This is a genomic window from Tellurirhabdus rosea, assembly GCF_026278345.1.
Lineage (GTDB): Bacteria > Bacteroidota > Bacteroidia > Cytophagales > Spirosomataceae > Tellurirhabdus > Tellurirhabdus rosea.
The window spans coordinates 3,841,665-4,072,350 of the sequence record NZ_CP111085.1 but is presented as its reverse complement, the minus strand read 5'-3'; the positions used below and the strand labels follow the sequence as shown (position 1 = coordinate 4,072,350).

Here is a 230,686-nt window from a genome sequence, read left to right as displayed (position 1 = left end):
CAGACGCTGGTGAAAAATCTGCAGAAAGCGTACCGCAACCGGATTGAAAAGCTGGACTGGATGTCGCCCGAAACGAAGCAGACGGCGCTGGTGAAGTTCGACAAGATCATCAATAAAATCGGCTACCCGGACAAGTGGGAAGACTACTCGGACGTGACCATCAAACGGGAGGACTTTTTCGGCAACGTGCAGCAGGCGCGCCGCCACAGCTGGAACAAAAACCTGAAAAAAGTAGAAAAAGAGGTCGATAAAACGGAATGGCAGATGACCCCGCCGACCGTGAACGCCTACGCCAACCCGACGTTCAACGAGATCGTTTTCCCGGCGGGCATTCTCCAGTTTCCGTTCTTTGACAAGGACGCCGATGACGCCATCAACTACGGCGGTATCGGTATGGTTATCGGCCACGAGCTGACGCACCTGTTCGACGACCAGGGTCGGCAGTACGACGCCAACGGCAACCTCCGCGACTGGTGGAAAAAGGAAGACGCCGCCAAGTTCGACAAGAAAGCAAACGAGATTGTCGAGCAGTACAACAAGTACACCGTTCTGAACAGCATGAACCTGAACGGCCGCCTCACGCTGGGCGAAAACCTGGCCGATCTGGGCGGACTGGCCATCTCCTACGACGCCTTTAAGCTGACGGAGCAGGGGAAAAGTGACGAAAAAATCGACGGGTTCACGCCAGACCAGCGGTTCTTCCTCGGCTTTGCGCAGGTCTGGCGCGTAAAAATCCGGGACGAGGCCCAGCGCGTACGCGTCCAGGTCGATCCGCACTCCCCGGCCAAATTCCGGGTCAACGGCCCGCTGACCAACTTCGCCCCGTTCTACAAAGCCTTCAACGTCAAATCCGGCCAGCGCCTGTACAAGCCGGAAGTAAGCCAGACGGTGGTGTGGTAGATTTGAATGACTGATTGACTGAATGATTGAATGACTGAATGGCTCCGCAAATTCTGACCTTGCGGAGCTAATCAGTCATTCAGTCATTCAAAATTCAATCATTCAATAATTGTATCCGTACCGCGAACTCCGGCTGCTTAGGTGAAAATTCAGGCCGAGTTTGATTTGCGGGCCCCGGTTGCGACCGGCAAATTCGGGCGTTTTGTCGTAGTAATTGTGGTCGTACATCAGTTCGAGGCCGAGCGCGGGCAGGAGCTGATAGCTGAAGCCCAGGCCCAGATTGATGCTGCTGAAACCCCGTTTGTCGTCCGGCCCGACGAGGCTGGACCGGTAGCGTCCGAAATTCAGGCCGCCTTCGGCAAAAAGAGAGAAGCGGTTCCGGATCGGATAGTACCGGACAAAAGGTCCGAAAAGGCTGGCCCGGTAACTGGTATTGATCCGGTTTTCAAAGCCAAATTTCAGGCCAAGGGCCAGTCCCCGCTGGACAAAATAACCCAGCCGCGGGTTGAAAAACAGGTAGGAACCGCCGCTGTCGCCGGGACCAAATCCGAGGCTGATGCCCCCAAAACCGGCCCCGCGCTGGAACCAGCCGAGTTCGTTCCGGTTGATGCGGTCGATGGTTTGCCGGACTTCCGTGCCACTTTCCCGGGCTTCCCGACCAAGTTCATCTCCGGCTTCGCGGGCTCCCCGCTGCACATCGCGGCCCACCTCCCGGGCGGCCTCCTTCACCTCCTGCCCGGCTTCGCGGATTTCGCGCCGGGTGGTATCGCTCAGCACGCGCGAATCGCGGCGGGTTGAATCCGTGGTGGTTTCCTGCGCCTGCGTCGTGGCCGAAACCAACACGAAGGCCGCTATTATACTTCCAGCTTGCACAAATCGTTTCATAACAGTTGAATCATTAGTCACTGTTGTCTACAACTCCGTTGTCTGGAAAATGTTGACATCCAAGCCGGGCGGGGGCTACATCGTTTCGGACTGAAACAGGGCCGGAAGGGTTTTGAACATCAGTTTCAGGTCCAGCCAGAACGAGTGGCGAGTGGCGTAGAGGTTGTCGAGTTCGATGCGCTCCCGGGCGGAGAGGTCGCCGCGCCCGCGCCGGGTCACCTGCCAGAGGCCCGTCAGGCCCGCCGGAGCCATAAAACGGGCGGCGCTGCCGTCGGTGGTCAGCTTTTCGGCTTCGTAGGTGGGCAGGGGCCGGTTGCCAACCAGCGACATATCGCCTTTGAAAATATTGACCAGCTGCGGCAGTTCGTCGATACTGGTGTTGCGCAGGAACCGCCCCAGCCGGGTGATGCGCGGGTCGTCTTTTAATTTGAGAAAAATCGCCTCGTCGGCGGAGGTCTGGGCCGTTTCGCCGTAGAGGTTCAGGTGCTGCAACTGGGCCAGCTGAGCATCCGCCCCGTGCCGCATCGTCCGGAATTTATACAGGCTGAAAACCCGATAGCCCGCTCCTACCCGCCGCGAACGGTAGATAACCGGCCCTTTGGAGTCAAGGCGAATCAGCAGGGCAACCAGCAGCAGCAGGGGCAGCAAAAGCAAAAGCAGAAGCGACGACACCGCAATATCCACCACTCGTTTCACGCCCCGGGCGTTCCGGCGCACCTTGAACGGCAGGCCAACGGCGTGGGCGGCGGGCCGGTCGAGTTGCCGGGCAATGCGCTCTTTCAGGTCTTCGGGCAGAAAAGGCTTCGGCAGAAAATCGCAGGCCCCCGCCCTCAGACAATCCTCCCGCACGTCGGCATTTTCCTGACCGGAAAGAATCATGACCGGAATATCAGACAGACAGTAGTCGTTTTTGAGTCGCTCCAGCAGGGCAAATCCGTCCAGACCCGGCATGGACAGGTCGCTTATAATCAGATCCGGATACCAGCCGGACTCCAGGGCAATGAGGGCTTCGGCGGGCGTAGCAAACGTCCGCGTCCGGTACGAATCGGCCAGGCAACGCTGCACAAACCGGAGAATCATTTCGTTATCGTCAATCAGGGCAATGATCGGTAGCATACAGAGAAAATTATTACTCTCTGTCGGTTGGCAAAAACAGTACCGGCCCAAAGGCCCCACTCTAACAAACTAGAAACTAGCCCTTTGCAAAAAGGCACTTCAAGCGATTTTTCCAAAATCCGGAAAGCGGTCCAAAAACTGGAAAGGTTTTTGCCTTTATCAGACAGATTTCAGAAAATTATGAAAAACAGATTTCTGGTCTTTGTGGTGGAAGACGATGCTTTTTACGGGGCTTTCCTGCGCCATCATCTTGCCCTTGATCCGGAAATAGACGTCGAAGTTTTTCGCAGCGGCAGTGCCCTGTTGAGCGAGCACCGCCGAACGCCTTCGGTCATCACCCTGGATTATTCGCTGCCGGGCGAAGACGGCGAAACGCTGCAAAAACGCATTTCCCGCTTGTGGCCGCAGGTTCCGGTCGTTATCGTTTCCGGACAGGAAGATGTCTCCACGGCGGTCCGGCTGCTCCATAGCGGGGCGTACGACTACATCACCAAAGACGAAAACACGCCCGGACGGCTCCGCAACACGCTGGGAAAAATTCGCGAAACGCAGGCGCTGCGCAGCGAGGTGGAGCAACTGAGGCGGCAGATTCGGCAGAAACAGGAACCGGTCAGTCCGCTGATCGGGCAAAGCCCGGCCCTGCAGAAAGTTTTCCATTTATTGGAAAAAGCGGCCCGCTCCACAATTACGGTGTCCATTTACGGCGAAACCGGCACCGGCAAGGAAGTGGTGGCCCGGACGATTCACGCGGCGTCGGACCGGCGGGCGCATCCGTTTGTGGCCCTGAACGTGGCCGCCCTCCCGCCGGACCTGATCGAAGCCGAGCTGTTCGGGTACGAAAAAGGGGCTTTTACGGGAGCCGTCGCCCGGCGCATCGGGAAGCTGGAAGAGGCCAGCGGCGGTACGCTGTTCATGGACGAAATTGCCGAAATGAGTCCGGCGGTGCAGGCCAAACTGCTGCGCGTGCTGCAGGAACAGGAACTGTCGCGGCTGGGCAGCAACCAGCTTATCAAAACCGACTTCCGGCTGCTGGTCGCGACGCACAAGAATCTGGCGGAGGAAATGCAGCAGGGCCGTTTTCGGGAAGATTTGTACTACCGGCTGCTCGGTCTGACCCTCGAATTGCCGCCCCTGCGCGAACGCGGCGACGACATTGCCCTGCTGGCGCGGCACTTCGCCGATGAATACAGCCGCCGCAACGGACTGGGGCCTTTCCGGCTGTCCGAAGAGGCGCTGACCAAACTCGGCGGCTACGCCTTCCCCGGCAATGTGCGCGAACTGAAGGCTATCACCGAACTCGCCTGCGTGATGGCTTCGGGCGGGCAAATCACGGCGGCAGACATCACCTTTCCTCACCTCCGGCCCGCCGCGTTACCCACGGCCGAAATGACCCTCCGCGACTACACCCGGCACATCATCCGGCAGTATCTGGAACGGTACGACAACAATGTGCTGCTGGTGGCGCGGAAGCTGGACATCGGCAAATCCACCATTTACAACCTGCTCAAATCCGGCGAACTGATGGGGCCTTCCTAAACGGCCCGGCTCAGCCGGTCGCGCTCCTGCCGCAGGGCGGACACGCTGGCCTGCAGCAGCCCGTCGAGTTCTTCTACCTGGCGGACAAGCACCTCCCGGTCGCCTTCCGAACGACAGAGGCGCTCGGCCTCGCGGACTTTCTCCACCAGCCGGGAAAGGCCCACCATGCTCAGCGACGGCCGGATTTTGTGCAGCAACTGGCCCAGCGCCTCGCGTTCCGCCGCGTTTGCCAACTGCTTCAGTTGGGGCAGGTCCGGCACGATGGTTTCCAGAAACAGATCAAACATCATCCGGGCGTATTCCGTATCGTTTCCGTACAGGCTGTTCAGTTCGTCGCGGTTAAGAACCGGAATCACTTCGGCAGAATCGGTCGTTTCGGGCACTCCTGGGCCGACAACCGGACCGTTATCGGGCAGATGCCGTTCCAGCAGACTCCGGAGCTGGGCGGGCGTGAACGGCTTGGGCAGGTAGTCGTTCATGCCGGCTTTCAGCGCCCGCGTGCGTTCTTCGGCGAAGGCGTTGGCGGTCAGGGCCACGACCGGAATAATCCGGTTGCCATTGGAAATTCGACGAATCCGGGCGACCGCTTCGTAGCCGTCCATGACCGGCATCATCAAATCCATCAGGACCAGATCGAACGCCTGTTCTTCGGCCATCCGGACCGCCTCCTGCCCGTTCCGGGCGACTTCAAAATGGATTCCCCAGCGGTTCAGAAGGCCCGTCAGGTACTTCTGGTTCATCAGATTGTCTTCCGCCACCAGCACCCGACTGCTGCGAATACGGCCGGTTGTCGGCTTCGGGAGCGTAACCGGCGCGTCTGTGCCCGGCTGGGCCGGAAGTCCGAAACGGAGCGTAAACCGGAAGGTGGTGCCGCGGTCGGGTTCGCTCGTTACCGACACCTCTCCCCCGTGCAACTGCACCAGTTGCCGAACAATCGCCAGCCCCAACCCCGTCCCGCCCAACTGCATTCGGGCCGGGCCGGCCTGCCGGAAGCTTTGGAAGAGGGTAGGCAGCGTTTCGGCGTTAATTCCAATCCCCGTATCGGCCACGCTGAATTCGACCGTAATGTGGTCGGCGGCTTCTTCCAGCAGGGCCGCTTCGACCCGGATACTGCCTTTTTCGGTGAATTTGACGGCATTTCCGACGAGGTTCATCAGAATACGCTGCACAAAAGTGGGGTCGCCGACGACCCGCCGGGGCAGGCTGCTGTCCAGAAAACTCTGTATCCGCACCGGCTTGTCGGTGGTTTTGTACCGGAACGTCTGCATCAGTTCGCCGACCAGTTCGGGCAGCAGAAATTCCGACTCGGTCAATTGCATTTCGCCGGCTTCAATTTTCGAAAAATCCAGCACATCCGACACCAGCGACAGCAGCAGATCCGACGAGGAGGCAATGCCGCGGAGGTAGTCCTGCTGAACCGGGGTCAGCCGGGTGTCGAAAAGCAGGTGGGTCATGCCGATGATGGCGTTGATGGGCGTCCGGATTTCGTGGCTCATGTTGGCCAGAAACCGTTTCTCGGCCTGCCGGGCGTCTTCGGCTACCCGCCGGGCCTTTTCCAGCGCCTCCTGCGTTCGTTTCCGTTCGGTGATGTCCAAGTGGATGCCTACCGACCCGACGACGTTGCCCATGCCATCCAGAATGGGCGCGCCGCTGATGATGACCCAGATAATCTGGCCGTCTTTCCGCCGGATGGGCACCTCGTAAACGCCCGACTTGCCGCTGAGGCGTTCAGTGTTCTGGGCATTCAGCACCGGGCGGTATTCCGGCCCCGGCAGCAGCATTTCCATGGCATGCCTGCCTACGAGTTCTTGCGACCCGTAGCCTGTCAGTTGCGCAAACCGGGGATAAACCCGCTGAATAACGTCGTTATTGTCCACCTCCATGAGGCCAAGGTCCATGTTCTCGATGATACCCCGGTATTTTTCCTCGCTGCGGCGGATGAGGTCCTGCACCCGTTTCTGCTCCGTAATATCCTCGTAGCGCCAGAGGTGTCCGAGGTATTGTTCGTGATCAAAAATGGGCACGTAATCCCGTTCCAGCACGCGGCCATCGGCGGTTTCCAGTTCCTCGCCCACGCAGAGCGTCCGTCCCTGCAACAGTTCTTCGATGCGTTTGACGAAGCTTTCGGGGCAGCGGAACAGGTGTTTGGACTGCCCGGCGGAGTCCGAACAATCCAGGCCCACGAGCGCTTCGGGCGCCGCCGGGATGCCAAACAGGTCGCAGAAGTACTGGTTGGTGAGCACGATGCGACGGTGTTCGTCTTCGAGCAGAACCCCGGCGTGCAGGTTCTGGATCAGCGTGCGGTACTGCCGGTCTTTGCGGTGCAGTTCGGCGGCGCGCGCCTGAATGCGTTCTTCGAGGGAGACATTCAGCTGTCGCAATTCCTCGTTGGCCTGGTGCAGCGCCAGCGACTTTTGTTCCAGCAGTGCTTCGGCCTGCTGCCGGGCCAGCCGTTCCCGCTCCACACGGCGCCGAAGCAGGTCAAGGTCAGACTCCACGGTGTTGGCGAATAATAAAACGGACTTCGGACTCGTCGGCGTTCAGCGGCGTTCGGGTGATGGAAGCCTGTTCGCCGTAATGCGCAAAAGCCGCCTCCATGAGGCCGCAGGCCAGGTCGCTGAGCCGCCGTTCGGAGCGGTAAAGCATCTCCAGCGTATCCGCTTCGGGTCGGGACGTCACGAACTGGGGCAATTCTGCATCCGGGTAAAGCTTGCGCACTTCCACGTGAATGTAGCCTTCAATCTGCTGAAGCAGGTCGAAGGTGCCGCTAACTCCGGTCAGAAAATGGGCGTAGTAGCGCGTGAACACCCCAAACAGATGATGTCCGAAAACGTTGAGCCAGATTGGCAGCGAAGTACCGGTTTCGGCCGCCAGCGTTTGCAGCAGCGCCTCCATTTCGGCCGCCGGGTAGGTTCCCACGGCCGTATAAATTCCTCCTGATGTCAGGTTTGTTGTAGTCAGAATCCGGTCCACCAGCTCGTACCCATGTCGCTGTTCGACCATATTGAGCAATTCTGTAAATAGCACTCCTTTCATAGCGGTCACTGTACGGGCCAACACGCGCCCGGCCCAGACAACAGCAACAATCGGGCCTGTTATCAGACAAAAACATGACTGACTACAGGTCCGATTTCCTGTTCCATTCCCGTCCCCGACGGGTTAATCCATCCGTTCCAGCACGGTTATGAGGTTGCGGATCTGCTCTTCCGAAGTTGCGGGGAAGTTGGCAATCCGGATTTGGGAATCTTTGAATTTTCCGTAGCCGCTTCCGATCACCATTCCGGCTTTCTTTACCTCGGCGATGATTTCGGCGGAAGGCTTCACCGTGTTGGCGACCACCACGGTCCGCGAACGATGCCGTTCTTCCTTCACAAAAGGCTCAAAGCCCGGATGCGTTTCCAGAAACCTGTACAGCAGCTTCGCCTTTTCCTCCGTGTCGCGCCGGATGACCTCGATGCCGATTTCGTTGAGGTCGTTGGCGATTTTGCCCAGCAGGTAGATGAACAGCACGTTTGGTGTAGCGGGCGTTTCGTAGGTTTTGAAGGCTTTCCAGAGCGTCGGCAGGTCGTGGTGCGCGCCGATGATCTGCTCGGCGGCCTTCAGGCTTTCGGCTTTTTCCAGACAGCGTTCATTGGCAATCCACACGCCCAGTCCGGCGGGCAGCCCGAAGGCTTTCTGGACCGAAAAGTAGGCGGAGTCGATCAGTTCAAAATCCAGATCGGGAAACGGGGCCGACGAGACCATATCCACGGCAAACAGCTTTTTGGCATGGCTGCGCTTGAGCTTGTGCATGTCCACGGTCCGCATTTGCACCCCGGCGCTGGTTTCGTTATGGGTCAGGGCCACAAGTTCGGCATATTCGGGCACCTGGATTTCCGCGTAATCGAACCCTTCCCCGAACGGCTTTTCCTGCTTGTGGGCGAATTTGTTGAGGCTGCCTGCGTAGTCGTAACACTTCTTCGAAAACGAGCCGTTGACGAGGTGAAAGCTTTCGTGCTCCACGCAGTTCAGCGCCAGCCGCTCCCAGACCTCCGAGGCCGAGCCCGTAAAGAAAATGCCGTGCGTCTGCGGAATCTGCATCAGTTCCCGCAACTGCTCAACGGTGTATTGATAAATATCCCGAAATTTCTGGCTCCGGTGCGAAATTGACCCAATCTGCTCGTCCATAGCGGTTTGCAGATGCTGGTAAACGGTAGGGTACAATTCGGCAGGCCCGGCGGTGAAGTAGGTTTGCTTCATATCTGGAATGACTGAATGACTGAATGATTGAATGACTGATTAGCTCCGCCGGGTTTGAATCTGCAAAGCCAATCAGTCATTCAATCATTCAGTCATTCAAAATTCAATATAAAAGTCTAAACTTGATTGTGTTGTCAATATCCCGCAGTTCCTGGATGACGTTCTCGTCGTAGTTCTTGGCGATGTCGGTGATGACGTAGCCGATGGATTCCGTCGTTTTCAGGTACTGGCCCTGAATATTGATGTTATGCTTGGCAAAGATGGCGTTGATCTTGGCCAAGATGCCCGGCACGTTTTCGTGGATGTGCAACAGGCGGTGCGAGGCCTTCAGCAGCGGCAGTTGCAGTTCGGGGAAGTTGACGCTGCCGTAGGTCGAGCCGTTGTTGATGTATTCGAGCAGTTTGCCCGGCACAAAATTGCCGATGTTTGCCTGCGCCTCTTCGGTGCTGCCGCCGATGTGCGGGGTCAGAATGACGTTCGGCAGGCCGCGCAGTTCGTTGATAAACTCCTCGTTGTTGGTCTTGGGCTCGTAGGGGAACACGTCGATACCGGCTCCCGCCACCTTGCCGCTTTTAAGGGCATCGACCAGCGCCGGAATATCGACGATGTGGCCGCGCGACAGGTTGAGGAAGATCACGCCGTTCTTCATCAGGCTGAATTCCCGGGCACCGATGAGGTTTTTGTTGTCCTTGCGGCCGTCGGTATGCAGGCTGACGATGTCCGAGACGGTCAGCAGTTCGTCCAGCGTCCGGCACTTGCGGGCGTTGCCCAGCGACAGTTTATCGACGATGTCGTAGAAATACACTTCCATGCCCAGCGCCTCGGCCACGACCGAAAGCTGCGTGCCGATGTTGCCGTAGCCCACCAGACCGAGTTTTTTGCCGCGTACCTCGAAGCTGTTGTTGGCCGATTTATCCCATTTGCCCAAGTGCATCTGGTTGCTCTTCGGCACCACGTTCCGGATGAGCATGATGATTTCGCCGATGGCCAGTTCCACCACCGACCGGGTGTTGCTGTACGGCGCGTTGAAGACGGCAATGCCGCGCTCGGTGCAGGCCGAAAGGTCGATCTGGTTGGTGCCGATGCAGAATGCGCCGACGCACATCAGTTTGTTGGCGTTTTCGAGCACGCGGCGGGTAACGTTCGTTTTGGAACGGATCCCCAGGATATGGACATTGCGGACTTTTTCGATCAGTTCGTCCTCGTCCAGCGCCCCTTTCAGGATTTCGACCGAGAAGCCTTCCTTTTCAAACAGATGCACCGCGACCGGGTGAACGTTTTCCAGCAGCAGCACCTTGATGCGACTTTTCGGATACGACTGGCTGCGGCTCAGCTTGTTATGATACAGAAACTCGTCCAGTGAGGGGGTGATGTGGTCGGCTTTTTCGATGACTTTGGGGCGCATAACGTTCTCGGTGAAGGCGTAGAAACGGTTGGCCAGACCCGATTCCCTGATTTCGTAGTCGGTGTACCCGTCGCCTATCACGTATACGTCCCCGTCGAGGTTAAGGTTCCGGATGAGCGTCACTTTACCTTTGTCGGTCGCCAGCGGGTTGTCGCAGTCGCAGCCGACGATGTTGCCTTCGTCGTCGTAGAGGAAGGTATTGGCAAACACGTGGTCCTCCTTGATGCCCAGCATTGTCACGATGGGCACGATGAATTCCTTGAAACCGCTCGACACGATGTAAATCTGCTCGGCGTTTTCGATCAGGAAGTCGCGGTTGCGCTGGAACGAATCCGAAATTTTATCTTTCAGCACTTCCAGCAGGGCCGGAATGTGGTCGCGGTGGGCCTGCAGCAGCCTGAGCCGCATTTCGAGCGACTGTGCCAGCGAGATTTCGCCCGACATGCCGCGGTCGGTAATCGCTTTAATCTCTTCCACAATGCGGTCGCGCTCGCGGTTTCCGGCCAGCGAGATTTCGGCCAGCACATCCAGCCCTTCTACTTTCGTAAACGTGCTGTCAAAATCAATGACGAGATACGTCTGTTCAATCGGTTTGGTCAGCATAAAAAAGCTCACTCGTTTTCTTTAGGATACTCCTCAATCACTAATTCAAGTTTCTGACGAAGTGCTGGTATTTTATTTTGAATAGCGTTTCAAATGACGTTATAATCTATTCCAAAGTATTCATGGACAAGAATGTGCCGAACGATCGTCAATGTCTGCCATTCTATATCAGAGAAACGCTGTCGTAATTCTTTTCAAACATGACCAGATGCTTCCCCAATGATTTCCAACAACTTGACTAAGGCCAAACGGCGCATATAATCATTCATATACTCCTCGTAAGTCACCCCCTCAACAAATTTTTGAACATCATCAATAGCATTAAGCATATGATAAAGCCGGGTCAACTCACTCGGCTTTTTTTTCATGAATCAAAATCTTGTCTCTATCGATATAGGGCTTGATGTATGGAGAAAGGCCTTCCGCAGATACCAAATCTACTTTCTTGTTGAGCAGATTTTGAAGACCAATCATCATATCTGCAAACTGAAACAGGTCTGCCTCCTTATCCAGCTCCACCAAAATATCAATATCGCTCTCCGGGGTGGCTTCGCTCCGTGCCTGCGAACCAAACAGATACGCCCGCCGAACCGGCTGCGTCTGAAAAAACTGACTGACCAGGTGTTGTTGGGGTATCATAATCGTTTCCTTTCACGCATGTTCCTTTAAAAACCGCAGCGCCCGCTCCTCCGACCAGTACACTTCATTTTTTGAATCGGCCGGCGGAAAGCCGCAATGCCCGCCTTCTTCCGGGAACTCCATCCAGACGCACGAAAGTTTCCGGGCCAGCGCTTCCGGGAAACATTCCGGGGCCAGCATCGGGTCGTTCTGCGCATTGACGACGAGCGTCGGTACGTTTATTCTGTCGAGGAAGTGTATCGATGAATTTCGCCGGTAATAATCCCAGGCGTCTTCGAAGCCGTGCAGCGGAGCGGTGTACTGGTTGTCGAAATCAATCAGCGTCCGCAGGCGGCGGTAGTTTTTTGATGAAATGTGCTGCGGAAAGAGCTTTTCTTTTCCTTCCACTTTCAGGCGCAGGTGTTTCAGGAACCGCCGGACATACACCCGCGAAAAGCCCCGGCTCAGCATGCCGCTACTCGCCGCCAGATCCAGCGGAACCGAGAACACGACCGCCCGCCGAACCGCCGACGGCAGCCGGTCGGCGTACTCGCCCAGGTACTTGAGCGTCAGGTTGCCGCCGAGGCTGTAACCGACCAGCGAGATGTCCTCGTATCCTTTGGCAACGGCCTGGTTCACCACCGTGTCCAGGTCGTCCGTGGCGCCGCTGTGGTACATCCGCAGTTGCCGGTTCATTTCGCCGCTGCACGAGCGAAAATTCCAGGCCAGACAGTCGTAACCGTGGTTGTTCAGGTGGCGCACCATACCCGCGATGTACTGCCGCGTCGAATCGCCTTCGAGGCCGTGGGACAGGATGACAAGCTTCGTCTGCCCCGTTTTTACCGACCAGTCTAGGTCCAGGAAGTCGTCGTCGGGGGTTGTCAGCCGCTCGCGTTCGTAACTTACCGGCACCTTCCGGAAGAGGGACGGGACAATCGTTTGCAGATGTCCGTTCCACAAAAACTGCGGGGGTTGGTAATCAGAATGCTCAATCAGCGGCATAGGCAGGCCCGTTTGCAGGGCAAAGGTAGGAGAAAAAGTCGTAAGTCTGGAAGTCATAAGTCGTAAGTGCTTCGCCTCAATACAGAACTGGCGAAGCACTTACGACTTATGACTTCCAGACTTACGACTTTTTTAAAGCGCTACCTGTTTTTCTGTGACAATCGTCAGCACCTCCGGATCGGTCAGGCGCTTGGCGAGGCCGAGGGTTTTCGGCAGTTCGTAGTGGAAGAAATATTTCATGGTCAGAAGCTTGCTCTCGTAGAAAGCCAGCTCGTCGCCCTGCGGGTTCTGGGTCAGCAGGGCGCGGCGGGCCACGACCGCCTGTTTGAGCCACTGCCAGGCAATGGCGTTCAGGCTGAAGAGTTCCATGTACAGCGTCGCGTCGGCCAGAAAACGTTCGATTTCACCTTTCTGAGCAAAGCCCAGCAGGTGCATCGTTACCTGCTGAAGACGCTTACCTTCTTCGGCCAGCAGCCCGGCATACGGTTTCAGGTCGTCGTAAGTGGCCGCTTCGGCGATGGTTTTGCCGATTTCCTGCGCCAGCAGACCCAGCGCCTTGCCGTTGTGCATCGTCACCTTCCGGCCCAGCAAATCCTGCGACTGGATGCCCGTGGTGCCTTCGTAAATCGGCGTGATGCGGATGTCGCGGTAAAGCTGTTCCACCGGAAAATCCTCCGTGTAGCCGTAGCCGCCGAGCGTCTGCATGCTCTGGCTGACGGCCTGCACCCCGGCCTCCGACGGGTACGTTTTGGCAATCGGCGTCAGCAGTTCCAGCAGCAGATGGGCAGCCTCGCGTTCTTCGCCTTCCAGCACTTTGGCCAGATCGGCATAGCGGGAGCATTCCATCAGGATCGACAGCGACCCTTCCACGACGGCCTTCTGGAACAGCAGCATCCGCCGCACGTCCGGGTGGTTGATAATCGTCGTCTGGGGCGAATCGAGCTGGTTTTTCTCGTTCAGCCGGCGGCTCTGCGGACGTTCTTTCGCGTAGGTCAGAGCCGCGTGGTAGGCCGCCGAGGCAATTGCCGCCGCCGCCATCCCGACGCCGATCCGGGCTTCGTTCATCATCTGGAACATGTACGTCAGGCCGCGGTTCGGCTCGCCGACCAGATAGCCGACGCAGTCGTCGCGTTCGCCCATCGTCAGGTGCAGGGCGGGCGTACCTTTCTGGCCCATTTTGTGGTAAAGGCCGGTGGGCTGCACGTCGTTGTCTGAGCCGTCGAGGCGCGTTTTGGGCACGACGAACAGCGAGATACCCTTAGTGCCTTTGGGAGCGCCCTTGATCCGGGCCAGCATCAGGTGAATGATGTTGTCGGCGGCATCGTGTTCGCCCGCCGAAATAAACACTTTCTGTCCTTTGATTTTGTAGGTTCGCGGCCGGTCCGCCGGTGCGGTGGATTCGCCGTCGGGCTGAGGCTCGGCGGTGGTCATCACGTCGGAGAGCGAACTGCCCGCCTGGGGTTCGGTCAGAGCCATAGTGCCCTGCCATTTGCCGGACAGCATATTCGCCACGTAAGCGTCCTGGAGTTCCTGACTACCAAACGAGGCGATCAGGCGGGCGGCTCCGGCGGTCAGGCCGGTATACATCATGCCGTTGTTGGCCGCCATCAGAATAAAGCCGATGGACGAGTTGATAAGCTCGGGCAACTGCTGGCCGCCCTGTTCGAACGGAAAATCGGCGCCGATCAGACCGGCTTCCCCCATCGCCCGCAGGTACTCGCGGATTTTGGGATGAACCGCCACCTTGCCGTTCTTCAGTTCGGGCTGGTTCTGGTCTACCTCGCGCAGGCTCGGGTGCATGAGGGTATCGGCAATGTGCGTTACCGAATCCAGCGCCATCGTGAACGTTTCGCGGTCGTGGGCGCTGAAGTAAGGATATTTGGTTAACTCCTCGGCCTGAAAAACTTCATAAAGCAGGAAGTTCAGGTTTCGTTTGCTGAAGTAGGAAGCCATAAAAGAATCAGGTTGAGGTTAGTATGCACGCATAACAGTTTCGTAAAAATACACAATGCGTTCATTATGCAATACAATTTCGGGAAATAATTACGGGCCGAAAGGCCGTCTTTTTTTGCTGCGGGCGGGGAGCGGCGACCGAAAAGCCCAAGTTTTTTATCAAGCTTTCTATACGTTCCATGAGCGGTATGCACGTTAACGGGAAAATGGTTTTATTTACGGCCGTTTTTCAACCCAAATCCAGTACCAGCTATGAAAAGATCACTTGCCCTGATTGCCCTGTTTCTAATAACAACCGTATCGTTCGTGTTTGCACAGGGAACGCCGCCGAGCCCGCGGGTAAAATTATCCAGCCCGAACAAGAACGTTTCGGTCGATTATGGTCAGCCGTCAAAGCGCGGCCGTCAGATTTTCGGCGCGCTCGTTCCTTACGGCCAGGTTTGGCGGACGGGTGCCAACGAGGCAACGACCATCACCTTTGCCAAAGACGTGACCTTCGGGGGCAAAGCGGTTAAAGCCGGCACGTACACCCTGTTCACCGTTCCGACGGAAAAAGAATGGACGGTTATCCTGAACAGCAAAACCGGTCTGTGGGGCGCTTACGATTACGAAAAAGTGAAGGGGCAGAACGTAGCCGAAGTGAAAGTTCCGGCTAAATCGGCCAAATCCGTTGTGGAGAAAATGACCATTACTCCGGAGAATAACGAAGTGACCATTGCCTGGGACCAGATGACGGTGTCGATTCCGGTTAAGGAAGGGTCAACGGTCAACTAAGGCCACCCAATGAAGGCCAGCCGTTAAGTGCCTTTACTCTGCCGTAACACAAAAGCCTGGCTGTCGAGTCAGGCTTTTGTGCTTTCCGGGCCATTCAAAAAAAATTGCAAACATTCCGGCGGCAAATCGTTTTAAGGATTCACACGTGTACAACTCAACGAATATTCACTTAAACTTCGCACAATCATGGCTAACACGAAAGGCAAGGGAAATTTCGCCGATGATCCGGAACGCGCCCGCGAGGCAGGCAAAAAAGGTGGTCAGAGCCGCGGTAAAGACAACGGCTCGGAAAGCAAAACAAGCCGCAAGAGCTCGTCTAAGTAAGATTATGCTTACATAGAAAAGGAGTGCCTTCTTCACGAAAGCACTCCTTTTTTGTGGTAATTATTTCCCGCAGATTCCCGCTGATTTTAATCGCTGATTATCGCAGAAAAATCTGCGCACCTCTGCGGTCAAAATCTGCGGTAATCTGCGAAAAGCCCACTTACTGTCCGTCCGGGCTTTTCAACTCCTTTGCAGCGGACGCGGTTTTGGCCCCCGGAGCCAGCGAATTGATCCAGGCGGCGATTTTCAGGGCATCGGCCTTCGGAACCTGCGGCATCGGCGGCATTTCGGTCGCGTAGTCCGGCCAGTTCTGCGGCTTGGGATTGTAGATCAGCTCGACAATCTGCTCGTTGGTATAGCGGCGCTTCGACACATCCTTGAACGCCGGGCCAACCTGCCGTTTTTCGGCGTTGTGGCAGGCCGTACACGTATGGCGATTCAGCAGCGGCTTGATTTCGTCCAGCGTCGGAGCTTTCACGGAAGCGACCGCGTCGCCCGTTTTGGCAGTCGGCGCGGCGGGTTTGGTCGCCGTCGTTTTGGCCCCTGCTTTGGCCGGAGCGCCTTTTTTCGCCGGAGTGGCCGGAGCCGCTTTAGCCGGAGTTTCGGCCACAGCCGCAGCCGAATTACGGGTGCTTACCTCCGACATCGCCAGTTTCTGGCCCTGCGGAATGTTGTTCAGCGTGTAATAGGCCGTCGGGTGAACCAGTGAGTACGAGCCTTCCTGCGAACGCACGCCGTCGAGGGTGATGTTGTGCACGAAATACCGGCGCATCCCATCCACGATGATGCGGGCTTTCAGGCCGTCTTCCGACACTTTCACCCCTTTCACCGAAGCCTTTTCCTTGTTGACGGCCGGACTGCCGTAAACCGCGTGGTATTTGTACACAAACGACTCGATGGAATAAGACGCCAGATCCTCGGCGGATTTTTTGTCGACCGGCGTCGTGAATTCAATCTCGAAGCCGTCCGGCATCGCCCGGACCGTTTTCATTTCAAACGGCATCTGGTTGTTCCAGACCAGCCGTTGCAGGCCCTGGTTGGCCTCCCCGGCCGAACCCCAGCCGCGGTTGGTTTCGCCTACGAACAGCGATCCGTCCGGTGCCCACGCCATCCGCAGGACGCCCGACTGGAAGCCGTTGCGGAAGTCGAAGGCTACGCCCTGGTACTCCCCGTTCACTTTTTCAAGCACTACCCGCGAGATTTTGCTCTGCCCCTGGTCGCCGACCAGCAGTTGTCCGGAAAACGGCCCGAACGCCCCCTGTGGAATCTGCACAATCTCCGAGTTTGAAATGCCGAGAATGCCGTGCGGTAGCCAGACGGCGGGCGTCTGCACCTCCGGGAACTGTTCTTTCAGTTCAAAAAGGCTTACAAAATTCTCGTTTACCACGTTTTCGGGCTTGATGTACCGGCCCTGGGCGTTTTTGTTCTGACGCGGGTCCACCTTGGCGTACAGCTGCTCGGTCGTCAGTTTGACCGGCGAATTGGGCATGTTTGTCCACTTCAGCCCGGCCGGGTGTCCGGTAAAGCTGCCTTTTTTCACGTGCCAGACGCCGCCCGAGCCAATCCAGTCGCCCTGGTTGTCGGAGTAGAAAAACTCGCCGTCCACTACGCCCAGGCCGCACGGAGAGCGCATGCCCGTTGCCCAGGGTTCGATGCGGCCATCCGGGTGGATCTTGATGGTCCAGCCACGCCAGGGGACCCGGCTTTCGCCCCGCCACCATTCCTCGTCACCAAAGGCCACGTTACCCGTCACGAAAAACGATCCGTCCGGCGCAAGTTTCGGCCCGAACGAATACTCGTGGTAGTGCCCCGACACCGGCAGCGCCGCCACCGTTTCGAAAAGGTCCGCCTTGCCGTCCTTGTTGGTATCCACCAGTTTGGTCAGCTCGCCGCGCTGGGCGCAGTAGAAAGCTCCGTCCTTGTAAACAAGGCCCAGCACCTCGTGCAGCCCGGACGCGAACTTGCGGAAGTACGGCTTTTTGCTCGTCGGGTTTTCGACGATGAAAATGTCGCCCCGGCGCGTGGCAATGCCCAGATCGCCGTCGGGCAGCACCGTCAGACCGCCCACTTCGAGCAGGGTTCCTTCGGGCGCCGTTACTTTCATGATTTTGAAGAAATCTTCTTCCTTCGGTGACTCCTGCGCCCAGACCGCCGAGGAGACTACCGCCGCCGTAAACATCGCTCCCAGCGCGCGGCGAATATATGAGTGTTGCATAGTGGTATGTCTGAACTGTGATTTACGGTGATTTCAATGATTATCATGATTCTAATTGAATCAAAGGCAATCCTAGTGAATCATTGAAATCACAGTTCAAGATTTTTTAGAACAGGATTGAGTAAACCAATTTTCCTTTCACCGGCACAAGCAGTTCCTTGCGGCCGTTTGCATCGCGAACAACGGGCTGCGCGCCGGCCGCGTCTTCCACGCGGACGTAGTACGTTTTTCCATCAATCGCGTACAGGCCGTTCGGCATGGCGTCGATGGCGGCCCCTTCGGCCAGACGGGCATACAGATCACCGGACGGACCCTGCACGGTCATTTCGCGGCGGAAACCCTGTCCGTTCTCAATCGAACGCAGCGCGTCGGTCACGGTGCTGCCGTACACCAGATACCGGAACGTCGGGCGGTCCTGATCGTCGAGCATGTAGCCCTTCGGCCGGAAGCCGCTGCCAGTGGTGTCGGTCGCCCAGGCCGCCTGCGGGCTGGCCAGACGGGCCAGTGTCAGGACCGGCTGTCCGAAGCGGTTGACCATGCCCCGCGGGCGCGAAGAACCGTCGCCCCGGCTGTGCCACATCGGCGTCGTGTCGAGAAAATCGCCGCGCCAAACCTGCACCACCGTGCCCCGGTCCATGTCGTAGGTGTAGTGAATCTGGTCCGGGCTGCCTACCGACACGGCATGCGTGACGCGGGTGCGGCGGCCGAGCGTCGGCAGGTCCATGAAGCTGCGCAGAATCGTGTTGGTCGGAGCATCGACCAGAATCGGCTCGGTGTCGTCGGTGTCGAATTCAGAACCCGTCGCGCTGAAGAGATACTCGCGGATGCCCGGTCCGGAAAGCATGATACCCAGGTTGGGTTTTACATACCCGACCGTTTTGGCGTACAGCATTTCAAAAGGCAGGTCACCGGCCGGAAGCGTCGCTTTCACCACGCCGCCGTACTGCCCCCACTTGGTCACCGGCTGGTTGTTGATGACCAGTCGGTAGCCGCCGCCCGCGCTGTTGATGCGGAAGGTATACTCTCCGGGTTCTTTCACTTTCATAACGCCCTGGTACCGAATCAGGAAATCGTTCTCGTTGCGGCTGACACTCGCCGTCAAGTTATTGGCCGTGCCTTTTGCCTCGGGAGGCGTGCCGTCCAGGGTCGGCTCCTTGTCGAACTTACCGCCGTACACTTCGTACGACAGCTGGGTCAGTTCGGGGCGGGGTTTGTCGTAATTCCGAACGACGATGTTGCGGAAGGCAACGGGGCCGTGATCGCCCTGAATCCGGAGCGGACCCGTCGCTTTTTCCGGGCCCATCGCGCCGCGGGTCGCGCCAGCCAGTTCTACATTTTCATGAATCAGTACGCCGTTCAGTTCCACGCGCAGGAACTTGGCGTTCTGGATTTTCCGGCCGCCCGCATCGAAGCGCGGGGCCTGGAAGGAAATTTTCAGCCGCTGCCACAGGCCAGGAGCCCGGCTGGCGTTCTGCCGGGGTGCCACGCCCTCGTAGCCTTTCTGGCCTTCGGGACGGCTTTCGTCCCAGCGTTCGTAGATGCCGCCGTTGTCGCCCGCTTTCGGGTTCCGGACGCCCCAGCTGTCGAGCAGTTGCAATTCGTAATTTCCCTGAAGATAGATGCCGGAGTTGGAACCGCGCGCCATCATGTACTCCAGCTCCAGATCCAGATCGCCGTGCTCGAAACCAGTAAAAAGATCGGCTCCTTTGTCTTTTTTATTGGGCAGATTGACCAGGATTCCGGCGCCTTTGCCGGTCGTCAGCGCTTCTTTCTGGCTGATGTCCCCGGCTACATCGCCGACGATCTGCCAGGTTTTGCCGGGCGCTTTGAAGGCACTTAAATCGTTGAGGGGCAATGGTCCTGACTGGCCAGCCGCCGCCTGCACCAGGGCAAGACTGACGCTGCACACCATGCCAGCCCTTGCCAATAGCTGGGAGAGGGAAGCAGTGTAGGAGTAACTCATCGTACGGTTTTAATTTGAGCCGGAAATATACCATTTTTTAGCCAGAAAGGGCAATCGATTAAGGTTTACCCTATCTTTGAACGTTAATCTTGCCATATTTTTTAAATTTTTTTATTTACTCGATGAAAAGACGTTCGCTTACGCTCGGCTTTATCGCCACAACCGTAGGGCTGGCCTTCGCCCAACCGCAGCCCAACAAGCAAACTCCGGAGTCCACCGAAATCTGGGACCCCGTCCCCCGGGTGGTCACTCCCGGCAATCTGGCTCCCGCTACCGGCTCGGGCGTAACCGCCCCCTCAGACGCGGTGGTGCTGTTTGACGGCAAGAATCTGGATAACTGGGTTTCGGACAAGGATGGGCAGTCGGCGGCCAAATGGACAGTGGCCGACGGAGCCTTCACGGTAGCCCGGGGCACCGGCGACATCCGGACGAAGCAGGAATTTGGAGACTACCAGCTGCATATCGAGTTCCGCTCGCCTTCGCAGGTGGCTGGCAACGGCCAGGGTCGCGGCAACAGCGGCATTTTCATGCAGGGTCTCTACGAATTGCAGGTGCTGGACAGCTACGACAACCGGACCTATTCCAACGGCCAGGCGGGTTCGATCTACAAGCAGTCGATGCCGCTGGTGAACGCCAGCCGCAAACCCGGCGAGTGGCAGACCTACGACGTGGTGTACACGGCCCCGCGTTTCAACAAGGACGGCCTGATGATTCACCCGCCGTACATCACCGTTATTCATAATGGCGTTCTGGTCCAGAACCACACCGCCATCCGCGGCACAACGCCTTTTGTCGGACTGCCCGAAGTGAAAGCCCACGGCAAAGGCCCCATCAAACTCCAGGACCACGGCAACCCGGTGAGCTTCCGGAACGTGTGGATTCGGGAGCTATAAAAATTTTGAATGACTGAATGATTGAATGATTGAATGACTGATTAGGCTCCGCATGTTGACCGGGTGCGGAGCCTAATCAGTCATTCAATCATTCAGTCATTCAAAACTCAATTATTCCACCACCTTCACCTCCACCCTCCTCGCCTCTTCCCCGCCTTCTCCGGACTGGCCTTTGGCCTGTTTCTCCATCCGGTTGAAGGGAACGCCCTGATTGAAAAGGTAATTGGCGACTACTTTGGCGCGGTTTTCGGACAGGGCCTGATTTAGGCGCGGGTCGCCGCCGGTGGCCGCGTAGCCGGTGATTTCGACCCGGCGCTCGGGACTTTCTTTCAGCAATCCGGCGATTCGGTTCAATTGTGCGGCATCGGCGGGGCGCAGCAGATAACTGCTCTGGTCAAAAAAGACTTTTGCGGAGGTCAGCACGGCCCGGTTGGTCGGCTCGGCGATGGTCGGTTTGGCAGACAGTTCGGGCGTTGCCTTTACCGGAGGCGGCACTACGGCTACCGGCGCGGGTCTGACAACCGGACTTTTCGCCACGGGCCTGGGCTTCGCCGCCGCGACTTCGGAAATGGCGGTTTTGACCAGCGCCTCTTCTTTCCTGCCTGCCGTCTGGGCGACGGGCGTGGAGGGCGTCACCATGAGTTCCGGTTCACCGCTGGGTGAGGTGGTGGTCGTGAGGTTGAAGTCTTCGTCTTCCGCGGGCGCACCGGCTGCCCGGCGAATCATCCCCAGCGTGATTTCCTGCCCGTCCTCGACCCGCATCCGGGCGTTGCCGCCGATGACAAACCCCGCAATCGAGGGCGAAACCTGATACTGCTGGCCGGTTTTGATGGTAAGCCGGACCCGTCCGGGACCAATGCGCAGCACCGGCACCTCTTCCCCCGTCGATTTATTGACCACCTTCAGCTTTTCGGTAGGCATCAGTTCGCCCGACTCCCGGTTTTCGAGACGAATAACCAGACTGGACGTGTTGCGGGCCAGCAAAGCGCGAAAAATGAAACGGCGGGTCTGGGAAGAAAGCTCAACGGGCTGGAGGCGCGTAAGCGGATTGAACCCTTCGGCCTGAATCTCGACCTGCATTTCGCCCGCCTGCGTGAGCATGGCCTGAAAACTTGTTTCGAGGGAGCTGGTTCCGGTCAGCACCTGCCCCCCGGGTGTCCGGATGCGGAATGTGGCCCGGACCGGCTGCAATGTCTTTTTGTCAATCGCTTCAAAAACGTACTGCACGGCTCCGGCGGAGGCTTTCGGCAGGTCGATTTTTATTTCGTCGGTGCGTTGCTGAACCGAGGCCACGGGCAGGGTGTCGGCTTTCGCCGGAGCGAGGTTCAGGGCCCGGCATTCGTCTGTCAGGCCGGTTGTCAACAGCAGCAAGGCCGCGCGGGTCGCCAGTTTCCCAATCGCTTTCATATTTCTAAATCAACCGGTATTTTCGCCGGACAGTGGCGGTGCGGATTTTCTCCCTAAAATTGTGATAAATTTCAAAACGCCGGGAAGCGAGTGGCGCATTTTCTGGTTATTATGCCAAAGACTTATCCAATGCGAAACGTTCTGCTGCTCTGCTGTTTTCTCTTTTTGAGCATGATCGACAAACCCGCCTACGTCCTTTACAATCAGAAGCTTAAACCCGCTTCGTACGACAAATTGCTGAAACAGGCCGCCGAAGCCGATGTGGTCCTGTTCGGTGAACTCCACAACAACCCCATCTGCCACTGGCTTGAACTGCAACTGGCCAAAGACCTGTACGCGGCCAAAAAAGCGCAGCTGATCTACGGCGCCGAGATGTTCGAAACCGACAACCAGCCGGGCCTGACGCAATACCTGTCCGGCCAGCTGAGCGACGAACAGTTTCGTAAGGACGTGCGGCTGTGGCAAAATTACGATACCGACTACCGGCCGCTGGTGGAATTTGCCAAAAAGAACACCATTCCGTTCGTGGCGACCAACGTGCCGCGCCGGTATGCCAGCACCGTCGCCCGGCAGGGACTGGCGGCTCTGGACCCATTGCCGGCGAACGAAAAAGCGTTCATTGCTCCCCTCCCGCTCACGGTTGACCTGAACCTGCCCGGCTACAAGGCTATGCTCGGCATGATGGGCGGTCACGGCAACGAGAATCCGCACGGGGCCGCCAGCGAAGCCGCCGCGAATTTCGCCCGGGCCCAGGCCATCAAGGACGCTACGATGGCCGACCGGATTCTGAAAGCCTGGTCGCCGGGCAAAACGATGCTACATTTCAACGGCGATTACCATTCCAAAAATTTCGAAGGCATCGTCTGGTACCTCCGCCAGCAGAACCCGAATCTGAAGATCGTTACCCTTTCTTCCTTCGAATCCGAAGACATCACCCGCCCCGAAAAATCCGCCGAAAACCTCGCGGATTTCGTCCTCGCCATCCCCGCAGACATGACGAAAACGTATTGAAAGAGGTGGGAGGTATGAGGTGATAGGTATGAGGTTATAACCTGAAAGCCCTCTCCTACCTCCCACCTTATACCTCCTACCTTATACCTCCTACCTCATACCTAACCACCTCCTACCTCCCTTGACTACCTCCCGCCTTCTGATTCTTGTTTTTGCCCAGTTTGCCGGGACTTCGCTTTGGTTTGCGGGGAATGCGGTTCTTCGGGATTTGCCGATGATGCCGGGCAGCGGGTGGATCACTTCGGCGGTTCAGCTCGGTTTTATCGCCGGGACGCTGGTTTACGCCCTGCTGACGCTGTCGGACCGGTACCCCGCTTCGGCGGTTTTCCTCGTTTCTGTCCTTCTGGCAGCGGGCGCCAATGCCGCAATTTTGATTGGGCCGCTCCAAACGGAGACGTTGCTGCTGAGCCGGTTTGGGACAGGATTCTTTCTGGCGGGCGTTTATCCGGTCGGGATGAAGATTGCCGCGGACTGGTTCCGGCCGGTGCTGGGGCGGGCAATGGGGTTTCTGGTCGGGGCGCTGGTGCTGGGAACGGCTTTTCCGCATCTGCTGCGGGGTCTCGGAGCTACGCTGCCGTACCGGACGGTGCTGCTGGGCGTCAGTCTGCTGGCGGTGACGGGCGGAGTTCTGCTGTTCGCGGCCATTCCTTCCAGGCCGCCCGCCGGGCTGTCCGTGCAACTCGACCGAAACGTGCTCCGGACGCTCTTTTGGCCCTCGCGGCTGCGTTCGGCGGCACTGGGGTATTTCGGGCACATGTGGGAACTGTACACCGTCTGGGCGTTTCTGCCAACTTTGCTGGCGCTGTATCTGGCGCTTCATCCCGCCGCCGGGCTGAACGTGTCGCTCTGGTCTTTTGCGGGCATTGCGGCGGGCTTTGTCGGCTGTGCGGGCGGCGGGTTGCTGGCCCTCCGATGGGGCAGTCACCGGGTGGCGGCGGGCCAACTGCTCCTTTCCGGGCTGTGCATCCTGACGCTGCCTTTGTTTATCGACCAGCCGCCGGTGGTTTTTCTGACCTTCCTGCTCGTCTGGGGGGCGGCGGCGGCGGGCGATTCACCGCAGTTTTCCACCCTGGTTTCGGCCCACGCCCCGTCGGAAGTGCGCGGCAGCATCCTGACGCTGGTGACCTGCCTCGGCTTTTCGATCACCATTGCGTCCATTCAACTGATGGCGTGGCTGCTGGAAGGTCCGGCGCGCTCGGCGTATTCGTTCTGGGCGCTGCTGCCGGGGCCGGTGCTGGGTCTATGGGCGATGCGCCGCTATTTTCCGGCGAAAAAAGCCAACCTGACGCAGACCGAGCAGGCCCACAATCAATAAGCACATGACGGCAAAAACCAGCATGGGATTAATCCGGAACCCTTTGAGCTGGTGCCCGAAGGTGATCGACAGAATCGCCAGCAGTGACAGCAGCACAATCGTTTTATCGAGAACAGTAAACGACCGGAACGTCAGCACGTTGGCGTAGGTCAGCAGAAAACAGGCCACGGCCGGAAAAAGCGTCAGCGTCGCATCGAAGCGGGCAACGGCACTCGCCACCGCCGCGGCTCCGACGACGCCCAAAGCCAGCGGAAAATTCGGGAAAAACTGGTTTGTGCGCGGCGGCAGGGGTTGCCGCTCGGCGTCCGGCAGCACAAAAACCTTCAGCGTGTTCCACTCGTAAAGCAGCACCAGCCCGTTCATCAGTGTAAATACAGCATCGACGTAGGGCGTACCCTGCCAGTTCTGCGAAATCGTCACGGCCAGCATGCTCAGGTTCATCGGCACGAGCGCCACCAGTCCGAGGAGGCTGTACCGCTGCGAAAGAACGAGCGCGCCGGTGATGACCTGCGTTACGGCCACAAACACCCCGAACCCGCCCAGACCGTGCGGCTCCAGCATTTTGATGAATCCGGGCGGGCCCATCAGTTGTCCGAAATGGCCGTCGGTCAGTTTGCAGAGTCCGGCGGACAGAAAAAGGTAGCCGAGAAACAGGCGGGTCAGCAGGGCAAGAAAATCTTTCTGGGGCATACAGGGCGGAGATTCGGCTTGGCTTGATGGTTGCAAACTTCGGGTTTTTGTTAGATTTATAGCGACCGTTTATCAAAAACTCTTAAACCGCAACCCTCCGCATGCCTCGTACTTTTCTGCGCGCGCTGCTTGCCTCCTCGATTGTGGCGGGTGCCGTTTCTCTGACGGGCTGTTCCGGCAAACAAGAAGCCCAAAGCGACGATTTCAATCCCCGGTTCAAACTCATTCCGGCCGAAAAATTTCTGTTCAATTCGTTCGTGGACTGCAACATGGCCGAAGCCTGGGTGGGCGATACGTTCCGGATTTTTCCGGGCAAATACGGCGAAGACCCGCTCTGGGGCAACGCCCGCGACCTGAAGTTTGCCGACGGCCGCAATGCCGACGAGGCGTTTCTGAGCAAACCCGACGATTTTACAGAACCCCGGATGCCCGCCAACGCGCCCATCGGTCAACCGGGCCTGCACGGGGCGGTCTGGTTCGAAACGGTCTACCAGTCGCCCGCCGACAGCTCCGGCCGCACGCTTTACGCCGTTTACCACAATGAAAACTACCCTTCTACCCTGCCTTACGACCCCAAAACAGGCCACGGGTACAGGGACGAAAAATGGCCTCAGGGCCTCAAAGGGCCGACTTCGCCCGCCGCCGTACCGCGCATCGGAATCATGAAGTCCACCGACGGCGGCCGGAGCTGGTCGAACCGGGGCCTGTTTCTGGAAGATCATCAGCCCCGCCTTATTCTGAAACCGCACAATACCTCCGAAACCTTCGCGGGCGGTGTCGGTGACCCTTCAGCCGTTGCCAGCGGCGACTATCTGTATCTGTTTTACGGAGAATACGGGTATCCGGGCGACTACAACGAAGCGCAGTACAACCGGGAAAAGGAGGCCAGCGGCCAGTGCATCAGCATCGCCCGCATCCGCCTGAGCGACCTGGACAATCCGTCCGGCAAAGCCCGCCGCTGGGACGGCCAAGGCTTCAACGCCGCCCACGACCGCATCGGCGCTCCGGTGGCGGCGCTCCAAATCCCGGCGGCGGAAGGCGGCGGACCGGCGTCCTCGCCCACCGGCGGCTTTCACTGGGGTCCGTCCGTTAGCTGGAACACCTACCTCAACTGCTGGGTGATGCTGATGGGTAAGGTGACGGGCACGTCCTGGAAAGGCAGCAGTATCTATATTTCCTTCAACCCGCACAAGGATTTAGGAGCGGGCAACAACTCGCAGGACTGGACCCGGCCGCGGCTCCTGCTCGACCGGCCGGGGTACACCCTCTGGTATCCGTCCCTCCAGCCGATGAATACGCCGGAAGACATCAAAAACAGGCACACCTGCCTGCGTCTGGGCAAACGGGCGCGGCTGTTTGTGAAGAACATCCGGCCCGAACGGAGCGAGTACAAGTCGGAGCATATCATTGAGTTTGAAAAATGACCGCCCCGGAATCTGTACCCCCGGAATTTATTCCGGGTAGTCTTTGAATTGCTTGTACCCAAGAACTTACCCTGGTTGGTTCTCAAGCTGTTGAGCTTTAAAAATCACCCGGAATAAATTTCGGGGATACAGGTTCCGGGGTTACAGGTTGCCTGTTGCCCGGCGCACCGCCAGTTGTCCGGACAGCACGTTGTAGACGGCCTGGAGGTAATTGTTCTCCGCCTGTTGCAGGGTGTACTCGCTGTTGCGGAAGTCGGCCAGCAGCAGCGTTCCGGCATCGAAACGGACGCGGTCGATAGCCAGGATGGCGCGGGCCTGGGCGATGTTGCGCTCCGTTTCGGCCAGATTGTCGCGGGCCTGGGCCAGAGTGTTCTGCGCCGTTTTTAGTTCATAGTCGAAATCGTTTTGCAGTCGCTGGCGATTCTGCTGGCTGATCTGCGCCTGAAGCCCGTTCTGACGCTCGTTCAGCCGGGCCTGCCGACCGTCGAAAAGCGGCACATTCAACCGCACGCCCAGATAATTGTACGGAAACCACGTCCCGGAAGCAAACGGGTTGAACGTGTCGTGCAGTTGTTGCAAAAAATACGCTCCGTAGGCCGACACCACCGGCGAAAGCTGCGCCCGTTGCCGCCGACCGTTGAGCAGGGCCGTTTGCCGGGTAAGGTCTTCCTGCTTCAGTTCCAGCCGGGCGGCGGTATTCGCGTCTACCGGCGTGGGCTGGCCGAACAACTGCCGCAGCGAGTCGGCGGGCACCACCGTCTGACCGTCGGGCAGGTTCAGGCGGTAGCGGAGCGTTTCCAGACTAAGCGTGTAGTCCCGCTGGTCGTTGCGTCGGCTCAGGTCGGCGTTTCGCAAATCCAACTCAAACCGGCTCAGGTCCGTTTGCAGCAGCGTTCCGGCGCCGTAGCGGGTGCGTGCCTGTTCGAGGTAGCCTTCCGCCCGCTGCCGGGCCGCTTCCGAAAGCCGCAGTTTCTCCCGGTTGAAAACCGCTCCGTAGTACGCCTCCGTCACCTGCGACCGGATGTCCTGCCGCTGCCGTTCGAGAATGACTTCCTGCGTTTGTACGGCCGTCTGGTTCAGTTGCCGGTCGATACGCGACTGCGCGTCGTAGATTTTCTGTTCGGCCTGGGCGTTCAGCAGGTTGTTGATGGGCGTGCCGAAACGCAGCACCACGTCCTGCCCGTTGGCGAACGGCGCATTCGGAATGATGTTCCGCTGAATCTGCGTGTTCCAGCGGATGTCCGCCCCGGCATTAACCTGTGGTAGCCAGGCCGCCCGGCGAATCGCTTCCTGATTGCCCGCCAGCTGAACCTGCGTCTGCTGGACTTTCACCTCAATCCGGTTTTGTTCGGCGAGGCGGAGGGCGTCGGCGAGGGAAAGCCGGTTGAGCGATTGAGCGATTGAGAGGTTGAGAGAGGCCGCCAGCAGACTTGTTAAGCCCATCAACACCAAAATTTTATCGATTCTGTACATCATACCACCTTTGGATTCGTGTTAAACTCATTTCGCGCGTTTTCCAATCGCCGCCACGCAGACCGCTCAATCCCAATTCACTCAATTGACATCAGCCCCGGAATACCGTTGCGGGTTCCAGCGAATTGATGCGGCGGATGGCAAACAGACTGCCGCCCAGCGCGATAAAGAGGGTCACGAAAAAGAGGGCGAATTCGAACCAGAGCGGAAAAAAGAACAGCGTGCCGGATTGGGCGATGCCCTGCCGGAACCCTTCCACCATGCCCCGCCCGACGGCGTAACCCACCAGCGCAAACAGCAGCGCCTGCGACAGAATGAGCTTGCTCACGTACCCGTTTGTGGCTCCGATGGCCTTCAGGGTGCCGTAATCCTTGATGCGGTCGATGGCGGCGGAATAAAGCGTCAGGCCGATAATCACCAGTCCGGAAATAATGGCAAACCCGATCAGGCTTCCGAAAGAGGCCGCAATGCCGTTGGTCGCCAGCACCGTGTTGACCGTCGTTTCGGCCAGCACGGCGGCTTCCCACGCCCGCACGCCGTTGATGCTGCGGTTGATGGCCCGGATGACGCTGTCCGGCACGATGCCCGCTTTTTGTTTGACGAGGTAAAACGACACCCGGTCGCTGCGGAAATTGGTCAGGTAGCGCGCCCGTTCGATCGTTGTGAACGCCAGCAGGCCGCCTCCGAAACTGCGGGTTCCGCGGGTCAGTCCGGCGTTGTACACCTTTTTGCCGTTGATTTCAAAATAGTCGCCGGGCTGCAGACCGCCGAGGGCTTTGGAATCGTAGAAGTCGGTGATGACCGCGCCCTCCGGCAGCATGTCGCCGGGTTTGGCCGTATAAAGCCGCCACGGACCGCCGACAAAATCCGGGGCCTGCGAGCCCACGACCGAAAAACCGCCGGTCGTGCCGTTGGCAAACTTGGCCCCGCCGGCTCCGATCACCACGGGGTACACCCGCTCCACGCCGGGCAGCGAGGCGATTTCCTGCCCGATGCGTACGTCCAGCGGCGACACCTGGTTGGCGTTGGTCGTGGTTTCGTCGGTCACCCAGATGTAGCCGCTGTTGTTGGCGACAATGCTTTTCATGGCATCGGTCAGGAAGATGAAAATCCCCGCCTGCTGCCCGACCAGAAACACCGAAATCACGATGCCCGCCAGCGCGCCGATGGATTTCGGCCGGTCGTATCTGATGAAGTTGAAAGCGGTTCGTAGCATGACGTTTTTTTAATGAATAATGAAAGGCTGGTCTTTAAGCTGTCGGCAATGCTTTCGTTGCAGTCTGCCGCTCTCATTCATTATTCATTATTCATTTCTGTCTGAATTCATTTTTGTATCTATCAAACATTCCACTCTCGCTCCCAGCAGGACTTTTTCCGGGTTGTCGAGGCGGACGCGTACTTCGCGGACGCGGCGGTCTTCAAGGTTGGCGGCGTTGTCGGCGAAAAGGGATTTTTTGCGGAGATAGGGCGAGGCCAGAACGACCGTCCCGGTGCTCAGCGTCTCGTCGCTGCCCTGCGGCCGGATAACGGCCTTCTGCCCCACTTTTACCCGCAGCGCAAACAGCTCGTCGATTTCGGTTACGGCCACAATCGGTCCGGCGGGGGCAAAATCGCCGATGGACTGGTTTCCGGACAGGTACTGCCCCACCTTCGCATCCAGCGACAGCAGCGTTCCGTCGGCCGGGGCGCGCACCACTTTCTTGCTTTCCGAGGTGTTGAAATAATTGATGTCGGCCCGCAGCTCGCCGATGCGCGCCTGGGCCTGCTTTACCTGCGCGTCGGCCGCCCGGACCTGCTGTTCCAGGTTGGTGATCTGGTAACGGGAATCGTCCAGTTCCTTCTGCGTCAGAGCATTGCCGCGAAACAGCGTTTCGTTGCGCTGGTGGTCAGCGCGGGCCTTATCGAGCTGAACGCGCAGGGTCTGGACGTTTTGCCGGGCCGTTTCAACGGCATCCTCCTGGGTCCTGATTTTGCTGGTGGCCTGTTTGAGCTGGGCGGCTTCGAGGGCCTTGTCCATCGTCAGAATCACCTGACCTTTGGTGAGCTTTTCGCCGATGTTCACCCGTACCTCCCGAACCAGTCCGCCGGTTTCGGCCGACAGGGCGGCAATGCGGTTCTGCGGCTCGATAACGGCGATGCCGAGCACCTGATCGACGCGGGCGGGCGTCCGGACGGTGCGCGTCGAGTCCGGCTGGTCCTGTTTTTCAGCCTCCCCGCCGCAGCCCGTCAGCAACAGAGTGGCGAGCGCCCCGATACATAGCTTTTTCATGCGTGAATTGATTGAGTCATCGTGCTGGTAATCATTGTCAGGTTTGGGCTTTGGCTAATCGTGAAAGCCGCTCACTTCCCGCACCGCCCCGTTGTCCACCTCCACAATGCGGTGGGCGTACTCTTTCAGGCGCGGGTCGTGGGTGACCACGGCTACCGATTTCCCGCCGTCGGCCAGTTGCCGGAGTTCGTGCATGACCACCCCGAGCGAATCTTTGTCGAGCGAAGCCGTCGGTTCGTCGCAGAGCACTAGTTTCGGATTGGTGACCAGCGCCCGGGCGATGGCAATGCGCTGCTGCTGTCCGCCCGACAGTTCGCGGGGCAGGTTGCGACGCCGGTCGGTCATGCCCACCGTCGCCAGGGCCCGTTCGGTGCGCTGGCGGGCATCGGCGGCCGGAACGCCCTGAAGCTGAAGCGGCATCAGCACATTCTGTTCGGCCGTCAGCGGGGCCAGCAGGTTGAAATTCTGGAATACAAAGCCGATGGTATTCAGCCGGAGCCGCGCCAGTTCGCTTTCTTTCAGCCGGTTGACATGCTGCCCATCGACCCACAAGTCCCCGTAACTCGGATAGATGACGCAGCCCAGCAGCGACAGAAGCGTCGTTTTGCCCGAACCGGACGGCCCGATGATGAGCAGCAGTTCCCCTTCGTGCAGCTGGAGCGTGGTGGGTTGCAGGGCGACAATGGTCTGATCGCCCATTTTGTATTCCTTCCCGGCCCCTTTCAGTTCAGCCACCATAATTTTGTATGATTTCGTTACAAATAAACTATGTATCCATAACTTGTGTCAAGTTTTTCACAATATTTATTTTATTTTCGTAACTTTTGTGGTTAAATTTAAGGCATAAAGTATAGTTTCGTAGTAATATGGACAGTGGAAAAGATAAACTTCTGCACCTTATACAGGAATGGGCCGCCTTCGACCGGGAACAACCGGAGGGCGACCTGACCGCTTTTTGCACCTATTATTTAACCAACCGGACGGGTAATTCGCCGGAGCCGGGCGGTAATCCGGTCAATGCCAAGTGGGTGGAGCTGGTGACCGAACCGAAGGAGCTGACTGCTACCGTCACGGATGCCATTGTGATGAAGCCCGAATCGCGCATCAGTGCGCTGCTCGGCCGGTTGATCCGGTACATGTCTTTCTATTCCAAAAAGGCCATGCAGCCGCTGGAACTGTCCAATATCGATGATGCGGTGTACCTGATCGTGCTGGCTCAGATGGGGACGCCCAAGAAAAGCGAGCTGATTCATGAAATGCTGTCGGAATTCCCGTCGGGCATCGACATCATCAAACGACTTATGGCCAAAGGGCTGGCCGAGGAGTTTCCCGACGAGCACGACCGGCGCTCCAAACGGGTCCGGATTACCGAAAAAGGGATCGAAACCTTACAAACCTGCCTACCCGAGATGGACAAAGTGGCGCAAATCGGGTTTCATATTCTGACCGAAGCCGAAAAGCAGATGCTCATCAGCGTCTTTACCCGCCTGGACCGCTACCATGCCGACTATTACAAAAGCGGACGGAACCAGGATTTTCGGGAACTTTACGGTCAAATTATTTCCTGATGCTGAACGACCGCCGCCTTTACCTGATTTACGCCATCATCCTGTTCGACGTTATTGTCGGGTCGGCGATTGCTCCCATTATGCCGGAATTCGTGAAAGGTCTTCCCCGGCCGCAGCTCTGGCTGTCGCTGGGTACGGCCGTATTTCTGGGCGTTCAGTTGTTTTCGGCTCCCCTGCTGGGCAAATTGTCGGATAGTTACGGGCGGCGACCCATCTTCCGGCTGTCGGCCCTCGGAACGTTTCTGGCCGACATGCTGCTCCTGCCGGTCCGGGCCTGGGGCTTTTTCGGCAACCGCCTGACCGACGGCCTGACCAACGGCATGTACGCCACCGTCCGCTCGGCCATCACGGATATTTCGCCCAAAGAGCATCTGTTTCGGAACATGGGCATCGAGGGCACCATCGTCTCGTTCGGCTTCGTGCTGGGGCCGATGGTCGCGGGCATTGTCCTGACGGTTTTCGATGTGGCGGGCCCCAACCAGGCGACGGTCATCGTGCGGATGGCCGTTCTGCTGTCGGCCGTAAACATCCTGCTGACTTTCCTGCTGGGAGAAACGCATCACAACCGGACCCCGGCCGACCCGGCCCAGCTACGGGCGGAAGTCCGGCAATCGCTGAACGTGGCCGCCCTCTGGCAGCGGCTCGTGGCCAAAGACCGCACCCGGCCGGGCATCCTGATTCTGATCCTGATGCAGAACGTCCTGATGATGAGTCAGGGCTATTACAACTACTTTGTGACCTTTGCCAGCCTCGGCGAACTACGGATGGATGCCCGGGCCATCGCCTACTTTTTCATGTATTTCGGGCTGCTGAGCGTTTTTATCAACTTCATCTTCTACGCTTACCTCGCCGACCGCATCAACCAGCGGCGTTGGGTGATCGTCTTCGCCATCGTCGGTGTGTTCGTTCATCTGGCGTATGCCAACGTAGGCGGTTCGCTGGTCTGGCTTTATATCGTCATCACAATTGACTGTCTGACAATTTCGCTCATCTGGGGCCTGCTCGAAGGGCTGCTGGCTCACCAGACCACCGACGAAGACCGGGGCGAAATCTTCGGCATTAACCAGGCGCTCAACGGCTTTGCCAGCCTCGTCACGACGCTCGTTTTTGGCGGGCTGTCGCTGATCGATCTGCGGCTGCCGTTCTACTGGTTCGCGGCCTGCATCGGGGTTGTCGGCTGGCTGGCGTGGCGGCGGTACCAGAAACAGCCCGTGGCCGAACCCGACTCAGCCGTTCTTTAGCATCCGGTCGGCCAGCCCCGGCAGCCACCGGTGCAGATGCCGAAAAATGGCGGCCTTACCCGGATAAATTTCGTTCCTGTTTTTTCGCAGTCCATCCATCAAAGCCTCGGCAACGGCCTCGGGACTGAGCTTGCCCCGTCCGCGGCCCGCCGTCATGGGCGTGTCCACCAGCGGAAGCATCAGTTCCACCACCCGCACCGACGAGCCTTCCAGCTGGTAGCGCAGGGCTTTGGTGAAAAGGCGCAGGCCCGCCTTGGTGGCGCAGTACACCGGCGCCGAACGTTTCGGCGACAGCGCCAGTCCAGAGGTGACGTTGACAATCAGCGCCTCGTTTTTGGTTTTCAGCGACGGGATCAACGCTTCGCAGAGCTGGATGGCGGCGGTCAGGTTCGTGCCGATTTCGCCCGGAATGCGCTGCGGGTCAGCCGGTGTCTCGCCCAGAACGTAGTTGTATTGCACGCCCGCGTTGTTGATGAGCCAGTTGGCATCGGCATGATGGCGCCGGAGTTCGTCCGCCAAAGCCGCGACTTCACTCGCCAGCGCCAGATTACCGCGCAAAAACGTAACGTCCGGATACTGCCGCCGCAGCGCTTCGATTCGTTCCGGGTTGCGCCCGATGGCGACAAGCCGGTTTCCCTCGGCCCGAAGCCGTTCGAGGAGCGCCAGCCCGACGCCCGAGGTAGCTCCGGTCAAAATGATTTTATTGCCTGTCAGTTTCACCGTCTAAATAAATTATTGTCGTTCAGGCAGCAAAAGAAGGCGTTGCTCTTTCGACGGGCATTTACATAGGTAAAGAAATTCGGTTACTGCGCAGTGTTTTCCGGCCGGAGCCGCCCCGCCCGGATGCGGCTCAACTGCGTAGGCGTAATGCCGAGGTGCGAGGCAATGTGATATTGCGGAATGCGCTGCTCCAGGTCCGGGTTTTCGGCGCGAAATTTTTCGTAGCGCGCGGCGGCATCCAGCAGGACCAGATCAATTTCCCGCTGTTCTTTCAGCACAAACAGCCATTCGGCCTGCCGCCGGGCAAACCGTTCCAGAGCCGGGTGGCGGTCGTAGAGCGCTTCCAGGTGCCGGTAGTCGGCAACCAGCAGTGTACAGGCGGTCAGGGCCTGAACGGAAAGATGGCTGGGCCGGGACTGGAGGAAAGAATAATAAACGGCCAGCAGGTCGTCCTCGGCAAAAAAGGTCTTGTTGTATTCGGTTCCGTCGCCGGTCGTGATGAACGCCCGCAGCACGCCCTCCTGCACAAACGCAACGGCATAGGTCAGTTCGCCGGCCCGCACGAAGTATTCGCCTTTCGGCAAACGGACCGGGTGAAAACAGGCCTGCAGGTCGTGCCGGGCCGCTTCCGGCAGGGGCGAAACCTGTTCGATCAACTTTAGCAGTCTTTCCATACACTAAGTCAGGGCGGAAGAACCGTAATTAGCGCATTCTTTCACAGAATCCTAAACCACTTTTCGAAACAGGATGCGCCGGGGCTCGTTATCTACTACGAAAGCGAAATGGCAGTGGCCCCGCCTTTCGGGTAAAATAAATCAAGGATTAGCTGTCATGCAGGACATCGAGCCGTTTTACAACTGGGAAAAATATTACGTCGCGGCCGACGACCCCCAATCGCCGTTTTTCGGCCGTACGTACAACATGAATCAGTACGAAAATGACATTTACGGCTATTACATTCATCCCCTCTGGGACGAGATTGGTTCGGAAACGCTGTACATCAAGATTCTGTTTGCCGACTACGAGCGCCGTTTTGTCGTCATCGAACTCTTCGGCGAATGGAACGATACGCTGCACAACGACATCATGTACCTCAAACGGCACGTGATCGACCATCTGGTAGACAAGAATATCAATAAATTTATCCTGGTAGGTGAGAACATTCTGAATTTCCACGGCTCGGACGACAGCTACTACGAAGAATGGTTTGAAGACGTGGAAGACGGCTGGATTGCGGCCATCATGACCCGCGATTTTGTCGAACGGGAATGGAAAAAATACCGTCTGGACTACTACATGAATTTCGGCGGCACCCTGGACGACCTCGACAACTGGCGGACGCTCAAGCCCGTCGCTCTCTTCGAACTGGTCAACGGGTTGATCGTCCGGCGGCTGGGCTGAAGGGGTCCGACAAACCTTTGGAACAGTTATGAGTTATGAGTTAAGAGTTATGAATTATGAGTAATGAGCCAGCCGTTGCGGTGAACCGCTCTTAACTCCTAACTCTTAACTCCTAACTCATAACTGTTTTTACAAAACGTATGGAAGGCAACGTATTTCATGATAGCCGACAGGCGGGTTTGATGAATCCCGAACACGCCGACGATAAATTCAGCAGCGATCAGGCCGAAACCCACATGGTAAAACTCGTGGACGGTAAACTGGTCCCGACAGCCAACACCGAAAGCATTGGTCCGGATTCCCTGATGGACCAGTTCGCCAACGATGAAGAAATGGCCGTCAATGGTCCGATGGGCCGCACCTACGACACCTTCGAACGCGACCCGGCGATGGGCCCGCCGACGATGGACATGACGGATTACGGCAATCCAAATCCGGATGTACCGACGGGCGAGATGATTCCGACGCCGCCGGACCCGAGCCAGCCGATTCCCGGTGCCCCGGACGCGCCGACGCCCCCGGCTCCCGTGCCGCCGCAGCCCGAAATCACGCCGCTGCCCGGCACCAACCAACCGGGCCAGCCGGAAATTACGGACCCGACGCAACCCGGCCGCTCGCATGAAGTAAACAATGGATAATCGGTGGAAGGTTGAACGTTTAAGGTTGAACGCTGCCGCTGCTCCGCCTCATTCGATAAGTCAGCAATGAGGCCGTGTCACGCAGCGACGAACCGCGTTAAACGTTAAACTTTGAACGTTCAACCCCCAACCTTACACGCTAAAAACACATTCTCATGGCACCCGAAAACACTTCCCCCGAGGAAAGCAAGCAACCCCAGGCGTCGATCTATTCGGGTCTGCAGCCGGGGCCGCCCTCCGATCCGGGTGCGGACGAAAACATGGTGGAAGACGGCATCGTAGGCCCCTCGGCCCGCCCGTACGACACCGACGCGGTTGACTCGGATTACCAGCCCGGCGAACGGCCTCAGGAAGCCGCCCAGATGGAAAACCAGCCGCGCGAAACGATGGACGAAAGTTCGATCAAGAAAGGCCCGATGCAGGAACACAGCACCGCCGAAGCCCCGTCGGACATGAAATCGACGGACCAGCTGGATCTGAAATACAACGATCCGGAAGCCGCGCGGGGAGATGTGATCTGAATGATTGAATGATTGAATGATTAATCAGGCTTAGCCCTACACGGACTTTGCGGAGCTTATTCAATCATTCAACCGTTCAACCTATCAACCATTCAACCCATCGGTCTACCTATCATTCAATTTTTTCATAGCTTAGCGGCAGATCTAAACCGTTGCGCAATATGAGAAAATTGACCTTTTCCCTTCTTTTAGCCGTCACGTTTGCCTTTACCGGTCCGGGTAAAAAGCCCGGCAAGTGGGTAAGCCTCTTCGACGGCAAAGCGATTTCGGGCTGGCACAGCTACCAGAAAGACAAAGTGATCGGCTGGATGATTGAAGACGGCACCCTGACCTCCGACGGCTCCGGCGGCGATCTGGTGACGGACAAGGATTACGAAAATTTTGAGCTGGAATTCGACTTCAAAATTCCGCCCAAGAGCAACAGCGGTGTCCTGTACAAAATCATCGAGTCGCCGAACTACGAACGAACCTACCATTCCGGACCTGAATATCAGATCATTGACGACAAAGGATTTGAGTGGCGCGATGCAAGCGGCAAGCTCATGAAGCTGAACAACAACCAGCTTTCCGGGGCCAACTACGACATGCATGACCCTCTGGATATGAACGCCTCCAAAGCGCCCGGCGAGTGGAACCGGGGCCGGATTGTGGTCAACAACAACCACGTGGAGCACTACCTCAACGGCATCAAAGTGGTGGAGTACCACTACGGCAGCGACGACTGGAAGGCCCGGGTCGCCAAAAGCAAATTTGCCAGCCTCGCGTACGCTACGCCACACGCCAGGGGAAAGATTGCATTGCAGAGTCACAACCCTAAAGAAAAGGTCTGGTACCGCAACATTCGGCTCCGCGAACTCTAGCCAACCCAATCCCGATCGCCCCTGATCGGGATTTTTTATACCCTTCCTTTAGTTGTTGCTATTTTTTTTTGGAGAATTAGGCAAACTACCTATATTGCGTGTACAAGTAACACAGTTTAAGACACTTTCTCCATGAAAAAATTGTACACCCTGGCGCTCCTTCTGGGACAATCGCTGCTGATTGCCGCCTTTTCGGGAGTTGGAACGAGTGCCCAAGCCCAATGTGTGGGCGTCAACGTAGCGGATCAACCCGTTGAATTTCAGCTCACTTTCGACAAAGCGACGAATCGGATGACGGCCTGGTACATTCCCTCGACCAGTTCTACCCACCGGCTGGTTACCGCCCAGTTCAGCATTGTCGCTCCCAAGGGCTACACCGCCCCCGAACCCGGCGCGGGCCGCGATTCAAAACTGCAGATTACCAACATCAACGGGGTCTGGACGGATTTCGTCTTTGACAACGACCTCTTCCTTTCCCACGGCAAATCCCCGCTCGCTTCTCTGGAAGGTCTGGCCGTACACCAGGTCGGCATGGCCCCGCAGGCGGTAGAAGTAGGTTCCGTCAGCGCGGGCGTTCCGGTTCCGCTGTTTTCGTTTCCGGCAACCGACAAGCCTGGCGAAGTCCGGATTGTGGCCACCAACGAGCAGATTCAGAAGGAAATTCTGACGCGTTACGGGAGCAACATTAACAACGAGATGTCCATCCAGTCTCCGGTCAAAGCGTACGTTCAGGCCCGGCAGCGCTACTGCAAGAACAGCCTTCAGAGCGTGGTCAAGTTTGTCGCGCCGCAACTGGTCGACGCGCTGAACCAGCAAAAACAGGCCGTAGCCGCCAGCAACGGCCAGCTCATCGGCCTCGACAATGCCCTGTCGGCCAACGAGAGTCTGGCCGTCCGGCCGAATCCGGCCAGTGGCCCCATTGAGGTTACCTACCGCATTCTGACGCCCGGACGCGCCGGCGTGGCGCTCGTCGATCTGCAGGGCCAGCACAAACAAACGCTGGTCGAGAACAAGCATCACGAAATCGGCATCTACAAAACCAAAGTAACGCTGGACCAGGGGCATGTGGCCGGTATGTACATGATCGTCCTGCAGGGCGAGAACGTTCGGAAGAGCACCAAGCTGGCCATCCAGAAGTAAGTCTATTGACGATTTTCCAAACGGAAAAGCGCCGGAGAAGCACTGCATTCTTCCGGCGCTTTTCCGTTTTAGTTGCCCCTTTATTTAGTACATTTACCAAAATGTATCCTTTTCGCAATGCTTAAACGACTACTTCATCCCCTTCTTTTAATGGGGCTGTCCCTCTCCCCGGTTATGGCCCAGACGCTGCCTCCCGGCGTGTTCAAGCAGGTAAAAGCCCGAAGTATCGGTCCTGCCGTCATGTCGGGGCGGATCACGGCCATCGACGCGGTGGTCAGCAACCCGGACATTATTTACGTCGGAGCCGCCTCGGGTGGTGTCTGGAAATCCGAGAACGGCGGCGTCTCCTTCCGGCCCGTCTTCGATGACCAGCCGAACATCAACATCGGCTCCATCGCCGTCCAGCAGAGCAACCCGAGCGTGGTCTGGGCCGGAACCGGCGAAGGCAATCCGCGGAACTCGATCAACATCGGCCACGGCATCTATAAATCCATCGACGGCGGCCGGACCTGGAAGAAAATGGGCCTGGACAAGACCATGAACATCCACCGCATCCTGATCGACCCCACCAACCCGAACGTGGTGTATGCCGGGGTGATCGGGTATCCGTTTGCCGGCCATCCGGAACGCGGCGTTTTCAAGACAACCGACGGCGGTCTCACCTGGGAAAAGGTCCTGTTCACTAACGAACGGTCTGGGGTTGCCGACATGTTTATGGACCCTTCCAACCCGCAGAAACTCGTCGTAGCCATGTGGGAACACCGGCGTACTTCGCACGACTTCACCTCGGGCGGACCGGGTTCGGGCCTCTACATCACCTACGACGGCGGCAAAACGTGGTCGAAGAAAGGCAAGGCGGAAGGCCTGCCAGAAGGCGATTTTGGTCGGCTCGGCCTCGCCGTGTCCCGCAGCATGCCCAACCGGATCTACGCGCTGGTCGAAGCTAAGAAAAACGGACTTTACCGCTCGGATGACGGGGGCGAAAAATGGGAAAAAGTGACGGAAGAGCCGTCCATCGTGACCAACCGTCCGTTTTATTTCAACGAAATATTTGTCGATCCGAAAAACGAAAACCGGCTGTACATGATCTACCAGCCCATTGCCGTCTCGGAAGACGCCGGGAAGTCGTTCAAAGTCATCGCGACGCTGGAACAGGTCCACGCCGACCACCACGCGTTCTGGATTCACCCGGAAAACCCGAACTTCATCATCGACGGCAACGACGGCGGGGTGACCATCAGCCGCGACCGGGGCAGAACCTGGGCGTTCCCGGACGGCATTTCCATCGGGCAGTTCTACCACATCAACGTCGATAACGACGTTCCGTACAACATCTACGGCGGCTTGCAGGACAATGGTTCGTGGACCGGCCCGGCCTACACTTTCTCCGACGGCGGCATCCGCAATTACTACTGGAACGTGGTGCTGTACGGCGACGGCTTCGACGTGATTCCCGACCCGGAGGACAGCCGGTACGGGTACGCCATGTCGCAAGGCGGAAGTCTGGCCCGCTACGACAAGCAGACCGGCCGTTCTACGTTTATCAAACCCACGGCACCGGACGCCAAAACCCGTCTGCGCTTCAACTGGAACTCCGGCATTGCCCTCGACCCCTTCAACAAGAAAAGCATTTACTACGGCAGTCAGCACCTGCACCGGTCGGGCGACAAGGGAATGACCTGGGAAACGCTTTCGCCGGACCTCACCCGGAACGACCCGAACCAGCAGAAGCAGGACCAGAGCGGCGGCCTGACGCTCGACATCACGTCCGCTGAAAACCACAACACCATTCTGACGATTGCCCCGAGCCCGCTCGAACGGGGCGTGATCTGGGTCGGCACCGACGACGGCAACGTGCAACTGACCCGCGACGGTGGCAAAACCTGGAACAACCTCCGCGACCGCCTGCCGGGCCTGCCCAAAGAAGCCTGGATTCCGCAGATTACCGCCTCCCGCCACCGGGCCGGGGAAGCATTTGTGGTGGCCAATAACTACCGCAATACCCTCGACATGGCTCCGTACATCTACCGCACGACGGACTTCGGCCAGACCTGGACGCGGCTGGTGGACGACAAGGACGTGAACGGCTATGCGCTCTGCTTTCTGCAGGACCCAACCGAACCGCGCCTGATGTTTGCCGGAACCGAGCACGGCCTATGGGTGAGCGTTGACGAAGGCAAAACGTGGTCGCAGTGGAAAGAAGGCGTGCCGTCGGTATCGGTCATGGACCTCGCCATTCAGGAACGCGAAGCGGATCTGGTGATCGGGACGTTCGGCCGCGCGCTGTTTGTCCTCGACAACATCCGGCCGCTCCGTAAGCTGGCCAAAGAGGGAGTGACGACGCTCGACAAACCGCTGCTGGCCTTCGAACCGGCCCCAGCCTATCTGGTCAACTACCGCATGGCGCCGGGTTACGTCAACGACACGGACAATATGTACCAGGCCACCAATCGCCCGCAGGGAGCAAACCTGACGTATTACATCCGGCCCAAAACGCCGATCAAGCCGACGCCGACCGTGACGACCACCACCGAACGGAAGCCCCGCCGCGCCACCACCCAGAACAAGGAAACCGGGGCCACGCTCCCGACGACTCTTCCGGCCAGCGCCACGGCAACGGCAACCGCCAAAGCGGATTCGGCCAAAAAACCGGCCGCCAAAACGGATACCCTATACGTTCGGATTTTTGACGAGAGCAACCGGCTCGTGCGCACGCTGCAACAGGTGCCCGATTCGGCCCTCGGCATGCAGCGCCTGACCTGGAACCTCAGCGAACGGGGCGTCCGTCAGCCGGGCAGTGCCAAACCCAAACCGAACGCCGCTGAGCCTGGAGGCGGAAGTGTGCTGCCGGGGCGTTACAAACTCGTGTTTGCCTACGCCGGGGCCAGAGATTCCACTTTCCTGACGGTCAATCCGGACCCGCGCGTGCCGTTCAACCGCGAAAATGTGCTGGCCCGCCGCACCCTGGCCGAACGGCTGAACACCGTCGCCCGGCAGCTGACCGAGGCCACCGACCGCCTGCAGGAAGCCCAGGAGGCCACCGACCTGATGACGGCTCAGTTGAAAGACCGTCCGGGTAAGGAGTTTGAAGCCCTGCAAAAAGCCACGAAGTCGGTTCAGGATTCCATCAAAGTGGTCCGCGAGTCGATTCTGGGCAAAAGGGCCGAAAAACAGGGCTACGGCACGCCGTACATGCTGACGCCCACCGGCAAACTGCAGGAAGCCCGTACGTACGTGCTGGGTCGCCTTGCCGAGACGCCGACGCGCACGGAAAACGAACTCATCGAGCAGGCTGAAACCCTGACCCGCGACACGCTGACGAAGGTGAACAAATTCTTCAAATCAGACTGGGCGGAGTACCGGCGTAAGGTCGAGTCAACGCCGATGGCGGTCGTGAAGGAACTTGCGGAGGTGCGGTAATGCCCGTTACTGCCGTTCGTCCGCGAGCCCTCGCGGACGAACGTTCCTCCGTCTAACTTTCCGCTTTTCTCCCGGTAGTTTTCGGCCAACGCCTTCTTTCTCAGGCATGAAAACCCGGTGTCTTCTCTTTTCCTTCCTGCTGCTGAGTATGAGCACGCTGGCCCAGTCCGTTGTCCCGCGCATGGCCGGGGCTGCCCGGCAGTTTCTGCAAACGCTTTCGCCCGAACAGCGGCAGAAAGTCACCTACGCCTTCACGGACGAAGAACGGTTCAACTGGTTTTTTGTGCCCCGCGCCCGCAACGGCCTCACCATGAAAAACATGACCGACGCCCAGCGAAAAGCGGCGCTGAACCTCGTGCAGACGACTCTCAGCGAGCAGGGTTACGGGAAAATCACGTCCATTATGGATTTGGAAAACGTGCTGCGGGTCGTCGAAAAGCGGGGAACCGACGATACATACCGCGATCCGGACAACTATTTCGTCACGATTTTCGGCGATCCGGCAGGCACGGAACCCTGGGGCTGGCGGCTCGAAGGGCACCATATTTCGCTTAACTTTTCGTCGGTGAACAACCAGGTGGCGGGACTTACCCCCACCTTTCTGGGCAGCAATCCGGGGATTGTCCGGGCGGAGGTGCCGCAGAAGGGAAAAGAGACCTTAAGTGAGGAAACGGCCCGGGCGTACAGCCTGCTTCAGGCGCTGACCGAGGAACAATTGAAGAAAGCGGTGCTCTCGGCCAGCTGCCCGGCGGACATTCTGACCGGCAACAGCCGCAAAGTTTCCCTCGAAAAACGGGAAGGTATTTCGTACGGCGAACTGACCCGAAAACAGCAGGAATTGTTTCTGAACCTCCTGACCACCTATCTGAACAACTACCACGTCACCCTCAAAAACCAGCAGCTGGAAAAGCTCCGGCAGGCCGGACTCGACGCCCTGACCTTCGCCTGGCTGGGCGACCGCGAACCGGGTTACGGACCCGGCAAGGGGCAGTATTACCGCATTCACGGCCCTACGATTCTGATTGAATACGACAACAGCCAGAACGCGGCCAATCACGTCCATACCGTCGTGCGGGATCTGACCAACGACTTCGGCATGGACCTGCTGGAAGCCCATTACCGGACACAGCACCGCAAGTAGCTACTCGCCCAGCAGGATTCGGCGGATGCGCCCGTACTTCAGCAGACGGGCCTTCACGGCCGCCAGCAGGTCTGGTGTATTGAACGGTTTCATGATGTAGTCATCGGCTCCGAGTTCCATCGACCGGCGAATGTCCTGGGTATCGACGCGGGCGGAGACGAAAATAAACGGAATAACCAGACTCGAAGCATTCAGCTGCTCAAGGACATAATAGCCCTCCCGGTCGGGCAGCGACACATCGCAGAGAATCAGATCCGGCGGATTCTGAAACAGCATTTCCACTCCCTGCTCAGCCCGGTCGGTCACCTGGACGTCGTATCCGGTCAGTTCGAGCAGTTCGGCTATATTTTCTGACAACTGGGCTTCATCTTCAATCAACAGGATACGATTCATGGGATAGCACGGGTAAGGTCACAGTAAATGTTGTCGATTCATTTAACCGGCTCCGAACACTTACTTCGCCCCCATGCATCTTCACAAACTGCCTGATCAGCGAAAGTCCGATTCCTGTTCCGGAAATAGTTCCCGTGTTGGAGGCCCGAAAAAACGGTTCGAAAAGACGGTCGATCTCTTCGGGTGGAATACCGATGCCAAAATCCGTGATGGAAAGGATCAGCGATTTGTCTTTAACGGCCAGCTCAAAGAGGATGTTTTTATCTGCACCTCCCCCATATTTGACCGCATTGGAAAGCAGGTTCCGGATGACGTGGGTCATCAGCGTCCGGTCCAGCCGCCAGGGCAATTCGGTGACAGGCGAGTTGAAATCCAGCCGGACCTGAAGCTTCTTGTGGCGGAACGTCTTGGCAATGACCTCTTTGCACAAACTCACCACCTCTACCTGCTCGGGCCGGAAAACGATGGTGTTGGCCTGCTGGCGTCCGAGCAGCAGCACTTCGTTCATGAGCTCGTTGATCCGCAGGATTTCCTCCCGGATAATGCCCGAATGCCGCAGCACCTTGTCTTTGGTCCGCGGGGTTTCGATGTAGTCTGACACCAACTCCAGCAAATCGACGCTGGTCAGCATGGTGGCCAGCGGCGTCCGGAACTCGTGGGAAATGGTGTTGACAAAGCGGGATTTCATCTCGTTCAGCTCGCGTTCTTTCATCAACGCCATTTTCATTTCTTCCTCAATCCGCTTGTGGTGCATGATGTCGCGGGAGACGGTAAGTATACTTTCCGGCTCGCCCTTCGCGTTGGTCACCAGCGTAAACTGAATTTCCACCCAGAGGCTCGTCCCGTCCACCCGGACCAGCTGAATCTGGATCTGGCCGGTCCCTCCGGTCGTTTCTCCGCGCACGATCTTCTGGTGACTCCGCTTAACCTGCTCCTGGAAGTCGGGATGAACCATCTGGTAAGGGTCAATGCCGATCAGGTGTTCCGGCGATACACCGATGAAAAAAGTGGACGAAGGCGAAACGTAGGCAATCCGGCCGTCCAGATTGTGCAGACAGATCAAATCGCTGGTGTTGCTGGAAATCTGCTGGAAGAGCGATTCGGTAACCCGGAGCTTGTCCAGCAGTTGCTCCAGTTCGCTGGCGTAGTTGCGGACATCGGTGATGTCGTAGCGGACAAAAGTGGCGCCGATCACCTCCCCTTCGAAGAAAATCGGGCGCAGTTCGCATTTGAAATAATAGCTTCGTCCGGCGTAGTTCCGGACCACATTCCGGTCTACCGGTTCGCCGCGCAGGACCTGCTCGACGCGGGCTTTCCATTCTTCATCGGCAAAAATCGGCTCTTTTTCATCGTAGATGTGTTTTCCGATTTCGGCCGGTTTGTTGTAGAGCAGCTGGTGAATCTGGTTGAAATTCGAATTGGCGGCCATCAGCCGCAGATCCGAGCCGAAAGCGCAGACCTCCACGTCCAGATTGTCGAGCATGATCCGGAAATCGCTTTCGGTACGGGCGAGCTTCCGGTCTCTCGCTTTGAGCCGCGATTCGTCGTTGACCAGTCCGTAGAGCATCAGCGAGCCGTCGGGCTGCGGAACGGCCTTGTAATAGTTGCGCAGCCAGATGTAGCCAAAATCCTTCAGATACCAGCGGAAATCAATCGCTCCCTGCATTTTTTCGCCCGATTTGATGAGCGAAATGGCCATGCGGACGATGGCGCGGTCTTCGGGATGGATGCCCCGAAACCAGCGCATGGGCTGAATCATTTTGTTTTTGCTGGCCCCGGAGATGAAGCTCAGCATTTCGTCGCGCACGAACAGCAGGCGCGGAGCCGAGCCGTCCCGGAACTCGATGGAATAAGGCCAGATCGGCAGTGACTGCAGGGTATTGGCCTGGACGGCGTTGAGCAGTTCCAGCTTTTCCCGGGTTTCGGTCAGGTCCGTCACATCGAGTCCAAACCCGACGTAGTACTGCGGCAGGGGGCTGTCGTGGTCAAAATAGGCGATCACGCGCCGGAAAATATTGCGTACCGTCCCGCCGACCTCCGTCTGTTCGAGGTAGCTGATGCTTTGGCGCTGGACGGCCGCCTGCCGGAAATACTGGGTCCGGCGCTCCCCGAACGCACGGCCCTGTCCGCGGGCCTCGGCGTACTCCCCTTCGGTCATGCCCAGGGCCATTTCCCGCAGCGCATTGTCTTTGATGGCGTGCTTGTTGACGTACCGGAACCGGAAATCCTGGTCCAGCACGGTAATATCGACGGGGGCGTTGTCCAGCACCGTCTCGTAGAAGTCGCTCTGGGAACGCAGCTCCGAGCGAAGCATGCTTTTTTCGGTTATATCGCGGAACTGCCAGACATGGGCCTTTGGCTTTCCGTCCTCGAACAGCGGGGTGTAGCTGAAAAGCACGACCAGTCGGCCCACTTTCAGTTCGATGTTCTTGCAGGTAGTCGGCTCCGGACGGGTGCTGAGTTCGAGGGCCTGCTCGTAAAAGCCCCGCATGGCCGGCGTCCGAAGGGAGTTTCTTTCCAGATAGTCCAGGTGGTTTTTGCCCAGAATCCAGTCCGCGGGGTACGGCTGGTTGAAGATTTGGCAAAAGGTTTCGTTGACCAGAATCACTTTCCGGTCGGCATCCTCAACCAGCAGCCCGGTGTCCATGACATCCAGGAGCTGCCGACATACATCCGAAATAACCATACAATCAAAAGACCAGCGGGTCCAGGCACATTAATTTTCCGAAACGGAGCCGGTCAGGTGCCGCGTCCGGTAGCGCAGCGGTGCTGTCTGATAGGCTTCCTTAAATGTCCTTGAGAAATAGGCCGGTGTGCTGAAGCCGCATTTCTCGGCAATGTACTGCAGCGAGTAATCCGTTTTGAGCAGGTACTCGGCAGCCTTCCGCAGGCGAAAATCCGTCAGTACATCGTGGAATCGCTTCTGGTAGTACTGCTTCAGATGCCGTTGCAGGGCCGAGCGGCTCATGCTCAGTTCCTCGGCCATGTCGTCGAGCCGGAACTCTTCGTTCTGGTAATGCTTTTCCATCGCCGCCGTCAGCCGTTTGACAAACTGCACCGACAGTTCGGGGTCGTCGGCGGTTTGTTCCTGCAGGGCCGTGGCGGTCACTTCCGCTTTAAGCCGGATGATGTTTTCCACCTTCAGCAACAGTTCTTCCCGCAGAAAAGGCTTGGTGATGTAATCGATCGCCCCGGACTTGAGGCCGGTAATGCGGTCTTCCTGCGCCACTTTCGCCGTCAGAAAAATAACGGGAATATGCCGAAAAAGCTGATTGTGTTTCATCTGACGCACAAACTCAATGCCGTCCATCACGGGCATCATTACATCGCAGATGATCAGGTCCGGCGTAAACACTTCGAGCATATCCAGTCCTTCCTTCCCATTCCCCACGGGCGTGACATCGTGGTACGAATGGACCAGTAACTCTTCGATGTTTTCCCGAAGCTGATATTCGTCTTCTATCAGGAGAATTTTTGCCATGAACTCCAGTAATCGTTTTCCATATTCGACTTGTGCGTTTTTCAGCCCTTTTGGGGCCGAAAAATATACAACCTATTGATAATCAGCATATTTATCGCAAGAGTCGTTCAGTTGTTCTAAGAAATATATACCAGTTTCGGCAATTTTCAAGCCAGCTTTTGACTAAGCGGCTGTAATAAAGCAGAAATCCCTTTCCGCGGAACAATTCCGGCAGAAAGGGATAAAGTTGCTTGGGTGCCCGCCGGGTGGCGGCAGCCTTCACAAAGTTTTTATAACGTTGAGTAGTCAGGAGTATTCGGAATCAGGCGTGCGCCAGAACAACGGCCACACGACCGTTGAGAGAATTGATAATATCGGTATGGCGAACGAGCATCCGGGCCGAGGACATCGGGCAGTCCAGATCGTCGTGCAGTTCGGTCAGGGCAATCATCATCAGTTCCTGAATCCGTCTGAACTCGTTTACCTGGTTGGGTTTATATTGATCCGCTTTTTCGAGCAAAAGCTGAATGTGGTAGAAGTTACCGTAAAAAACAGACATCGCCTGCTCCCATTCGGGCTGGTTGGGACGCATGGCAAGATTGGTAGCAGTAGGCAGGTTTTGAACAGAAGCCGCGTTCATTGGATACGGTGAAAAATGTTATTTACTATTGCAGGAATAGACCAGGCCCTTCAATGGCCGGCTATTTTCAGGAAAGACAGAGAGAAGTTATAGGTACGGTTCAATACCGTTTTATCCTATGTTACTGTATCGCAAAACTAACCGGACGGACTTTTCCGGAGAGGTCAGTTTTTTGCTTGTCCGTCAACGTATAGGTAACACAGTCAGACGTATAGCCGATTCGATTAATAGTCGATACGCCGTCGGGCTTCTTTCACATCCGAACGGCGCTTTTTCTCACTGCGGCGTTCTTCCTGGGCGGCGCGGCCGGGTTTGGTCGCTTTTCGGGGACGCGGCCGGACGAACGCCTTCCGCACGAGGTCCAGAAATTTCTCCGTCACTTTCTCGCGGTTGGCAAGCTGGCTCCGTTCGGTCTGGTGGTAGAGCACCAGCACGCCTTCCGTGGTCAGTTTGCCCGCCAGTTTCTGGAGCAGGGTCGCCTTTTCGTCCTCACTGAGCAGGGCCGAGCGGGCCACATCGAAGTAAAGTTCGGCTTTGGTAGCGACCTTGTTGACGTTCTGACCGCCTTTGCCTCCGCTGCGGGCGAACTGGTACTGTACTTCCGGAAGCAGACGGGTTGGGTCCATACAATCAGGCGTTGTGCAGGGGCGGACTTTTGATAGTTTTTTGTCAGTAACCTACTAAATCCATAAACAAACCAAGCCTGGACCTGTTCTCTGACATACGACCACAAACATACGCAAAATGGCACATCGTGAGAAAATAGATACGATGCTGGAAGACACCAACGACTCGCTTGGCGGCGGTGCTCCCAGCACAACGCCCGACGAAGGGGTCAACCTCGTGGAAGACTGGATCGTCATTCTGCGGACCCAGCCCGAATGGGCCACGCTCGTGGCTCCGCTCGAACAGCTCCGGGATGCCCTCGACGGCGGTGATATGGTAGCCGTTCAGCTGCTGCTCCGGGATCTGGCCAACCAGACGGAAGTAGTGGCCCAGAACGCTACGGGTTCTTACCGGCAACATCTGGCCGATCTAGCCACCAATCTGAAAGACTTTAGCAGGGCAATGGCCAAGTAATGCACTGACCGACGGGAGGCCGACCACTTGGCCCGTTTTCCTGTTATTCCGCATGCCCCGCATTTACAACCAACGTTATGGCAACTACACAGACACAAACGGGCCTCATCGACTCTACGGTGGAGGCTTTTAACGGTGAAATTACGTCCGTCTCGGCGATGGACGGCATTTCGATGATCGACAACTGGGTTACGGTCCTGCGCAGCGGCGACGAGTCCACCAATCCGGTCGCCAGCACGCTCAGCGCCCTTAAGTTACAGCTTCAGGCGGGCAACCCCGATACGGCCCAGATCGACGCCCTGCTCGCGGAGCTGGCGGACCAGGCGGAAGGCTTCGTCGGCAAAGCCGAGGACGACAAGGTGAACGCCCGGCTCCGCGAGCTGGCCGGGGCCCTGCGCGGCTTCGGCGATACCCTGGCGGGCCGCAACGGCCGGGTTGAAGGAGGCCGGGCCCAGATATTTACCCAAACCCATACGGGCAGCGCCACCGGAAACGCGGGCGCCCCGGAGATGGGCCGCCAGGACGGCAGTCCGGGCGATGAGGATACGGAAGGGCATCAGGGTGGCGGCTCCTACGGTTCGGGCTACGGCACCGGCTCCGACACGGAAGAAGGCTCCGAAAACTCCGGCACCGATCCCCGCACACCCGGAACGTCCGTTCACGAAGGAGGCAGCAAGCAATAAGTTGTCTGTTTTCGGTTGTCCGTTTTCTGTTTCGCGTTCCCTGACGCGGCCCGGCAGGGTTACAGTCCGGGAGAAGAACCAAAACGGGAGGCACCAACTGAAAACCGAAAACCACAAAACAGAAAACCGACTATGTCCAACCATTCGCATTCACAGGTGCCGCATTCAACGGCGACGACCCTGATTGACTCAACCGTACAGGCTTTCGACGGCGGTCCGTTCGATACGTCTATTCCTGAAGGGCTTTCCCTAATAAACGACTGGCTTCGGTCCCTCAAAACGTCGGAAGCCGAAAACATTGCCAACAAACTGCAGGAACTCCGGGATGAACTCCAGAACCCGCTTCTGGACAACCGCAAGCTCCGGGAAATTCTGCTGGCCCTGTCGCAGCAGACCGAGCACTGGCTGCCCGAAGCCGGCGGTGAGTTTCCGGCCCGGCTCAAAACGCTGGCCGAATCCCTGCGCAATTTTGCCAATCAAATCGCCTAAAATCAGTTATGAATTATGAGTTAAGAGTTATGAGTTGTTGAAAAGAGCCATCGATAACTTCTAATTTTTAACTCATAACTCTTAACTCATAACTCAATTTTGACTTATGCCATCGAATTCGTTAACCCGTAATGCGCTCAACGGAACGCTCAATACGCTGCAAACTGCTGATGTAGACAATATGGCTCCCCGCGAGGGCGTCAACCTGATCGACGACTGGCTGAAGGTCCTCCAGGACTCGCACCAGGCCAGTTCCGTCACCAATAACCTGATGCAACTGCGGTCGCTGCTGCAAATGCCGAATCCGCCGTCGGATCAGCTCAAATACCTGCTGGCCAACCTTGCCGACCAGACCGGTTCGCTTTCGCAGTCGCTCGGCGGCGGTTATACCAACGAACTCGACGAGCTGGCCCTGGCCCTCCGGACGTTCAGCGATCAGCTATAATGCGTTGAAGGTTGAACGTTGAACGTTGAAGGCGGCAAAAGGCGCTTCCCACTCGTTCACGTTCAACCTTCAATCTTCAACCTTCAACGTCATTTATGGACTCCAATCCCACACAAGACCTGATCAACAACACGGTTTCGGCGCTGAACGACGGCGGGGTGACCAGCATCGTTCCGACGGACGGGCCGCTGTTGATCGACTACTGGATCGACGTTCTGGCGGAGGCCCCGCAGTCGCAGCAGCTGCGGATTTCGCTTCAGGAACTGCGCAGCCAGCTCGAAAGCGGCAACCCCGACGCCGTTACGGTCCGGACCATCATGCTCGACATGTCGGACCAGCTCAGCGTTGTTGCCCAGAATTCCCAGCCCGACATCCGGGACCAGCTCCGCCCGCTGGCCGAAGCGGTGCATGTTTTTGCGATTTCATTGTAAAAATGACTGATTGACTGAATGACCGAATGACTGTAGTGATCTTTTGCCTGCCAGTCATTCAGTCATTCAGTCATTCAGTCATTCAATCATTCAATCATTCAACTCATGGAAAGCCATTCAGAAACAACCAGTTTATTAGACAAAACCATCGCCAACCTGAGCAACGGGAGCGTTTCGGTGTCGGCGATGGAAGGCACCAGCCTCATCGATCAGTGGATTCAGTCGCTGCGGCAGGGTGAAAACACGCGCGTAACGGCGATGGCCGACCAGCTGGAGCAGCTCCGGCAGGCCCTCGACAATCCCACGCCGCAGTCGGAAAATATTCACGACATTCTCGAAAAGCTGGCGACCAGCGTGGCCGAATTCAGCGCCGACACCGGCTCGGAAGGCGAAATCACCACCCAGCTCCAGAGCCTCGCTACGGCCCTGCGCAACGTGAGCGGACAGATTTCTACGGCGGAATAAATTGAGTTAAGAGTTAAGAATTATGAGTTATAAATTAGCTTCGCGGCTCCGGTAGTAAACTCATAACTCTTAACTGCTACTTCATAACTGAATGAATTTCGACGTTCTGACCATCACCCTCAATCCGGCTATCGATAAAAGTACGACCGTCGACCGGTTTGTTCCTGAACAAAAATTACGCTGCGCACCGCCCCGCTACGACGCAGGCGGCGGCGGACTCAATGTTTCGAAAGCCTTGAGACGACTCGGCGGCGATTCGCTGGCCCTGTTTTCGGCGGGAGGGCCGCCGGGACAGCTTTTGCAGGATCTGGTGCGGAAGGCGGGTATTTCGTACCGGATCATCGAAACGCAGGAATGGACCCGGGAGAATTTTACCGTCACCGAAACCGAGTCGAACGCGCAGTACCGCTTCAACCTCCCCGGCCCGACGCTCTCGGCTTCGGAAGCCCAAAGCTGGCTGGACTCCCTGTCGTCCCTTGACTTCAAACCGGCTTATGTGGTCGCGAGCGGAAGCCTGCCCAACGGGGTGTCCACAGATTTTTACGCCCGGATTGCCCGGGCGGTGCAGAACGCCGGTGCCCGTTTCATCCTCGATACTTCGGGCCAGCCGCTGTTTGAAGCCGCCAACGTCGGCGTTTTCCTGCTGAAACCCAATCTGAATGAACTATGCGCCCTGGTCGGGGTGGAAACGCTGGAAACGGTGGACATCGACGATGCAGCCCGGGAAATCATCGGACGCGGCGACTGCGAAGTGGTCGTGGTCTCGATGGGCCCGCAGGGCGCCATGCTCGTCACGCGGGATTTCTGCGAACACGTCCCGGCCCCATCGGTCAAAAAGCTAAGCACCGTCGGCGCGGGCGACAGCATGGTTGCGGGCATGACCTGGGCCCTGTCGCAGGGCAGGGATTACCGCCAGATGATTCGGCAGGGTGTCGCCTGCGGCAGCGCAGCCACCATGAATCCCGGCACCGAACTCTTCCAGCCCCAGGACGTCGAGCGCCTCCTGGCCTGGATTAACCAGTACGGAACCCGGTACCGGCTGCCGACGGATTGCACAGTAGATTGATTGAATTTTGAATGTTGAATGATTGATTTGCTCCGCTGAGTTAGAATTTGTGAAGCAAATCAATCATTCAACACTCAAAATTCAATCATTCCAATAAACAAGCACGTTCAACGTCGCCCGCCCCGAGGCGATCAGGTCGAGTTTGCCGTCGCCGTCGAGGTCAGCGGCCTGGAGGTCTTCGCAGGCCATCCGGACGCTGTCATCGACGGGGTATTCCTGCCAGGGACCATCTTTCTGCGGCACAAACATCCGGATGCCGACTTCTTTTTTCTTATTCGGATTGCGCCAGCCCGCTACGATCTGGTCGGTGCCCATTTTCAGAAAATCGCCCGTCACCAAGGCATGGCCCTGGCTTAGTTCGTCGCTCAGAACGCTGATTTCCTTTTCGGAAACGTCGGCGCGGGGCGTTTTGACGGAGTAATAGCCCGTTTCAATTTGCAGGATATCGCCGTGCATGGGCTGGATGGTGGCAATCCCGCTGCCGTTGTTGAACCGCCGGATTTCGCCGATTCCGCTGCCGTTGGGCGTCAGCATGTCCAGCGCGAGCCGGGCGGCCTCTTCGGGCTGGTACTGCCAGCGGTTGTTTTTCCATTCGAGAATTTTTCCGCCCTCTTTCCCGGCCACAATCACGCCCGTAAACGACCCTTCCTCCCAGATTTCGAAGTTGTGCGTCATGTGCAGCGTGGAGTCGACCAGATGGCGTTTCCAGCCACCGCGCGGATTTTTTGGAAACTCGTAGCCGTACACCCGTACACCCCGGCCTTCGCCGTTTTTGTTGCCAAAGCCGTGCAGCGGTACCACGATCAACTGGTACTGATTGCCGCCCACCTTGGCCCAGCGCATCCGGTGGGTCGTTACTTCGGCGGGCAGGCGGACGGGTTCCCAGAGCTGCGTGGCATCTTTCGGGCGCAGGAGGTAGAATACGGCCCCGGATTTGGTTGAATCGCCCGTTTCGGCCGGATTCCAGCCCGCGCCGACGGCCACCTCTACCCGGCCGTCGCCGTCGAGGTCGCGGGCGGCAATGCAAACGTTATCCTGCGGCGTCAGATTGCGGGCCATGACGTGCCGTTTCCAGGTGCCGGTGCGGTTGCCGGGGTTTTTATACCAGACAAACTCCTTCTGGTCGGCCAGCAGAATATCCGGCTTTTTATCCCCGTCCACATCGCCAATCGCCAGTCCGTAGCCGATGCTGATCTGGTTATCAACGACCTGAACTTTAAAATTCGGCTTCTGGGCGAGAGACGTTTGGATGAATAAGGAACAATGAAGAATGAAAAGCAGGCTACTGGTGGCTTTGTAGATAACAGACTTATAGCGGGCAGGAGAAGGCATGGCAAATGAGGTTTGTGGATAAGTTAATAAGAGAATGGCCGACCGGTATATACTCAAATTTGTATCTTACTTCGCTTTTCAATACTAACGCATTTTCAGGGCAAAACCTGTATTCGTCCTTTACATGACCGAGCGCGAAAAGATGCTGGCCGGGGAGTTGTACCTGGCTACTGATCCTGAGTTGCTGCACATGCGCAGCCGCGCCCGGCGGCTGTTTGGCGCTTACAACCAGCTCGACCATGCCGACGTCGCGGCCCGGAAACGGCTTCTGACCCAACTGCTCGGCAGTCTGGGCGAAGGCGTTGAAATCATGGCCCCGTTCCACTGCGATTACGGCTGCCATATTTATCTGGGCAACAACGTGTTCATGAATTTCAACTGCATCATTCTGGACTGCGCCGAGGTGCGGATTGGCAACAACGTGCTGATGGGCCCCAACGTCCAGATTTACGCCGCCACGCATCCGCTGCTGGCTTCCGAACGCATCAAAGGCCCTGAGCTGGCGGCCCCGGTCACCATCGGCGACAACGTGTGGCTGGGCGGCAGTGCGGTGATTTGTCCGGGTGTGACGATTGGCGAAAACACGACCATCGGCGCGGGCAGCGTCGTCACAAAGGATATTCCAGCCAATGTCTTTGCGGCGGGCAATCCGTGCAAGGTTATCCGGCAACTGGACGTGTAGCCGCGTACGTCAGGCGCTCGCCCAGTTGCAGCACCCGGTGGGGCGTTCCCTCCCACTCGCAGGCCCGTACAAACTCCGCCGGGTCGGCCGTGTTGAACGCAAAGAGGTCGTAATGGTGCGGAATCACGAGCCGGGCGCCGATTTCGCGGCCCAGCCGGGCGGCTTCCTCCGCGTTCAGGTTGCCGGCGACGCGGCGCTCGGGCCGGTTGCCGTTGATGGGCAGAAAAGCGACATCGATTCCAAACGGTTTCAGCATCTCCACGATGCCGTCGTACCAGAGCGTATCGCCGGAATGGTAGACCGTGTACGGCCCGATTTCCGCTACAAAGCCCATGAACCGGCACCGCCCCTGTTCGTCCCGCTCGATGTCGTTATGCGCCGCCGGGACGCCGTGAAACGTGAACGGCCCGACCGGCGCCGTTTGTCCGTCCGTCAGGCCGATGGGTTCGCTTTCCAGATACGTCAGGCGCTTTTTCACAAACTCCCGGTTGGCTTCCGGAATGACAAACTGCATATGCCAGTTGGCGGCCATCAGCGGATACAGGGTGTGGTAGTCCAGATGGTCCGTGTGGTTATGGCTGGAGGTCACCACGTCCACCATTCCCAGATGGCCGGGAAAAATGACGCGTTCCGAAAGCCGGACGTGCGGTTTGTCCGTATCGTGGTATTTCTCCGTCAGCGAATCCGACAGGTAGGGGTCAAAAAGCAAATGGTGGCCCGACCATTGCAGCAGAAAGCCGCTTTGTCCAAGCCACCAGATATGCAGGGAATCGCGGTCACTGCGGGCCGCCTCGATATCAGCCAGTAACGGTTCGTCCTGTTGAAGAGGTTTGATAAGCATTTCTGAAACGTTTGTAAAACGGCTGGCGACTGCGCAGCCGCAGCGGTTTCCGCGCGAACGTGGCGACCTGCCGGAAGTACGACTTCAGCCCGACGTACAGCAGAATATCGGCGTACATCTGGAAATCTTTCCAGAAGCCTTCGAGCGGCCCCCGTTTGTCCATTTTGTACGTATTCGTCGCCGACCAGGGCACCCAGCGAACCCGCTTGCGGTGCTGCTGCATGTATTCATTGATGGCTACTTCCAGTTGAAAACCTTCTACCGGCTCCTTCAGGATCTCGGTCAGGTCCTCGCGCCGGATGATGCGTTCGCCCGAAAGCAGCACGTCGCCGCGGTTCATCTTGACGAACCACTCGGCGTAGAGCCGCCGGAAAATGACCATATCGGCGTCGCAGCCCTGCCGCACGGCCGCCACAATGCGCTGCAGTTCATCCAGTTGGATATTCTGCAAATCGGCATCCATCATCAGCACGTATTCCGAATCCACTTCGGCCAGACCGCGCTTGATGGCTCCCGTTTTACCCTGGTTTTCCTGCCGGACGACCGAAATCTGCGGCCACCGTTCCTGAATAATGCGGTAATTATCGTCCTCCGACCCGTCGTCGATGCAGACTATTTTTGCTATATCTTCTACTTGCGTTACTGTTTCCAGAACAGAAAATAACCGTTCTCCTTCATTGTAGAACGGAATCAGGCAGGAAACTTCACAAACCTTGTCCATACTCACGTTGAGTTATCCTATTGGTACTAAAACCAATACGAATGGATAAGGTTTCGGTGGGAATGATTGAGTGACTGAATGACTGAATGCCTGATTGGTTGGCTTCGCTGACCTTAGCATTGCGAAGCCAGTCATTCAGTCAATCAATCATTTACCCCTTTCTCACCTCCCTCGCTCCTGCCACCAGGTTGACCAGTTTCTGCCTGGCGGCCCAGCGGGCGGTCTGGCTCAGGCCGCAGTCCGGCGCAACGGCCAGTTTATCGGCGGGGACGTATTTCAGGCACTTGCGGATGCGCTCGACCACGTCCTGCACGGTTTCGATGTAATAGTTTTTGACATCCACAATGCCCACGGCCACGTCCATCTTCTGCGCAAATTCGGCAAGCAGTTCCACTTCGTCGAATTCCCGGTTCGCCATTTCCACGTGCACTTCGTCTACGGACAGGTCCAGAAAATCGGGCAGCATTGGATGAATTTTGCGAAATCCTACCGGGCGGCCTTTGAAATTGCCGAAACACAGGTGCGTCGACAGGCGGCATTTGCCCACCACCGGCGCGACCGTCCGGTTGAAAATATTCACAAACCGCCGGGTATCCTCCTTGTAGGCATAGCACGACATCGACGGTTCGTCCACGGTGATCTCCGTGCAGCCCGCCGCCACCAGGTCTTCCAGTTCCTTCCGGACGATGGGAAGCAGGGCTTCGGTAATTTCGTAACGGTCCTTGTAGTGAGCATTCGGCAACATCCGGCCGCTGAGTGTGTAAGGACCGGGCACGGAAGCTTTCAGCGTCGGGCCGGACGGGGCCAGTTTTTGCAGCCGCTGAAATTCCTTCACGGCTCCCAGTCCGGCCGGGGCGGTCAGTTCGGCCACGATGGAATGCTTGCCGCGCTGGTCGTGGGCCGCCGGGCCGAACTTGCGGGTCTCGGCGTGGTTGGGTTCGATGCCTTTGAGGTAGCCATAGAACGACAGGTTGAAATCCAGCCGGGTCTGTTCGCCGTCCGTAATGACATCAAGGCCCGCGGTGGTCTGGTCGTGAATGGCCGCCACCACGGCGTCTTCCACCATTTCCTCAATATCGGCCGGGCCGAATTTGTCCAGATTCTGCGTGGCAAATTCCAGCCAGCCGGGAAACGGGTAGCTGCCGACGACGGTGGTGCGGATGGGTACGGGCTGCATTGGACAATTAAGAATTATGAATGAAGAATTAAAAATTGAGGCTGACGGGGGACGGAACGCCGACCTGGGCGTAGAGGCGGGCCAGCCGGTGCGCGTGTTCGTCGTAGGCGGCTTCAAAGAGTTCGGTGGCGCGCTCGGAACCGACGAGAGCCCCCGCCGTGAGGACTTTGGGCGGCTGCCCGGCTTCGGTCAGCAGGCGGGCAACTTCGGCTTTCAGGCAGTTGACCAGCATTGCGCCGCCGACCGTGCTCCCCGGCCCGACGGGCGTATCGAGGCCTGGCACATGGACCATCGCGTCGCCTACGGGCGCGCCGGTATCGAGCACCAGATCAGCAAAATCACTCAGTTTCAGGCCGTCTTTCCGTTTGCTGGTACTCTGGTCGGAATGTTCCTGCGTGATCAGGCCCACCACTTTGACGCCCCGTTTCTGGAATTCCTCCGCCATTTCGACGGGCACGACGTTGCAGCCCGAAGAAGAAATGACCAGCGCCGAATCCTGCTCCGAAATATCGAAGTTGCGAAGAATCCGTTCGGCCAATCCGGGCACGTTTTCCAGAAACATCGCCTGTCGCTGACCATTTGCGCCGACGACGAGGTTGTGAAACGTCAGCGACAGTTCGACAATGGGGTTGAAACCCGGAAAGGAACCGTAGCGCGGCCACATTTCCTCCACCATGATCCGGCTGTGTCCCGAGCCGAAAACGTGTACCATCCGGCCCGCCAGAATCGTGTCGGCAAACCACCGTGCCGCTTCCTGAATCGCCGCCTGCTGCTGCCCGACCACCTGCAAAATGTGTCGGCATTTTTCCAGATATTGTTCAATGATTGTCATAAAGTCTCTGGTCTGTCAGTCGTCCGTCCGTTCCATCTCCGTTCGGACGGATGAGGGGCGGGTTGCGGAGGGAGAGTTTGTGATAAATCCGGCCGCGCCGATGGCCCCGGCCCATTCTCCAAAATACGCTTTTCGGATGTCCGTCTTTTTACCCGCCGGACGCCATTCAAAAATATCCATAAACGTTGCCAGCGGTTTGAAAAGGGCTTCATCCGCCGTACAGATGCCGCCACCGAGCACCATCACCTCCGGCGAAAAGGCGTTGGCCAGCGAGGCAAGGGCCGCCGCCAGCCGCCGCACCGAAGTCAGCCAGGCCAGCGTCGCGATGGGTTCGCCCTGTCGGTAAGCCTCCACCAGTTCGTAGGTTGAACCATAACGCCCGAACGTCCGCCGCCCGACCGTCGCGTTGCCGATGGCGTCTTCCAGACTGCCCGGCACGCCGGTGATGTCGCGCTGCTCGCTGTCGGCGTCCACCGTGAGGTGCCCCAGGTGTCCGGCCATCTGATAAAATCCCTGATAAAGTTCGCCGTTCAGCAGCAACCCGCCGCCCACGCCCGTCCCGAGGGTGAGCATGAGCGCATGCCGGACGTCGCGGGCCGCTCCGTAGCGGGCTTCGGCCATGAGCGCCGCGTGGGCATCGTTGATCACCTGCACCGGCTCCTGCAGAAAGTCCGACCACGACAGCCCTTCCAGCCCCGCCAGCCGTCCCGGCATGCAGGCAATGGCCGAATTGTCGGGCGTGGGCAGGCCCGGAGCAGAGAGGCCGATTCCCTGCACGGGGCCGGTCGCCAGCGCTTTCAGTCCCTGAACGGCTTCGGCGACCCGTTCTTTCCAGTTTTCATCGCCGGAAGGCAGCAGGGTTTTCTGCCGGACCTCGCCGGTGGCGGCGTCGATCAGAACGCCTTTGATGCGGGTTCCGCCGAGGTCAATTCCGATGGTCTGCATACACGTTTACAGTTGGGCGAATTGTCCGTCCGAGACGCTCCACCCGCCGTCGATGGCGAGCACCTGCCCGGTGGTGAAGCGCGAATAGTCGGACATAAAATAAATGGCGGCTCCGTCCAGATCGGCGGGCTGGCCGATGCGTCCGCCGTCAAGCGGCTGTTTGGTTCGGATAAAGGCCATGATCACTTCGTCGGTAGCGGCCCGCTGCGCCATGGGCGTTTCCACCAGAGCCGGAGCCAGCACATTGACCCGAATATTGTTATCGGCATAATAAGCCGCGACCGATTTCGTAAATCCAATAATGGCTGCCTTGGCCGCGGCGTAGGCGTGCGTGGAAAAATGACCGGGCGAGGGCCGAAAGCCCAGCACCGACCCCATGTTGAGGATGGTGCCGCCGGTCTGCTGCTCCCGAAATGCCCGCACCGCCGCCTGGTTGGAAAGCATGAGCGACGTCAGGTTCAGGTTCAGGGTATAGGTCCAGCCTTCCGGCGTCAGGTCATGCAGGGGGCCGTCGCCGAAACGCCGTCCGCTGCCGCCTGCCACGTGGTAAAGGCCGTCGAAGCCGCCGAACGTCTCGCGGCAAAGCCGAATGGCCTCCGCCGCCGTGTCGGGATGGACCGCATCGGCGCACAGGGCCAGTCCGGACCCGTCAAAGCTCTGTTCGGCGGCGAGGCAGCTTTCGGGGTCGCGGCCCACGACCACCACCCGCGCGCCCTGCCCGATGAAAGCGCGGGCGGCCGAAAGTCCCAGGCCGGTGGTGCCCCCGACGATGACGAGGCGTTTCTGCGTCAGCCACGGTGCGTTCATAAGGCAGTCTGATTAGCCATACAAGGTAAGATTTATCCCGTAAATCCCGGCAACTCTTTATAATAAGTACTTAATAAAAGAAATCTACCCAACAACAAATTTGCTTTTTGATGCGTAATTCGTTTTATAACTTGTCCGCGTAACTTATGCTTATGAACGATAAACCCACGAAAATACCGCAGTATCAGCACCTGTACGAAATTCTTCGCCAGCAGATTATCCGCGGTGATTTTCAGGCGGGAGACCTATTGCCGTCCGAAAAAGACCTTTACAACCAATATCGCCTTACGCAGCCTACCATCCGGCAGGCGCTGGCGCTGCTCGTGCAGGACGGCTACATCCGCAAGCACCAGGGCAAGGGAAGCATCGTTCAGCCGCTACCAATTGGTCTCGGGGTGATGTCAATTGTCGGGCGGCTGGCCAATACAGGGAACATCGATAAACGGGAAACCCAGATCACGACCACGCTGGTGAGCAAGCCGCAGCTCATTAATTTTCCGGACGGAATGCTCTTTACGCCCCCGGAAAGCGACGTGCAGGCGGGTTTTTACGGACTGGAACGGGTTCGGGCGGTCAACGGCCAGCCGGTGTTCTTCGAACAACTGATTCTGCCGAACCGGCACCTGCCCGGCTTTACGCGGCAGCGCTTCGAGAACCGCTCCCTGTTCGATCTGTTGCGGTCCAAATACGGGCTGCTGGTGAAGGGCGGCGAACAAAAGATCTGGGCCCTGGCCGCCGACGAACGGATTGCCGGACTGCTGGATGTAGCCGAGGGCAGCCCGGTGGTGCGTCTGGAAAAACGCATCGACACCAACCGGCCCGATTTTGTCTTTTATTCTTCGCTCTTCGCGCACACGGAGCACTACACGCTGCACGGTCGTTTCTGAAGCCGTGGCCGCTTCACCTTCAGGGATGCAGATCCGGAAACAGGAGGACAAAGGTAGCCCCCTGGTTGACGACCCCGCTGGCCTGGATGAGGCCGCCATGATTTTCGAGAATGCGCCGGCAGACCGCCAGGCCGATGCCCGTGCCTTCAAATTCACTCTTGCCGTGCAGCCGCTCGAAAAGGGCAAAAATACGGCCCGCAAAACGGTTGTCGAAGCCGATGCCGTTGTCGGCAAAGGTGAGTTCGTGGTAGCGGGCGGCCGCCATCAGCGCCTGCCCTTCGACCTCTTCCGGCAGGCGCAGGCGATGGCTGATCCGGATGACGGGCGGTACGCCATCGCGGACAAACTTGAGTGAATTGTTGAGCAGATTCATGAACAGCTGCCGGAACTGCCGCGGGTTGATCCAGGCTTTGGGCAGCGGGCCATTTTCGACCAGCACCCGCTGCTCCGGCTGAAGGTCCAGGGCGAGGATGACGTCGTCGAGGATGACCTGGAGGCTGGCCATTTCAAAGGCTTTATCGGCCGAAATCAGCGAAACCGAAAGCACGTCGCTGATCATGGACTGCATCCGGCCGGACGAGCTGATCATTTTGTCGAGAATAACCTTTCCCTCCTCGCTGAGCCGGTCCTGTTCCATCGCCCGCAGCCGGTCGCCGAAGGTCGAAATCTTGCGGAGCGGCTCTTTGAGATCGTGGCTGGCGATATAGGCGAATTCGCGGAGGCTGGTATTCGACTGTTCGATCTGGAGCGTTTTTTCGGCGATTTTGCGCTCGGCTTCCACCTTGTCGGTAATGTCGAGCGTGATGTTGAGGATGTGGGCCACGGTGCCGTCGGGGTTGCGGTCGAAGACCGTTCCGTAGGTCTCGAACCAGCGGTATTCGCCGTTCTGGTGCCGCATCCGGTAGCGGAACTCCTCGATCGGGTCTACGTAATGCCCATCCACGGTCTGATGGGCGGCGGCCAGCGCTTTTTCGTTCGCCTCCTGCATGGGCCGGAGATCCTCCGGATGCACCAGCTGGAGGAGAAACATCACCCCCGCCGACAGAATCTGCTCCGGCGCGTAGCCCAGCAGTTTTTCAACGGCCTGGTTGATGAACACATACTGGCCGGTATTGATGTTGTAGGACGCGATAATGGACGGAGCGGCGTCGGTCAGTTTCTGGATAAACGTCTGTTTCTCTTCGATTTCGAGGCTGGCCAGCTGCCGCGCCGTAATGTCCTGCCCGGTGCCGATCATTTCGACGGCGACCCCGTTTTCGTCCAGCAGCACCTCCCCTTTTGCCTGCACGTACCGGACCTGGCCGTCGGGCAGAATCACCCGGTGCACGTATTCCAGCGGCTGGCCCGTCTGCAGGGCGTTCTGAATATACGTCTGTACCCGGTCGCGGTCTTCCGGATGGACCCGTTCCAGAAAACGTTCGTAGGTCACCCGCTCGCACTGGGGTTCGAGTCCGTAGACGCGGAACATTTCATCCGACCACCGGACGTAATTTTCGGTGATATACCACCGCCAGTTGCCGATATGGGTCAGGGCCTGCGACTGCTTGTAGAGTTCGATGCCTTCGCGCAGGGTCTGCTCGCTTTCCTGCAGCTTGCTGTTGAGGAGGTTGATGTACGAATTGGTGGAACGGGTTTCGGTTTCCAGCGTGAAGACATCCAGTTCGCCGACAATGCGCAGGGCCTTCTGAACGTCGGACGTATAGGCTGGCAGCAGTTTGAGAAAAGCCTGTTTGCGGACGAAGCTTACCTGGGTGATGTCTTCGGCCACAATCTGGTTGCGGCCCACCATCGGAAGGCTGTCGCTCAGCCATTGCCGGAGCGCGGTTTCAATCTGTTCTTCCGCGCGATTCTCAATGAAATAGGTCAAAAACTCGGTCGCTCCCTGGCGGGCAAGGGCCTGAAACTGCGCTTCCGGCAGGGCTTCGAAGTACCGAAGCATGGAAAGGTTAATCTGACGGGAAAGCTGAATCTGTTCCTGCACAAATTCGTCCAGATGGTTCGTCAACACAAACCGGGCAAATTCGGGCAAGTAACTAAAATCAAGCAGGGATAGCTTTCGCTCTGTAAGCATAAGTGTTCACAGGAGGCTGGCGTCGGCTCCAGTACGAATGTACAGCCTGCTTACCAGAGCTTTAAAAACCGCGCTAAAACTTTAGGGAATGGGACAGGCTTGAGGCTGGGGAGGACTGGGCCCGGTCAGCCGTTTGCTCAACGCATAACAGGCTACCAGGTGACAGGAATCATACAGAGCCGGGGGAGCGGCTGCTACATTTGAGTTGTTATTCTGTTGACTACTCATCCACGTCATCGCCATGAAAAAGTACGCCATCCTCCGCTACGCCATTTTCTGGATTGGCCTGACAGTCATCCTGCCTGCCTGTCGTGACCACGCCGAACCCGTTTTTAACCAACCCCGGTACCGCATCGATCGGGTCATTCAGACCCGCGATTCCGTGCGGTTTGTCAATCATTATTTATTTAACCCTGACGACCTGCCCGTGGCTGTCCGCCGCTTTTCGCTCCCGGACAGCGTGCGGACGCTCGTGGTATTGCCATTTACCTACCAGGCTGACAGCGTGCGTGGGTTCGAGCAGCTCCAGCCGGGCCTCGACCGGCCGCCCGTGACGGGCAGTTTTTACCAGTTTCACTTTAACAACAAAGGGCAGATCGTCAGTCGGAAGACGTACTATACCGTCACTCCACCGGGGCAGCCCATCCGGGTTTCGCAGGAGAATTACGAATATGACGCAGAGGGCAACCTGATCCGCCTCAAACAGTACGGCTTTGCCGGTTTACGGACTTTTTTCCCCAACCCGCTGCACGTGACGGTCAGCGAGGTAAACCGGATTTCGCCCACCAAGACCGAAATCCGGTCCACGAATTACTCCCGAAACGGTCAGATCGGCTTTACCTGCATGGATTGCTACCTTCAGGAACCCGCCAGCCTGACCTACGGCCTCGAACGACGGGAATACGACACCAACATAAACCCGTTCTACGGCCGGTATCTGATCAGCCCCAATCTAGAGGCCTTCGAACGGGCTAACCTCGTCCGCAGAGAGTTCTACCCGGTCGGGTACGTCAATGCGGACTGGACGCCCATACCGCAGGCGTTCGTGGCCCGAAGCGAGTTTACGTACACCTACAATGCCGACCGACTGCCCGTAAAACGGGCCATACCGGGCGGGGCCGAAGACCTTCAGTACGTTTATAAAACGTATTGATTATCAATCAATTGGCCCCAATTTTTCTTTTCGTCGGCCGGGTAGATTCCTTCCGGAGTCACCCGGCCGACGTATACTAGGCCAGATCGCGCTCGACAATGCGCCCGCTGGCTTTTTCCTTCAGGATGATCTTGTGGCGACCGTCGTGGGTCACCTCCTCCTTGATGAGGTAGTGCTGCTCGTCGTAGTCCACCAGCGTCGACTGCTGGCTCAGGCCCTCCTGGCCGCGCCAGACCGGCAGGCGAACGGGCTCCCACTGCTTCGACTCCGCCGAGCGGTAGGCCGCATCCAGTACCGCGTTGACCACGTAGCCGTCGTAGAACGTCTCGGTGGGCCGGCGGCCCGTCTCGGCGGCGTTGAACATGTCGGTAAACATGTGGTTGTAGCCCAGATCGTTCACCTCGTCGCCGACCGGAAACAGCCAGCCGGTATTGGATTCGGCCTTTTCGGCCACGTAATCGGCCCCTTTGCCGGTGGTGAACATTTCAAAACCCGTCCGCAGAAAATTGTTGATCCAGATGGTGCCTTCGGTGCCCATCACCTCGTCGCGCAGGTCCATGCCGCCCCGGAAGGTCCAGCTCACCTCAAACTGGCCGATGGCTCCGTTCTCGTATTTCACCAGCGCAATGGCGTGGTCTTCGGCGTCGATGGGCTTCACCTGGGTGGCCGCCCAGCACATCACCTCGACGGGGCGGATGTCTTTTCCGATAAAATTCCGGGAAATCTCGACGCAGTGGCAGCCCAGATCGAGCATGCAGCCGCCGCCCGCCTGCTCCTTGTCCCAGAACCAGTCCGAATGCGGCCCCGGGTGCGTTTCGCGGGACTTGGCCCAGAGAATTCGGCCCAGCGACCCGCTCCGGACGCTTTCGAGGGCTTTCAGAAACTTGGGCGTGTAGCAGAGGTCTTCCAGATAGCCGCCGAAAATACCGGCTTCTTCCACCGCCTGCATCATGCGGAGAGCTTCGTCGGCGTTGCGGCCCAGCGGCTTGGTGCAGACCACATCTTTCCGGTGTTTGGCACAGAGCATGACCGCCTGTTCGTGCAGGTTGTTCGGCAGGGCAATGCAGACCATGTTGACACTCGGGTGGGCGATGACCTCCTCCATGTCGGTCGCGTAAAAGGAGCAGCCGTAATCAGTGGCAAATTTTCGGGCGGATTCTTCGCGGCGGGCGTAGATGGCCACCACGCGGTCGCGGCCGCGCTGCCCGTGGATGGACTCGGCATAAAAGCGGCCGATAAAGCCGGAGCCGAGCATGGCAATGTTTCGCATTGTAGGAATGTGAGTTAGGTGTGATCGTTACGCACTTTTGATACAACCACTTCCCGAAGCATTGGTCTGCTTTCCGGAATCATTATTCGAAAAAGTAATTTTGAATCGTCTGCTACTTTTAATCGCAGAATTTAGACTCGTCTAAATTTTTTAAATATCTTTGCTGTTGTACCAGAAAAGTTACATCCTGATTCTGTAAAACCGCTTATGCTTTCCCTGCCGGCTTACCGACGCCTGGTTGCCCGCATTCTGCTGATTGTCTTCAGCCTGATGCTGGTGAACGGTATTGTGTTCCGGCACGCGCACAAACTTCCTAATGGACGGGTCATTTCCCACGCGCACCCGTACTGGCCGGTCGGCAACAGTCCGTACCAGCCCAACACGCACACGGCGCATGAGCTTTTCTGGCTGGATACGGTCACGAACCTCTTTTTTGAGGCCCCGGCCGTTCTGCTGCTGACCCTTACCGTCCGGATGACGGCTCCGGTAACGGGCGTGCTGCTGTATGTTCCGCCCTTTTCCCGGACCATCGTCCGGTTTCTTTCGCTTCGCGGACCACCCCAGGTAGGTTGAATAAGGCTATTTTGCAGGGTTTGACCGGGTTCAGCGGAATTTGCTTCCGCCTGTCCCGCTTACCGCTGCGATTCCATCTTTTCTTCCCTACTCACCTTCTCATTTATGCGAAAGATTCTATTTTTCTGCCTATACCTCATTGCCATTTCCTCCGCGCTGGCCCAGCATACCCTGACCGGACGCGTCATTCACGGCGAAAGCCGGGAGCCGGTCATCGGGGCGACCGTCTTTATTCCGGAACTGCGTTCCGGTGCTTCCACCGATGTCAACGGCGACTTCCGGCTGACCAATCTGCCGTCGGGTTCGCTCACGGTGCAGGTATCCTACGTGGCCCACAAGACCGTCATTCAGAAAGTCCAGCTGACGGGCAGCCAGAAGGTCGATTTTGTGATGGAAAATGCGGTCAATTCGCTGGAGGAAGTGATTGTTTCCGGCTCCTCGACCAAAACGATCATCAAGGAAAGCCCGATTCCGATTGCGGCGCTTTCCAAAATCCAGTGGCTGCAAACGCCCTCGACCAACCTGATCGACGCCGTGGCCAAACTGCCCGGCATGTCCCAGATTTCGACCGGCGTGGGTCTTTCCAAGCCCATCATCCGCGGCCTGGGCTTCAACCGCGTCATCACGATGCACGACGGCGTGCGGCAGGAAGACAACCAGTGGGGCGAGGAACACAGCATTCAGGTGGACGAATACTCGATTGACCGCTACGAAATCATCCGCGGGGCGGGCAGCCTGATGTACGGCTCGGACGGCCTCGGTGGGGTGATGTCGATTCTGTCGCCCCGGCCGGTCGAGGAAGGCAAAATCGTGGGTCGGGTGCTGGGCCAGTATCTGACCAACAACAACATGCTGGGCCTGTCGGCTCAGGTGGCGGGCAACAAAAACGGCTTCGTGTGGCTGCTGCAGACCAGCCGGAAAGACGCCAAAAATTACCGGAATCCGGAAGACGGCCGCGTGTACGGGTCGAGCTTCATAGAACCGTTCAATTTTAACGGCTACATCGGCCTCAACAAAAAATGGGGCTACACCCGGCTGCATTTCCTCCGCTCCTTCCAGCGCTTCAACATCGTGACGGGCACCCGCAACGAACGGGGCCAGTTTACCAAAACCATCGCCAGAAACGACACGACGGAAGCCGATGTGCCGGTTTCGGAAAGTGAACTGAACAGACGGGTCATCAACCCGGCCAACTCGCAGAATCTGTACAACTACAAGGTATCGCTGAACAATTACGTCCAGATGGGCGAAAGTTCGATGTCGCTGAACGTGTCGTACGCCCAGAACCGCCGCCTCGAATACGCCAACGTGTTCCGTCCGGGAGTCGCTGACCTGTACTTTTATCTCCAGACCGGCTATTACGACGCCCGCTACAACCTGGCGCCCCGCAAGAACTGGGAGACTACTATCGGCACCAACGGCATGTACCAGACGCTGACCAACCGGGGTTTTGAAACGCTGTATCCGAATTACGAACTGTTCGACAACGGCGTTTTTGTCTTTACCAAGAAAAGCTACGAGCGTCTGAAAATCAGCGGCGGTGTGCGTTACGATCTGCGTATGCTGAACATCAACCGGCTTTACATCGACACCGAAGGCCGGTTCCAGCCCCGCCCGACGCCGGGCGCAACCATCCGGTTTGCCGGTTTTGAAAAAAGCTATCAGAACATCTCAGGCAGCCTCGGCGGGGTGTACAACCTGACGCCGCAGTGGACCGTCCGGGCCAACATTTCCCGCGGTTTCCGCGCCCCGACCGTGCCCGAACTTTCGTCCAACGGCGAACACGCGGGCACGTTCCGGTACGAAATCGGTAATCTGAAGGCCATTCCGGAGGTGGCCGTTCAGGGCGACCTCGGCACCACCTACGACGGCAAAAGCGTGTACGCCGACTTCAGCATCTTCCAGAACTCCATCCGGAACTACACTTATTCGGAGCGGGTGCAGACCCGCATGGGTGCCGACTCGATCATCGACGGCGTGCCGGTTTTCCGGTACACGCAGGGGAACGCGCGCCTGCAGGGGCTGGAGGCTACGGTTACGCTCAATCCGGCCGGAGCGCGCTGGTTCAGCCTGACGCAGAGCTTCTCGTCGGTTTTCGCCCGCAACCTGAGCGCCCGCACGGACGATGCCAAATTCCTGCCCTTCATGCCAGCTCCCCGCTGGATTACGCAGGTTCGCCTGACGAAAGACCGCTGGAAAGGGGCTACCGGGGAGGGCGGTCTGCGCAACGTCTACATCTCGGCAGACCTTGAAGTGAACCAGCAGCAGAACCGGGTTCTGCTGGCGTACAATACCGAAACCCCGACACCAGCCTACACGCTGTTCGGCCTCGGTTTTGGCGGCGACGTGGTGGGCCGCAGCAAACAGACGCTGTTTTCGGTCTATGTCGCCTCGACCAACCTCTTCGACGTGAGCTACCAGAGCCACCAGAGCCGTCTGAAGTACCTGGACGTGAATCCGGCCACGGGTCGGCGGGGCGTCTACGGCATGGGGCGGAACGTCAGCGTGCGTCTGGTTATTCCGTTTGAAGGGCGGCTTTAGCAGAAAGGACGGGCAGGCCTGGTGGCACGGCCGGAAGTGGCGCCACCAGGCCTGCCCGTTGGATAACTGGGCCGTTTGATAAATTTACGAATGACAAAATCCAGTAAATTAAGGCATAATTAGGAGAATGCCTGATACGTCTTTGGACAATTCCAACAAGTTGAAACCCTAATCAACTGACGTACATTGCCTTGTATGGGCAAGGGGTATAACTTTGTAACCGTTAACCAAACAACCTCCTGAATATGCCGCTCACGAAACAATACCTTAAGAGCAAGCCTACGATTTGCAAAGTGACGTTTTCCCTGCCGGCCGAAACTGTGAATGGTGCCAAAACCGTAACCGTGGTTGGGTCCTTCAATGGCTGGGACGCGGCGGCAGCTCCGCTGAAGAAACAGAAAGATGGTTCATACAAAGCCATCATCGAACTACCTGTAGGTCAGGAATATGAATTCCGCTACCTGATTGACGGCGAGAAGTGGGCCAACGACCAGGAAGCCGACAAATTTGTGGCCAGCGGCGTTTCTGCTGACGAAAATTCGGTAGTCGTTCTATAAAATAAGAAAACCGGGCTTTCACCCGGTTTTCTTATTTAAACCGCAAAGCTGTCCGACTCCACGTACGCCTGAATCAGGGCCAGTTCGCCGTCCTTGCCGGGTTTGGAATTGCCGTGTTCCATGCCCCAGATGAACTCCTTGTTGTCGGCTTTGGCTTTCTGGTAGACGTGTCTGAAGACATTTTTGTAGTTGATCTCCCCCGTCGTCGGCTCTTTCCGGCCCGGATTGTCGCCAATCTGAAAATAGGCAATCTCGTTCCAGCACCAGTTGATGTGCGGGATGATGTGTCCTTCGTTTTTCTGCATGTGGTAGACATCGAACAGAATCTTGCAGGCCGGACTGTTGACGGCGCGGCAGATTTCGTACGTCTGGTCGGAGGTACGCAGAAACAGGTTCGGGTTGTCGCTTAGCGGTTCCAGCACCATGACGAGTCCGTGCGGGGCCAGAATGTCGGCACCGCGCCGCAGGGCATCAATGACGTTCCCGGTCTGGATTCCGATGGGCAGGTTCCGCTCAAAGTCGCCGGGCACGACGGTCATGTATTTGGCGCCGCAGCGTTTGGCCACTTCGACGGCCCGTTTGCAGCCGTTGAGGAAAATGTCCACGTATTCGGGTTTTCCTGCCGCCAGCGTATTGGCGCCGTTGCCGCCTTTATCGACGACAAACACCCCCATTTTCATGCCGAGGCGGGTCAGTTCCTTCCCGATTTTCTCCTGCATTTCGGGCGTGCGGCCCATCATGCCGTTGTCTTCCAGGGCCGTAAAGCCCGTATCGGCCATAAATCGCAGCTGGTCGATGGGGTCTTTTCCGGCATGGCCTTCAAACATACCGAAGTGCGGCGCGTAGGCCAGCTTGAACTTGTTTTTGGGAAGCGAGGCCGGTTGCGAATGCCAGTTATCGGAGGCCGCAACGGCTCCCGTCAGCGAAGCACCGGTAGCCGTCAGAGCTGCTTTTACAAAATCTCTGCGAATCATGGGAAAAAAGGGTTCTGGATAAAAGTCACTTAGTTCATTTTAAACGAATCTGCTCAACCTGACTGACCGTTACTTCAGCCACTTACGGCAGGCGAATCAGACAGGCAAACCGTTACTTGCGCTTCAGCGTCGCCAGGTACTCCACCAGATCGACCAGCTCCTGGGTTGACATGGCTTCGTGCAGGCCCGAGGGCATCATCGACGAATCCATCTGCTTCATCGATTTGACATCAGCCATTTTGTAATTGGTCACTACCCCACCGGGGAACTTCATCTGCAGGTCCGTTTCGGTCTTGCTGGAAACAATACCCGTTACGGTGCTGCCATCCTTGAACTTTACCTCCCAGCCTTCGTAGCCGAAACTGATGCCCGCATCCGGGTGCAGCACGGCGAGGTACTGGCCTTCTTTCGGCAATTTACTGCCGATTTCCGACAGCTTTGGCCCGAAATCCATGCCTTCCCCGTTCACCTGGTGGCAGACGGAACAATTATTCTTGAAAATGCTGACGCCCTTGCCAGCATCTCCTTTCATGGCGAGCAGTTCAGTCATGGCGGGCATTTTCTTGCCTTCCGCCGTTGCCGGCACGTCGAGGAAAGATGCCGCCTCGGTCCGGATCGAGCGCCGCCACGCGTTGCTCACGCCCTGCACGGCCGCCTTTTTGTAATCGCCTTTGATGTCGCCCGATTTAAGCAGGGCAATCACCAGGTCTTCGCCGCTGCCGCTGCCACCGAGGGCGCGGGTCGCGTCCATCCGGAGCCGCTGGGGCCGTTTTTCGTCCAGCGCCACACTTTTCAGCATGTCCAGCGATTCTTTGCTGCCGACCATGCGGAGGGCCATCACCATTTTGGAGGCTGCTTCGGCGTCGCTGCCGTTGATCACCTCCATCACCAGCGGTGCCCCGTTCTGCTTGAGCAACTGCCGGGAAGCATCCCGACCCATGCCTTCCATTGATTTTTTGAGGGCCAGCTGCATCAGCCGCTGGTTTTCGGAAGCCGGTTCGTAGCGCCCTACCATTTCCATATACTCCGGCATGCCGTACACTTCGTCCATCAGCTTTTGCAGCGACGCCATTGCCGCGGGCGTCTGCTTCACAAAAGCCGGGTCGAGGTGCCGCAGGGCCAGTTTTGTAATCTGGCTGTCGTTCGGATTGGCGTTGAGGATACTCAGCAGCGCGTTCGATTTCTCGGTGGCTCCGGGGTTGAAGTCGAACGCCCGGAAGTACCGGAGCCGCTGGCTCAGGTCGGTCTGAGGATCACCGGCCAGACGAGCCAGCAGCGGTACCGATTCTTTGGTCCGGGCGCGCCAGACCAGATCTTTTCCGGCTTCCGTCCCGATGGGGTTGGCCCCGGCGCGTTTCAGCCAGGCCGAATAAAAGCGGTCCCACTGCCCGTCGGCTCCGATGCCGAGGGCTTCGAGGTACCAGCGGTCTTTGCCGTCGTGGCGCATCGCCAGCTGGGCCCAGAGGTCGGCCGCTTCGGGGGTGTTGTTGCGGTGCAGGGCCAGCGCGCACTCGCGGCGGACCTGCGGGTCGGTATCGTTGACCAGTTGCCGGATGTACGGCGTCACGTCGCCTTTCAGCTGGCGGGCGGCGCGGAGAGCCGTGATGCGCAGGTTGGGGTCGGCGTCTTTCAGGGCCGCTTCAACGTGTTTGCGGGCCTTTTTCTCGTCCAGTTTGCTCAGCAGCCAGAGGGCCCGGGCTTTCATGCGCGAATCGGCCGCCGATTTGTAAAATTTAGCCAGGTCTTTTTCGGCCCCGGCACCCAGGTCATGCAGCTTGTTCCAGGCGGTGTAGCGGATCGCCATGTTCGGACTTTGCAGGGCTTCGATGGCGCCCGCCGTCGTCGTCAGGTCCACTTTCGGCATGCGGTAAGGCGTGTTGGGCGGAGCGACGCGGAAAATCCGGCCGCGGTTCAGATCGCCCGCCTGGTGGCCGCCCACGCCGGGGTCGTACCAGTCGGATACCATCAGCGAACCGTCCGGCGCGACGCACACGTCGGAGGGACGGAACCACTGGTTGCGGGCACCGTGCAGGACGTTGACGATCTCCGCCTTGTACCCCGCCCCGTCGTTCTGCACCGGATACGCCCGGACCACATTGGGACCGGCATCGCAGTGAATCACCTGATTCTGAAACTGTTTCGGCAGCAATTTTCCTTCGTAAACGATGATGCCGGTCGGTGAGCCCGCGCCCGTCTGCAACAGGTTCGGCACCACGCCCGGGTCGTTGAGGTGCCAGTGGCGGCGCGGAATTTCGGGTTCGATGTTGGTCCGGTTGGCCTGCCAGCCCGCGCCCGTCATTTCGTCGGTGTAGCCGTAGTTGCCGTACTCCATCACGTAGTTGATGCGCACGCCCTTGTTGCCATCGTCGTCGTTGTCCGACTGCCACATGGTGCCGTACGAGTCCAGCGCCACTTCGTAGTTGTTCCGGAAATTATGGCCCAGCACTTCCATTTCCGACCCGTCCGGGTTGCAGCGGAAGACCATGCCCTGCCGGTAGTTTTTCGTGTCGATTTCGCGGCCCGTCGAGCGGTCGAACAGCGGTTTGCCGTCTTTATCCCGAATCTGTTTGCCTTCGTTCCCGAAGTTGAAATACCATTTGCCATCCGGTCCGAACACGAAGGTGTGCATGCCGTGGTCGTGCTGCTCGCCGCTCAGACCCGTAAACAGAATCTCTTTTTTGTCGGCTTTATCGTCCCCGTTTTCGTCCGTAAAGACGTAGATATTGGGACTGTTGGCGACGATGACCCGTTTGCCCTGCACCCAGATGCCGAGCGGCGACTGGAGTTCGGGCCCCTGGTAGAAAATCGTCTGTTTTTCGGCCTTGCCGTCTTCGTTCGTATCTTCCAGAATCACGATCCGGTCGCCTTCCTGGTGGGTCGGGTTGCCCGTGATCGCGGGGCGGTAGTTATAGGCTTCGCAAACCCAGACCCGTCCGCGCGCATCCACGTCGATGTTGGTCGGGTTGGTCAGCATCGGCTCGGCCGCAAACAGGGTGGCTTCGAGGCCGGGCGCTACGTCCAGAGCGGCAACGGCATATTTCGGGTCGTGCTTGTCATCGTCGGAAAGACCCGCAAAGAATTCGGTCAGAAAAGGCCGGGACCCCAGCCCCGGATTGGTGTTCTGGTAGGCGCTGATGAGCGTTCCTCCCACAAGCAGACCCGCGGCCGACAGCAGGGCGGCTTTTCGGGTGAATCGCACCGGTAGCAAATTCATCATGAGTAGAGTTGGCAAGTATGGGCTATAACCTCTGAATTTAGCATAAAAGACAGAAAGGAAGAATACTTAACCGTTCGGAGGCCTAATTATCAGAAAACGGCCTTAAACCCTCCGCCGGACTGGCGCGAACGGTTTTGTTTAGCACGGCTACCGTTAACTCAAAATGATTTTTATCAATTTCGATTTTCGGGGATAATTGCAGTTTTGAGCACCACTTTTCCTTACCGCCATGCGCCTGCTCTCTTTTCTTTTTGCCTTCCTGCTGTCCGGTTGGCTTCCGGCCTTCGCCCAGGGCGACCGCGTCCAGATCAGTTACACGCGGGACGCCTCGACCAACGATCACACGTCTTCCTTTGTCAATTCGAATTACTGCGATTATACGGTTGTCGTCAATTTTTCGAGTCTGCAGGGCCTCACCTGTTCCTGTTCGCTGCCCTACACCGGTGCCGTCCGGCCGGGGCAGGGGCGCCTGTTCACCCTGAAAGCCAGCGCGAACGGCCAGCCGTCTTTTCAGTATTCCTATACGTCCTACAAAGGTCGGCTCATGAGCAAGGCCCCCGCCGACTTCGTCTATCTGCTGCCCGTAGCGACCGGGAAAAAGGTGCTGGCCTCCGAGACAAAGCCCATCGGTGAGGCGATGGGGAAAGAACGGGCCGAGGGTTTTTATTCTCTGGCCTTTAAACTTCAGCCCGGCGACACGATTTTTGCCGCCCGCCGGGGCACGGTCTCCGACCTCCGCGACGCCGTCGAACCGGCCGGACAGGAACTGTGGTTTTCGCGCGAGACCAATTTTGTGGAAATTTTCCAGGCCGACGGCACTTTTGCCCGCTACGACAAGCTGAAAAAAGGCCAGATCTGGGTCAAACCGGGCGATGTGGTGGAATCAGGCCAGCCCATCGGCCTGATTGGCGGAGAGAATTTTACGGGCGGGCCCTCACTGTTTTTTTCGGTTTATTTTCTGGCCCGTAAAACGGTCGGCACGCAGGAGACAAGCTACAAATTCCAGCACGTAAAGCCCGTTTTTGCCGTTCAGGGGCAAGACCAGGGCACCGCCCTGACCAACCAGCAGACGTACGAAGCCGTGCGGCCCGAAACCGTGCTGTTTCAGGAGTTATCCAAGCGGGAGGCGGCCCGACGGCGGCAGAAAGGAAAGTAAAGCCTAATAAAAAAGGCCTACGCCTCGCCCGATGCTGAGCAAAGCGTAAGCCCGTTACGGAGACTGCGCAGGGTTAAAACCCTTCCGTCTTGATCTCCTTCTCCGTCAGATTGCCATACTTTTTCACCTTATCCCGAATCGCGTCGGCCCGGCCGATGAGGACAAATTGCAGGGCTTTTTTCGGAAAATACGTGTCGATGATCTGCCGGGTGCGCTCCAGGGTGAGGCCATCAACATTCTTCTGAAAATTGTTGATAAACGACTCGTCGAAGCCGAGGCTGAACATGTCCGTCAGCAGATTGGCCAGTTCGCCAGCGGATTCGTAGCGGGGCGGAAAGTCGGCTTTGATGTAGTTTTTGGCCGATTCCAGCGTTTTGGCGTCAATTCCGGTCCGGTGCAGGCTGTCCAGGACCTGTAACGCGAGGTCTACGGCCTCGGTGGTCGAGCTGGTTTTGGTAAAGGTCGAAATGGCGAACGTACCGCTGTTTTTGAACGTGGCAAAGCGGCTGTTGGCCCCGTAGGTCAGGCCGGAGTTCACCCGCAGGGCGTCGTTGAGCCAGGACGTGAAGCGCCCGCCCAGAATCGTGTTCACCACCACCACCGGAATATAGTCCGGGTTGTTTTGCGTGATGCCTTTGCCGCCGATCATGAAGGTCGTTTCCCGCGCGTCCGGCTTGTTGACCAGCAGCAGCCGGTTTTCGTTGAACGCCACCACCGGCTCGGCCAGCTTCGGGGCGGTAGCCGCCGCCGTTTTCCAGCCGCCGAACAGGGCTGTGAGCCGCTTTTTCATATCGGCCGAATTGAAATCGCCCACGACGGCAATGGCCGCCCGGTCGGCCGTGTACTCTTTCTGATAAAACGCCCGGACGTCGGCCACCGAGATTTTCTCCACCGTCGACTGCGTGCCCGACAGCGGATTGGCGTACGGGTGTTCGCCGTAAATGAAGCGGTTGAAGTACGACCCAATGACCGAGCGCGGGCTTTCTTTCTGCTGCGTCAGGCTCAGGATCTGCCGCTGTTTGTACTTGTCAAACTCAGCCGGGTCGAAAGCGGGCTTCGTCACCACGTCCTGGATGATATTCAGCAGTTTATCGGCATCTTTCACCGCAAACGAGGCCGTCAGTTTGGCCACTTCGCGACCGGCGAACGTGCTCAGGTCGGCCCCGACGTATTCGGTTTCTTCTTCAATCTGCGCTTTGGTGTATTTCGAACTGCCGAACAGCAGGGCCTCGGCGGTCATGGTAGCCAGTCCGTAGCGGCCCGCGTCCTTTACCGAACCCGCATCGAACGCCACCGACACGTTGATCAGCGGCACTTCGTGCTGTTCCATCAGGTACACCGTCAGGCCGTTTTTAAGCTTAAATTTCTGATAAGGCGGCACTTTAAACGTCTGTGCCACGGCCGCCCCGGTCACGAGCAGGGCGATGCAAAGAGAAACTATTTTTTTCATGAATAGGATGACTTAATTGGCTCCGGCGGCGGGTTTTGTTTCGGGTAAAAGGTGGCCTACGGTTCGGTTGCGGGTAGTCAGGTATTTGGCCGCTACGCGCTGGATGTCTTCTTTCGTCACTTTTTCGTAGAGCGACGGCGCTTCGTACAGTTTTTTGTAATCGCCGAAAAACAGCTCGTAGGTGCCGAGGCTGTTGGCCTTGCCGTTGATGGTTTCCATCGTCCGGTAAAATTCCATCAGCTTCTGGTTTTTCAGCTTCTGCAATTCCTTGTCCGTCACGCCGTCCTTCACCACCTTATCGATCTGGTCCAGAACGGCTTTTTCGAGCGCTTCGGCCGACACGCCGCTGCCCGCTACGGCGTAGACGGTGAACAGGTTCGGGTCGAAGCCTTCGCCGAGGTTGCTGAATACCCGTGAAGCCACGGTCGTGTCCATCACCAGCGATTTCACAAGTCGGGACGAGTTGCCCGCGGTGAGCACGCTGCTCAGCAGGTCGAGGGCGTAGTAGTCGGCATGGCTGTTTTCGGGCGTATGATAAGCCAGCAGGATGTTGGGCGTCGAGATGTCCTTGTACGTTACGGCGCGGCGCTCCCCGTTCTGGGGCGGCTCTACGGTCCGCAGCGACTCGGGCAGTTTACCCGTCGGGATGGGCTCGATGTACTGCTCGGCCAGCTTCCGGACCTGCGCAGGCGTCACGTCGCCGACGATGACCGCCACGGCGTTGTTCGGCGCGTAATAGGTCCGGAAATACGTCTCCAGGTCCTGTTGCGACCATTTTTTAATGTCCGACTCAAAGCCGATGACGGGGAACATGTACGGGTGTTCGACAAACGCCACGGACTGAACCAGTTCGCTCAGCAGCCGGTAGTTGCTGTTTTCGAGGCCCGTGCTGCGCTCGGAAAGCACCACGCCCCGCTCGCTTTCGACCATTTTGGGGTCGATGGACAGGTTGGCAATCCGGTCGGCTTCGAGGTCGAAGATTGTCTGGAGAGCCCCGCTCTGGAACCAGTCGGTGTATACCGTCACGTTCTGAGTCGTGTAGGCGTTGTTGGAGCCGCCGTTGGCTTCCATCACCCGGTCAAACTGCTTCGGGCCGTACTTTTTAGACCCGTTGAACATCATGTGTTCAAAAAAGTGCGACAGGCCGGTAATGCCGTGCACCTCGTTGCGGGAGCCGACTTTCCAGAATACGTAAAAATTGGCGTTGGGGATGGAGTGATCTTCGAGGACCAGAAACTTCATGCCGTTTTTGAGCGTGAACGTCTGGACGTCTTCCGGTCGCGACTTGTTCTGGGCCATGCTACCCTGCCAGAGGGTGGTGGCCAGTGCGGCGCCGGTTAGCAGCCTTTTCAGGTTAATCATATTGTGATAAGGAGTTACGTTATTGTTGGGTTTTCGGGTTGTTTTTCCCGCAGATTGACGGTTCGCCGCTGCGAGAAAAAGAAACCCCGCCCCGGCAAAACGCTAAAATTACCAAACCCCCGACGCTTTGCCAAAAGCAATTCTACGGGCGGCTCTTCGTAAGTTTGCCCGCAAATGTTCAGAGTTTATTGTTTAGCGTTTAAGGTTGCTCCGCTTCTTTACCGACTTCTCATTGAGGCGGAGCAATTTTAAACGCTAAACCTTAAACCATAAACGATTTTCATGAATCCATCCTGGCAACTAAACGGCCGCCGTGCGCTCGTCACGGGCGGCACCAAAGGCATTGGCGAGGCAATCGTCAGGCAGTTGTTTGAACTGGGCGCAAGCGTGTTCCTTGTCGCCCGCGACGCTGTGCTTTTAGCAAAACAAGTGGAAGAATACCGGCAACAGGGCTTTGTGGTTGAGGGTCTGGCCGCCGACGTGAGCCAGCCGGGTGTGGCTGTGGGCCTGCTGGAAACGGTTAAAACCGTTTGGGGCGGACTGGATATTCTGGTCAATAACGTCGGCACCAACATCCGCAAGCCGACTGCCGATTACACGCCCGGCGAGCTGGACCACATCCTGAACACCAACCTCCGCTCCGCCTTCGACCTCACGCAGGCCGCCTACCCGCTGCTGAAGGCTTCCGGACAGGCCAGCGTGGTGTTCATCACGTCGGTGGCCGGGTTCCGGCACGTGGGCAGCGGCTCGCCCTATGGCCTCACCAAAGCCGCCCTCGACCAGCTGGTGCGATACCTCGCCGTCGAATGGGCGCCGGACAGCGTTCGGGTCAACGCCGTAGCGCCCTGGTACATCCGGACGCCGCTGGCCGAACCCGTCCTGACCAACCCCGAACGGCTTCAGAAAATTCTGGAGCGCACGCCGATGGGCCGCGTGGGCGAGCCCGCCGAAGTCGCCGCCGCCGCCGCCTTCCTCTGCCTCCCCGCCGCCGGCTACATCACCGGACAAACGCTCGCCGTAGACGGAGGCTTCCTGGCTCTTGGACTTTAAAAAGTTAAGAGTTAAAAGTTAAGAGTTAAAAGTTGCTCTGCTGATTCAGAAATCTGGCTAAGCGGAGCAACTTTTAACTTTTAACTCTTAACTCTTAACTCTTAACTCTTAACTCCTAATTTATAATTCCTTAAGGGCTTTGGCGAAGGCGGTCATTTCGGCTTCGTTGCCGATGCTGACGCGGCAGAAGGGCTGGCGGTCGTGTTCGCGCGTGGACACCATAATGCCTTCCCGGAACATGGCGGTTTCGAAGGATTTGGGCTTCATGCGAATGGGGAACAGCACGAAGTTGGCCCCGGAGGGCACGTACTCGTAATCCAAGGCTTTCAGCGTTTTGTAAAGCGTCTCGCGGCCTTTGGTGTTCTCGGCGCGGCAGTACATCTGCCATTTTTCGTCCTGTAGGCTGGCGATGCCGGCCATGATCGTTGTCACGGACACATCCCATTCCGAACGGCTGTACCGCTTGAAGTCCTCGACCAGTTTGGCCGGTCCGATGGCGTAGCCCAGCCGCAGTCCTGCGAAGCCGTGAATCTTGGAGAACGTCCGGGCGACCATCACGTTCAGGCCTTCGTTGATGAGTTTCGGCAGTTGCGGACGGTCTTTCGGCTCCAGAAAATCGATATACGCCTCGTCGACGAAGACCGGCGCTTTGGGGGCCACTTCGCGGCAGAAGGCCGTCAGTTCGTCCGGAGGCAGCACGGTGCCGGTGGGATTGTTGGGATTGCAGATGTAAACGAGTTTGGTGTCGGGCGTTAGTTTGCCGCGCATCGCCGCCAGGTCGAAGCCAAAGTTTTTCAGCGGCAGCGCCTCCACCTGCGCCCCGAAGGCCCGAACGCATTCCAGCAGATCGTCGTAGGTAAACTGGCTGGTCAGAATCTTTCCGCCCGCGCCCTTGGCCGCGCTGCCCGTGTAGTAAACGGCCGTAGCCGCCAGCAGTTCGGAGGAACCCGGCGAGAGCAGCACGTTCTGCGGTTTTACTCCTTCCCGTTCGGCAATAAGCTGTTTGAGCTGTCCGGTTTCCATCATCGCGTAGCGGTTTCCTGCGTCGGCGGCGGCCAGCAGGGCTTCTTTGGCTTTCGGCGAAAGACCGTACGGATTTTCGTTAAAGGCAATCCGGGCTTTGAGGGCAGGCGGCTGAAGGCCGAGGCGGGCAAACTCCTCAAAAAGAGCCTGTTCGCGGCGGGCGTTGGCGGCGGCCGGATTCCAGCGGGGAAGGCCGGCGGTCAGACCGGCGGTCAGGAGGGCCCCGTGACGGAGCCAGTTTCGACGGGAAAGCGTGTTCATGGGCTGTGAGGAGGTGGTTAGCAGCCCAAGTTAAGATTTTTTAGTTGAGTGATGGAATGAATGAGCGATTGCGTGGCGTTGCCTCCATAGAAAAGCCGCTCCGCTCACCCAATCACTCATTCACTCATTCACTCAATTATCTACGCTCGTACACAAACTGCACCTGGTATTTGACGACTTCCGGCTTTTTGGTTGTCGGATTGACGAGCGTATCCTGCTCCTCGTAGGGCGTCGAAATCAGCTGGGCGGAGTTTTTATTGCTGTTGAGCGTCAGTTGCTCCTGAACGCCCTGCCGGTACTGTAGTTTCAGGTCCTGGCCGGTGAACTTCCAGGTTCCGTCAAAATCGGTGATTTCCCCCGTGCGCTGGGTCAGGACGAAGGTGCTGTCGCTATGCAGGCGAATCCGTTCTTCGATGCCGTACTGGGCCGGGTCTACGTCGCCGTTCTCAATTTCGTAAGGCGTAGGAAATCCGCTGAAGCGAATCCGGCCCAGGGTCCATTCGCCGGCGATGGTATCTTTCTTTTCTTCAGCGGGAAGCAGGTCTTTATCCGGGTTACAGCCAAAAAGCCCCACCAGCATCACCAGCAGGAGAAGTCCGTTCACTAAAGCTTTCATACGTTGTGTTAAGTCAAGTTACTGTCAGACTCTGCACAAAATGTATTCCAACTCAGCAAACAGAATAATTTTTGCGCTCTCCGGACATAAAAAGCCCCGGCGTTTGGGTGCCGGGGCTGTCCGCTGAGGGCCGTTTCCTATTTCCGGTAGAAAACCTGAATGCGTCCCCGGGTTGTACTATCCAGCGCGTAGTTCTGAACTGTGCTCGACAGTTCCTCGATGTTACCCGTTTTGGTGTACGTATATTCTTCCGGATCGGTGCCGTCGTCGTAGGTAAGGGTCAGTTTGTCATTGGCAAACTCCCAGGTGCCCTGAAAGTCCACCACGACCGTCTGGCGGACGTTGACGTTGAAGGTTTTGTCCTCAAAAATATCGATGCGTGAGCCGTAGCCTTCGAGCATATACAGGTCGATTGCGTTGCCGTTCAATCCCTGATTAGGGGCCGCAAAACCGCTGAGCAACCCACGGTTCAATTCCCAGCGGCCCACGATGGCCGGTGGCGGAGTAGGATCGGAATCTTTGTCGCAGGAACTAAGTCCGGCCATCACCAGCACCAGACTTAACAGGTAAACCAACTTTTTCATAAAAAACCTAATCAGGGGGTTGAACAAAATCGTGTGTATTACTCGTAATGTACAAAAAAATAAATGCCAGCGGTCACCAAAACCCATTTTCTGACCCAGTTACCGAAGATTGGCTTTGGGCAGGACCGGCAGGCTTTCGTTCCCGTCTTCACTCACCGCCTGGACGGCAAAAAAGTAGTTGTCTTTCGAATAGGGAACGGTCATGCCCAGCTTTTCGGTATAAAATTTCTTCTGCCAGAATGGCCAGTGGGTTTCGCGCATCAGCACGTAATAGCCTTTGATTTTGCCGGTTTTGGGGGCCTGCCAGTACAGAGCCGTAGAGTTGGTCAGGTTACGAACGTCCATCGTGACGGTCTCGGGCGTGCCCGGTGCCTTGGCCAGATTCGCCAGCGACGCCAGGTTGACGGCGGTGTTCTTCTTCAGGTACTCGAAATCCATGAATTTGGTGTAATCGCCGTACTCGATGCCGTCCTGGGTGCGCAGGTCCTGGTGCTGGTGCTCGAAATTCTCGTTCATTTCGCTGAAACGAACGGCCGGGAAGCCCCGCTCGACAAACGGCGTATGGTCGCCGCCGCGCAGGTAGCGGTCGTTGCGGTAGATCATGACTATTTCCAGATGATCGACGTACCGTTCGCCGACCTCCTTCACGTACCGGGCCAGTTGCCGGGCAGGTCCGTCGTTTTCGGAACCCAGCTGCCGGATGCCCGCCGCCCGGTCGGCCAGTTGATAAGCCGGTAAACCTTCGCTGAAGACGCGCAGGCGGGTGTTGTCGATGATTTTGGTTTCGCCGGGCGTGGTGACGCTGCTGTTGTTGGACCCCATGATGTCGTTGTTGAGCACGGCCTGGAGGTTCCAGTTTTCGGTTTTGGCCCGTTCGGCCAGGTGGCCCGCGCCGAGCAGGCTCTGTTCTTCGCCGCTGACACAGACAAACACGATGGTAGCCGGGAACTTGGCCTTGCTCATCACCCGGCAGAGTTCAATCACGGCTGCCGTTCCCGAGCCGTCGTCATTGGCCCCCGGAGCATCCGCATCGCGGTTCATGACGTTCGTGACGCGGCTGTCGATATGGCCTGTCACCAGAAAAACGCGGTTGTCGGCCGGGTCGGTGCCTTTCAGGGTAGCCATGACGTTGCCCATTTCGGTGGGCTTATCCACCCGCTTGCCGTCGGGCTGCAGCGTCCAGGTGTCGATGGTGGCCGTCAGGCGTCCGCCCGACTGCCGGGCGTAGTGCTGAAACTTGCCGAGGACCCACCGCCGGGCGGCACCGATGCCCCGTTTGGGGTCGGTCGTGGTACTGAGGGTGTGGCGGGTGCCGAAGCTCACCAGCCCCTGCACGTGCGCCCGCAGGCTGTCGGCGGAAACTTCACTGACCAGTTGGGTAATGGCCGGGTCACGCTGCACGATCGACTGGGCAGAAAGAGCAAACGGAAGCGTACTGAGAAGGAAAGATGCTGCAAATCGGTTCATTCAGTTGGGAACAAGCGTAAAAACTAGGAGCAAAATAGCGTTTTTTTCAAAGCTGTGACGCTCCGGCTGGTTTTCGTTTGGCTGGCGGCGCTCCCACCGGCTCCGTTCCGACCTGCCTGTCCATACGCAGGGAGGGCGCCGAACGTTGCACGGGTCGGCTTTTCTCCACGAACCACGAGGTTACCAGGGCCCCGGCCAACAGCACCGAAACCGCAATTGACCAGTAAGCGATGCGTTCGGTTGGCAGCCCACGGACCGGCCGGGTGTAGAACCGGGCCTCCTCAGGCGGAAACAACTCCCGAAAAATCAGGTCCGTGTTTTCTTCTTCGTGCGTATGGCTCATGGGATAAGGCGTTGAGAGAACGTAAGATACAAAAAAACGCCTTATCTGCCAGTGCGCCGAAACCGGACAGACACCCCGCCCGTTCGTCCGTCAGAACCGACCGCTCACGCCGAGGCCTACGGCCGTCCGGCCCGTGGCCGGAACCGGGGCCATCGACACGCCAAGGCGTTTTTCCAGAAGCACCTTGTTGTAGCGGCGCACGGCCTGCGACACTTTTACATTTCCCCCGATGGAAAGCCCCACCGACGCCACGATGGAGCCGATGTAAACGTACCAGTATTCCCGCGTCCGGACGCGCTGGTTTTTGGGCTGAAAAAGCAGATAGCCGAGCGGCACCAGGGCCGTCAGCTGGCTGATGGAGTTGAACGTCTTGAAAACCCGGTACTGTCGCCGCACCTCCGGATCGCCCAGTTCGTAGAAAGGAATTTCGAGGGAAAAAGGCGAGCGGAGCCGCTGTTCACCATAGTAATAGACCGCCCCCAGCGCCGTGGAACCGGGCGCCCGTTCAATGGCCCGCAGATGGGCCGGAATGCGGTTGGCAAGGCTGTCGGGACGGATTTGGGCGCGGACGGCCGGGAGGACCGCCAGAAAAAAAATGCAGATGCGTAAAGCAGTGGTAAACTTCATGGAAAAGGAATAAGCTGTTCCCGGGTAACGAACGGAAGCTTAATATATGGGTTCAGTGTTGTATTTTTTGTCGAGCTGATACAGGAGCATGTCGGCTTCGGTAAACGGAATCGCTTTGTCGGCGCAGAACCGGATTAACTCATCCAGATATTCAAAATATGTCTTCACTTTTGTATCAACTGAACTGGCCGTGTAAAGATTGTATTTATCAACATTTACCATCAGTACCCGATAAGCCCGCCGGTCAATGATTTGAAAAACTTCCGGGTTTCGGAAACGCAGCATCGTCGAGGCCATCGGCAAATCCACTCCCTTTGTCTCTTTTTGGAGAAGTTTGCGCAAAACGCCTTCGGCCTGCCGGTGCTGTCCGGGTTTCAGGTTAACCAGCTCATTCAGTTGGCTGATCAATTCTTCTTCCAGCAGCGCATACCGGTTGACTTTCCAAAGCGCAATTTCGTTGATTGTTTCCTGCGAAAACGGGCCATTTTTCAGTTGCAGCTTAGCCGTCAATTTAGGCTGATACTCGTAGTTTTCTTTTTGGGAAAGAATTTCTTCCCGGCTGAATTCCGTCGCTTTGCGTATCATAAAGGTATGGACAGTTGAAACGGTAAGATAGAAAAAAAGCGGTGTCACAGAACGTAACACCGCTTCATTGAGTCAATCGATTCAGACAATCCTTCTTAACGTACCCGCAGAATGCCCTGCATCAGGCCTGCGTGGCCGGGGAAGGTGCAAACGAACTGGTAATCGCCGGGTTCGGTCGGAGCCACGAAATAAATGGCTTCGGCCCTTTCCGGTTCGAGCAGGTTCGTATGGTACAGCACCTCGCCCACCGCCGGGACGTACTGCATTTTGGGGCCGTTCAGGGCCAGCTTGAGGGCGGCATTGCCTACGTTCACGGCGGTGCCCGGCTTCACGATGACGCAGTTGTGCAGCATGTCGTCGTTGTTGTTGAACACCCACTTCACGCGGCTTCCGGCCTTCACCTCTACCCGCTCGGTGTCAAATTTCAGTCCCGGTTTGGTGCCGATGGTAATGACCTGATCCGGGCCGGATGTCCAGTCGGCGGGCTGGGCCGTAATCCGTTTGGCGGCCTGGGGGGAAGCAGCGCCTGCCTTGCCCGCCGGTTTGCCTTTGGCCGGAGCCACGGCCGGTTTGGTCGAGGCCATGGCCATCATGTCGTGGTTGTGCTTCGGCCGCGGGGCCATCGCCATAGGCTCGCCGGGAGCAATGTTGTTGAGCGTATAATACGCAAAGGTGTGCAGCAGCGGCAGACCGTCCGCCGATTTCACACCCTCGGCTTTGATCTCGTGGATATAGCCCTGGCGCAGCGCCGTATCGGCCACGATGCGGGCTTTCAGGCCGTCCGCCGACACCACCACGCCGCGGATGGGCACCGCTTTGGCATCTTCGATCGGGCTGCCGTAGGTCTTGTGGTACTTGTACGTAAAGCTGTTCAGGCTGTAGGCATCCGGATTGGCGGCGGCGGTTTTGTCTACCGGCAGCGTAAACTCCACCTCAAAGCCGTCGGGCATCGACCGGACCGCCTTCATCTCAAACGGCGTCTTTCCGGTCCAGACGAGGCGCTGTACGCCGTACGACGCCTTGCCGGTGGCCGACCAGCCCCGGCTGGTCTGTCCGACGAACATCGAGCCGTCGAGCCCCCAGCGCATGCGCAGAATACCCGACATAAAGCCTTCGCGGAACGGAAAACAGGCGCCCTGGTACTTGCCGGCCACTTTTTCCAGAAATACGCGCATGATTTTGCTATGCCCCTGATCGCCAACGAAGAGCTGCCCGTCGAACGGGCCGAAGCGGGCGGCCGTCGTGTCCTCGACAATATCCGAAGTCGAAATGCCCATCAGTGTGTGCGGAAACCAGACCGCCGGAAGCTTCAGATTCGGGATCGTCTTGGCGACCTCGTGCATCGGTTTGCCGGTGCTCGGCACGTCTTCCGGCTTTAGTTTCAGGGGCGAACCGGGCTCCGACGACCAGCGCAGACCGGCGGGGTTTCCGGCAAAATCGCCTTCTTCGAGGTGCGTCATCCGGCCCGAGCCGACCCAGTCGCCCTGGTTCTCGGTGTAGAAAATCGCGCCGTTGCGCAGGGCACCGAACCCGGCGGGCGAACGCAGACCCGTGGCCCAGGGTTTGATTTCCCCTTTTTCATTCATTTTGAGCATCCAGCCGCGCCATTTGGCCAGACTGGCGCCAAAGCCGATCCAGTCGAGGTTGAGCGTCAGCAGCATATCGCCGTCGGGCAGGTTCACCGGGCCGTAGCTGTACTCGTGGTAATTGCCCGACAGCGGCCATTTGACCACCGACTGGTATTCGTCCGCTTCGCCGTTGCCGTCGGTATCCAGCAGGCGCGTCACCTCCCCGCGCTGTGTGGCCATAATGACACCGTTGCGGTAGTTCAGGCCGAGCGGTTCGTGCAGACCGTAGGCAAAACGCTTGTATTGCGGCTGGCGGCTGCCCTGCATATAAGGGTTGCTGATGAGCCAGACCTCCCCCCGGCGCGTGCTGACGCCCAGCCGACCGTCGGGCAGGACAGCCATGCCGCCCACTTCCAGCGAAACTCCTTCGGGCACAGGCAGCGTGACGAGGCGGTAATAATCGTTCTCCGTCATCGGGCGATTCTGCGCCAGCGTCGCCCCGGCGATGAGGAGAGAAGATATAAATAGGAGTGTTTTTTTCATCTCTGTGTCTCTCTGACAATCCCGATGACGGCAAAAGACTCGTTTGCGGCGTCAGGGAATCTCAAAGTTAATCAAAGGTTACCAGATGATTGAGTATTGAATGGTACCATTGCTGACGGGCAGCAGCAGTTCGCGGTTGTTGCGAATGACCGGTTTGGCCTTGGGGTCCAGCTGGATGTAATAGCTGTGGTTGTCTACGGCATACAATCCTTTCCGGACCTCTTCCACATCCTTCCCCGCCGCCAGTCGGCAGTACAATCCGGGGCCGCCGTTTACCGTCAGCGTCCGGGACAGCCCGTTGGAAATGGGTTTGATGAAATCGCTGATGGCGGCCCCGCGGTAGCTGTACTGCAGCGTTGGATAGCCGTCGGCGTCGAGTTTCCAGCCTTTGTAGAGAAAGTCCTTTTCGTCGTTCAGGCTGTCGGGCCACACCTGGTTGGCATCGTTCAGAGCCGCCAGCGTAGGCTGTCCGCCCAGCGAAACGAGGGTTCCGATGGGTTTGAGCAACTGCGGTTCGCCGCGCTCGTGCCACATTTCGGTTACATCGGCAAAATCACCTTTCCATACCTGCAGCAGGGCTCCCTGATTGAGGTCCATCGTGTAGTGCTGCCCGGCAGGTGTTCCTACCGACAGGCAGTGCGTCCGTTTCTTTTTCTCGTTGGGCAACTGAATAAACGACCGGATGAGCGACGGACGGTCGGCGGCCCGAACGGCGATCAGACCCACCGGGTCCGGTTCGGGCAGGGAAGCCTGCGGGTGCAGGGCCTGCGGGCGCGTGCCCGGTCCCGACACAAACACGCCCAGTCCCGGACGCGGCCACGAGCGGCTGAAAAACACTGTCACCGGGTATTTACCGGCTTTGAGCGTGGTTTGGGCGGTTTGCGGCTGGCCGAGGTCGGCGTAGGTGGGGGCGATCACGTCTTTCCCGTCCACCTGAATCCCGGCGATGCCGCCCTGCTGGACGGTGAAGGTCAGCGGGCCGTCCTGGAGCACCTCCAGTTCGCCGGTGTACACAATGGAATAGCGTTTGGTCTGTCCGTAGGCCACTTCGTGCGTGATGGCCGGCAGGGTGCCTTCCTGCAGCGGCTTTTTGGCGCTCAGATCGGCGGCTTTTTCGGCCTCGCCTTCGTAGAGTTTATAGCGGACATTTCCCAGACGAGCCACCTGCCGGTTCGACAGAATCTGGTAGGCCATGTCCCTGACGGCCAATGAGCCATTGGGCGACCAAAGCGCCACGCTGCCGGTCGCCTTCGCCGGGGCCAGTCGCTGGTCTTCGCGTACGGTCACGCCGTTGATCACCAGTTTTTCGAGCAGGGCGGGCTGCGCGCCGGTAGCCGCCCGGTAGCGCAGATCGACGGTCTGCCACAGTCCCGGCGCTTTCAGAATCCGGTTCAGATCGGGAGAATGCAGCAGACTGAGCGTCGACCCGTTGGGCAGCGACAGCTCAACGTCGCCCCCCTGCGTCATCATCACGTCGAAGCGCATCCGGAAGTCGTCGTTGACCTGCAGCACGTTCAGCGGTTCCCGTCCGCCGAGGAGGTAGGCAGTACCGGGTTTGGTAGTGAAGCTGGAAGCATCCGGTGCGGCCGAAATGGCTCCGATCCACCGCCAGCTTTTGGGCAGGGCTGTGGCCGAAATTTTGACCGGAAGCAGCGCCTCGGTCCCTGTCTGCGCCCCGGCGTTCAGCCCCAGCAGTAGCAGTCCTGCCGCTGCCAGCACCCGGCGGCCTGAAAAATACGTCATGCGAATAAAGAGATAAGCCACTAAGGCCGATTTAAATAGAAAGGCTTTATCCTGCAAAAAACTACTTTTTTCGGGAAAGGCCCATATCGGGAATGTGACATTTTTGATGTTTTCCGGTCTCAAGACTGAATATAATTTCTCTGACCTGGAAAATTGCCGATATGTATCTGTTCTACCCTTTTTACCCGGATCACGACCGACTGAAAAGCTTGATTACTGAGCATCGGGAAGTGAAGCGGCGTATTAAACAACTTAAAAATATAGGACTTCAGTATTTACATAAAGAAATAGAATTATCGGTACTCGAAGACAGGCTCAGAAGTCAGCGCGTATACGTCAATTCAGGGGCTGATCCGGAAGAAAAACAAAGTCGGCTGGACGCGCTGGAGGAGCAAATTCAGGCGTTGCGCTACCACGAACTACCCATTCTTGATTTTTACCGCCACGAATACCGGCAGAAGCAGACCCGGCTGGCGGAACTGGAAAAAGACATTCGCCAGCTGATGGGCAATTACAGCCGCTGGCATTTGAACTAGGCCTCCCCTTTTTTAGTCTGGCGACCCGGCACAGTGCCGGGTCGTTCTTTTTCAGGCCGTCAGATACTGCGTTTTTCCTTTGACCGACTTCACGGCCCGCAGGACCTGCTGCTTCTTTTCGCTGGAATAAGACACGTGTACCCAGTCGTCAAATTCCTGAATTAGTTGATCGAAGGGAAGTTTGCGGGCGCGGATGTACTGAAAAAGCTCCTCCGCACTCATGCCCGGCACGTAGATATCCGCCGCCTCTCCCTGCATATGCTGGCTGGTCTTCGAACCGCCGATCTTGGCGTTGAGCCGCGGGCAGCGGTAGCCGCTGGTGACGATGACCGGTTTGTTGAGGCTCATCCGCAGGGGTTCCAGCACGTGCTGGCAGAGCTGACGCAGGCTTTCGATCACGTCCAGAGGCGGCTGAAACTGTTCGGTGTAGTTGTTCCGGACGGCGGCCTGGCTGGCAAGCATTTCGTGCAGGGAAAAATTGGCGGTCAAGCGCTGGTCGGGCACCTTGACCATTCCGGAAACGGGTCTGGATTGAGTTACCATACGAATTAAGGGCTGGATTTAGAGCAAGTTACAGGACTTTCCGGCTCCTGACAAGGGTGGAAACTACGCTATTTAGCCACCGGTAACCCTACGCCGGAGGAACCATCTGCCCAGGCAGCGTCCTTCGCCCGACCGTCCCCTTCTTCCATGAGTAGATCACGGCCCGGATTTGTATTCAGAGAGCATGCACCGTTCGTTTGTTCTCCTGCTGCTGCTGCTGTCGGCCGTCCTGATCAGCGCTGCCCTCCAGCCCCGGCCGGCCGTTCGCCGCCCGAACATCGTCTTTATTCTGGCCGACGACCTGGGCTATAGTGACCTGCGCTGCTATGGCAATCCGTTCAACGAAACGCCCGTCCTTGACTCGCTGGCCCGGCACGGACTGCGGTTTACGCAGGCGTATGCGGCGGCCCCGGTCTGCTCACCCTCGCGGGCGGCCCTGCTGACGGGCAAGCACCCGGCCCGCCTGCACCTGACCAACTTTCTGGTCGGCGACCGGGTCGATTCGGCCTCTCCGCTCCGTCCGGCACCCTGGCGACCTTACCTGCCCGGTTCGGAGGTTACGCTGGCCGAACGGCTGAAAGCGCTGGGGTACGCCACCGGCATGGTCGGCAAATGGCACTTGGGTTCGGCCGATTCGCTGACGCCGACCGCGCAAGGTTTCGACTACGAACGGCAGATCAGCAAAAACGGGCTGGATTACTACAATTACGGCATCAGTTCGGCCAACAAACCCGTTTTTGAAGACAAAGGCAACGAGTACCTGACCGACAAGCTCACCGATTACGCGCTGGAATTCCTAGGCCAGCAAACGGCGCAGAAACCGTTCTTTCTGTACCTGGCCTATTCGGCCCCGCATATTCTGCTGGTGCCCCGCGCCGACAAGCTGGGCCGGTTTCTGTACCGCTATCCGCGTTTCAAAGGCAAGTACAACCCCAGTTATGCCGCCATGCTACTGAGTATGGACGAAGGCATCGGCCGGGTTTTGCAGCAGTTAAAGGCCAACGGGTTCGACGACAATACGCTGGTTATTTTTACCTCCGACAACGGGGGACTGGGCATGCCGGAGGCCGGTCCGGCGCCCACCGACAACGCCCCGCTGCGTTCGTGGAAAGGACATCTGTACGAAGGCGGCATCCGGGTGCCGATGATTATGCGCTGGAAAGGCGTCATTCCGGAAAATACCGTCACGAGTCAGTACCTCACCGGAACGGACTTTGTTCCCACCCTGCTGGAACTGCTTGGCGCTCCCAAAGCCCCCTTCCCGGACGGCCGGAGCTTCGCCGCGCTGCTCCGCAATCCCGCCCAGACGCAGGCGCGTGGCCCGGTTTTCTGGCATTACCCGCACTTCAGCAACCAGCTGAGCGCCCCGTCCGGAGCCATTCGCGAAGGCGATTACAAGCTGATTGAGCATTTTGAAACCGGCCGAACCGAACTCTACAATCTGACCGCCGACCTCTCGGAAACCACCGACCTCAGCGCCCGCGAGCCCGCCAAAACCCGCGACCTCCATCAAAAACTGAAGCAGTGGCGGGCAGAAGTGCGGGCCAACATGCCGCTGGCGAATCCGGCTTTTAGCAGGAAGTAAAGGGCTGTTTTGGTGCTTTTCATCCCCCGGTAAGCGTGCCCGCCCTGTTAGTCCGATGGCTTCTCAGTCGACTCCGCCCCCTGCGCCCGCCGCAGGGCGTTGACCAGCAAATGCGCCCGGCGCGTGGGTTCGGGAAGCCGGTAGCCACCGTCGGTGCGCAGGGTCAGGTCGAGGGCCGAGGGCAGGTCGATGAGGTTTCCGGGGGAAATGTACACCGGATTGACCTTGTTTTTGGTCCGTAAGGCGGCCCCGATGGTTTCGCCCCGGTGAATCATGGGCGACCAGGACCCGCGTTCGGGGGCCGGTTCGTCGTATTTGCCCACCAGCACCGATTTTCCGCAGCCGAACGTCGGGATATTGAGCCAGAGCCCGGCATGAGCCGCAATCCCGATCCGGCGCGGGTGGGCGATGCCGTGCCCGTCGAACATGACCACGTCGGGCTGCTGCTTCAGGTTGGCCCAGGCTTCCAGCAGGGAGGGAATTTCGCGGAACGACAGCAGTCCCGGCACGTACGGAAACGTCGTTTCGCTGACCACCCCGGCCTCTTCGACCGTTTCCAGCGTGTCCAGCCGGATGACCACGATGCCCGCGTAGACGGTTGTTTCGAATTTATTGAACGAAATGTCGCATCCGGCAATCAGCTCAACCGGCTTTTCCAGCGGCTGAATGCGAATCTGGCTTCGGAGCCGCTGCTGCAGGGCGACGGCTTCTTCGGGGGTAACGTTCCAATCGTGAAGGGTGTGGATGCGGCTCATAGTGCTGATGATACTCCCAACAGAACTGCCGAGGCCCCGGGAAAGTTACGGACGCGGCCGTCAGGGCCGGGCGTAGCGCAGAATCCGGTGCCATTTCCCGGCCTGGTAAGGCGTCGTCCGGACCACCGTCCCGCTGTACGGCGCTTCGATCAGCTGCCGGTCGCCCACGTAAATGCCGACATGCGACCACTGGTTGTTCTTGTGTTTGCGAACCAGCAGATCGCCGGGCTGCGGGTCTCCGGTGACGGTTTTAAAATCCGGGCTGGAAACCAGTCCGGCCACCGCCCGGGAGCCATTCCCGCCCCGGTAAGGTAACCCGATGTCTTCCATGACGTAGCGGACGAGGCCCGAGCAGTCGAGGGTTCCGCGGTTGGTCTGGCGGTTGAAGGTGGGTGATCCGTACGGCACGCCCAGATAGGCAAACGCCCCGGCGGCCAGCTTTTGTCCGGCCGAATTGCCCGCGGCGCGGTCCGGAACCGGCGTCGTTTTGGTCAGCACAAACCGCAGCAGCGGGTAAACCAGGGCGGATTTCCAATGCGCCAGACTGAGGGCGGGTTGCTGCTGGTGCAGGTGGTGGGCCAGCGGCGTGCGTACCGGCCGGAAATACTGGTTGTAATCGACTTCGAGATGCCGGTGGTCGATGATGCTTTCAAGCAGGTACAAAAGCTCTTTTCGGGTGGCTACGTTGCCAAATCGATTTTGCAGGACGCTTTCGTACTTCTGGTAGAAGGCCTCACCGCTGGTTTGCGCCCACCCGGACGTCGCGACCAGCAGCAGCAGGCCACAGATCAGTTGCTTCATAGGGCTACTAACGCCCGCCCAGGTCATTTTGGTTTCCTCAGCTTGTCCTTATACCCGCCGGACGCCCTCGATTTCCAGAATCAGGTCGGCGCCGTATAAACCCGCAGGCGTCTGAAAACCCGCTTTAACGTTGCCCTGAAGCACTTTCTGCGTGATGTTCAGCGCCGTCCGGGCGGTCAGGTGATACCCGTCCGGCCCTTCCAGCCGCGTCACGACCGAGTCGCCCGCGGCATTCCACACCCGACCCCAGACCAGCGTCCGGGCTTTTTGACGGGCTTCGGCTCCCGGTCCGGTCAGCGCCCTGTCGATGCGGTTTCGGATAAAGTTCTGAACCCGCGGCGTTTTCAGAAGGGGGCCGAGCCAGTTCAGGGCTTTGGCTCCCAGAATCTGCGCCTGGGGCGCGGCCATAAACGTTTCGATGTTGGGAATGCCGGTCGTGCGGTAAGCCGTTGCCAGATCGGCCCACGGAATGGTCATGCAGTAGAGCTTTCGGCCCCCGGCGAAGGTGACCTCGATCACTTTTTCGGCATTGGAAACGGGCTTGAGCACGCCGGCCTCCCGCACAAACCCACCCGAACCCAGGTTTTCGACCGCCGTCAGGGCCGTGCCGTGCGAGACCGAGCCGCCGACGTTGGCGAAAGCCAGCTGCAAATGCGTGGCGTCGGGGAGTTGGTCCTTCAGAAAACGGGCCGAGCAGTCGGTCGGCACCACATCGAAGCCCACGCCCGACATCAGCATCACGTTCCGCTCCCGGGCCCGGGCGTCGAGGGCCGCGCCCGTTTCGAACACGGCGATTTCGCCCGTGATGTCGAGGTAGTGGGTGCCCGTCCGCAGACAGGCTTCCTGCATGGGGGCCGCCGTGCGCGAAAACGGTCCGGCGCAGTGCAGCACGACGGGCAGGCCGTCCAGCGCCCGGTCGAGGGCGGCCGCGTCGGTCAGGTCGGCGAGGCGGTACGAGAGACCGTGCTTTTCGGCGAGGGGCCGGATTTTCTCCTCACTGCGGCCCGCCAGCACGGGCGTCAGGCCAAACGACGCGGCCTGCTCGATAATCAGCCCGGCGGTGTAGCCGTTGGCCCCGTACAACAGAAATTGATTCATCTTTTTTTCGGTTCATCGATGGACAAAGCCCGCCGTTTCAACGGCGGGTTCACAGACGACAAACCAGCCGCCGTAACCGTTTCAACGGTTTTGCACCGTGGTTGTTCCGGTTTCCGGCTTCAAAATCAGCTTTTTCACGAATTCCCCCTGTGCGTCGCGGTGTTCGAGCAGGTTGACTATCGTGGTCGGCACGGCATGATCCGGAAACGTTCCGCGCCCCGGCTGCGCCGGTTCGGGCACGGCGTTGCGGTAATACACCAGCGGCGTACTGACCTGAATGCCCGATTTCGGCAGTTCGAGATTGATGAAACTGCTGCCGTTGCCGCCTTCGTAGGCCCCGCCGGATTCTTCCCCGATAAAGACGCCGACCCGGTTGGCGTGGGCCACGGCCAGAAACTCGGAGGCGGTCGATACGCTCTGGCCGTTCATCAGGATGTACACCTTGCCCCGGAACCGGTTCGGTTTCGGCTCGTAGCGTTTCGGCTCGCGGGTATCGCTGCCCTGCTTGAGGGTGAAGGTCCCGTCGGGTTCGGGAATGAGTTCATTCTTCACATTTTTCCGGTCCTCTTCCGACAGGTCCGAGAATTTCAGAAACTCGCTGCTGTCGGTCACGCTGTGCTGCCGGGTGTAATACGGCACGGCCGAATCGCCTTTGGCCAGGTAGGTAAACAGCTCGATTCCCTGGCTGTCCCAGCCGCCCCGGTTGTCCCTAAGATCGACGATCAGGTTTCGGACGTCCTTTTTTGCCATTTTTTCGAGGCTTTCGTCCATAAATTTCCGGAAGGTGCTGACGGCCTGTTCACCGTTCGACGCCCCGTATCCCCCAAATCCATCGAAGCGCAGGTAGGCGGTCTGGGGAATATCTTCCGGAAAGGAAAGCCGCCAGGGATGCTTCGGCTTCTTTTTATTATACCAGGCCAGCATCTGTTTGTTGACGGGATTCTTCTTAACGTCCCGAAGCCAGGACCGGAATGGTTTGGCCGGGGCCTCGAACCGTACCGTATCGCCCGTCAGGCTTCTGAACGTGAAGGAATACGTTTCGGGCTGGCCGAGGTACCAGTAATAAAACAGGGAGAACAGCTCCCCGCGCAGCGCCGACGACCTCGACGCTTCGATGGAGCCGTCGGTCCAGTAGTACCGATACACCTGCTGCCGAATCTCATCCATCGGCTGCCCGTTGATGCTCAGCACTTCAAAACCCGGCTGGATGGTCTTGTCCGACGTGCCGTTAAAGAGCACATAGGAACGCTTTTCGAACGGAAACAGGAAAAACGGAATCGTTTTCAGGTTTCGGTTAAACTGCTCCAGCCAGTTTTTGGACGGCAGGGCGTGCGTGTGGGCGCAGCGGATGTCGGCCATCAGCGCCGAAACCGTTTTGAAAAAGCGGTAAAAAGGCTGCGGCTGGTCCAGGCTGCGGTCGAGGCTGTCCAGACGGGCCTGCATGGCGGCTTTCGGCGTATACCGGTACAGGCCCGGATGCGTTTCCTCCAGTAGCCGGCGCAGATACCGGAAATCGGCCTGCATGTCGGCGGGTTGCAGGATGCGGGTGGAGAGCGGGTCGGTTCCGGATTGAGCATGGCTTCCCAGCGGAAGCAGGAACAGCAGGCAGATGAGCCATTTCATAAAGCGTTGTTTTTTGCACAAAACAGGCGAAAAACGGCCCATCGGTCTGCTCAAATCCGGATTTGAGAGGTATTTCCGGGGGCAGATTCGGCAAATTCTCTGGGCGACACGCCCGTCATCTGCTTGAACACCCGCTGAAACGTGGCCTGCGAATTAAAACCGCACTCGAAGGCGATGCCCGTCAGCGTCAGGTGTTCGCTGGCCGAAGTCGCCAGCCGCTGCTTGACGGCCTCGACCCGGTACTCGTTGACAAACGTGTTGAAGCTCTTCCGAAGGTGCTGGTTGAGGACGAACGACACCGTTTTGGGAGGCAGTTGCAGCGTTCTGGCCACCTTCTCGACGGTCAGTTCCGGGTCCAGGTAAAGCCGCTCCGACTGCATGGCGTTCTGCAGCTGCCCGACCGTTTTGTCCACCTGTTCAGGCGGCAAAGTCGTGGCGACAGTTTTCCGGGACGGCTTTTCGACCGGATGGCGGCGGGCGTGCAGGTATCCTTTCAGGCCCATCCAGTAAATCAGAATCGCGATGGGAATGTACAGCGGGTACCAGCCCACGCTGTCGAGCAGGGCCGACCGCGTCCCCGGAAGAATGTACGGCACCAGATGGACCAGCCAGATCGCCTGAAAAAGCAGCAGACCCGTCAGCGCCTGACGCAGCCACCGGATGTTCCGGCGCGCCTCTTCATCGCCTTCGCGCCTTTCCGGCGCTTTCCGGGCCAGCCAGCGCCAGGCCAGCACCAGATAGACCGTCATCGAGACCCAGCGCGGAATATCGACGTACATGTTGTATTCCGTCATGACGTTGCCCCACGAAGGCCCGTCCTGCATCGGAAACTTGCGCAGCAGCAGTCCGAAGATAAACGTCCAGCCGATCAGGGGCGCGCCCCAGTCCAGCACGACGGGGTAAAAATGCCGCCGTTCGGCTTTCCCGAGGCGAAAAGTCGGATCGAGCACGGACCGGGTGTAGAAGTAGATCAGCGGCCCCAGCGGCATGGCGTTGAACAGCGGAGCCAGATCGATGAAATGGCTGAGGTAAACGTTGTTCACCGGTACGCCGACCGCAAAGCTCATCAGCGCCAGAAAGCCGATCAGCGTGCCCAGCAGCCGGTTGGAAAGCCGGTTGCCGCCCCGACTGAACCACAGCATACCGGCCAGGATCAAACCCTGAATGGCACCGAGAAGCAGGATGAGGTCGAGCGGAGGAATGGTCATAAGGCAAGATACGGAAAAGCCGGACAATCGGTCTGACCGTCCGGATTAAGTTTACGGACAGGCTTATGTGTTTCCCCTGACCATCCGGGCCACCTGAACCACCAGCAGCGGCACGATCCCCGCCGCCCCAATCAGTTCCAGCGCCGGCCCGTTCAGGGGCTGAATCGACAGCACGTCGCGCAGCACGGGGACGTAATACGTCAGCAGCAAAATGCCGATGCACAGCCCCAGAGCCAGCCAGATGAACCGGTTGCGGGTGATTTCGTTCCGGAAAAAAGACCGCTCGGAGTGCAGGTTGAAGACGTGCAGTAGCTGCGCCAGCGACAGGGCGTAAAACGTAATGGTGTTGCCCGTCGTGCCATCCATGCCCAGTTGCCGGGTGGCGTACCAGAACGCCGCCAGCACGGAGACCGTCATCACCAGGGCATAGCCGCCGATCTCCCGCCAGTCCCGGTTCGACAGCAGCGGCAGTTTGGGGTCGCGGGGCGGACGGTGCATGAGCGCCTCGTTCTCCCGCCCGACGCCCAGCGCCAGAGCCGGAAAAACGTCCGTCACGATGTTGATGAACAGAATCTGCAGCGGCAGCAGCGGCGTTCCGACGTTCAGGAATCCGGCGAATGTGACCACAAACACCTCACTCAGGTTGCACGAAAGCAGGAACAGGATGAACTTCCGGATATTCTCAAAAATGACCCGCCCCTGCGCAATGGCCCGGACAATGGACGTAAACGAATCGTCCTTGAGCACCATATCGGCCGTTTCGGCGGCGACCTGCGTGCCCCGCAGGCCCATCGCAATGCCGATGTCGGACTTTTTCAGCGCCGGGGCGTCGTTGACGCCGTCGCCCGTCATGCCGACGATGTGGCCGTCCTGCTGGTAGAGGTCGATCATGTCCAGTTTCTGCCCCGGACTCACCCGCGCGAAAACCCGGCACCGCAGAATGTGTTCTTTTTCCTGTGCGGAAAGTTCGGTGAGCGGTTTGAGGTCGCGGCCCGTCAGCGCCATTTCCTCGCCGGGTTCAATGAGTTTCACTTTGGAAGCGATGGTCAGGGCCGTGGCCGGGTGGTCGCCGGTCACCATGATGACTTTGATACCGGCGCGGCGGCAGGCTTCTAGGGCGGGCGTCACTTCCGTGCGGGGCGGGTCCAGAAAGCCGATCAGGCCGAGGTAGGTCAGATCTTTATCGGCAAAATCGTCGGCCAGGCGCTCGTCGGTTTCGCGGTAGGCAAACGCCAGCGTCCGCAGTCCTTCGGCCGATAACTGCTCGGAAATCGCCACAAACTCATCCACGGATTTCCCATTCGGCGCGCAGCGGGCCAGCACTTCCTCCACCGCGCCTTTGACGGCCACAAAATACCGCCCGCCGGTTTCGTGCAGCGTGCCCATGATGCGGGTTTCGGAACTGAAGGCTTTTTCGGCCCGGCGCGGAAACTGCCCGTTTACCTGCTCTGGATCGACGCCCGCCGCCAGGGCAAATTTCAGCAGCGAGACTTCGACCGGGTCGCCGACCTCTTTTTCTTCGGCCGGTTCGTAACTCGCGTTGTTGCAAAGCACGCCGACCTGCACCAGCCTGTCGAAAAGGTCGTGCCCTGCAATGGCTTCGTCGCCGTTGAGCACCGTGAGGGCTTCCGCCCGCTCTTCCACGCGCACTTCGGCGGCGGCTTCGGGCAGTTGCACCCGGTTCACCTGAATGCGGTTGAGGGTCAGCGTGCCGGTTTTGTCGGTAAAGATAACGTCCGTCCCGCCCAGCGTTTCCACCGCCGAAAGCCGCTTAACGATGACTTTTTTGCGGGCCAGCCGCAGCATTCCGTACGCCAGTGCAATGGTGGCGACCACCGACATGCCTTCCGGAATGGCCGCAATCGCCAGCGCAATGGCCGTTTCGACCAACCGCCGGACCTCTTCGCCCCGAATCAGTCCCGCAATCAGAAAAAGCACGGCCAGTCCGACCGTAATCCAGATCAGCCGTTTCGCCAGCGCGTCGAGTTTGGCTTCCAGCGGGGTCGCCGTCCGCTCGGCACTCTCGACGAGGGCGGCAATTTTGCCCAACTCCGTACCGGCCCCGATGCCGGTGATGATGGCCCGCCCGTTGCCCGCCGTGACAGCCGTCCCTTTGAACAGCCGGTTGTGCTGCTCGGCCAGCGGGGCATCGTCCGGCGGCAGATCGGTATTCTTGGGCACTGGCAGCGATTCGCCCGTCAGCGCCGACTCATCCACTTCCAACTGGTTGAAGGCGAACAGGCTCGCGTCGGCAGCCACCACATCGCCCGCTTCCACCAGCAGGATATCGCCGAGCGTGACCTCCTCCGATGAAATCTCCTGCGCCCGACCGTCGCGCAGCACCCGTGCCGGGGCCGTGTCCATTTTGCGAAGCGCGTCCATCGACTGCGACGCGTTCCATTCCAGAATAAAACCCGTAGCGGCGTTGATGAGCAGGACGGCGATGATGGCGTACCCTTCGACTGTATCGCCGAGAAAAAACGAAATGGCCGCCGCCCCGGCGAGCACGTAGACAATGATACCGGTAAACTGCCTCAGCAGAATCGCCAGGGCACTTTCGCGTTCCGCTTCGGGCAGAGCATTCGGACCTAGTTCGTCGAGGCGGCGGCGGGCTTCGTCGGTGGTCAGCCCGGTATGCGGAGCTGTTTGCAGAGTTCGCTCTAGTTCGTCGGCGGACAGGCGGTGTGGATTTTCGGGCGGGGCGAGGGTGTTCATCGGCTACATTTTTACTGGAAAAATAAAGAACAACCAATCACGGCTGACGCTTTACCCGCAAAAACACAATCATTTAACAGTGTCGTTAACAGGAATTTATTCTCTGGGGCAAAACATTTTCCGAACAAATCGTTTTTGCGACATAATCCACATCCGTTCATGCAGGCTTCCCTCCCGGCAACCCGTCCCTATCCACTCAGTCTCCGCGACAGCCGCCCGTTGCGCTACGTCACATTTTTTTACCTGTACGTCATGCAGGGCATTCCGGCCGGTTTTGCGCTGTATGCCCTGGCTAATTATTTGACAGCGAAAGGACTTACTTCGGCGGCGGTTGGGCAGTTTGCGGCGGTGGTGGGCTTTCCGTGGGCGATTCAGTTCGTGTGGGGGCCGGTCATCGACAAATATCAGGGGTCGGCGATGGGCGAGCGGCGGCCGTGGGTGCTGCTGGCGCAGTTTCTGGCCTTTCTGGCCTCGCTGGGCATTCTGCTGGTGGACGACCCGGTACGGCAGATCGGAATGCTGTCGGTCGTTCTTTTCATCCACAGCGTTTTTGCGTCGGTTCAGGATGCCAGCGTGGATGCTCTGGCAATTTCGGTGATTCCGGAACGCGAGCGGGGTCGGATCAACGCCTTCATGCGGGGCGGCTTTCTGTCGGGCATTTCGCTGGGGGCGGCGCTGCTTTCGTACCTGATGCGGAACGAAGGGTTTACGTTTGCGGCGGCCGTGCAGTCGGCCCTGCTGCTGGCGTTTACGGTGTTGACGTTTTTCATCAAGGAGCAGTCCGACGACGCCCTGCTGCCGACGCAGGCGCGGCCGGTCCCTTCGTCGCCGGATGCGGTGGTGCGTCCGCGGAGCATCCGGCAGAACCACGCCCTGAACTGGCTTTTCCGCGAACTGTTCCGGGGCCTGACGACCCGCCGGAGCCTGCTGCTGTTTCTGCCGATGCTGGCCTATTATGCCTGCGTGAGTGTCTTCAACCGAGCGTATTCGTATCACCTCATCAGCCGGCTGGGCTGGGCCGACACCGACGTTTCGGTTCTGCAGGGAACGCTCGGCACCGGGATTATTCTGGCCGTGGTACTCACCGGCGGCGTGCTGGCCGACCGCTTCGGACCGGCGCGTTTACTGCTGGTCGTGATGGTATTCAACTGCCTGAGTTATTTCGTCTTCAACCTCCTGAGTCCGTACTGGACCGACCCGACGCTGTCGCGCAGCATTCTGGTCCTCTGGACGCTGATGGACCCGATCTTCAGCGTGGCGAGCATGCCGCTGCTGATGGCCCTCTGCCGCCGCCACGTCGAAGGCTCCCAGTTTACGACCTACATGGCGCTGGTCAACCTCTGCGACATCATCGGCGCGTATACGTCCGGTCAGGCCCAGATGCACCTGAGCGCCCCGACGATTGGCCTCCTCTGCGGCGGCGTGATGGCCGTGGCGCTGGGCGTGGCCGCGCGGGGGGTGCGGTACGCGGCGAAGGCAGTTTGACGGAGTTTGTGCCAATGAAGAACCTTCATTTTGCTGGCTTTTGCGTATCTTCAGGCTATGTTTGATAGTATCTCTCGCAGATTAACGCGGATTTCTAACGCAGATTTTCACTGATTTTTTCTGCGAAAATCTGCGTTAGAAATCCGCGTTAATCTACGAGAAACAGCTCTCTGAGAAGTGAACCTCACACATTCAACCAATACGACAACTTCACCACCAGCGCCCGGTTTTTCACCGGCAAGGCGGGCGGCAAATAGTTCTCCGTGTACACGATAAACAGGTCCGAGACGGGCTTGAAACGCCACTGCAAACGGCTGTTCAGGTTCACGTTGCGGGCCTGCTCGTTGTATTGCAGCCAGGTGGTCACGAAAAGCGAACGGGTGAACGACAGGTCCAGCCGCGGGCCCACCAGCCAGAACGCCCGCGAATGGTACGGCTCCGGCTGCCGGATGTTGTTGTACTCGGCCGCCACCGCCAGCGAGCCGTAGGGCTGAAACCGGTAGCTCAGCACCGGCACCAGATTGAAATTCGTTCCGCGAAAATACGTCCCCGTCCAGCCCTCCACGTTCAGCGTCAGCAGTCGGCGCCGGTCGGAGCTGAAGAACCAGAACGCGCCGCGTGACCGGTAGGACGTGCTCGACGGAAGCGGGCGGCCGCCGGAATTGGTCGGGTCGAAAGGGGCAAACAGGTAGGTGTAATAATTATAGTGGCCGATCCCGAATTGGGTTGTGTTCCGGAGCGTCACGTCATAGAAAAAATCCAGTTCGCGGTCGTAAAGCCGGCCGTTCAGACCGTAATAAATGCGCGCCTCGGTGCCCGGTCCGTGGCTGACGATGGGGTGCCCCGGCCGCTTCGTGTAAAATTTATAGGAAGCTTTCGGAAAAAAGCCCCACTGCCCGGCGCGAGCGACAAAACCCACGTCGTTGATGCGGTAGTCGCGTCCCACGTATTCGTGCGCCCACTCCAGCTCCCAGTTTTCGGTGGTGTAGTTCAGAAACAGGCCGTGCGCAGCGGTTTCGTAGGGACGGCTGTTGCGGATGTCGGCCCGGAAAGCCTTGTGCAGCCACACCTTCCCCGACCAGCGGTTGTCTTCGGTCAGCAGGTTGAATTCCCCGCCCGCCACCCGCGTAAACGGGCTCGCCCCGCCCCCACCCTGCCGGTCTACGACGAATGCCACCGCATTGGAACGGGCAAAAACCTGCCGCTGCACAATCGCCACCGTGTAGTTCTGGGCCGCAATGCCCCGGTCGGCCTGCCGGGCGGTCCGGGTGTTGAGCAGCCCAATTCGCCAGGCCTTGTCAATTTTTCCACTCAACCGGGCTCCGTACAGGATCGGGTTCTGGACAATCAGGCCCGTTGTGGTGTCGCGGCCGATGCCGATGCGGCGGGAGAAAAACGGGCGCGTCTGCTCGAAGCCGAGGTTGGCGAAGAGGTCGTTGTTTTCCAGAAAAAACTGCCGCCGTTCCGGAAAAAACAGCTCAAACCGATTCAGGTTCGTCACCTGCTGGTCCACTTCCACCTGCGAAAAATCGGGGTTGACGGTCAGGTCGAGGTTCAGGGAAGGCGTGATGGCGACTTTGGCATCGAACCCGACGTCTGAGCCGAATTCCCGCGTGCGGTAGCGGCCGTCCGCGTTGCGCAGCGGCTGACCCGTAGCGGTGCGGCTGTAAATGTCCGTTCCGCGGCCGGTGACGTACGGAATCAGCGAGATATTGGCCCCCGGATGCGGGAGCGGCGTGGCAAACCGGACCGTATCGGCAAACGATAGGGCCGAGACGCTGTAGGCAATCGGCACCCGCCGCCACGCACTCCGCTGGTTGTTCTTCACGTCGTTGCGGGCGAAATTCATCAGAAACTGCTGAGCGCCTTTTTTGAAACGCAGCGACGTAAACGGAATCATCATTTCGCCTTGCCAGCGGTCGGGGAAGCGGCGAACCACCGAACGCCACTTGTTGTCCCACTCTGACGCCACCTCCTCGCCGTTGAACATCTGCCCTTCGCGCTCGACGCCCAGGGGCGTAAACTGGAACGTAAAGCCGTTGGTGCGGTCGCCGAAGGGGTCGATGTAGATGGAAATGTTGTCGTTGGTGTCCCAGTCGTAATCGCGGCGGAGCGAGCGGACGATGTAGCGTTTCTGCGGGTCGCGGTCGTAACAGATCACGGCGATGTAGAGGTGGCGCTGGTCGTAGGTCAGGCGGACTTCGGTGGAGTTATAGGCCCGGGCGGTATCGTTGGGGAAATTCAGCGTAAAGTCGGTCGCTACCTGAGCGCGCCGCCAGACAGACTCGTTCAGCAGGCCGTCGAGGTGAACGGTGGAATCGGTGGGCGCGACCAGGAGCGGCTGAGCGGCGGCTTTTGTCAGGCAAACAAGAAAAAGGAACGGTAAAAGGAAGCGCATAAACAAGGGTTGACCGGGCGCTTGGGTAACGGGAAGGTGACTTATTTGGTTCGGTTACTTTTGGGGAAGCGGGTCGTCTTACGGGTTGGTTGTTCCTCGCAGATTCTCGCTGATTTCAAGGCGCAGATTTTCGCAGAAGAATTTGCGCCTTGAAATCAGCGAGAATCTGCGCCCTAGAAATCAGCGAGAATCTGCGAGAAAAACAAAAGCTCAGACTTTAAAATCATTTCCCATGCCCACCGAAAAAACACTAAACGAACTCTCCTATCTCATCCGGGGCGCGGCGTTCAAAGTACATTCCCACTTAGGTCCCGGCCTTCTGGAATCTGTTTACGAAGCCGCCCTGACTTACGAATTACAAAAATCCGGCTTGAAAATCCGCACCCAGGCTGGCATTCCCATGCATTACGACAGCCTCCGGTTTGACATCGGATTCCGGCTGGACATCCTGGTCGAGGAGCGTGTCATCATCGAAGTCAAATCCGTCGAAAGCCTGACCGACGTTCATTACAAACAACTTTTAACGTATTTGAAACTGACCGAAAAAAAGCTCGGCTTCCTCATCAACTTCAACGTATCAAGTCTGGAAAACAAAGTCTCGTTGGTTCGTCTGGCAAATAACCTGTAATTTTCCGCGAAATCTGCGAACACCAACCCGCCATGCGCCTTTTTTTCCACCGCTTCGACCTTCGCCTAAAACACACCTTTACCATCGCCCACGACTCCCGCGACGTGCAGCCGACGCTGGTTGTCGAGTTGCAGGACGGCCATTTCCGGGGTTTTGGCGAAGCGACTTCCAATAAATATTACGGCATTACCCTCGACAGCATGGTGGCGGCCCTCGAAGCCCTCCGTCCGCTGATCGAGTCCGACGACTGGAAAACGGCCGAAAGCCTCTGGGACCTGGCGCATCCCCATCTGAAGGACAACCCGTTTGCCCAGTGCGCGCTGGACGAAGCCGCCCACGACCTCGTCGCCAAACGCGAAGGCAGAAAGCTTTACGAACGCTGGGGACTTTCGCCGGACCACCTTCCGATGACTAACTACACCATCGGCATCGACACGGTCGAAACAATGGTGTCCAAAATGCAGGAACTGCCCTGGCCGCTGTACAAAATCAAGCTCGGGACGTCCGACGACCTGGCCATCATCCGCGAACTCCGCCGCCATACGGACGCCACTTTCCGCGTCGACGCCAACTGCGCCTGGACAGCCGAACAGACTATCGCGTTCGCCCCTGAACTGAAAAAACTGGGTGTCGAATTCATCGAACAGCCGCTGAAAGCCACCGATTGGGACGGTATGAAACGGGTTTATGCCGAAAGTGCGTTGCCCGTCCTGGCCGATGAAAGCTGCATTGTGGAAAGCGACGTGGACAAGTGCGCGGGCTATTTTCACGGCATCAACATCAAACTGACCAAGTGCGGCGGCCTCACTCCCGCCCGGCGCATGATTGCGGCTGCCCGGCGGCACGGCATGACGGTCATGGTCGGCTGCATGAACGAAACCAGCGTCGGCATTTCGGCCATCGGTCAACTGCTCCCGCTGCTGGACTACGTGGACATGGACGGCACGCTGCTCATCACCAACGACCCGGCCACCGGCGTGACGTTCGATTTCGGCCGGGTAATTTACGCGGCGGAAAACGGCACCGGCGCCCGTCTGAACCGGGATTCCACGGATTAACGGATTTACCAGGATGCTCCGCTTTTCAGGCCGCACCTGCCTCCGAGATCAGGCACCCATTCGCCTGCAACCATCAAAGTCAATCCGTTAATCAGCGTAATCCAAGTTCAGATGTACACCATTGATCACCTTCCCGGCCGCACCATCCAGTTCGACGGGCGGGAGCACCTTTTCTTCAGCGGCACGGCCTACCTCGGCATCGCGCAGAACCCGGCCTTCCGGGCGCTGCTCGCCGAAAGCATGGAGCGGTACGGCACCGTTTTCGGCTCGTCGCGCAACGGGAATCTGCGACTCGGCATCTACGAAGAAGCGGAGGAAAAGCTGGCCCGGTTTGCGGGGCTGGAAACCGCCCTGACCATGTCGTCGGGCATGATGGCCGGGCAGGTCGTGGTCCAGTATCTGCGGGCCGAAGGCTACGGCTTTCTGTATGCGCCCGGCGCCCACCCGGCCATCTGGCAGGACGCCCGGACGCAGTTGCCCCGGCTCTCCTTCGGCGAATGGACGGCCCAGGTGCCCCGGCTGGTCGAGGCGGCGGGCGAACACCTGGTCATCGCCCTCAACTCGCTGGATGCCGTGCGGTCGGAAGCCTACCCGTTCGACTGGGTAGCCCACCTCCCCGCCGACCGGCAGATCACGCTGCTGGTGGACGATTCGCACGGACTAGGCGTCATCGGGCCGGACGGCAGCGGCATTGCCGCCCTGGTTCCGAAGCGGGAAAACGTGCGGCTTCTCATAACGGCTTCGCTGGCGAAAGCCCTGGGGCTACCCGGCGGCGTGGTGCTGGGCGATTCCGAAACGCTGGCGGCGATCCGGCACACGGCGTTTTTTGGGGCCTGTTCGCCCATTTCGCCCGCTTATCTGGCGGCTTTTGTCCGGGCGGAAGACCTGTACCGGAACGCCTATGGCCGGCTGAATGAAAACATCCGACGGGCGGAGTCGCTGCTCGACACAACCGGCCTTTTTGCGCATATTCCCGGTTATCCGGTCTTTTACACCCCGCACGACGGGCTGTATCCCAGTCTGCTGGACGACGACATTCTCATCTACCAGTTCGCCTATCCAACACCCGCCGACAAGCCCAATACGCGCCTGGTTATCAGCGCCCTGCATACGCCGGACGATCTCGGTCGGCTGGGAACGGCGGTCGGCCGGTTTGCGCAAACGGTCAGTCAATCGCGCTGATGTCGGCGGCACCGGCCCCCACCTGGAGGCTGTAGAAAGCGCCATCGAGCGCAAACTCAAAGCGGTCGGGAACGTCGGGGTGGCGGTAGAGATCGATGTTCAGCTGGATGCGCTGGTTGTGGATGAACGCGGAGCTGATGGAATAACCCGGCTGGCAGGGACGGCGGGCATCGGTGCGGGCGACAATGAGTTTGACCGGCCAGGCTTTTTTGGTAAGTTGCGTGTAGCCGCCTGACTGCTGGACAATCAGGTATTCACCCTTGAGCAGGGTGTTAAGCGAGGTTTTCATGCGGTACGGTGACGTTGAGTTACGGGGTTGACACAAATAAATACTTGTCTGACAAATGAGTCAATATTTTGCTAATATTTATTTTAGAAAGCCACAACCTGCCAGTCTGCTTGTCTGTCTACTCCTTCTTTTTACGGTCCGGACGGGCGCTTTTGCCCAGAAAGAACGGTCGCTGGAAGATATCCTCCGGGCCAGCCCGGAATTGTTCGGCACGGTGCTGAAACAACCCGACAAGTACGATGTGCAGATTCTGTACACCCGCATCGACCGCGACGCGCAGAACCGGCCTTCGTTCAAAACGTTTCGGTATAAGGTGGATAAAAACCGGTATTTCTACCCGGCCAGTACCGTCAAATTTCCGGCCGTGCTGCTGGCTTTGGAAAAACTGAATGAGCTGAAAAAACCGGGCCTAGACAAGTTCTCGCCCATGCTGACCGACTCGGCCTTTGCCCGCCAGACCGCCGTCCGGACCGACCCGACCGCGGCCAGCGGCTTGCCTTCCGTGGCGCATTACAGCAAAAAAATCCTGCTCGTCAGCGACAACGACGCCTTTAACCGACTTTATGAATTCATCGGCCAGTGTGATTTTAACGAGCGGCTGTACCATAAAGGCTACAAAGATCTGCGCATCGTCCACCGGCTGTCGCTGCCGATGACGCCCGACCAGAACCGGCATACCAACCCCGTTCGCTTTCTGGGGAAAGACAACAGGCCCGTCTACAGCCAGTCCGCGCAGGTTTGCGACAAGGTGTACCGGCCACAGGCCCCCATCAGACGGGGCATCGGCTACCTGCGGGGCGATTCGCTCGTTCGGCAGCCGTTCGATTTTACCGACAAAAACTACTTCGCCCTCGAAGAGCAGCAGGAGATGCTGAAGGCCGTGCTCTTTCCGGAATCCGTGCCGGCCGGCCGCCGTTTCAACCTCACCGAGGCCGATTACCGGTTTCTTTACCAGTACCTGTCCCAGCTTCCGCGCGAAACAACCTTCCCGAAATACGACTCAACCTACTACGACAGCTACTGCAAGTTTCTGCTGACCGGCGACAACAAAAGACCCTTTCCGAAAGGGCTTCGGATTTTCAACAAAGTGGGCGACGCCTACGGCTATCTTATTGACAATGCGTACATTGTGGATTTCGACAAAGGCGTCGAGTTCATGCTCGCGGCCGTTATTTCCTGCAATTCGGACGGCGTTTTCAACGACGACAAATACGATTACGACTCGGTTGGCTTTCCGTTTATGGCCAATCTGGGCCGGGTGATCTACGATGCGGAAGTCAAACGGAAGCGGTCGCGCAAGCCGGACCTGTCCCGGTTTCAGGTTCCGTATGATACACTTAAACCGGTAAAATAAACGACTCACGCAGGGTCCGATTGGCCGCCGGGCAGGGTGGTGATAGCTTTGTATCGTTAATCAAACACAAACTATCACACACAACAAATGCTATGAAAAAGTTAATCGCATTCCTGCTCATTCTCGCCTCGCTTACGGCCTGCAAAAAAGAAGCTGACGTTACGCCGGAACCCGAAACCGAGACCCCGACCAACAGCAGCAAAGGAGCCGCCGCCACGGTCGCCGGATCGTACAAACTTACATCGTTCTACCTGACAATCAACGGCGAAGACTACAACCTGCCTACGTTGCCGCAGGTGCAGAACGGCAAGACGGTCGCTGCGGGCACGACCGTTCTGAAAGCGACCGGCACCGACAAGGTGGACCTGGCTTTCAATCTCAAAATGGAAGATTCGGAAGACCTGGAGTTCGATCTGGAAGACCTGGAAGTAAAGAAGGTCGGCAAGGTGTACGGCCTGTTCCTGGAAGGCGAACGGATTGGTGATGCCGACGGCTCAAACATCATTTTCAACCTCAGCAGCAAGGATTCGGACACGAACGAAGAGCTGACGATCAAGTTCACGGCGAAAAAATAATTCCTGTTTTTAGCCAACGGGCTTGCCGATATAACCAGAAATCCTACTTTTAGGCACTTTTTCATTCTATCCACAACATCAATAGGCAGAGCGTTCGCAAGGGCGCTCTGCCTTCTTTTTTGCCGTCCGGCTCCCGATGGTGCAATTCTTCCGGACTCCGCTTATTTTTGCCCTTTATTTTGCCTATTCCATGACACGCTTCGTCTCCCTTTTCGTCGCCTTTCTTTTTCCCCTGGCAGGCTTTACCCAGTCGATTTCCGGCACCATCGAAACCGTCCGGCAGCAGTACGCGCCGGATAAACGGGTCGCCATCTTCCAGATTTCTGCCGATTCGGCGGGGCGGCTGACGGGGAAAACGAATCTGCCGGAAGCCCGCCAGACCTTGCTGGCCCGCCTTTCGGCCCAAGGCCTTTTGGTTCAGGACCACATCGACGTGCTGCCCGCGGCGGTGCTGGGCGAAGAAACCTACGCCATCGTCAACAATTCGGTAGCCAACCTCCGCTCCAATCCGCGCGAGGCCGCCGAACTGGCGACGCAGGCCCTGCTCGGCATGCCGCTGCGGGTCTGGGACAAGGAACGGGGCTGGTATCTGGTACAAACGCCCGACCGCTACATTGCCTGGGTGGACTTCGGCGGGCTGCAACGCATGAAAAAAGCCAATTTTGACCGTTGGGAACAGGCCGAAAAGATCATTTACACAAGTCCGTTCGGCTTCTGCTATTCCGAACCCAGCACGGCTTCCCAGACGGTTTCGGATCTGGTAGCGGGCAATCGGCTCGTTCTGGAGAAGGAAGAAAAGCGGTTTTTCCGGGTGCGGTACCCCGACGGGCGCAGCGGTTACGTCGCGAAAGCGGAAGCGAAGCGGTACGCCGACTGGCTGAAGACCGCCCGACCCACCGAGGAGGCGCTGGTGAGCACGGCCAAACGGCTCATGGGCATTCCCTACCTCTGGGGCGGCACGTCCGTCAAAGGCATGGATTGCAGCGGCTTCACCAAAACGGTCTACTTCCTGAACGGGCAGACGCTTTCGCGCGACGCCTCGCAACAGGTTCACGAAGGCGAAACCGTCGAAACGCCGGGCAAAACCTTCGCCAGCCTGCGCCCCGGCGACCTGCTCTTTTTCGGCGAACCGGCCACGGCCGACAAGCCCGAGCGCGTGGTGCACGTCGGAATGTGGATCGGCAACAACGAGTTTATTCACGCCTCCGGCAAAATCCGCGTCAGCAGCATGGACCCCGCCGCTCCGAATTTTGAGGAAAGCGAGCTCAAGCGGTTTCTGCGAGCGCGGCGGGTGCGTGCGGATTCGGTTTCTCAAACGAGTCTAAAAGGCACAAAATAAGCCCGTATCCGTTATATTTAGGTAAACGGTAAAAGCGAAAACCATGCTGACAACCACCGCGGGCATCTACGAGAATGGCCAGATTCAATGGACCGAAACGCCGCCAACGCAAAAAAAGTAAAAGTCATGGTTACGTTTCTGGAAGAAGTTGAAAAGCCTGCAAGGCGCGTTGGAGGCTCCCTGAAAGGCCAAATCCACGTGCCGAATGACTTTAACGAGCCTCTGGATGATTTAAAGGATTACATGTAATCTGCCTATGCCTGCCTACTTAATTGATACCCAGGTGTTGCTCTGGTTCCAGAAAGACCCTACGCTGCTGCCGGAACGGGTTCGGTTGATTATAGAAGATGGAACAAACGAAATATGGGTTTCGCAGGTCAGTTTTTTTGAGATTGCCATCAAAATGAAAGTAGGCAGCAAGCCACCCGAATTCAAACTCTCAATTGAGGAATTGATACAGCAAACGGTCCGTGATGAATTCGGTATTTTGTCCATTAGCAACGACCATATAAGTACTTATTCTTCCGTCCCGTTATTTCCCAATCACCGCAACCCAGCGGTAGCCTGACGTTAAGCTGTGACACGCTCCCGTTTCTCCACGGGCTCATCTTCCCAGATTACCAGCCGCAGAAAAAGCAGCGTGGCAAACAAGCCGAAAAGGGCCGGAAAAACCGAAGCCGGGCCCTGGTAAAGGCCGTTGCCCAGCGCTGAATCGGAATAACGGAAATCGAGGTAGGTGTAATAGGCGTGAACGACAAACAGCAGCCTTGCCATCCAGCGCCTGAACCGCTGCCCTTCGCCATACAGACCCAGCACAATCAGGACCAGCCCCAGCACGATCATGTGCGTGTAGACCCACTCAATGGCGTTGTGGTAGTGCGGGGAATCGAGCGTAGGCTGCGGCACTCTGAATTCGGCCATACTGACCATCAGTCCCTTCGCAAAAAGGCTTCCGGCCATCAGCACGTCGAGGATTCCGATGGTGAGACAGATGGCCCTGAAGCCGGGCAGAAACTTCCGGAACGTTGCCATGACGGTTTGGGCTTACATCACCGTCCGCAGGAACGCCACACTCTGCGGCACCTGCTCCAGCGAACGCGAGGACTCATCTTCGATGAAAAAATGCTTCACCCCGGCCTTACGGGCCGCTTTCATGATGTCGCTGATGCCGATGTCGCCCTGACCGAGCACGACGTTCGTCTCTACATCCGCCTGACCGGTGGCGTTGCCGGGGGTGCCGGGCCGACGGTCTTTCAGGTGAACGAGCGGAAAGCGTTTGGGGTAGTTTTGCAGCAGCACGATGGGGTCCTGTCCGGGGTGTTTCACCCAAAAGACATCCATTTCAAAATTGACGTATTTGGGATCGAACTGCTCCACAAAATATTCAAAGAACGAGCGGTTCTCGAACTTCTGAAACTCGTAGCCGTGCAGGTGATAACAGAGCGAAAGGCCGTTGTCGCGCAGGAGCCGCCCGGCGGTATTGAACGTCTCGACGGCCCGGTCGGCGTCCTGTTTGGTAAACGTATCGCCGTTATGCGGAATCCAGAAACAGGTGACGTACTTCGCTCCCAGCGCCTTCGCCTGCTGGATGACGGCCGGGACATTGCGTTCCAGATCCGCAAATTCCGCGCTGCTGCCGATTACTTTCAGGCCGCTCTGGTCCAGCAGCTTCCGGAATTCAGCCACCGGCAACCCGAACGTTCCCGCCGTTTCGACCTCGCGGAAGCCCATCGCCCGGACCTTCGCCAGCGTACCGGGCACGTCGGCCTTGAACTGTTCGCGGAACGTGTACAGCTGGATGCCTACAGGGGAAGACGGCTGCGCCAGGAGCGGAGACGCCAGCAGCATCAGAAAGAAGAAGCACAACGATTTCATGGTCAGGGTCGGTTTCCCGCTAAAATCTGCCTTTTTTCGGGAAAAGTAAATAGCTTTCGGAGGCTACTTTCAACAAAAGCACGGGGAGCCAGGTTGGTCCAGTACAGAAATGGACTGACGCATGGAGGAGACCCGGATTTCGAGCTGGAATGACCTGATGGATGCCCTTTACGAAGGGGCCTGGATGCCCGACATCCGGCGGTTCCGCTCGCCGTTTGCTTTCCGGGGCCTTCCCGATGTTCAGTATAATCTGGCCACGTCCCTGATGCGGCTCGGGGGAAACTACGCCGACCTGGAAGGGCACCTTCTCCGGAATTTCAAAAAATACGCCCACCGCGATGTCGTGCAGCGTGATTCGTACTGGCACTGGCTTTCGGTGGCCCAGCACCACGGACTGCCCACGCGGCTGCTCGACTGGACCTTTTCGCCGCTGGTGGCCCTGCACTTTCTGACGGCGTCCATTGACATGTACGACCGGGATGGCCTGATCTGGTGCGTCAATTACCGCCGGGCGCACGAATGCCTGCCCGAAGCCCTGAAGAACAAGCTGACCTGCGAAGGAGCCGATATTTTTACGGTGGAAATGCTAACCGAGATCGAATCGCTGGTGGCTTTCGACCGGCTTTCCGGCGAGGCCGACCCGTTCGCTCTATTCTTCGAACCTCCTTCGCTCGACGACCGCATCGTGAACCAGTACGCCATGTTTTCGGTCCTTTCCAGCCCCGCCATCGGCATGGACACCTGGCTGGAATCGCATCCCGACCTGTGCCGCCGCATCATCGTTCCCGCCAGCCTCAAATGGGAAATCCGCGACAAACTCGACCAGGCCAACATCAACGAACGCGTCCTCTTCCCCGGCCTGGATGGCCTGAGCCTGTGGCTGAAACGGATGTACTTTCCTTTGGAATGACTGAATGATTGAGTGACTGAATTGCTCCGCAGAGGTCAGCTTAACGGAGCAATTCAGTCAGTCAGTCACTCAATCATTCAGTCAGTCCTTTACCTGTACATCAAACGCGCCTGTCTGCACTTTGCCCAGGCGGCGGACCTGGACCCAGATGCGGTAGTGGCCGGAGCGCGGGAAGGCGTACGGGAACGCGACCATGTTGGCGACTTTCATGTCGTGGTTCATGCCCGGCATAGCGGCCATCAGCAGCTTGTTTTTCTGCGCTTCGGGCATGGTTTTCAGGCTGGCGACGAAGGTGTCTACACTGTCGCGGAAGCGTTTGGGGTCGGGGAAATGGAAGGCCCGGCTGGTGTCGGCAATGCGGCCGGTCATCGACTCTTCGGCCGCCATCGAATACGTCCCGACGGGGTGCAGGTGGATGTACACCGTCCCGTCCGAACGAATAATGGCCGCGTGGCCGTTCATGCCGAGGTACGGCTCCAGCGGCGCGGGTTTGCCCCGCTCGTCGGCCACGGCAAACTTCAGGGTGTACAGTTTACCGGCCTGCACCGTCTGCGGCTTGTCGTTCCAGAACATCGTACTGCCGTCCTCCAGCTTGGTACTGGCACCGGGTTTTCCGCAGAGCACCATGTCGTCGTCGAGGTGCGGCACGCCTACCGCGTTCGATTTGACGCCCATAGGCTCGGTAAGAAGCCAGCTGTCGTCGGCGTCGGACGGCTTCCGGGCGGCGGCCTGCGCGGCGGATTGTTTCAGAAAAGGCAGTTCCACCGTGTCGGTCAGCGTTTCGGTATAGCCGCTTCGGTAGACCACGTCGGCATACAGCAGGTATTTTCCGCCCGGCAGATTGGGCAAAGCCGACCTAAAATGCGTGGTGTCGCGCCGGTCGGGGTGCAGATGGGCGAAAGCATCCAGCCCCGGCACCCGAACCAGAAAGGCGTGCATCAGTTTGCCGTGATCCGGCACCATGAAACTGAGCGCCCGGCGGCGCTGCCAGTTGTGCGCAAATCCGGTGGTATCCAGCGTGAGCGTCAGGGCTACCGTCCCGTTTTCCGGCACGGCTTTGGCCGTCATGGGCATCGGCTTGTAGAGGTTAAAGCTCAGATACTCTTCCGTTTCGGCATTCCACCAGCTTCGCCAGCCCGCCAGAATCAGGACCATCACCACCGTGCCGATCGCCATACCGACCATCCGTTTGCGGCGAAAAGCGGTCGGCGGCGCCAGTCCCGGTTTGAGGGTGCCGTCGGAGAGACTGGCCCCCACGATGGTAATCATGAGCACCACCAGCAGCAGTCCCAGCGCCGCCAGCCCGGCCCCGGTTCCGGCGGGCATGGTCCGTACGGCCGTTGCGACGGCCACCACCGGAGCGACCACCGTCGCCTTCCCGTCCGGCCCGTCGAGTTGCAGTTCGACCGAGGTCGAGCCGCTGTCCATGAACCAGACCACGCCTTCGAAACGGCCTTTCTCAACGGCTTTCAACTCGTCGTGCACCGGCGCGCCTTCGTCGCCCGTCCGGAAGTAGATCGGTCGCGCCAGCACGGCGTTCACGCGGCCTTCTTCAACAATCATCGTTACTTTGGCCGTCCCCGGCACCACGTCCGGCGGCTCCACACTGACCAGCACCCGGTATTTGCCCGCCTGCTTCTGAACCAGCACCCCCGGACTACCGACATGCGCCAGAACCGGATTCACCAGTTGAAAGAAAAAAAGAGCAGTTATGATAAGGGCAAGGAGCCCGCTTTTCCAATTATTCATAATTCTTAATTCTTAACTCTTAATTCCCACCTGTTTACCGTTGAACCCGTTTCATCCAGTTGCCCCACAGCAGCCCAATCCGGGCCGAGACCATCGCCGCAATTAGAGCAATGCCGATGCCCTGCCAGAACTGCGCCACCGTATCGCCCCAGTACGGGTGGAATTTGTAGCGGTAAGGCCAGTTCGGATCGTTGTCGTACGCCCAGGCATCGCTCAGGAAAAATCCGTTCCGGGCGTAGGGCGATTCTTGCAGAAACCCGCCAAAATTCCACTGAACCGCCCCAAAAACGGCCACAAAGGCGGCCCCGGTCAGCGCCGCCAGCAGCCAGTCGTTCAGCTTTCCGGAATAGCGCCGCATGAGTACATCCAGCACGAAGCCCGGCACCGGCAGCAGCAGCGGAAACATAAACGCCTGGTAATGCGTGATCGGGTTCATGACCGGCCCCAGACGCGGGGTGGCGGGAAACAGGGGCAAAATCCAGTTGGGAATCAGGATGGTCAGCATGTAAAAGGCCGTGATGCTCGTGATGGGATACCGCAGCAGCGACGCCCGACCGACCGCCAGCAGAAAAAACGGAAAGATGACCGCAGCCGTGATGTAATACGCCGAATCGTGGGAAGCCCAGCGGCCCATGTTTTCCGAAAAAAGCGTGTACAGGACGCTCAGCAGCAGTCCGGCCGAAATCGTGAACAGCCAGCGCAGTCGCATTTCCCGACCCTTGTTTTCGATCAGTCCTTCCCGGCTCCGGTTTTGCAGAGCCAGCACCCCGATCATGGCACCAAACTGCGCCATCATCATGCCCAGCACCAGCACCGTATGCGGCGGGGTCAGGATTTCGACGTCCAGCCCGTAAGTGTTGTGCCACCAGTCGTCGAAGGGGGCCGAGGTGAGCATGGCAATCGCGCCCCAGACGCAGAAAAGCGCCCCCAGCGAACCGTGGAAAACGCCCCAGAACCGCACCGATTCGGCCCGTCCGGGGTGGTTTCTGAGAAAAGTCAGTTGCAGAATCTTGAAGCCGGAAAACAGCCCCGCGACGACCGCGCCGACGTAAATCAGCAGGTGCGGCGGCGAAAAAAGCCCGTCACGGCCAATGCTGATGTGCCACATGATGTCCCAGAGCAGCCCCCACACAATGCAGAGCGACGAGAAGACAATGGCATAGATGTAGGTCGGAATGCCGAGTCGCCAGTCAACGGCCCGTTCGGCCGATTGTCCGACCGACGAATAGGAAGGAAGCGCGGATTGCATGGTAGAGAAGGTTCGTGTTGTCGTTAAATGTAAAAAACTTTCAGAGAAAAAGCCGCAGCCGGCCGGCCGACCCGGTGCGTTCAGGACACTGTTACCTCCCGCTACCCCTACTTTATAATCCTGTTTATTTCAGAAAAAAGGCAAACAACTCAAAAGTTGTCGTCTACAAACTAAAAGTTTTACTTTTAAATTAGTAAGTATAATTTTACCCCATCAATTTAAAAATCACAGAAATATGACGAAGCGCGTAAACTGGGTGTTTGGCTGTCTGCTGTTGCTGTTTCTCCACGTCCCGGCCTGGGCCAATCCGGATGCGGTACTGGGTGTATGGAAAAACGGGGAAGGAACCGGCATGGTGCAGATTTACAAAAAAGGCGACAAGTACTTTGGCCGGATCGTCTGGCTGAAAGTGCCCACCAACCCCGACGGAACTCCCCGAACGGACATCAACAACCCGGACGAAAAACTTCGCGACCGCCCCCTGAAAGGCCTCGAAAACCTGCGTGACTTCCTCTTCAAAGGCGAAGGCAAATGGGAAGAAGGCCGCATCTACGACCCCAAAACCGGCAACGACTACGCCTGCGAAATGAAACTGGTGGACGAAAACACCCTCGAAGTCCGCGGCTTCATCGGCGTTTCCCTCTTCGGCCGGACAGACGTGTGGAAGCGGCAGATTAAGAAAAATAGTTAAAAGTGAAAAATTAAAAGTTAAAAGTAGGGCTCTGCACATCCAGGATTTGAGATGGCAGAGCCCTACTTTTAACTTTTAACTTTTAATTTTTCACTTTTAATTCTGCTAAGGGCTTACCAGGTTGAGGCTTACGTTGAAATAGAGCGGGTTGCCGAGGCGGTTTTCGAAGATTGGCTTTTCGTTTCGGGCGGGGTTCTGCGTGGCAAAAGCGTCGAATCGCCAGTTGTAGCGGTAGCCCAGTTGGGCCGATAGCCAGACAAAGCCCGACAGCTGCCGCTCGAACGTGATGCGCGGTTTCAGCTCGCCCCGACGCACAAAAAGGTCGCTGTCGTTGACGCGGCCGAGATAGTAGGCATTCCCTTCGATTTCATAGCCCAGCATCAGGAGCGATTGCGTCCCGAAACTGCGCCGCAGATTGACGCGGGCCGGGAATATGGCCTCCACACCCCATTTCTGATTGAAGGTCCGGTTGTAGAACAGCACCGGAATGTGCAACAGCTGACCGGCCCGGTAGGTGCGGGTCAGGCCCAGTCCCCACATAAAATTGTCGTCGGGCTTCCAGCCGTAGATGGCCGTGCCGCTGTACGTAGTCGATTTCCCGATGTTCAGTTCGTCCAGACGGCGGTAGTTGCCGTTCACGTCGGCGCTCGCCTGGAAAATCAGGAAGTGCCGGTTGTCGAGGGGCTTGAAGACGGTGGCGTTGATGCCGGTGCTCCGCAATCCGTGGTCGAGGGCGTTGAAGAACCGCGACCGCTCGGTCTGCAGGTCACGGAGGCCCGTGTTCCAGTAGGTCAGCCCGAGGTTCAGGATAAAGCTGGAGCGGGAAATCACCGGCGAGTTAAAGCCCAGCCGCAGCCCGCGGTATCCCCGAACCGGCGCTTCCTGCTCCCGCAGGGCCGTCGTATTGTCGTGCGCTCCGTAGGCCGCCAGATCAAAGCTGCCCTGACCTTCGTAGCCGACCGAAATCAGCTTGGTCGGGCTTAGGTACAGCACTTTCTGGGTGCAGAAGGTTCTGACCTTTTTATCGTCGGCATCCCCGAACTCATCAAAATTGAGTTCTTCCGTCGATGACGTTTGGGTGGAATCGGTCTGAGCCAACAGCGGGGGTGCCGCCAGCAAACCGATTATCAGCCAAAGGCTTAGGAAAGTCTGTTTCATACAAAGAATCGACCATTGAAAGTTTTACTGTCAAATATAACAGCTATCATTCAATAGTCAATTCTCCGCCGGTCAGCCCAAGATTTTCTGCACCGTTTTTTCCAGTTGGGCCAGCGGCATATAGCCCGACTGCCGCCAGACGATCTGGCCTTTCCGGAACAGAATTAGGGTCGGCACGCCCTGGATGCGGTATTGCGTCGCCGCTTTCCGGCTTTTATCAATATCGACTTTGATGACTTTGACTTTTCCTTCCTGACGACGGGCAAATTCCTGAAGAATCGGAGCCAGCGCCTTACAGGGGCCGCACCAGGTGGCGTAGAAATCCACCAGCACGGGTTCGTCGCCTTTGATAAGTTCGGTGAATGAAGACATGGAATGTGGGGGTTGAATGTTGAACGTTTAAGGTTGAAGGTTGGGAGGTTTCGGGTCGGAGTTTATAGTTTAGAGTTTGGAGAGTATAGTTTATGGTTTAAGCTTTTTAGTTTGAGTTTAGGGTTTAAAGTTTGGAGTGGCGTTGTTGTGGACATTTTCTGCGGTTGGCCGTCGCGTAGCGACCCAATGTTTGTAGCCTTCAAGGGCCCGATGGCCTTTTGCGTGCCGTAGGTAGGCTACAATCCTGAGGGTGGCGTACCTACGGCACGCGGAGCGTATTGCGCCTTTTCTACAAACATTGGGTCGCTATGCGACAAAAGGCTTCTACACCCAAATGCGTTCAACTATAAACCATAAACTTTAAACCTTCAACCTTCAACGTTGAACCCACTTACTGGACAGCAACCCCTGCGTCTGCTCTTCGGCGCGGTGGAGTTCGTCCATGATTTTGCGGTTCCAGCGATCCTGTTCGCCGGGCAGGAGGCCGTGCTGCGTCTCGGCATCGTACTGTTCCTGGCGGCGGTTCATGTCGCGGAAGGCATCCAGATACAGAAACTGAAGCCGGCTGCTGTAGTCCTCGGCGTCCATATCGTCGTCAACCAGAATCCGCTGCTTGAACCGCTCAACCACCAGTTTAACCAAGTCAAAATGCCGTTGTTCGTGCAGGAGATAATAGCCGTTATGGTCCGCCGCCGCCAGGGACGGATTGACCCAGGACATGCTTTTCTGCACGTAGGTTTTAAACGTCAACTCGACCTGGAGATATCCGTTGATCCAGCGAGGCTTGCCTTCGTAGGAAAACGACGCAAACACCGCCGCTCCGTTTTTGCCCGGCCGCGGTTTGCCCCCAAAATCAGCCCAGGTCAGCGGGCGTTTCGGGCTGTAAAAGACCGTATCGCTGTCTTTCAGATTCTGGGTATAATCCTTAAAAACAAACCGGACGCCTTTGACCAGCGCCGTGGCCTCGCGGTTGGCCGGCAGCCAGTCGGCCAGGTAGTTCATGGCATTTTCGACCGCCCGGCGCGCCACCCCACCCAGCGGAGCCGTCTGGCTGACCGAGCGGACGTATTTGGTTTCGTTCGTGTACGACGTCAGCGGGACCAGCTTCTGATCCCGGAACGTTTTGAAGGCAAGCGAAATCTTGAACGAGCCGTCGATCCGGCCGTCGGGGCGCAGTTGTTCGCTGTAGGCAAAGGTCCGCACCTGCACCACCACGGGCACACGCGCACTGTCGGCCCGAAAACCGGGTTTCAGCACCTGCGAAAGTGTCCGTTCCAGGCTCTCCGGAAAGCGGGCGGCTACCGTTTGCTGCGGCCCGGTCAGCAGGGTCCCGAGCGAAGCGCTGACCGGCCGCTGGTCGTCCACGGCCGCGATGGAAAAAGCCGGTTTTGGCGTCCGGATGGGGTCCTGCGAAAAGGCAATGACGCCCGGATTCAACTGCCAAACGGCTGAGAGATAAGTCCAGAACGTGAGTATGAATGCAAGGTGTGTCACGATTGCAAAACACATTCCTCATTAGAAAAATTGCATTTTACCGGTACATCCAGAGCGGAAAAATTTCTCCGGCGGCAAAGGCCTCCCGGTCGGGCGGCAATTCCAGAAAACCGTCGCAGCGCAGCAGGTTGGCGTAATCGCCCGACCCGCTTCCCGGCAGCGGAGATGCCTGCCAGACCGCCCCGTCCGACAGCGTCAGGCTCACCGGCAGAAAATACGTCAGCTTCGGTCTGAACGTCAGGTCTTCGGCCAGCCGGGCGACAGGCGCCGCCGCGGGCGTTTCTCCGAGAGACGCTTTCAGCCAGGGCAGCAAGTACCGGTAGGCGCACAGAAACGTGGACACCGGATTGCCCGGCAGTCCGAAAACGGGCTTGCGGTCGGCCGTGGCACCGAACCATAACGGCTTACCCGGACGCTGGGCCACCTGGTGGAACACCGGCCGGACGCCCAGACTTTCGAGCACCGATGGGACCAGATCCGCCTTCCCGGCCGACACGCCGCCGCTCAGCACCACGGCGTCAAAGTCCGCCAGCAGGCGACCGAACACCTGCTTCATTTCTTCGGCCCGGTCGGCGACGTGGAAGGTAACCACCTCGGCTCCGGCCCGCTGCAAAATGGTTCTCAGCACGTAGGCGTTCGAAATCCGGATCTGGTGCGGGGCGGGCGTTTCGCGCACGGCCACCAGTTCGTCGCCGGTCGAGACCACGGCCAGCCGGGGCGGCGCACTCACCCGCAGTTCCGCCTTTCCGACCGAAGCGGCGACGGCGATCTCAGCGGGGCCGAGACGGGTGCCGGGCTCCACCAACCGGTCGCCCGCCCGTCGGTCGCCCGCCTGCCGGTGGATGTTCTGCCCGGCCTGCACGGTTTCGATGGTGATGCGGGCCATTTCGCCGGTCATTTCGACGTCTTCGTAGCGGACCACGGTATCCGTTCCGGCGGGCAGCATGGCCCCGGTCATCACTTCGAGGCAGCCCGAAGGATTGGTCAATTCAGTCTTTGCCTGTCCGGCAAATTGGCTCCCTTCTACCCGAAACGTGCGTTTTCCTTCCGCAAAACGGGCGTACTGAAACGCAATGCCGTCCATCGTAACCCGGTCGAAGGGCGGAAAATCGCGGTCGGCCGTCAGGGGTTCCTGAAGCACGCAGGCCGCCGACAGCCTTTCGAGGCTCCGGAGTTCGGTTTTTAGGGGTAAAATGTACTGGCTGATGTGGCGGGCGGCATCCTGAACAGAGAGCATGGCGTTTTTTTGCCCGCAAAATACACAAAGTTTGGAGCGATGGCCGCCCGCTTTACTTTCTGTCCTCTTCCTCAAAGTTTGCCCACTTTGGCATCCGGGCGCATCTGTTCTTGTCTGAAAAAGCGGTATTTTAGCCGACTGAATAAAGCTAACCTATGAAACATTTTTCTTTACTGATCTTCCTCCTGCTCCTAAGGTCGATACCCGGCTTTGGTCAGGCGGTCACGACGGCCCCGGCCTTCCCGACGGCCGATGCGGAAGTCACCCTCATCTTCGATCTGAAGCAGGCCAAAGACCCCCGCGCGGCCGGGCTGCTGAACAAGACCAGCGACGTGTATCTCTGGTCGGGAGCGGGCACCAGCGAAGCGGCCAACGCCTTCGAATTCCAGCCCACCGGACAGACGGATTTCACCAAACCCTTCGAGCCGGGCAAAATGACGCCGCTGGGCAACGACCGCTGGCAAATCAAGTTCGTGCCGCGGACGTACTTCAACGTTCCGGTGGGCCGACCGATTGTCAAAATGGGACTGCTCCTGAAAAGCGGCAACGGCACCGCCCAGACCGAGGACTTCGTCGTCCGGGTGTACGAAAACAAACTGAGCGTTTCGCGCGTCGCGCCAACCGAGAAGAATTTCTTCGTCGCCTCGGGGGCTTCCATTCCGTTCCGCGGTGCGGCTTCGCAGAAATCGACGCTGACGCTGCTGCTGGACAACAACCCGGTGGCTACCCAGAGCAATGCCGACACGCTGGCCTTCAGCCTGGCCGCGGGCACCCAGACCGGCCAGCGACGGACGGTCGTTTTTCGCGCCCAGACGGCCACCGAAACCGCGGCCGACACGTTTTTCTTCACCGTCCGCCCCACTCCGCCCGTTGAGGCGCTGCCCGCGGGTCTGAAAGATGGCATCAATTACACGGGCAACGACCGGGCGACGCTCGTCTTCTTTGCCCCGCAGAAAGCTTTCGTCTACGCCATCGGCGAGTTCAGCAACTGGCAGGCCCTGCCGCAGTACCTGATGAAGCGTACCCCCGACGGTAACCGCTACTGGCTGGAACTGACGGGCCTGACCGCCGGGCAGGAGGTGGCGTTTCAGTACCTCGTGGACGGCACCCTGGCCGTGGCCGACCCCTACGCCGACAAGGTGCTGGACCCGAACAACGACCGTTTTATTCCCGCCACTACCTATCCAAACCTGAAGCCGTACCCGGCCGGGGCCAGCGGCATCGTATCCGTCCTCCAGACGGCCCAGCCCGCTTATCCGTGGAAAGTGACGAACTTCCAGCGGCCGGATGCGAAAAACATGGTGGTCTACGAACTGCTGATGCGGGATTTTGTCGGAACGCAGAGTTACAAAACCGTGTCCGACACCCTCGCCTACCTGAAGCGGCTGGGCGTGAACTGCATCGAACTGATGCCAATTATGGAGTTTTCGGGCAACAGTTCGTGGGGGTACAACCCGATTTTTTACTTTGCGCCGGATAAGATTTACGGTTCCAAAAACGACCTGAAAGCCTTTATCGACAAATGCCACGAGAACGGCATGGCCGTCATTCTGGACATGGTACTCAACCAGGCCGATTACGAGTTTCCGTACGTGAAAATGTACTGGGACAACAACCGGCCCTCGGCCACAAGCCCGTTCTTCAACCAGCAGGCGACGCACCCGTTCAGCGTGTTCTTCGATTTTAACCACGAAAGTCCGGCTACACAGGCGTTTGCGGAGCGCGTCAACCGCTACTGGCTGGAAGAATTCAAATTCGACGGTTACCGGTTTGACCTTTCGAAAGGCTTCACGCAGAAGGTCACCGGCGGCGATGTGGGTGCCTGGGGCAATTACGACGCCAGCCGGGTGGCCATCTGGAAAAAATATTACGACGGGATTCGCGCCTACGACAAAACGGCGTACGTGATGCTCGAACACTTTGCCGACAATACCGAAGAAAAAGAACTGGCCGACTACGGCATGCTGTTCTGGGGCAACCACAACCACGATTACCTAACCCTAGCCAAAGGCTACAACGCCAATCCGGACTGGATTTCGTACAAACGGCGTGGCTGGCAGAATCCCCATGTGGTCGGTTATCTGGAAAGTCACGACGAGGAGCGGCTGATGGTCGATGTGCTCCAGAACGGCAAGGTCGATGGGGATTATAACCTCCGCAGCCAGCCCATCGCCCTCGACCGGGCCAAGCTGGCGGCGGCTTTCTTCCTGCCCGTTCCGGGTCCGAAGCTGATCTGGCAATTCGGCGAGCTGGGCTACGACCAGTCCATCAACCGCTGCCCCGACGGCACCATCAACAACAACTGCCGCGTAGACCCGAAGCCCGCCCGCTGGGAGTACCAGCAGGACCCCAACCGCCGGAAACTGTACCGCGTCTATTCGGAACTCATCAAGCTGAAACTGACCCAGCCCGCTTTCCGGACGACGGACTTCGCGCTGGATTTTGCCAATCTGGTCAAGCGGATCACGCTCAACGACGCCACGAATCCGGTCTTCATCATCGGCAACTTCGACACCCAGCCGCAGGCGGTCACCTACGGTTTTCCGCGTACGGGCAAGTGGTACGACTACTTTTCGGGTCAGGAACTGGACGTAACGAGCGCCGCGCAGTCGGGCATTCTGCAACCGGGCGAATTCCATATTTATACCGCCCAGAAGCTGGCGACGCCGGAGGCCGGGCTGGTGTCCTGGGGCGCGCCGCTCCCGCCGGTGCTGGCCGTCGAACCGGGCGTGGAAGTCGTGCTGGTATCACCCAACCCGACGGCGGACTTTGTGGACCTTACCATCCGCAGCGCCTACCGCGGGCCGGTTGACCTGACCCTCACCGACGGAACGGGCCGCACGCTCCGCAGCCTGAACGCCGCCAAAACGACCGACAGCCTGCGCCAGGCCATTCCGCTGCAGGGGCTGCCGACCGGCCTGTACTTCCTGCGCATCGGGCAGGGCAACCAGAAGATGGTTCGGAAGGTGATGAAGCAGTAAGTTTTTCCGGTTATAACGAGCGGGTAATGCTGTCCGCTCTTTCTGCCATTCTCAGGGGGATTATTCGAGAATTGATCCCCCTGAGATTAATTGACACCCGTTACCGGGTGCCGTTTGTTATTTCTCCAGTAACCCGGCCTGGAGGTATTCCGGCTTCCTTCCCAGATTTGCCGCGTTAGACGCTGTACCAATCTGTTCCCTCAACCAGTAGGCTCCCTCTTTAGGCTTTTCATTTTGGAAAGGCTGTCTGGCATAGCTATTTCCATGAAATAGGCAAGATTTGCTTGTCAACGGCTAGCGGCCGAACTAATTATAAAGCGATTAATGTAGCAGAGATAGGGCCTTTCCCTGCCGATCCCGCTTTACGACTGTGCCCTGATTTGTCTATCTTTGAAAGATCGGTAGCTATTGCGTTCATGAAGCATAAATTAATTGCGCTTATCGTCGGTTTGTGGTGCTGGTGTAGTGTGGGCGAAGCGCAGGTAGTTATTGAAGTGGTGAAATACCCGCCGCTCGCAGCAACGGCGAAAGGTCTCTTTGTGGCCGGTGATTTCAACAACTGGAACCCCGGCGACCCAAAATACCTGCTCAAAAAACGACCGGACGGCGTTTATACCATCACCTTACCCGACTCGCTGACGCAGTTCGAATACAAATTCACCCAGGGAAGCTCGATGACCGGCGAAGGCAACGCCCGCGGCGGCAACCGGCCCAACCGGGTGTACGACCGGGCCTATTCCGGGAAGCGGCTGCGACTGACGATCGACGGCTGGGAGCAGAAACCCGGCTACCAGTTCGTGATTCGGGAAATTCCCGCCAATACGCCGCACGACGCCAAGCTGTTCATCACCGGTAATTTCAACGGCTGGGACCCCGGCGACGAAAACATCCAGCTCCGCCGCTATCCGGACGGAACTTACCGCGTCACCGTCTACACCGACGAGGAAAAGCTCGAATACAAGTTCACCCGCGGCGACTGGGATTCGGTCGAAGGGCGGGAAAGCGGCAAGGCCCGGCCCAACCGCATGCTGTTCCGCCACCAGAATATCGATAACAAGGCGATTGAAGTCCGGATCGAAAGCTGGGAAGACCTGTCGGGGACGTTCAATTTTTATTCGCTCTACGACCTGCTGCTCCTGTTTTCGGCCTTCCAGGGCCTGCTGCTGGTTATTTTCATTCCGACCATTCAGAACTACAACCAGAAGGCCAACCGCTGGCTGGTGGCTCTGATTGCGGTTTCCTCGCTGGTGCTGCTGGTGAAAGTCGTGAGCAGCTATCGCGATGTGGCTCAGGAATATACCAAGCTGCTCCTGCTGCCGGACTTTATTTATTTCACCTACCCGCCGCTGTTTTACATCTACATCCGGAAGCTCCTGTTCCGCGAAGAAGGAAAGCCCTTCCGCTGGTGGCTGTACCTGCTGCCGGCGGTGCTGCAGGTGCTGGTGTACCTGCCGTTTTTTTTCATGAAGGACAAGGAGTTTCAGATCAAGATCGTCAACCAGAACTGGGATGTGATGACACTTTTTCTGGTCAGCGGTTTTCTGGGGCTGGCCGTCAGTACGTTCTACTGGCTGCTTTGCCGCCGGACCCTGAAGGTGTACCGGGAAAAATACCATTCCAGCTATTCGTTCGAACAGAATCTGCAGTACCTGAATACGGTGCAGCTCATTCAGGCAGTTTGTCTGGTGCTCTGGCTCTTCACCTTTGCGCTCGTCGGGGCCAGCCGCCTCATCTCGTTTGACATTATTTCGGCGACAGAGCAGAGCACAGACCTGATCTGGCTGGCGTTTTCCACCATTGTCTATTTTCTGGGTTATTTCGCCATTCACCAGCCCGAAATCTTCAAGGTCCAGCAGCCCGAGTCTGTGGGCATTTTTGAGGAAACGGTGCCTATGGTGCCCGACGCGCCGCCGGTTCCGCCGCAGCCCGAACGGACGCCCGACCGTCCGGAACCAGCCTTACAACCGGCGATGGCGGCCACAACGGCCCTGCGTTCGGAGGAGCCGCTGGAGGACCTTCAGCCGTTGATGCAGCAGGTGGAAGGGTACATGAAACGGTACAAGCCGTACACCAACCCGAGTCTGACAATCCACGAACTCAGTACCAAACTGAAGATGCAGCCCCACGTGCTGTCGAAGGTCATCAACGAAGGTTTCGAGAAGAATTTTTTTGATTTTATTAACTTTTATCGGGTAGAGGAATTGAAAAAGAGGATGGACGACCCGCAGTTTCGGAATTTTACGCTGCTCAGTCTGGCTTACGAAGCCGGCTTTAATTCTAAGACCGCCTTTAACCGGGCCTTCAAAAAAATTACCCAGCAAACCCCCAGCGAATACTTCAACGCCGTTCGGGAAGACTCGTAGCCGGAAAATGGGTGCCATTTTACAAAAGTGGTACGCACCAGATTGCATTTCTGCAATCTTAACCTTCTAGACTTCAGTGCTTTATCCTCAAATCTATCTTCCCGCTTAACATTTCTTAACAATTCTGTAAAGTGGAACGACAGCCATCCTGCGACATGGTATTATTGCAGGAAATTGTTGAATGGCTGTAACCGGCTATAGCAAAAATTACCTGCATAAATCTAATCACATGAATCAGAACTTCTTACAGTTCCAGATGGGAGCAAAAGGAGCCTTGCGGCTTTTTTTACCCGCTGCAACGGCAGTTCGTCGCCTTTGTCTGCTGGTGATGACCCTGCTGAGCGTTCAGGCGTTTGCCCAGAACGGAGTTATTACCGGAACCGTGAAAGAAACGAGTGGCACGGGCCTTCCCGGAGTGAATATCGTTATCAAAGGAACGACGCAGGGTACCCAGACGGATGTCGACGGAAATTACCGTCTGGCAAACATCCCGGCTAACTCTACCCTTATTTTCAGCTTCATCGGCAAAACTACACAGGAAATTCCCGTGGGTGCCCAGACGGTACTCAACGTAGTTCTGGAAGACGACGCCAAGTCGCTCCAGGAAGTGGTCGTCATCGGTTACGGCTCGCAGCGTCGGCAGGACCTGACGGGTTCCATCGCCACAGTATCGGCCAAGGACTTCCAGCAGGGCCAGATCACCAACCCGGAACAGCTCGTAGCCGGTAAAATCGCCGGGGTGCAGATCACGCCGGGTTCCGGCGCGCCGGGCTCGGGCAGCCAGATCCGGATTCGCGGTGGTTCTTCGCTGAACGCCAACAACGACCCGCTGATCGTGATCGACGGCGTGCCGCTGGACAACACGGGCGTATCCGGTGCGTCCAACCCGCTGAGCTTCATCAACCCGAACGACATCGAGACCTTCACGGTCCTGAAAGACGCTTCGGCGACGGCCATCTACGGTTCACGCGCTTCCAACGGCGTTATCCTGATTACGACCAAGAAAGGCGCGCTCGGCAACAAGATTTCGGTCAACGCCAGCTCGATTTTCACGGTTTCGCAGAAAATCAAAAACCTGGACGTGCTTTCGGCCCAGCAGTTTACCGACGTGGTGAAAGCCCAGCCCAACGCGGCGACGCTCTCGCCCCTGCTGGGAACGGTCAATACCAACTGGCAGGACGCGATTTTCCAGACGGCGCTGAGCACAGACAACAACGTGAGCGTGAGCGGTGCGCTGGGTATCCTCCCCTACCGCATCTCGTACGGCTACCTGAACCAGAACGGTATCCTGAAAACCTCGAATCTGGAGCGTAACTCGGCTTCGCTAAACCTGACGCCGCGCTTCCTGAACAACCACCTGAAGGTCGATCTGAGCCTGAAAGGGACGATCCTGAAAAACCGTTTCGCCGAAGAAGGCGCTATCGGTTCGGCAGTGGCCTTCAACCCGACGCTGCCCATCTATAGCGGCAACGACGCGTACGGCGGTTATTACGAAATTCTGGACAATGCCGGCAAGCCCAACAACCTGGCGCCCCGCAACCCGCTGGCCCTGCTCGAACTGAACGACAACCGTTCGACGGCCCGCCGCAGCATCGGTAACATCCAGCTGGATTACAAATTCCACTTCCTGCCCGAACTGCGCGCCAACCTGAACGCCGGTTTCGACGTGTCGTCGAGCGAAGGTTTCCGCTTCCGCCCGGCCTTTGCTGCTTCGGTTTTCAACCAGAAAGGCGAACGGACGCAATACTCGCAGGAAAAGACCAACAAAACGCTGGAATTTTACCTGAACTACGTTAAAGACCTGTCGGCCATCCGCAGCCGCCTCGACGTTACGGCGGGTTACTCTTATCAGGACTTCCTGCGGTCGCAGCCGGCCTACCCGGTACTGAACGCCGAAGGGGCGCAGGTGACGCCGGCCGGGGTTCCGTTCAAGACGCAGAACACGCTGGTATCGTTCTTCGGACGTGCCAACTACACCTTCAACAACAAGTACCTGCTGACCCTCACGCTGCGTCAGGATGGCTCGTCGCGCTTTAACCCGGACAACCGCTGGGGCACGTTCCCGTCGGCGGCCTTCGCCTGGAAAATCAAGGAAGAGAACTTCCTGAAAGGCGTTTCGGTACTGTCGGACCTGAAACTGCGTCTGGGTTACGGTATCACCGGCCAGCAGGACGTTGGACAGGATTTCCCGTACCTGGCCCGCTATACGCCGGGTGAGCAGACGGCCCAGTACCTGTTCGGCAACCGCTACGTGCTGACCTACCGTCCGGAAGGGTACGACGCCAACATCAAGTGGGAAGAAACGACCACCTACAACGCCGGTATCGATTACGGTATTCTGGGTGGCCGCATTTCCGGTACGCTGGATTATTACTACAAGGAAACCCGCGACCTGCTGAGCGTCATCCCCGTGGCAGCCGGTTCGAACTTCACGAACCAGATTCTGACCAACGTCGGGAACATCCGCAACAGCGGTATCGAATTCGGCATCAACACGACGCCGGTACAGCGCGAAGATTTCAGCCTCGACGTCAACTTCAACCTGACCTACAACAAGAACGAAATCACGAACCTGACGCGGGTGAAAGACCCGAACTTCCAGGGTGTGGAAGTCGGCGGCATCAGCGGCGGTACGGGCAACACGGCCCAGGTTCACTCGGTGGGCTTCCCGACCTTCTCGTACTACGTGTACCAGCAGGTGTACGGCACCGACGGCAAGCCGCTGGAAGGTGTGTACGTAGACCGGAACGGCGACGGACAGGTAACGTCCGACGACCGCTACCGCTACAAGTCGCCGCAGCCGCAGCTCTTCCTGGGCTTCAGCTCGCAGGCTACTTACAAGCGCTGGAACGCCGGTTTTGTGATGCGCGGCAACTTCGGAAACTACGTCTACAACAACGTGTATTCCAACATGGGCGTCATGCAGGACCTGTACAACTCGACGGGCTTCCTCGTCAACCGCTCGACGAACGTACTGGAAACGGGCTTCACCAACAAGCAGCTACTGTCGGATTTCTACATCCAGAACGCCTCGTTTGTCCGCATGGATAACGTCAACCTGGGCTACAACTTCGGCAATGTGTACAAGAAGCTGAACGTCCGGGCAACGGCTACCGTGCAGAACGCCTTCGTCATCACCAAGTACAAAGGCATCGACCCGGAAGTGGCCGGTGGTATCGACAACAACGTCTATCCCCGCCCACGCATCTACTCAGTCGGCCTGAATGTTAATTTCTAAAACCAGTTCAGGGTTTACAGTTTAAGATTTAGAGTTGCTTTGCCTCCCTCGAAAAGTTACAAAAGGCAAGCAATCGTAGCGGCGGACCGCTATAAACCATGAACTGTAAACCCTAAACCATAAACTATAAACCGAATCAATGAAAATATCCGTTCGTAAAAGCTTCATCACCGCTGGTCTGGTTGCTTCGGCGCTGGCCTTCAACGGGTGCGTGAACGATCTCGACCGCCAGCCGTTCAACGACGTTACGTCGGCCACGGTCTACAACTCCCCGACCGGCTACCAGCAGGTGCTGGCCAAGATTTATGCGGGTCTGGCCGTAACGGGTCAGTCCGGCCCGGCGGGCAAGCCCGACATCCAGGGTGTGGACGAAGGCGCGTCGAACTACCTGCGTCAGCTCTGGAGCGCCCAGGAACTGCCGACCGACGAGGCCGTGATCGCCTGGAACGACAACACGATTCAGGATTTCCACCAGATGGACTGGTCGTCGGCCGACGTTTTCACGCGCGCCCTGTACTACCGCATTTTCTATCAGATCACGCTGGCCAACGAGTTTATCCGCGAATCGTCGGATGCGAAACTGGCCGAGCGCGGCATCTCCGGTACCGACGCCACTAACATCAAGGCCTACCGGGCTGAAGCCCGCTTCCTGCGCGCCCTGAGCTACTACCACGCTCTCGACCTGTACGGCAACGTGCCGTTCGTGACGGAGACCGACGCTGTGGGCTCAAACCTGCCGCGTCAGATTCAGCGCACGGAGCTGTTCAACTACGTGGAATCGGAGCTGAAAGCCATCGAAACCGAGCTGGTGGACGCCCGCAAAAACGAGTACGGCCGCGCCGACAAAGCCGCCGCCTGGACGCTGCTGGCCCGCCTGTACCTGAACGCCGAAGTGTATACGGGTCAGAAGAAATTCACGGAAGCCATTACTTACAGCAAAAAGGTGATCGACGCCGGGTATGCGCTGGAAGGCAACTATGCCGATCTGTTCAAAGCCGACAACAACACCTCCCGGGAAATTATCTTCCCGATTACCTTCGACGGCAACCGTACCAAGACCTGGGGCGGAACGACGTTTCTGGTCTGCGCGCCCATCGGCGGCAGCATGAAAGCGGCTGATTTCGGAGTCAACGGCGGCTGGGCCGGTATCCGGACCACCAAATCGCTGGTCAACCTGTTCCCGACCGGCGGGACCGACAAGCGGGCCATGTTCTACACGGCTGGCCAGAGCCTCGAAATCAACGACGTGACGGTCTTTACGGACGGTTATGCCGTTACGAAGTGGTCGAACCGGACCAAAGCCGGGGCCAACGGCTCGGACCCGAACCTCCAGCATCCGGACACGGACTTCCCCCTGTTCCGCCTGGCCGACGTATACCTGACCTACGCTGAGGCGGTTCTGCGCGGCGGCACGGGCGGCGACGTGGCTACGGCCCTCGGCTACGTGAACCAGCTTCGCCAGCGGGCCTACGGCAGCACCGGAGGCAACCTGACGACGCTGAGCGTGGACCAGATTCTGGACGAGCGCGGCCGTGAGCTGTACTGGGAAGGCTACCGCCGCACGGACCTCATCCGCTACGGCAAATTCACGACAACCGCTTACCTGTGGCCGTGGAAAGGTGGCACCAAAGAAGGTCGGGGCGTTGAAAGCTTCCGCAACCTCTATCCGCTTCCGGCCTCCGACGTCGTCGCCAACCCGAACCTGAAGCAGAATCCGAATTATTGATTGGTTTAGGGTTTATAGTTTATGGTTTAGAGTGGTCCATACAGCGATTGCCTCGCTTTGCCAGGTTTCGCCGACGGGCAAAGCAATCACTAAGGCGGGCCACTATAAACTATAAACCCTAAACTTTAAACCTTATACGAAAACCATGAAAACTCTTTATACTAAACTTTTCGGAGCGATGGTTGCGGCGGTGCTGCTGACTTCGTGCGAAAAAGATGAGATTCGGGCCGTCCTGAACCCGGAGGCCGCCGTAACGCCGACGCTCTCGGGCCAGAACGTGGTGCTCAACAAAGAAACGCCCACCGCCAAAGCCCTGACCATCTCCTGGGCCAAGCCCAACTACGGCTACGAAGCGGCGGCGACGTACTCCATTCTGATTGACAAAAAAGGCGGCGACTTTTCCAAAGCAGCCATCATTGCGGTCGGTCGGGATACGGTCAAAACGTTTGCCACCAGCGAACTGAACACCCTGCTGGTGAACATGGGCCTGCCGGTGGCGGTGGCCTCTGACATTGATGTCAAAGTGCAGTCGGTGCTGGGTACCAAAACCCAGATCGTTTCGCCGGTGAAAACCTTCAAGGTAACGCCGTACCTCGACCGCCTCGACCTGAGCACCAACTGGGGTATCGTGGGCAACGCCACGGTCAACGAATGGAACGGTCCGGATGTGCCTTTCTACAAAACCGACAAGGCCGGAGTACTGGCCGCCTACGTAACGCTGAAAGACGGCGAAATCAAATTCCGCCAGGACAACAAGTGGGACAATAACTACGGCGATAACGGCGCCGACGGCAAAGCCGAGAAAGACGGAGCCAACATCAAGGTAACGGCCGGCACGTACCGCATTACCCTCAATACGAGCACGTTCGACTACAAAGTTGAGAAATACGCGCCGGGTCTGGTGGGCGACGCCACGCCGAACGGCTGGAACGGTCCGGATGTGCCGCTGGCCTACGACCCGACCTCCGACACCTGGAAAGCGGTTGTGACGCTGGTGGGCGGAAAAGACCTGAAAATCCGTCTGAACAACGACTGGGGCACCAACTGGGGCGGCTCAAACGGCACGCTGGCAGCGGGCGGCGACAACATCCGCATCGCGGCCGCCGGAACCTACCTCGTCACGGTTGACTACAACAAACTGAAGTACACCATCGAAACCATCAAGCCCTGGGGCGTGGTGGGCGACGCTGCGCCGAACGGCTGGAACGGCCCGGATGCCAAATTCTACCCGACGGGTATCGACAAGGTGTTTGTGCTGGACCGCGTGACGCTGAAAGCCGGGGAAATCAAGTTCCGTCTGAACGACGACTGGGGCACCAACTACGGCGACACTAAGGCCGACGGCGTTCTGGACGCGGGCGGCGATAACATCAAAGTGACGGCGGGTACCTTCCAGATCACGCTCGACCTCTCGGATGCCAACAAGCCGACGTACAAAATGGTCAAAATCTGATTGCGCTTACTTTCTAACCTGTGATGAATAGCGGGCACGGCGGGACTCCTGCCGTGCCCAATTTTTTGACTTCCTCCCCCTCTTTCAAACTCATGATAACGGTTCAACGTTTAGGAATTAGCCTCATCCTTCTGGTTTGCATGATAACCCAACTGGCGGCGCAGCCTGCGAAGGCTCCCAAATCGGCAAAATCCGTCGGGCAGACCCCCGTCGGGCAGACCGGCGTGCATTACGAAGTTTTTGTCCGCGCTTTCTGTGATTCCAACGGCGACGGCATCGGCGACCTGCCCGGCCTGACCTCCAAACTGGATTACCTGAAAGACCTCGGTGTGTCGGCGCTCTGGCTGATGCCCATCAATCCGTCCGGTTCGTACCACAAATACGACGTGACGGACTATTACGGCATCGACCCCGAATACGGCACGATGGAAGACTTCAAACGCCTGCTGGCCGAAGCGCACCGCCGCGACATCAAAGTGTTGCTGGATTTTGTCATCAACCACACCAGCAGCCGCCATCCGTGGTTTGTCGAAGCCTGCAAGGGCAAGGACAATCCGTACCACGACTTTTACGTCTGGATGAATCAGAAAGACATTGATTCGCTGAACATCGCCACCCGCGAAGGCACGGCCGACACGGGCATCCGGACGCCCTGGCACGTGGCCAAAGGCGCTCCGTTTACCGAAAAATACTACGCCCTGTTCTGGGAAGGCATGCCCGACCTGAACTACGACAATCCGAAAGTCCGGCAGGAGATTTATAAAGCCGGGAAGTTCTGGCTCACCGAGGTCGGCGTGGACGGTTTCCGGCTGGATGCCGCCCGCCACATCTACCCCGACTGGGAGGAGCCGAAAAACCACGCGTTTTGGGAAGAATTTGGCCGCGAAATGGAGTCCGTCAAACCGGGCGTCTATACCGTCGGCGAAGTCTGGACGAAAGCCGAGCACATCGCCCCCTACTTCCGCGGTCTGAAGGCCAATTTCAACTTCGACCTGAGCTTCGGGTTACAGGAGCTGATTCCGAAAGAGCGCGATTCGGTCAATATTATCCAGATGCTGCTGCACAACCGGGGCGTTTTTGCTAAGGTCAATCCCAACTTCATCGACGCGACCATGCTGACCAACCACGACCAGAACCGCATCGGCAGCGTGCTGAAAGGCAATCCGAACCACCTGAAAGTGGCGGCCAACCTGCTGCTGACGCTGTCGGGCAACCCGTACATTTACTACGGCGAAGAGCTGGGCATGCTGGGCGTGAAGCCGGACGAATACATCCGCGAGCCGTTCCTGTGGAAAGACGGACAGTCGGACCCGCAGCAGACCCGCTGGACCAAAGCCCGCTATTCGACGGACAAAACTGTACGGCCCGTCTCGGCGCAGCAAAAGGACGCCGGGTCCCTGCTGAACCATTACAAAAAGCTGATCCGCTTCCGCAACAGCCATCCGGTGCTGAACGACAACCTGAGCAGCCTGGAAGCCAGCCCGATTCAGCAAAAAGGCATTATCGCTTTTGTCCGCAAAACGGGCAACCGATCGGCGCTGGTCGTGCACAACCTGACCAAAAAAGAACTGGACGTGGTGCTCTACCCAGGCGAGAAAGCGGGCCGCCAGCGCATCACCTTCGACACGGCGGGCGGTGCCAGGATTCGCGACGGCAAACTCCAGCTTCCGGCCTACGGCTGCGTGGTGCTGGAAGACAGCGGCGAGACCACGGGGCGGTAAGCCTGCTGGCGGCACGACCCGGCGGTCGTGCCGCCAGTAAGGAGTTTTTTGTCTCGGTTGAACGGATTTCGGTTGACAACGGCGAGATACCCATTCCTCGTTTCCAAAAAACGCTATCTTTGCCAAACTTTTCCTCCGCAATCCATCATGCAGCAACTCAGCGTTCGTCACCTGCTGGGCATTAAAAACCTGACCGAAAACGACATCCAACTCATTCTGGAAACGGCCGGGCAGTTTAAGGAAGTCATCAACCGACCCATCAAAAAAGTCCCTTCGCTCCGCGACATTACCATTGCCAACGTCTTTTTCGAAAACTCGACCCGTACGCGGCTGTCGTTCGAACTGGCGGAAAAACGGCTCTCGGCGGATGTCGTCAACTTCTCGGCGTCGGGCTCTTCGGTAAAAAAAGGCGAAACGCTGCTGGACACCGTCAACAACATCCTAGCGATGAAGGTCGATATGATCGTGATGCGCCACAGCAGTCCCGGCGCGCCGCACTACCTGTCGAGCCGCATCCCGGCGGCGGTCGTCAACGCCGGCGACGGCACCCACGAGCACCCCACGCAGGCCCTGCTCGACTCGTTTTCAATTCAGCAGAAGCTCGGCGACGTGGCGGGCAAGCGCGTGGCGATCATCGGCGATATTCTGCACTCGCGGGTGGCCCTTTCCAATATTTTCTGTCTGCAAAAACTGGGCGCCGACGTGATGGTCTGCGGCCCAACCACGCTTATTCCGGCCTACATCAACGCGCTGGGCGTCAAAGTCAGCCACAACGTACGCGAGGCCCTCGCCTGGTGCGACGTGGCCAACGTCCTCCGGATTCAGCTGGAGCGGATGCAGATCAAGTATTTTCCGTCGCTGCGGGAGTATTCGCTTTATTTCGGCATCACGAAAAAAATGCTGGACGACCTCGACCGGCCCATCGTCCTGATGCACCCCGGCCCCATCAACCGGGGCGTCGAGCTCAGTTCCGACGCCGCCGATTCGCACCACAGCATCATCCTCGACCAGGTCGAAAACGGCGTAGCGGTGCGAATGGCGGTGCTGTACCAGCTGGCGCAGGCGTAATCCGGCCCGGGAGAGATTGAGCGAATTAGTGATTGAGTGATTGAGTGGCTAAGCGATTGACAAACGGCTGTCGGCCTGGCTAATCGACCGTCTGGAAAAGCAGGCGTACATTTATCGGGAGGATGGCTCCATCGAAATCCGGTCCGGCTCGTCGGTGGTGCTGACCGGAGATGCTGTGCTACCCGACCTGGAGGTGAGTATTGAGTTTTGAAAACACCGCAAGGACTGTCCGCGCGATCTTTTAATCTGCCAATAGTAATTCCCTAAGCCCTTATGCGATTTCCTGTAAAACAGCTGGCCGTCGCCCTGTTTGCCCCGGCCCTTGCCTTCGCCCAGCCCGAACTGCCCGTCATGGCTGCTCCGCAGGCTTTCAAGACCGCCGCTTCGCCCGCCGCCGCGGGGTTTGCGCCCGACCGGCTCAAACGCCTCGATGAACTGATGCAGGGCTTTGTCGACGGGGGCATTGCACCCAACGCCGTGACGTTTGTGGCGCGCAACGGCCAGATTGTGCACTACAAAGCGTTCGGATTCAGCAACCTGGAGAAGAAAACGCCGCTCAAACGCGACGATATTTACCGAATTGCCTCGCAGTCCAAAGCCCTCGTCACGACGGCGCTGATGACGCTGTTTGAAGAACAGAAATTTGTCCTCGAAGAACCAATTTCCAAATACATCCCGGCCTTCAAGGCTCCGAAAGTGCTGGTGAGCGTGGACAAGGAAAAGGGAACCTACGAAACCCGCCCGGCCAAACGCGAAATCACCATCCGGCACCTGCTGGCCCATAACGCGGGCATTCCCTACGAACACCCGCTGCAAACCCGCCCCGAATTCAGCGTTCCCTTCTTCAACTCGCTGAAACCGGATAAGCTGGAGGACGTCGTCAACCGCCTCGCCGCCCGCCCGCTCACGAACGACCCCGGCGAAGTCTTTACCTACGGCCTGAACACGGACATCATCGGTCGCCTCGTCGAAATTCTGTCCGGCAAACCGCTGGATGTGGCCCTGCGCGAGCGCGTGCTGGAACCGCTCGGCATGAACGACACCCATTTTTATTTGCCGGACAACAAAGCCGCCCGGCTGGTCGAACTGTACTCGAAAGGCAGCACGGACAAACCCCTCACCCGCCACACCAACGACGACTACCGGACTTACCCGGTTGCCGGGGCAAAGACGTACTTCTCCGGCGGGGCGGGACTGGTCAGCACGGTGGAAGATTACGCGAAATTCTGCCAGATGATGCTCAACGGCGGGACTTTCAACGGGCGCCGGGTTCTGGGCCGAAAAACCATCGCGATGATGACGGCCAACCAGATCGGCGAGGCGGAGGTCTGGGAGCGGCGGGACAAGTTCGGGCTGGGCTTCGAGCTGATTACCGAACGGTCGCACTACGGCGATCAGGCCACGCCGGGCTCCTACACCTGGGGCGGTATGTACTGTTCGGAATACACCATCGACCCGAAAGAAAATTTGATAATGCTCGTCTTCACGAACGTCCAGCCCTACGCCCACTACACCGAATTCGTTCGTAAGTTCCGCATGGCGGTTTATCAGGCGCTTAACTGAATGGTTGAGTGAATGAGTGATTGAGTGATTAGCTCCGCTGGTTTTTACGCAATCACTTATTCCGCCAATCACTCAATCGCTCACTCGACCGAACGGCTCATCACACTATGAATCTACGCGCTGGTCGCGTACAATTACTTCCCGCTGATTTTCAGCAGTTTTACTCTAGTTCAAGTCCGGCGGGTCCGGTAGTTTTGCCCCATCGGTTGTGACCCGAAAAACCACTTCCATTTACCCTTAACACAGGCGACCATCATGGGCAAGCAAAATCCGTTCTCCTCCCTCAATGTTCAGAAGATTCAGAATGCCAACCGCTTCAAAATCCGGTACGACAAAGTACGCAACCTCGAATTCATCGACCAGGACAAAATCAGGCTGGTTGATGTAGACGCCTTCCGGAAGCGTTTCCCCGTCGAATGGTTTAATTATATGGAAATTGTGGGCCAGCCCCATCCGCTTTTTCCGCCTGATATTCGCTATTACCAGAATTACTCGGCCGCTCATTTTCCAAAGGGAAAAATGGTTGTGGCCGTTCATTTTGATCTTTACAACGCGCTCAAGGAAAGACTGAACCGTTATGTGGTGGATCTGGCCTACGACGGTTACTTCGCCGACGTGTATACCATCAAAGGCGGCCGCCCCTTGCACCTGCGGAATTTTCTGAAAAGTTACGACGGCCTGAAAGGAGCCCTGCTGGTGGGCAGCGTGGCCGTTCCCTGGTTCGAGATGGACGACGACTTTTACGGCGCCCACGCCGAATTTCCCTGCGACCTGTTCTACATGGATCTGACGGGCACCTGGTCGGATACCGACGCCGACGGCAAATACAGCCAGCATACGGGCAATGTAGCGCCCGAAATCTGGATTGGCCGCCTCTGGACGCCGACCGCCGGGGGCAACGACGTGGGGCTGCTCATTGATTATTTCGACCGTAACCACCGCTTCCGGGTCGGCCAGTTGGGTCATTCGCGCTCGGCGCTGACGCTGATCGACGACGACTGGGAAGGGTTTGGCGACTGCGGCCTCGACGGCACCATTCCGGCGGCCAATATTGAGGTCATCACGGCACCGGCCAGCACGACCGGGCCCCGCTATAAATCGGAGGTACAGGACATTCGCGGCTGGGTGCAGATCGGTGCCCACTCGAACCCGTTCGGTCATTCGTTCAAAAAGCCCGACGGCAGCGACTGGGTTCCCAACACGTTCCTGCGGGACGAAAAGCCGCCCAAAGGGTATTTTTACAACCTTTTTGCCTGCAGCAACGCCCGGTACACCGACGCCGAATACATGGCCGGCTGGTACATTTTCGACAAGGCGGGCGGCGGAAACAGCAACGGTCTGGTGGCGGTCGGCAGCACCAAAACGGGCTCCATGCTGTATTTCGAAAACTTTTATAACCCGATGGGCGCGGGTAAAAACGTAGGGGATGCTTTTGTAGACTGGTGGAAATCCATCGGTCCCGACCACAACCTCGACGAGCGGCGCTGGTTCTACGGCATGGTTATTCTGGGCGACCCGACGCTCAACTGGTGGTCCGGGGTGGTGCCGCAACTCCAGACCCCGGCGCCCGAAACCGTTTTCAACCACTTCCCACGCAACACCACCTACAGCTGGACGCCGGTCAACATTCCCGGAGCTACTTATACGCTGGAGATTGACGCGTTCGGGGCGGTAGCCAGCGGCAAATGGGCCGCCGAGGCGGGCAGCGCCTTTCTGGTCCGCTCGGGCATTACGGGCACCTCGTTCAGCCAGCCTTTTGTCGGGGCACAGCGCGGGCGTTTCCGGGTGCGGGCGCAGGTGGGCGGGCGCAACTTCCCATGGAGCGAATGGTCCTACTTCCGGTACACGGTTTAAGTTCAGCAGTCCCCAAAAAGCCCCTTAGTGCAAGGGGCTTTTTTTTTGATAACCTTGAAATGCAACCTTGTTGCAATTAAATATTTAACCATATTTGCAACACAGTTGCATTTATAACTTCTATCTCCTTTATGAAGCACCTATCTTCCTTTTTGCGACTCAGCGTGGTAGCTGGTCTGGTCTTTGTATCGACAGCCTGCAACAACGTCGATGAAGTAGAGCCGACGAACAAAGGCGAGTCCGCTTTTACCCGGCTGCTGATTACGGATGCCGAATCCGGTGAAATCACGCTGGTGAATCCGTCCAAACAATCGTCCGAAAAGTTTACGGCCCGATTCGGCGGCAGCAATGTCTACCCTACAGCCAGCGGCCGTTATGCGGTTCTGGTCAACTACGCCAATGACTTTGTCCAGTTTTTTGACAGCGGGATCGTCGATCATGGCGACCATGCTGATGTGAAAGGTACGCCCAAATGGGCAGCCGCGACCTCCTCGGCGCTCAAACCGACGCACGTCTACGCAATGGGTGACAATATTGCTATTTTCAACGATGGAGAGGGCTCCATGACTTTATTTCGGGAAACCGACCTGCACGCGACGGCCGTTCAGCCCAAAACCGTCAAAGTAGATATTCCGCACCATGGGGCTCTGGTTGCTTTCAGCAACGGGACGTATGCGGTAACAAAAAAGAATCCGGCTATCACCGGCTCTCTTCCGCAGGGAGTTAGGATTGTGGACGGCAACGGCACTGTCGTGCATGAAGCCACACAGGCGGTGACCGGCATTCACGGTGACGCAGGAAACGGCGAGACGGCCCTTTTTGGCACTACGGATGGGGTTCTGGTTGTTCAGAGCAACGGCAGCCAGCGGCTCATTCCCTATCCGTCAGAATTTGAAAAAAACTGGTTCGGAACGATTGTCCACGATGCCGTAGCGGACGCCTTCTATGGATACACCGCCAAACTTGGTGTTTACCGTATTGATGTTTCCGGTAACCGTCTGACGCCGGTGGTTGTTACCGACCAGCTCCATACGTTCAAAGTGGATAAGGAAGGGCGGGAGGTTTTTGCCCTGCTCAACGACGGCACGTTGAAAGTCCATGACGGGCGCACGGGCGTGGCGCGGCGTGAAGCAAAAATCATTGGGGCGATTGACCCGGCGGCCAAGGTAAAACCGGACATGACCATCACAAAGAAATTTGTTTACCTGACCGATCCGCAGAACAGCAACTTACTCATTCTGAAGCGTTCGGACCTTAGCAGGCAGCCTGCCATCGCCGTTCCCGGAAAACCGGCAAAACTTGCCGTCATTGGTGCCCAGCAGAATGTCAGCGGTGACGACTGAGGCGGTATCCGGCAGAGAGTCCACAAAAAAGCCCCTCGCAGTTGTGCGATGGGGCTTCTTTATTTCGTTTTATCGAAAGAATTAGCGTGCAGAGTCAGCAGACATCGTAGCAGAAGCTGAATCCGTAGCCATCGTCGTGTCCGTAGACATCATAGCTGAGTCAGAAGACATAGCCGTTGAATCCGTAGTCGTCGTAGACTCCGTAGATTCAGATTTGTTACCGCCGCAAGAAGCCAGTGCAACAACCGTCAGAGCAAAGAAAGCTGATTTTACAAGACCTTTCATTGTAGGAAATGTTTAAAGTTTTAGTGAATTTCCGTCCTTAATACGCCCCGCCGGAAAAGGTAACCCGCTCTTCGGGAAAAAATTTTTATATTTTTTTTGGGTTACATTTTCGCCGCTGCGGTATAAAGCAACAGAGAGTAACGATGAATGAAAGCAAAGGTTCGCCCCGCGGCGGCTCCACCCCAGCCCGGTCGGAACTCACCGATGATGAGTTGATTACCGGTCTGGCGAATGGTTCCGAAGAGGCATTAACCCAGCTGTACAGGCGATATTTTCCGATGGTGCTGCATCTGGTACTGAACAACAGCGGCACGGAAGACGACGCCAAAGACATCTACCAGGAAGCGCTTGTTGTGGTGTACGAGAAATTGTCGGCCGGAACGCTGGTGCTCACGGCGCAACTGAAAACGTACCTGTATTCGGTCTGCCGACGCCTCTGGCTTAAGCAACTCTCCCACCGTAATCGCAATGGCCAGCCGGGAGGCGGCTATTTTCTGAAAGATACCGATGACTTTGTCTCGGTTGACGCTGACTTGAGCGAGCACGAAATCCGCGACCGCCAGTTTGACCTGATGAGTGAATCGCTCGAAAAACTGGGCGAGCCCTGTCGGACGCTGCTCGAAGATTTTTACGTACGCCACCTGTCGATGCAGGAAATCACCGACAAGTTTGGCTATACCAATGCCGATAACGCGAAAAATCAGAAATATAAATGCCTGATGCGCTTGAAGCGATTTTTCTTTTCAGTGTATAAAGAGGATTGAGTGATGGAATCAGAAGGACAATTTCGGGACTGGGCCGACCGGTGGGTGCGTGACGAACTCACACCCGACGAGCGGCGGCATTTTGACGCCGCCTGCCAGGCCGACCCGTTACTGGCCCAGAAAGTACGTGAACAGCAGCAGCTGGCGGACGCCATGCGGCTCGTCGACCGGCGGAATGCCTTCCGGCAGCAGCTGGAGCAGATTCACCAGTCGATGGACATGGACGCCGTTCGCGCTGAACTGGAAACTCCCGTGGAGCCGCTGAAACCCACCGGCATCCGGGCGCTCTGGCAGACCTACCGCACCACGCTGGCCGTGGCGGCCTCAGTGGCCGTGTTTTCGACCTTCGCCACGCTGTCGCTCTACAAGTCTTACCAGTCGAGCCAGCAGCAGAGCCAGCAGTACAGCATGCTCCGCCGCGATCTGAACGCCATCCGGCAGTCGCAGAACGCGATTCTCAACGACATCAGCGCCCGGCAGCGGGCCCTGCAGCTCAACCCCGGACAGGTAGCCGGTACGGGCTTTCTGCTCTCGCCGGACGGGTATTTGGTGACCAATACGCACATTGTCCGCGACGCCGACTCGGTTTACGTTCAGAGCGTCAAAGGCGATATTTACAAGGCGAAAGTCGTTTACACCGACCAGAACTACGATCTGGCGATTCTGGAAGTAGGCAACGACACGACCTTCCGCCGCCGCAATACCCTGCCGTACGCTTTCAGTGCGGTTTCCTCCGACCTGGGCGAACGGGTTTATACACTTGGTTTCCCCCGCGATGAGGTCGTTTACGGAGAAGGCTACCTAAGCTCACGAACCGGCTACCGGGGCGATACCACGGCTTATCAGGTAGCCATCAGCGTCAACCCCGGTAACTCGGGCGGGCCGCTGCTGGACGAACGGGGCAACGTGATCGGCATCGTCAGCGGGAAACAGACCCTGACCGAAGGCGCCACGTTTGCCATCAAAACGGATTACCTCCTTCGTGCCATCGCCGCCATCCCGACCGATTCGCTGAAAGGCAGCTCGATTCGCATTAACAACAAAAACACCCTCGCCCGCCTTTCCCGCAAAGAGCAGATCAAACGCCTCCAGGAATGCGTGTTTATGGTCAAGGTGTTTAAGGGGGAAAAATAGTCGTAATCAGTCATAAGTCGTAAGCGGCGCTTCGCCTCAATTCAACATCAGCGAAGCATCGTTTACGACTTATGACTGTTTACGACTATTAAAACGTGTATCCTACCGTGGCCAGGAAATTTCGTGGGGCGCCGGGGAACAGGCGGATGTAGTCGTAGCCGCCCACCCAGTAGGTCTTGTCCGCGAGGTTGTTGACATTGACCTGAATCTGAAACTTCTTCATCTGGTAATAGAGCGCCGCGTTAAAGACCTCGTAGGCGGGCGTGCTCTGCGCCGTGTTCAGCGACGTGAGTCGCTTCCCGACAAAGTTACCGCCCACGCCAATGCCGATACCCTGAAGGGGTCCGCTGCTTACCACATATTTCGTCCAGAAATTGCCCTGGTGCTTCGGCGCATTGGGTTTTTGCTGCCCAATCTGGCTTTCGGTCGTGCTACGGGTGATCGTTGCGTCGTTGTAGGCGTAGTTCAGCACGACGTTCCAGTTCGTGGCAATCTGCCCGATGACGTCCAGTTCGACCCCTTTGGCCACTTCCTGCCCAACCTGCGTAAGCAGGTCCGGCTGGTTGGGCTGGTTGGCTGGGTACAGCGTCCCGTTCAGTTCGAGGTTGTAGACCGAAGCCGTCACGTTCAGGCGTTTGTCGAACCATTCGCTCTTGAAGCCGCCTTCCACCAGCCGGCTCACCAGCGGGTCGAACGGGCCGCCCGCGTTCGGGTTGGCAATCGTGGTAGCCACCTGCGGCTGGTACCCTTTCACGTAGGTGGCGTAGGCGTTGATGTTGGGCGTCAGGCTGTACACCAGGCCGAGCCGCGGAATCAGCGCCTGCTGCTTCACTTTCCGCTCTTTCGCCGTTTTGTACTCAACGACTTCCGTAAAATAATCCTGCCGGAAGCCCGCCAGCACCTTCAGCTTGCCGATGCTCATCTGATTCTGCGCGTAAAAGCCCTGCGTGTAGTAGAAGGTAGGCGGATAATCGGTGCGGCTGTAGAAGTACTTGCTCATGTCCGCCATGTAGTACGGATTCGCCTCGGTCAGGTTGAAATGCGCCACGTTCGGCACCGGAGCCCCCTGGCTGTCGAGCAGGTAATCTTTGGCTCTGGCCGGATTGAAGGTGTTGATTGCGCCGGTATTGGCGGCGTTGCGGTAGCCCCGGGCCACCAGCTGCGAGCCGCCGGGAGCCAGTTTCTGCTGCGCATAATCGTAGCCGATCACGAGCCGGTGCGCCAGTTTGCCGGTGGCAAAATCAAGGTTGAAATAATTGGAAATATTGTCGTCGAACCAGCGCCGCTGGCGGATAAACACCTGCATTTCCACCAGATTCGGGATGTTCTGCCCCGCTCCGTCCTTGGCGTAGGTGTTCGCCGAGCGGTGTTCGAGCAGGTCTTCCTCATAACCCGTTTTCATGTAGGCCGAGTTGAAACTGATGTGTTCGTTGAACCGGTGGTTGAGCGACAGCGTGATGTTGTACGTTTCTTCCTTCAGGTAGTCGTTGGTGCGGTTGAGCGAGCGGGAAATGGGGACGGAGTACAGGTCGCCGTTGCCCAGCACCGCCTGCCCCCGGTCGAGGCGGCCGTTCGAGTTCTGGTAGACCACATCGAAGTTCAGGCGGGTCCGGTCGCTGGGCAGGAACGTGACGGACGGCGCCACAATCAGGTTTTTATCGTATTGCAGGTCCCGGAAGCTCATGGCGTTCTCGTAGCCGAGATTGAGCCGGTACAGCAGCGTTTTCTGCTCGTTCATGGGTCCGGTAAAATCCGCCAGCGACCGGAACGTATTGAAACTACCGACCGAAAAGCTCAGCGATTGCCGGGCTTCGTCCAGCGGTTTTTTGGTGACCCGGTTGATGGTGCCGCCCGGCGAGGTGTTGCCAAACAGGGCCGAAGCCGGACCTTTGATGACTTCCACCCGTTCCAGATGCGGCGTCAGATTCTGCTTCCAGAAGCTGGAGTTCGACCGCAGCCCGTTGACCAGCGACGCGTAGTTGTCGCCGCCCGATACGCGGTGCCCGCGGATGGTCAGGTCGTTGTAAAACGAAAACTGGTTGACCCCGCTGAAGTTCTTCACAGCTTCGTTGAGCCGGAAAATAGCCTGATCCTGAAGCAGTTCTTTGGTGATGTAACTAACCGACTGCGGAATGTCCTTCAGCGCCGTGGCCGTTTTGGTGGCGACGAACGAGAGGTCGGTTTTGTAATCCGTTTCGCGGCGACCGGTAATTTCTACCGTTTGCAGTTCTTCCATCTGCTCGGTGGCGGTCAGCGCCAGCGTGGTCGTTTGCCCGTCCGTCAGTTGCACGGCCTGGTCGAAGCGGCGGAACCCGACCCCTGAGCCAAGCAGCCGGTATTCGCCCGCGGGCAGGTCGGTGAGCCGGAAAGCCCCGTCGCTGTCCGTCACAGTGCCGTATCGGGTGCCTTTTAGCTGGAGGCTGAAGCCGACAACCGGCCGGTTCTGGGCATCCGACACTCGTCCTTCGAGCCGGGACGTCTGGGCAAAGGCGGTGGCGAAAATTACCCACGTAAACAGTACAGTCAGTAGAACCTGCTTACTCATCATATCTGGATTTGGTTTGTCCGAGGTCAAATTCGGTTACAAACCTAGAGTCTATTTAGAACCATTCAAAACAAAACGGTCAATTATTTTGAATTATTCTAATTAAACGCCACTTTTACGACTCCATTCGCATTCCAACGCAAAGACGAAAGCAGCCTCGTATGAAACAGATTCTAGGGAAGTTACACCTTTGGCTTGGTCTGGCCTCCGGACTGGTTGTTCTGATTGTAAGTCTGACGGGCTGTCTGTACGTGTTTGAGGAAGAACTTCGGCTGTTTTTTTACCGAAATGAGCGGATCGTAACGGCCGAGTCCCGGCCGTTTCTGACGCCCGGCCAACTTGCCGCGGCCGTCAACCGCCAGCTTCCCGACGCCAGGATTGAATCCATGACCATCGAGCATCGCCCCGACCGCGCCGTTCTGGTTCATCTCAAAAAAGACAAGGTGGCTGGCGTCAATCCGTACACGGGTCAGGTACTGGGCGTTCAGGAGGAGAAAACGGAGTTTTTTCACGTGGTCGAGCAGCTCCACCGGAACCTGCTGCTTGGTGAGGTGGGCAAGCGAATTGTCGGCGTTTCGGTGCTGATGTACCTCTTTCTGCTGCTTTCGGGACTTGTTCTCTGGTGGCCGCGTTACAAAAAAGCCTTTAAACAGAAGTTCAGTATCAAGTGGAATGCCCGCTGGCGGCGCGTCAATTACGATCTGCACAGCGTCGGCGGTTTTTACGCCCTGATTTTTCTGCTGGTCATCTCCATGACGGGTCTTGTCTGGGCCTGGCAATGGTGGGAAAACAGCATTTTCTACCTCCTCGACGGCAAACCCCGCGACCGCAGCAAGGTTTTCTCCACCTACCAGCCCGGCGCGGCCAGCATTCCGGTAGACCGGGCGTTTGCCCAGATTCACCGGCAGTTTCCGGGCGGCGAGCAATCCTACGTCTACTTCCCCACCGACTCCGTCTCGACCATCCGCGTCCAGGTCCGGTACGACAAATCCGCCATTTACCGCAAATACAACATGCTGACCTTCGACCAGTATACCGGAGCGGTGCTGCACGAAAAACGGTACGACCGATTCACGAAAGGGGAGCTTTTCCGCCACACCAACTACGATTTGCACACGGGGCAGGTTCTGGGGCTTCCCGGCAAAATACTGGCGTTCTTTGCCAGTCTGTTTTCGGCTTCGCTGCCCGTCAGCGGCTTCCTCGTCTGGTGGGGACGACGGCAGAAAGCCTGTAAAACGCTGGAATCCCGTTCCCGCCCGGCGGGGAATCGCCGGAAAGTCCGGCAGTCGTCCGGCGCGACCTTATAACCTAAAAATCCCCGCCAGAGGCTCTGGCGGGGATTTTTCATAGTCGGCAAACGCGTCGTTAATCGTTCTTTTCAATAAGCAGAAAATTCCGGAAGAACATAAAGAGGATCAATTCGACGGTAAAGAGGTTGAACAGAATCATTCCTTCGCCCTTGCCGCCAATGAGCAGAACGAGGGCCACAACGGCCGTCAGGCTCATGATGAAAAGCATCAGCCGGAGTCGGGAGCGATTTTTATAAATATCCGCCTCAATCCAGGCACTGAGCGGCAGCACCAGTCCGAGCCCCATCAGGCCGCCCAGAAACAGCGTAGCCATCCCGAAGCTGTTCATCGATTCGGCCAGATAGCCCGTCAGCGCCGCCACAAAACTGAGGGGTAGCAGAACAGCCACGTACCGGTACATCGCCCGTTTCCGGTCCGAAAGCAGGTGTCGCCCCTGGGCGTCCGCCAGCATCAGGACGTTGAACAGCGGATCGGCAAACCAGGTCAGCCAGACAAACAGCATCACGGCCACCTGCGCCAGTTCGATAGCCAGCACCGAGCTGTCGAGCGAATTCAGGAAGCGGATCCCCACAAAGCTACCGATGATGACGGCCCACTGCTGCTGGCCTTTCAAGTTTGCCATCCAGAAATAATACTTCAGGAAAATCCGGAACAGCGGATTTTTGGCCTTCAGGGCTTCGAGCATACCCGCCTCGGCCCAGGTCATTCCGGGTTCAAGGCGCAGGGCTTCGGCAAAATGCTCCCGGGCTTTCCGGTGGTCGCCTTTTTCGAGCAGCGCCCAGCCCGCACTGGCATGACTAAAGGCGCTGCCGGGGTCTTCCGCCAGCGTTTCTTCGATGGAAACGGGCAGTTCGTCGGACCGGCCGAGTTTGGCCAGACAAAGGTTCCGGATATTGAGGCAGACTTCCTGGCTGGGGTCCAGCTGCAGGCCCTGTTCGGCATGGTGCAGGGCATCGCTGAAATCTTTTTCCTGATAGTGAATCAGGCTGGCCGTCCCCCAGTAGTCCGCATCGGACGGGTCGAGGTGAATGGCTTCCTGAGCGCTCCGCAGGGCTTCCTTCGGCTGCTTCAGGCCCAGATAAGCGCGGGCTTTCAGGTCGAGCACCACCGCCTGGTCGGGCCACTGCCTGAGCAGATCATTGGCAACGTCCAGCGCTTCGGCTGGCTGTTCCAGCTGGATGAGGGTATAGGCCAGCATCAGCATGGCTTCCGGGTTCCCCGGATCAACGGTGAGTACATTCCTGAAGGCCGTCAGGGCCTGATGGTAGCGGCCCTGGCTGTACAGCAGTCGGCCGCGTTCGAGTGTAGGTTCGGTGAGCATATTTTCTACCCCTGTCAGCGGCCGTAAGTCCTGACAGGATTTATGTTATAGCGTTGAGATTAGCCCCGGCAGGTTTAGAGCCACTTCTGCGTTTTCATGAAACTGAGCACGGGTTCGTACTGACCGGCTTCGTTGGCGTACAGGGCGTAATTCTTGGCAGACGAAAACCACTCCCGCACGGTCGGGCGATGGGCTTTGACGGCATCCAGCAAATCCGCCGTTGTGACGGGCACGGGGCGACCCGCCTTCATGGCTTCCAGCAATTTCCGCTCCACAGCCCGGTCTACCACGGCCTGGAGGTCGGCTCCGGAGAAGGTTTCGGTTTTGCGGGCAACGGCCGTTACGTCCACGTCGGCGGCGGGCAGTTCGCGCAGCTGGAGACGCAGGATTTCCTCCCGGGCCGACGCATCGGGCGGGGCCACGAAGATGAGCCGGTCGAAGCGCCCCGGTCGCCGGAAAGCACTGTCGAGGTACCAGGGCGTATTGGTCGCGGCCAGAACCAGCACCCCGTCGTTGGCATGGCGTACCCCGTCGAGTTCGTCGAGAAACTGGTTGATCACCGTGCGACCGGCCGTTTTGCGCATGTCGTTGCGGCTCGCTCCCAGCGCGTCCACTTCGTCGAAGAACAGCACGCACGGAGCCTGCCGACGGGCCTGTTCGAAGACATCGTGCAGATTACGTTCGCTGGCCCCGATCCACATGTCCAGAATATCGTTCAGGCCGACCGAAATAAACGAGGCGCTGATTTCGCCGGCCGTCGCCCGGGCCAGGTAGGTTTTGCCGCAGCCGGGAGGGCCATACAGCAGAATACCGCCGCCGGTCCGCTTGCCGTAGCTTTTGTAAAGGTCCGGGTGTTTGAGCGGGAAGATAATCTTGAGCGCGATTTCCTCTTTCACCGCGTCCATGCCGCCCACGTCGGCAAACGAAATCGTTGGTTTCTGACTTTCCAGCCTAAATTCGCCGGTCTCCTCCGGTCCGGCCGCGAGCGGAATCCGGTCCGTTTCGACCGCCAGTTCTGCCTCCAGAGCCGGGTCCGCCAGCCGGTCGTCGAGCAGGCAGGCACGCTGGTAGTGGTCACGGGCTTCGGCGAACTGGCGCTGGGCCAGCAGCAGGCGGGCGGACAGCAGATACGCTTCGGCGTTGTTCTGCTGAATCAGGTCTTCCAGGACGACCAGCGCCGCGTCGGTTTTGCCGTTTTGCTGAAAAGCCCGGGCCAGCCCCAGTTTGAGGGCCGTATCGTCGGGTGCCAGCCGGAGCGCCGCCCGGTATTCGGTTTCGGCTTCCGCCGCCCGACCGGTCTTCAGCAGGGCGTCGGCCAGCAGTTTGCGTAAGAGGACATTGTCGGGCGAAAGCTGGCTGGCCGCCCGTAAGTTTTCAAGATCGCTCGGTGAGTACATGCCTGTTTTTGGAAAAGACGAAAGATACAAAGTTTCATATCAGGAAGCGAGGCTTTCCCTTTCTGGCACAAACATTCGCCGACATCATGGGTTGACTAAGTAGACATTAACTCAAGAACGGTATGGAAAATCGACAGAAACTGGCGGGAAAAAAGGTGGCCATTCTGCTCACGGATGGCTTTGAACAGGTCGAAATGACCGAGCCCCGCAAGGCTTTGCAGGAAGCCGGGGTCGAAACGCATCTGATTGCGCCCAAAGGCGGCGAGATAAAGGGCTGGGACGAAAAAGACTGGGGCGACTCCTTCCCCGTCGACCGGACGCTGGACGAGGCGAACCCGGACGACTACGACGGGCTACTGCTGCCCGGCGGCGTCATGAACCCGGACCACCTGCGCATGGAACCGAAAGCGGTGCAGTTTGTGCGGCACTTCTTCGAAGCCCACAAACCTGTTTCGGCGATTTGTCACGCCCCCATGATGCTGATCGAGGCCGATGTAGTGCGGGGCAGAACGCTTACCTCCTACCCGTCCATCCAGACCGACCTCCGCAACGCCGGGGCCAACTGGGTGGATCAGGAAGTCGTAACCGACCAGGGCCTGACTACCAGCCGAAACCCCGACGATATTCCGGCTTTCAACCGCAAGATGCTGGAGGAACTTAGGGAAGGCATTCACGACCGGCAACATGCCTGATCGACAAGCCCCGTCAGCCGACGGGGCTTTTTTTGTCCTCTTCCTTCCCGGTCAAGCGCGCCCGCCAAAGCCAAGATTCTGTTTCTTCCCCTACGACCTTTTACGACTAAACCAACGCCGCCCAGGGCCGTTTTCGGCGGGCGGCGACTCCCCCTTTCCGGGGATTGACTACCAACCGGCGGCGGTCGAATTTTGTCTTCTGCCCGGCGGGCAAAAAATAGTTGTCATCTCAAAATCAAATACATACCTTTCTTTCCAGCTTGTTAACCGGCTCCCGCTATGAACGTCTTTATCTCTCATTCCTGGCAGAACAAATACGCGGCGAACCTGGCCATGGAGCGTCTCCGAAAATCCGGCTTTACGGTGTGGATGGACTACGCCCAGCTCCTGCCCGGACAGCCCATTCAGGCCGCCATCGACCAGTCGCTGGCGAAAACGGACGTGGTTGTGCTCATCTGGTCGAAGGAAGCAGCGGCCTCCGAGGGAGTCCAGGCGGAACTTCAGACTTCCTTCCGACTCAACAAGGTGGTCGTTCCGGTCGTGCTCGACGATACACCGATGCCCCGGCGACCGGATGGTCAGCAGATCAAGGAAATCCGCTTCAACGGAGAACTTCAGGAAGGGCTGAATTATCTGGAAATGGTGCTGACCTCCTACCTGAGCCTCTCTATTGACCAGTTTTCGGGCGCTCAGGCCATCACCCGCATGAACGAGCTTCTGGGGCTGTTTGAGGTAAGTGTCTACGTGCGGGAAAGGAAAAAAAGCGGCTCTCCGCTGTCCGAAGAAGAAAAAACGTACTGGATCAACGAAATCCTTGAAAAGGAAAAAACAACGCGGCAGGACCTGGAAGGGGTGCAGGACGAAAGCGGGGCCGTCCTTGCCTTCCTCAACGAACGGATGCCGACGCTGGAAAAAGACCTGTACAACGAGAATTTATGCGGTCGTCTGCTCCAGGAGGCCCGGTCGTTTCGCTACGCGGACCACCCGCTGATCCAGAAATTCATTCGAATGCTGGGGACACCCGCCGCGCCGGACAGCCAGTCCGTCATTCGCCGGTACGAAAGTCAGCTGACCGAAGAACTCGAACGCTCCCGGGATAAGGTGAAAGAGCATCTGGGCCGGATGATGCCGGAACTGCTTTTTCGGCCCCTGTACAACAGCGTCCGCTATTTTTACGAATCGTCTGCCCGGACCCTCCATGAATTATCCGACGCAGCGGCCCGTCCGGGCAGTGATCCCCGGCTCGCCAGCGCCGTGGAGGCCGTCTGTACGCACATCAGCCAGCATACGCCTCCCCCGGGCCGCGACCGCTGGGGCATTCTCAGTTATACTAGCGTCGTCTGGGTCGTGCACCGGGTAGCTTACGGGCTTTATCAGAAGGGCATCCGGGACCTGACCGCCTGGAATGCTGACTGGAAGCGCATCCAGCAGGTCGGCCTGCTGATTTTTGCGGTGGTCGGCGCCGAACGGCTCAGCAAATCGGATCGTGTGGCGGATGCTGTGATCAGCGGCGCCGATGCGGCCGGAAATGCGGATGCCCTTCAGCAACTGGCCCGGCAGCGCAGCCAGCTCGAACGGGTCCGCATCCTGCAGCTACAGAATGAACTGAATGCCGCCACGAGCGCGGGGCTGAACAACTGGTCTTAGTAGAAATAGTCCCAAAGCTCCACCCCGGCCACCACAATCATGACCAGGCAGAGAATCACTTTCATGACGATTCCGGCCAGAAAACCGACAAACGACCCGAAAGCCGCCCGCATGGCCTGCCCCGACGGCGCTCCGGCAATCAGTTCGCCGATGAAAGCGCCCAGAAAAGCGCCGAGGAAAATGCCGATGCCCGGAATGACGAAGAACCCGACGCACAACCCAATCATCGACCCCCATTGCCCGGCCGCCGTGCCGCCGAATTTCTTCGTGCCCCAGATCGGGACGTAATAATCGGCCACCGCAATGACGGCCGTCGCCAGTCCGAGGCTGACCAGCGTCGCCGTACTGAATTCGGCATAATTGGAAAAATGCAGGCAGAGCAGCCCGGCATAGCTCAGCGGCGGGCCGGGAAGCGGCAGAACGGCACCCGCCAGACCGATCAGCAGTCCGGCAATGCCCAAAAGAAGCAGAAGTTGGTCCATTGAAAACCCGAGTTAACTTTCCGGGCCAATTTTACCAATAAGAGCGGGATAAACAATTCGGGGGCGGCTTTCGCCAACCACCCATCCGCTCGCTACCCGCCGATGGTGGACATGGATTCCGACACCGGGGCCCGCTGCTGTTCGGCTTCAAAGCCGTTTTTGGGCCGGTGCGCAAAGGTTTTCAGGAAAGCGGCCGTCAGCTCGTCGTCGGTGGCGCCGCTCCGCAGCAGGGCCCGCACATCCAGCACGCCGCTGTCGTACAGGCAGGTTTTGAGGGTTCCCTGGGCGGTCATCCGAATGCGGTTGCAACTGCCGCAGAACGTCCGGCTGAACGCGGCAATGATGCCGATGTTGCCCTGATAGCCCGGTATCTGGTACAGATAGGAAGTTGAATGGGCGGGGTCCGGCAGTTTCTGCAGATTCGGGTACAGCCTTTGAAGTTCGTCCAGAATGCGCTGGTAAGTCCAGGTCAGCACCGGGTAGTGGCTCCCTTCGCCGTTGAACGGCATTTCCTCGATGAACCGCACCTCGACCGGGTGGTGCCGCGTCAGTTCGGCCAGCGCCGGGATGTCCTCGGTATTCTTTCCTTCCATCACGACCGCGTTCAGCTTGACCGGCACCTGCTGTTCCAGCAGTGCATCCAGCGTGCCCTGCACGGCGGGCAGCTCGTCGCGGCGGGTGATGAGCCGGAACCGTTCGCGGTCCAGCGTGTCGATGCTGAGGTTGACCGAGCCGACGCCCAGCCGTACGAGGTCGGGCACGTGCGGGGCCGTCAGGACGCCGTTGGTCGTGATGTGCCAGTCGCGAAGCCCTTCGATCGCCGCCATTTGTTCCAGAAATTCCATCAGGCCGTTGCGGACAAACGGCTCGCCACCCGTAATCCGGACCTTCGATACGCCCAGCCGCGCCAGCACCCGCACCAGCCGTAGCATCTCTTCGTAGGTCAGCAGCTGGTGTTTGGGCAGGTACTTGATGCCTTCTTCGGGCATGCAGTAAAAGCACCGCAGGTTACAGCGGTCCGTCACGGCAAGCCGGAGGTAGGTGATGGGACGATTGTGGTTATCGAAAATCATGCGCCGGGCATTTTTGCGAAAATACGAATTAAACGGCACTTTGTTGATAACCAATCCAGCGGCCCCGGGCCTCAGTTTTTCTGGCCGGGCTTCAGTGTTCCGGCTTTCATGGCCGCCAGCGCTTTGCTGAAGGTTTCGCTCGGCATGCCCTGCTGCCTGTTGATCTCAACGGCCCGGGTCTGCCACTCGATGGCTTCCGGGCGGCGACCCAGCTTATACAGCAGCCGGGCGTAGGTGTCCATCAGGCTCGGGTTGGGATGGCTCAGAAACTCCATCGACCGTTTGGACCACACCAGCGCCCGTTCGAGGGCGTCCGGTTCCGTAGCCATTTCCCAGAACGACCAGGCGGCTCCGTTCAGCGACTGACTCAGGCGGGTGCCGTGGGGATTGGGCGCGTAACCGGCGCTTCGTGATCCGGGCGACTGACTCAGGGAACGCAGAAAATTCTGCCGGTCCTGTTCGTCCAGACGGGCAATGGAGTCCACCTTGACACTCATGAAGTTGAGTTCGTAGAACGGAATGGCCGCCCGGATGTAGCGGGCCGTATCGCCCGATTCCCGGAAAAAATGGAGCATGTTCCACTCAAAAACGTACTGTCCGCGCCGCTCATCGCGGGTATGGGTGCTTCGGGCAAAATTGGCCGTCTGGAAAGCCAGCCGCGCATCTCTTGTCCGCACGGCTTTCGCACGGCTTTTATTGATGATGCCCGTATTGATTTGAGCCGCCCGCCCCCGGAGTCCAAAGCGGTACAGGCTGTCCAGCCGGCGCCAGTCGCGGCGGACGAGGCTATCGGCGCGGCTACCCAGTACCGGAGCCCGTTCCAAAATAAACAGCAGCGTTGGTGCCGACCGGAGCGAATCGGCGGGCAGGCTTTTGACATACACGTCCAGCACCTCTTCGGTGTCCAGCTCAACCGACTGTCGCCGTTCGAGATACGTCCGCAGAAACTGCGGTTTCCGGTTTCCGGCGGTGTATTCCCGTTCCATCTGCACCAGCGACGGCTGGTTTCGGCGGCTCAGCGCTATTTCGGCCTGCTCCGAGAGTTGAATGGCATTGGTCGTGGAGGCGTTGAAGCGGTGGAGCAGACTGCCGTCGGCGGCCAGATACAGGGAAACGGGACCGTTCGCAATGCTGTAGCGCCCCGCCACTTCGGCGCCTTCCGGCGTAGCGGGATTGATCCGGTAACTCACAAAATTGAGATTGTACTTCTCCCGCAATACCGGCGAGCGAAACCCGACGGTAGCCACCTCCACGCACTGCGAACAGTCTTTGCTGTCGATGTGGAGCAGCACCAGTTTCTTCTCGCGGGCCGCCTTTTTCAGAACATCGGACCAGGGTCCGGCCTCAAATTGGACACCTTGCGCGAAAGTCGAAAAAGAGGTCATTAACAGCCACAGAAGGCAAAACTTCAGAAAATTGGCAGGTTTCATAGCGGCAAGATATACCGAATTACCCAACAAACAGAAGGGTCGTTTAGTATCCGGTCAAGGCTCAGGCGCGGTTGTACGCTTTCAACACCGGCTCCCGCAGCATCCGGCCCGGCCCGAAGGTCACAAACTGAATCAGCTCGGCCAGATCGGCGGGGCTGACCCAGCTTTCGGGATTCGCATCGGGCATGGCCTCGCGGTTGGCGGGCGTGTCGATGGTACTGGGCAGAATCACCGTTGAGACGATATTCTTCGCCTTGCCCGCCGCGTTGATGAGTTCGGAAAGATGCATCACCAGCGACTTCGAAAGCGCGTAGGCGACCATGTGCTGTCCGGCTTCGGGGGCCAGGGCCGGCCGCGCGCCGATAAGCACGATCCGCCCGCCTTCCGGCTGTTTTTCCATCTGCGCCACCACCGGCCGGACGAGGTTGTAAGCCGTCTGGAAATTGATCTGGAACATTTTTTCGACGGCCGCGTAATCGGTCTCCGCCAGCGACCCCATCGCAAAACCGCCCGCCAGCAGAACGGCCGCATCGAGCGTTCCTCCGGCGGCGACGGACTGTGCCACCGCGCGCTGGCAGGCGGCTTCGTCGCGCAGATCCGCTTCGATGGGTGTCAGGTTGGCGGCCTGAGGAAGGGCATGTCCGGCTTCGTGGGTGGCAAAAAGGGTGTGTCCGTTCCGGATAAGGGTCTGCGTGACCGTACGGCCGAGGCCGCCGTTGCCGCCGGTGAGAAGAATGGTTGGCATGAATTTTAATGTTGAAGGTTGAATGTTCAAGGTTGAACGTTAACGTGGCTTTTCTAGGGAGCGTTTGTAGAGACGAAGTTGAAGGTTGAATGTTTAAGGTGGCTTTTCCAAGGAACGTTTGTGGAGGCGAAGCTGCACGTTAAACGTTCAACCTTATACTTTACACGATTCTATTGTAATGACGATGGACTTCGACGTTGGCGTCAGGCTTTTTTCGGCGACGCTGTCAATGGGTATCAGCACGTTGGTTTCGGGGAAATACGCCGCTGCGTTGCCCGGCGGAATGTCGTAGGGCACAATGACAAACCGCTCGGCCGTGCGCCGGATGCCGTTGTAATGGCTATGAAGATTGACCACCTGCTGCGCCTCAAGTCCCAGCCGGTCAATGTCGGTGGCGTTCATCAATACCACCCGCCGCTCGTTGTGAATGCCCCGGTAACGATCATCAAGCCCGTAAACCGTCGTGTTGAACTGGTCGTGGCTGCGGATGGTCATCAATAACAACTCGTTGTTTTTGAGCGAAATGACTTCCGGAAGATTTACGGTGAAATGCGCTTTGCCGTCCGGCGTCGTAAACCGGCGCTCCCGGGGTCCGTTGGGCAGGTAGAACCCGCCCGGCTGCCGGACCCGCTCGTTGTACCGCTCGAACCCGGGAATGACCCGCTCGATCAGGTCGCGGATGCGGTCGTAATTAGCGACAAGCGCCTCCCACGTATTCCCGGACTTCAGCCCGGGAGTACAGCGTTTGGCCAGTTCGGCCACAATCGCCACTTCGCTTTTCAGATGCGGTGAAACCGGCTCCAGCACGCCTCTGGACATCTGCACGACGCCCGTTGTTCCCTCGGTCGTGACAAACTGCTCGCCCGTCGCCTGCACGTCCCGTTCCGACCGGCCCAGACAGGGCAGAATCAGCGCCGTTCGGCCGTGAATCAGGTGAGAGCGGTTCAGTTTGGTGGATACCTGCACCGTCAGCGAACAGCGTTGCATGGCTTCAGCGGCGTAGTTGGTATCGGAAACGGCCATCAGAAAGTTGCCGCCCATGCCGAAGAAGACTTTCGCCCGCCCCGCGTGCATGGCCTCCACGGCCTCTACCGTGCTATAACCGTGGCGGCGCGGCGGCTCGAAGCCGAAAACCTCTTTCATTTTGTCCAGAAATTCAGGCTTTGGTCGCTCCCAGATGCCCATCGTGCGGTCGCCCTGCACGTTGCTGTGCCCCCGGATGGGGGCCGCGCCGCCACCCGGAATGCCGATGCTGCCCTTTGCCAGCAGCAGATTGATCACCTCCCGGATGGTCGCTACGGCGTTCCGGTGCTGCGTCAGGCCCATGGCCCAGCAAATGATGAGGCGCTTTTTGTGCTTCAGCGTGTCGGCCACCTCCTGTATCTGGGCTACGGTCAGCCCGCACTGTTCGGCCAGTTCTGCCACGTCGGCGGCCTCCAGTGTTTCGCGGTACTTCTCGAAACCGGCGGTTTGGGCGTCGATGAAACCGGGGTCGAACACCGTTCCGGGCGCTTTTTTCTCTTCTTCCCAAAGCAGCTTTCCCACGGCTTTCAGGAAAGCCAGATCGGCATTGATCCGGATTTTGACGTAAATGTCCGTCAGTTTCTGTCCGCCCAGCAGCAGGTCGCGGGGGCTCTGCGGGTGCTGAAACGCTTTCAGGCCCGTTTCGAACAGCGGATTCACGGCGATGATGGTTGCTCCGGCCCGTTTGGCGGCTTCGAGCGGCGTGAGCATGCGGGGCGCGTTGGTGCCGGGGTTCTGCCCCATAATCATGATGACCTCGGCCTGCTCGAAATCGTCGTACGTAATCGACGCCTTGCCCAGCCCGATGGTTTCCGCGAGGGCCACTCCGGTCGATTCGTGGCACATGTTCGAACAGTCCGGCAGGTTGTTGGTTCCGAACATCCGCACAAACAGCTGGTACAGAAAAGCCGCCTCGTTGCTGGTCCGGCCGGAAGTGTAAAAGACGGCTTCGTCGGGCGAAGTCAGGTTGTTCAGTTCGTCGGCAATCAGGTCAAAAGCCGCTTCCCAGCTGATGGGCTCGTAGTGTGTCGCGCCGGGACGAATCACCATCGGCTGCGTCAGACGCCCCTGTTGGCCGAGCCAAAAGTCTGATTTTTCGAGCAAATTCAGCACCGAATACCGCTGAAACAGGACCGGCGAGGCCGAATGGCGCGTCATCACTTCATCGGCGACGGCCTTCGCCCCGTTTTCACAGTATTCGCCCAGCGCCGACCGGTGGCTGTCGGGGTCCGGCCAGGCGCAGGACGGGCAGTCGTACCCATCTTTCTGATTCAGGGCCATCAGGGCTTTCCAGCCGCGCGCGAGTTCCGTAGCCGCCAGAACGTGCCGCACGGAATTCAGAACGGCGGGAACACCGGCGGCTGTATTGGCGGGTCGGCTCAGGCGAAGGCCGGTCAGGGTTTCAGGAGCAATTTTCATTGGTTTTTCGGTGAAGTATTTCTCGCAGATTTGCGCGGATTTGAAGCGCAGATTTTCGCAGATCATTCCGCGCTAATCTGCGTTTAAAATCCGCGCAAATCTGCGAGAAACTCAACTTCAGAAGTCAATTTTATGATTCGTATACCGATTGTACCTGGTTTCTTTCAGAAATCCGATCAGCGACATGCCCGCCTCCTCGGCCATTTCCACCGCAAGACTCGACGGGGCGCCCAGCGCCGCCAGGAGCGGTACACCGGCCATCCAGCACTTCTGTACCAGTTCGTACCCCACGCGCCCGCTCACCAGCACCCCGTAAGCCGAGGCCGGCGTCCAGTTTCGCCAGAGAGCCGCGCCGATGAGCTTGTCCAGCGCGTTGTGCCGACCGATGTCCTCCCGCAGCAGCAGGATTTCGCCGTCTGCGTTGAACAGGGCCGCCGCGTGCAGGCCGCCCGTGTGCGTAAAGGCCCGCTGCTGCTCGCGCAGACGATCCGGCAGGGCAAACAAATTCTGGGAAGAAATCCGAAAGCCCTGCGACACCGGCCCGGTCGCCAACGTCTGTACGGCCTCAATCGACGTTTTGCCGCACAGGCCGCAGGCTGCCGAACCCACCGCCGAACGTTCGTGCCGCGACCAGTCCAGTTCTATTTTGGGATGCAGTTCCACGCGCAGGTCGTTGGTCTGCTTGGTGGCATCCTGCACACAATACCGGCACGACAGCACGTCCGCCCCGCTCCGGATGATTCCTTCTGCCAACAGGTAGCCCAGGGCCAGTTCCTCGTCGTTTCCGGGCGTCCGCATGGTCACGACCAGCGTTCGCTGCTGCCGGGCATCCTGAGGACCGAATCCCAGCCGGATTTGCAGCGGTTCTTCCACCGCCAGCAGGTCCGGCTCTTCGGAGATGCGGTCTTTCTGAACCCGGACAATCGTTTTCGCTGAAATAAAAGCCATAAAAAAAGTTAGCTTCGCCGCCCAAAGGCTGTTCAGCGAAGCTAACTCATAATTCTTAATTCTTAACTCATAATTATCAATCCGGCCGGACGCTGCTGCCGCCCGATACGTCGGAGTTGACGGTCGGCGTACCCCGGAACCGGACGCTGCTGCCGCCGCTGGCCTTGGCATCCAGCCGCTGGCTGACGTTGATTCGGGCAGTGCTGGCTCCCGACAGATCGACCCGGGCCGTCCGAACGGGAAAATCATAGCTATCCAGCGTGCTGGCTCCCGAGAGTTCCACGCGCAGTTCGTCGCCCGCCCCGCGCATCCGCAGGTTGGAAGCACCCGACAGGTCCACAAACAGCACATCGGCATCGGTGTCCACCTCGGCTTTGGAAGCTCCCGAGAGGCGCACATCCAGCGAACTGATGTCGGTAAAGCGCCCAACCTGAGCGTTGGAAGCGCCGGAAAAGTCCACTGCCCGCAGGGTCGGCATGGTGATGGTAAACCGCGTTTCGTAGCGCCGCGACCGGAGGTTATTGCGGTAACGGGCGTAGAGCGTACCGCCGCGAACATACACGTCGAGGTCGTCCAGGTCGCGCCGGTTGCCGTCGGCCCGGATGTCGAAAGACGAGCCTTGGCGAACGGTAATGTCGAAATTGCTGCCCATGTCGAGGCGGTCGAAGCCGGTCTGGCCAAACGTGCGGGTATCGCTTTCGTACGGTCCGCCGTCGAGGTCAATGATGCAGGAAGTAACGGAAAACACCAGGGCCAAAATCCAGGCGGTGAGGAAGGTTACGCGTTTCATAGCTGTTTAACGTAGTTGTTGTTTCTGTTTGGACAAAGGTCGGCAGGCGAATTGCTGGGTCGAAACGACTTTTGCTGAAGCAGGTTTTTTTCCGGATGAATCCTAAAAAAATCGTACCTAACCGTCGTCGCCTCCTTTGTTTTGCAGCTATGACACGTGGGGGCGAGAATACCCCTATGGGGGAGGGGAAAAATTTTGAATGATTGAAGGCTGAATTTAGAATGACTGAATGACCGAGTGACTGAATGACTGTTCTGCTTCGCAGATTATACCTTGGCGGAGCTATTCAGTCATTCAGTCATTCAGTCATTCAGTCATTCTAAATTCAGCCTTCAATCATTCCATGATCCAGATCCGGTCGGCTTCGGCTCCCTGCTCGGTCCATTCGACCAGAACGCGCTGGGATTCGAGCGTGTGGACGCGTTTGCCGGTATAATCGGGTTTGATGGGCAGGTCGCGGTTGTAGCGCCGGTCGATCAGGACCAGCAGTTCGACGGAGCGGGGACGACCGAAGGCGGTCATGGCGTCCAGCGCCGCCCGAACCATTCGGCCGGTTGCCACCACATCGTCGATGAGAATGACCTTCTTGTTTTCGACCAAAAACGGAACGTGCGTGGTGTTGGGACGCAGCGGGGAATCGCGGCGGCGGAAATCGTCCCGGTAAAAGGTTGCGTCCAGATACCCCAGAGGAACTTCCTTACCCAGCGTGCGGCTCAGTTCGCGGGCTACTTTTTCGGCAAAATAAATTCCCCGCGGCTGCATGCCCAGCAGCACTGTATCGGCGAAGTCCTGATGATTTTCCATCAGTTCCTGGCACAATCGGCTGATGACAATTTCCAGCAGAGGACTGGCCAGAATAAGGCGTTTTTGGTTCATGCGGTAAAAATAGTCGTAAGTCGTAAGTCGTAAGTCGTCCGCCGCAAGTTTTTTCGGTTGCGCATAAATCCCGAAATTTGCCGTTTCGCCAATTTTACGACTTACGACTTACGACTTATGAAATATCTGATTGCCGGTCTGGGCAATATTGGCCCGGAGTACATGCTTACCCGCCACAACGCCGGATTTATGGTGCTGGACCGACTGGCGGCCCAGCATGATTTCAGTTTTACGCTCAATCGGCTGGCCTACACGGCCGAGCTTCGCCACAAGGGCAAGGTGATCCACCTCATCAAGCCGACCACGTACATGAATCTGAGCGGCAAGGCGGTTAGCTATTACCTCAAGCAGCACAGCATTCCGACCGAAAATCTGCTGATCGTGACGGACGACAAAGATCTGCCGTTCGGCAAGCTCCGCCTAAAACCCAAAGGGTCGCCGGGCGGCCATAACGGTCTGCGAAATATCGACGAGGTGCTCGGTACGCAGGAGTACGCCCGGCTGCGGTTTGGCATCGGAAGTGACTTCTCCCGGGGCCGCCAGGTAGACTTTGTTCTGGGCAAATTTCCGGAAGAAGAGCTGGGTCAGTTGCCCGCCGTACTGGACAAAGCCGGCGATGCTCTATTAAGTTTTTGCACTTCAGGGATACAGGTGACGATGAATTTTTTCAACCAATAATAGTACATTTCCTATTTTCATTATTTTTTAACAGACCAAATTTCTTTTGGCAAAAGACGCCCTTCTCCTATGTAAATCTTAGAAAATTTGCTTTATTGCGAATAAACCACTAAATATGAGTGTCACTTTGATTTACAGCGAGTTGGGCCGCGCCCTAAGGCATCTCATAAAATTTTTGCACAAATAAAACTTCTTGCGATATTTGTGTGTTCTTTAATCAGAACAACAATTGAACAAAAGCAGGACAAACAAAAATCCTGCGTTACTTATCGAAGCGTGCTGCGTCTAAAGTGCAGAAAGACTGAGGAGAAAGGCGCACATTAAAAATGCAAACACTGGTAAGTAAGCAAGAACACAAGTAGGTAGAAGTTAGTTTTTCATGTAGAAAAGGTTAAGGGTTTAGGAATAGTCAGTATAGGGCCTCTCGCAATGATCGGGAGGCTTTATCTTTTTATACCGTTTTCTTCTTCAGAATGGCCTGCGCGGCGATCAGAACCCAGACGACATTCACAAAGGCCGAGGGATACGCTCCGTGCGCCCACGTATTGACCACAAAAAAACACCCGCCCACCAGGTTCATCCAGATATAGGCCGGTGCTTCGGACGAAAGCTTTCCCCGAATATTGAGCGCGTACGCGCCGACAATCAGGACCGAGGCAATCCAGCCCAGGACTTCAATCAGTATTTCGCGCATGGAATTTGAATGAGGAGGAAAGAGAATAGAGAAAAGATGAAAGAGAAAAGACTCTGGACAAGAGACGATAGACATTAGACGGCTCTCAACTCATAGTCTTTTGTCTCTTGTCTTTTCTCTATTCTCTTTTCTCTATTCTTCAATAATCGTCAGCGTCTCGATTTTGTCGCCCTGCCGGATCTGGTCGATCACGTCCAGGCCTTCCACTACTTTGCCGAAACAGGTGTGGTTGCGGTCGAGGTGAGCGGTATTCTGACGGCTGTGGCAGATAAAGAACTGAGAACCACCCGTGTTGCGGCCCCGGTGCGCCATCGACAGCACGCCGCGGTCGTGGTACTGGTTGTCGCCCGTCAGTTCGCAGTCGATGCTGTAGCCCGGTCCGCCTGCGCCGGTGCCCGTCGGGTCGCCGCCCTGCACGACGAAATTGGGAATCACGCGGTGGAAACTCGTGCCGTCGTAATAGCCTTTTTTTGCCAGCGTGACGAAGTTTTCGACCGTTTTGGGGGCATCCTGCTCATAAAACTCGATGACCATCGTGCCCTTGTTGGTCTTCATTTCCGCTTTTTTCATAATCTTGTGCGTTGTGTTGTGGGCGCAAAAGTACGGCATCCTGTAACGCGGAGTGATACTTCGCGCAATTTTTATGAAATAGCAAATCTCTGCTCCCTTGGAGCGCGGAGTGCTACTCCGCGCAGTTTTTATCAAGTAGCAAGGCATCTCTGCTTTTCTTTAAGGTGTAAAAAAAGACGCGGAGCAGCGCTCCGCGGTACATACTATGTCTCCTATCACTAAAACCCTCTTGTTGCTCCTGCCCTTTTTGCCGCAGGTGACTACCGCCCAAACCCTACCCAGGCCCACGCCGCGCCAACTGGCCTGGCAGCAGATGGAAACCACGGCTTTTCTGCATTTTACGGTCAACACCTACACCGACAAGGAATGGGGTGACGGCACCGAAAGTCCGCAGATTTTCAACCCGGTTAAATTCGACGCCCGGCAGTGGATTCGCAGTCTGAAAGAAGCGGGCTTTAAACTGGCCATCATCACGGCCAAACACCACGACGGTTTCTGCCTGTGGCCCACCCAAACAACCGAACATTCCGTCAAAAACAGCCCCTGGAAGGGCGGCAAGGGCGATGTGGTGCGCGAAGTGGCCGATGCCTGCCGCCAATACGGCCTGAAGTTCGGCGTGTACCTCTCGCCCTGGGACCGCCACGAACCGAGCTACGGCACCGCCGCCTACAACGATTTTTACAAAAAACAGCTCCGCGAACTGCTGACGAACTACGGCCCGATTGCCGAAGTCTGGTTCGACGGCGCGAAAGGCGAGAACGCCAAAAACATGACCTACGATTTTGCCGGGTACTGGGCGATGGTGCGCCAGTTGCAGCCGCAGGCCGTGATGTTCTCCGACGCCGGGCCGGACGTCCGCTGGGTCGGCAACGAGTCGGGCAACGCCGCCGAAACCTGCTGGTCGACCATCGACAACAGCAAACACGCGCCGGGGGTAGCCGATTCCAAATACCTCAACACCGGCGACCCGAACGGCAAGGACTTTATCCCCGCCGAAACGGACGTGTCGATCCGTCCGGGCTGGTTTTACCACCCGAAGGAAGATTCGAAAGTACGTTCCGGGAAAAATCTGGTGAACCTGTACTACCAGTCGGTGGGCCGCAACAGCCTGCTGCTGCTGAACATTCCGCCCAACCGCGACGGCCTGTTGTCGGATGCGGACGTTGCCAGCATCAAAGAATTCCGCTCGATTCTGAACGAAACCTTTAAAACCAATCTGGCGAAAGGAGCGGCGAAAAGCGGCCTGACCGACGGGTTTATGAATACAATGGCGATTACGCCCGTTAATAAACCGCTGGAAGTGACCTTCCGTAACCCAATTACGTTCGACCGGATGCTGTTGCAGGAAAATATTAGCAGCGGGCAGCGGGTCATGGAAGGCCAGGTGGAATACTGGGATGGAACTGACTGGAAACCCATTCAGACCTTTACGACGGTGGGCTACAAGCGTCTGCTTCGCTTTCAGCCCGTCACGACGGATAAAGTGCGGGTGACGTTCACCGCCGCCAAAGGCGACGTTGTCGAATTGGCCGAAATGGGGATTTTCAAAGCGTCGAGCAGGGAATGATTGAATTTTGAATGATAGAATGATTGAATAAGCTCCGCAGATCTAAAAAACCAGCGAAGCTATTCTGTCATTCTATCATTCAAAATTCAATCATTACGAAACCGTCCCCCCGTTCCAGACCGGCTTGTGCGGCGGCAGGAGGGCGAGGCTTCCGTCGCGGTCTTCGGCCATCAGGATCATGCCCTGCGATTCGAGGCCCATCATCTTGCGCGGGGCGAGGTTGGCCAGGAACGTCACCTGCTTGCCGATCAGGTCTTCGGGCGCGAAGTGCTTGGCGATGCCGCTCAGAATCTGGCGCTGGCCGTGGCCGTCGTCCACTTTTAGTTTGAGAAGTTTATCGCTTTTCGGCACGCGCTCGGCTTCGAGGATGGTGCCGATGCGGATGTCCATTTTGGCAAAATCGTCGTACGTAATTTCCGGTTTAGCTTCCGGCACGGCTTTGGTGGCCAGTTCGTTCATTTTCTTAGCGTCGTGTAATTTCTGAATCTGTTTGTTGATCACCTCATCTTCCAGCTTTTCGAACAGCAGTGCCGGTTCGCCGAGCTGGTGGCCCGTCGCCAGAATATCCGGCCGGCCGGCGTTGATCCAGCCCGTTTCGTTGAGGCCGATGGCGTCGAAATTGAGCATGTCGCGCATCTTCGCCGCCGTGAACGGCAGGAACGGTTCGCAGACAATAGCGAGGTTGGTCGTGATCTGCAGGGCAATGTTGAGGATGGTGTGGGCGCGGTTTTCGTCCGTTTTCACCACCTTCCACGGCTCCGTTTCGGCCAGGTACTTGTTGCCCAGACGGGCCAGGTCCATCAGGTGGCCCAGCGCCTCGCGGAAACGGTAGTTTTCGATGGCGCCGCCGATGCGTTCGGGGAAGAGCGCCAGTTCGTCGAGCACCTGCCTGTCCACATCGGTCAGGTCGGTACAGGTCGGGACGTGGCCGCCACAGAACTTCTGGGTCAGCACCATCGCCCGGTTGACGAAGTTGCCAAACACCCCGACAAGTTCGCTGTTGTTGCGGCCCTGAAAATCCTTCCACGTAAACTCGCTGTCCTTGGTTTCGGGCGCGTTGGCCGCCAGCACATAACGCAGCACGTCTTCCTTGCCAGGCATTTCTTCGAGGTATTCGTGCAGCCAGACGGCCCAGTTCCGCGAGGTCGAAATCTTGTCGCCTTCGAGGTTCATAAATTCGTTGGCCGGGACGTTGTCGGGCAGAATGTAGGTTCCTTCGGCCATGAGCATCGCCGGGAAGATGATGCAGTGGAAGACGATGTTATCCTTTCCGATAAAGTGCACCAGTTTGGTATCGCGGTCTTTCCAGTACAGTTCCCAGTCGCGGCCCTGCTCCTCGGCCCATTCCTGGGTAAAAGTGATGTAGCCGATCGGCGCGTCGAACCAGACGTACAGCACTTTGCCTTCGGTATCGGGCAGCGGCACTTTCACGCCCCATTCTAGGTCACGGGTCATGGCGCGGGGGCGCAGCCCTTCCTGCAGCCACGAGCGGCACTGGCCGGCCACGTTGGTTTTCCATTCGGGGTGGCCGTCGATAAACTGCTGAATACCCGGCTGCATCCGGTCGAGGGGCAGGTACCAGTTTTTGGTCGGTTTCAGCACGGGTTTGGCGCCGGACAGCATCGAGCGCAGAGGCTCTTTCAGTTCGGTCGGACTGAGGGTGGAGCCGCAGCGCTCGCACTGGTCGCCGTAGGCGTTTTCGTTGCCGCAGACCGGGCAAACGCCCACGATGTAACGGTCGGCGAGGAATTGTCCGGCCGTTTCGTCAAAATACTGTTCGGAAATTTCTTCCACGAAATTGCCGTCGTCGTACAGTTTTTTAAAAATCTGCTGCGAGACTTCGTGGTGTTTGGGCTTCGACGTGCGGGAGTAGATATCGAACGAGATGCCAAAGTCTTCGAACGACTTTTTGATCTGCGTGTAGTATTTATCGACGACTTCCTGCGGCGTCACACCTTCCTTTTTGGCCTTGATCGTAATCGGGACGCCGTGTTCGTCGGTACCGCTGATAAAGGCCACGTCCTTGCCGGTGGCCCGGAGGTAGCGCACGTAAACGTCCGCCGGGAGGTAGCATCCGGCCAAATGCCCGATATGAATGGGGCCGTTGGCGTAGATGAGCGCCGCCGTGACGGTATAGCGTTGGGGGTTTTCTAACGACATGCTTTTGTAGGTATGAGGTATGCGGTATGGGGTATGAGGTGTTCTCACGCCCGTCCCTCCACCGGATTCTTGCGCGAAATTAGCAAATCAGGTCGGAACGTTGTTATGTTTACGTCGTGTAACCATAGTCTATCAAGGCAATGACAACCCCCTCGGCGCTGGCATTCTGGCTTTTCATCCTGGCTATTTACGGGCTACGACTTAACCAGGCTTATCTGAATTACAGAATCGATGCCATTCGGTTTGGGCTTGAGGCTGAATGGAAATTTTTTTGGGCTCAAAAGAACGACTCCTGGTCTACACAACCAAACCACCTGTTTTCTGATTCACAGGCTGTACAACAGCTACTGACACGCTACAAGAGAGGCATGCGGGCCGAGCGCTATTTTCTGGGTTCATTCATCCTGTACCTTTTTCTGCTCGTTGCCTATCATCTGTGGCCTTTGATTGTATAAAATGCATAGTGTTCTTATCACCGGCGCCACCGGTCTGATCGGCAGCCACCTCGTCCGGCGGTATCTGCAGGCCGGGCATCCGGTTTCGGCGCTGCGGCGCGCCGGCAGCGATCTGTCCCTTCTCCGCGACGTGAACGACCGGGTGCAGTGGCTCGAAGGCGATATTCTGGATATTCCGTCGCTGGAAGAAGCCATTCAACCGGGGATGGACGTCATTCACGCCGCGGCCATCGTTTCGTTTGTGCCCCGCGACCGGGCGCGCATGGAGAAAATCAACGTCGAAGGCACCGCGAACATCGTGAACGTTTGCCTCGAAATCGGGGCCCGCAAGCTCGGATTTGTCAGCTCCGTGGCGGCCCTGGGTCGGCCCGATCCCAAGCGGGTGCACAGCCGCGAGCCGGTCGTCATCACCGAAAACCAGAAGTGGGAAGACTCGCCCAACAACTCGGCTTACGCCCAGACCAAATACCGCGCGGAACTCGAAGTCTGGCGCGGCGTGGCCGAAGGGCTGAACGCCGTGATCGTGAATCCGTCCGTCGTGCTGGGCGAAGGGGACTGGAGCCGCAGCAGCAGCCAGCTGTTTAAGTACGTCTGGGACCAGAAGCCGTTTTATACCGAAGGCATGAGCAATGTCGTAGACGTCCGGGACGTAGCCGAGGCGGTTTACCGCCTGATGGAGAGCGACCTTTCTGCCGAGCGGTACATCCTCAACGCCGCCACCCTGCCTTACAGGGACCTGCTCCACGCCATGGCCGACGCCCTCGGCAAGCGCCGCCCGCACATTCGGGTAGCGCCGGCCCTGGCAAACGTGCTGTGGCGGCTGGAGGCCATCCGGTCGCGGCTGACGGGCCGGACACCGCTCATCACCCGCGAAACGGCCCGCTCCGCCACGCACGCGTACCGGTACGAAAACGATAAAATCCGCCGCGATCTGGGATTCGAATTCCGGCCCATCGAGGAGACAATCCGGCGGGTCGGGGCTTATTTTACGGCCGGGTAATTTTTTCGGCTCCGTTTGTGTTTACCAAGAATAGTCGTAAATTTCTAATGCATTGACGGACGTTTTGTCCGCCTGATGCGTAGGATCGCGATACGTAACCCTGTGTTAGTTTAGGACATGGAGCAAGAGTTTGAGGAAAGAGAAAGCGACATAAAGGAGTCACTCCAGCGATTCGAACGAATGCTGGCCGGCACCGAAGTTCAGTTCTTTGATCTGGACATATACGAACAAATGGTGGAGCACTACATGGAACAGGGCGACCTGGACAAAGCCATGAAAGCTGCGGAAGCCGGTCTTGAAAACTTCCCGTATTCCCTGGAACTGATGCTGGATAAGGCCCAGTTGCTGGCCAATAACGGAAATTTCGAAGAATCCCTCGCCCTGCTCGACCGGGCGGCCCTCTTCAATCCAAAAGACCCCGATGTGCAGTACATGACCGGTACGGTGCTGAACCTGTCGGGCAATTACGAACAGTCGGTGCAGGTGCTGGAAGAGATGCTGGAAACGGCTGACGAGAAGGACGATATTTATTTCCAGATTGGGCAGAGTTACCAGAACTGGGGCAAGTACGACAAGGCCATTGAGAATTATAAACAGTCGATCGATCACAACATAAACAACGAAAACGCGCTCTATGAGCTCGCTTTTTGTCTGGATTTGCTGGGTGAACTGGAAAACAGCCTGGAATACTACCAGCAGCTGATCGACCGCGACCCGTTCTCGCACAACGCCTGGTACAACATCGGCATTGCCTACAGCAAGCTGAACCGGTTTCAGGAAGCCGCCAATGCCTACGATTACGCCACGCTCATCAAGGATGATTTTGCCTCGGCTTACTTCAATCTGGGCAATACGTACATGAATCTGGCGCAGTTCGACAAGGCGGAAGAGGCGTATCGCAGTACGCTGAAACACGAAGAAGCCACGCCCGAAACGTACTGTTATCTGGGCGCCAGCCTCGAAAAGCAGTCCCGCTTCGCAGAGGCCATGAACAAATACCGCGATGCCATCCGCCTCGACAACATGTGGGATGAAGGCTATTACGGCATCGGTTCGTGTCTGAGCGAAATGGGCAAGTGGCACGAGGCCATCCCATTCCTGCGGAAGGCCATCGGGCTGAACAACCAGAACGCCGAATACTGGCTGGTGCTGGCCGAAACCGAGTACAAACTCGGCAACAGCATCTCCTGCATCGAGGCGTTTGAAAAAGCGGTGGAGATCGAACCGGCCAATGCCGAAATCTACCTCCAGTGGTCGCTGGTGATGTTCGATCAGGGCAATTTTGTGCGGGCGAACGAAATCGTGCAGACGGGTATCGACGAACTGCCCCGCGAGGCGGATCTGTACTACCGGTCGGCGGTATACCTCATTCACGCGGGTTATTACCGCGAGGCGCTCATCAACCTCGAAGCGGGTCTCGCCCTGAACTACGACCGCCACATCCAGCTTTTCGACTTCTTTCCCGAACTGGAAAAGCAGAAAGCCCTGTACAAGATCATCGAACAATACAGAAAGTAATTATGAGTTAAGAATTAAGAGTTATGAGTTGCTCCGCTAAAGCAGGATACTTGATTAAGCGGAGCAACTCATAACTCTTAATTCTTAACTCATAACTTATTTATTTTCCCATCCATTTTTTGAAATCGCTCGCTTTTTCGCGGCTGATGATGACTTCGTCGTCGGGGGCGGGCTTGAGTTGCAGCTTCAGCTTGTTGTTGAAATACGTGTGGATTTGCTGCACCGAATGAATGTGGATGATAAACTGGCGGTTGGCGCGGAAAAACTGCGTCGGGTCCAGCATCTTCTCCAGGTCATCGAGCGTGTAATCGAGGGAATACTTCTGCCCTCCGAACGTCTTGAACAGGCTCACGCCGTCTTCCGTAAAATAATAGGCAATATCGCTCACCTCGATGGGCACCCACTGCTGCCGGTGTTTCACCAGGAAGCGGCGGCGGTAATCCACCGGCTGGGTCTGCTGCCGGAGCTGCTGCACGAGGGCGTCGATGGCGGCCGTTGCCATTTCGGGGACACCTCCGTTGGCCGCGGCGTCGACACCGGCGGCGTGCAGGCGCTGGTATTTCTCCAGACTGGCCTCCAGCTCGTTGCGGCGAATGGGCTTCAGCAGATAATCGATGCTATTGACTTTGAACGCCTTCAGGGCATATTCGTCGTACGAAGTAGTAAAAATGACCGGAGAACTGACGGTCGTCTGTTCGAAGATTTCAAAACTCTGCCCGTCGGCAAGTTCGATATCCATCAAAATAAGGTCCGGCGTCGGGTTGGACTCCAGCCAGGCGACGGAAGCCCGGACACTGGCTGCCGTGCCGACAACCTGAACGTCGGGGGCGACTTCCTGCAACAGTTTGCTGAGCTTGCGGACGGCCAGTTCTTCGTCCTCTACCAAAAATACCTGCATGGTCTGGGTTCGGTTTATGGGCAAAATTTCGCTTAAAAAGTCGCTTTTTCCAAAAGTAAACGGGATGAAACCGCACAATCGGGCGTTGAAATGACATTTGTGAAACACCAAACGATACCCCTTTCCTCCCTCCGGCCAACGGTCCGCTGACCGGCCTTTTCGACCCCCGATTTCCCAGTTTATCACCCGCTTTTGCCGTTTCGGCGACGGCTTTTTTCAGTTGACGGGAATGTTGGTGGGCTTTTTCCGGCCCGTCTGCCACTTTTGTACCGTCAGTTCGCTGGCAACTTTCCTCTTTTTTAACGAACAACAACAAATACGAACACCATGAAATTTTACGCAACCCGTTCGCTGTCTGCCGCCCTGCTGGGCCTGGTCCTGATGACGGCCTCCTGTAAGAAAGAAACTGACATTACGCCCGATGGCGAACAGCCCGGCGGCGACAAAACGCCCGCTTTTGTCGGCAAAAACCTTCGCCTCGATTCGTTCATCATGGAACCGGCCGTGGACTTCGACGGCGACGGCAAAGTAGACCCCGACCTGACGGCCTTCATGCGTCCCTGCGACCTCGACAACACGGTTCGCTTCGAGAAGACCGGCAAACTGAGCGGCAGCAACGGCGCCCAGAAGTGCGACGACGACACCGACCCCAACGCCAACCCGGGCAGTTGGTCCTACAACGAAAGCACCAAAATCCTGACCATCAAGGACGGCGAAGACCCGACCGACATCTCCGAATGGAAAGTCGTGGAAGCTACGTCAAAAGGGCTGAAGGCCGAAGTGGAAGTTTCCGAAGACGGCACGTCCTTCAAAGCGGTTATGTCCTGGAAAGCCATCTAAGCGCATTTATCAATCTTCCTCTCAACCATAACTACTGCATCGCCGGCGACCCGTCGGCGATGTTTTTATTTCAGGACCGGGCTGGGTCTGCTCACCCCGAGCAGCGGCAGCGTCACCCGGAACCAGCCGTCGCGCTCTTCGAACATCGGCAAAGCACTGCCCAGCAGTCTGTATTTCGAGGCGATATTCGACAGCCCGACGCCGTTCGATTCCACGCGCAGCATTTTCCGCTGCAACGTATTTTCCACAACCAGTTTGCCCGCTTCGGCGATGCGGATACGGATCAGGAGCGGCTGGTCGGGCAGGGCGATGTTGTGTTTCACCGCATTTTCGACCAGCAACTGAAGGGTCAGCGGCGGCAGCAGGGTGTGTTCAAACTCGGCGGGCACGCTCACCTCCGACCGCAGGCTGTTGCCGTGCCGCGTTTTGAGCAGGTTGAAGTACGAATGAATAAAGCTGAGTTCAACGCCCAGCGAGGTCAGTTCGGTATCGTTGCTGCGGAGCAGGTAGCGGTACACGCTGGATAACTCGTCCACGAATTCGCTCGCCTGGTTCGGACTTTCCTCAATCAGCGAAGACAGCGTATTGAGGCTGTTGAACAGAAAATGCGGGTTGATCTGCGTCTGCAAAGCCCGCATCTGAACCTCCGTTTTCTCCTGCCGGAGCTGCTGGACGGCGAGTTCGGCCTCCAGGTGCTCGCGCTGTCGCTGCTCCCGTTCGCGGGCCAGTTCCTTTTCCACCAGCGCCTTCCGGACGGCCTGCCGGACTTCCTGCCGCCGGTGCCGATACGTGAGGCCAAGCGAGAAGAATAGCAGTTCGAGCATGATGCCTACCTGCATGTAGGTCAGCGGCTTTGCCCAGAAGGCTTCTGCGTAGGGCGTTGGCAAGACAAATGATAAAATCATGGCCGACAGTGCGCCCAGCACCAGCGCCGAACTGCCGGTAATGAAGAACCGGCTGACCATGTCCTTCCACCGGTACACGAGGGCGATGATGTAGACCGACTGCACAGCCAGCCCCGTCCGCGCCAGGGTGTGCACCAGTTCGTGCGCCGGTTTGAGCTGGCCGGGAATCCAGATGCAATAGATGGCTTCAAACACCGTGTAGGCCAGCATGGCGCCCTGGGTACGCCTGAAAATGCGCAGCAGCCGCTGGTTCCGGACGCGCAGATTCAGGAAGTCCGTGGTGAGGTCAAAATAAACCACGTAGGCCAGCATCGGAAAAGCCACGCGGACAAACGTATCAACGCCCTCATCGAGGTCGGCTATCCGCAGCAGAAAGTAGCCCAGCCAGACGAGCATGTAGACCGTATACAGCCCATACACCCGTTCCCGGTACAGCCACCACTGCACGACGTTCAGCAGGAGCATCGCCCAGACGGTTCCCAGAAAAAGCATGAGCCAGTAATCGTACCCCATGGGTGTGGTTCTAATCTACACAACGAATATACGAAGCAGATAACAATATTTTCATACCAGCACGGCTTTCGGCAGCAGGGGCAGCGAAACGGTAAAGTACTGATCGTCATCGCTCACCTCGATTTCGCCTTCGCCCAGCAGGCTGTATTTTTTGGCGATATTGGCTAGCCCCACCTGTCCCGACAGGGCGCGGACGGGACGTCGCTGGACGTTGTTGCGGATGACCAGCCGCCCGTCGTGGCGGGTTTCGAGGTGGACCAGCACGGGCTGTTCGGGCAGGATCACGTTGTGTTTCACCACATTTTCGAGCAATAGCTGCAGCGTCAGGGGCGGCAGCAGGTACTCTTCAAACGCCGGGTCGATGGCCTGCTCCATCCGGATCGCTTCGCCGTAGCGGGTGCGCAGGAGGTGAAAATAGGAGTTGGCAAAGCGGAGTTCTTCGGCCAGGGTCGTCAGTTCGGACTCGTTGCTGCGGAGCAGGTAGCGGTACACACTGCCCAGTTCATCCACGAATTTGCGGGCCTGCCCGGGGTCCTCTTCAATCAGCGAAGACAGCGAATTCAGGCTGTTGAACAGAAAATGCGGGTTGATCTGCTGCTGCAGGCTTTCGAACTGGCTCTGCAGGTTCGCTTTTTTGAGTTCTTCCGTTTCCTGAAGTTTGCTCTCCCACTGTTCGAACGCGTACACGCCTTCGTTGATGCAGACTAGCACCACGTTCAGCATCATGCCCAGCAGCAGACACCACGGCAGCCGCTCCCAGGGATACCGGTGGAACCCCAGCAGGCCGCCCAGCATAAAAAACAGCAGAATGGTGTGGGAGTTGATAAGGATATGCACCGGCAGCATCAGCAGCGTCCGCTTCAGAATCTGGCGCTGGCTTCGGTACTGCTGCCGGAACCAGAGTGCCACCGGCGTATGCACAAACTGGTAAACAATACTGCCGAACACCAGCGTAATCAGGCTCATGCCCGCAAAAACCTGCGGACTGGAATAGTAATAATCCTCGACCAGCAGGTAGTTGAACGCCAGAATGTAGGCGGGCAGGATACTGCCGGCAATCCAGAAATCATGCCTGGTATATTGCTGCAGTTTCACGGGTGAATGGGATTTTGCGACTTCAGAAGCGGGTTAGCGTCCGGCTGTCCGGCCATGACGGAGGCGGAGCGGGGTGCCAGCGGGAGGCGCACGGTAAAGGTCATGCCGTCGTCGAACACACTCGGCGGCGGCAGGTTCAGGTCCGAGAAGCGGGATGTAACGGCCGAAAGCCCGCCGCGAGCTTCGGTGGCTACGCGCCGGGTCTTCCGCTGGACGGAGTTGGAAATATCGACAAAGGCCGGGGTAAGGGCTTCAATCCGGAGGCGCAGCGGCTGCTGCGGCTGGGTGGTGTTATGATTCAGGGCGTTGTCGATCAAAAGGTGCAGCGAAAGCGGCGGCAGTTGCCCCAGTTCGGCCTCTTCGGACACCTGAATCTGCAAATCGACGGCCTCGCCAAACCGGGTTTTCAGCAGGTGAAAATACGACCGGACAAACCGAAGCTCCGACCGGAGCGGCGCCAGCTGGTAATCCGTATTCTGAAGCAGATACCGGTAAACGCTCGAAAGTTCGTCCAGAAATTCGCCCGCCTGCCGGGGATTGTCTTCAATCAGCAGCGTCAGGGAGTTCAGGCTGTTGAACAGAAAATGCGGGTTGACCCGGTTTTTGAGCCGGTCGTACTGGTTCTGCAGATTCGCCTTCTTGACGGTTTCGGCTTCCTGAACCGTGTCCCTGAATTTTTTCAGAAAATACAGCACCTCGAAGGCGACGCCCAGCACCACAATCCAGAGCAGGTCGATAAAGCTTTGTTTGAGGTAGAAAACAGGGTCCGTCGGCACCGGAATAACGCCGCTGATCTCCACCAGTTTGCTCAGCAGCAGGTGTTCGAGGGTGATAAAAAACAGGTAGCCGCCAAACGTCGCCAGCACCCGCCACCGAGTCTGCCCGATGGCCGGAAAACGCCGCCGGACGCTTTTGACCCAACCCGTCAGAACGGCCCACAACAGGCTGTTCAGCACCGTACCGACCAGCCACAGTCCCGCCAGCAGTGCCCACGAAAAGCGGGTTTCGGACAGGTACAGCAGACTCGTCAGCAGGGCTGCCACCACGATACAGACGCGGATGGCCCAGCGGAGTTTATGTCGGTTCTGACTACTCAAATCGGTACGCGCACGCGTAGTTAGGAAATGCTTGACAAGGTACGGCGGCTTCGGCCAACCGCACGGGCAAACCCCGCCCAACCGGTAAAACCGGGTTAGCAAACGGAAAAATTTCCCGATGAACCGACAACACCAAAACCCCGGAGAAAACGTCGCCGGGGTTGGAAAAAAGATGCGGTACAGAGCTTGTCAAAGGGCTTTACCGTGTCCGTCAGCCGCTTCGACAGGCTCCGCGACCGGGCTTTTACTTATTCATCGCCATCGGTTCTTTCGCCGCCGGGGTAAGCTCGAAGGTCACCACGCGGTGTTTAACGGGCTTGAGCGTTTGCAGATAGGTGTAAATGGCCCCCAGGTCGTTTTCAGTCATGCCGGCGTACATCGTCCACGGCATGATGCTCTGTTTTTCCCCGGCTTTTACCGCCGCATGGGTGTACCCTTTGGCCGGATCATAAGCTTTGAAACGGGCGATAAAGCTCTCCCGCGTCCAGTTGCCGATGCCGGTCTCCTTGTCCGGCGTGATGTTGGCCGCCCGGATCATCATGCCCGGCATCCCGAACTCCATGCCCCCGGCAAACTCCATGCCCTCAATCGGCTGCCCCTGCTCCTGCTTGGTGTGGCAGTCGCCGCAGGTCGCCGCATTGACCAGGTATTGACCCAGCGCCAGGGCGTCCGTCGAATCCGGGCGCTTGCCGAACTGGGGCTTCTGCGGAATCGTATTCATGATGAAATTCATCGGAAAATCCGCCTCGGAGGCCGGAATTGTGCTTTCCACAGGCGTCAGCGTGCGGAGGTAAGCCACAATGGAGGTAATGTCTTCGAGGTCCATCCGGCCGTAGCTCGGGTGCGGCATCACCGGAAACAGCGCCCGGCCGTCGCGGCTCACGCCCGCCGTGATGGCGCGCACAATCTCGCCGTCCGACCATTCTTTCAGCCCGGCGGGCGTGATGTTGCGGGAGTAGAAAGTGCCGGGAAAGCCCATTTCCGGGCCGAAACGGTCGCCGCCCTTACCCAGCGTGCCGGGTATCGGCGGTCCCGAAAACTTGCTCCAGTCGCGGGTGCTGTGGCAGTCCATGCACACGTTGACGTGGTGAGCGAGGTATTTGCCGCGTTCGATCTGGGCGGCGGAGGAGGTCAGCGTTACCTGGGGCGCGTCGCCCACATCGGGCAGGACAAATTTCACGTAGGACAACAGGCCGGCCGCTCCGACGAGCACAACAGCCAGCACAATTCCGAATACTCGGACAGCTTTTTTCATGAGGTGTTTGGTCTTTTGGGTAAAAGAGGAAGGCCCTGATCCGCACCTGCGGATTAGGAATGTGACTTGCTTCTCAAAAGTAACCGACCGGTCGCATTTTGAAAACAGATAGGCGATGAATCGGAAGATTATGGCAGCCAGACGGTATTTTACCCCAATGAACCGTAAGTAATTTCTACAATGAGTATCCTCACAGGCAGTTATGATTTTTATCAATTCTTTGACCGATAAATAAACCTTATGTAGACAACTTAATCTATAGAGTTTTCTTTGTAATTTTAATCAATACTTAATTTCGAAATCCCGCCGGCCTGTTAACCCGGATTGTATTCAACGATGAAAACTTTCAAACTCCTTGCGTTATGCCTTGCCACGGCAGGGTTCATGACTGCCTGCGCCCCGGACGAACTGGTTGAAGCCACCAACCCGACCCCACAGCCCAACGTGACGCCCAAGCCGAACTACCGGCTCAAAAAAGTGGTCTATAGCTTTGTAAACCGCTATTTTTTCTACGAAAACGGTCGCCTCAGCGGCGAGCGGTGGATCGGTACGGACGGCATGGAGACCAATCTGGTGACGCTGCTCTATGATTCCCAAAACCGCCTGACGACCTACACCACCCAGAGCACACGCCCCTCGTCGCCCTGGGAGATCGGCAGCCGGGTGGCCTATCTTTACAATGCCGATGGGCAAATCGCGGTAAAACAAACCTACACGCTGCAGCAGGGCGGCTCGCCGGATGCGCCCGTCACCCGGCTGGCCTCCGTCGATTCCCTGTCTTATAATTCGGCCGGACAGGTCTCGCTGAGCCTGTTGTATTCCTACAAGCAGCAAACCGGAAATTATAGTGCGCAACCCGTGCAGCTCAGCCGGACGACGTACCAGTATGACGCCATCGGCAACCTGACGGAGGAAATTACGCTCTCGACGCCGCTGGTCAACTGGGGAAGCTCGACCACCGCCCGCAAGCGCGTTTTTGAGTACGATACCAAAGAAAACCCCTACCACCTGATCGCCAGCCCGGTTTTCGGGCAGGAAGGCTGGTCGAAGAACAACGTCCTCAAAACGACGACCTATCAGGTCTACCTCTACACCAAAGGCGAACAGCCCGATTTCACCCGCTCCACGCCCACGGTCACCGATTTCGCCTACGAATACAAGGACGCCCTCCCCGAACGGAAAGCCGGCGCGGCAACGGAGGGGTATGAGTACGAGACGTACTGAGTGTTGAAATGATTGAATGTTGAATGATTGAATGATTGATTGGCTGCGCCTCAATTTGAAACCTGCGGAGCCATTCAATCATTCAAAATTCAATCATTCAATCATTTCTTTCTTCCCTCACCCGCTTCTTCAGATCAAACGTATGCGGGACGAAGGGGATGAGCAGGTCCTGCTCGTCGAAGGCTTTTTTGAGCGTTTTGATGACTTCGCTGGTCGCGTGGGCGGGATTGGTGCCGGGCTGGTCGATCCAGAAGCCGACCGTAAACTGCACCATGTCGAGGGTAAACGTTTTGAAAAAGACTTCGACGGGCCGGTCGGCGCGGACGAAAGGCAGCGCCTGAATCGCCTGGGTGGCCGTTTGCTGGGCTTTTTCGAGATCGTCCGCGTAGGAAACGCCGCAAACCACCTCCAGCCGCCGCCAGCCGGTGCGGGAATAATTGATGACGGACTTCTGAAAAACATCCTTGCTCGGCAGTTCGATGAACTGGCCCTGAAAATTATCCAGCACAATCGACCGCAGTTTGATGCTGACGACCCGGCCCGTAAAGCCGTTGGTTTCCACCACATCACCAACCTGAATGGGCCGGGCCAGGGCGATCATCGCTCCCGACACAAAATTGGTCGTCAGGTCCTGAAACGCGAAGCCGATTGCCAGCGCCAGAATTCCGGCCCCGGCCAGCAGCGAGGTGACGGTTTTGTCCAGCCCCAGCACGCCGAGCGCGAAAAACAGCCCCACCGCCGTAATGACCAGCTTCGCCACCGTTCCGGTCAGCGTCACGAGGGCGGGGTTGTCGCTGACGGTCCCCAGCCCGCGGGTCAGGATCCGCGCCGCCAGCCGGGCCAGCAGCGTAAACAGCACGATCAGCAGGACCGCGACGATGAAGTTGGGAATATTGCGGAAGATAATTTCGGCCCAGGCGTGGAGACGTTTGTAAATCAGCCCGAGCAATTCTTGAATGTTCAGCATTCGGAGAGAGTTCGTTTCGTTGGAAAACGAAGAGATCTGGCATGTAGTTATGGCTAATCCCGCAACACGGCCAGCAACTGCTCCGTCCGGATGCCGTGAGCGCAGTAAAAATGACCCAGCGGACAGCGCTTCCGCCCGTGCAGCCCGCAGGGGCGACACTCCAGAACTTCGTCGAGTTGAATCAGATGAGACTCGTCGGCCAGCGGTCCGAAGCCAAACTCCGGCACAGTGGAGCAGAAAACAGCCGCCGTGGGCGCATTCATGGCCGAGCAAAGGTGCAGCGGGGCCGAATCGTTGACGTAGTTCATGGCCGCCCCCTGCATCAGGGCCGCCGATTCGAGCAGGGAAAGTTCGCCGCAGAGATTGATCACATCCTCCGGCGACCCCGCCTCCCGGACCAGTTCCGCGCAGGTTTCGCGGTCGGCGGGCGAACCGAGCAGGTACACCGTGTACTGTCCCGGCAATGTTTTCAGAAACTGCACCCACTTGGTCCGCGGGTACTGCTTGGTAAACCAGACGGAGGTAGGCGCCACGCAGATGTAGGGACGCGTCTGGTAATGCCGGATGCTGTCGTAATCGGCCGCCGCCGGGTACAGTCGGGGGCGAGTCCGGTCGCGGATGCGCGGCCGGTCCAGCCCGATCACCTCCAGCACTTCTGCGTTGCGGTCCACTTCGTGAATACCGGGCAGAATCTGGTGCATCGCCCGGTGGGTAAAGTAGCGGGAAAACGGATTCTTGTCGAACCCGGCCCGCACCGGCGCCTGCGAAAAGGCCGTCAGCAGGCCGGTCGCTCCGAAACGCTGCAGGTTGATAACGACATCGTACCTGTTCCGACGAATTTCTCCGAGCAGGCGCAGCAGGTCCCCGTATTTTCCCACAAATCCTTTTTTCTTATCCCAGATCAGTAACTGATTGATAATCGGATGGTCTTTCAAAAGGCTTTCGTTGCCCTTACGCAGCAGAAAATCAATGGCTGCTTCCGGGTATCGGGCGTGTAATTCCTCCACCAGCGCTGTCGCCAGAATGACGTCACCGATGAAGGCAGTTTGTATAATCAGGAACCTCGACGGGTGATTCATAGTTAGTCTTTCAGCGTGGAATTGATTAGTTTTGTTGACACGCTGAAAAATGGAAGAATACGAGCTATATACCCTGCCAAACGGCATTAGGATTGTACATAAACAAGTTCCCCATACTCAAATTGCACATTGCGGCCTCATGCTCGACATCGGCAGTCGGGATGAACTGCCGCACCAGCAGGGCCTTGCCCATTTCTGGGAACATATGGCATTTAAGGGAACGAAGAAACGAAAATCTTACCATATCATCAACCGGCTCGAAACCGTCGGGGGAGAACTGAACGCCTACACCACCAAGGAGAAAGTGTGTTTTCATGCCTCCCTGCTCGGCATTCATTTCGAGAAGGCGGTTGAACTGCTGACCGACATTGCGTTCCATTCTGTCTTTCCGGAAAAACAACTCGAAAAAGAACGGAGTGTTATTCTGGAAGAAATGGCAATGTACTACGATTCGCCCGAAGATGCATTGCAGGATGACTTCGATCAGGTAGTTTTTCAGGAGCACCCGCTGGGCGGAAACATCCTCGGGACGCCCGAAACGGTCCGTTCCTTCACGCGCGATCAGCTGCAAAGCTTCATCCAGGATAATATGGACACCAGCCGGATCATCTTTTCCTCGGTGAGCAACTGGCCGTTCAGTAAGGTGAAACGCATCGCCGAAAAACACCTGCGCGACATTCCCGTGCAGCGGTCCGAGCGGCAGCGGGTCGCCCCGACGGTCTACGTGCCGCAGAGCGTGACCATGGACCGGCCCATCACCCAGGCCCAGTGCGCCATCGGACGGCCTTCGTACGCCCTGACCGACTCCCGCCGCCTCCCGTTTTTCATGCTGACCAACCTCCTCGGCGGCCCCGGCATGAATTCGCGGCTAAACATGAACCTGCGGGAAAAGTACGGACTGGTCTATTCCGTCGAAGCCAGCTACACTCCTTTTCTGGATACGGGTTTTCTGGGAATTTATTTTGGCACGGACCAGAAACATCTGGACCGCAGCCGCACGCTCATTCTGAAAGAGCTGAAAACGCTGCGCGAAAAGTCGCTGACGAACCTGCAACTGCACAACACCAAAGAGCAGCTGATGGGCCAGCTCGCCATGTCCGAAGAAGGCAACCAGAGCTTCATGCTGATGATGGCCAAAAGCCTGCTGGATACGGGCAAGGTTGATTCGCTGGACGAGATTTTCGGGGAAATCCGGGCCGTGACGGCCCCGCAGCTTCAGGACCTGGCCAACGAGATGTTTGACGAAGGGCAGCTGAGCTACCTGACGTTCCTGCCCGAACAGGAAGATTAGCGGTGGCACGACTTTGCGTGGTGCCACCACTCCCCATCCTTACGCCATCTTCAGCACCTTGTAGGCGTGCATCCAGTCGTTTTGCAGGAAGCCCGGAATGCACCAGAGCATGCAGAGCGGCTCGATGGCCCGCGCGGCCGTGGCGCGGCCCAGGTCGGAGGTTTCCCAGCCAAACTGGTCGAGAATCTGGGTCACTTCCTGCCGGGCTCCCTCGTCGTTACCGGCAATAAACATCGTCGGTTTGCCGCCCGGCAGCTGCGGATTCACCATCAGCGCACTCCCGACCGAATTGAACACCTTCACAAAACGGGCTTCCGGAAAGCGGTTCTGGAGCTTTTCCATCAGGGACTCGTTCAGATCGGTGAAGAACTTCAGCACGCCGTCCACGGGCGGCTCTTTGGCGATGGGATTAGTGGCGTCGAGGATCGTTTTGCCCGACAGATGGGCCCCTCCCGCCTGCGTAAGGGCTTCTTCCGCCGCGTGCCCCACCACGGCCAGCACCAGCGTTTGGCCGAACGCGGCGGCCTCTTCGAACGTACCGAGCTGACCGCCGGGGTTCTGCTGCTGCCAGTCCGACAGTTTTTGCGGATTGCGGCTACCGATCATGACTCCGTAACCGTGTTTCAGAAAGCCGCTGGCGAGTGTGGTGCCCACCACACCGGAGCCGAGTATTCCAATTTTTTGCATCTGGTCTATGGTTTAGCTTTATTGTATATCCAAAGAAAGACTTATTTCGTTCCTTATTTCTCCGGAAAAATGGACTAAAGCGCCCCCAACCGCCGTTTCACAGGAAACCCGCCCGCCACCGACTTTACTCTGCCCGTTGTATATTTACAAAAAATAATGCTTTCCGTACATCACTGGACTTATCTGCATGGATTTTTTACCTTCCGACTTACAAGCCTACGTTGAAGCCCATACCACCCCCGAGAGCGAACCGCTCGCGCTGCTGAACCGCAATACCCACGCCCGCGTCCTGCGTCCGCGCATGCTGTCGGGGCATCTGCAGGGCCGTTTTCTGGCGCTGCTCTCGCGGATGATGCGGCCCCGGCGCGTGCTCGAAATCGGCACCTACACGGGTTACTCGGCGCTTTGTCTGGCAGAAGGACTGGCGGAGGACGGACGGCTGATCACCCTCGACAACAACGAAGAACTGGAAGACTTTGCCCGGTCACACTGGGCCCAATCGCCGGTCGGCGACCGCATCGACTTCCGGCTCGGGCACGCTCCGGATCTGATTCCGGCCCTCGACGAGGTGTTCGATCTGGTTTTTATCGATGCCGACAAAAAAAATTACAGCCTATATTTTGACCTTGTTCTTGATAAAGTGCGACCCGGCGGGCTTATCTTGGCAGATAATGTACTCTGGAGCGGGAAAGTAGTCGAATCCGGGCGGCCCGCCGGGCGGAAGATCGACAAAGACACCCAGGCCGTGCTCGACTTTAACCGAAAAATTCAGGAAGACCCCCGCGTCGAAAACGTGCTGCTGCCCGTTCGCGACGGTTTGATGATGATTTACAAACAGTAACGCTGCATGAAAAACCTTTTTTTGAGTTTCCTCCTCACCCTTGTTACGGCGTTTACGCTGTCGGCCCAGACGCTGTCGGCCCAGACGCTGTCGGCCCAGACCACCATTCCGCAGGCACCCCGGCAGGTGCAGTTTGCCAACCTGACCGTTCGCCTTGACGACGGAGCCCGCCGCATCATTCAGCAGGACATCAACACCCTTGTGCAGTCGAACCGCAAGTACTGGGAGGCCAAACTGGACCGCGTGGTTCTGTATTTTCCCATCATCGAGCGCATCCTGACCGAAGAAGGCGTTCCGGTCGATTTCAAATACCTCGCCGTGCAGGAAAGCTCGCTGGCCCCGGATGCCGTGTCGTCCTCTTCGGCGGTCGGTTACTGGCAGTTCAAGCGCGAAACGGCCCAGAACCACGGCCTGCGGGTGGACGATGAAATCGACGAACGCAAAAGCATCGTGGCCTCGACCCGCGCGGCGGCCAGCTACCTCAAAACCAGCCAGGCGCAGTACAGCAACTGGGTGTCGGCCCTGTTTTCGTACTACCTCGGCGCTACCGGCATCAGCAAAATCGTCCCGTCCGACTGGGTCAATGCCACCGAAATTACCCTGACCGAGCGCACCGACCGCTACATGCTCCGCTTTTTTGCCCACAAGATTGCGCTCGAAAGCGTTCTGCCGAGCTACCGGACTGCCAACACCCTCACGCTGGTCGAATATCCCGGTGCAGGCGGCCGTACCGTCGCGGATATTTCCACAGAACTGGGCGTAGACGAGTACGAACTCCGCAAGCACAACCGCTGGGTGCTGGGCGACCAGATTCCGACGGACAAAGAGTATGTACTGGCCGTTCCGGCCGCGCTGAGCCAGGTGGCGAGCGTTCGGCAGAAGGCCCAGACCGCTCCGCGTGCGCAGCCGGCCGTGGCCAGCAGCAAAGAGACGGGTTATCCGCTCCTGCGCCGGGTCGCCTCGCCGCGGGGCCGCACCGATCTGGTGCTCTACGAAATCAACGGCCTGCCCGGTATTCAGGCCCTGCGCGGGGATAACGCCGCGACGCTCGCCCGCAAAGCCCGCATCAGCCTCGGCAGTCTGCTGCGGTACAACGACATGTCCGAGCGCGATGCCGTGACGGAAGGCGAGGTGTATTATCTGGCGAAAAAAATGCGGAAAGCGACCGTTCCGTTCCACACCGTCCGGGCCGGGGAGACCAGCCGCAGCATCTCACAGTTGTACGGCCTGCGCCTGAAACGCCTCCTCAAGTTCAACCGGCTCGACCGGCAGGAGCGCCTTCAGGTGGGCCGGGTGATGTGGCTGCGGGAGAAACGGCCGCGCAATGAGCCCGTTAAAATCAACACCGACCCGGCTCCGACCGGCACCGGCACCCGCCCGGTCATTGCCAACAACAGCCCGGCGGCCGCTCCGGACCGAACGGCTTCCAATAATATTCCCCGCAACGCCTCCGAACGGAAAGTGTACCAGCCCAAGCTGGTCGAAGGCGCTCCGGCCAGCCAGCCGACCGCCAGCCAGCCGACTTCGCGTCCGGCCACAACAGCACCCGTAGCGCGGCCGTCGGCGCCGCGGGCCGGAGAAGCTACGGCCCAGACATCGACCCGCCCGCAGCCCTCAACCCCGGTCGGCACCACGGCCAACACCAGCGAACGCGTCGTGATTATCCGTCCAGCCGATGGTACGACCCGCTCGGGCAGTTCGACGCCGGTAACGGCCAGTCCGGCTCCGGCCGAAGCGGCCATGAACAGTTCGGTAAATAGCCCGATCACGGCCAGACCGGTCGAACAGCCGACCGTCACGACAGCCCCCGAGCGGGTGGCCAGCCGTCCGGCAGCCAGTACGTCCAAACCTGCAACGGGCGGGGTGCGTCCGGCCACTTCGGTGCTGAAACATACCGTTGAAGCGGGGCAGACCTATTTCAGCATTTCCCGGCTTTATGGCGTCAGCATCGACGACCTGCTGGCCTGGAACAGCCTGACACTGAGCGACAAACTCTCCGTAGGGCAGAAACTAACGATCCGGGATTCGCCCCTTTCGCGCGAAGCCGACTCAACGGCCACGGGCGGCAAAAAACCCGGCGCCAGCGAAGACATTATTTACCATACCGTGCAGAAAGGCGAAACGATGTTCCGCATTTCGAAGCAGTACGAGGTCAGCATCGAGCAGATCCAGCAGTGGAACGAATTGTCTGACAACGGAGTTAAGGAGGGTCAGCGCATTAAGATTATCAAGCAAATGTAAGCCGGAAGAAACGTTCCGGAAAAAGTATGATACTGATTGAAAATACCGTCATCAGCGACGACGTGGCCGACAAGTTCTTTGTTTGTCATCTGGAGAAGTGCAAGGGAGCGTGCTGTGTGGAGGGTGACCTCGGTGCCCCGCTGGAGGCGGAAGAACTGCCCATTCTGGACGAGATTTTTCCGAAAGTGAAGCCGTACCTGACGCCCGAAGGCATCCGGGTCATTGAGGAAAAAGGGGCGTACGAACAGGACTGGGAAGGGGATTATGTCACCCCGACCATCAACGGACGCGAGTGCGCCTACGCGCTTTACGACGAGCGGGGTATGCTCAAGTGCGGCATCGAGCAGGCTTACAACGATGGCGTGGTGGATTTCAAGAAACCGATTTCCTGCCACCTCTACCCCATCCGCGTGACGAAATACGAGAGCTACCACGCCCTCAATTATGACCGCTGGCATATCTGCAGCCCCGCCTGCGACCTGGGCCGGGAACTGGGCGTGCCCGTCTACAAATTTCTGAAAGCCCCGCTTACCCGGGCCTACGGCGAAAAGTGGTACGCCGAACTGGAACGGGAGATTGAAGAGAATAAAGCAGGAAACTAAGCATCCGGAGGCCGGAAGGACGGTGTATTTCGATACGCACTTTCTTCCGGCCTCTTTTCTTTTGGGCCCGTATCCGCAGCAAGTTATGCCAGAAAACCGCGATTATTTCGAAGATGTCTACCAGGTTGTCCGGCTCGTCCCGCCCGGCCGGGTGACTACCTACGGGGCCATTGCCCGCTACCTAAGCCTGCGGGCGGGCGCGCGGATGGTCGGATGGGCCATGAACGGCGCCCACGTCCACGACGTGCCGGCCCACCGGGTTGTCAACCGGGTTGGCGTTCTTTCGGGTAAACATCATTTTGGGAGTCCTACTGCGATGCAGGAATTGCTGGAACAGGAAGGCGTACGGGTGGAGGAAGACCGTGTACAGAATTTCGGGCAGTTGTTCTGGGACCCGGTCAGCGAACTGGATTGATTCGGTTAACTTCTACCGTCCGGACGCAGGGCAGCGAAAGAAAGCAGGTTTGCAGGCTCTGGACAATCTGCTTGTACCCTTCCATGCGGTTGGGCTTCTGCACGTAGCTGCTGGCGCCGCGGGTGTAAGCGGAGTAAACCAGTTCCCGGTCCGTAGACGTCGAAAACATAACGACGGGAATGTGCCGCAGGGCCGCCTGAGCCTTCACCCGGTCGAGTACTTCCAGGCCGTTGAGCTTGTGCATGTTGATGTCGAGAATAATCAACGCGCAGTTTTCGGCAATTTTGCGGGAATTTTCGCCCGCGATCATGGCATCCAGGAAATGCTCCCCATCCTCGTACTCCACTACTTTGAACTGATTGCCGTTGGCGTAGAAGGCGGAGCTAATGAATGAACGGTCGTCCTCGTCATCGTCCACGACAGCGATGCAGAGTTGCCGCTGTAGTAGAGTCGCTTTCGTGTATCCCGTTGAGTTCATTCTGAAAAATTTATGAAGGAATCTAAAGGTACGGGATTCTATCCAAGGGAACTAATTCTTATGTAATGAATATGAAAATAATCTTGATTTTAATTTCATAGAAACTTTTTGTTCTTTCCGTTTACAGACCTTTCACGTACTGCCGGCCGCCCAGCAAACGCATCTGCCGCGAAATCTGTTTTGAACGCCTCTGGATATACGCCGACGGATTGGCGATGGAGAAGAGCCGCGGATTGGGCAGCACCGCCGCGATGCGGGCGGCTTCGGCCCGCGACAGTTTGGCCGCCGAATGGCCGTAGAAACGCTGGGAAGCAGCCTCGACCCCAAAGGTCATGTTGCCCGTTTCGGCCACGTTCAGGTAGACTTCCATGATTCGCTGCTTCCCCCAGACCAGTTCGATCAGAACGGTGAAATACACTTCCAGTCCTTTCCGGATGTAGCTGCGGCCGTTCCAGAGAAAAACGTTTTTGGCTACCTGCTGGGAAATGGTACTCGCGCCGCGCGGTCGTTTGCGGGTCCGGTTGTCGCGGACGGCATCCTGAATTTCGTCAAAGTCGAAGCCCCAGTGGTTAGGAAAAGCCTGGTCTTCGGAGGCCACCACCGCCAGCACCGCCTCTTTGGAAATTTCTTCGTACGGCACCCAGTCCTTGTGAATCTCGCTGGATTTGCCTTCCTGAATGGCTTCCACCTTGCGCGTCATGATCAGGGGGGTAAACCAGACGGGCACATACTTCAGCAGCACGACCCAGCCGACGGAAAAGAGCACGACAATCACCACCAGTTTGACCAGCGCCCAGTAAATGCGCTGAAGAACGGGGCGCCCCTGCAGGTACCGGCGCAAAAGGCCGTTCTGCCCTTTGGCGGCGTCATATCGGTTCGCCGAACGGGCACGTTTGGAAGCCGGTTTTTCCGGATAAGGCGTGCGAGGCGTGTTTCTGGGACGGTTGGGGCTCATACGTTGGTATTTCCTCTGCGAAAATGAGCAAAAATCGGACAATCCGGTAATGCGCCGCTAAAATTACCGCCCCTTTTACGATTCCATAAACAACTCCGCCGCCACCCGGTCCGCAAAAAACTTTCCGGCCGGGGTCAGCAGAAGCTGGTCGCCGGTCCGGGTCAGCCAGCCGCGGCGCTGCTGTTCGGCCAGAATAGCTTGCTGCTCCCGGACAAAAGTCCCGCCAGACAGGCTCTCCAGCTCGGACACCTGACAGCCCCATTTGGTCCGCAGGCCCGTCAGCAGGTACTCGTTCACCTGATCGGCGGGCGTCAGCATCTCGACGGTGCAGGGCAACTCGCCCCGATTTATCGCCTTGATATACAAAGCGTTGTTGGCTACGTTGTACTGCCGGCTGTGCCCGTTGTACGAATGCGCACTCGGCCCGATACCCAGATACGGCCGCCGTTTCCAGTAGCTGCTGTTGTGCCGGGCTTCGTGACCGGGGCGGGCGAAGTTGGAAATCTCATACTGTTCGTAGCCGTTCGCTCCCAGCGTCCGGATCAGCATTTCAAATTCTTCGGCGGCAAACTCGTCATCCGTCCCCTGAAAGCGCCCTTTTTTCTGCCAGCGGCCCAAAGCCGTGTCCGGTTCAATGGTCAGGCTGTACGACGAAATATGGGGTACGTCCAGCAACAGGGCCGTTTCCAGGTCGCGTTCCCAGATGGCATGGTCCGCGGCCGGAACGCCGTAGATAAGGTCGATGGTCAGGTTGTGGAAACCCGCCTCCTGCGCCAGCCGAACGCACTGTTGCGCCTCCAGGGCCGAGTGAGCCCGGTTCATGAAGCGGAGGTGCGGCTCATGGAACGACTGGATGCCGATGCTCAGGCGGTTGACGTAAGGTCGCAGTTGCCGCAGATGCGCCGGGGTGAGGTCGTCGGGATTGGCTTCAAGCGTGATTTCCGCCTCCGGCGCCACGGTAAAGTGCCGGTGAATGGTTTCGAAGAGGGACGCCAGTTCGGCTTCGGTGAGCAGCGAAGGGGTGCCGCCGCCGAAGTAAATGGTTTCCAGCTGGCGCGTACCCAGATAGTCCTGCTGCTGTTCGATCTCCCGTCGCAGGGCCTCCACCAGCGCCGGTTTCTGGGCCAGACTGGTGCTGAAATGGAAATCGCAGTAGTGGCAGGCCTGTTTGCAGAAAGGAATATGAAGGTACAGATGCATACCTATTCAGTACGAAAAAACGGCCGGTGTGGTTCCCGCCGGAAGGGGCAGAACGCCTCAGTCGGGCCCGTTCAGTTTCTTTTCGAGGATGATGTTGATCGACCCGGCTTCGTTGAGGAAAGTGCCGGTAATGTCAAAGCCGTGGCGGAGATTGAGAATCAGCATGTCGCGCCACTGGTTGCGGGTCTGGGTGCGGACTGTGTGAAAGCCGTTTTGAAGACACCAGTCGTGCTGGCGGCGCATGAGGTCGGAGGCAATGCCCCGGCGGCGGAAGTCGGCGCTGACGCAGCCTAGCCAGCTGTAAAAATGGCCCGGCTTGCGCTCGTAGCCCATTTTGTAAGCGGCCAGCGTTTCGCCCGCCCAGGTCAGAATGGTGAGCAGCCGACGCTGCTGGTCTGCTTCCAGCCAGAACGTCTCCGGCGATTGTGGGGGAAAAACGGAAGAATGAAGCTGCCAGACCAGCGGCCTCAGGAAATCGGGAACCGGACCTTCCAGCAGTTCGTAGCGAAGGTCCGCCGAGGAAGATTCGGTAATCAGCCTTTCGGACACTTTTTACAGTGCTTGCCTTTCCGCTTGTATTTTTCGCAGCATTTTTTCAGCACACAGCAGGCTCCGCCCATGAATGGATTTTCGCCAAACTGCTTTCCTTCTCCGGTGGCAAAAGGATTCTGAATAGGTTCTTCGAGCAATGCGTTCATTCCGATTATCGATTTACGGCTACAAACTTACGGCTTATTTAGAATTGGTCAAAATAATTTTTGTCATAGAATAAAATGATTTTTGTAAAGCGGCATTTTTTCGCCCCGAACTGTAACTTACTGGTTTCAACCTATTTCACACCCCCTATGAAACGGCTTTTACTGTCCTGTGTTTTCCTTTTGCCTTTCACGACGCTGGCTCAGTTGCTGAAGCCGGGCTTCGATAAGGCCGAATACACGGATTTGATGAAGATTTCGGCGCAGTTCGGCGACAGTGTGTATGCCCGCACCCTCCCACCTCCGCCCGCCTACCGGCAGCTTTACCGCTCCCCCATCGTCGGCCTGGATAACCGCTGGGATTTGTGGGCGCACCAGACCCAGCCGGTGGCCGTGGTCAGCATCCGGGGCACGACGGCCAACAGTGTCAGCTGGCTGGCTAACTTTTACGCCGCGATGGTGCCCGCCAAAGGTGAGATTCAACTGGCCGACAACAACACCTTTTCCTACGAACTGGCGCAGAATCCGAAAGCGGCCGTGCATGTCGGCTGGCTGGTTGCCACAGGCTTTCTGGCGAAAGACATGATGCCCAAACTGGATTCCTGCTACCGCAAAGGCATTCGGGATGTGCTCATCATCGGCCATAGCCAGGGCGGCGGGATTGCGTACCTGCTGACGGCTTACCTGCTCAACCAGCAGAAACAGGGCCGCTTTCCGGCCGACATCCGCCTCAAAACCTATTGCAGCGCCGGACCCAAACCGGGCAACCTGTATTTTGCCTACGACTACGAGGCGGCGACCCAGAACGGCTGGGCCTACAACGTGGTCAACACCGCCGACTGGGTGCCGGAAGTGCCTTTCACGGTGCAGACGGTGAACGATTTCAACACGACCAATCCGTTTGTCAACGCCCGCGGCCTCATCAAAAAGCAGAAATTTGCGAAGCGGGTGGCGCTCAAATACGTCTACAACAGCCTGAGCAAACCGTCGCTGAAAGCCCAGCAGAATTACCAGAAATACCTCGGCAAACTGGCGTCCAATACCGTCCGGAAAAACCTGAACGGCTACGTGTCGCCGGACTATTACAACAGCAACCACTACGTCCGCACGGGCACGACGGTGGTGCTGCGGGCCACAGAAGACTATTACAAACTGTATCCCGACAGCCGGGAGAAAATTTTCGTCCACCATTACCACCTGCCCTATCTGTACCTGCTCGAACGGTACCCGGACGGTTCCGGCCCTGCGGGTGCGCCCCTGACGGCTTCGCTGGACGGCACCTGGGAACTCAGCCGGATCAGCGTTCCAGGAGCCACTTTCGACAACCTGTACAGCCAGCGCAAGCCCACGCTGAAGTTCGACGCGGCGGCCAAACGCTTCAGCGGCAACACCAGTTGCAACACCCTGACGGGCATGTTCACCCTCGACGGTCCCCAACTCCTGTTCAACAACCCGGCCGCCATGAGCCGCATGGCCTGTCCCGGCGAGGGAGAAAATGTCTTTCTGGAAGCTTTGAAAAAAGTCAATCGGTATGCCATCAGCAACGACAACCGCCTGACGCTGATCGGCGGCGACATCGCCCTGCTGGAATTTGTCAAAAAATAAAACGCCTCTTCACTCATGCTGAAACCACTTGCCGTTTGCCTGCCCCTGCTCCTTGCCGCCTGTACCGGAAAGTCGGGCGAATCGTCCGCCGCAGCCGACCGGGCCACCGACCTGACGGGCTGCTATGCCTACGTTTCGGACAAAGACACCGTCCTGCTGCAAATCGATTCGGACAGCGACAGCCTGACCGGTCGGCTCACCTACCATTACTACGAAAAAGACCGCAACACCGGCACCTTCGCCGGCCAGATGCTGGGCGACACCCTGCTGGCCTTCTACCGCTTTCAGTCCGAAGGGACGTCCTCGGTCCGGCAGGTGGCGTTTCTGCGAACCGACAGCAGTTTTGTAGAAGGTTACGGCGATGTGGTCGAAAACGGCGGCCGGATGGTTTTCTCGAACCGTCGGAACGTTCAGTTTCAGCCCGGCGTCCGCCTCACCAAAACCACTTGCCCGTGATGTCATGAAACGTCTTCTGCTTGCGACAGGCCTTTGGGTCCTGCTCTCTTCCGGCCTGCTGGCGCAGACGGAACCCATTGGACGCCGGAAAAATTTCTACCTCCACTCGGCCCTGAATCTGCACATCACGGACGTCAATGAGTTAAATGCGGAACTGGTCCGGGCCGGCCACCTGCCGTTCGACGGGATTCAGGTCGGGCGGGGCGGCGGATTTTACACGCTTTTTCCCAAAGTCCGGCTTGCCTCGCTGTTCAATTTTTCGACCTACAGCAAAATTAAAAGCGGGCAGAACCGCACCAACTGGATACGGGCCACGCAGGCGGGCACCTCGCTGGGCCTGCTCGTCCGGAATTCGGAACACCTGCAACTCATTCCGTACGCCGGGGTGCTGTATTCGTGGCTGGGCGTCCGGGTGGCCAGCGCCCAGCCGGTGCCCGGTTCGACGGCCGGGTATCTGTCCGGGCCCTCCAACCAGCACCACATGCGTTCCAACCAGTTTATGGGCAATCTGGGCATTCACCTGGCCCGCACGGGGTTTGGCAGAACGGCCCTCGGCCAGCGGCTGATGGCGGGCGTCCGGGTCGGGTATTTTGTACCGATTGGGGCTAATCAATGGAAAACCGGCCTTACGACCCTCAGCGACGGGCCGGACACCAACGCGGGCGGGTTCTACACCAGTCTGGTGGTCGGGCTGGCCCAGTAGTAAAACGGCCGGGAACGCGTCTTTGTGAAACAACAGCCATGACAGCCCTGACCCGCCTGCGCCCGTACGCCCCCCTTCTGCTACGCCTTTTCTGCGCCTGGAAACTTTTCGACGCGGCGGGGCATACGGCCCTGCATCCGGCGGAAGGACTGCCCGGCTATGCCGAATGGCTCCGGTCGCTGGGCTTTCCGTTTCCCCTGCTGAGCGCAGGTTTGTCGGCTTACGGCGAATTTTTAGGCGGTATTATGCTACTTTTGGGCTGGAAAACCCGCTGGGCGGCCGGGGTGCTGATCGTCAACTTCCTGCTGGCGGTGGTGGTCGGGCATTTGGCAACGGGCGATACCTACGCCAACACCTTCCCGGCGCTGGTCCTGCTCGCCACCAGTGTTTTTCTGCTGTTGAACGGCCCCGGCAAACCGTCGGTGGACGACGGTTTGTAAGTTACCCTCCTGTATGCCCCGACTTGTACTCGTTACGGCCCTGTTGCTGATTTTTTTTACGGCCTTTTCCCAATCCCCCATTGCGCCGACCGATACCTTCCTGACCGGCACCACGCTCTCCCGCCTGACCCCGCTCTACTACGGCCCCGGCACGGACCGGCTGGGCGGCGCACGCCTCGAAACACTGGACTCCGGGGTGGCTCTCAACATCACCGGACACCTGACGCGCGAAGGCAGCAGTCCGCTCTGGCGGGTTCGCCTGGCTCCCGGACGGACGGCGTACGTGCCGGTCGAGCAGACGGTTGTGGACACCCTTTCGGACTACCCGGTCGGCAGCCTGACAGGTTCCTGGCGCGTGTGGGGCGACGACCGGTTCGATTACGTCAGCATTCCGTTGCCGGCGCGGCTGCCCTATGCCAGCCAGCAGCAGACCGACCCGTCGCGGGTGGTCGTCGATCTTTTTGGTCTTACCAGTAACACAAACTGGATCACGCACCTTTCGAGCCTGCGGGAAATCCGGAAGGCGTGGTACGAGCAGGTCTCCGACGAAGTGTTTCGGGTCTACATCGATCTGAAGCACCGGCAGCACTGGGGTCATTCGGTGTATTACGACCACAACCGCCTGACGATCCGTGTCCGGCGGCAGCCCGAACGGCTTCGGCTGCGGGGGCTGACGGTAGCCGTCGATGCCGGGCACGGCGGCACCAACCTTGGGGCGCAGGGGCTGAATGCCAAACGGTTTGAAAAGGAATTTACGCTGGATGTAGCCCGGCGGCTGGCGCAGGAACTGGAAAAGGCCGGAGCGCGGGTCATCCTGACGCGGGCCACCGACACGCTGATTGGTCCGTCGGCCCGGATTCTGGCGCTGCGGCAATCCCTGCCGCATCTGCTGGTCAGCATTCACTTCAACGCTTCGGGCAACCGGGAGACGCGGGGCGTGAGCACGTACTATAAACATGCGGGATTTCAGCCGCTGACCAGGGCCGTTTTGCACGAACTGCTCCGCATCGATCCGCACGAGGCCGGGAATGTGGGGAGTTTCAATTTTTTCTTCAGCGCCCCGACCGATTACCCGAACGTCTTGGTGGAAGGCCCGTTTCTGAGCAATCCGGACGACGAAGCGCTCATTCTGGACGAACGTTATCGCCGGAAAATGGCCCGGGCCATTCGGAAGGGAATCAAGAAATTCCTGAAACAGGCCGGCCGCGTTCGATAACCCGCAACCCTGGCTCATGGCTATCATCCACGGCCCTAGCCCACGGCTTCAGCCGTGGGAACGCGGGAACACGAGAACGTGGGAACAAACGATTGACGAATGTTGTCCTAACCGTTTCAACGGTTTCGGGGTCCCAAAGACCGTTGAAACGGTTAAACCCGCGTTCGCAGGCAGACGAACTCTGTTGTCGGAGCCGCTACACTTCGATCTGGCCCGTCAGGTACAGCTTCACCTGACCGGCGATTTCGACGCGGTCGCCGTTGAGGGTGCATTTCAGGTAACCGCCGCGGGCAGACACCTGCCGGGCCGTCAGGCTGGTTTTGCCCAGTTTTTCGGCCCAGTACGGAATGAGCGTCGTGTGCGCCGAGCCGGTCACCGGGTCTTCGTCCACGCCCGACTGCGGGGCAAAAAACCGGGACACGAAATCCACGTCTTCGCCGGGAGCCGTCACGATGATGCCGCGGGCCGGAACCGTCGAGAGTTCGATCATTTCGGGGGCCAGGTCCAGAATCTGCTGCTGGTTATCGTAGACGAGCAGGTAATCCGTTTTGCCCTTATACACCTCGCTGGGTTTGATGTTCAGGCTCGCCGTCAGCGCCGGGGGCTGCACGGCCACCTGGTACGTATCGATCGGAAAATCCAGCACCAGCCAGCCTTCTTTGAGGCAGACTTTCAGCACGCCGCTGCGCGAATCCAGTTCGATGACGTCCTCGTCGGTCGATTTTTCGAGGAAAAAGATGACATAAGCCGTCGCCAGCGTTGCGTGTCCGCAGAGGTCCACTTCCACTTTGGGCGTAAACCAGCGGATATGGTAACCCGTTTCGGTCGGGATGTAAAAAGCGGTTTCCGAAAGATTATTTTCGCAGGCGATGGCCTGCATGGTTTCGGTAGGCAGCCATTCGGTGAGCGGGCAGACAGCGGCGGGGTTTCCCCCAAACAAACGATCGGTAAAAGCGTCTAACTTATAAATTTTAAGCGACATAGGTAATCGGAAGCGGGTAGGGTGTTAGGGTTGAAAAAGCCGGGAAAGCACCGACTCGTTAAATTCAGCTAAAGATGCAATTTTCAGGCTGGCAATGCTAAATTTTGGATCTTTAAATTCGTAATCCGCCGGAACCGCCACGGTTTTCATTCCCGCGGAGTGGGCGGACATCAACCCGCTGCCCGAGTCCTCAAAAGCCAGACAGCTGTCCGTGGAAACGCCGAGCTTCGCGGCCGTTCCGAGGTACACGTCCGGATGGGGTTTGTTGCGCTTTTCCAGCGTGGCCGAATGATAAATCCGGAAGAAAGGCCGGATGCTGAGCCGGTCGAGCACCGTTTCGATCAGGTCCATCGGTGAGGCCGAAGCCACCGCCATCAGCACGCCCCGCTCCTCAAAAAACTCCAGAATCTGCGGTACGCCCGGCATCGGACCGGCGTGCAGGCCGATGCGTTCGTGGGCTTTCCGGTGAATCTCGGTCGCCACGTCCGCCTGCGAGCGGGCCGTCCACGGATGCCGCTCATACCAGTACCGCACGACGGCTTCGATGGGCATGCCCGTGGTCCCTTTGCACTGTTCGTCGGTCAGTTCCAGCCCGACTGTCCGAAAAACTTCCTGTTCGACGTAACGCCACTGGGGCTCGGAGTCCACCAGCAGGCCGTCCATATCAAAAATTGCCGCTTCTATCATAAAGGTCATCCGTCGGGCAGTCGTCGAACGGGCCGCGATGGGCCGATTCGCTGACGACTGAGGGACTTTAATTAAACTTCAGCGCGTCGAAACGGTTTGACATCAATCCGTTCCCAAACGTTTCCGACGATGTACGGTTCCTGCTGCAACCACTGGTTGAGGTCGTCCTCCGTATTGAATTCTACCACCATCATGGAACCGATCATTGTTCCTTTATTATCGAGTAGCGCACCACCGATCACAAAATTTCCGTTTGTTTTGAGGGAACGGACTCCCTCGAAATGGGCCGGACGAGCGGCCATACGGCGTTCCAGGGCCTGTTCGTCGGTATAGTCGTATGCGTGAATGACGTATTGCATCAGAATCTTTTTAATCTGGCACAAAAATGGAAGAATTTGTAGTTATCGTAACTTGCAACCCGAAAAAATACACAATCCCTCCGTTTACAATATGACACCGATTATTTCGGTCTTTGCGGCTAAAGTGGTGGTCTCGATTGGATTGTCGATCATGGCCGTATTGCTGATTCGTTTCCGTGCTCAGGTTCTTCCCGTTGTGCAGGACCGGGCCCCGCAGGTATTGGGCGCCTGTTTTCTGTTTTTCCGATTCATTCCCTTTATCATCGTTTACCTCATTCTGAACGAGGTGCCCCGCAACGACGTGCCTTTTTTCTACGAAAAAGCCACCAAAGCGCTACAGGGCGGCCTTGTTTACCGGGATTACTGGTCGTTTCACGCGCCGCTGTTCTCCTACCTGATTGCCATTCCGCTGCTGATCTGGCACAGCCCGAAAGCCATTGTGCTGCTGATGGTGATGACGGAAGCGTTCACGGTCTGGCTCACGTACCGGCATTACCGTAGGCACAATCCGGAAGCGGGTCTGCTGGCGGTGCTTTATTTCATGCTGCCCGCTCCGCTGGTCATCTGCCTGCTGGGTGGTCAGGAAGACATCGGGTTGTGGCTGTTCGGGCTGCTGACCATGGTAGCGGCGGCGCGCCGGAAAGAACCCGGACTGGCCATCGGCCTCTGGATGGCGGCGGCCCTGCTGACCCTGAAAGTCACGTTCGTCATGATCGCCTTTCCCGTGTTTTTCCTGCTGGGCGGCAAAACGCGGCTGCGCTGGATGGGCGCGCTGGCGCTGGTCGGCATTCCGACGCTGCTGCTGCTGTATGCCGTGATGGGCACCCAGTTCATGATGCCCGTGCAGCATGGCGACATTCCCTTTGCACCGAACCTGACGACCGTGCTCAAGCCTTTTCTGGGCACCCTCTTCAGCCATGTTCCGCTGAAAACGCTGAACTGGATCGGCGTGGCGGCGACCGTGACCATTCTGGCGACGGTGGGCCTGCGCTACCGGAAACTGCCCTATGCCGCGGTCTTCCCGTCGATCTGGGTCATGACGTTTGGGCTGTTCATGCTCTTTCAGCCAAGCGCGATGGCCTACTACATCTTCCTTTTTCTGATTGCTGCCGTTTTCGAACTGACCCCCGCCCGGCCCGGCGCGCGGTTGTGGCTGCTGATTGTGGCCAACCTCGTCGTGGTGGTACAGCCGTTTTACTGGATTTACCTCGATCAGATTTTTTTCAACTCGTTCGCCGACTTCAACTCTCCGCTGAAAATCTTCGAATACGTTCTGGAAGTGATTACCGTAGGCTGCGTGGCGGCGTACGTCTGGCTGGCCTGGAAACGGCTGGAACTCCTTCGGAACCAGAAACCGGTGAAAGCAACGCCGGTAGCCGCGTAGCGCCCGTTTCACCCAAAGCCGTTCCAAAACCGGACCGGACAGCGGCGGGCGCCCTTCAATACAGTATTTACTCTATGCATTAAGAGTATTATTTGGCAAATTCTGGGTAGGTTGGTAACTTTCAGTTTCTTTTAGTGCCGATGTGGATTGCCCACCTCTGAAACCAGACTTGTATGCGTGTATACTTATACGCTTTACTGGTCACGTTACTCAACGTGCCTTTTTCCGGAAACGTGCTCGGCCAATCGAAAGCCGGTGCCGTGTGGCTTGCCCTACCCGACAGTCGTCAGAAGGCCGACTCGCTGGCGACGCTGGCGCACCGCCTCACCTCCAGTGACCTGGTAGCCGCCCGGCCGCTCGCCGATTCGGCTCTGGCCGTGTCCACCCGTCTGAAGTATCCGCAGGGCCTCATCCGGGCGCGGCGGGCGCTCGGCACGTACTACGAACACCAGAGCCAGTACCCCAAAGCCCTGGTTCATTACCGGCACAATCTGTTCGAAAGCCGACGGCACCAGTTCGAGGAAGGCATCATTTTCTCCCTGCTCGATGTGGGCGTCATCTACTACAACCAGTCGCACCTGACCCAGGCCCGGACGCTGCTGGAAGAAGGGCTGAAACGCGCCCAGCACCCAGCGTATACCCGCTACCGTCCTATTTTTCTGAACGTGCTCGGCACCCTGCACGGCCAGATGAACTTCAGCCAGACGGCTTTTAAATATTACCGGGAAAGTCTGGCCGAATACGAAGCAATGGGCAAAGCCAGCGGGCAGGCGCTGGTGCTGAACAACATCGGCGACCTGCTTGGCAACCACCTGCTGTACGTACAGGCCATTTCGTACTACAAAAAAGCGCTGGCCATCGCGCAGGCGATCGACAACCGGTATTTTCTGATTGCCATTCACGCCAATCTGGGCGATGCGTATCGCCACCTCGGCCAGTACGAAAAGGCGCACCTCTCCTGTCTGCACGCGCTTGAAGCCGCCCGCCGCAGCCAGGCCACCGAATTCAACGTGCACATTTATTCGACGCTGGGCGAAATTGCTACCGACCAGAAACAGTACGCCAAAGCCATTTATTATTTTACCGAAGCGCTCAAAATCCAGCAGCCCAGCGAAAACAGCGAGCAGTTTGCCTACCTGGGCCTGGGTCGGGTGTATCTGCGCCTGAAGCAGTCGGAAGCCGCCGAAAACTGGCTTCACAAAGCCCGCCAGCTGAGCCAGGAGTCGATGGACGAAAACAACAATCCGGCGGCCAGCTACGCTTTTCTGAGCGAACTGTACGAGAATCTGGCGCTGGTGGCGGCCCTGCACAAAAAACCGGATTCCGCCCTGCTTTTCAGCCAGCGGAGCCGGGCTTTTACTGATAGCCTCCGCCACCACACCCACGGGCAGGCCATGAACGAACTGCTGGTGCGGTACGATTCGGACCAGAAAGCGGAGAAAATTGAGGAACTGGAGGAAGACACCCGGCAAAAGGCGATTCAGCTGGAACACCAGAGCCACCACCAGGCCATTCTGGGCCTCGGCTTTGCGCTGATTACCATCGTGTCGGGTCTGGTCCTTTTTTTCAACCGGAAACTGAAGACCAGCAACGAGAAACTTCAGGAGGTCAACCGGCAGCTGCGCGACACCAACGACCAGCTGGCCCAGTCGAATCACCAGCTGGCGGCGGCCAACGAGCAGATTCAGGCTTTTTCGTCGGCCATCGTGCACGATTTCCGCACGACCACCAAATCCATCCTGCTTTTCAATCAGCTGGCCTTCCGGGCCACGGCCACCCAGCTTCCCGAACACCTCGACCACATCCGGCAGGCGGTCTGCAAAATGGACCGCCAGATGAAAGACCTGCTGCTCTACAGCCGCCTCGACAACTACCTGACCGAGCCGGTTCCGGTAGACCTGAACCGGGTGCTGGAAGGTGTCCGCGACACGCTGCAGTGCGAACTCGACGAAGCCGCCGCGCAGCTGAAAGTCACCCCGCTGCCGGTGCTGCTGGCGCACGAAACCCTGCTCGAACGGCTGCTCTGCAACCTGATGACGAACGCCATCAAATACCGTCGTCCTGACGTTCCGCTGCGCATCTCCCTCGGCTGGACGGTCGAACAGCGGCAGTTTATTCTCTGGATTCGGGACAACGGGGTGGGCATACCAGAAAATCAGCACGAACGGATTTTTGAGCTGTTTGCCCGGGCGCATACCAGCGACATCGACGGCTCCGGCGTCGGGCTGGCCATCTGCAAACGGATCGCCCGGCTCTACGGTGGATTTATCCGGGTCGAATCGAAGCCCGGCGAAGGTGCCACGTTTTTTGTGACGCTCCCGGCCCCGATGGTGGTGCCGAATTTTTCGTTCGCCGCCCAGTCCATCCCCTCGACGGCCCCGACCCGCCAGCTCCAGAACTAAGCCCGATTATCCGGTTCCGGACCGAACCTTCCCCGACAGCAGACTGTTATTTAAATGAGGCATTTTCCCGGCGAAGATGTCTCATTTTCTGTTTATTAAACAGTTTAGAGTTATAGTTTAAAAGAGAAGCCATAACCCTCTGTAAGTCACTACGCCACTTATGAACAATAAACCGTAAACTATAAACCCTAAACTAATTCACAACCGGTACTTATATCCGCAACCTTTGGAACCTACTTTCATGTCGTTATCCCGCAAGGAGTTTTTGCTGTCGCTGGTAATGTCCACCACGGCCTTTCTGACGAGCTGCGCCTCTTCCGGCGACAACGAGCCGGTACAGCCCGACAAAAAGCCTTACCTCGTCAGTGCGAAGGAAATCCGGACGCTGAGCCGGGAGGAACTGAGCCGCCAGGTCCAGCGAATCAATCCGGCTCTCGGCCTGTTTACCCGCTACGGCATCCGGGTCTACCGGGTGGTATACAACACGACGCTGCCCGACGGCAAGCCGGTGCAGGCGTCCGGGGCGCTGATTGTCCCGACGACGGCCGCGGCGGTCCCGATGGTCAGCCAGCAGCACGGAACCATCCAGAGCGACTCCGACGCACCTTCCTATTTTGGGGCGGGCAGCGATGCCTATACCGGCGGGGCGCTGTTTTCGTCGCTGGGCTTTATCATGGCCTGCCCGGATTACATCGGTTACGGCGAATCCAAAAACCAGCCGCATTTTTACGAACACCGGGAAAGCCTCGCGACCGCTTCGCTGGATATGCTGCGGGCGGCCCGGGAGTTTATCGCTCAGCAGAAGATAAGCTGGAACGAGCAGCTTTATCTGACCGGCTATTCCGAGGGCGGCTACGCGACCATGTCGCTGCTGAAAAAAATAGAAGAGGAGTTTCCGGACGAATTTGCGGTCAAAGGCGCGACGCTCGGAGCCGGTGCGTACCACAAATCGGCGTTCATGAAGCACATCATCAACGAGCGTACGCACGGCATCGGGAGTTACAACAAGCTTTACCTGTGGGCGCTGGAGACCTACAACAGCGTTTACAAAGACCTGAACCGTCCGATGAGTGCTTACCTGAAAGAGCCTTACGCCGGTCAGGCGGCCAAAGGGGCGCGGCAGACAAGCATCAACGTGAGTCTGAACCAGACCTTTACAGATAGTTTTAAGGAAGCGGTTAACACCGGAACCGACAAGGCGTTTCTGGAGGCGATTGCCGACAACGACGTTTACGACTGGAAGCCCAAAACGCCCATCCAGCTTTATCACGGCGACGCCGACAACCTTGTGTTTTATTTCAACTCGAAGGACGCCTACGAGGCCATGCAGCGCCGCGGGGCTAACAAAGTGGAACTGATTACGCTGAAAGGCCGGACACACACGAGCGGACTGCCGGAGTACATTCTGGGCACGCTGAACTTTTTCAGTCAGCCCGTTCAGTAAGGTCTTTCTGCCGCGGGCGGCTATCGGCAACTTTTCGTCGGCTGGGAGGTTTAGGTTACATTAGAACAACCAATTCAACTGATCATGAAAAAGCTCATGCTGGTTGCCGCTCTGCTCGTTTGTGGACTGGCAGCCCAGGCCCAGGAAGTGAAACAGGAAGCCAAGGAGACTGCCCGTCAGGCAGGCGAGACTGTCGATGCGGCAGGGCAGAAAGTCGGTCGTGAGACCCGCAAAGCCGCCCGGAAAGCCGACAAAGCAGTCGATAAGGCCGGTGACAACGTCCGCCGGGGTGCCGACAAAGTAGGCGACGAAACCCGCGAAGCCGGCCGCGAGCTGAAAAAAGAAGCCCGCGAATCCAAAGACGAAGTGAAAACCGCCACGAACCGGGGGCTGAACAAGGCCGAACGGAAGATGAAAAAAGCTGAAAAAAACCTGAAGGAAGATTAATTCTTCCTACTGTCAAAAAAGCCGGGACCGACCAGAAAATCTGGTCGGTCCCGGCTTTTTTTGGGTAACCAACGGTTATTTGGCCCCCGTCATCTGCCGGATAAATGTCACCTCTTCCGGCTTGTACGGCTGCCCGTTTTCGCGGAAAATATCATGGAACCACAGCGGCGGCTCCTGGGCGTACGGCTTCTGCCACGAATCCCAGGGATAGATGGTGTTGCTTTTCCCCGCCACAAAACCCCAGTTGATTACGCCCACTTTGGCGCCTTTTGCCTGCGGCATAATGGCCTGAAACGTGCTGCCCACCGGGCGCGCCATGTACTCGGTGCAGATGATGGGCCGCTTGAACTGCGTCAGCTGCGCCATTCGGGACGTGAAGTCGGCCACCGGACCGTAGTTGTGGAACGTGATGATGTCGGAATTCTGGAACAGCCAGCGGTTCATCTCGTTCATGGCTTCGGGCGCTTTCCAGTCCCCGTACCAGGGAGCCGCCGTGATGGGCTGCGACGGACGGGCTTTTCTGGCCCAGCCAAACGCCTCCTTGACTAGCTGAACGCCAAGCTCCGCTTTGTTGGTCAGTTCGGTTTTCATCTTCGAGGTGCGGCCGTAGCTGCTGGCGTTGTCGTTGTCCGGTTCGTTGACGATATCCCAGGCCAGAATCCGTTTATCGTTCCGGAACGAGCCGATTACGTCGCGCACGTAGTCTTCCAGCCCTTTCCACTGCGAACGGTCGGCCAGTACGTCGGCACCGGGGCCCTGCACCCAGCCGGAATTATGAAGTCCCTGCACGGGCTCACGCTGTTTGCCCAGCTTGGGTTTCGGGTCCCAGACCGAGTCGAACAGCACCAGCATCGGCCGGATTTTGTGTTTCTCGCAAAGGCCCAGAAACTGGTCCAGCCGCTTTTTGAAGCCTTCGGGGTCCTGTTTCCAGACCATGTCGTGCAGAAAAACGCGCATGGTGTTCATGCCCAGTCCTTCGGCCATTGCCAGCTCCTTATCGATGAGGTCGGGCGAGAAGGTTTCGGACTGCCACATCTCAATCTGGTTGATAGCATTGGCGGGTACGTAGTTGGCGCCCACCAGCCACGGCTGTTTTTTGTACCATTTGGCGGCCTGCTTCGTGCTCCACTGCTTCTGGGCAAGGGCAGGAATGGTGATTAGCAGCAGAAAAAGGGTTAGTCGTTTCATAGTCTTGTGTAACGCCGGGCCCGGCTCGTCCGGGATTGTGTTGCGGACAGACCGGGCCGGTTTACGCGGCGTGTCAATCATTTGGTTGAAAATTCGTACACAGTCGTCGTCCGGTATGTCTGCCCCGGTTTCAGCACCGTCGACGGAAAATCAGGCTGGTTGGGCGAGTCCGGGAAATGCTGCGTTTCCAGACAAAAACCGTGGCGCTTCCCGTAAGGTTTTCCGGATTTCCCCACTTCTTGTCCGGTCAGGAAATTTCCGCCGTAAAACTGCACGCCCGGCTCGGTCGTCAGCACGTTCATCACGATTCCCGACTGCGGACTTTCCACGGTGGCAATCCGGCGGGGTGTTTCGGTTTGTCCGCCGTTGAGCACGAAATTATGGTCATAACCGCCGCCCGCCTTGATTTGAGGGTGATCGGCGTCGGCCCGCTGGCCGATGGGCGTGGGTTTCCGGAAGTCGAAAGGCGTCCCTTCCACCGGGGCCAGTTCACCCGTCGGGATCAGGGTGGTATCGACGGGCGTGTACCGGTCGGCGCTGATGGTTAGCAAATGGTCGCCGATGGGGCCGGAGCCTTCGCCGTTCAGGTTGAAATACGTGTGGTTGGTCAGGTTCACGACGGTCGATTTGTCGGACGTGGCCCGGTAGTCGATCCGTATTCCGTTGTCCTGGAGCGTATAGGTCACGACCGTCGTCAGGGTGCCGGGGTACCCTTCCTCGCCGTCTTTGGACACATACGTCAGTTCCAGCGTTTTGTCGTCAACCTGCCGGGCGTTCCAGATCCGGGCGTTGAACCCCTTTTTGCCGCCATGCAGCGAATTGGGGCCGTTGTTGACAGGCAGCGAATACGTTTTGCCATCCAGCGTAAATTTCCCCTTCGCAATCCGGTTGCCGTACCGACCGACAAGCGTACCGAAATACGATTCGTTATTGGTCAGGTAGCCGTCAAGGCTGTTGTACCCCAGCGACACGTCCACCGGCTTTCCGTTCCGGTCGGGGACGAGCAGGTTCACCAGGCGCCCGCCGTAGGTGGTCACGCTGACGGTCAGTTTGTCGTTTTTGAGAACAAACAGATCGGCTTTTTTCCCGTCTACTTCTTTCTGGAAAGCCGTCCGCTCGGCCAGTCTGGGGGCGCCGGATGGTTGGGCGGCGGAAGTGGTTGTACTGTCGGTCATGCCGGAGGATTCCTGTTGTGAGGTGTTTTTTTGGTTACAGCCGGTGAGCAGCGCCGCCAGAAAAGCGGTCAGAAATAGGTGTTTCATGAGGTTGGAGTCGGATAAACTACCTGCAAAGAGAGCAAATCCTGTACTTTATCCCCATAATTTGGCGCTTTTTTTAGTTTGGAGTTTTGTTTGGGGTTTAGAGTTTATGGTTTGTAGTGCCCAAAAGCCGGAAATGAGGCCTATTTTCCCAACCCCAAACGCTAACCCATAAACGCTAAACCATAAACCCTAAACTTCAAACTTACTCCCTTACTCCTCTCAAAGCCCTATCTCCTTAGGCTTCAGGCCCGCTTCCCGGGCGGACATCCGGAAAATTTCCAGCATTTCCTCGTAGCTGAAAAGTCGGCCGGCGATGTAGTTTTGCTCTTCCGGGTCGGCAAACGCCTGTTTCTGGCGCAGGTCGCGGATATTTTCGTGAACCGAAATCAGCACATCCTGCCAGAAGTCGGTGAACTGTTGCTCGCTCATGGTCGTAAAAGTTATATCTTCACTGTAACTTCTTGCTAACGTATATACGTAATTTTATCTTTGAGCATGAGCAAAACAGTTTCGGTGCAGCTTTTTGGTATTACCCGGGAGATAGTCGGCGCTTCGACGCTGGCCGTGGAGGTTCCCAAATCCGGGGAAATTGGGGATTTGCTCAACAGCCTGAAAACGACGTATCCGGCCCTGAGCGGTCTGCGGTCCCTGCTGGTGGCCGTTAACGGCGAATATGCCGAACTGACCGGCAAAATTTCCCCCAAAGACGAAATTGCCCTGATTCCCCCCGTCAGCGGCGGTTAATCAGGCAAGAATGAATAATGAAAATTTAAGAATGAACAGGCATGCGGCGCACCGCGATGACTAGTGAATAGGAATACACCGAGCCAGCACACGGATTCGGAGTACGTTCATCCTTCATTGCGGTCCGCCGCCGCGGTTCATGATTTATTAAAACTATGATCTCGATTACGACCGACCCCATCGATATGAACTCGGCCTACAAGTACGTAGCAGCGGACGAGGCCGGGGGAATTGTGTTTTTCTTTGGCACCGTTCGCAACAAGACCGCCGACAAGTCGGTCGAACGGCTGGAGTACGAGGCGTACGACTCGATGGCGCTCAAGAAAATGCAGCAGATTGCCGACGAAGCCTGCCGCCGCTGGGACATCCGCCGGTACGTCATTCTGCACCGCAAAGGCAACCTGCTGATCGGGGAAATCGCCGTGCTGATTGCCGTCGCCACGCCCCACCGCGCCGCCGCCTTCGAAGCCTGCCGCTTTATCATCGATACCCTCAAACAGGAAGTGCCCATCTGGAAAAAAGAAATCTTCGACGACGGCGAAGTCTGGGTAGACGCACATCCCTAAAGGGGGAATTAAGAGTTATGAGTTATGAGTTATGAGTTATGAGTTGGCTTCGCTGAACGGGGTTCTGGGATGGTGAAGCTTACCGCAACGGCGGACTACTTTTAACTCATAACTCATAACTCTTAACTCTTAATCCTTAACTCCTGAAAAAGCGTCCAGTACTCCTCCCCGGCCCGTTCCCAGGAGAACTGGGCGGCCCAGCGTTGCAGGCGGGAGGCGCGGAAGGGATTGGCGGCAAAATCCTGAAGTCCGTCGAAAATGGTTTCGGCCATGCTTTCCGGCTCGAACGAATTGAAGTAATAGGCCTCCTTCCCCCCCACTTCGGGCAGACTCGTCAGCCGGGACAGAAACACCGGCTTGCCGAGGCTCATCGCCTCCACCACCGGCAGGCCAAAACCCTCCGATAACGACGGAAACAGAAAGGCCCGGCAGTTTTCGTAGAGCCACCGTTTGGTCGGTTCATCCACGGCTCCGGGCATCAGCAGCCGGTCGGCAATGCCCAGGCTCTCGGCCTGCTGGCGCAGGTGCCGGGCGTAGTCGTGCCCGTCGGGACCGGCCAGCACCAGCCGGTAGTCCGGAAACGCCTCCAGCATCGGCAGCAGCGTATGCAGGTTTTTCTTGGGATGAATAACGCCGACGGAGAGGAAGTAAGGAGCCTGGCCTGTAAGGCCGTAGGGTGGTAGCGTCTCAGGCACCTGCTCACCGGCCAACGGCCCCTGTCCACTGCCCATCGGATTGCCATTGTAAATCACTTTCAGGGGCACGTCGGGTAGGCGCAGGTGCTGGCGAACGACAGACGCGGTGTATTCCGAAATGGTCGTAATGGCGGCGGCGCGGGCTACTTTTTTCTGAAGCTGAGCCAGTTTGCGGGCTTTTTTGGCTTCGCTGTAATCGGCCCGTTCCAGAAAATTCAGGTCGTGGATGGTCAGGATAAGTTGGGTTCCGGCAGGCGGCAGGTAAGCCGAATCCTGGTGGGTACAATGCCAGAGATCGAAGCCGCCGGGAGAAAGCCAGCGCCGCCACCAGGTGGTTTCCCGGTAAAAAACCTCCCGGCCGAAAGCGCCGGTTTGGCCCGGCGGCACCAGAAACGTCAGGTTGGCGGCGGTGGGCTGGCGGCGGACAAGTGCATCGCCGAGGTGCCGGCAGAACTGGCCCAGGCCGCTATGCGGGTCACGCAGTCGTTCGGTGTCGATGAAGACGTTCATGGCGATAGATTACAGAAGTTTTCCAAAACGAACTTTACGGATGAATTGCGCCAGCGAGTCCGTCCCGCGGATATCGAGCCGCTGCAATTCGTAACGGTTGCGGAGCGGCAGCGGGTTCAGGCGGTTCCCGATGCGGAAGGCGGCCACCACGCCGAGGTCGCGCAGCGTGTCGAACATCGCTTGCCGGACCGCGGCGTCTTTAGGCCGTCCGCCGTACGGGTAGGCCAGGATGGGCGTAAACGACAGGCCAAGCTGCCCGAACGTCGCGATATTCTGCGCTACGTCTTCCCGGATTTCGTCCACCGAAGTATGTTTAAAATTAGGGTGTCGGTGCGTATGCAGGGCCATTTCGAAGATCGCCGGGTCGAGGGAGCGGAGTTCGTCGGCGGTCATCAGCGGCTCGTCGCCGCCGTCCCATTCATTGCGGCCGCCGACGAAAGCTGTCGGCACAAAAAGAGTGGCCTTGAATCGGTGTTTCAGCAGTAATGGCACGGCGTGGGTGAGGTTGTTCCGGTAGGCATCGTCGAAGGTCAGCAGCACCGGGCGGGGCGGCAGCGGACTTTTCCGGTTCAGGGCATCGGCCACCTGCCGGAGGCTAACCGACTGATAGCCATTCTTTTTCAGCCAGCCCAATTGCTCGTCCAGCTGCGCCACCGAGACGGTCAGCATGTCCTGCCGCTGCGGGTCCACTTTGTGGAACATAAGCACGGGCAGCGTCGGCCGTTTGCGGTAAAAAATCCACAGTACCAGAATAAAAAGCAACAGCAAAATGCCGATGCCTGTCCATAGATTCATACAGGAAAAAAATTATTCGAAATGACAAAATTGACTAAAATTTAGACAAAGGCAATTATTTAAGCCTTATTGTCAGGTTTAAATATAACTTTCAGAGGATGAGCCGCCAAGCTGGCAGAAGTCACTGGTATCTGGCCGGTTAGGCACTCATTTTGTAATAAAATAAACAACAACTAACTGGATTACTCCTATGAATGCAATGGATAACGCGCTGAAAGGAATGGGGGGCCAAATAGATCTGCTGAACACCCTGTACGGTGGTTCCAGCATGACCCGCATGGAAACAGAACAGGAAGATGATCGGCTGGTCATTACGTTGTCAGCTCCCGGCGTGAGTCCGGAGGCGTTCAATGTGCTGATTGACGGAAACAAATTAGTTCTATATACATTATTACAACAACGGAATACCGACGAAGCCCAGGCCCTGGCTGTGCCGATGTTCCTCCGGGTGCTGGACATCCCGCCTTTTGTGGATGCCGAACAGATTGAAGCCGTGCAGGAGCCGGGCCGTGTCCGGGTACATCTGCCCTTCAAAAATGGCGAACACCATCGCCGCCGGATTGAGATTCAGAAGTGGTTTTAAGGAGTGAGAGTGAGGGAAAGGGAATAAAAGGTGAGGTTTGGAGCGTGAGGGAGGTTACGACCCGGTGCAGAAGGATGAGGGAAACGACGTACGGGTCAAAGTTTGGAGAGGGTGTCAGGAAAGTCTGACACCTTTTTTGTTTTTGGGCTCAACGAAGCGGTTTAGATTGCACGACTCCCGGCTGGCGTCGTCTAGGCAAACCTTACCGCTTCTGCTTTTCCGCTTCCGGAGCTGTCTGTTTTCCGATTTCCCGAAGTTTCGCGTACTTGACCACCGGGTACATGGCCGAAAAAAGCGACCAGACAAAGCCGGGATAGCCGTTCAGGAAATTAAGCTTCAGGATATATTCTTTTAGAAACGTCAGGGGCAGGCGCAGAATGACGGGAGCCGCCGAAGGACGTTTACCCCGGCTCTGCATGTCTTTGGCCCCGGCCGTGGTGTAGCGGTTGAATTTCTCAAAATACTCGTGCAGACTCCCGTAGCTGTCGTGCAGCATATGGTTGTCGAGACGGCCGACGGGCGCATTGAGCACCACGTCTTCGTGGACCCGGGCCTCGTTGTAGTTGCCGTACCGCTTGTCGAACAGGCGCAGGTGCGGCATTTTGTACTCCCCGCCATAGCGCATCAGTCGGCCCAGGAAGATCAGGGAAATCGGGACTTCGTACCCTTTGTACGGCAGCATTCCGCTTTCCGACCGGGCCACTTTGTCCCGAATCTCGGCCTGCAGTTCTGGGGTCACCACCTCGTCGGCATCGACCACCAGTACCCAGAAATTCCGGGCCTGGGCGACGGCGAAGCCCTTCTGCGTGCCGAACCCGTCGAACGGCCGGTGCAGGACGCGGCATCCTCTCCTTTGTGCAATTTCGACGGTTCGGTCCGTGCTCCCGGAATCCACAACCACCACTTCATCGCACCAGCGCAGGGCGTCCAATACCGGGGCCAGCAGGCGGGCCGAGTTGAGCGTTATCATGACCGCACTGATGGGCGGAGTGACGGGGGTAGGCATGGGGCAAAGGTACAACAGAGGGCCTGTTGTGCCAAGAGGTAGTATTATTCGAAGAATTTTATTCCGATTAAAATTTCAACTTTCTGATGCTGTTCGGGTTATCCCTCTCTGGGCTTGGCACTTTCTCCTAACTGACCAATCGGGGTTGAATCCCGCCGCCCCGCCCTTTATCTTTGTTAGATACCGGGTTTCCAATACCCACGCTACTTTGCTTTTATCCTTACGTAAAAAACCATACTGAACATGGTCAACCACGAAATCACTGAGCCGCTGCTCGTCGAGGACCCCCTGCGGTTTGTTCTGTTTCCCATCGAGCACCATGACATCTGGGAAATGTACAAGAAACACGTCGCATCGTTCTGGACGGCCGAGGAAATTGACCTTTCGCAGGACCTGAAGGACTGGGAGGCTCTGACCGACGGCGAACGGCATTTTGTCTCGCACGTACTGGCGTTTTTCGCCGCCTCGGACGGTATTGTAAACGAAAACCTGGCCGTCAACTTCCTGTCGCAGGTCCAGTATGCCGAGGCCAAATGCTTCTACGGGTTCCAGATCGCGATGGAGAATATCCACTCGGAAACCTACTCCCTGCTGATCGACACCTACATCCGGAATCCGCAGGAGAAAGACCGGATGCTGCGCGCCATCGATACCATTGAATGTGTGCAGAAAAAAGCCGACTGGGCCATGCGCTGGATCACCAACGGCTCGTTTGTGGAGCGGCTGCTGGCCTTCGCGGCCGTGGAGGGAATTTTCTTCTCCGGCTCGTTCTGCTCGATCTTCTGGCTCAAAAAGCGCGGCCTGATGCCGGGGCTGGCGTTTTCCAATGAACTCATCTCCCGCGATGAAGGGCTGCACCGCGACTTTGCCTGTCTGCTGTACACCCAGCACATCAAAAACAAACTGCCCGAGGAAAGCGTCTACCAGCTCATCCGCGACGCCGTAGCCATCGAGCAGGAATTTGTCACGGACGCCCTGCCGGTTTCGCTGATTGGCATGAACGCCGACCTGATGAACCAGTACATCGAGTTTGTAGCCGACCACCTGTTGCTATCGCTGGGCCTGCAGAAAGTGTACAATTCCTCGAACCCGTTCGACTTCATGGACATGATTTCGCTGCAGGGTAAGACGAATTTCTTCGAAAAGCGGGTCGGCGAATACCAGAAAGCGGGCGTCATGGCCGGCGTGAAGGAAAAAGAAGCCCCGAAAATCGCCTTCGACGCGGACTTTTAATAATAGTGAATGAGTGAATAGCTCCGATGAGTTGGCTTCCTGGCGGAGCTAATCACTATTGGCTATTCGCTCATTCACTAATTCATAAACCAGTTCCGGTTCGAAGCCTTTGCTGATGGCGTAGCGGGCCAGTTTCTGTTTGAGTGCGAGCGGACTTTCCTGCGGGAGGGTCCGCTTCTTTTTTTCGAGGAGTTCGGTCAGGCGCTGGCGGTAATCGTCGGGTTCGATTTCCTTCATTGCCGTTTCCAGATTGTGTCCGGTGATGCCGCGCTGCTTCAGGTGCTGCCGGATTTTGTGCTTTCCCCAGCTTTTGACGCGGAATTTACTGCCCGCAAACGTCTTCGCAAATCGCTCTTCGTTCAGGTAATTCTGTTCGATCAGTTCAACGATAATAAGGTCGGCATCGTCGCCGTACACGTCCCATTCGGCCAGTCGCTCGCGGACTTCCTGCTGGGTCCGTTCCTGATAGGCACAAAACGAAGCGGCCCGGCGCAGGGCATCTTTCAGGCGGTCATTCATGGAATGAAGGTAGTATTGGAAATGAAAAATGAAAAATGAATGATGAAAGAGACGCGCCGTTTGGCGGTTGTTTCCCATTTATTATTCATTATTCATTGCGGCCCGCCGCAGTTCATTATTCATTGCAATTCATTGCGGTCCTCCGCTGCTCATTATATAAATCTCCATACCGCCCCGCTGTTCGATGAGGATCGGAACGCCGTTACCCAGCATTACGCTGCTCTGCCGCAGGACGTTGCCCTCCCCTTCCTGCACGATGGTGAGTTGGGCGGCATCCGCACGAATGGCCGGCAGGGACAGGAGGTTGGCGTCACCATTCTGGATCAGCCGGATGACGTTCCGGTTGCCGTTGAGGCCAAAATCAATTTCGTTGCCCCGCCCGATCTGTAGCAGGACCGCGTCGTTGCCGCTGCCGAAGACCTGCGCCCGCACGGTGTTTGAACTGCCGCTCTGCACGTAGTTTACCGGCCCGGACGAGAGGGGGGGCAGCACGCCGGCGGAAATCAACTGAAAAATATAAGTCTCGTACTGGTTCTGCGTCCGGTTCGTCTGACGCCAGTACACCTCCGACTCCTGAGCGTTCACGGCGAACGGTATCAGGCTGGCCAGGAGCAGGCAGATTATTTTTCCCTTCCTTTCCATAACGTCTGGAAATGGTTTAGAACTGTAAAACTGCCGAGCGAGTAGACTGTTTTGAGGACGATGGATAAATTACACTGGGAAAAAATTTCCAATAAATAAGCATTTTTTACTAGCATTGTAATAAGTAAATTTTACCAATAACACATCAACACATAAAGCATTTAAAATATGACATTCTAGTATCCTTTTCGAAGGAAAGAATTTCTTTTCCACACTGTCCCCTTAATTCATATTATCATGGCACCAATTGTTCGACTTAATTTAAAGTGGATTGGATTCATTTTGGGAGTTTTGATTTTCATTAATATATCGCTCTTATTTACTACCTGGTTTTCTCAGCTGTATTCTGCCGAGCTTTATCAGAGCAATCAATTTCTTTTCCTCCTATTACAACAAACCGATCTTTCTCTTGAAAATGTATTAGCGGCCTGGTACTCTTCCATGCTTCTCCTTTCTGTTTCACTGGTTTCCATTCTTTGCTTTTTTTCCCACAGACCCGCCAGTGCTTTATGGCTCAAAAATAAATCCGGCTTTGGCTGGCTTTTTTTCTCGCTATCTTTCGGTGCGCTGTCCTTTTCCGAATTGGGTTCGCTTCATGAAACGATTGGCGACATAGTTCTTTTCAGTAGTTCAGGCGGAAAATACGGCTGGTATGTATTCTATTTTCTCATCGGGTGCATTGGCTTATTTATGCTGCTTTTCACCTGGATTCATCTGCGTCAATCAACCTCCGGATTATTTTTCGCCACGTTAAGTGTGCTGTTTTTTATCAGCGTTCCGGTCCAGGAAGTATTTGAATTTGAATTCTGGAAAGCTGGGGAAAGACCCGTCTCCTACCTGCTTCTGGAAGAAGGCTCGGAGCTGTTCGGCTCGCTTAGTATGCTGGTTGCCACGATGATATACTTCATTCAAAGTGCTGAAAAGCAACCCCAAACCCTCCCGGCCTCCCGTGTTGAAGTCAGGCTATCCGTTAATACCGGCCGCGTTTTTACATACATCGGCCTTGTGCTTCTGGCGATGGGGTTTCTCATGTTATCTTTCTCGTTTACCACCCGAAGCCATTCCTTGTCTGACGACCAGTCCGGAATTGCGAAAAACTGGTTTCCGAGCGTCGTTGCTTTTGTCTCTTTTGTGTATGGCGCTTATCAGGTAAGTCGAAAAAAGAATACCGTTTTATACGGACTAATGTCTTTTTTATGCCTGTTCCTTTCGGTCTATTACGGAAGCAATTGGTATGTGTTTCCTTTTCTTCATTCTGGCAGCATTAAAAGCCTGTTATTGCTATCAATTATTGGCGGAATATCCGTTTATCTGAGCTATGTATTTTACCGAAATCAGACGAATTCATTGCAAAGAATACCCATTCTATTTTTCCTTTTTAGCCTATTGATTTCTTTGCTGACCTGGCAAACCTATGCCGCTGAATTTGGCTTTCTATCTTTCTCTTCCCTTCTGGTAAGTCAGCTATCATACAATCACTTTACAAAAAAATCTGCGATTAATACAAAAAAATTAAAGCCAAAGTTTACGTAATAGCGGTCTATACACTTTCCGTATAATAAATTAGATTACGTCAACTAAAAGATAGTGAACTAAAAAAGGTAAATTGTTTAAGCAAAACTGAGCCGACTCTCCGAAAAATACTTAATACACCGTCTTGTTCCGTACCGTATACAGTGCACCAATTATTTCCTGAAAATTGATAGACGTGGATCGCATTCCCAAGTCACCTCCCGCCGTACTGCCCCTGCCCGAAGAAACAGCCCGGCCGCTCTGGTCTGTGATGATTCCGGCCTATAACTGTTCGTGCTTTCTGGAGGAGACCCTGAAATCGGTGCTGGCGCAGGATATGGGTCCCGATCAAATGCAGATTGAAGTGGTCGACGACGCCAGTACCGATGCCGATGTGGAGGCGCTTGTGCGTCGGCTGGGCCAGGGCCGGGTTTCGTACTACCGCCAGCCCCAGAATGTCGGCAGTCTCCGCAACTTCGAAACCTGCCTGAACCGGTCCAGAGGCCAGCTGATTCACCTCCTTCACGGGGACGACCGGATTCACCACGGCTTTTACCGGAAGATGACCAAAGTTTTCAAGGATTTTCCGGAGGCCGGGGCCGCCTTTTGCCGGGTGGCGTATATCGACGAACGTGGGCGGGTGCATGCCGTTCAGGACACCGAGGTTCCGGAAGCGCAAATCCTCGACAACTGGCTCGAAAAAATTGCCGAGAAGCAGCGCGCTCAGTACGTCTCGATGGTCGTGAAAAGGTCCGTTTACGAGCATCTGGGCGCTTTTTACGGGGCCATCTACGGGGAAGACTGGGAGATGTGGACGCGCATTGCCCGGCACTATCCGGTGGCCTACACGCCCGAACTCCTGGCCGAATACCGCGGCCATCAGGGGTCCATCTCCAGTCTCAAGGCTTTGCACGGCCGGGGCCTCGACGACCTGCTGACGGTCATCAATAACATTCAGAACCACCTGCCCGAGGACAAAAAAAAGCGCATTCTGACCCGTTCGAAGCGGCATTACTCCTACTATGGCGTCTTCAGTGCCATCCAGACCTGGGAAATGACGGGCGATGTCCGGAACATTTTTCCGGCGCTGCGGGCTTCGTTCCGGTTGCATTCAAGTATCGGGCTCGTCTTTTTCATGCTTAAGCTGCTGCTCAAAAAAGCGGCCCGGCAGTCATTTACCGCCCTGAACCGGCTGCTTTCGTCCAGCCCGTCGGACCGGGCCTCCGTGAAGTGGGATTGGGAGGTTTCCAGCAAAACCCGCTGGTGGGACCTCGACCTGGCCGGTCTGTGGGCTTACCGCAAACTGCTGGCCCGGCTGGTCCGGCGCGATTTTCTGGTCAGTTACCAGCAAACCCTGCTCGGCCCTCTCTGGATGTTGCTGCAGCCCATCCTCACGGTCTTTATCTACGTGCTGGTTTTCAACCGGTTTGTCGGCCTGTCAACGGGTTCGGTGCCGCCGGTGCTGTTCTACCTGTCGGGGACGGTGCTCTGGAATTTTTTCAACGAAGTCTTTACCGGCACGTCGAACACCTTCACGGCCAACGCCGAACTATTCGGCAAAGTTTACTTTCCGCGTCTGGTTATTCCGCTGTCCATCACCAGTTCCCAGTTTCTTCGCCTGCTGATTCAACTGGGGTTGCTCACGGGCGTGCTGGTTTACTACTGGACCGTGGAGGGGATGCCTTTCCGGCTGAACGCCTGGTTTCTTTTTGCCCCGGTTGCCATTCTGCTGGTGGCCGGTCTGAGTCTGGCCCTTGGGCTGATTTTATCGGTGATTACCGCCAAGTACCGAGACCTGTCCAACTTTTCGAGTCTGGCCGTCAGGATGTTGATGTTTGTTACGCCCGTCATTTATCCCCTGTCCGGCATCAACCCAGCCAACCAGTGGCTGCTTGCCCTCAATCCCTTGACCCCGCTTTTTGAGGCGTTTCGCTACGGGTTGCTGGGCGAAGGGACCTTCGCGACGGGCCAGCTTATTTACAGTAGCGCACTGAGCGGTGTCCTGCTGATGGCAGGTATTCTCCTTTTCAATAAACAGAAAGAAACCGTGATGGACTTTCTATAGCCCGGTAGCCTATGTCTGACATTTCCATTGAAATAAGTAATCTGTCAAAGCGGTATCGGTTGGGCACACTGGGTTCGGGCTCCTTCAAACAGGATTTGAATCTCTGGTGGCGGCAACTGTTCGGCGGCCAGAAAGGCAACCCCTCGGCTGAGGCGTACCGGCCGGGCGCGTCTGAACCGGACTTCATCTGGGCGTTACAACATATCAATCTGCAGATAAAACAGGGCGAAACGTGGGGCATCGTCGGCGGCAACGGTTCCGGCAAATCCACGCTGCTTAAAATCATCTCACGTATCATCCGGCCGACAGAAGGCGTGGTCCGGGGCAACGGGCGGCTGAGCAGTCTGCTGGAGGTGGGGACCGGCTTCCACCAGGAGCTTTCCGGCCGGGAAAACATCTTTCTCAGCGGGTACACCCTCGGCATGAAAAGCGGGGAAATCCGGCATCGGTTCGACGAAATTGTGGAGTTCTCGGGCATCAGTGCCTTCATCGATACGCCGGTCAAACGATATTCCTCCGGCATGTACGTCCGGCTGGCTTTCGCCGTGGCGGCGCATCTGGATTCGGATATTCTGATTGCCGACGAAGTGCTGGCGGTGGGCGACTCCGAATTTCAGAAGAAATGCCTGGACAAGATGCTCGATTTTTCGCGCCATCAGGGTCGCACGATTCTCTTTGTCAGTCATAATATGCAGGCTGTCAGCCACCTGTGCAGCCAGGCCGTCTGGTTGCAGAAAGGCCGTCTGATGGCTTCGGGGCCGGTCGGCTCGGTGATTCATCAGTACATGGGCCTGGCCCAGTCGAACCAGCTACGGCAATGCTGGAAAAGCCCGGCCGATTCGCCCGGAACCGACTGGATTCGCGTCCAGTCGATCAGCCTTATTCCCGAAGATCCGGCGCACGACCGGTTTATCGACACCCGCACGCCGCTGACGTTTGATTTTCGGTTGTGGGTAATGGACGACAGTCCGGCGCTGCTGGTGACCCTCCAGCTTTTCAACGAGGAAGACATTTGCCTCTTCGACACCATGTCCTCGCCGCTGGAATGCCAGAAAGGTCTGGTCCGCGGCACCTGCCGAATTCCCGGCAATTTCCTCAACAATGGTTCGCATTCGCTTTCGATCACCATCTACCGCGACGGCTGGGAGGACTATTTTTATTTTGATCACTGCCTGACGTTCGACGTGGCGGACCACCGGGAGGAGCATCTGCGGTTTCAGGGCAAATGGTGGGGCGCCGTACGTCCCCACTTCCCCATCCAACTGGTTCAGGAAGAAGAAATAAAGTACCAGCTGTAACCGTCTCATGAAAGCGCCGTACTCCTACACCATCCGCCACCTTCAGCTCGCCGACAACGACCCGGTCACGCTTCCGCCGGGCCACGAATCGGGCTGGTATCTGGTTTTCTGGTGGCAGGAGATTGCCGTAGGCGACCTGTATCTGGAACCCGGCGAGCAGCCGGACGAAGCGGTTTTGTGGGATAAAATAGCCACCGCCATCGACGCCACCCGGCAGGTCTATGCCGGAACTCCGGCGGATCAGGTCCGGCCGCCCGCCCGGCCGCTTCCCGAACGGGCGGAGCTTCAAACCCAGCTGGCGGCGGTGCTGGAGCCGTTTCAGACGACCCGCCTGCCCGCCGAGGTGCCCGTTGCCGTGGTCATCTGCACCCGCAACCGGGCGGCTCAGCTGCGGCGCTGCCTGCATTCGCTACTTAACCTTAGCTGCCGCCCCGCCGAAATCATCGTGGTCGATAACGCACCGGACGATGACAGCACCGCACGGGTAGCGCGCGAATTTGGCCGCGTCACGTACTGCCTCGAACCCCGGCCCGGTCTGGATTTTGCCCGCAATACGGGCGCCCAGAAAGCCACCATGCCCATTGTCGCCTATACCGACGACGATGTGGTGGTCGCCTCCACCTGGGTTTACCAGCTCTGGCAGTCGTTTCGGGACACCCAGGTGGCGGCCATGACCGGGCTGGTCATTGCCTCCGAACTCCAAACCGAGGCCCAGCTGATCTTTGAAAAACACTGGAGTTTCAACCGGGGCTATGTCGACAAGATTTACGACATGGCCTATTTCAAACGGACGCTCCGGCAGGGGCCGCCCGTCTGGGAAATCGGTGCCGGAGCCAACATGGCGTTTCGGCGGTCGGTATTCGACGATGTCGGCTTTTTCGACGAGCGGCTGGACGTCGGAGCGGCCGGCTGCAACGGCGATTCCGAGATGTGGTACCGGATTCTGGCCCGGGGGCACGTCATTCATTACAACCCGCGGGCCGTGGCTTTCCACGAACACCGCCGGGAGCTGGCCGCCCTCCGGAAGCAGTTGTTCAACTACATGCGCGGCTTTACGGCGGCGGCCCTGATCCAGCAGCAACTGTACCGGGAGGCCGGTTACAAACGGCGGCTTTTCCGCGGGCTTCCGCTGTATTATTTCTGGCTTTACGTGTGGGGCTTTCCGAAATACGGGTTCCGGTACCGGACGCTGGGCGTCGAGGTCCGGGGCATCCTGTCGGGGCTGGTTTATTATCTGAATCACCGGCAACCTGTTTCCTGAACGATGAAAAACGCAGCAGCTTCCGGTTCGCCCCTGGTGTCGGTCATCATCCCGTGCTACAATCATGGCACCTATCTGGCCGAAGCCATCGACAGCGTGCGGGCGCAGACCTGGGCACCCGTCGAAATCATCGTCGTGGACGATGGGTCGTCGGACAATACCCGGGCGGTGGCGGAGCAGTACCCCGGCGTACGCTATGTTTACCAGACCAACCAGGGACTTTCGGCGGCCCGCAACACGGGCATTACTTACAGCCGGGGCGATTATCTGGTTTTTCTGGACGCCGACGACTGGCTTTACCCGGACGGCATTGCCTACAACGTCGGGCAGCTGGAAGCCCGGCCCGACGCCGCTTTTGTGTCGGGCGCCCACGATAAAGTGGATTCGGAACGGCGGCTTCTGGCCGAAGAGGTGATTCCGATTGAGAACGAACATTACCTGCGGCTGCTGGAAGGAAACTACATCGGCATGCACGCCACGGTGCTGTATCGACGGACCGTTTTCGACCAGCTGCTTTTTGATACGACCCTGCGGGCCTGCGAAGATTATGACCTGTACCTGAAAATCGCGCGGCGGTTTCCGGTCCTGCATCATACCCACAAAATAGCGGCTTACCGGATTCATACGACCAATATGTCGGGCAATGTGCCGATGATGCTCCACACGGTTTTTGCCGTTCTGGCCCGCCAGCCGCCCCTCTTCGCCACCGAAGCGGAGTGGCTGGCGTACCGGCGCGGACAGCAGATCTGGAGCGAATATTACAGCATGGCCGTCTACGACCGGCTCCGCAACCGCCAGTACCCAGCCTCCTCTCCGGCCCGCGCCGAGGCGCTGAAGCTCCTGCGGACGTACAAACCGAACCTGTTTTTCAAATACTGGATCACCAAACTCTTACCACTATCAAAACGCTCGTAAAAAAATACACGCCTACGTTTGTGCAGCGGCTGCTTTTCCGGGCGGGCGTCTACCCGAATTTCCGGCCGCTGCCGGGTCATGTCGAAGTCGGCGATCTGGGCCGGACCCAGCCTTTCAGCACCCAGTTCGGTTACGACCGGGGCGGACCCGTTGACCGGTATTACATCGAAAATTTCCTGCAACGGGAATCGGCATGGGTCAAGGGGCGGGTGCTGGAGATCGGCGACAACAGCTACACGCTGCGGTTCGGCGGCGACCGCCTGACCAAAAGCGACGTGCTGCACGTACACAGCAACAACCCGATGGCAACCCTGGTGGGCGACCTCAGCGACGCTCCGCAGATTCCGGACAATACGTTCGACTGCATCATCCTGACGCAGACCCTGCACCTGATTTACAACCTCAAAGGGGCTTTGCAAACCTGTGAACGCATCCTGAAGCCGGGCGGTGTGCTGCTGCTGACGGTGCCGGGCATCAGCCATATCGACCATGACGAATGGAACGACAACTGGCTCTGGTCGTTTACGGCCGCTTCGCTGCGCAGGCTGTTATCGGAAGTCTTTCCAACCGACCATCTGGCCCTCCAGACGCACGGCAACGTCTTTATCGCCACGGCTTTTCTGTACGGCATGGGCGTATCGGAAGTAACCCGGGAGCAGCTGGATTTCACCGATCCGCATTATCAGGTCATCATTACCGCCAAAGCCACTAAACCTGCCTAGTCTTGATTCAACGGTACCTGCATCGCCTCCGCCGGCGCTTCGAGCCCAAAGCCCTCGTCCTGATGTACCACCGGGTCGATACGCCCGCCTGTGACCCCTGGGAGCTGGCCGTCAGTCCGGCCAATTTTGAGCAGCAGCTCCGCGTGATCCGGGACCACTGGACGCCGGTTTCGCTGGCGCAGCTGGCCGACGGCGTGGCGGCGGGGAAAGTGCCCGACCGGGCCGTGGCACTGACGTTCGACGATGGCTATATCGATAATTTTGAACAGGCCCGGCCCCTGCTCGAACAGTACGGCATTCCGGCGACCTTTTTTATCGCCACCCAAAATACCGAACGGCAGAGCCTTTTCTGGTGGGACGAATTGCAGGACCTGATTCTGGAAACCGAAACGCTTCCTGCGGAAATAGGCCTCCCCATCGGCGGCGAAGCCCTCCGGTTTACGCTGGCCGACGAAACGACGCTGACGCCCTCGCTCCGTGCCCGGCAGCAGGTCTGGTCGGCGGCCGACCCGCCCCCAACTCGCCGGTGTCAGCTTTACTACGACCTCTGGCGGCGGCTCAGGCCCCTTTCCGACGCGGAACAGCAGCAAGCCCTGACCGCCCTGCGTCGGCTCATTGCCCCGCCCGCGGGTCCGGCAAAGCCGGTTTGCATGCCGCCCGGCCAGCTTCGGCACCTGCTGGGCAACCCGCTTTTCAGCATCGGCGCCCATACGGTCACGCATACGGCCCTGGCCGATCAGGACGCCGAAACGCAGCTGCGGGAGATTGGCCAGAGCAAGGTGTTTCTGGAAAAGCTGACTGGCGGCCCCGTCCCGCTGTTTGCCTACCCTTACGGCTCGCACACGGATACTACGGTCGCCATTGTGCAGAACACGCCCTTCCGGGCGGCCGTGACCACGGAGCCGGGGGTCGTCACCCGGGCGAGTCATCCGCTTCGGCTCAACCGCTATCCGGTCAACAACTGGAAAGGACACGAATTCAAGGCGCGGCTTGCCCGCTGGTTTCAGAACTGAACAGCCATGACCGAACCGCTACAACCCCTGATTTCCGTCATTATCGGGTTTTACAACGAGGAAAAATTCCTGAACGAAGCCATCGAAAGCGTGCTGGCGCAGGATTACGCAAACTGGGAGATTGTGCTGGTCGATGACGGCTCTACCGACGGGAGCACCGCGCAGGCCAAAGCCTGGGCCGACCGGTTTCCCGACCGAATCCGTTATTTCGAACACGCCCAGCACGCCAACCGGGGGGCCGCCGCCAGCCGGAACGTCGCCTTTCGCGCGGCCCGGGGCGAGTTTGTGGCCATTCTCGACGCCGACGATGTCTGGCTGCCGGTCAAGATGACCCGGCAACTGGCTATCATGCACCAGCATCCGAACGTGGCCCTGCTCTGCGAAGCGTCCGAAAGCTGGTACGACTGGGCCGCCAATCCCCCGCGGAAAAACGTGATTATCCCCGTTGGAGTCGCCGGGGAACGGGTTTATGCACCGCCCCAGCTCCTGCACGAATTGTACCCGCTCGGCAAGGGCGCCGCTCCCTGTCCGAGCGGCATCCTGCTTCGCAAATCGCTGTTCGGGGAAACCCCTTTCGACGAGTCGTTTACCGGGCTATACGGCCTGTACGAAGACCAGGCTTTTCTGTGCAAAATCTACCTGCATTCGGCGGTTTATGTCTCTTCCGCCTGTCATAACCGCTACCGGCAGTGGGCGGGCTCCATCTCCGCCGCGGTTCAGCAAAAGGGCCGCTACGCAGAGGTGCGGCTGTTTTTTCTTCACTGGCTGAAACGCTACCTGACGGAAAACGGGATTACGGACGAGCGCATCTGGCGGGACCTTCACAAAGCCTTCTGGCCGTACCGGTTTCCCGTTCTGCATCGCATTTCGTCCACAATGCAGCGCCGCCTCAGGCGCTACCTCCATCGTGCGGTCACCCTGGTCATGAAACCCCTATGAACACGCCGCTGCTGACAGTCCTGATGCCGGTTTACAACGCCGAAAAATACCTTCGGGAGGCTGTGGAAAGCATCCTGACGCAGACTTTCGCGGCGTTTGAATTCCTGATTATCGACGACTGTTCGACCGACGGCAGCGCGGCCATCATCGAGTCGTACGGGGACGTCCGCATCCGTTTTTTGCGGAACGAAACCAACCGGGGCATCAGCGAGACCCTGAATCGGGGCATCGAACTGGCGACGACCGAGTTCATCGCCCGCATGGACGCCGACGACATCAGCTATCCCGAGCGGCTGGCGCAGCAGTATGCGTACATGACGGCCCATCCCGACTGCGCGCTGCTTTCGTGCGCCGCGCGGGTCGTGGACGAGGCCCGGCGACCTATCCGCATCGACCGGTTTCACAGCGAATATTTCTATTACAACCTGACGTTTATCTGCTGGATGTACCACCCGACGGTCGTTTACCGGCGCTGCGCCGTGCAGCATGTGGGCGGTTACCGGCTCCGGTATGCGGAGGACCACGCCCTGTTTCTGGAACTCGCCCGGCACTACAAAATCTGGAATCTGGAGCAGGTTCTGCTCGATTACCGGGTCACCAGCGAGAGCCTGCATCAGGTCCGGTTTCCGGCCGAGTACGAACAGGCCCAGCGGGAGGTTGTCCGGGCCAGGCTCCGGGATTTCATGGGCCCCGATTTCACCCTTTCGGATATCCATCTGGAATGCCTGCGACACCGCTTTGAACCGATTTTGCGGGAGAGAAATATTGACAGTATGGCGTATTGTTTACGCTTGCTTGACCGGATTAACGAAAAGATTATAAATACGGAAAATTGCAATAACAGCGCCGAATTTACTACCGAAGCCGCCCGTCATAAGAAAAGATTCATCCTTCAAAATCTGACAGAAAATCTGACAACGCTGGAGGCTATAATCCTCATGTGGAAAGTGGGAATTCCTCCCTGGGAAATCCTTGCTTATGGCAAAGAATCCCTGAAAGAAATCATTTTATCAAAACGAGAATCAACTTATCAATAAACTCATATACAGATGATTAACCCATTTGGGTAAGTAAAAAAATTAGCCTCTTTTTGCTTTTACTAAATAGCATTAATAACGATGGATAATTCTTTTAAAGCAAGCCAAAAATTTGTATCATTGAGATGAACATGCAGAATTTGTATGCCCTTATAATCATATCTTTCTCTGTTTCCCTAAGAAGGTTGGTCTGATGAAGTATTTTCTTTACCGTTCAACAGTCTGCATCATTTGCTTTTTTTTCTTTGTTAAATCTGCCCGCGGTCAATTTACCCTGGTCAGAAATGCACAGCCAAATTCTGGCCAGAACAACAGCTATATTTTAACCCGCAGCTTTAACCAGGGCGGTGCCATCTGGCATCAGAACCAGATCGACCTGCGTGATCCTTTCGTCCTTAATTTTACGATCAATCTTCAGCCAAGCGCCGGAGAGAGCGGCGGCGATGGCCTGGCCTTTGTGCTCCAGAAAGTAAGCGCCAACGCTTTCGGGTCGGTTGGCAGCGGCCTGGGCTACAACAATCTGATTCCGTCGATTGCGGCGGAGATTGATACCTACCGCAATCACAACCTCGGCGATCCGGGTTTCGACCATATGGCCCTTCAGCGCAACGGGGAATCCAATCATGATTCGAATCTGTGTCTGGTTAAGCCGGTCAGCGTTCTTCCCGACGGCACCTCCATCACGGACGGCAAAGACCATCTGCTCACCATCAAATGGACGGGCAATTCCAAAAAGCTGGAGATTCTGGTTGACAAAGTGTCCCGGATCGAAACCACGATTGATCTCATCAAGGACATTTTCGGGGGGGAATCGAAAGTCTGGTGGGGCATTACGGCAACGACCGGCAGCGCCATTCTGACCCAGACGATCACGTTTCTAGAGCCATGCAGGCCCATCCTGTACGTCCCGGACGCCTTCACGCCCAACGGTGACGGAATCAACGATGTATTCGAGATCAAGGCGAACCAGCGGGTTGAACTCAACATGACCATTTACAACAAATGGGGCAATGCGGTATACCGGATGGCCGGCAGGGACGTAACCTGGAACGGCGTCAACAGCGAGCCGGGCAACTACGTTTATACCGTTACCTACACCTGCCCGGACATTCCTTCCAGCGCTACCTTCTCCAAATCGGGTTCGATTATTCTGCTTCAAAAATAAAAAACCGGGCCTTCCGACCCGGTTTTTATCATGCCCTTATACCCTTCAGGATTTAACGAAACGAATGGTCTGCAATAGCCGCTGCCCGTCCGAAATCTGAATGAAATAAACGCCGGGGAGCAGTTGCAGCCCCTGAACATCCACCGTGATCTGCTGATTATCAGCGGCCATCAGCTGAGCCGGAACGGCAAACTGACGGCCCGTTGACGAAACGATGGTCATTTGCAGGTTACCGGGCATAAATGGAGCCGGGACCGCAATGGTCAGGCTGTTTTGTACCGGATTGGGAAACAGCAGCCAGGCCGTCGCCGACACCTCTCCTCCCGATTTTTCGCCGCTGGTATCCATCCGGGCCGATGTAGCGCAGGTATACTGGCGGGGCGAGTTTGGCAGCACGTAACTGGTCCCGGCCAGCCGGATGGAAGCCGTGTGCGTTCCCCGTTGCTGGTAAGCAGACGGAACATTAAAGCGGAAACCGTGCAGCCCGTTGTCTCTCAGCGCGGCTCCTACGTCCGAACGCAACCGATTGGCAGGGACCGTTGCCACCAGCACCCCATCAATGACCACGTCCACATTGACGGAGGTATTTAACTGGTTGCGGTCGGCGGCCCAGCCTTCCAGCGTGCTGCAATTGGCCTTGTCGAAATTGCCCGTCGGGTTAGCGGCCGGCCGAACGACGCTGAAGCTGATCGTGAGCGGTGTGCCCGCCGTGCCGGTTCCATTGGCCGCGGTATACGGCGTAGCCGTGAGCGTATAACTCCCCGCAACCGGGGTCCAGGAGGTGTAAGTGCCGTTATTATCGCCGAAAAGCGCAAACGGGGCGTTTGAATCCGTCTGGCTGCGGCTCTGGGCGCCACTCAGGTTCATCACCACCGACCCGGTCGGGGTGCCCATGCTGATGTTGGCGCGGATAGCCAGGTTCTGCGTGGGCAGGTTCAGCAGGTTCAGTTGCTCTCCGGGCGCTATCACCCTGATTTCCTGCCCGTTGGTAGCATTAATCAGGTTAAAACTGACGATGGCGGGCAGCGACGCAGGCTGCACATTGAGCGAGGTTTCGGCGAAAGACGTTCCGCCCTGGTTATCGGTCACCGTCAGGCGCAGCAGATACGCACCCACCTGTATTCCGCTGACAGTAGCCAGAGCGCTGTTGCCGTTGGTGAAGGTCAGTTGCGTTGGACCGCTTCGCTGGCTCCACACATAAGAGGCGATGCTGCCGTCGGAATCGCTGGCCGTGCCGGTCAGGGTGGCCGTGCTGGTCGGCAGCGCAAGGGTCTGATCCGCTCCGGCATTCACGTAGGGAAGCTGGTTCACGGCAGCCGGTACGGGCGCCAGGGTGAAGGCGGGGCTTTCGGCCACCGGGCTTTCGTTGCGTCCCGTCACCGCCCGAGTCTTGAACTTCCAGTAACCCGCCGGTCGGGACACGTCTCCAACCAGAATCTGGCCGCTATAGGCGGTGTAGTCTCCACCATTGACGCTGACCAGAATTTCGGACATGCCCAGCGCACTCGAAGCGCTCAGCGTGTTGGCCGCGTCGTCGGCCGCCAGAAGCGGGGCCGGTGGCGTTACGTTTTCCGGAGCCGGTGCGTCAGCCAGAAACAGAACGCTCCCCAGCCCCATGATTCGTGCGTAATTGGAGCCGTTTCCGAAGAAATACATCCGAACCGTTTTGGGAGCTTTCCAGTTGGCCGAAGCGTCGAAGACCGGGACCGTTATAGCCGGGTAGGTACCGTACCGGAACGTAATTCCTCCCGTCGCCGCGTTGATTTGGAAGGGTTGCGTTTTGTTGGTAACGACGTACATGGCCGTGTGCGGTCCCTCGGCAATCACCTGGTTGTTGGTAAAAACCTTGATGGTGGGCACCGTTCCCCAAACCAACTCCATATGCAGGCGGGAAATGACCTTACCGGTGTTGTCGAGAACTTCGAAATAGCATCCTCCGCCCTGGCCGTTGTTGCCGTTGTTGCCGTCCCAGCTGACTTTCCCGGACATTTTCCAGGAAGGGAGGTTGGTGTACGTTCCCAGGTCTTTGGCGACGGTAGCCGTCCCTGAGTTTTGCAGAAACTTGGCGTATATATCCACCGAATCCCGCTTGTAAGACTTCACGCCGGTTTTTACGGTCCACCAGGTGCTGTATTCGTTGGTTGTAACGTCCGCCGCCGGCGTGCGGACCCAGCCCGCCGTTCCGTCCGTTAAAGGCGCGATAAACGGAAGGCCGTCCATCAGGTGAACTCCGTTGTTCGGTAACACCGGGTTGGACACGATAGTAGCCGTCTGAAGCTGAATCGTATTCAATCCGCTCACTTTCCACCGGTGAACGCCCGAATGAAAAAACTCATCGTTGTGATGGATATAGTAATCGCTGCCGCTTTTGACCACGGAGGTAGAGAAGGCGTTTCCGGCCATTTGCGGAGGAGAATCTTCGGCAGAGTCCCATTTGGTGACGCCAAACTGGCCTACCATCAATCCATTATCAGCGACATGCTGCCATTTATTGGTCTGCCCCGCTTTCCAGAACTCACCGTAGTAATTCCAGAAAATGTTGTTTTCCACCACCTGAACATCGCCCCCGGCATTTCCTGTTTCACTGCCGTAATTTCCGGTATCAAACCGGCCGTCGTCCGGAAAATCACCGCGGTACTCCCGGTTGGTTGCCAGCGCTGTTTTCCATTTCCAGTCGGAGCCGCCAACCGGAATTGCTCCCAGGTGGAAGCCAGCCCCATGCCCATTTTCTTCTTTCTGTCTATCAAAACTGATCACGAGCCCGCTGGCGGTCGTCTGCCCGGGAGTGCCTTCACTATACCGGGTCATGGGATGCCCACCGGTATCGCCGGAGAAGCGGGCCGTTTCCTGAGCAGGTCCCCACTGCGGGTTACCCGCTGCGTCGAACCCGTTCAGCGTTCGTTTGTACCAGATCTGTGCCCCATTGGACAAGCCTGAAACATACCGGAGAGAGCCATCCGGACCAATGCTTTCAAACCCGTACACCTCCAGTTCGATACCCGTAAACCGGGGCAAACCCGCTGCCGGCAGTTCTACCACATGCCGCCGGTGGGTGTTCACGTTCTCCTGAAGTGCGTAGGTCCGCCCGTTGGACAGCGTCGTAACGGATTTAAAAACGTTTGCCATGAAATCCTGAAAATACGCTGCCGGAATGCTGGCCCGCCAGTTTTTCGCCAGTCGCCAGCCGTCCCGCATCGATTTGGAGTAGTCAATCGCAAACTCAAGGTACTCGTTGAATACCCGGGTCGGGTTGTTGGGATCGACGGCAATGCTGTACGAACGCGGCAGGTACATGATCCGGTCCTGCCAGGTGCGGCTGCTGCTGTACTTCTGAATCCGGTAGTTACCCGGATCGCCGACCCAGAAGCTCCCGCCCGGCTCAAACGTGATGAATGTCCGCATCGACCGTACCGGGTCGCTAAAATAGAACTTGGCATCCTGCACATCGGGGTTCGACATGTAGCCGCCCTGCTGTCCGAACGTCCAGGCACTGGCTCCGTTAGCGGTCGAGAAGGCTTTCAACTGCTGGCTGGTACCGGCATCGGCAACCACGATGGTGGCTCCATCCGGCGAAATTCCCATAGCAACGGGACTATCCAGCCCCGCCAGCGTAAGTGAGGCCGCAGACAGCGTACCGCTGGTTTGCACGGTGTACCGTTTGACCGTTCCGCCGGACATGATCCACAGTTCGTTGTCGTTGACCGGGTTGATTTTCAGCCGCTCGGGGCCGGTAAAGCTCAGGGTCTGGACAACCGCTCCGGTGGTTTTGTTCAGGACGTGAATGGTGTTGTTGTCTTTGCGGGCCACGAAAAGGTAGCTGCCGGTCTTCTGAACGGCCAGCCCGGTGATGACGATTCCGGTGCTGATGGGAAAAACCATCCTGTTGATGACGCTCTGGTAAGTCCGGCCGTGGTTTGCCGTATGCGCCGTTCCGCTGCTGAAAATGGCTTCGGTATCGTCGCTCACTTTGGTGGCGAACACATACGAGGGCGAATCGCTTACGCCAAAATGAGAAGCGTCGCTCCCGCCCCAGTACACATAAGTACCGTCGGAGACCACAAACTGCGATCCCTGGCTGGTGTAGTTGTTGCTTCCGTTGGGCAGGATTTGCGTAGTGGACGTCGTGTTGCCCGTGCTGGTCTTCCAGTTGGCGGTCAGGCCCTCCTGGTAATTGTTACAGTAGTAAAGGGAAGTTCCTACCGCAACGGCGTCGTGGATGATGTCGAAGCCCCGGAACTTGCTGGAGCCGGTCTGCTGGGCCGATGTATTGCCGATGCTCGCTCCGTCCCAGGTATAGGTGACGTTGTTCGATAAAACTTTGATGACATAGTCCGTTCGGGTGACCAGATTGCCCAGGTCATCTTTTTTGTCCCAGGTTCGGGTATGCGTTCCGGCGTTGAAGCGGACGTTGCTCCATAAAGTCCGGAGGAGAGTTCCATCCGAACCGAAAACGCCGGCGCTTGTGCGGGCCCCGGCACTCAGCGTAAACGTAAAACCGACGGCCGGGTTGTCGAAAGCAGCCGGTTTGTGCGAACCGGACCTTTCCCGCAACGGGTTTCGTTCCAGGGCGTAACCACTCAGGTACGGCCACAGAAGCAGCAGATAGAAAAGTTTTTTCATCGTCAAGTTACAGTTTGTACTTCCAAGCTATCCATTCGGATAACTTGGCATTTATCAAAAGCAATCGGGTATTTCAGAATGTTTCCAGAGCTGACAGGCGCCATGAGTACCTGCCGGAAAGGGTTCCAAAGCCATGAGCCAACGGCTACTTTGCCGCCGCATAAGCTTCGGATCGGTGCATTACGTGGTTAACGGAAGGACTGCGAGAGGTAGCAGAAATGAGGGATACCCAGCTTCTGTCATATGAGCGAAGGTGTCCCCGTGAACTGGCGACAAAATTATTAATTAAAAGGTCAATTCGTTATCGAGTCTCAATTAATTGCCTTTTTTTAATCCATTTCTAATCCAAAAACCGCAGGATTAGAATTTCAACGGAGAACACTTATGCCACCCTAACATATTGACATAAATTTAATTGAGTAAAGACTTATTATAGTTTTAAATTACAGCCATAATGCCTTGATTTCTGTTTAATTTCACCTTCAAAAAGCATCTGTTTCTCACTTTTTTATTTCAATCAAAAGATATTGATTGGTGGAAGAAATTGTGTGAATGGCAAAGTAACTGGCTAAATGACCCGCATCTTTTTTTGCCAGAATCATCACCCGGCCCCTGCTTTCTGTTAAATAACTTTTTACCTGTTGCGGCGTTTCAACCTGCTTTATATTTTGGTTACTGTAAAATAAGGCCGCCGGCCAGTCGATGCCTTTATATAGAAGCAGGGTTTTAGCTTTTTCTGTTTGCGGACCCGCATGACGGCTGGCAAGCACCGAAACTTCATCTATATCGGGTGAGAAAAGCTGTTTCAATTTGTACTGCGCCATAAGAATAGAAAATAGAAAAAGCGCTACCGAAATATAATACATTGGCTTTCGCTTCTGCCAAACATAAATCGTTATAATAAACACAGAGAAGCACACTACTCCGACTGCTTTCAACTTTACATCCAGAAAAGCGAGCAGCACCATCGCGGTGAGTGTCCCGAAATTTACGGAATCAACGGTGCGTATCGCTTCTGTCAGGACGGCGGCCACCAAAAGGGAAAGCGCCGGGTACAGCGGCACCACATACCAATATAACTTGGTCTTTACCAGCGTAAATAGCGTAAAAACGAGCACCGCAGTCACAAACAACGGCAAAGCCTGCGTCCGCCGGTGAAGGAGTTCCTTGATAAAAAAAGCCAGGGCGAACGGCACCGTATAAAGCCAGGGATAAAACCGGTGCCCAAGCTGGTAGATGTAAAAGAAATTATCGCCTTTGTTCCCTTCAAGGGCGTTGGCGGAGCGATTCAGAATATGGTAAAAGAAAAAATCATTGATAAATGCCTGCCCGTGCGTTCTGATCATGTAAATCGGCCAGGGCAGAATAATGGCCAGAAAAAGCAATATCCCTAACCAGAATTGTTTTGTTAAAAGAAACCCGGGCAAACGACCTTCCAGCAGCAGCAAACTAAAAATTATCATCGGCGCCAGAAGTCCGCCGGCGGATTTAGTCATAACGGCCAGAGCCATAAACAGGCAGGAAATCAACCACAACCAAGCTCCTTTCTTATTAATTAATAAAAAAGTATACAGCGCCAGATAAATAAATAAAGCCAGCATAGTATCCGTTGTACCAAACCGGGCATTATCTACAAATCCAAAAGAGGTAAGCAGAATCAGGCAGCCGACAAAAGCTATTTTCTTATCGAAAACAAGTTTACCCGTAAAATACGTAACCAGAGTCAGTACTATTCCTGACAATGCGGAAGCTAACCTTGCTCCGAACTCATTTATTCCAACCAGTTTAAAAAAACCAACGGTAAACCAAACATACAGGGGCGGCTGGTGAAACTTCGGTTTAAAACCCCAGTTCGGCGTCAGAAAATCTCCGCTCAGGAGCATTTCTCTGGCGATCTGGGCGTATTCACTTTCGTCCCAGTTGGCCAGGCTGTTCTGTCCGAGCTTCCACAGCAACTGGGCCGTCGCCAGGGCCAGCAACACGCCAACGGACCACTTTTCTTTCCTGAAAAAGGCAGAAGCAACCGCCGGACTATGGTCGCGGATGCCGGGGCTCTGTTCGATCGTTAGCATGACAGTTGCTGGTTAGTCGATTTAGAATTGCCGAGACTTCGTGTAAAACGCCCGGCTCAGGAGCCGACCTGCACGGGCTGGCCCAGCGCGGGCATGACCGGACGGGCAAGCGTCTGCCGGCGGCTTTTCTCCTGAATCTTGCAGAATACCTGCGTGAAATAGGCCATCTTCAGAATGGCAAAGGCCAGCCCGCGGGCACCGTCGCGAAAGCCGCCCATCAGAAAAAAGCTGCCGAAAAAGTAGGCCGGGCCAATCAGCGGACTGCGCATCAGCCGGTATTTCAGGCGCTGCTTCCAGGTCCAGGTGCCGTGAACCTGCCCCTCGGCCGTTGCCTTCATGAAGCGCTCGGCCTCCCAGCTGGCATACTCGTTATGCTTGGTAACGTAATGACTGACGCCCCGAAAATCCTGATGGTCGATTTTGCTGTAGAGGATGCCCACCTCGCCGTCCAAAACCGGATGTTCGTGGACCTCCATATCGAGCCGGCTCCACTGGTCTTCGTCGATGCGCTCGTACTCTCCCGCGCCGACCCGAAAAAGGGCCAGTTTACGCAGGGGATAGCCGCCTTTGAGCCGTTTGCCCATGAAATAAACGGTATAGCTCAGCCAGTAACCCGCCTTATCCGTGCGGCTCAGCGCCTGCCGCAGCTCCGTCGTAAAGGCAGGCGTCAGGTATTCGTCGGCGTCCAGAAACATGACCCATCGGGTATCCGGCCGGTGGTTGCGCAGGTACCAGTTGCGTTTTTTGGGAAACAGGCCGTTCCAGTGAAAATCCACGACCTCGGCGCCCCACGTCCGGGCGATCTGGCAGGTCTGGTCGGTACTGTCCGAATCGACGACCACGACCCGGCGGGCCAGGTCTCGCCCAATCGCGGCGAGGCAGTTGGGCAGGTTGGTTTCTTCATTCCGGACGGGAATAACAATGGTAAGGTCCAGTGCTTCCATCTGATGCGCAGTTTAAGGTGTGGTAGTTCAATAGTTAATGAGCCTGACTCGTAAGTCCGGCCGTTTCCAGCGGCGTCCGCCCCCTGACGGGTACGCAGGGATGTCCGGCGCAAACCATCCAGGGCGGCATGCTCCGGGTCACAACGGCCCGGGCCCCAATCACGCACCCCTCGCCAATCGTGACGCCGGGGTGTACAAAAGCCTCGGCCGCAATCCAGGCGTGCGCCCCCACGCTGATCGGCCTGGTAATCAGCGGAAAACCCGGCTGGTTGTAGTCGTGGGTTCCGGCGCACAGATACGTCCCCTGCGAAATGACCGCCAGCCGTCCGACCGTAATCCGCCCCTGGGAGTACAGCGTTACGCCGCTGGCGATGCCGCACTGGTCCTGAAGGTCGAGGTTCCACGGAGCCCAGATCCGGACGCCGGGGTACACATGCACGCCCCGCCCCACATTGGCCCCGAAACACCGCAGCAGAAACGAACGCCACGCGTGCAGCGGCCGGGGCGACAGCCGGAACAGGGTTACGTCCACAACTCCCCAGACCAACCGGGCAAGTCGGTTTTTGAGCGAAAAGGAAGGTCCGGTATGTGTGTTCTGGTTAGGCATCGCGTGTGGTTTCAGGATTGAATGGCTTCGCAGAACTGGCTAACTGCCGGGGTCACGGAGAAATTAGCCACATACGTCTGATACGCCCGTCTGGCCATCTGCTGCCGCTCGACGACCGGCCTGTCCAGCCACTGCTGAAGCAGGGCCTTTGTTCCCGGCAGGGTGTCGGTCTGGACAAGACCCGCCCCGGCCTGTTCAATTTCGTCGCAAATGTTAATCTGGTTCGAAATCAGGACCGGCCGGCCGCAGGCCATCGCTTCCACGACGGCAATGCCGAAGTTTTCCTGATGGCTGGGCAGCACAAACGCTTCCGCGCCGTAGAGCGCGCCCCATTTGGCGTCTCCGCTGAGCATGCCGGGAAAGAAAACCGACGCCCGCAGCAGCGGATTGTTCTGGACCGTTTGCCAGATTTTCCGGCCGTAGGGCGTTTCCAGACCGGGTCCGGCAATGACCAGCGCTGGCAGGGCTTCGGGGTCCAGCGCCGTTTCCAGAAGGGTGGCATACGCTTCTACCAGCATCTCCACGCCTTTTTTCTCGTGAATCCGGCTCAGAAAAAGCAGGTAAGGCCGTCCCGCCACCGCGACGCATTTTTCCAGAAAAGCCGTTTCCATCGTCCGTTTGAACGCCGGGGGAGCCTCAATGCCGAAGCCTACGTTTATTTCGCGCCGGGGGTGATAAGGCCAGAACGGCTTGCGGGCCAGCTGCAATTCTTTCTGGCAGGTAAAAAACAGTCCGTCGGCCGCTTCCACGCTTTTATGTTCAATGAGTTTCCAGTAAAGCCAGTTGCGCAGCGCCTTCAGTTTACGGTCCGACGCCCGCTGGAAATACGGGTCCAGCATGCCGTGCGTCATCATGAACAGTTTGGGCGCTTTCTCCTGCCGGTCTTTCAGGCGCTGAATCGCTTTCCGGACCGCATAGCCGTGGTACAGCCAGAGGCCATGCACGACCACGGCATCGTAGCGGTGCAGGTTTTCGTGGAGCCAGGGCGTAAGCTGGCTGCTGTACTGCCACGGCCCTTTGCTGGGTCCGAGGGCGATGATCCGGAACGAATCCTGCAACAGAAACGGCTCCGCCGGGTCGTCCAGACTCACCACGTCCTGAAACACCATTGCGTCGGTCTTAACGGACATGTAGTTCCGGATGCCCTGGCAGGGGCCGCCGACCTTCGGATTCATGCTGCTGATGACCTGGAGTATGTTCATAGTTTTTTTTCTCCTGAAAAATCGCTTGATAAATAGCTTCAATCTGGTCGAGCATATGGGACGGGTCAAAACGGGCGGCGTTGGCGAAACCGGCGGCCACTACCTGCCCGCGCTGCCAGGACGACAGTCCGAGGACCTGCTCAAGCACCACCGCGGCGTCGGCAGCCCAGTCCGGCACCTGCGCCTGCTGTTTCGGACGCACCGGAATCAGAAAAGCGGCTTCGCCGGCGACTTCCGTCAGCGGCGCCACGTTGGTCGTGATGACCGGACATCCGGCGGCCATCGCCTCCGCGACCGGCCAGCCGAACCCTTCCAGCAGGGACGGGAACAGGAAAACCGCGGCCCCCGCATAAGCCAGCCGGACCGCCTCATCCTCGGGTTCGTTCAGCCAGACAATATCGTCGCCAAACCGGGATTGCTCCTGCACTTCCAGCAGTTCTGTCGTCGGGGCGGTGCCGATCATCAGCAGAGGCAGCCGCTGCGAACTGCGGGTACGCCATGCGTTGTAGATTTCCACGACTCCCCGCCGGTTCTTGTACCATTGATTGCCGCCTACATGCAGTACATACCCGTCCGTCAGGTCGAGGCCGAGGCGACTGCCCAGGTGCTGCCTTGCCATCACCGCATCGGTCGGCACAAAGGGTTGATTCAGCCCGTTGTACACCACCCGGGAAAGGGCCGGCCGGGCGCTGAGGAACCGGTGCAAGTCAGTCCGTGTCACCTCCGAAACGGAGATAAAATTTTTTCCGGCCCGGTAGCCCCGGCGAATAAAGCCCTGGTACAGCCGTCCGGACAGAGCCGTTGGGTTTTCGGCCATCTCGCCCCTGGCCGACCGCTGGGCCATAAAGTCGTGGCAGTGAATCACGTGCGGACGGTCGGCGACCAGCGGCACCCAGGGACCGAGCGCGTGGTCCGTAAAGACAAACAGCGTATCGTCGGGGCACTGCTTCAGCCGGCGGCGCACCTGAAGCGGAAACCGAACGTACTGGTCGAGATAACCCAGCCACTTCTGCGCTGCTGGCCCCTTCGCTGCGTTCAGGAAAAAAGCCTCGGGCGACCAGCACGTTACCGTATGCCCCCGCTGCTGCATACCTTCCGCCAGCAGGCGCGCAAAACGAGGCATACTTTGATGCTTCAGAAAGTCGGGATGGGTAAAAAAGACAATGTTCACAGCCGCGTCAGTTAGGAATGGTTCCAGACTTGATTAGTTCGGTAGGCTCACCCCTCATGATGGCGCGCTACGCTGCATCTTGTTGGAGATGACCCGCATATAAGACCGCCTGATACTCCAGGTTCGATGAAATTCGCGGTAGGAAAATCGCCCGATTGCCCGCATCCATTCGGGGTGCAGATACTTCTGCCAGGCCGGATAGCCGTTGTGAATCAAAGAGCCAAACAAATCCCACGGCTTGGGTGAACCGACAAAGTGAAGAATCATCCGGTTTCCAAAGGCAGGTCTGGCCTTTTCGGGATACCACGGGCAATTAAATGAGCGGGGAAGCTTCGCGAATTTACCCGCAAAAATGACGTTTAATAAAGCCTGATCGCAGGACAAAAGCTCGTTACCGTGTTGTTCCGCGATGGCGGCCCATTGCGATTTGATATCCTGTTTATGCCATTCGTCGATATCAATAAAGATGACGCCAGAATTAA

General features: G+C 57.6%; 203 protein-coding genes and 1 pseudogene (2 of these 204 only partly in view). 95 read left to right on the top strand and 109 right to left on the bottom strand.

All coding sequences use genetic code 11. From position 1 onward, the window contains the following. A protein-coding gene (locus ORG26_RS17270; protein WP_266363952.1) for a M13 family metallopeptidase crosses the window boundary here: on the top strand, positions 1-900 show its 3' portion. The gene continues 1,134 nt to the left of window position 1, outside the view; 900 of the gene's 2,034 nt are visible here — the last part of the coding sequence; the start codon falls outside the window, past its left edge; its stop codon occupies positions 898-900. 102 nt (positions 901-1,002) lie between these two features. On the opposite strand, the gene ORG26_RS17265 is transcribed toward ORG26_RS17270, so the two are convergent. Together ORG26_RS17265 and ORG26_RS17260 are read right to left on the bottom strand one after the other, a co-directional pair. Then, a complete protein-coding gene (locus ORG26_RS17265) occupies positions 1,003-1,785 on the bottom strand; it encodes an outer membrane beta-barrel protein (protein WP_266363950.1) in 783 nt (260 codons plus the stop codon). A 75-nt stretch (positions 1,786-1,860) separates the two neighbouring features. Beyond that, the gene (locus ORG26_RS17260) at positions 1,861-2,901 is read right to left on the bottom strand and encodes a sugar transferase (RefSeq protein WP_266363948.1); all 1,041 of its coding nucleotides are present in this window, start codon (positions 2,899-2,901) and stop codon (positions 1,861-1,863) included. A 180-nt stretch (positions 2,902-3,081) separates the two neighbouring features. Between ORG26_RS17260 and ORG26_RS17255 the strand changes: the two genes are divergently transcribed. Beyond that, complete coding sequence (locus tag ORG26_RS17255; protein WP_266363946.1) at positions 3,082-4,437, top strand: sigma-54-dependent transcriptional regulator; 1,356 nt, start codon at positions 3,082-3,084, stop codon at positions 4,435-4,437. Here the strand turns inward: ORG26_RS17255 and ORG26_RS17250 are convergent. The 8 genes and pseudogenes from ORG26_RS17250 to ORG26_RS17215 form a co-directional block, all read right to left on the bottom strand. Beyond that, a complete protein-coding gene (locus ORG26_RS17250; RefSeq protein WP_266363944.1) occupies positions 4,434-6,935 on the bottom strand; it encodes a PAS domain-containing hybrid sensor histidine kinase/response regulator in 2,502 nt (833 codons plus the stop codon). The two genes, ORG26_RS17255 and ORG26_RS17250, sit on opposite strands and share 4 nt — an antisense overlap. Beyond that, a complete protein-coding gene (locus ORG26_RS17245; RefSeq protein ID WP_266363942.1) occupies positions 6,925-7,473 on the bottom strand; it encodes a heme NO-binding domain-containing protein in 549 nt (182 codons plus the stop codon). Before ORG26_RS17245 ends, ORG26_RS17250 begins: the two co-directional genes overlap by 11 nt. A 123-nt stretch (positions 7,474-7,596) precedes the next feature. Next, a complete protein-coding gene (locus ORG26_RS17240; protein WP_266363940.1) occupies positions 7,597-8,676 on the bottom strand; it encodes an aminotransferase class V-fold PLP-dependent enzyme in 1,080 nt (359 codons plus the stop codon). Between the two features lie 103 nt (positions 8,677-8,779). Further along, complete coding sequence (gene serA, locus ORG26_RS17235) at positions 8,780-10,684, bottom strand: phosphoglycerate dehydrogenase (RefSeq protein ID WP_266363938.1); 1,905 nt, start codon at positions 10,682-10,684, stop codon at positions 8,780-8,782. Positions 10,685-10,773: 89 nt separating this feature from the next. Continuing rightward, positions 10,774-11,013 (bottom strand): annotated as a pseudogene (locus tag ORG26_RS17230) (HepT-like ribonuclease domain-containing protein). A 19-nt stretch (positions 11,014-11,032) separates the two neighbouring features. Next, positions 11,033-11,323: a nucleotidyltransferase family protein gene (locus ORG26_RS17225; RefSeq protein WP_266363936.1), complete on the bottom strand. Its 291-nt coding sequence runs from the start codon at positions 11,321-11,323 to the stop codon at positions 11,033-11,035. A gap of 12 nt (positions 11,324-11,335) precedes the next feature. Beyond that, complete coding sequence (locus ORG26_RS17220) at positions 11,336-12,361, bottom strand: YheT family hydrolase (RefSeq protein WP_323134280.1); 1,026 nt, start codon at positions 12,359-12,361, stop codon at positions 11,336-11,338. A 75-nt stretch (positions 12,362-12,436) separates the two neighbouring features. Beyond that, positions 12,437-14,257, bottom strand: a complete 1,821-nt coding sequence (locus tag ORG26_RS17215; RefSeq protein WP_266363934.1) for an acyl-CoA dehydrogenase — start codon at positions 14,255-14,257, stop codon at positions 12,437-12,439. A 252-nt stretch (positions 14,258-14,509) separates the two neighbouring features. Here ORG26_RS17215 and ORG26_RS17210 point away from each other — a divergent pair, with 252 nt between their 5' ends. Both ORG26_RS17210 and ORG26_RS23645 read left to right on the top strand, forming a co-directional pair. After that, positions 14,510-15,031: a DUF2911 domain-containing protein gene (locus ORG26_RS17210; RefSeq protein ID WP_266363932.1), complete on the top strand. Its 522-nt coding sequence runs from the start codon at positions 14,510-14,512 to the stop codon at positions 15,029-15,031. 186 nt (positions 15,032-15,217) lie between these two features. Beyond that, on the top strand, positions 15,218-15,355 hold the full coding sequence (locus tag ORG26_RS23645; protein WP_266363930.1) for a KGG domain-containing protein: 138 nt from the start codon (positions 15,218-15,220) through the stop codon (positions 15,353-15,355). A gap of 160 nt (positions 15,356-15,515) precedes the next feature. On the opposite strand, the gene ORG26_RS17200 is transcribed toward ORG26_RS23645, so the two are convergent. Together ORG26_RS17200 and ORG26_RS17195 are read right to left on the bottom strand one after the other, a co-directional pair. Then, positions 15,516-17,534 carry a c-type cytochrome gene (locus ORG26_RS17200; protein ID WP_266369428.1) on the bottom strand — a complete coding sequence of 673 codons (2,019 nt, stop codon included), beginning with the start codon at positions 17,532-17,534 and terminating at the stop codon, positions 15,516-15,518. Positions 17,535-17,676: 142 nt separating this feature from the next. Beyond that, positions 17,677-19,533 carry a 3-keto-alpha-glucoside-1,2-lyase-like domain-containing protein gene (locus tag ORG26_RS17195; RefSeq protein ID WP_266363929.1) on the bottom strand — a complete coding sequence of 619 codons (1,857 nt, stop codon included), beginning with the start codon at positions 19,531-19,533 and terminating at the stop codon, positions 17,677-17,679. A gap of 122 nt (positions 19,534-19,655) precedes the next feature. On the opposite strand from ORG26_RS17195, the gene ORG26_RS17190 reads away from it, so the two are divergent. Then, positions 19,656-20,426 (top strand): 3-keto-disaccharide hydrolase, encoded by a 771-nt coding sequence (locus tag ORG26_RS17190; protein ID WP_266363927.1) that lies wholly within the window; start codon positions 19,656-19,658, stop codon positions 20,424-20,426. A 111-nt stretch (positions 20,427-20,537) separates the two neighbouring features. Here ORG26_RS17190 and ORG26_RS17185 read toward each other — a convergent pair whose 3' ends face one another. Continuing rightward, the gene (locus ORG26_RS17185) at positions 20,538-21,833 is read right to left on the bottom strand and encodes an OmpA family protein (protein ID WP_266363925.1); all 1,296 of its coding nucleotides are present in this window, start codon (positions 21,831-21,833) and stop codon (positions 20,538-20,540) included. Between the two features lie 129 nt (positions 21,834-21,962). Here ORG26_RS17185 and ORG26_RS17180 point away from each other — a divergent pair, with 129 nt between their 5' ends. Next, positions 21,963-22,844 (top strand): ChaN family lipoprotein, encoded by an 882-nt coding sequence (locus ORG26_RS17180; protein ID WP_266363923.1) that lies wholly within the window; start codon positions 21,963-21,965, stop codon positions 22,842-22,844. Between the two features lie 121 nt (positions 22,845-22,965). Further along, positions 22,966-24,159 (top strand): MFS transporter, encoded by a 1,194-nt coding sequence (locus ORG26_RS17175; RefSeq protein ID WP_266363921.1) that lies wholly within the window; start codon positions 22,966-22,968, stop codon positions 24,157-24,159. Here the strand turns inward: ORG26_RS17175 and ORG26_RS17170 are convergent. Next, positions 24,085-24,849, bottom strand: coding sequence for a hypothetical protein (locus ORG26_RS17170; protein ID WP_266363919.1), 765 nt, complete (start codon positions 24,847-24,849; stop codon positions 24,085-24,087). The two genes, ORG26_RS17175 and ORG26_RS17170, sit on opposite strands and share 75 nt — an antisense overlap. A 101-nt stretch (positions 24,850-24,950) precedes the next feature. Here ORG26_RS17170 and ORG26_RS17165 point away from each other — a divergent pair, with 101 nt between their 5' ends. Continuing rightward, positions 24,951-26,273, top strand: coding sequence for a hypothetical protein (locus ORG26_RS17165; RefSeq protein ID WP_266363918.1), 1,323 nt, complete (start codon positions 24,951-24,953; stop codon positions 26,271-26,273). Between the two features lie 141 nt (positions 26,274-26,414). Here the strand turns inward: ORG26_RS17165 and ORG26_RS17160 are convergent, their stop codons facing one another. From ORG26_RS17160 to ORG26_RS17145, 4 genes are all read right to left on the bottom strand, one after another. Beyond that, positions 26,415-27,716, bottom strand: coding sequence for a TolC family protein (locus tag ORG26_RS17160; protein WP_266363916.1), 1,302 nt, complete (start codon positions 27,714-27,716; stop codon positions 26,415-26,417). 121 nt (positions 27,717-27,837) lie between these two features. Beyond that, entirely contained in the window at positions 27,838-28,962 is a 1,125-nt protein-coding gene (locus tag ORG26_RS17155; protein ID WP_266363914.1) for an ABC transporter permease, read from the bottom strand. An 87-nt stretch (positions 28,963-29,049) separates the two neighbouring features. Next, on the bottom strand, positions 29,050-30,015 hold the full coding sequence (locus ORG26_RS17150) for an efflux RND transporter periplasmic adaptor subunit (RefSeq protein ID WP_266363912.1): 966 nt from the start codon (positions 30,013-30,015) through the stop codon (positions 29,050-29,052). A gap of 54 nt (positions 30,016-30,069) precedes the next feature. Beyond that, positions 30,070-30,753 (bottom strand): ABC transporter ATP-binding protein, encoded by a 684-nt coding sequence (locus ORG26_RS17145; RefSeq protein ID WP_266363910.1) that lies wholly within the window; start codon positions 30,751-30,753, stop codon positions 30,070-30,072. A gap of 128 nt (positions 30,754-30,881) precedes the next feature. Here ORG26_RS17145 and ORG26_RS17140 point away from each other — a divergent pair, with 128 nt between their 5' ends. Together ORG26_RS17140 and ORG26_RS17135 are read left to right on the top strand one after the other, a co-directional pair. Continuing rightward, positions 30,882-31,583: a MarR family winged helix-turn-helix transcriptional regulator gene (locus tag ORG26_RS17140; protein WP_266363908.1), complete on the top strand. Its 702-nt coding sequence runs from the start codon at positions 30,882-30,884 to the stop codon at positions 31,581-31,583. Further along, positions 31,583-32,824, top strand: coding sequence for an MFS transporter (locus tag ORG26_RS17135; protein WP_266363906.1), 1,242 nt, complete (start codon positions 31,583-31,585; stop codon positions 32,822-32,824). The genes ORG26_RS17140 and ORG26_RS17135 overlap by 1 nt, the downstream gene beginning before the upstream one ends. Here ORG26_RS17135 and ORG26_RS17130 read toward each other — a convergent pair. Further along, a complete protein-coding gene (locus ORG26_RS17130) occupies positions 32,810-33,544 on the bottom strand; it encodes an SDR family oxidoreductase (RefSeq protein ID WP_266363904.1) in 735 nt (244 codons plus the stop codon). The genes ORG26_RS17135 and ORG26_RS17130 overlap by 15 nt on opposite strands. Positions 33,545-33,627: 83 nt before the next feature. Then, the gene (locus ORG26_RS17125; RefSeq protein WP_266363902.1) at positions 33,628-34,218 is read right to left on the bottom strand and encodes a Crp/Fnr family transcriptional regulator; all 591 of its coding nucleotides are present in this window, start codon (positions 34,216-34,218) and stop codon (positions 33,628-33,630) included. A 157-nt stretch (positions 34,219-34,375) separates the two neighbouring features. Here ORG26_RS17125 and ORG26_RS17120 point away from each other — a divergent pair, with 157 nt between their 5' ends. From ORG26_RS17120 to ORG26_RS17090, 7 genes are all read left to right on the top strand, one after another. Continuing rightward, the gene (locus ORG26_RS17120; protein ID WP_266363900.1) at positions 34,376-34,945 is read left to right on the top strand and encodes a hypothetical protein; all 570 of its coding nucleotides are present in this window, start codon (positions 34,376-34,378) and stop codon (positions 34,943-34,945) included. Between the two features lie 140 nt (positions 34,946-35,085). Further along, a complete protein-coding gene (locus ORG26_RS17115) occupies positions 35,086-35,583 on the top strand; it encodes a hypothetical protein (protein WP_266363899.1) in 498 nt (165 codons plus the stop codon). Between the two features lie 155 nt (positions 35,584-35,738). Next, a complete protein-coding gene (locus tag ORG26_RS17110; protein WP_266363897.1) occupies positions 35,739-36,104 on the top strand; it encodes a hypothetical protein in 366 nt (121 codons plus the stop codon). A gap of 161 nt (positions 36,105-36,265) precedes the next feature. Continuing rightward, on the top strand, positions 36,266-36,964 hold the full coding sequence (locus ORG26_RS17105) for a 3-keto-disaccharide hydrolase (RefSeq protein ID WP_266363895.1): 699 nt from the start codon (positions 36,266-36,268) through the stop codon (positions 36,962-36,964). Positions 36,965-37,096: 132 nt separating this feature from the next. Continuing rightward, positions 37,097-38,104, top strand: coding sequence for a T9SS type A sorting domain-containing protein (locus ORG26_RS17100; RefSeq protein WP_266363894.1), 1,008 nt, complete (start codon positions 37,097-37,099; stop codon positions 38,102-38,104). Positions 38,105-38,254: 150 nt separating this feature from the next. Beyond that, on the top strand, positions 38,255-41,524 hold the full coding sequence (locus tag ORG26_RS17095) for a VPS10 domain-containing protein (protein ID WP_266363892.1): 3,270 nt from the start codon (positions 38,255-38,257) through the stop codon (positions 41,522-41,524). A gap of 106 nt (positions 41,525-41,630) precedes the next feature. Then, positions 41,631-42,665 (top strand): DUF3500 domain-containing protein, encoded by a 1,035-nt coding sequence (locus ORG26_RS17090; RefSeq protein ID WP_266363891.1) that lies wholly within the window; start codon positions 41,631-41,633, stop codon positions 42,663-42,665. Here the strand turns inward: ORG26_RS17090 and ORG26_RS17085 are convergent, their stop codons facing one another. The 5 genes from ORG26_RS17085 to arfB all read right to left on the bottom strand — a co-directional run bounded on the left by ORG26_RS17085 (position 42,666) and on the right by arfB (position 47,784). After that, positions 42,666-43,058, bottom strand: coding sequence for a response regulator transcription factor (locus ORG26_RS17085; RefSeq protein ID WP_266363889.1), 393 nt, complete (start codon positions 43,056-43,058; stop codon positions 42,666-42,668). It abuts the gene before it with no gap. After that, positions 43,036-45,744, bottom strand: a complete 2,709-nt coding sequence (locus ORG26_RS17080) for a PAS domain S-box protein (RefSeq protein WP_266363887.1) — start codon at positions 45,742-45,744, stop codon at positions 43,036-43,038. The genes ORG26_RS17085 and ORG26_RS17080 overlap by 23 nt, the downstream gene beginning before the upstream one ends. Positions 45,745-45,774: 30 nt before the next feature. Continuing rightward, entirely contained in the window at positions 45,775-46,539 is a 765-nt protein-coding gene (locus ORG26_RS17075) for a response regulator transcription factor (RefSeq protein WP_266363885.1), read from the bottom strand. Positions 46,540-46,840: 301 nt separating this feature from the next. After that, positions 46,841-47,158 (bottom strand): hypothetical protein, encoded by a 318-nt coding sequence (locus ORG26_RS17070; protein ID WP_266363883.1) that lies wholly within the window; start codon positions 47,156-47,158, stop codon positions 46,841-46,843. Between the two features lie 224 nt (positions 47,159-47,382). Beyond that, positions 47,383-47,784 (bottom strand): alternative ribosome rescue aminoacyl-tRNA hydrolase ArfB, encoded by a 402-nt coding sequence (gene arfB / locus ORG26_RS17065; RefSeq protein WP_266363881.1) that lies wholly within the window; start codon positions 47,782-47,784, stop codon positions 47,383-47,385. A gap of 118 nt (positions 47,785-47,902) precedes the next feature. On the opposite strand from arfB, the gene ORG26_RS17060 reads away from it, so the two are divergent. The 7 genes from ORG26_RS17060 (at position 47,903) to ORG26_RS17030 (ending at position 51,817) form a co-directional block, all read left to right on the top strand. Next, a complete protein-coding gene (locus tag ORG26_RS17060) occupies positions 47,903-48,238 on the top strand; it encodes a hypothetical protein (RefSeq protein ID WP_266363879.1) in 336 nt (111 codons plus the stop codon). Between the two features lie 77 nt (positions 48,239-48,315). Beyond that, positions 48,316-48,921 carry a hypothetical protein gene (locus tag ORG26_RS17055; protein ID WP_266363877.1) on the top strand — a complete coding sequence of 202 codons (606 nt, stop codon included), beginning with the start codon at positions 48,316-48,318 and terminating at the stop codon, positions 48,919-48,921. A gap of 132 nt (positions 48,922-49,053) precedes the next feature. Then, positions 49,054-49,410 (top strand): hypothetical protein, encoded by a 357-nt coding sequence (locus ORG26_RS17050; RefSeq protein ID WP_266363876.1) that lies wholly within the window; start codon positions 49,054-49,056, stop codon positions 49,408-49,410. Positions 49,411-49,516: 106 nt separating this feature from the next. Beyond that, complete coding sequence (locus ORG26_RS17045; RefSeq protein WP_266363874.1) at positions 49,517-49,855, top strand: hypothetical protein; 339 nt, start codon at positions 49,517-49,519, stop codon at positions 49,853-49,855. A gap of 95 nt (positions 49,856-49,950) precedes the next feature. Beyond that, on the top strand, positions 49,951-50,286 hold the full coding sequence (locus ORG26_RS17040; RefSeq protein ID WP_266363872.1) for a hypothetical protein: 336 nt from the start codon (positions 49,951-49,953) through the stop codon (positions 50,284-50,286). 105 nt (positions 50,287-50,391) lie between these two features. Continuing rightward, the gene (locus tag ORG26_RS17035) at positions 50,392-50,751 is read left to right on the top strand and encodes a hypothetical protein (RefSeq protein WP_266363870.1); all 360 of its coding nucleotides are present in this window, start codon (positions 50,392-50,394) and stop codon (positions 50,749-50,751) included. A gap of 91 nt (positions 50,752-50,842) precedes the next feature. Continuing rightward, complete coding sequence (locus ORG26_RS17030) at positions 50,843-51,817, top strand: 1-phosphofructokinase family hexose kinase (protein WP_266363868.1); 975 nt, start codon at positions 50,843-50,845, stop codon at positions 51,815-51,817. An 81-nt stretch (positions 51,818-51,898) separates the two neighbouring features. Here the strand turns inward: ORG26_RS17030 and ORG26_RS17025 are convergent, their stop codons facing one another. After that, positions 51,899-53,149, bottom strand: coding sequence for an FG-GAP repeat domain-containing protein (locus ORG26_RS17025; protein WP_266363866.1), 1,251 nt, complete (start codon positions 53,147-53,149; stop codon positions 51,899-51,901). Between the two features lie 124 nt (positions 53,150-53,273). On the opposite strand from ORG26_RS17025, the gene ORG26_RS17020 reads away from it, so the two are divergent. Further along, positions 53,274-53,831 carry a sugar O-acetyltransferase gene (locus ORG26_RS17020; protein WP_266363864.1) on the top strand — a complete coding sequence of 186 codons (558 nt, stop codon included), beginning with the start codon at positions 53,274-53,276 and terminating at the stop codon, positions 53,829-53,831. Here the strand turns inward: ORG26_RS17020 and ORG26_RS17015 are convergent. The 6 genes from ORG26_RS17015 to ORG26_RS16990 all read right to left on the bottom strand — a co-directional run bounded on the left by ORG26_RS17015 (position 53,809) and on the right by ORG26_RS16990 (position 59,154). Further along, positions 53,809-54,672, bottom strand: a complete 864-nt coding sequence (locus ORG26_RS17015; protein ID WP_266363863.1) for an MBL fold metallo-hydrolase — start codon at positions 54,670-54,672, stop codon at positions 53,809-53,811. The two genes, ORG26_RS17020 and ORG26_RS17015, sit on opposite strands and share 23 nt — an antisense overlap. After that, entirely contained in the window at positions 54,629-55,393 is a 765-nt protein-coding gene (locus tag ORG26_RS17010; protein WP_266363861.1) for a glycosyltransferase family 2 protein, read from the bottom strand. Before ORG26_RS17010 ends, ORG26_RS17015 begins: the two co-directional genes overlap by 44 nt. 151 nt (positions 55,394-55,544) lie before the next feature. Next, positions 55,545-56,570, bottom strand: coding sequence for a methionine synthase (locus tag ORG26_RS17005; RefSeq protein WP_266363859.1), 1,026 nt, complete (start codon positions 56,568-56,570; stop codon positions 55,545-55,547). Between the two features lie 28 nt (positions 56,571-56,598). Next, positions 56,599-57,402: an SIS domain-containing protein gene (locus ORG26_RS17000; protein ID WP_266363857.1), complete on the bottom strand. Its 804-nt coding sequence runs from the start codon at positions 57,400-57,402 to the stop codon at positions 56,599-56,601. Between the two features lie 15 nt (positions 57,403-57,417). Next, the gene (locus ORG26_RS16995) at positions 57,418-58,347 is read right to left on the bottom strand and encodes an ROK family protein (RefSeq protein ID WP_266363855.1); all 930 of its coding nucleotides are present in this window, start codon (positions 58,345-58,347) and stop codon (positions 57,418-57,420) included. A gap of 6 nt (positions 58,348-58,353) precedes the next feature. Next, positions 58,354-59,154, bottom strand: coding sequence for an SDR family NAD(P)-dependent oxidoreductase (locus ORG26_RS16990; RefSeq protein WP_266363853.1), 801 nt, complete (start codon positions 59,152-59,154; stop codon positions 58,354-58,356). A 152-nt stretch (positions 59,155-59,306) separates the two neighbouring features. On the opposite strand from ORG26_RS16990, the gene ORG26_RS16985 reads away from it, so the two are divergent. Beyond that, positions 59,307-60,041: a GntR family transcriptional regulator gene (locus tag ORG26_RS16985; RefSeq protein WP_266363851.1), complete on the top strand. Its 735-nt coding sequence runs from the start codon at positions 59,307-59,309 to the stop codon at positions 60,039-60,041. Between the two features lie 19 nt (positions 60,042-60,060). Here the strand turns inward: ORG26_RS16985 and ORG26_RS16980 are convergent, their stop codons facing one another. Then, a complete protein-coding gene (locus ORG26_RS16980) occupies positions 60,061-62,112 on the bottom strand; it encodes a sensor histidine kinase (RefSeq protein WP_266363849.1) in 2,052 nt (683 codons plus the stop codon). Positions 62,113-62,353: 241 nt separating this feature from the next. Between ORG26_RS16980 and ORG26_RS16975 the strand changes: the two genes are divergently transcribed. Further along, positions 62,354-63,265 carry a hypothetical protein gene (locus ORG26_RS16975; protein ID WP_266363847.1) on the top strand — a complete coding sequence of 304 codons (912 nt, stop codon included), beginning with the start codon at positions 62,354-62,356 and terminating at the stop codon, positions 63,263-63,265. 76 nt (positions 63,266-63,341) lie between these two features. Here the strand turns inward: ORG26_RS16975 and ORG26_RS16970 are convergent, their stop codons facing one another. Next, entirely contained in the window at positions 63,342-64,535 is a 1,194-nt protein-coding gene (locus ORG26_RS16970; protein ID WP_266363845.1) for a Gfo/Idh/MocA family protein, read from the bottom strand. Positions 64,536-64,742: 207 nt separating this feature from the next. Between ORG26_RS16970 and ORG26_RS16965 the strand changes: the two genes are divergently transcribed. From ORG26_RS16965 to ORG26_RS16955, 3 genes are all read left to right on the top strand, one after another. Further along, complete coding sequence (locus tag ORG26_RS16965) at positions 64,743-65,108, top strand: hypothetical protein (RefSeq protein ID WP_266363844.1); 366 nt, start codon at positions 64,743-64,745, stop codon at positions 65,106-65,108. 105 nt (positions 65,109-65,213) lie between these two features. Continuing rightward, positions 65,214-67,649 (top strand): TonB-dependent receptor, encoded by a 2,436-nt coding sequence (locus tag ORG26_RS16960; protein ID WP_266363842.1) that lies wholly within the window; start codon positions 65,214-65,216, stop codon positions 67,647-67,649. 245 nt (positions 67,650-67,894) lie between these two features. Further along, positions 67,895-68,206, top strand: coding sequence for an isoamylase early set domain-containing protein (locus ORG26_RS16955; protein WP_266363840.1), 312 nt, complete (start codon positions 67,895-67,897; stop codon positions 68,204-68,206). Positions 68,207-68,241: 35 nt separating this feature from the next. Here ORG26_RS16955 and ORG26_RS16950 read toward each other — a convergent pair whose 3' ends face one another. Together ORG26_RS16950 and ORG26_RS16945 are read right to left on the bottom strand one after the other, a co-directional pair. Beyond that, positions 68,242-69,180, bottom strand: coding sequence for a hydroxypyruvate isomerase family protein (locus ORG26_RS16950; protein ID WP_266363838.1), 939 nt, complete (start codon positions 69,178-69,180; stop codon positions 68,242-68,244). A gap of 112 nt (positions 69,181-69,292) precedes the next feature. Then, positions 69,293-72,397 carry a PVC-type heme-binding CxxCH protein gene (locus ORG26_RS16945; protein ID WP_266363836.1) on the bottom strand — a complete coding sequence of 1,035 codons (3,105 nt, stop codon included), beginning with the start codon at positions 72,395-72,397 and terminating at the stop codon, positions 69,293-69,295. A gap of 229 nt (positions 72,398-72,626) precedes the next feature. Between ORG26_RS16945 and ORG26_RS16940 the strand changes: the two genes are divergently transcribed. Continuing rightward, the gene (locus tag ORG26_RS16940; RefSeq protein ID WP_266363835.1) at positions 72,627-73,553 is read left to right on the top strand and encodes a M23 family metallopeptidase; all 927 of its coding nucleotides are present in this window, start codon (positions 72,627-72,629) and stop codon (positions 73,551-73,553) included. 73 nt (positions 73,554-73,626) lie between these two features. Here ORG26_RS16940 and ORG26_RS16935 read toward each other — a convergent pair whose 3' ends face one another. Beyond that, complete coding sequence (locus ORG26_RS16935; protein ID WP_266363833.1) at positions 73,627-75,003, bottom strand: M16 family metallopeptidase; 1,377 nt, start codon at positions 75,001-75,003, stop codon at positions 73,627-73,629. A 12-nt stretch (positions 75,004-75,015) separates the two neighbouring features. Next, positions 75,016-76,365: a M16 family metallopeptidase gene (locus ORG26_RS16930; protein ID WP_323134278.1), complete on the bottom strand. Its 1,350-nt coding sequence runs from the start codon at positions 76,363-76,365 to the stop codon at positions 75,016-75,018. A gap of 282 nt (positions 76,366-76,647) precedes the next feature. Here ORG26_RS16930 and ORG26_RS16925 point away from each other — a divergent pair, with 282 nt between their 5' ends. Continuing rightward, positions 76,648-77,415 (top strand): SDR family oxidoreductase, encoded by a 768-nt coding sequence (locus ORG26_RS16925; RefSeq protein ID WP_266363831.1) that lies wholly within the window; start codon positions 76,648-76,650, stop codon positions 77,413-77,415. Between the two features lie 120 nt (positions 77,416-77,535). Here ORG26_RS16925 and ORG26_RS16920 read toward each other — a convergent pair whose 3' ends face one another. The 9 genes from ORG26_RS16920 to ORG26_RS16880 all read right to left on the bottom strand — a co-directional run bounded on the left by ORG26_RS16920 (position 77,536) and on the right by ORG26_RS16880 (position 86,775). Continuing rightward, a complete protein-coding gene (locus ORG26_RS16920) occupies positions 77,536-78,699 on the bottom strand; it encodes a pyridoxal phosphate-dependent aminotransferase (protein ID WP_266363829.1) in 1,164 nt (387 codons plus the stop codon). Between the two features lie 136 nt (positions 78,700-78,835). Next, positions 78,836-79,315 carry a hypothetical protein gene (locus tag ORG26_RS16915; RefSeq protein WP_266363827.1) on the bottom strand — a complete coding sequence of 160 codons (480 nt, stop codon included), beginning with the start codon at positions 79,313-79,315 and terminating at the stop codon, positions 78,836-78,838. A 137-nt stretch (positions 79,316-79,452) separates the two neighbouring features. Beyond that, positions 79,453-79,899 (bottom strand): hypothetical protein, encoded by a 447-nt coding sequence (locus ORG26_RS16910; RefSeq protein WP_266363825.1) that lies wholly within the window; start codon positions 79,897-79,899, stop codon positions 79,453-79,455. Positions 79,900-79,998: 99 nt separating this feature from the next. Further along, a complete protein-coding gene (locus ORG26_RS16905; RefSeq protein WP_266363823.1) occupies positions 79,999-81,366 on the bottom strand; it encodes a M28 family metallopeptidase in 1,368 nt (455 codons plus the stop codon). Positions 81,367-81,412: 46 nt separating this feature from the next. After that, positions 81,413-81,709, bottom strand: coding sequence for a hypothetical protein (locus ORG26_RS16900; protein WP_266363822.1), 297 nt, complete (start codon positions 81,707-81,709; stop codon positions 81,413-81,415). Positions 81,710-81,799: 90 nt separating this feature from the next. Further along, positions 81,800-82,336 carry a hypothetical protein gene (locus ORG26_RS16895; RefSeq protein WP_266363820.1) on the bottom strand — a complete coding sequence of 179 codons (537 nt, stop codon included), beginning with the start codon at positions 82,334-82,336 and terminating at the stop codon, positions 81,800-81,802. Positions 82,337-82,375: 39 nt separating this feature from the next. After that, complete coding sequence (locus ORG26_RS16890; RefSeq protein ID WP_266363819.1) at positions 82,376-82,921, bottom strand: hypothetical protein; 546 nt, start codon at positions 82,919-82,921, stop codon at positions 82,376-82,378. Positions 82,922-83,016: 95 nt separating this feature from the next. After that, the gene (locus tag ORG26_RS16885) at positions 83,017-85,032 is read right to left on the bottom strand and encodes a plastocyanin/azurin family copper-binding protein (RefSeq protein ID WP_266363817.1); all 2,016 of its coding nucleotides are present in this window, start codon (positions 85,030-85,032) and stop codon (positions 83,017-83,019) included. 78 nt (positions 85,033-85,110) lie between these two features. Beyond that, positions 85,111-86,775 (bottom strand): PA14 domain-containing protein, encoded by a 1,665-nt coding sequence (locus ORG26_RS16880; RefSeq protein ID WP_266363815.1) that lies wholly within the window; start codon positions 86,773-86,775, stop codon positions 85,111-85,113. A gap of 161 nt (positions 86,776-86,936) precedes the next feature. Here ORG26_RS16880 and ORG26_RS16875 point away from each other — a divergent pair, with 161 nt between their 5' ends. Then, the gene (locus tag ORG26_RS16875) at positions 86,937-87,311 is read left to right on the top strand and encodes a hypothetical protein (protein WP_266363813.1); all 375 of its coding nucleotides are present in this window, start codon (positions 86,937-86,939) and stop codon (positions 87,309-87,311) included. A 51-nt stretch (positions 87,312-87,362) separates the two neighbouring features. Here ORG26_RS16875 and ORG26_RS16870 read toward each other — a convergent pair whose 3' ends face one another. After that, the gene (locus tag ORG26_RS16870; protein ID WP_266363812.1) at positions 87,363-87,854 is read right to left on the bottom strand and encodes a D-Ala-D-Ala carboxypeptidase family metallohydrolase; all 492 of its coding nucleotides are present in this window, start codon (positions 87,852-87,854) and stop codon (positions 87,363-87,365) included. A gap of 184 nt (positions 87,855-88,038) precedes the next feature. On the opposite strand from ORG26_RS16870, the gene ORG26_RS16865 reads away from it, so the two are divergent. Further along, positions 88,039-89,439: a sulfatase gene (locus ORG26_RS16865; RefSeq protein ID WP_266363810.1), complete on the top strand. Its 1,401-nt coding sequence runs from the start codon at positions 88,039-88,041 to the stop codon at positions 89,437-89,439. A 47-nt stretch (positions 89,440-89,486) separates the two neighbouring features. Here ORG26_RS16865 and nfi read toward each other — a convergent pair whose 3' ends face one another. From nfi to ORG26_RS16835, 6 genes are all read right to left on the bottom strand, one after another. Then, positions 89,487-90,194 (bottom strand): deoxyribonuclease V, encoded by a 708-nt coding sequence (gene nfi, locus ORG26_RS16860; protein WP_266363808.1) that lies wholly within the window; start codon positions 90,192-90,194, stop codon positions 89,487-89,489. Positions 90,195-90,254: 60 nt separating this feature from the next. Next, on the bottom strand, positions 90,255-90,995 hold the full coding sequence (locus tag ORG26_RS16855; RefSeq protein WP_266363807.1) for a C40 family peptidase: 741 nt from the start codon (positions 90,993-90,995) through the stop codon (positions 90,255-90,257). A 48-nt stretch (positions 90,996-91,043) separates the two neighbouring features. Then, a complete protein-coding gene (locus ORG26_RS16850; protein WP_266363805.1) occupies positions 91,044-92,093 on the bottom strand; it encodes a saccharopine dehydrogenase family protein in 1,050 nt (349 codons plus the stop codon). 81 nt (positions 92,094-92,174) lie between these two features. Beyond that, positions 92,175-93,716 carry a S41 family peptidase gene (locus ORG26_RS16845; RefSeq protein ID WP_266363803.1) on the bottom strand — a complete coding sequence of 514 codons (1,542 nt, stop codon included), beginning with the start codon at positions 93,714-93,716 and terminating at the stop codon, positions 92,175-92,177. Positions 93,717-93,766: 50 nt separating this feature from the next. Continuing rightward, positions 93,767-94,924, bottom strand: a complete 1,158-nt coding sequence (locus ORG26_RS16840) for a helix-turn-helix domain-containing protein (RefSeq protein WP_266363801.1) — start codon at positions 94,922-94,924, stop codon at positions 93,767-93,769. Positions 94,925-94,987: 63 nt separating this feature from the next. After that, positions 94,988-97,639, bottom strand: coding sequence for a cation-translocating P-type ATPase (locus ORG26_RS16835; protein WP_266363799.1), 2,652 nt, complete (start codon positions 97,637-97,639; stop codon positions 94,988-94,990). 159 nt (positions 97,640-97,798) lie between these two features. Here ORG26_RS16835 and ORG26_RS16830 point away from each other — a divergent pair, with 159 nt between their 5' ends. Then, on the top strand, positions 97,799-99,124 hold the full coding sequence (locus ORG26_RS16830) for an MFS transporter (protein ID WP_266363797.1): 1,326 nt from the start codon (positions 97,799-97,801) through the stop codon (positions 99,122-99,124). Between the two features lie 184 nt (positions 99,125-99,308). Here the strand turns inward: ORG26_RS16830 and ORG26_RS16825 are convergent, their stop codons facing one another. Next, complete coding sequence (locus ORG26_RS16825) at positions 99,309-101,522, bottom strand: DUF5916 domain-containing protein (protein WP_266363796.1); 2,214 nt, start codon at positions 101,520-101,522, stop codon at positions 99,309-99,311. A 232-nt stretch (positions 101,523-101,754) separates the two neighbouring features. Here ORG26_RS16825 and ORG26_RS16820 point away from each other — a divergent pair, with 232 nt between their 5' ends. From ORG26_RS16820 to ORG26_RS16810, 3 genes are all read left to right on the top strand, one after another. Next, complete coding sequence (locus ORG26_RS16820; RefSeq protein ID WP_266363794.1) at positions 101,755-102,150, top strand: GxxExxY protein; 396 nt, start codon at positions 101,755-101,757, stop codon at positions 102,148-102,150. Positions 102,151-102,182: 32 nt separating this feature from the next. Then, entirely contained in the window at positions 102,183-103,208 is a 1,026-nt protein-coding gene (locus tag ORG26_RS16815) for a dipeptide epimerase (RefSeq protein ID WP_266363792.1), read from the top strand. Between the two features lie 111 nt (positions 103,209-103,319). Then, positions 103,320-104,390 carry an aminotransferase class I/II-fold pyridoxal phosphate-dependent enzyme gene (locus ORG26_RS16810; RefSeq protein ID WP_266363790.1) on the top strand — a complete coding sequence of 357 codons (1,071 nt, stop codon included), beginning with the start codon at positions 103,320-103,322 and terminating at the stop codon, positions 104,388-104,390. Here ORG26_RS16810 and ORG26_RS16805 read toward each other — a convergent pair. Further along, positions 104,374-104,679, bottom strand: a complete 306-nt coding sequence (locus ORG26_RS16805; protein ID WP_266363788.1) for a hypothetical protein — start codon at positions 104,677-104,679, stop codon at positions 104,374-104,376. The two genes, ORG26_RS16810 and ORG26_RS16805, sit on opposite strands and share 17 nt — an antisense overlap. Positions 104,680-104,734: 55 nt before the next feature. On the opposite strand from ORG26_RS16805, the gene ORG26_RS16800 reads away from it, so the two are divergent. The 5 genes from ORG26_RS16800 (at position 104,735) to ORG26_RS16780 (ending at position 108,515) form a co-directional block, all read left to right on the top strand. Continuing rightward, the gene (locus ORG26_RS16800) at positions 104,735-106,033 is read left to right on the top strand and encodes a serine hydrolase (protein WP_266363786.1); all 1,299 of its coding nucleotides are present in this window, start codon (positions 104,735-104,737) and stop codon (positions 106,031-106,033) included. Positions 106,034-106,125: 92 nt separating this feature from the next. Further along, on the top strand, positions 106,126-106,608 hold the full coding sequence (locus tag ORG26_RS16795; RefSeq protein WP_266363785.1) for a hypothetical protein: 483 nt from the start codon (positions 106,126-106,128) through the stop codon (positions 106,606-106,608). 190 nt (positions 106,609-106,798) lie between these two features. Further along, positions 106,799-107,947, top strand: coding sequence for a C40 family peptidase (locus ORG26_RS16790; protein WP_266363783.1), 1,149 nt, complete (start codon positions 106,799-106,801; stop codon positions 107,945-107,947). Positions 107,948-108,034: 87 nt separating this feature from the next. Continuing rightward, positions 108,035-108,196, top strand: coding sequence for a DUF2281 domain-containing protein (locus ORG26_RS16785; protein ID WP_266363781.1), 162 nt, complete (start codon positions 108,035-108,037; stop codon positions 108,194-108,196). 7 nt (positions 108,197-108,203) lie between these two features. Continuing rightward, on the top strand, positions 108,204-108,515 hold the full coding sequence (locus tag ORG26_RS16780; protein ID WP_266363779.1) for a type II toxin-antitoxin system VapC family toxin: 312 nt from the start codon (positions 108,204-108,206) through the stop codon (positions 108,513-108,515). 2 nt (positions 108,516-108,517) lie between these two features. On the opposite strand, the gene ORG26_RS16775 is transcribed toward ORG26_RS16780, so the two are convergent. Further along, the gene (locus tag ORG26_RS16775; RefSeq protein ID WP_266363777.1) at positions 108,518-108,979 is read right to left on the bottom strand and encodes a hypothetical protein; all 462 of its coding nucleotides are present in this window, start codon (positions 108,977-108,979) and stop codon (positions 108,518-108,520) included. Between the two features lie 12 nt (positions 108,980-108,991). Beyond that, entirely contained in the window at positions 108,992-109,822 is an 831-nt protein-coding gene (locus ORG26_RS16770) for a sugar phosphate isomerase/epimerase family protein (RefSeq protein WP_266363775.1), read from the bottom strand. A gap of 121 nt (positions 109,823-109,943) precedes the next feature. Here ORG26_RS16770 and ORG26_RS16765 point away from each other — a divergent pair, with 121 nt between their 5' ends. Then, complete coding sequence (locus ORG26_RS16765) at positions 109,944-110,732, top strand: FRG domain-containing protein (RefSeq protein WP_266363773.1); 789 nt, start codon at positions 109,944-109,946, stop codon at positions 110,730-110,732. Between the two features lie 81 nt (positions 110,733-110,813). Here ORG26_RS16765 and ORG26_RS16760 read toward each other — a convergent pair whose 3' ends face one another. After that, positions 110,814-112,481 (bottom strand): hypothetical protein, encoded by a 1,668-nt coding sequence (locus tag ORG26_RS16760; RefSeq protein ID WP_266363771.1) that lies wholly within the window; start codon positions 112,479-112,481, stop codon positions 110,814-110,816. Between the two features lie 34 nt (positions 112,482-112,515). Continuing rightward, positions 112,516-113,730 carry a hypothetical protein gene (locus ORG26_RS16755; RefSeq protein WP_266363769.1) on the bottom strand — a complete coding sequence of 405 codons (1,215 nt, stop codon included), beginning with the start codon at positions 113,728-113,730 and terminating at the stop codon, positions 112,516-112,518. A 235-nt stretch (positions 113,731-113,965) separates the two neighbouring features. Between ORG26_RS16755 and ORG26_RS16750 the strand changes: the two genes are divergently transcribed. Further along, on the top strand, positions 113,966-114,421 hold the full coding sequence (locus tag ORG26_RS16750) for a DUF2147 domain-containing protein (protein WP_266363767.1): 456 nt from the start codon (positions 113,966-113,968) through the stop codon (positions 114,419-114,421). A gap of 105 nt (positions 114,422-114,526) precedes the next feature. On the opposite strand, the gene ORG26_RS16745 is transcribed toward ORG26_RS16750, so the two are convergent. From ORG26_RS16745 to ORG26_RS16730, 4 genes are all read right to left on the bottom strand, one after another. Further along, positions 114,527-115,579, bottom strand: coding sequence for a DUF6268 family outer membrane beta-barrel protein (locus ORG26_RS16745; RefSeq protein ID WP_266363765.1), 1,053 nt, complete (start codon positions 115,577-115,579; stop codon positions 114,527-114,529). A gap of 72 nt (positions 115,580-115,651) precedes the next feature. Beyond that, positions 115,652-115,951 (bottom strand): thioredoxin, encoded by a 300-nt coding sequence (trxA, locus tag ORG26_RS16740; RefSeq protein ID WP_266363763.1) that lies wholly within the window; start codon positions 115,949-115,951, stop codon positions 115,652-115,654. Between the two features lie 375 nt (positions 115,952-116,326). Then, positions 116,327-117,445: a hypothetical protein gene (locus ORG26_RS16735; RefSeq protein WP_266363761.1), complete on the bottom strand. Its 1,119-nt coding sequence runs from the start codon at positions 117,443-117,445 to the stop codon at positions 116,327-116,329. A 37-nt stretch (positions 117,446-117,482) separates the two neighbouring features. Beyond that, the gene (locus ORG26_RS16730) at positions 117,483-118,682 is read right to left on the bottom strand and encodes a molybdopterin molybdotransferase MoeA (RefSeq protein WP_266363759.1); all 1,200 of its coding nucleotides are present in this window, start codon (positions 118,680-118,682) and stop codon (positions 117,483-117,485) included. A 155-nt stretch (positions 118,683-118,837) separates the two neighbouring features. Between ORG26_RS16730 and ORG26_RS16725 the strand changes: the two genes are divergently transcribed. From ORG26_RS16725 to ORG26_RS16670, 12 genes are all read left to right on the top strand, one after another. Further along, a complete protein-coding gene (locus ORG26_RS16725) occupies positions 118,838-121,663 on the top strand; it encodes an alpha-amylase family glycosyl hydrolase (RefSeq protein ID WP_266363757.1) in 2,826 nt (941 codons plus the stop codon). 416 nt (positions 121,664-122,079) lie between these two features. Then, positions 122,080-124,026: a helix-turn-helix domain-containing protein gene (locus ORG26_RS16720; RefSeq protein ID WP_266363755.1), complete on the top strand. Its 1,947-nt coding sequence runs from the start codon at positions 122,080-122,082 to the stop codon at positions 124,024-124,026. A 229-nt stretch (positions 124,027-124,255) separates the two neighbouring features. Continuing rightward, on the top strand, positions 124,256-127,264 hold the full coding sequence (locus tag ORG26_RS16715; protein ID WP_266363753.1) for a SusC/RagA family TonB-linked outer membrane protein: 3,009 nt from the start codon (positions 124,256-124,258) through the stop codon (positions 127,262-127,264). Between the two features lie 139 nt (positions 127,265-127,403). Beyond that, a complete protein-coding gene (locus tag ORG26_RS16710) occupies positions 127,404-128,990 on the top strand; it encodes a RagB/SusD family nutrient uptake outer membrane protein (RefSeq protein WP_266363752.1) in 1,587 nt (528 codons plus the stop codon). A gap of 145 nt (positions 128,991-129,135) precedes the next feature. After that, on the top strand, positions 129,136-130,443 hold the full coding sequence (locus ORG26_RS16705; protein WP_266363750.1) for a SusE domain-containing protein: 1,308 nt from the start codon (positions 129,136-129,138) through the stop codon (positions 130,441-130,443). Between the two features lie 140 nt (positions 130,444-130,583). Then, positions 130,584-132,164: an alpha-amylase family glycosyl hydrolase gene (locus ORG26_RS16700; protein WP_266363748.1), complete on the top strand. Its 1,581-nt coding sequence runs from the start codon at positions 130,584-130,586 to the stop codon at positions 132,162-132,164. A 147-nt stretch (positions 132,165-132,311) separates the two neighbouring features. Next, complete coding sequence (locus ORG26_RS16695; RefSeq protein WP_266363747.1) at positions 132,312-133,232, top strand: aspartate carbamoyltransferase catalytic subunit; 921 nt, start codon at positions 132,312-132,314, stop codon at positions 133,230-133,232. 273 nt (positions 133,233-133,505) lie between these two features. Continuing rightward, the gene (locus tag ORG26_RS16690; protein ID WP_323134276.1) at positions 133,506-134,795 is read left to right on the top strand and encodes a serine hydrolase domain-containing protein; all 1,290 of its coding nucleotides are present in this window, start codon (positions 133,506-133,508) and stop codon (positions 134,793-134,795) included. 255 nt (positions 134,796-135,050) lie between these two features. After that, entirely contained in the window at positions 135,051-136,649 is a 1,599-nt protein-coding gene (locus ORG26_RS16685) for a hypothetical protein (protein WP_266363745.1), read from the top strand. A 131-nt stretch (positions 136,650-136,780) separates the two neighbouring features. Then, a complete protein-coding gene (locus ORG26_RS16680) occupies positions 136,781-137,992 on the top strand; it encodes a hypothetical protein (protein ID WP_266363743.1) in 1,212 nt (403 codons plus the stop codon). Positions 137,993-138,420: 428 nt separating this feature from the next. After that, entirely contained in the window at positions 138,421-139,041 is a 621-nt protein-coding gene (locus tag ORG26_RS16675; RefSeq protein ID WP_266363741.1) for an RNA polymerase sigma factor, read from the top strand. Positions 139,042-139,044: 3 nt separating this feature from the next. Further along, positions 139,045-140,175, top strand: a complete 1,131-nt coding sequence (locus ORG26_RS16670; RefSeq protein ID WP_266363739.1) for a trypsin-like peptidase domain-containing protein — start codon at positions 139,045-139,047, stop codon at positions 140,173-140,175. 88 nt (positions 140,176-140,263) lie between these two features. On the opposite strand, the gene ORG26_RS16665 is transcribed toward ORG26_RS16670, so the two are convergent. Next, complete coding sequence (locus tag ORG26_RS16665) at positions 140,264-142,723, bottom strand: TonB-dependent siderophore receptor (protein WP_266363738.1); 2,460 nt, start codon at positions 142,721-142,723, stop codon at positions 140,264-140,266. A 158-nt stretch (positions 142,724-142,881) separates the two neighbouring features. On the opposite strand from ORG26_RS16665, the gene ORG26_RS16660 reads away from it, so the two are divergent. Continuing rightward, the gene (locus tag ORG26_RS16660) at positions 142,882-144,027 is read left to right on the top strand and encodes a PepSY-associated TM helix domain-containing protein (RefSeq protein WP_266363736.1); all 1,146 of its coding nucleotides are present in this window, start codon (positions 142,882-142,884) and stop codon (positions 144,025-144,027) included. Between the two features lie 58 nt (positions 144,028-144,085). Here ORG26_RS16660 and ORG26_RS16655 read toward each other — a convergent pair whose 3' ends face one another. Both ORG26_RS16655 and ORG26_RS16650 read right to left on the bottom strand, forming a co-directional pair. Next, complete coding sequence (locus ORG26_RS16655; protein ID WP_323134437.1) at positions 144,086-145,369, bottom strand: tetratricopeptide repeat protein; 1,284 nt, start codon at positions 145,367-145,369, stop codon at positions 144,086-144,088. Between the two features lie 56 nt (positions 145,370-145,425). Next, positions 145,426-146,748: an ATP-binding protein gene (locus ORG26_RS16650; RefSeq protein WP_266363733.1), complete on the bottom strand. Its 1,323-nt coding sequence runs from the start codon at positions 146,746-146,748 to the stop codon at positions 145,426-145,428. A 122-nt stretch (positions 146,749-146,870) separates the two neighbouring features. Here ORG26_RS16650 and ORG26_RS16645 point away from each other — a divergent pair, with 122 nt between their 5' ends. Together ORG26_RS16645 and ORG26_RS16640 are read left to right on the top strand one after the other, a co-directional pair. After that, on the top strand, positions 146,871-147,440 hold the full coding sequence (locus ORG26_RS16645; RefSeq protein ID WP_266363731.1) for a type 1 glutamine amidotransferase domain-containing protein: 570 nt from the start codon (positions 146,871-146,873) through the stop codon (positions 147,438-147,440). Between the two features lie 279 nt (positions 147,441-147,719). Next, the gene (locus ORG26_RS16640; RefSeq protein WP_266363729.1) at positions 147,720-149,087 is read left to right on the top strand and encodes a toll/interleukin-1 receptor domain-containing protein; all 1,368 of its coding nucleotides are present in this window, start codon (positions 147,720-147,722) and stop codon (positions 149,085-149,087) included. Here the strand turns inward: ORG26_RS16640 and ORG26_RS16635 are convergent. The 8 genes from ORG26_RS16635 to pyrR all read right to left on the bottom strand — a co-directional run bounded on the left by ORG26_RS16635 (position 149,084) and on the right by pyrR (position 157,873). Continuing rightward, positions 149,084-149,569: a DUF456 domain-containing protein gene (locus tag ORG26_RS16635; protein ID WP_266363727.1), complete on the bottom strand. Its 486-nt coding sequence runs from the start codon at positions 149,567-149,569 to the stop codon at positions 149,084-149,086. The genes ORG26_RS16640 and ORG26_RS16635 overlap by 4 nt on opposite strands. 92 nt (positions 149,570-149,661) lie before the next feature. Next, positions 149,662-150,642, bottom strand: coding sequence for a GTP 3',8-cyclase MoaA (gene moaA / locus ORG26_RS16630; protein WP_266363725.1), 981 nt, complete (start codon positions 150,640-150,642; stop codon positions 149,662-149,664). Positions 150,643-150,713: 71 nt separating this feature from the next. Further along, positions 150,714-152,072, bottom strand: a complete 1,359-nt coding sequence (locus ORG26_RS16625) for a hypothetical protein (protein WP_266363723.1) — start codon at positions 152,070-152,072, stop codon at positions 150,714-150,716. Positions 152,073-152,133: 61 nt separating this feature from the next. Continuing rightward, entirely contained in the window at positions 152,134-152,817 is a 684-nt protein-coding gene (locus ORG26_RS16620; RefSeq protein WP_266363722.1) for an SDR family NAD(P)-dependent oxidoreductase, read from the bottom strand. 153 nt (positions 152,818-152,970) lie between these two features. Continuing rightward, complete coding sequence (locus ORG26_RS16615; protein WP_266363720.1) at positions 152,971-155,259, bottom strand: FdhF/YdeP family oxidoreductase; 2,289 nt, start codon at positions 155,257-155,259, stop codon at positions 152,971-152,973. Between the two features lie 117 nt (positions 155,260-155,376). Beyond that, positions 155,377-156,207 carry a formate dehydrogenase accessory sulfurtransferase FdhD gene (gene fdhD, locus ORG26_RS16610; protein WP_266363718.1) on the bottom strand — a complete coding sequence of 277 codons (831 nt, stop codon included), beginning with the start codon at positions 156,205-156,207 and terminating at the stop codon, positions 155,377-155,379. Positions 156,208-156,283: 76 nt separating this feature from the next. Further along, entirely contained in the window at positions 156,284-156,997 is a 714-nt protein-coding gene (locus ORG26_RS16605) for a head GIN domain-containing protein (RefSeq protein WP_266363716.1), read from the bottom strand. Between the two features lie 336 nt (positions 156,998-157,333). Next, positions 157,334-157,873, bottom strand: a complete 540-nt coding sequence (pyrR, locus tag ORG26_RS16600) for a bifunctional pyr operon transcriptional regulator/uracil phosphoribosyltransferase PyrR (protein ID WP_266363714.1) — start codon at positions 157,871-157,873, stop codon at positions 157,334-157,336. Between the two features lie 117 nt (positions 157,874-157,990). Between pyrR and pth the strand changes: the two genes are divergently transcribed. Then, a complete protein-coding gene (pth, locus tag ORG26_RS16595) occupies positions 157,991-158,551 on the top strand; it encodes an aminoacyl-tRNA hydrolase (RefSeq protein WP_266363712.1) in 561 nt (186 codons plus the stop codon). A gap of 451 nt (positions 158,552-159,002) precedes the next feature. Here pth and ORG26_RS16590 read toward each other — a convergent pair whose 3' ends face one another. Next, on the bottom strand, positions 159,003-159,245 hold the full coding sequence (locus ORG26_RS16590; protein ID WP_266363710.1) for a CBU_0592 family membrane protein: 243 nt from the start codon (positions 159,243-159,245) through the stop codon (positions 159,003-159,005). 132 nt (positions 159,246-159,377) lie between these two features. Beyond that, entirely contained in the window at positions 159,378-159,815 is a 438-nt protein-coding gene (locus ORG26_RS16585) for a peptidylprolyl isomerase (RefSeq protein ID WP_266363708.1), read from the bottom strand. 205 nt (positions 159,816-160,020) lie between these two features. Here ORG26_RS16585 and ORG26_RS16580 point away from each other — a divergent pair, with 205 nt between their 5' ends. Next, positions 160,021-161,382 carry an alpha-L-fucosidase gene (locus ORG26_RS16580; protein WP_266363706.1) on the top strand — a complete coding sequence of 454 codons (1,362 nt, stop codon included), beginning with the start codon at positions 160,021-160,023 and terminating at the stop codon, positions 161,380-161,382. A 93-nt stretch (positions 161,383-161,475) separates the two neighbouring features. Here the strand turns inward: ORG26_RS16580 and metG are convergent, their stop codons facing one another. Next, positions 161,476-163,542, bottom strand: coding sequence for a methionine--tRNA ligase (metG, locus tag ORG26_RS16575; RefSeq protein WP_266363704.1), 2,067 nt, complete (start codon positions 163,540-163,542; stop codon positions 161,476-161,478). A gap of 140 nt (positions 163,543-163,682) precedes the next feature. Between metG and ORG26_RS16570 the strand changes: the two genes are divergently transcribed. The 3 genes from ORG26_RS16570 to ORG26_RS16560 all read left to right on the top strand — a co-directional run bounded on the left by ORG26_RS16570 (position 163,683) and on the right by ORG26_RS16560 (position 166,515). Continuing rightward, positions 163,683-163,997, top strand: coding sequence for a hypothetical protein (locus ORG26_RS16570; protein ID WP_266363702.1), 315 nt, complete (start codon positions 163,683-163,685; stop codon positions 163,995-163,997). 1 nt (position 163,998) lies between these two features. Continuing rightward, positions 163,999-164,997, top strand: coding sequence for an NAD-dependent epimerase/dehydratase family protein (locus tag ORG26_RS16565; RefSeq protein ID WP_266363701.1), 999 nt, complete (start codon positions 163,999-164,001; stop codon positions 164,995-164,997). Positions 164,998-165,114: 117 nt separating this feature from the next. Next, a complete protein-coding gene (locus ORG26_RS16560) occupies positions 165,115-166,515 on the top strand; it encodes a tetratricopeptide repeat protein (protein WP_266363699.1) in 1,401 nt (466 codons plus the stop codon). A 100-nt stretch (positions 166,516-166,615) separates the two neighbouring features. Here the strand turns inward: ORG26_RS16560 and ORG26_RS16555 are convergent, their stop codons facing one another. After that, positions 166,616-167,413, bottom strand: a complete 798-nt coding sequence (locus tag ORG26_RS16555; protein WP_266363697.1) for a LytR/AlgR family response regulator transcription factor — start codon at positions 167,411-167,413, stop codon at positions 166,616-166,618. Between the two features lie 327 nt (positions 167,414-167,740). Here ORG26_RS16555 and ORG26_RS16550 point away from each other — a divergent pair, with 327 nt between their 5' ends. Further along, positions 167,741-168,253, top strand: coding sequence for a hypothetical protein (locus ORG26_RS16550; RefSeq protein WP_266363695.1), 513 nt, complete (start codon positions 167,741-167,743; stop codon positions 168,251-168,253). 65 nt (positions 168,254-168,318) lie between these two features. On the opposite strand, the gene ORG26_RS16545 is transcribed toward ORG26_RS16550, so the two are convergent. The 4 genes from ORG26_RS16545 to ORG26_RS16530 all read right to left on the bottom strand — a co-directional run bounded on the left by ORG26_RS16545 (position 168,319) and on the right by ORG26_RS16530 (position 173,118). Further along, on the bottom strand, positions 168,319-169,671 hold the full coding sequence (locus ORG26_RS16545) for a histidine kinase (protein ID WP_266363693.1): 1,353 nt from the start codon (positions 169,669-169,671) through the stop codon (positions 168,319-168,321). 51 nt (positions 169,672-169,722) lie between these two features. Continuing rightward, complete coding sequence (locus ORG26_RS16540) at positions 169,723-170,766, bottom strand: sensor histidine kinase (RefSeq protein ID WP_266363691.1); 1,044 nt, start codon at positions 170,764-170,766, stop codon at positions 169,723-169,725. Next, positions 170,763-171,863: a sensor histidine kinase gene (locus ORG26_RS16535; protein ID WP_266363689.1), complete on the bottom strand. Its 1,101-nt coding sequence runs from the start codon at positions 171,861-171,863 to the stop codon at positions 170,763-170,765. Before ORG26_RS16535 ends, ORG26_RS16540 begins: the two co-directional genes overlap by 4 nt. Before the next feature lie 244 nt (positions 171,864-172,107). Further along, a complete protein-coding gene (locus tag ORG26_RS16530; protein WP_266363687.1) occupies positions 172,108-173,118 on the bottom strand; it encodes a c-type cytochrome in 1,011 nt (336 codons plus the stop codon). Positions 173,119-173,454: 336 nt separating this feature from the next. Here ORG26_RS16530 and ORG26_RS16525 point away from each other — a divergent pair, with 336 nt between their 5' ends. Beyond that, positions 173,455-174,342 (top strand): hypothetical protein, encoded by an 888-nt coding sequence (locus tag ORG26_RS16525; RefSeq protein ID WP_266363685.1) that lies wholly within the window; start codon positions 173,455-173,457, stop codon positions 174,340-174,342. Between the two features lie 97 nt (positions 174,343-174,439). Here ORG26_RS16525 and ORG26_RS16520 read toward each other — a convergent pair whose 3' ends face one another. Together ORG26_RS16520 and ORG26_RS16515 are read right to left on the bottom strand one after the other, a co-directional pair. Beyond that, positions 174,440-175,309 (bottom strand): mechanosensitive ion channel family protein, encoded by an 870-nt coding sequence (locus ORG26_RS16520; protein WP_266363683.1) that lies wholly within the window; start codon positions 175,307-175,309, stop codon positions 174,440-174,442. 53 nt (positions 175,310-175,362) lie between these two features. Beyond that, positions 175,363-176,388, bottom strand: coding sequence for a glycosyltransferase family 9 protein (locus ORG26_RS16515; protein WP_266363681.1), 1,026 nt, complete (start codon positions 176,386-176,388; stop codon positions 175,363-175,365). A gap of 49 nt (positions 176,389-176,437) precedes the next feature. On the opposite strand from ORG26_RS16515, the gene ORG26_RS16510 reads away from it, so the two are divergent. After that, positions 176,438-177,679, top strand: a complete 1,242-nt coding sequence (locus ORG26_RS16510; RefSeq protein WP_266363679.1) for a M16 family metallopeptidase — start codon at positions 176,438-176,440, stop codon at positions 177,677-177,679. 39 nt (positions 177,680-177,718) lie between these two features. On the opposite strand, the gene ORG26_RS16505 is transcribed toward ORG26_RS16510, so the two are convergent. Beyond that, positions 177,719-178,366 carry an NADPH-dependent F420 reductase gene (locus ORG26_RS16505; RefSeq protein ID WP_266363677.1) on the bottom strand — a complete coding sequence of 216 codons (648 nt, stop codon included), beginning with the start codon at positions 178,364-178,366 and terminating at the stop codon, positions 177,719-177,721. Positions 178,367-178,553: 187 nt separating this feature from the next. Between ORG26_RS16505 and ORG26_RS16500 the strand changes: the two genes are divergently transcribed. The 4 genes from ORG26_RS16500 (at position 178,554) to ORG26_RS16485 (ending at position 182,465) form a co-directional block, all read left to right on the top strand. Further along, positions 178,554-179,207, top strand: coding sequence for an O-methyltransferase (locus tag ORG26_RS16500; protein ID WP_266363675.1), 654 nt, complete (start codon positions 178,554-178,556; stop codon positions 179,205-179,207). A gap of 6 nt (positions 179,208-179,213) precedes the next feature. After that, positions 179,214-181,448: a LysM peptidoglycan-binding domain-containing protein gene (locus tag ORG26_RS16495; protein WP_266363673.1), complete on the top strand. Its 2,235-nt coding sequence runs from the start codon at positions 179,214-179,216 to the stop codon at positions 181,446-181,448. Between the two features lie 26 nt (positions 181,449-181,474). Beyond that, positions 181,475-182,050, top strand: a complete 576-nt coding sequence (locus ORG26_RS16490) for a DUF3109 family protein (RefSeq protein ID WP_266363671.1) — start codon at positions 181,475-181,477, stop codon at positions 182,048-182,050. A gap of 85 nt (positions 182,051-182,135) precedes the next feature. Beyond that, positions 182,136-182,465, top strand: coding sequence for an MGMT family protein (locus tag ORG26_RS16485; protein WP_266363669.1), 330 nt, complete (start codon positions 182,136-182,138; stop codon positions 182,463-182,465). Here ORG26_RS16485 and ORG26_RS16480 read toward each other — a convergent pair. From ORG26_RS16480 to ORG26_RS16460, 5 genes are all read right to left on the bottom strand, one after another. Beyond that, positions 182,449-182,943 (bottom strand): response regulator, encoded by a 495-nt coding sequence (locus tag ORG26_RS16480; RefSeq protein ID WP_266363667.1) that lies wholly within the window; start codon positions 182,941-182,943, stop codon positions 182,449-182,451. The two genes, ORG26_RS16485 and ORG26_RS16480, sit on opposite strands and share 17 nt — an antisense overlap. A gap of 121 nt (positions 182,944-183,064) precedes the next feature. After that, positions 183,065-183,898: a monofunctional biosynthetic peptidoglycan transglycosylase gene (mtgA, locus tag ORG26_RS16475; RefSeq protein WP_266363666.1), complete on the bottom strand. Its 834-nt coding sequence runs from the start codon at positions 183,896-183,898 to the stop codon at positions 183,065-183,067. A 75-nt stretch (positions 183,899-183,973) separates the two neighbouring features. Then, positions 183,974-185,098, bottom strand: coding sequence for a radical SAM family heme chaperone HemW (gene hemW, locus ORG26_RS16470; protein ID WP_266363665.1), 1,125 nt, complete (start codon positions 185,096-185,098; stop codon positions 183,974-183,976). Between the two features lie 57 nt (positions 185,099-185,155). Next, the gene (locus tag ORG26_RS16465; protein WP_266363663.1) at positions 185,156-185,647 is read right to left on the bottom strand and encodes a GNAT family N-acetyltransferase; all 492 of its coding nucleotides are present in this window, start codon (positions 185,645-185,647) and stop codon (positions 185,156-185,158) included. Next, on the bottom strand, positions 185,632-185,796 hold the full coding sequence (locus ORG26_RS16460; protein ID WP_266363661.1) for a hypothetical protein: 165 nt from the start codon (positions 185,794-185,796) through the stop codon (positions 185,632-185,634). The genes ORG26_RS16465 and ORG26_RS16460 overlap by 16 nt, the downstream gene beginning before the upstream one ends. A gap of 147 nt (positions 185,797-185,943) precedes the next feature. On the opposite strand from ORG26_RS16460, the gene ORG26_RS16455 reads away from it, so the two are divergent. The 5 genes from ORG26_RS16455 to ORG26_RS16435 are packed head-to-tail and all read left to right on the top strand — an operon-like array spanning position 185,944 to position 190,213. Then, the gene (locus ORG26_RS16455) at positions 185,944-187,398 is read left to right on the top strand and encodes a lipase family protein (RefSeq protein ID WP_266363659.1); all 1,455 of its coding nucleotides are present in this window, start codon (positions 185,944-185,946) and stop codon (positions 187,396-187,398) included. A 15-nt stretch (positions 187,399-187,413) separates the two neighbouring features. Beyond that, positions 187,414-187,854 (top strand): hypothetical protein, encoded by a 441-nt coding sequence (locus ORG26_RS16450; RefSeq protein WP_266363657.1) that lies wholly within the window; start codon positions 187,414-187,416, stop codon positions 187,852-187,854. A gap of 4 nt (positions 187,855-187,858) precedes the next feature. Next, a complete protein-coding gene (locus ORG26_RS16445; RefSeq protein ID WP_266363655.1) occupies positions 187,859-188,557 on the top strand; it encodes a hypothetical protein in 699 nt (232 codons plus the stop codon). A gap of 38 nt (positions 188,558-188,595) precedes the next feature. Further along, entirely contained in the window at positions 188,596-188,997 is a 402-nt protein-coding gene (locus tag ORG26_RS16440; protein ID WP_266363653.1) for a DoxX family protein, read from the top strand. A 13-nt stretch (positions 188,998-189,010) separates the two neighbouring features. Then, the gene (locus ORG26_RS16435) at positions 189,011-190,213 is read left to right on the top strand and encodes an N-acetylmuramoyl-L-alanine amidase (protein WP_266363651.1); all 1,203 of its coding nucleotides are present in this window, start codon (positions 189,011-189,013) and stop codon (positions 190,211-190,213) included. A gap of 196 nt (positions 190,214-190,409) precedes the next feature. Here the strand turns inward: ORG26_RS16435 and ORG26_RS16430 are convergent, their stop codons facing one another. The 3 genes from ORG26_RS16430 to ORG26_RS16420 all read right to left on the bottom strand — a co-directional run bounded on the left by ORG26_RS16430 (position 190,410) and on the right by ORG26_RS16420 (position 192,265). Beyond that, positions 190,410-191,195 (bottom strand): PhzF family phenazine biosynthesis protein, encoded by a 786-nt coding sequence (locus tag ORG26_RS16430; protein ID WP_266363650.1) that lies wholly within the window; start codon positions 191,193-191,195, stop codon positions 190,410-190,412. 24 nt (positions 191,196-191,219) lie between these two features. Next, positions 191,220-191,891, bottom strand: a complete 672-nt coding sequence (hxpB, locus tag ORG26_RS16425; RefSeq protein WP_323134275.1) for a hexitol phosphatase HxpB — start codon at positions 191,889-191,891, stop codon at positions 191,220-191,222. 62 nt (positions 191,892-191,953) lie between these two features. After that, positions 191,954-192,265, bottom strand: a complete 312-nt coding sequence (locus tag ORG26_RS16420) for a YciI family protein (RefSeq protein WP_266363648.1) — start codon at positions 192,263-192,265, stop codon at positions 191,954-191,956. A 67-nt stretch (positions 192,266-192,332) separates the two neighbouring features. Between ORG26_RS16420 and ORG26_RS16415 the strand changes: the two genes are divergently transcribed. The 4 genes from ORG26_RS16415 to ORG26_RS16400 all read left to right on the top strand — a co-directional run bounded on the left by ORG26_RS16415 (position 192,333) and on the right by ORG26_RS16400 (position 197,918). Next, positions 192,333-193,625, top strand: coding sequence for a hypothetical protein (locus tag ORG26_RS16415; protein WP_266363646.1), 1,293 nt, complete (start codon positions 192,333-192,335; stop codon positions 193,623-193,625). 173 nt (positions 193,626-193,798) lie between these two features. Next, positions 193,799-196,027, top strand: coding sequence for an ATP-binding protein (locus ORG26_RS16410; protein ID WP_266363643.1), 2,229 nt, complete (start codon positions 193,799-193,801; stop codon positions 196,025-196,027). 241 nt (positions 196,028-196,268) lie between these two features. Next, positions 196,269-197,471 (top strand): alpha/beta hydrolase family protein, encoded by a 1,203-nt coding sequence (locus tag ORG26_RS16405; RefSeq protein ID WP_266363642.1) that lies wholly within the window; start codon positions 196,269-196,271, stop codon positions 197,469-197,471. An 84-nt stretch (positions 197,472-197,555) separates the two neighbouring features. Next, positions 197,556-197,918: a hypothetical protein gene (locus ORG26_RS16400; RefSeq protein WP_266363640.1), complete on the top strand. Its 363-nt coding sequence runs from the start codon at positions 197,556-197,558 to the stop codon at positions 197,916-197,918. A gap of 75 nt (positions 197,919-197,993) precedes the next feature. Here the strand turns inward: ORG26_RS16400 and ORG26_RS16395 are convergent, their stop codons facing one another. The 3 genes from ORG26_RS16395 to ORG26_RS16385 form a co-directional block, all read right to left on the bottom strand. Further along, positions 197,994-199,106: an endo-1,4-beta-xylanase gene (locus ORG26_RS16395; protein ID WP_266363638.1), complete on the bottom strand. Its 1,113-nt coding sequence runs from the start codon at positions 199,104-199,106 to the stop codon at positions 197,994-197,996. Positions 199,107-199,183: 77 nt separating this feature from the next. Further along, a complete protein-coding gene (locus ORG26_RS16390; protein ID WP_266363637.1) occupies positions 199,184-200,368 on the bottom strand; it encodes an aldose epimerase family protein in 1,185 nt (394 codons plus the stop codon). Between the two features lie 219 nt (positions 200,369-200,587). Then, positions 200,588-200,797: a hypothetical protein gene (locus tag ORG26_RS16385; RefSeq protein ID WP_266363635.1), complete on the bottom strand. Its 210-nt coding sequence runs from the start codon at positions 200,795-200,797 to the stop codon at positions 200,588-200,590. A 66-nt stretch (positions 200,798-200,863) separates the two neighbouring features. On the opposite strand from ORG26_RS16385, the gene ORG26_RS16380 reads away from it, so the two are divergent. Both ORG26_RS16380 and ORG26_RS16375 read left to right on the top strand, forming a co-directional pair. Further along, a complete protein-coding gene (locus tag ORG26_RS16380; RefSeq protein ID WP_266363633.1) occupies positions 200,864-201,112 on the top strand; it encodes a MoaD/ThiS family protein in 249 nt (82 codons plus the stop codon). 155 nt (positions 201,113-201,267) lie between these two features. Then, positions 201,268-201,678, top strand: a complete 411-nt coding sequence (locus ORG26_RS16375; RefSeq protein ID WP_266363631.1) for a molybdenum cofactor biosynthesis protein MoaE — start codon at positions 201,268-201,270, stop codon at positions 201,676-201,678. 122 nt (positions 201,679-201,800) lie between these two features. Here the strand turns inward: ORG26_RS16375 and ORG26_RS16370 are convergent, their stop codons facing one another. Together ORG26_RS16370 and ORG26_RS16365 are read right to left on the bottom strand one after the other, a co-directional pair. Next, positions 201,801-202,883: a glycosyltransferase family 4 protein gene (locus ORG26_RS16370; protein ID WP_266363629.1), complete on the bottom strand. Its 1,083-nt coding sequence runs from the start codon at positions 202,881-202,883 to the stop codon at positions 201,801-201,803. A gap of 9 nt (positions 202,884-202,892) precedes the next feature. Next, entirely contained in the window at positions 202,893-203,678 is a 786-nt protein-coding gene (locus tag ORG26_RS16365; protein WP_266363627.1) for a polysaccharide deacetylase family protein, read from the bottom strand. A 190-nt stretch (positions 203,679-203,868) separates the two neighbouring features. On the opposite strand from ORG26_RS16365, the gene ORG26_RS16360 reads away from it, so the two are divergent. Continuing rightward, positions 203,869-204,261: an Hsp20/alpha crystallin family protein gene (locus ORG26_RS16360; RefSeq protein WP_266363625.1), complete on the top strand. Its 393-nt coding sequence runs from the start codon at positions 203,869-203,871 to the stop codon at positions 204,259-204,261. A 202-nt stretch (positions 204,262-204,463) separates the two neighbouring features. On the opposite strand, the gene ORG26_RS16355 is transcribed toward ORG26_RS16360, so the two are convergent. Then, positions 204,464-205,267, bottom strand: coding sequence for a glycosyltransferase family 2 protein (locus ORG26_RS16355; RefSeq protein ID WP_266363623.1), 804 nt, complete (start codon positions 205,265-205,267; stop codon positions 204,464-204,466). A 243-nt stretch (positions 205,268-205,510) separates the two neighbouring features. Here ORG26_RS16355 and ORG26_RS16350 point away from each other — a divergent pair, with 243 nt between their 5' ends. After that, positions 205,511-206,500 carry a ribonucleoside-diphosphate reductase small subunit gene (locus ORG26_RS16350; RefSeq protein WP_266363621.1) on the top strand — a complete coding sequence of 330 codons (990 nt, stop codon included), beginning with the start codon at positions 205,511-205,513 and terminating at the stop codon, positions 206,498-206,500. A 48-nt stretch (positions 206,501-206,548) separates the two neighbouring features. Here ORG26_RS16350 and ORG26_RS16345 read toward each other — a convergent pair whose 3' ends face one another. After that, positions 206,549-207,019 carry a regulatory protein RecX gene (locus ORG26_RS16345; protein WP_266363619.1) on the bottom strand — a complete coding sequence of 157 codons (471 nt, stop codon included), beginning with the start codon at positions 207,017-207,019 and terminating at the stop codon, positions 206,549-206,551. Positions 207,020-207,148: 129 nt separating this feature from the next. Continuing rightward, on the bottom strand, positions 207,149-207,661 hold the full coding sequence (locus ORG26_RS16340) for a hypothetical protein (RefSeq protein WP_266363617.1): 513 nt from the start codon (positions 207,659-207,661) through the stop codon (positions 207,149-207,151). Between the two features lie 237 nt (positions 207,662-207,898). Between ORG26_RS16340 and ORG26_RS16335 the strand changes: the two genes are divergently transcribed. From ORG26_RS16335 to ORG26_RS16290, 10 genes are all read left to right on the top strand, one after another. Next, positions 207,899-209,194 carry a hypothetical protein gene (locus tag ORG26_RS16335; RefSeq protein ID WP_266363615.1) on the top strand — a complete coding sequence of 432 codons (1,296 nt, stop codon included), beginning with the start codon at positions 207,899-207,901 and terminating at the stop codon, positions 209,192-209,194. A 175-nt stretch (positions 209,195-209,369) separates the two neighbouring features. Then, positions 209,370-211,238: a glycosyltransferase gene (locus ORG26_RS16330; RefSeq protein ID WP_266369424.1), complete on the top strand. Its 1,869-nt coding sequence runs from the start codon at positions 209,370-209,372 to the stop codon at positions 211,236-211,238. Between the two features lie 11 nt (positions 211,239-211,249). After that, positions 211,250-212,536 carry an ABC transporter ATP-binding protein gene (locus tag ORG26_RS16325; RefSeq protein WP_266363614.1) on the top strand — a complete coding sequence of 429 codons (1,287 nt, stop codon included), beginning with the start codon at positions 211,250-211,252 and terminating at the stop codon, positions 212,534-212,536. A gap of 7 nt (positions 212,537-212,543) precedes the next feature. After that, the gene (locus ORG26_RS16320; protein WP_266363612.1) at positions 212,544-213,797 is read left to right on the top strand and encodes a glycosyltransferase family 2 protein; all 1,254 of its coding nucleotides are present in this window, start codon (positions 212,544-212,546) and stop codon (positions 213,795-213,797) included. Between the two features lie 3 nt (positions 213,798-213,800). Next, positions 213,801-214,712, top strand: a complete 912-nt coding sequence (locus ORG26_RS16315) for a glycosyltransferase family 2 protein (RefSeq protein ID WP_266363610.1) — start codon at positions 213,801-213,803, stop codon at positions 214,710-214,712. Between the two features lie 20 nt (positions 214,713-214,732). Continuing rightward, on the top strand, positions 214,733-215,434 hold the full coding sequence (locus ORG26_RS16310; RefSeq protein WP_266363608.1) for a methyltransferase domain-containing protein: 702 nt from the start codon (positions 214,733-214,735) through the stop codon (positions 215,432-215,434). Positions 215,435-215,436: 2 nt separating this feature from the next. Beyond that, positions 215,437-216,447, top strand: coding sequence for a polysaccharide deacetylase family protein (locus ORG26_RS16305; protein ID WP_266363606.1), 1,011 nt, complete (start codon positions 215,437-215,439; stop codon positions 216,445-216,447). Between the two features lie 6 nt (positions 216,448-216,453). Continuing rightward, positions 216,454-217,386, top strand: a complete 933-nt coding sequence (locus ORG26_RS16300) for a glycosyltransferase family 2 protein (RefSeq protein WP_266363604.1) — start codon at positions 216,454-216,456, stop codon at positions 217,384-217,386. Then, positions 217,383-218,423 (top strand): glycosyltransferase family 2 protein, encoded by a 1,041-nt coding sequence (locus tag ORG26_RS16295; RefSeq protein ID WP_266363602.1) that lies wholly within the window; start codon positions 217,383-217,385, stop codon positions 218,421-218,423. Before ORG26_RS16300 ends, ORG26_RS16295 begins: the two co-directional genes overlap by 4 nt. A gap of 193 nt (positions 218,424-218,616) precedes the next feature. After that, positions 218,617-219,588, top strand: a complete 972-nt coding sequence (locus ORG26_RS16290) for a lectin-like domain-containing protein (RefSeq protein WP_266363601.1) — start codon at positions 218,617-218,619, stop codon at positions 219,586-219,588. Positions 219,589-219,633: 45 nt separating this feature from the next. Here the strand turns inward: ORG26_RS16290 and ORG26_RS16285 are convergent, their stop codons facing one another. The 7 genes from ORG26_RS16285 to ORG26_RS16255 all read right to left on the bottom strand — a co-directional run. Then, a complete protein-coding gene (locus tag ORG26_RS16285; RefSeq protein ID WP_266363599.1) occupies positions 219,634-224,208 on the bottom strand; it encodes a PKD domain-containing protein in 4,575 nt (1,524 codons plus the stop codon). A 500-nt stretch (positions 224,209-224,708) separates the two neighbouring features. Then, on the bottom strand, positions 224,709-226,280 hold the full coding sequence (locus tag ORG26_RS16280) for an ArnT family glycosyltransferase (RefSeq protein WP_266363597.1): 1,572 nt from the start codon (positions 226,278-226,280) through the stop codon (positions 224,709-224,711). Between the two features lie 56 nt (positions 226,281-226,336). Further along, positions 226,337-227,224 (bottom strand): glycosyltransferase family 2 protein, encoded by an 888-nt coding sequence (locus ORG26_RS16275; RefSeq protein WP_266363595.1) that lies wholly within the window; start codon positions 227,222-227,224, stop codon positions 226,337-226,339. Between the two features lie 34 nt (positions 227,225-227,258). Continuing rightward, positions 227,259-227,831 (bottom strand): DapH/DapD/GlmU-related protein, encoded by a 573-nt coding sequence (locus tag ORG26_RS16270; protein WP_266363593.1) that lies wholly within the window; start codon positions 227,829-227,831, stop codon positions 227,259-227,261. An 11-nt stretch (positions 227,832-227,842) separates the two neighbouring features. After that, a complete protein-coding gene (locus tag ORG26_RS16265) occupies positions 227,843-229,033 on the bottom strand; it encodes a glycosyltransferase (RefSeq protein WP_266363591.1) in 1,191 nt (396 codons plus the stop codon). Beyond that, positions 228,951-230,156, bottom strand: coding sequence for a glycosyltransferase (locus tag ORG26_RS16260; protein WP_266363589.1), 1,206 nt, complete (start codon positions 230,154-230,156; stop codon positions 228,951-228,953). Before ORG26_RS16260 ends, ORG26_RS16265 begins: the two co-directional genes overlap by 83 nt. Positions 230,157-230,258: 102 nt before the next feature. After that, positions 230,259-230,686, bottom strand: partial view of a glycosyltransferase family 8 protein gene (locus ORG26_RS16255; RefSeq protein ID WP_266363587.1) — the final stretch only. It continues 466 nt past the right edge of the window; the window shows 428 of its 894 coding nt (coding positions 467-894); the start codon falls outside the window, past its right edge — the gene reads right to left on this strand; the stop codon is at positions 230,259-230,261.

Bases quoted from the DNA above. Each gene is read 5' to 3' on its own strand.
- ORG26_RS16495 (WP_266363673.1), top strand. From the start codon at position 179,214: ATGAAAAACCTTTTTTTGAGTTTCCTCCTCACCCTTGTTACGGCGTTT.
- ORG26_RS16490 (WP_266363671.1), top strand. From the start codon at position 181,475: ATGATACTGATTGAAAATACCGTCATCAGCGACGACGTGGCCGACAAG.
- pth (WP_266363712.1), top strand. From the start codon at position 157,991: ATGAAATATCTGATTGCCGGTCTGGGCAATATTGGCCCGGAGTACATG.
- ORG26_RS16660 (WP_266363736.1), top strand. From the start codon at position 142,882: ATGAAACAGATTCTAGGGAAGTTACACCTTTGGCTTGGTCTGGCCTCC.
- ORG26_RS16865 (WP_266363810.1), top strand. From the start codon at position 88,039: ATGCACCGTTCGTTTGTTCTCCTGCTGCTGCTGCTGTCGGCCGTCCTG.
- ORG26_RS16645 (WP_266363731.1), top strand. From the start codon at position 146,871: ATGGAAAATCGACAGAAACTGGCGGGAAAAAAGGTGGCCATTCTGCTC.
- ORG26_RS16265 (WP_266363591.1), bottom strand. From the start codon at position 229,033: ATGAACATACTCCAGGTCATCAGCAGCATGAATCCGAAGGTCGGCGGC.
- ORG26_RS16435 (WP_266363651.1), top strand. From the start codon at position 189,011: ATGCCCCGACTTGTACTCGTTACGGCCCTGTTGCTGATTTTTTTTACG.
- ORG26_RS16585 (WP_266363708.1), bottom strand. From the start codon at position 159,815: ATGAAAAAAGCGGAAATGAAGACCAACAAGGGCACGATGGTCATCGAG.
- ORG26_RS16390 (WP_266363637.1), bottom strand. From the start codon at position 200,368: ATGAAACACCTATTTCTGACCGCTTTTCTGGCGGCGCTGCTCACCGGC.
- ORG26_RS16825 (WP_266363796.1), bottom strand. From the start codon at position 101,522: ATGCGCTTCCTTTTACCGTTCCTTTTTCTTGTTTGCCTGACAAAAGCC.
- ORG26_RS16545 (WP_266363693.1), bottom strand. From the start codon at position 169,671: ATGGGGTACGATTACTGGCTCATGCTTTTTCTGGGAACCGTCTGGGCG.
- hxpB (WP_323134275.1), bottom strand. From the start codon at position 191,891: ATGACCTTTATGATAGAAGCGGCAATTTTTGATATGGACGGCCTGCTG.
- ORG26_RS16875 (WP_266363813.1), top strand. From the start codon at position 86,937: ATGTATCTGTTCTACCCTTTTTACCCGGATCACGACCGACTGAAAAGC.
- ORG26_RS16445 (WP_266363655.1), top strand. From the start codon at position 187,859: ATGAAACGTCTTCTGCTTGCGACAGGCCTTTGGGTCCTGCTCTCTTCC.
- ORG26_RS16405 (WP_266363642.1), top strand. From the start codon at position 196,269: ATGTCGTTATCCCGCAAGGAGTTTTTGCTGTCGCTGGTAATGTCCACC.
- metG (WP_266363704.1), bottom strand. From the start codon at position 163,542: ATGTCGTTAGAAAACCCCCAACGCTATACCGTCACGGCGGCGCTCATC.
- ORG26_RS16675 (WP_266363741.1), top strand. From the start codon at position 138,421: ATGAATGAAAGCAAAGGTTCGCCCCGCGGCGGCTCCACCCCAGCCCGG.
- ORG26_RS16725 (WP_266363757.1), top strand. From the start codon at position 118,838: ATGAAACATTTTTCTTTACTGATCTTCCTCCTGCTCCTAAGGTCGATA.
- ORG26_RS16665 (WP_266363738.1), bottom strand. From the start codon at position 142,723: ATGATGAGTAAGCAGGTTCTACTGACTGTACTGTTTACGTGGGTAATT.
- ORG26_RS16905 (WP_266363823.1), bottom strand. From the start codon at position 81,366: ATGAACCGATTTGCAGCATCTTTCCTTCTCAGTACGCTTCCGTTTGCT.
- ORG26_RS16350 (WP_266363621.1), top strand. From the start codon at position 205,511: ATGGTCAACCACGAAATCACTGAGCCGCTGCTCGTCGAGGACCCCCTG.
- ORG26_RS16855 (WP_266363807.1), bottom strand. From the start codon at position 90,995: ATGAAGCAACTGATCTGTGGCCTGCTGCTGCTGGTCGCGACGTCCGGG.
- ORG26_RS16990 (WP_266363853.1), bottom strand. From the start codon at position 59,154: ATGAACGCACCGTGGCTGACGCAGAAACGCCTCGTCATCGTCGGGGGC.
- ORG26_RS16790 (WP_266363783.1), top strand. From the start codon at position 106,799: ATGACACGCTTCGTCTCCCTTTTCGTCGCCTTTCTTTTTCCCCTGGCA.
- ORG26_RS17045 (WP_266363874.1), top strand. From the start codon at position 49,517: ATGCCATCGAATTCGTTAACCCGTAATGCGCTCAACGGAACGCTCAAT.
- ORG26_RS16395 (WP_266363638.1), bottom strand. From the start codon at position 199,106: ATGAAACGACTAACCCTTTTTCTGCTGCTAATCACCATTCCTGCCCTT.
- ORG26_RS16780 (WP_266363779.1), top strand. From the start codon at position 108,204: ATGCCTGCCTACTTAATTGATACCCAGGTGTTGCTCTGGTTCCAGAAA.
- ORG26_RS16555 (WP_266363697.1), bottom strand. From the start codon at position 167,413: ATGCAGGTATTTTTGGTAGAGGACGAAGAACTGGCCGTCCGCAAGCTC.
- ORG26_RS16365 (WP_266363627.1), bottom strand. From the start codon at position 203,678: ATGAATCTATGGACAGGCATCGGCATTTTGCTGTTGCTTTTTATTCTG.
- ORG26_RS17220 (WP_323134280.1), bottom strand. From the start codon at position 12,361: ATGACTTCCAGACTTACGACTTTTTCTCCTACCTTTGCCCTGCAAACG.
- ORG26_RS17080 (WP_266363887.1), bottom strand. From the start codon at position 45,744: ATGGTTATTTCGGATGTATGTCGGCAGCTCCTGGATGTCATGGACACC.
- ORG26_RS16710 (WP_266363752.1), top strand. From the start codon at position 127,404: ATGAAAATATCCGTTCGTAAAAGCTTCATCACCGCTGGTCTGGTTGCT.
- ORG26_RS16620 (WP_266363722.1), bottom strand. From the start codon at position 152,817: ATGCCAACCATTCTTCTCACCGGCGGCAACGGCGGCCTCGGCCGTACG.
- ORG26_RS17075 (WP_266363885.1), bottom strand. From the start codon at position 46,539: ATGGCAAAAATTCTCCTGATAGAAGACGAATATCAGCTTCGGGAAAAC.
- ORG26_RS16460 (WP_266363661.1), bottom strand. From the start codon at position 185,796: ATGAACGCATTGCTCGAAGAACCTATTCAGAATCCTTTTGCCACCGGA.
- ORG26_RS17150 (WP_266363912.1), bottom strand. From the start codon at position 30,015: ATGAAAAAGCTATGTATCGGGGCGCTCGCCACTCTGTTGCTGACGGGC.
- ORG26_RS17170 (WP_266363919.1), bottom strand. From the start codon at position 24,849: ATGCCCCAGAAAGATTTTCTTGCCCTGCTGACCCGCCTGTTTCTCGGC.
- ORG26_RS16900 (WP_266363822.1), bottom strand. From the start codon at position 81,709: ATGAGCCATACGCACGAAGAAGAAAACACGGACCTGATTTTTCGGGAG.
- ORG26_RS17225 (WP_266363936.1), bottom strand. From the start codon at position 11,323: ATGATACCCCAACAACACCTGGTCAGTCAGTTTTTTCAGACGCAGCCG.
- ORG26_RS16440 (WP_266363653.1), top strand. From the start codon at position 188,596: ATGACAGCCCTGACCCGCCTGCGCCCGTACGCCCCCCTTCTGCTACGC.
- ORG26_RS16485 (WP_266363669.1), top strand. From the start codon at position 182,136: ATGCCAGAAAACCGCGATTATTTCGAAGATGTCTACCAGGTTGTCCGG.
- ORG26_RS16450 (WP_266363657.1), top strand. From the start codon at position 187,414: ATGCTGAAACCACTTGCCGTTTGCCTGCCCCTGCTCCTTGCCGCCTGT.
- moaA (WP_266363725.1), bottom strand. From the start codon at position 150,642: ATGATTTTCGATAACCACAATCGTCCCATCACCTACCTCCGGCTTGCC.
- ORG26_RS17120 (WP_266363900.1), top strand. From the start codon at position 34,376: ATGCAGGACATCGAGCCGTTTTACAACTGGGAAAAATATTACGTCGCG.
- ORG26_RS16765 (WP_266363773.1), top strand. From the start codon at position 109,944: ATGGAGGAGACCCGGATTTCGAGCTGGAATGACCTGATGGATGCCCTT.
- mtgA (WP_266363666.1), bottom strand. From the start codon at position 183,898: ATGAGCCCCAACCGTCCCAGAAACACGCCTCGCACGCCTTATCCGGAA.
- ORG26_RS16515 (WP_266363681.1), bottom strand. From the start codon at position 176,388: ATGAATCACCCGTCGAGGTTCCTGATTATACAAACTGCCTTCATCGGT.
- ORG26_RS16530 (WP_266363687.1), bottom strand. From the start codon at position 173,118: ATGAAAAAAGCTGTCCGAGTATTCGGAATTGTGCTGGCTGTTGTGCTC.
- ORG26_RS16320 (WP_266363612.1), top strand. From the start codon at position 212,544: ATGAAAGCGCCGTACTCCTACACCATCCGCCACCTTCAGCTCGCCGAC.
- ORG26_RS16345 (WP_266363619.1), bottom strand. From the start codon at position 207,019: ATGAATGACCGCCTGAAAGATGCCCTGCGCCGGGCCGCTTCGTTTTGT.
- ORG26_RS16410 (WP_266363643.1), top strand. From the start codon at position 193,799: ATGCGTGTATACTTATACGCTTTACTGGTCACGTTACTCAACGTGCCT.
- ORG26_RS16300 (WP_266363604.1), top strand. From the start codon at position 216,454: ATGACCGAACCGCTACAACCCCTGATTTCCGTCATTATCGGGTTTTAC.
- ORG26_RS16430 (WP_266363650.1), bottom strand. From the start codon at position 191,195: ATGTCGCTTAAAATTTATAAGTTAGACGCTTTTACCGATCGTTTGTTT.
- ORG26_RS17060 (WP_266363879.1), top strand. From the start codon at position 47,903: ATGGCACATCGTGAGAAAATAGATACGATGCTGGAAGACACCAACGAC.
- ORG26_RS17050 (WP_266363876.1), top strand. From the start codon at position 49,054: ATGTCCAACCATTCGCATTCACAGGTGCCGCATTCAACGGCGACGACC.
- ORG26_RS17020 (WP_266363864.1), top strand. From the start codon at position 53,274: ATGACCGAGCGCGAAAAGATGCTGGCCGGGGAGTTGTACCTGGCTACT.
- ORG26_RS16700 (WP_266363748.1), top strand. From the start codon at position 130,584: ATGATAACCCAACTGGCGGCGCAGCCTGCGAAGGCTCCCAAATCGGCA.
- ORG26_RS16335 (WP_266363615.1), top strand. From the start codon at position 207,899: ATGGCACCAATTGTTCGACTTAATTTAAAGTGGATTGGATTCATTTTG.
- pyrR (WP_266363714.1), bottom strand. From the start codon at position 157,873: ATGAACCAAAAACGCCTTATTCTGGCCAGTCCTCTGCTGGAAATTGTC.
- ORG26_RS16650 (WP_266363733.1), bottom strand. From the start codon at position 146,748: ATGTACTCACCGAGCGATCTTGAAAACTTACGGGCGGCCAGCCAGCTT.
- ORG26_RS16295 (WP_266363602.1), top strand. From the start codon at position 217,383: ATGAACACGCCGCTGCTGACAGTCCTGATGCCGGTTTACAACGCCGAA.
- ORG26_RS16685 (WP_266363745.1), top strand. From the start codon at position 135,051: ATGGGCAAGCAAAATCCGTTCTCCTCCCTCAATGTTCAGAAGATTCAG.
- ORG26_RS17240 (WP_266363940.1), bottom strand. From the start codon at position 8,676: ATGAAGCAAACCTACTTCACCGCCGGGCCTGCCGAATTGTACCCTACC.
- ORG26_RS17145 (WP_266363910.1), bottom strand. From the start codon at position 30,753: ATGGTGGCTGAACTGAAAGGGGCCGGGAAGGAATACAAAATGGGCGAT.
- ORG26_RS16950 (WP_266363838.1), bottom strand. From the start codon at position 69,180: ATGATTCGCAGAGATTTTGTAAAAGCAGCTCTGACGGCTACCGGTGCT.
- ORG26_RS17215 (WP_266363934.1), bottom strand. From the start codon at position 14,257: ATGGCTTCCTACTTCAGCAAACGAAACCTGAACTTCCTGCTTTATGAA.
- ORG26_RS17030 (WP_266363868.1), top strand. From the start codon at position 50,843: ATGAATTTCGACGTTCTGACCATCACCCTCAATCCGGCTATCGATAAA.
- ORG26_RS16835 (WP_266363799.1), bottom strand. From the start codon at position 97,639: ATGAACACCCTCGCCCCGCCCGAAAATCCACACCGCCTGTCCGCCGAC.
- ORG26_RS16845 (WP_266363803.1), bottom strand. From the start codon at position 93,716: ATGAAATGGCTCATCTGCCTGCTGTTCCTGCTTCCGCTGGGAAGCCAT.
- ORG26_RS16715 (WP_266363753.1), top strand. From the start codon at position 124,256: ATGAATCAGAACTTCTTACAGTTCCAGATGGGAGCAAAAGGAGCCTTG.
- ORG26_RS16690 (WP_323134276.1), top strand. From the start codon at position 133,506: ATGCGATTTCCTGTAAAACAGCTGGCCGTCGCCCTGTTTGCCCCGGCC.
- ORG26_RS16550 (WP_266363695.1), top strand. From the start codon at position 167,741: ATGAAATTTTACGCAACCCGTTCGCTGTCTGCCGCCCTGCTGGGCCTG.
- ORG26_RS17155 (WP_266363914.1), bottom strand. From the start codon at position 28,962: ATGCTACGAACCGCTTTCAACTTCATCAGATACGACCGGCCGAAATCC.
- ORG26_RS17210 (WP_266363932.1), top strand. From the start codon at position 14,510: ATGAAAAGATCACTTGCCCTGATTGCCCTGTTTCTAATAACAACCGTA.
- ORG26_RS16375 (WP_266363631.1), top strand. From the start codon at position 201,268: ATGATCTCGATTACGACCGACCCCATCGATATGAACTCGGCCTACAAG.
- ORG26_RS16560 (WP_266363699.1), top strand. From the start codon at position 165,115: ATGGAGCAAGAGTTTGAGGAAAGAGAAAGCGACATAAAGGAGTCACTC.
- ORG26_RS16890 (WP_266363819.1), bottom strand. From the start codon at position 82,921: ATGATACGCAAAGCGACGGAATTCAGCCGGGAAGAAATTCTTTCCCAA.
- ORG26_RS17125 (WP_266363902.1), bottom strand. From the start codon at position 34,218: ATGGAAAGACTGCTAAAGTTGATCGAACAGGTTTCGCCCCTGCCGGAA.
- ORG26_RS17090 (WP_266363891.1), top strand. From the start codon at position 41,631: ATGAAAACCCGGTGTCTTCTCTTTTCCTTCCTGCTGCTGAGTATGAGC.
- ORG26_RS17135 (WP_266363906.1), top strand. From the start codon at position 31,583: ATGCTGAACGACCGCCGCCTTTACCTGATTTACGCCATCATCCTGTTC.
- ORG26_RS16755 (WP_266363769.1), bottom strand. From the start codon at position 113,730: ATGCAATCCGCGCTTCCTTCCTATTCGTCGGTCGGACAATCGGCCGAA.
- ORG26_RS16400 (WP_266363640.1), top strand. From the start codon at position 197,556: ATGAAAAAGCTCATGCTGGTTGCCGCTCTGCTCGTTTGTGGACTGGCA.
- ORG26_RS17165 (WP_266363918.1), top strand. From the start codon at position 24,951: ATGCCTCGTACTTTTCTGCGCGCGCTGCTTGCCTCCTCGATTGTGGCG.
- ORG26_RS16635 (WP_266363727.1), bottom strand. From the start codon at position 149,569: ATGGACCAACTTCTGCTTCTTTTGGGCATTGCCGGACTGCTGATCGGT.
- ORG26_RS17160 (WP_266363916.1), bottom strand. From the start codon at position 27,716: ATGGGCTTAACAAGTCTGCTGGCGGCCTCTCTCAACCTCTCAATCGCT.
- ORG26_RS16945 (WP_266363836.1), bottom strand. From the start codon at position 72,397: ATGATGAATTTGCTACCGGTGCGATTCACCCGAAAAGCCGCCCTGCTG.
- ORG26_RS16880 (WP_266363815.1), bottom strand. From the start codon at position 86,775: ATGACGTATTTTTCAGGCCGCCGGGTGCTGGCAGCGGCAGGACTGCTA.
- ORG26_RS16810 (WP_266363790.1), top strand. From the start codon at position 103,320: ATGTACACCATTGATCACCTTCCCGGCCGCACCATCCAGTTCGACGGG.
- ORG26_RS16800 (WP_266363786.1), top strand. From the start codon at position 104,735: ATGAGTCAATATTTTGCTAATATTTATTTTAGAAAGCCACAACCTGCC.
- ORG26_RS16980 (WP_266363849.1), bottom strand. From the start codon at position 62,112: ATGCTTACAGAGCGAAAGCTATCCCTGCTTGATTTTAGTTACTTGCCC.
- ORG26_RS16935 (WP_266363833.1), bottom strand. From the start codon at position 75,003: ATGAAAAAAATAGTTTCTCTTTGCATCGCCCTGCTCGTGACCGGGGCG.
- ORG26_RS16270 (WP_266363593.1), bottom strand. From the start codon at position 227,831: ATGCCTAACCAGAACACACATACCGGACCTTCCTTTTCGCTCAAAAAC.
- ORG26_RS16455 (WP_266363659.1), top strand. From the start codon at position 185,944: ATGAAACGGCTTTTACTGTCCTGTGTTTTCCTTTTGCCTTTCACGACG.
- ORG26_RS16625 (WP_266363723.1), bottom strand. From the start codon at position 152,072: ATGAAACCTGCCAATTTTCTGAAGTTTTGCCTTCTGTGGCTGTTAATG.
- ORG26_RS16260 (WP_266363589.1), bottom strand. From the start codon at position 230,156: ATGCCTCGTTTTGCGCGCCTGCTGGCGGAAGGTATGCAGCAGCGGGGG.
- ORG26_RS16805 (WP_266363788.1), bottom strand. From the start codon at position 104,679: ATGAAAACCTCGCTTAACACCCTGCTCAAGGGTGAATACCTGATTGTC.
- ORG26_RS16525 (WP_266363685.1), top strand. From the start codon at position 173,455: ATGAAAACTTTCAAACTCCTTGCGTTATGCCTTGCCACGGCAGGGTTC.
- ORG26_RS17040 (WP_266363872.1), top strand. From the start codon at position 49,951: ATGGACTCCAATCCCACACAAGACCTGATCAACAACACGGTTTCGGCG.
- ORG26_RS16615 (WP_266363720.1), bottom strand. From the start codon at position 155,259: ATGAAAATTGCTCCTGAAACCCTGACCGGCCTTCGCCTGAGCCGACCC.
- ORG26_RS16695 (WP_266363747.1), top strand. From the start codon at position 132,312: ATGCAGCAACTCAGCGTTCGTCACCTGCTGGGCATTAAAAACCTGACC.
- ORG26_RS16590 (WP_266363710.1), bottom strand. From the start codon at position 159,245: ATGCGCGAAATACTGATTGAAGTCCTGGGCTGGATTGCCTCGGTCCTG.
- ORG26_RS16640 (WP_266363729.1), top strand. From the start codon at position 147,720: ATGAACGTCTTTATCTCTCATTCCTGGCAGAACAAATACGCGGCGAAC.
- ORG26_RS17185 (WP_266363925.1), bottom strand. From the start codon at position 21,833: ATGAAAGCGATTGGGAAACTGGCGACCCGCGCGGCCTTGCTGCTGTTG.
- ORG26_RS17195 (WP_266363929.1), bottom strand. From the start codon at position 19,533: ATGAGTTACTCCTACACTGCTTCCCTCTCCCAGCTATTGGCAAGGGCT.
- ORG26_RS16720 (WP_266363755.1), top strand. From the start codon at position 122,080: ATGAAGCATAAATTAATTGCGCTTATCGTCGGTTTGTGGTGCTGGTGT.
- ORG26_RS16920 (WP_266363829.1), bottom strand. From the start codon at position 78,699: ATGAACACGCTTTCCCGTCGAAACTGGCTCCGTCACGGGGCCCTCCTG.
- serA (WP_266363938.1), bottom strand. From the start codon at position 10,684: ATGCTGACCAAACCGATTGAACAGACGTATCTCGTCATTGATTTTGAC.
- ORG26_RS16355 (WP_266363623.1), bottom strand. From the start codon at position 205,267: ATGCCTACCCCCGTCACTCCGCCCATCAGTGCGGTCATGATAACGCTC.
- ORG26_RS16415 (WP_266363646.1), top strand. From the start codon at position 192,333: ATGACACCGATTATTTCGGTCTTTGCGGCTAAAGTGGTGGTCTCGATT.
- ORG26_RS16565 (WP_266363701.1), top strand. From the start codon at position 163,999: ATGCATAGTGTTCTTATCACCGGCGCCACCGGTCTGATCGGCAGCCAC.
- ORG26_RS16960 (WP_266363842.1), top strand. From the start codon at position 65,214: ATGCGAAAGATTCTATTTTTCTGCCTATACCTCATTGCCATTTCCTCC.
- ORG26_RS16970 (WP_266363845.1), bottom strand. From the start codon at position 64,535: ATGCGAAACATTGCCATGCTCGGCTCCGGCTTTATCGGCCGCTTTTAT.
- ORG26_RS16955 (WP_266363840.1), top strand. From the start codon at position 67,895: ATGCCGCTCACGAAACAATACCTTAAGAGCAAGCCTACGATTTGCAAA.
- ORG26_RS16290 (WP_266363601.1), top strand. From the start codon at position 218,617: ATGAAGTATTTTCTTTACCGTTCAACAGTCTGCATCATTTGCTTTTTT.
- ORG26_RS17100 (WP_266363894.1), top strand. From the start codon at position 37,097: ATGAAAAAATTGTACACCCTGGCGCTCCTTCTGGGACAATCGCTGCTG.
- ORG26_RS16315 (WP_266363610.1), top strand. From the start codon at position 213,801: ATGAAAAACGCAGCAGCTTCCGGTTCGCCCCTGGTGTCGGTCATCATC.
- ORG26_RS16975 (WP_266363847.1), top strand. From the start codon at position 62,354: ATGAAAAAGTACGCCATCCTCCGCTACGCCATTTTCTGGATTGGCCTG.
- ORG26_RS17105 (WP_266363895.1), top strand. From the start codon at position 36,266: ATGAGAAAATTGACCTTTTCCCTTCTTTTAGCCGTCACGTTTGCCTTT.
- ORG26_RS16705 (WP_266363750.1), top strand. From the start codon at position 129,136: ATGAAAACTCTTTATACTAAACTTTTCGGAGCGATGGTTGCGGCGGTG.
- arfB (WP_266363881.1), bottom strand. From the start codon at position 47,784: ATGGACCCAACCCGTCTGCTTCCGGAAGTACAGTACCAGTTCGCCCGC.
- ORG26_RS16785 (WP_266363781.1), top strand. From the start codon at position 108,035: ATGGACCGAAACGCCGCCAACGCAAAAAAAGTAAAAGTCATGGTTACG.
- ORG26_RS16770 (WP_266363775.1), bottom strand. From the start codon at position 109,822: ATGAAATCGTTGTGCTTCTTCTTTCTGATGCTGCTGGCGTCTCCGCTC.
- ORG26_RS16775 (WP_266363777.1), bottom strand. From the start codon at position 108,979: ATGGCAACGTTCCGGAAGTTTCTGCCCGGCTTCAGGGCCATCTGTCTC.
- ORG26_RS16965 (WP_266363844.1), top strand. From the start codon at position 64,743: ATGCTTTCCCTGCCGGCTTACCGACGCCTGGTTGCCCGCATTCTGCTG.
- ORG26_RS16940 (WP_266363835.1), top strand. From the start codon at position 72,627: ATGCGCCTGCTCTCTTTTCTTTTTGCCTTCCTGCTGTCCGGTTGGCTT.
- ORG26_RS17015 (WP_266363863.1), bottom strand. From the start codon at position 54,672: ATGCTTATCAAACCTCTTCAACAGGACGAACCGTTACTGGCTGATATC.
- ORG26_RS16760 (WP_266363771.1), bottom strand. From the start codon at position 112,481: ATGAATAATTGGAAAAGCGGGCTCCTTGCCCTTATCATAACTGCTCTT.
- ORG26_RS16745 (WP_266363765.1), bottom strand. From the start codon at position 115,579: ATGAAACAGACTTTCCTAAGCCTTTGGCTGATAATCGGTTTGCTGGCG.
- ORG26_RS16605 (WP_266363716.1), bottom strand. From the start codon at position 156,997: ATGAAACGCGTAACCTTCCTCACCGCCTGGATTTTGGCCCTGGTGTTT.
- ORG26_RS16870 (WP_266363812.1), bottom strand. From the start codon at position 87,854: ATGGTAACTCAATCCAGACCCGTTTCCGGAATGGTCAAGGTGCCCGAC.
- ORG26_RS16280 (WP_266363597.1), bottom strand. From the start codon at position 226,280: ATGCTAACGATCGAACAGAGCCCCGGCATCCGCGACCATAGTCCGGCG.
- ORG26_RS16840 (WP_266363801.1), bottom strand. From the start codon at position 94,924: ATGACCATTCCTCCGCTCGACCTCATCCTGCTTCTCGGTGCCATTCAG.
- ORG26_RS16500 (WP_266363675.1), top strand. From the start codon at position 178,554: ATGGATTTTTTACCTTCCGACTTACAAGCCTACGTTGAAGCCCATACC.
- ORG26_RS16850 (WP_266363805.1), bottom strand. From the start codon at position 92,093: ATGAATCAATTTCTGTTGTACGGGGCCAACGGCTACACCGCCGGGCTG.
- ORG26_RS16570 (WP_266363702.1), top strand. From the start codon at position 163,683: ATGACAACCCCCTCGGCGCTGGCATTCTGGCTTTTCATCCTGGCTATT.
- ORG26_RS17265 (WP_266363950.1), bottom strand. From the start codon at position 1,785: ATGAAACGATTTGTGCAAGCTGGAAGTATAATAGCGGCCTTCGTGTTG.
- fdhD (WP_266363718.1), bottom strand. From the start codon at position 156,207: ATGGCTTTTATTTCAGCGAAAACGATTGTCCGGGTTCAGAAAGACCGC.
- ORG26_RS16325 (WP_266363614.1), top strand. From the start codon at position 211,250: ATGTCTGACATTTCCATTGAAATAAGTAATCTGTCAAAGCGGTATCGG.
- ORG26_RS17055 (WP_266363877.1), top strand. From the start codon at position 48,316: ATGGCAACTACACAGACACAAACGGGCCTCATCGACTCTACGGTGGAG.
- ORG26_RS17010 (WP_266363861.1), bottom strand. From the start codon at position 55,393: ATGGACAAGGTTTGTGAAGTTTCCTGCCTGATTCCGTTCTACAATGAA.
- ORG26_RS16995 (WP_266363855.1), bottom strand. From the start codon at position 58,347: ATGCAGACCATCGGAATTGACCTCGGCGGAACCCGCATCAAAGGCGTT.
- ORG26_RS16510 (WP_266363679.1), top strand. From the start codon at position 176,438: ATGGAAGAATACGAGCTATATACCCTGCCAAACGGCATTAGGATTGTA.
- ORG26_RS16795 (WP_266363785.1), top strand. From the start codon at position 106,126: ATGAAAAAGTTAATCGCATTCCTGCTCATTCTCGCCTCGCTTACGGCC.
- ORG26_RS16385 (WP_266363635.1), bottom strand. From the start codon at position 200,797: ATGAGCGAGCAACAGTTCACCGACTTCTGGCAGGATGTGCTGATTTCG.
- ORG26_RS16275 (WP_266363595.1), bottom strand. From the start codon at position 227,224: ATGGAAGCACTGGACCTTACCATTGTTATTCCCGTCCGGAATGAAGAA.
- ORG26_RS16815 (WP_266363792.1), top strand. From the start codon at position 102,183: ATGCGCCTTTTTTTCCACCGCTTCGACCTTCGCCTAAAACACACCTTT.
- ORG26_RS16340 (WP_266363617.1), bottom strand. From the start codon at position 207,661: ATGGAAAGGAAGGGAAAAATAATCTGCCTGCTCCTGGCCAGCCTGATA.
- ORG26_RS16925 (WP_266363831.1), top strand. From the start codon at position 76,648: ATGAATCCATCCTGGCAACTAAACGGCCGCCGTGCGCTCGTCACGGGC.
- ORG26_RS16910 (WP_266363825.1), bottom strand. From the start codon at position 79,899: ATGAAAAAGTTGGTTTACCTGTTAAGTCTGGTGCTGGTGATGGCCGGA.
- ORG26_RS16580 (WP_266363706.1), top strand. From the start codon at position 160,021: ATGTCTCCTATCACTAAAACCCTCTTGTTGCTCCTGCCCTTTTTGCCG.
- ORG26_RS16820 (WP_266363794.1), top strand. From the start codon at position 101,755: ATGCCCACCGAAAAAACACTAAACGAACTCTCCTATCTCATCCGGGGC.
- ORG26_RS17025 (WP_266363866.1), bottom strand. From the start codon at position 53,149: ATGCCTTCTCCTGCCCGCTATAAGTCTGTTATCTACAAAGCCACCAGT.
- ORG26_RS17115 (WP_266363899.1), top strand. From the start codon at position 35,086: ATGGAAGGCAACGTATTTCATGATAGCCGACAGGCGGGTTTGATGAAT.
- ORG26_RS17140 (WP_266363908.1), top strand. From the start codon at position 30,882: ATGGACAGTGGAAAAGATAAACTTCTGCACCTTATACAGGAATGGGCC.
- ORG26_RS17005 (WP_266363859.1), bottom strand. From the start codon at position 56,570: ATGCAGCCCGTACCCATCCGCACCACCGTCGTCGGCAGCTACCCGTTT.
- ORG26_RS16670 (WP_266363739.1), top strand. From the start codon at position 139,045: ATGGAATCAGAAGGACAATTTCGGGACTGGGCCGACCGGTGGGTGCGT.
- ORG26_RS17260 (WP_266363948.1), bottom strand. From the start codon at position 2,901: ATGCTACCGATCATTGCCCTGATTGACGATAACGAAATGATTCTCCGG.
- ORG26_RS16505 (WP_266363677.1), bottom strand. From the start codon at position 178,366: ATGCAAAAAATTGGAATACTCGGCTCCGGTGTGGTGGGCACCACACTC.
- ORG26_RS16380 (WP_266363633.1), top strand. From the start codon at position 200,864: ATGAGCAAAACAGTTTCGGTGCAGCTTTTTGGTATTACCCGGGAGATA.
- ORG26_RS17085 (WP_266363889.1), bottom strand. From the start codon at position 43,058: ATGAATCGTATCCTGTTGATTGAAGATGAAGCCCAGTTGTCAGAAAAT.
- ORG26_RS17035 (WP_266363870.1), top strand. From the start codon at position 50,392: ATGGAAAGCCATTCAGAAACAACCAGTTTATTAGACAAAACCATCGCC.
- ORG26_RS17110 (WP_266363897.1), top strand. From the start codon at position 35,739: ATGGCACCCGAAAACACTTCCCCCGAGGAAAGCAAGCAACCCCAGGCG.
- ORG26_RS16480 (WP_266363667.1), bottom strand. From the start codon at position 182,943: ATGAACTCAACGGGATACACGAAAGCGACTCTACTACAGCGGCAACTC.
- ORG26_RS16360 (WP_266363625.1), top strand. From the start codon at position 203,869: ATGAATGCAATGGATAACGCGCTGAAAGGAATGGGGGGCCAAATAGAT.
- ORG26_RS17190 (WP_266363927.1), top strand. From the start codon at position 19,656: ATGAAAAGACGTTCGCTTACGCTCGGCTTTATCGCCACAACCGTAGGG.
- ORG26_RS16730 (WP_266363759.1), bottom strand. From the start codon at position 118,682: ATGCTCTCTGTTCAGGATGCCGCCCGCCACATCAGCCAGTACATTTTA.
- ORG26_RS16680 (WP_266363743.1), top strand. From the start codon at position 136,781: ATGAAGCACCTATCTTCCTTTTTGCGACTCAGCGTGGTAGCTGGTCTG.
- ORG26_RS17200 (WP_266369428.1), bottom strand. From the start codon at position 17,534: ATGTTTACGGCGGCGGTAGTCTCCTCGGCGGTCTGGGCGCAGGAGTCA.
- ORG26_RS17000 (WP_266363857.1), bottom strand. From the start codon at position 57,402: ATGACAATCATTGAACAATATCTGGAAAAATGCCGACACATTTTGCAG.
- ORG26_RS16915 (WP_266363827.1), bottom strand. From the start codon at position 79,315: ATGAAAGCTTTAGTGAACGGACTTCTCCTGCTGGTGATGCTGGTGGGG.
- ORG26_RS16285 (WP_266363599.1), bottom strand. From the start codon at position 224,208: ATGAAAAAACTTTTCTATCTGCTGCTTCTGTGGCCGTACCTGAGTGGT.
- ORG26_RS16750 (WP_266363767.1), top strand. From the start codon at position 113,966: ATGACGAAGCGCGTAAACTGGGTGTTTGGCTGTCTGCTGTTGCTGTTT.
- trxA (WP_266363763.1), bottom strand. From the start codon at position 115,951: ATGTCTTCATTCACCGAACTTATCAAAGGCGACGAACCCGTGCTGGTG.
- ORG26_RS16830 (WP_266363797.1), top strand. From the start codon at position 97,799: ATGCAGGCTTCCCTCCCGGCAACCCGTCCCTATCCACTCAGTCTCCGC.
- ORG26_RS16985 (WP_266363851.1), top strand. From the start codon at position 59,307: ATGAACGATAAACCCACGAAAATACCGCAGTATCAGCACCTGTACGAA.
- ORG26_RS16370 (WP_266363629.1), bottom strand. From the start codon at position 202,883: ATGAACGTCTTCATCGACACCGAACGACTGCGTGACCCGCATAGCGGC.
- ORG26_RS17095 (WP_266363892.1), top strand. From the start codon at position 38,255: ATGGGGCTGTCCCTCTCCCCGGTTATGGCCCAGACGCTGCCTCCCGGC.
- ORG26_RS17070 (WP_266363883.1), bottom strand. From the start codon at position 47,158: ATGAACGCGGCTTCTGTTCAAAACCTGCCTACTGCTACCAATCTTGCC.
- ORG26_RS17245 (WP_266363942.1), bottom strand. From the start codon at position 7,473: ATGAAAGGAGTGCTATTTACAGAATTGCTCAATATGGTCGAACAGCGA.
- ORG26_RS16930 (WP_323134278.1), bottom strand. From the start codon at position 76,365: ATGATTAACCTGAAAAGGCTGCTAACCGGCGCCGCACTGGCCACCACC.
- ORG26_RS17255 (WP_266363946.1), top strand. From the start codon at position 3,082: ATGAAAAACAGATTTCTGGTCTTTGTGGTGGAAGACGATGCTTTTTAC.
- ORG26_RS16520 (WP_266363683.1), bottom strand. From the start codon at position 175,309: ATGCTGAACATTCAAGAATTGCTCGGGCTGATTTACAAACGTCTCCAC.
- nfi (WP_266363808.1), bottom strand. From the start codon at position 90,194: ATGAGCCGCATCCACACCCTTCACGATTGGAACGTTACCCCCGAAGAA.
- ORG26_RS17180 (WP_266363923.1), top strand. From the start codon at position 21,963: ATGCGAAACGTTCTGCTGCTCTGCTGTTTTCTCTTTTTGAGCATGATC.
- ORG26_RS16895 (WP_266363820.1), bottom strand. From the start codon at position 82,336: ATGAAGTTTACCACTGCTTTACGCATCTGCATTTTTTTTCTGGCGGTC.
- hemW (WP_266363665.1), bottom strand. From the start codon at position 185,098: ATGCATCTGTACCTTCATATTCCTTTCTGCAAACAGGCCTGCCACTAC.
- ORG26_RS16885 (WP_266363817.1), bottom strand. From the start codon at position 85,032: ATGAAAAAAACACTCCTATTTATATCTTCTCTCCTCATCGCCGGGGCG.
- ORG26_RS23645 (WP_266363930.1), top strand. From the start codon at position 15,218: ATGGCTAACACGAAAGGCAAGGGAAATTTCGCCGATGATCCGGAACGC.